This is a genomic window from Nonomuraea sp. NPDC049400 (assembly GCF_044466425.1).
GTDB lineage: Bacteria > Actinomycetota > Actinomycetes > Streptosporangiales > Streptosporangiaceae > Nonomuraea.
In genome coordinates, this window is record NZ_JBITMP010000010.1 from 1 (window position 1) to 224820 (window position 224820).

Here is a 224820-nt window from a genome sequence, read left to right on the forward strand (position 1 = left end):
GCCGGCGGGGCGACGACCGCGCCCGCGACCGGCGCCTCTTTTGTCGTGCTGGCGGGCCTGGCCGGCCTCGGCCTGATCCCGGCGTCCCTGCTGCCCTCGCGTCCAGTCCACAGCACCGCAGCTACGGCGGCCACCGCGACGGATAAGGAATGACAACCGAACCTGGCCGTCACATGCCGTAGCGAACGTGAGCTGACCAGACCGACCGAGCAGCTCGGTCACACCCAGCTGCCCCGTACCGAGGTCCAAGCTAGTCACCTGTTCCTGGACGGAAGGGTGCAGCTCTCATCTGTCGAGGCGGAGCCGGCCCTCCTCGTCCAGTTGCGGCTCGTGGGCGCCGGTGAGCTGGTCCCACATGTCCACTGCCTGGGCGATGGGGGACTGCATGGTGCCGCCGAGGACGCCGCGCAGCAGGCTGGTGTAGAGGGCGGTTCCCGGGATCGCGGTGGAAGCCTGCGTCACGGCCGCGCCGTTGACCGACGTCAGCGCCCGTCCGCCGACTCCGCTCGGTACGCCCTCGATGGTGAGCGCGGTGCCTTCCAGGTAAGCCTTCGCGGCGCCGATCGTGCCCTGACGGTAGATCTGCGAGGTGAGGTGCGAGCCGATGTAGGACAGCGCCACCGTGGTGAAGCCGGGGCGGAGCAAGCGGCGGGCGGCCAGGGCGTCCACCCACCGGGCCCAGTCCTCGCCGCCCATGACCTTGATCGTGTCGGCCTTCTCGGCGTCGGTGGCCGGGTCGATCCAGAAGCAGCCTGCTTCCCGAGGGCTTTCGCGCCGACGACCGTACCTGGCTGATCGTCCTGCTGGAGGGCAGCGCGCGCACCAAGGCTCGATCGGAGTCAACGCTCTATGCCTACTTCGGACGAGTCCGACCCCACTCCTGGCTTGGTCAAAAACCCGGAACCAGCTGCGGGAGGTCACGGAGAACGACGTCTCCCAGGTGTTGGACGCGTTGACCGGCCACCAGCGCGCTGGCACTTTCACCGCGTTGCGGTCACTGTTTCAGTTCGCCAAGCGCCACCGCCTGATCTTCGCCGATCCGACCCGCCGTTTGAGCGTCGGCCGCGCGCCGGGGCGCGTGTTGCAGCCCATGACGGACGCCGAGATCGCCAAAGTCAAGAAGGTGGCGGTGACGTCAGAGCAACGGCTGATCGTCGCCTTGGCCGCCGTCCATGCCATGCGCGCGAGCGCCATTCGCCAGCTGACCCTTGACGACATCGACCTGCCCAGGCGGCAGATCCGGATCCGCGGTCATCACAAGAAGCTGTCCGAGTTCGCGCACCGCGCCCTCGTCGACTGGTTGCATGATCGCCACCGCCAGTGGCCGCATACGCCCAACCGCCATGTCCTGATCTCGTGGAAGTCCGCAGCCGGCACCGAGCCCGTCAGCGACTCCTACCTGACCTGGCGTCTGCTGCTTCTCGGCGTCCAACCTGAGCAGATCCGCGGTGACCGTGTTCTCCAGGAAGCACTCGCAGTCAACGCGGATCCGTTGCATCTGGAGCTGGTCTTCCACCTCAGTTCGCAGACCGCCATCGACTATGCGGACATCGCCCGAAGCCTGCTGGAGCGTCCTATCGAGGCCATGTTGAGCCGAACCCCACCTGATCTTGATCATGAGCTGTCGAAACCCCGTGGGTTCCGTCGTGTCCGTTCCGCTCGAAAGCCGCAGTCTTCGGAGCCGTGAGCAGCGGATGGCAAGGTAGGTCCGAACGGTGCTGACGTGAGTTGTTCGGACCTACCTTGCGTTTTCGGTGGCGACGGCTCGCTTGCCGGGGGCAGCCGTCTCAGGCGAGCCCGGCGTGAAAGGACGACTGCCTTGGCTCCGACAGTCCAGCTGGTCCGGACGTCGCGTCGCTTCTTCGATCCGCCCGGCAGGGATCAGGCCGTCGAGGACGTCGACGACGAACTGGGACGCGGGGCATGGCTTCGACCTCGTCTCGTGAGTCGTCGTTCAGCACCGTGTGCGTATCAGGTGACGGATGCTCAGCGATGGCTGGGCCCGCCGGTCAGCCGATGCCTTCGATGATGCGGAAGTCGCGCTCGAAGCCGTCGGGGAGGGCCACCAGCGCCTTCTGGTATGCCTCGCTCTCGTATGCCGCGACGGCCTGTTCAAAGCTGTCGAACTCGATCAGAACGACGCGTTGCGTGATTCCGGCCTCGTGGGCGACGACTCGACCGCCACGGGACGGGATCCGGGACAGGACGCGCCCGCCCCCAGCCTGGACAGCCGGACCGGCCAGCTTGTCGTAGGCAGTCAGCGCCTCAGGATCGGAAATGGCGGGGTAGACACTGACCCAGTAGCCCTTAGCCATGGAAACCTCCTGTGTTGGGCCGGACACGTCCGACTTCGAATTGACACTCAGATCGATCGATCCCGGCAACGGGTACTGCGGTCAGTTGAATCGTCATATGCGCAGGTTAGGGCTTGATGTGCGGGCGAGGGAAAGACCGGTACGGGATAGACTCAGAACGGATCGTTATCAATCGGCAGGGAGAGCACGTGGCGCCGGATACGGTGAGCCTGCGGTACTTCCTGGTGCTGGCGCAGGAGTTGAACTTCACCCGCGCGGCCGCACGGATCGGTATCGCACAGCCCGCACTCAGCGCCCGGATGCGCCGATTGGAGGCGGAACTCGGCACGGCCCTGCTGGTCCGCAACACGCGTAGCGTCGAATTGACCACGGCCGGTGCGGCTTTGGCGGAGTCCGCGCCGCCCGCGCTGGCGGCGCTGGACCGGGCATGGGACACCGCCCGGAGCGCGGCGGCCGGTGAACTGGGCACGCTGCGCATCGGATACAGCCTCAGCGCCGGGGCCGAGACGGCACCGGCCCTGGTGGACAGGCTGATTCGCGGCAACAGCGGACTCGAGGTCGGCGCGGTCCCGATGGCGACACCGGAGATCTCCCCCGCGGTCGCCGACGGCCGCATCGATGCCGGGATCACCCGCGGTGAACAGCCGGGCCGTGGCGTGCGCCGGTTCCTGCTGCGGCGTATGCGCGTCGGGGTCCAGTTGGCGCAGCACCATCCGCTGGCCGAACACCCGGAGATCGAGATCGCCGACGCGGCCGCGTATCCGCTGCGACTCCCGGACCGTGCGGCCAACCCCGTGATCCACGATCAGCTGTCCGCACTGTTCCGAGACATCCGACCACACCCCCGATTCCACACGCCCGCAGTCTCTTTCGACATGTCTCAGCGCGACCTGCGCGACGGGGTCACCCTCGCCCCGGCCGGAGAAGCCGCGGTCACGGCACAACCGGCCGGTCTCACCTGGCGACCGCTGCGGGGCGCGCCCGGCCTGACGATCCACCTGGTCCTCCCACGCGAGCAGTCGCCGCTACACCGCCGCATCCGTGCCGTCGCCAAAGCCCTGGCGCACGAGCTGCACTGGCTGCCGGACTGACGCGCAAGAGGTCAAGCGAGACGGACGCCTGCGGTGGCGAGGCCGAAGACCTTGCGCCCGGCGGACTTCGCGGTGATGACGACGACGGTCTTGCTGAATGTCCGACACGACCCTCGCTACGCCGGCGGATCAGCATCCGATGATGGCCCCGGGTCCGGTCCGAGTCGTACACCGCGCGGCGACGCGAACTCGAAGTCATCAACCGGCCGCACGACTCCACCCGGCACCACGGACAATCCAGCCACACGCGGCATCCTGGATCAACAGCAGGCACTACATCCCGGAATTCGGCCAGGCGACCTGGGACGAGCTGAACCTGAGCAGCGGAGGGCCCGGGCGCCCACCATTACAGACCAAGTACATTCTCGGCTTGTGGAGACCGCTGATGAAGACCGGTTACCCGCACCAGCGAGGGTCGCCTGGGCTCGGCCCTCGGTGATCAGCTGAACGGACAGATCACCACTGCTGGCGTCGCAAGGCTCTCCGCCAAAGGCCGATTTCGATGAGCAGTTCGCGATCAATGGCGGCAACGGCAAGTACCGGACCGCCCGCAGCCAGGAGCGGGTCGTCCGGGAACCGTCGACCAGGCGAAGGTCAGCTCGGCGGTCATCAGGCGCGGTCCCGCTCTCTGAGAGCCTGCTGACAAAGGGATTTGCTGTTGTTGTCCGAGGACCCCCAGAGTCTGGTCATGTGGATCGTTGACCGTAAAGGAGAGCGGGCTCCCAGAAGATCACAGAGGATGAGCTGATGAGCCCGCACCGCTGCCCGGCCGGCGGGCACTCTTCCCATGTACACGTACCGAGCCCGGCACCGTTCGGGGTGACGTTCCAGCCGTCCCGGTAGGCACGGCAGGCCTTCACCCGTGCTCTTCTCACGTGCCCGGGCCGACCGGACGGCATGGTACGTTTGAAAACTTTGTTTCGTATCGAAAGGAACGTCATGGACGCGCTCTCCCTGCATGCCCGGTTTCTCGGCGATGCGCTTCCTCGGATGCAGCAAGATCCGAGGGTGGCCGGTGTTGCCGTCGCGGGGTCGATCGCGAAGGGACGCCCCGATAGCTACTCCGATGTAGATCTCATCGTGGTCATCGACGACGAGGCGTTCGACTCGGTCATGAAGGAGCGTCTTGAGCTGATCGGCTCGTGGGCCGCCCTGGTGGCCGGGTTCACCGGGGAGCATGTCGGCGAACCCCGACTGATCATCACGATTGTCGGGCCGCCCCTCCTTCACGTCGACTTCAAGTTCGTGCGAGCCTCCGACTTCGCCGAGCGTGTTGAGGACCCGCACATTCTGTGGGACCGAGACGGTGCCCTGGCTGCCCTTTTGGCGAAGCATCCGCTGGCGGACCCGTCGCTCGACCTCCAGTGGATCGAGGACCGATTCTGGGTCTGGGTGCACTACGGCGCGACGAAACTCGGCCGCGGTGAGCTGTTCGAGGTCATCGGCTTCCTCAGCTACCTGCGAGAGGCCGTGCTGGGTCCTCTGGCCGCTCGGCGGGTGGATGCGCCACCGCGCGGCGTCCGCCACCTCGAGTTCATCGCACCGGATGAGGCGCGCGCCCTTCAGGCAACCCTCTGCGGTTACGACCGGCACGACGCCGGTCAGGCTCTGCTCGCCTGCGTCACGCTCTACCGCCAGTGGCTCAACGACACCGAAGCGCTGATCGAACCCCGTCGCCACGCCGAAAAGCTCGCCGTGGAGTACCTCCACGACGTCATCGATCAGGCGAGCTGACCAAGCCGTCCGGCAGGAGACGTCGGAGGCGCCGCTGCTGACGCCGCTCCTGTCAGATGAGGTGTTGTCTATGCATCTCGGCGACCAGGAGCCCGTGGTTGTCTGCTTACACGCCCACGTCCGTGGGCGCCAGCGGTTGTGCTTCACCGGGGTGCCGGTGTCATGGCCGAAAGCCGTCGTATCCGTCGGATCTGACCGATACCGAGTGGACGGTGCTGGAAGTCGAGGCGCGAGCGGTGATGGCCGAGTTGGTCGCGCCCACGGGCAGGCCGATGGTCCATGGCCTGCGGGCCATGCTGGACGCGATCAACTACGTGACCAGGTACGGGATCGAGTGGCGGGCCCTGCCGGTCGACTTCCCCTCACACGAGGCGGTGTACGCCTTCTTCCTGCGCTGGTCCCGGCGAGGCCTGCCCGAACGGCTCGCCGGGCGCTTACGCGGCCATCTGCGGGTCATGGCCGGACGTGGCGAGCTGCCCACGGCCGGGTGTATCGACTCCCAGACGGTCAAGGCGGCTGAGACCGTCGGGGCTACGGCCTGCGGTTTTGACGCAGGCAAGAAACTGAAGGGACAGAAGCGGCATATCGCGGTCGACACGCTCGGGCTGCTGTTGTGCGTGATCGTCACCGCTGCGTCGGTTCAAGACCGTGACGGCGCGTACCCGCTGCTGGCCCGGCTGCGGGAGAAGTTCTCCACCATCGCGCTGGTGTGGGCGGACGGCAGCTACGCCGGACGCCTGCTCGCCTGGGCGCGCTACGTGCTCCACCTGACCGTCACGGTCGTCAAGCGCTCTGATGACCTGCGCGGTTTCGTCGTGTTGCCGCGTAGGTGGGTGGCAGAGCGAACATTCGCCTGGCTAGCTCGTTACCGCCGGCTCGTCAGGATCTACGAACGCAAGCCCGAACACCACGAATTCATGATCTGGTGGGCCACCGTGTACCAGATGACCCGCCGCCTGACCCGCAACCTGGCAGGGCAACCGCCCCATAGCCGATGGGGCGACCCACCACCCCTTCCAGAGCTGTCCAGTCCCGACCGGCGCGGCAAGGTCCTGGAACTCCTGGCCGTCCAGCCCTGGCGGGCTTGGAGAGGGGCCGAGCTGGCCGTCATCCTCGGGATCGAGAACGTCAACAGCTTCCGCGTCCAGCTGTCCCAATGGTCCCACGAGGGTTACATCAACAAGATCGGACCAGCCCTCTACGGCCCCATGCCCACAAGCACTTAAGCCTTCGTCAGCAGGCTCTGAGAGAGCGGCGGCCACCGTTCGGGCTCCGGCAGGTCGAACAGGGGCAACTCGTCAGCCATCCTCACCGACCGGGTCGGCCCGGTGGTAGGCGGCCAAGTCACGGGACGCAGCCCGTCCCCGCGCCGACACGTCGGGGCCGGCGCGGCGGCCCAGGCGCGCACTCCGCTGCCGTCGGCCTCGGTCCGGCGCTATTCGCACGCCCGCACCGGTAGGGGTGGACACCGGCTCGGTTTGCCTGAGCGGGAGGGCCGCATGCGACACGCGTATGTGGCCCTCCCGCCGCGACTCGCCCGCCCGGTCTGGGGCTCGACTCGCCTCGACGGGCCTTTGAGGAGTGCCTAGATGACGTCGATGACTGCGGTGACCTTGCCCAGCGCCGTCGTCCCGACGATGACCACCTCACCGGGCGTGTCGGTTGCTCCGTCCGGCAGCGCCTGCCAGTGAACGGGGATTGTGGTGATGGCGTTGTTTGCGGTGGTGAGCTTACGGATGGAGGAGGGGAGCGCTGGAGTCCTACCTACCCGGGTGGTGATGTAGACGGTGTCTTCAAGGACGTGCCTGGCCTGGCTCGCGTTGAACACGTTGATCGACGCGTGCGGCTCCCAGGTGTTGGGCAACTCGGGAACGGCCCGGAACATCGGCTGATAGCCCGCCGGCTCCCAGACCAGCACGCCGGTGCCCTGGTTGTCGACCACGTCATTGGCGGCCTGGAAGACCCGCTGGATAGCGTCTGCCTGGCCCTGGACGGTGCGGGGGAAGGGCGAGTTGGGCAATGGCGAGCCGTCGCCGCCGGACGCGGGGTAGGCGGTCTCGGCGATGTCGATTTCGTAGTCGGGGTAGGTCGTCGCGATCGTGTGCAGGTTGGCATCCAATGCGTCAGGCGATCCGTGCCACTCCGGATAGTATGAGATCGCGAGTACGTCAGGGTTCTGGCCTTTTGCCTTGACCCGGGTGAGGAACTGGCTCCAGAACTCCATGGTCTTGGCGAGCCGCCCGGCGTCGACGATCACATGGATCTCCACCTTGGTCTTCGGCGACGTATCGCGCACGGCCTTGATCCCGGCCGCGGCCAACGTGGTGAACCGGTCCCACGCCTCGTTGTAAAGCCGTTGCTCGACTGGGTCGGTCGATTGCCAGTAGCGCCACAGCAGGCCGCCGCCGGGCTTCGACTGGTAGATGTCGGCCTGGTTGACGAAGTACGGCGGGTTGGTCGTGCCGATGAGGGCCGCCTCGCTGCCGTACATGAAGCCGTTGATGATCTCATTTCCGACGGCGACCTTGTCCGGCGTGGTGCCCTGCTTGATCAGCCGGCGGAGGTAGCCGCCGGTGAAGTCGTACACCGCCTGCGTCAGATCGTCGAACTCCAGCTCGGCCCAGGCGCGCGGTTTCGGTTGCTTGGCCGGGTCCGCCCAGGAGTCCGCGTAGTGGAAGTCGATGCCGAGGCCCATGCTCCGCTCCTTGATCCACCGTGCTGACTGCAGCGAGCGTTCCGGCCCCTGGCGCGGGATCGGCGTCGGTTCGCCGGTGCTTTCGTCCCTCGGCTCGTTGAAGATCCGCAGCCGGACGTACTCCATGCCGCGGTCCTTGGCCACGTCAAGTAGGTGCGGTCCGGCGCCCCGGTCGGCGGCCAGGGGGTTGACCCAGTATTCCCGGGTCTGGACGTCGTCCACCCAGGACAGGTCGGCGCCGAGGATGAGATCGTCGCGCAGGTAGTTGAAGACCTGCAGCTCGCTCACCCCGACCTTGGGGTGGCCTGACGCACCGGTGACCGTAAGCCGGACGAAGCGTGTTCCCGGCCGGGTGAACAGGTGCACCGCTCCCCGTGACGCGGCTTGGTCGCGGAACCTGTCGGCGATCGTGGTCCAGCGGCGACCGTCGGATGAGGTCTCGATGACGTACCGGTACACCACGCCACGGTCGGCGAAGATCACCTTGACCTTCCGCAGGTTGTCGTAGGTGCCGCCAAGGTCGACGGTCAGCCGCTGTCGGGCGCTGGGGCCGTCCGCGTACCAGGACGTCGCCGGGTCTCCGTCAGTGGCTAACCGAGCGGTGGACGAGCCGCTGCTTGCCGTCGCGGAGGCCCAGAACTTGGCGGCGATGTTGCTCTCGATCGGCTTGATGTCCGCGGTGCCGAAGATGGCGTGCGCCGGCGCGGGCGCTAAGGACATCCCCGCCGCCACCGCAAGCGCGGTGAGTACCGCGGTGGCGCGGGCCCGGTATCTGTCGCTCATGTTTGCTCCCTAGGCGTGCGGATACGAATGGGCAAAGTAGTTGGTGGCGGTCAGCTCTGGGATCTGCGCGAAGGTGTCCGCCGTTCCGGGCGCTGCATGTCTGCGGAGGCGAATCTCCGAACCGCGGCAAGGGTTTCGTCGGCGACCGTCCCCAGAGAGTCCGAGTCCATCCGGTGTATCGCGACGGCCGCCAATTCTCTTCTGGACTATCGCATCCAACCGCCGAGAAACAGTCAGGGGAGGGACTGCGATGTTGGGTTCACAGACCCGCCTTCCACATGGGTTAGACGCGGCGCCGGGTGAAGCGTTGGTTGGGGCTGCCGTTGTAGGTGTATTGGGCGATGCGGGCACCGTCGGCGGTGGAGTGTTCCCAGACGTCCATGGCCAGGCCGGACTCCCGGTTGACGAGGCTGATCACGTCACCGCCGTGGTCGACCACGCGCCACTGCTGGCCGGTGGCGCCGGTGTCGGCCTGTTGGATGACGTCCGCGCCGGTCGCGGTGCCCGTTGGCTGGAGGAACAGGCCGCTGTGCCGGGCCTTGACGCGGACGTGGCCGTCGCCGGAGTCCACAAACTCGAACTGCTGGTTGGGGCGACTGTTGATGGTCCACTGGATGAGCCGTGCGCCGGCGGTGGTGGAGGACTCGTTGATGTCGGCGGCCTTGCCGCTGTGCTGGGCCACCAGGGTGTAGGTGGCCGGGCCGCCGGGCGAGTCACCCAGCTGGGCTTCCCACCTGGTGTTGGACCCGGCAGCGTCGGAGGGGAGGCGGTCCCGTGCGGCGGTGTCACCGTACATGGTCCAGCGGGCCCAGTCGACGACGGTGTTCGGGAAGCGGTTGTCGCTCCAGAAGCTGGTGTGGCTGCCGCCGACGAAGGTGAGGAACGCCTTGGGCCAGGTCATCTCCGTGTACGCCTGCCGGGCCGAGGAGTACGACGTGGTCGAGTCGCGGTCACCGTGGACGAACAGGACTTTGGCCGAGACCGAGCTGGCGGGGTTGCCCATGTCTATGCAGGACTGCGGGTTGGCGGAGATGATCCGGCTGTCGGGCCAGGCGGTCAGCAGGCCGTGGGTGGTCATGCCGCCCAGGGAGTGGCCTGACACTCCGACGCCGATGCTGGTGTTGATGTGTCCGGCCAGCGGTCCGCTCGAGTTGAGGGCGAGGGTCTGGGTGAGGATCTGCGAGACGTCCTTGGAGGTGTTGCCGTTGTTGACGTCGTTGAAGTTGTGGTTGAAATGCGGGGCGGGGACGATGAAGCCCGCCGCGGCCAGGGCCCGGATGATGAACAGCGAGTTCTGCGGGCTGCTGCCGTAGCCGTGGGTGAAGTTGTAGACGGGGAAGGCACCGTTGGCGACCGGGGCGTTCGTGACCGGGTTGCCGCCGGGGGTGCCGGTGGCGGGATAGTAGACGTAGGTGGTGCACGGGCGGCTGCCGCGGGTCCAGTCATACCGGCGAACGCCGACCGCGAACGGCGTGGTCGGCGCCGTGTCCAGCGGCCCGACGCCGGCGAGCGCCTGCCCCGCGCCAAGCAGGGACAGGCCGAGGCCCGCCGCTCCGGCCGCGCTCACGCTGAGGAATGTCCGCCGTTGCATGGTCATGGATGACTCCTTGGGTGTAGGGACGGCTGTGGCGATGGGGAGTTCGGTTGGGTCCGTTGCCGGGTGCGTCCAGTCGGCGGCAGGTCGGCTGGACGCGCGGCGCGAAAGCGGGTGCGGGTGCTCCTGCCAACCGCGAGGGGCGGCAGGAGCGTTGTGCGCGTTGTCAGGGGAGCCAGCGGGTGTTGGGGTTGAGGCGGCCGTTCTGGTCGAAGACGGCCTGGTTCTCCCAGGCGTTGCCGGAGCTGTTGATGTCGGCCGGGTTCCAGCCGTTGCCGGGCACGGCGTACCAGGTGGGCTCCCAGTAGAAGATCCCACTCGCACCGGCGTTGCGGGCGGTGTTCTGCACGGCGGCGAAGTTGGCCTGCTGTCCGGCGGGCGTCGCCGGGTAGCCGGAGCACGGCTGGGAGGAGGTGATGATGTTCCCGGTGTGGTCGGAGTTGGCCGTGGTGAACGGGTAGGCGGTCTCGGCGAGGATGACCGGCTTGCCGTACCGTGACCGCATGTCGGAGACCACGGCGGCCATGGTCGACAGGCTGCCGTGCCAGTAGCAGTAGTAGGACAGGGCGGTGATGTCCCACTGCACGCCCTGGGCCCGGATGCCGTCGTAGAACCAGCGGGCGCCGCTCTCCACTCGCGCCGTGTGGATGATCACCTGCGTGCTGCTGTTGCAAGCCTTGGTCGCGTTGTAACCGGCCTTGAGTAACAGGCCCAGGTTGGTGAAGTTGTTGTTGGTCACCTGGCCGTCGGGCCACAGCATGCCGGTGTTGATCTCGTTGCCGATCTGCACGCTGTCCGGCGTGGTGCCCTGCGCCTTCAGGCTGGTGCACACCTCGTAGGTGTAGTCGTAGACGTCCGTCTGCAGCTGGCTGATCCCGTGGTTCGCCCACGCCGCCGGTTTGGTCTGGGCGCCGGGGTCGGCCCAGGTGTCGGAGTAGTGGAAGTCGATCATCAGCTTCAGGCCCTTGGCTTTCACCGTGCGTGCGTACTGCAGGACCTTGTCCTTGTTGTTGTAGCCGCTGCGCGGGTTGTTCCAGATCCGCAGCCGGACGTAGTTCACACCGGCGCTCTTGAGGATGTCCAGCGGGTCACCCTGGGTGCCGTTGGCGTAGTAGTACCTGGCGCCCAGGTGAGCGGCCCGCTGCAGCGTCGACACGTCAGCGCCCTGCATGATCGTGCTGTTCCCGTCGTCCGTCGTGACGTCGAGGTAATCGATGTTCGCGAGCCCGCCGGCGGTGGTCGCGGCGAGCCGCACGGTGTTGCTCCCCGCGTTCAGCTGCACCGGCAGGCTCTTGGTCACCCAAACGTTCCATGCGCCGGTGCCCTCGAAACCGAACCCGGGCTGCACCACCGACCCGTTGACGCTGACGTCCGCAGGCCGGTTCGCGGTGGTGCCGTTGGCGTACCGGAAGCCCAAGGCAGCGGTGCCGGCGACCGGCATGTTCACCGTGAACTGGACAGCGCTGCCGACGGCGTTGGGCGTGTCACAGAAACCGCTGCCGGAGTGGCCGGAGTGGTTCGAGGCGACGACGCCACTGCATACGGCGGGTGCGGACTCCACCTCGTACCGGGTCGTCGCGGCATGCGCGCCGGTCGCGAACGCGGCGGGCGCGCTGGACAGGGCCGTCGCCATCGCCGTGACAACTGAGATCTTCGACAACCATTTCATGAGACTCCTGGGGGGTGAGTCGAGTGTTACCTCAGGTACGCGGAGAGGGCGAGTTGCTGGTCGCGTACCGCCTTGGTGACCAGGCCCGCGATCTGGCGTGCACCCGCCGCCTCGAAGTGGGTGTGGTCGTTGGCGAAGAACGCGCCGACAGGGCCGGAGGAGTAGTCGCCGTTGAACGGGCAGAAGCGCAGGCTGTTGTAGAGGGTGTAGCTCAGTTTGTGGAGGTCGATGACCGGGGTGCCGGTGGCCGTGCTGACGTCGAAGGTCTCGGTCACGAAGCCGCGGTTGGGCGTCGCGGTGCTTCCGCTGCACGTCAGGGCGGCTGCCGGGGTGACCAGGACGGGGTGTGCGCCGCGCTGCTGGGCGGCGCGGACCATGGCGGTGAGTAGTTCGCGGTAGCGGGTGGTGCCGACGTGGCGTGGGCAGGTAGAGGAGCTGTCGTTGATGCCGAACTGGATGACCAGGTAGTCACCGGCTTTCATCCCGGTGGAGGCGTTGAGCATCGCCTGCCAGCGGGCGGCGTAGGCGGTGGAGCTGAGCACGCATTCCCCGGCGGAGTTCTTGGTGCTGGTGACGGCGGACTCGTACAGCCAGGTCTGGACGCTGCGGCCACCCACGGCGTTGTTGACCACGGTGGCGTCGGTGGTGAGGTAGTTGCCGAGCTCCCGGCCCCAGCCGACGACGTTGCTGCCGGAGTTGCTGGCGACGGTGGAGTCTCCGGCCAGCCAGACCGTGATCTTGCCGGAGGTGGGCGCGTCGACCTCCAGGTAGTCGAGGTTGGCCAGGCCGTTGGCGGTGGTCGGGTTCAGCCGGATGGTGTTGTCGCCCACGTTCAGCGATACGGTCAGCGTCTTGGTGACCCAGGTGGTCCAGGCGCCGGTGGGGTCGAACGCGCTTGCGGCATGTGCGACCGCGCCGTTGACCAGCACGTCCGCGGGACGGCCCGCGGTCCCGCCGTTGGCGTACCGGATGTTGACGGTGGCTGCGCCGGCGGCGGGCGCGGTCACGGTGAACTGCGCGGCCGCACCTGCCGCGTTGTTGGCGTTGCAGAATCCGCTGCCGGAGAACCCGGTGTGGTTGGACTCGATGACACCGTCGCACGTGGCCGGCGCGCTCTCCGCCTCATAGCGGGTCGCCGCCGCGGCGGCTCCCGCGGCCATGACGACACCCGCGGCGGCGGCCACCGTCAACGCGACAGCGGCGGACAGCCTTCTGCGTAAGGACATGGGTAACTCCAAAAGGTGAGTCGGGTCTGGTCATCGCAGCAGGTACGGCACCGGCACAGGCGGGTCAGCTGAGTGCGCATCCGGCGTCGTTGAGGGCGAAGGATGCCGGGGCGGTGTTGACGCCGTTCCATAGGCTGGTGAAGCCCACAGCCGCGGAGGCACCCGGGGCAAGAGCTGGGTTCTCCGAGGGATTGGTGCTCTGGAAACCGCCGTCCCATTGGTTGATGATCTTGTACTGCACGGCGCAGGAGTCGGACGTGCCGCTCGACGTCGACGTGGGGCTCGGCGCGAGGTGGGCGGCCACGATTGGCGCCAGCTTCGCCGCGATCGCACGGTGCCCGATGTCGTTGGGGTGAACGGCGTCGGATAAGCCATCCGGAGGCACCCAACCGTCGGTGTTGACGAAGAAGACGTTGCGATCGCCGGCATTGTTGACCGTCTGCACCGCGGCCTGGGTCTCCGGGACATACCGCCCGCGGAAGGTCTTCAGGGCCAGGATCGCGGCCTTCGGGTACTTGCCGCGGATCGTGCGCAGCAGCCCGACGTAGCTGCTCTGGAACTGGGCCGTGGACACCCCGTGGCCGACATCGTTGGTGCCCAGATTGATCACGACCACGTCCGCCTGGTACCGGGTGAAGTCGTGGTCGACCGCCCCGTCGACGGCGCTCACCTTCACGAACCGGCGGTCCAGGCCGACGCAGCCGTCTGCGGTGCTCACCAGGCAGGCGCCGCCCTGGGCGACCTGCATGTGGTCCAGCCCCAACTGCTCCCCGACCAGCCACCCGTACGCGGTGAGCGCGTTCTTCGAGCTGGTGGTGCCGACGGTGATGGAGTCCCCGACGAACTCGACCATGCCGCGGGCCGGCTCGGTGGGCAGAGTGTGCGCACCTGGGTCGAACACCAGCCCCTGGAAGACCGCGTCTCCACGATAGGAGCCGGCCACCACACGGTAGGACACGCGCAGGCTGTGGTTGCCCGCCGCCAGCGGTGTCGGGGTCAGGTTCACCGCGCCCGACATGTTTTGCAGGTAGACGTCGGGGCCGCCGTCGATGCTGTAGTAGAGGTCGATGGTGTTGCGCTGCTTCAGCTTGACGGTGGTGCCGGTGAAGGCCGTCTTGAGGTAGGCGCCGGCCCAGCCCGGGACGTAGGCGGTGCCGTTGCGGGTGTCCCAGCGGCCGACGAATCGGATGTTCGGATCGGTGGGCGAGCCGTCCCCGGCGCCCGTCGTGACCTCGACATAATCGATGTTCGGCAGTCCGCCGGGGGTGGTCGCGGCGAGCCGTACGGTGGTGGTTCCCGCATTCAGCTGCACGGGCAGGCTCTTGGTCGCCCAGACGTTCCAGACGCCGGTGCCCTCGAAGCCGAGCCCGGACTGCACCGTCGTTCCGTTGACGCTGATGTCCGCCGGCTGGTTCGTCGTGGTGCCGTTGGCGTAGCGGATGGCCAGGGTGGCCGTGCCCGCGGTCGGTGCGCTGACAGTGAACTGCACGGTGCTGCCCACGGTGTTGGGGGTATCGCAGAAGCCGCTACCGGAGTAGCCGGAGTGGTTGGAGGCGATGGCGCCGCTGCACACGGCGGGTGCGGACTCCGCCTCGTACCGGGTCGTCGCGGCGTGCGCGCCTGTCGCGAACGCGATGGGAGCGCCGGCCAGTGCCGTCGTCATCGCCGTGAGTATTGAGATCTTCGGCAGCCATTTCATCGAGGCTCCTGGGGGTGCGGGCCGGCTGCGGACAACTCGCCGTCGGCGCAGGTCACGGTCTGGCGGCCCGGTGGTGCCGGGCCGCCAGACCGCTGGGCGGTCAGCGGACGTAGATGTCGGGTTGGGGCGGGTTGCTCATGCCGTTGCCGAGGAAGAAGCTCGGGTGCGGCGGCTGGTTGTAGGCGGTGTTCTGCCAGGCGATGGCGACGCGGTACTGGGCGTCGTGCATCAGCGTGTAGATCCGCCGGTCGGTCTGCGCTGTGGTGGCGTAGAGGCGCAGCGCGGCGTTGTCGTCCCGGGGCAGGATGATCTCTTCGCGCCAGTCGCCGAACAGGTCGCCGGACAGCGACGGGGTGGCCTTGGTGCCGTTGATCGAGTGCGCTCCGGAGGCGGTGAGCAGGCGGGTGTCGCCGCCTGTGCCGTACTTGTCGACGTGGTTGCCGTCCAGCAGCTCGCGCACCGGATCGCCGTCCCACCAGGCCAAGAAGTTGTAGCTGCTGGGGTTGCGCCCGACGTTGCCGCCGGAGGCGTTGAAGAGGCTGCCCAGGCCGGTGCCTGATCCCCAGAACTCGCCGCCGGCGTTACCGGCGTGGATGTCGGCGGCCACGCCGCGGGCCGGGCCCTCGCAGTTGCAGGTGTTGTTCTTCTGCATGATGATCGAGCCGTTGTTCGCGTCGCGCAGCGTGGCGGAGGCGCCGGAGCTCTGCTCGTGGATCATCCAGATCTCCTTGCCGGTACGGCTGGGCACGAAGTCGCCGACGTGCAGGGCGTCGCCGTGGGCGTAGAAGCTGGTGGTGTAGCGGCCGGTGCCGCCTGCGTTGATGGTCATGCCGCCGTAGATGACCTCGTCGGTGCCGTTGCCGTCGACGTCGGCGATGGACAGCGAGTGCGCGCCGCGACCCGTCCACTGGTTGCCGGCGCTGCTGGAGTCGAACTTCCAGCGCCGGACCAGCCGGCCGTCGCGGAAGTCCCAGGCCGCGATCGCGCTCTTGGCGTAGTAGCCGCGGCCCATGATGAGGCTGGGCCGCTGGCCGTCCAGGTAGGCGGTGCCGGCCAGGAATCGGTCGCCGCGGTTGCCGTAGTTGTCGCCCCAGTCGTTGATGTTGCCGCGGGCCGGATCGAAGTTCACCGTGGACATGGCGGCGCCGGTGAGCCCGTTGAACATGGTCAGATACTCCGGCCCGGTGATGATGTAGCCGTCGGCGTTGCGATGCAGGGCGCTGCCGTTGCCGATCACTTGCCCGGTGCCGGAGACGGTACCGTCACCGGTCTTGACCGCCAGCTCCGCCCGGCCGTCGCCGTCGTAGTCGTAGACCTGGAACTGCGTGTAGTGCGCGCCGGCCCGGATGTTGCGGCCCAGGTCGATGCGCCACAGCCGCTGACCGTTGAGCCGGTAGGCGTCGATGTAGACGTTGCTGGTGACCCCGGACTGGGAGTTGTCCTTCTGGTCGCTCGGGTCCCACTTGAGGAAGATCTCGTACTGGCCGTCACCGTCGGCGTCGCCGACGCTCGCGTCCCCGGCAGTGTAGGTGCTTCCCGGCCGGGAGATCGGCACGTCCAGGTAATTGCCGCCGGTGAAGCGGAGCGACGGCTCGGACGCGGCCTGCTCCACCCCGTTGACGACCGCGCGGACGGTGTAGGAGGCGTCGGATGGCGCACCGTTGTCCAGGTAGTTGGTGGCGCCGGTGAGAGGCGAGGAGTTCAACTTGGTCGAGCCCCGGTAGAGGTTGAAGGCGGTGTCCGGGCTCTCGGTGCCCAGCAGCCGCCAGGAAACCAGGTTGCCGCTGCCCGAGCGCACGCTGATCAGGCCACGGTTGAGGTCCTCCATCTGCCGCCCGGTCGGGTTCGATCCGCCCTGGTCCAGCTCGAGGTAGTCGATGTTGGGCAGGCCGTCGGCGGTGGTCGGGTTCAGGCGGATGGTGTTGTCGCCGGCGTTCAGCGATACGGTCAGCGTCTTGGTCAGCCAGGTGGTCCAGGCGCCGGTGGGGTCGAAGGCAGCGCCCGCGTGGGCCACCGTGCCGTTGATCAGCACGTCGGCGGGACGGCCCGCGGTCCCGCCGTTGGCGTAGCGGATGGCGATGGTGGCCGTGCCGGCCGCGGGTGCGGTCACGGTGAACTGCGCCGCCGCGCCGGCGGCGTTGTTGCCGTTGCAGAATCCGCTGCCGGAGTAGCCGGCGTGGTTGGACTCGATGGCACCGTCGCACGTGGCCGGTGCGCTCTCGGCCTCGTAGCGGGTCGCCGCCGCGGCGGCCCCCGCGGCCATGACGACCCCTGAGGCGGCCACCGTCAACGCGACGCCTGCGGACAACAATGCGATGCGTAAGTGCATGATTCGAACTCCCGAAGGTAGGCCGGATGGCTATCGCAGGTAGGGGACTGGAGGCAGGTTCAGCTCACGCATGCGCTGCAGGACGAGCTTGGCCATCTCGTTCGCGCCGTGCGTGGAGAAGTGCGTGTTGTCATTCAGCTCGGTCAGGTAGAGCACGGCCGAGCCGTTCGGGCCGAGTCCCTCCACGAGCGCCTCGCTCGCGGCGGTCAGGTCGATCAGCGGCGTGTTCTGCGCAGCCGCCACCTGCCGCATCGTCGCCGGGAGGTTCACGCCCACGCTGTTGACGTGCAGCGCCGTCGAGGTCAGCGTGCTGTCGGCGGCGAACAGCCGCCGCACGGGAGGCGTGACGAGCACCGGCGTCCCGCCCTGCGACCGCACCTGGGTCACCAGGCTGGTCAGGTTCGAGGCGAACGCCGAGGCCGTTGTGGACCGTCGGCTCCCAGTAGAAGACCCCGATCGCGCCCGCGTTACGAGCAGTGCTCTGCACCGCCGCGAACTGCGCGCCCTGCCCCTGCCAGGTCATCCGGTACCCCGAGCAGCCCGAGGCCACCACGTTGCGCGTGGAGTCGGCGTTGTCGGCGGTGAAGGGGTAAGCGGTCTCGGCGATGACCACGTCCTTGCCGTACCGGGCCCGCATGTCGGCGATGACCGTGGACAGGTTGGACGTCGTGCCGTGCCACATGCAGTAGTACGACAGGGCGGTGATGTCCCAGGACACGCCCTTGGCCCGGATCCCGTCGTAGAACCTGCGGGCGGAGGACAGGCTCTCGGCCAATGCCGTGTGGATGATGACCTGGGTGCCGGGGTTGCAGGCCTTGGTGGCGTTGTAACCGGCTTTGAGCAGGAGGCTCAAATTCGTGAAGTCGTTGTTGACCACCCTGCCGTCGTCCCACAGCATGCCGGTGTTGATCTCGTTGCCGATCTGCACGCTGTCCGGGACGGTGCCCTGCGCCTTGAGGCTGGTGCACACGTCGTAGGTGTAGCTGTAGACGTCGGTCTGCAACTGGCTGATGCCGTGGCCGGACCAGGCGGCCGGCTTGTACTGCTTGCCGGGGTCGGCCCACGTGTCGGAGTAGTGGAAGTCGACCATCAGCTGCAAACCCTTGGCCTTGACGGCCCTGGCCTGCTGCAGCACCTTGGCCTTGTTGCTGTAACCGCTGATCGGGTTGTTCCAGACCCGCAGTCGGGCGTAGTTGACGCCGACCCCCTTGAGGATGTCGAGCGGATCTCGCTGCGCACCGCTGGCGTCGTGGTACTTCGCGCCCAGGTCGAGCGCGCGTTGTAAGGAAGAGACATCGGCGCCGAGCATGCTGAGCGATGCGGTGGCGGCCTGTGCAGATTGCCCGGGGGGACGGTAGCGGCGGCGCATAGGGCCAACGCCACCAAGATCCTCTTCATGAGATCCTCCGATGGTCAGGACAGAGATCAGAAACGGGATCACGGCAGCTGTCGATCGTGCGCAGGGCCGGGACCGGCGGCTGCGGCCGATGGTGGACGGGCATGACGAACAGACCCGCCGGCGCAAGCGTCCTGGGGCACGAGCGGGTGATCAGTCCGCTCAAGCCGCCCTGGTGTCGCTGCGCCGGGAGCAGGTGTCGACGGTCGCAGTCAGGCAGATGTCGTGTCGTCGCAAGATGTGCGACGAGGCGTTACGGGGATCGGGTGCGAAGCCGCAGGCAGAGTGGGGGGTGAGGCCACGCGTCCTCCTCACAGGCTTGATGAGGATCTGTGAACGTGCACAGTAATGCAGAACCAGCCTTGCCGAAAGAGCCCGCTTGACATCCGAGGTACAAGCCCAGTGCATAAGCACGCCATCCCGATCGATGTCAAAAACGCCGCCATCTGCGCTGTGAACGCTCCCAGAACGTTCCCGCGCTCTCCTGGGGTGGTCTGAAAGTTTCACACGCCGAGAAGATCTCGATGCGGGCCTGAGCCAAAGGCTGCGGGAAGTGCTGACCAGTGCCGCACCGCTGCCGTGGGGGAAGCCGTACACGCGAGCGGCAAAGAGACCTTGACGGGCCGATGTTTACGCTCCTACTCTCGCAGTCGTTATATCGATTCAATCACTCCGACGCCCCCTAGGACCTTCTCGTGCACCCCGCCCGCTTAGCGCTCTCAGTCGTGGCCGCCCTCGTGTGCGTTCTCCCGGCCTCGCCCGTCGCCGCCCAACCCCGCATCAAGATGGAGCGCCTCGACCGTGGCCTCGTCGCCGCATCGACACCGGGCGGCATCTTTCTGAGCTGGCGTTTCCTGGGCTCGGAGGTGACCGGAGCCGGGCCGGCCGGCATGGTCGGCACCGACTTTCGCGTCTACCGAGACGGCCACCCGATCGCCACCGTCACCGACAGCACGAACTACCTCGACCCTGCCGGTACGGCCGCCTCCCAGTACAGTGTCGCGCCGATCGGAGGCAAGCGGAGCGCTCCCGCCCGTCCATGGGATGAATCGTTTTACGATGTGCGGCTCCGCAAGCCCGCCGACGGCGTCACCCCGGCAGGCGAGGCCTACACCTACGCAGCCAACGACATGAGCGTCGGCGACGTGGACGGCGACGGCCGCTACGAGCTGGTGGTCAAGTGGGAGCCCTCCAACGCCAAGGACGTCTCCCAGCGCGGCTACACCGGCCCCACCTACCTCGACACCTACACCCTCGACGGCACGCTGCTGTGGCGGCTGGACCTGGGCGTCAACATCAGGTCGGGCGCGCACTACACCCAGTTCCTGGTCTACGACTTCGACGGCGACGGCCGTTCGGAGATGATGCTGAAGACCGCCCCGGGCACCAAGGTCATCCGCTACGACGCCGACGGCAACATCCGGAGCGAGCGGTTCGTCACCATGCCGGAGCCCGGCTACTCGCACACCGACGACTACCGTCTGAGCGCCGCGGGCTACTTCGACCACGTCGTGGACATGTTCATGAAGTGGCACGAGCACCCCGAGGTGGTCGCCGGGCGCTGGCCCGCCACGCTGGAGCAGGCCTTCGGCCTCGCGCCCGCGCACAGCTACCCGCTCTCCCGCGAGGCCGCGACGCAGCTGGCCACCCACTTCGTCGATGTCTACGCCCCCGCCCGCAGCGGCAACAACCGCCTGCGGGAGTTCGCCGGCTTCGTCATCAAGGGCCCCGAATACCTGTCGGTCTTTGACGGCGCCACCGGCCGGGAGCTGCAGACCATCGACTACAAACCCGGCCGGGGAGACGACGGCCTCATGTGGGGCGACTACGCGATGGCCCGCATCGAGCCCGGCAACCGCGTCGACCGCTTCTTGTCCTCGGTGGCCTACCTCGACGGCAAGCGCCCATCAGCGATCTTCGCCCGCGGCTACTACACCCGCACCACCCTGGTCGCCTACGACTGGAACGGCCGCAAGCTCAAGCAGCGCTGGTTCGTCGACAGCGGCCACGCCCCGATGGCCAACCCCTTCAACGCCTCCCCGCACGGCCTCGACGGCAGCAACCCCGCCTACGCCACCCTGACCACGCAGGGCTTCCACTCGATGAGCGTCGCCGACGTCGACAGCGACGGCAAGCAGGAGGTCGTCTACGGCGCGGCCACCATCGACGACGACGGCAGCCTGCTCTACTCCTCCTTCGACGTCGCCCCGCCGGAGAGCAACGTCCCCGGCCAGAGCGCCCGGCTCGGCCACGGCGACGCCATGCACGTCGGCGACCTCGACGCCGACCGGCCCGGCCTGGAGATCTGGACCGTCCACGAAGGCGGGGCCTGGGCGCCGTACGGCTGGGCCATGCGCGACGCCGCCACCGGCCAGGTCCTGTTCGGCGGCTACAGCGGCCGCGACACCGGCCGAGGCATGGTCGGTGACATCGACCCCGCGATCCGCGGCCTGGAGGCGTGGTCGTCGATGCCGCCCAATCAGGAGATCCAGGCGGGCCTGTGGTCGGCGCGGGGCGAGCACCTGGGCCGGGTCACTCCCGGCACCAACCAGAGCATCCGCTGGGCCGCGGACATGACCACCCAGCTGGTCAACGGCACCGCCACCACGACGCTCCAGACGCCGACGATCGACGACTGGAAGCGTGGCACGCTGCTGACCGCCACCGGCACCCTGACCAACAACTGGACCAAGGGCAACCCTGGCCTTGTCGCCGACATTCTGGGCGACTGGCGCGAGGAGCTGGTGGTGCGCACCGCCGACAGTACCGCCGCCCGTATCTACCTCAGCACCGAGGTGACCAACCGCAAGCTCTACACCCTCATGCACGACCCGCAGTACCGGGTCGAGGTGGCCAGGCAGCAGACGGGCTACAACCAGCCCGCCTACCCCAGCTTCTACCTCGGCTCCGACCTCGACTGGGCCAAGGTCCCGGTACCGAAGATCCGATGACCCGCTGCTGAGATGCCGGGGCGTTCGACTGTGGACTGCTCCCTCATAACGTAGAGACCGAACCGGGAGAGGTTGGTCGTGGCAGCCGCGCGGAGCTGGAGGACGAAGCGTGACGTCCTCCAGCGTTCCGTGGTCTTGTGGGTGAAGGAGGCGATGGGCAGGTGAGCGTGGCGGCCTTCATCTGCCCTGGTAATGGGCCGGGTTGGTGACCTGCGGGGATCTTTCCTGCGGGGCGCTGACCTGGCCTTTCGGCGATTGGTGGCGTGGGGTGCGACGGCCTTGAGCGGGTGTCTTGCGGACTGTGTGCGGACTGAGGGGCTGCTGACTGGTTCGCTCTGGAACTGCGGAGGCGTCCCACTCCGTCATCTCCGTGCAGGCGCCGTCGTCACCGGTGAGGACCGCCACCGGCACCCGGAGGGCCGTCGCGGTGGCATGGGCCAGGCCGATCTCGCCCACCGGCCGTCCAGCCAGATGTCCTCGTCTCATGATCCATGAAGCTGTGACTCAGTACGCCGAGCGCGCCGGCCCGCGAGTGGTAGCCGACGCAGATCACCGCGTCGTGCTCGGGGACGAGTCCTTCGCGCATGCCCATCTGCTTGGGCTTGCCGCGAATGAGGCGGGCAGCCGGGTGCAGAGCGTCCGGCAGCAGGTTGCGCATGGGGCCGTCCGCGCTCGTAGTCCCGTCCACCGGGTTGGACATCCTGCGCATCCACGAGTCCCGTGACGCCTTCCATGTCCGCGGTGATGTAGATCTGCACTCTGCGTACTCCTCAAGCTTGACCGCTTAGAAGACGCCTGTCGTTCCTCCCACGGTTCCTCCGCCGAGTAACTGAGGAGGCCCACAAGCTCAGACGTCGCGCATCCGTGCGTGGAGGTGACCATCGAGGGGGAAATCCGGCGGTGCTGCCGTCAAGAGCGCGCTCAACTCGTACCTGCACTTCTGCGCGACGCGGCAGGATGCCGTGTTGTCCACCTGGTGCAGGAGTTCGAGACGCTCCAGCCCGTCGTCCGCGAAGGCGGTGAAGGCCCAGTCCGTCAGCGCCAGCAGCGCCCTGGGTGCCACTCCCCGGCCGCGGGCGTGTGCTGCGGTCCAGTAGCCGACCTCTGCCGACGGAGAACCGGGAGTCGGACGTTTGAGGACTACATGGCCCACCAACCGTTCACCATCCCCGGAAGCTCGCGGCTCCACGACGGCGAGCCCGAAACGTTCCCCTGCCTCCCATCCTTCCTGCTGTTCCCGAACCCAGCGTGCCGCGCCGTCCGCGTCGGCAACAGTCGCACTGGTCCAGCGGCGCAGGGCACCGTCCCGGTACAGCTCGACCAGGTCGTCGGCATCCGCCGGATTCCAGGGCCGCAGGAGAAGAGCGGGAGCCGAGGCTGTAGCGCTTGCCCGCAGCCGTACGGTGATCGTGTCCATGACCGGAGCGTACGTGGCTGCGTCGATGTCCGATGCCGTTCCCTGCCCAGCGCCGACGGGGCGGGGGCATCGCGTCACCGAGCTGCTCGCAGGCGAAGTGCGGTGACCGACCAGTCGAGCGCCGGTGTCAGGCTTTCCGGGGCCGGCCAGCCGTTGATCAGGTCGAGCAGGCGGAAGTACCGGTCCCGGCGCGGATCATTCGCGACGGTCAGGCGCTGCAGCAGCCATCGATGCAATTCGCTGTCGTCGGATCGTCCGAGGATGCGGGCGCAGTCTGCGGTGAGCGCTGCGACGACCTGGTCGGACTGGGGCGATTCCGGGGTGATGCCGGATGCGGCAGCCGTTCTCGCGTGGTCTCGCGCAACCGCGACAACGTCCGGGCGCGGCCGCCGGGAGCTGCTGTCGGACAGGTCGGCCGAGTGGTTCTCGGCCCCGCGCCGCACACTGGCGCGGAAGCCCGGGTCCAGAGACAGTTCCGCCAACTCCACCCACGCCTCAAGCTGTTCTTCTGTCGGATTGCCGGGGAGCTCGGGCATCATGGAGCGTCGGACTCCGGCGGGTCTCCTAGAAGACCGAAGTGGCGGCGTGGATGGGGTGATCTTCCACTCGGATCGCGGATGGGCCGGGGCCGGAGGCGCGCTCGGCAACGGAGCCGCTGAGTCGCGGTTTGAGATTTCACCGGTGCTCGGGCGGAACGGCGCCCTGGGTCTCGCCGGCGAGGGCGCCGTTCCCGGCGTGGCTGGGTGCTTCGGGCGTCAGATCAGCGGAAGGCGGCGTACTCCTGTCATGGTCGGCGTGGGCATGAAGTCCACGGGGTGGTCGGGGTCGGTGCGCAGGGGGTTGAACCGGTCGAGCAGGATGTTCAGGGCGACGCGTCCCTCCAGGCGGGCCAGCGGGGCGCCCAGGCAGAAGTGGATGCCGCGGCCGAAGGCGAGATGCGGGTTGGGGTCGCGGCCGGGGTCGAAGACGTCGGGGTTGGGGAACTGCCGGGGATCCCTGTTGGCTTGCCCGAGCCAGGCCATGACCAGCTGATCGGCCGGGATCGTCACGCCGCCGAGTTCGACTTCGCGGGTGGTGGCGCGGCCGAGGGCGGCGAACGGGGTGAACAGGCGCAGGGACTCCTCGATGACCTCCGGGATCGAGGCGCGGTCGGCCCGTACCTTGTCCTGCTGCTCGGGGAAGGCGTCCAGGCACAGCACCGTGTTGCCGAGCAGCATCGTCGTGGTGATGTGGCCGGCGAGCAGCAGGACGATCGCGAAGTTGACCACCTGCTCGTCGGGAAGGCGTTCGCCGTCCACCTCGGCCTCGACCAGCCTGGTGAGCAGGTCGGCGCGTGGTTGCCGTTTGCGTTCCGCGGCGTGGGCGGCGAGGTAGCCGGACATCTCCTTCCACGGTTTCAGCGTGGCCTGCAGCTCGGCGCTCTGTTCTTCGGCGGGCTCGGCGAGTGAGACCTTGGCGTCGCGCTGGAACAGCGCGTCGGCCCACTGCTTGAACAGGGCGCGATCACTGCTGGGCACGCCCAGCAGTTCGGCGATGACGATGACCGGGAGGGGATAGGCCAGATCGGTCACCAGCTCCAGCCGGCCGCGATCTTGTGCTGCGTCGAGCAGTTCGTGGGTGAGGGCGGCGATCCTCGGCTCGAGATCCGCGACGACCTTGCGGGTGAAGGCGCTGCTGACCAGCTTGCGCAGCTTGCCGTGCTCCGGCGGGTCGATCTGGGTGATGAAGCCGTCCAGCGAGAAGTCCTCCTTGGGCGGTTTCAGGCCCTCGGGGACCACGCGCATGGTGTCGGAGGAGAACGTCGCGGGATCGCTCAGGATCTCGTGCAGTTCGGGGTAGCCGTAGACGTTCCACATCCCGGCGCGGGCGTCGTACTCGACCGGCGGGCCCGATCGCGGTCCGTGCAGCCAGAAGTGCTGTTCGGGGATGTTGTACCGCTTGACGATGTCGGTCATCGTCTCTCCCTTGGTCGTGGGCCTGTTGTCGTTGTACGTGAGGCGTTGAGCGAAGGGCGGTGATCCTGGCGTGCGTTCAGGGGAAACGATCGGTCAGCCGCTGCAGCAGGCGGCGCTCCAGTCGTCGAGCTGTCTGGCCCGCAGGTAGAGGGTGCCCAGAAGCGTCCAGGTCACCCCTTCGTCGGTGATGTCGCTGAAGTCCACCTTTCCCGCGTTCATCCACCGCCCCCGTCATCGTCGGCCGGCTTCTCGCGATAGTCCTGCCAGCGCTGGAGGAGCCTTTCCCCGTCGAGTGCGGTGAAGGCGAAGAACTCCCGGGTGTCCTCCAGCCGCGCCCGCTGCTCGGGCCGGTCGTCGCCGACGACCGACAGCCCGAAGTCCAACGTCTCGACGGCCGGCTGGAGTGCGGCCAGCTGGACCCGCATCACCTGCTCCCATCCGCCGTGGATCACCTGGTAATGGTGCTCGCGGCGCGACGTGGGGACGCGCTCGATCATCGATACCGCCTCCAGCTGCCTGGCGATGGTGCTGATCGCGGTCTTGCTCACGCCGAGCTGTGCCGCCAGCTCGGCGAGGGACTGATGCGGCGGGTCGCAGATCAGCAGCCACGCATACAGCCGGCCCATCGTCCGTGTCCCGCCGAACCGCTCCATGACCAGCCCCATCCGGTCGACGAACTCGCTCTCCCGGGGATCCATCTATGCCAACTCCGACAGCATCGTAAAGTACGTACTTTACGAAGTGTACGTCCGCCCCGAGCCTCGAGCAATGCCCGGTGAAATCGGCCTTGCCGGCACTCGATGACCGGCGGGGGAGGGGTCAGGCGGTGAGGTCGGCTTCGATGTGGGTGACGGCGGTCATGGCGCCGTAGGCGAGCAGGTAGACGGTGCAGTGGTCGCTGAGACGCCGGTCGGTGGCGCGCCAGGTGGTGACGTGCTCGTCGGTGATGGCCTCGGGTGCCAGGCCGGCGAGGATCGCGATGCGCGCTCCCGTACATTCGTCCTGCGAGAGGCCGGAGAGGGACCGCTCCAGCCAGTCGCCGGCGGGCAGGCGGCGGCCCCGGTGCTCGGCGATCACCCCCGCGACCACACTCGCGGCCGCGGGGCTGAGCAGGCCGCTGCCCTGCGCGGCGGTGGCGGCGAGTGCGGCGTACGCGGTGCCGATCGGGCCGCCGGCCGCCCACGCCGGGGGCTCGGCGGCGGGCAGGCCGTCGAGCAGGGGAAGGGTGGCGCCGGGGCGCAGGTCCTGGTCGAGGGGGCGCAGGACGGGCGCGCCGTCGAACGGTGGTTCGTCGTCGGGGTCCAGGGTGCCCGGGGTCAGCCCGGCGGGCAGCATGGCGGCGGCCACGCGGTCGACGAAGTGCGTGAACAGGAGCGTGCCGAGGTGTTCCGCGGCCGCCTCGCCGGAGAACGGCGGCTTCAGCGGCTCTCGGGCGGCGACACCGGTGGAGGCGGCCCAGTCCAGCAACGCCGCGAGGGCGGGGTCGGACGGCGCCTCGCCCCGCCTGATGGTGTCGGCCAGCTGCGGCTGCCCGAGCAGCCGCAGCATCGACAGGAACGCCTCGATGTCGTAGTCGAGCCCGTTGGCCTGGGCCGCGCCCAGCGCGACGACGGCTTTCTCCAGCGCAGGGACGTCGCCGGCCAGCTGTGCCTCGCGCATCAGCGACCAGCCGGCGGCCATGAGCTCGGGGGCGGGCGACATCATCATCACGGCCGGGCCGATGCTGCTGAACTCGGCGTTGACCTGCGCGTACACCTCGGCCAGCGGGCCTCGGGCGCGGTGCGGGGGGACAGGCGTGATGTGGCGGATGAGGGCGGCGGACGACATGAGGCGGTGCCTTTCTGCGGGAGTGACGGTGGGCTCTGCGGGGGGTGATGGTGGTTCTCGATCGTCGCCGTGCGGGGGTGGTGGTGTCGTCGTCCCGTCGATGGGTCTGCGCGATACTCCCCCGGGGGTATCGGGCCGTGCGGGTACGGCGCGCGGAGTAGTGGGCGGCGGCGATGTCGGTGCCGGACCGGCCACCGGCGAGTGAAGCTCCCTCGGCATCGGACCACGGTTGTACGACCGCGGTATTCCGGCGCCCCCGCGAATGGGGACGGTGGTCCGATGTGGCGCGGGCACCGCCTGCGGCACCGTCGATCGGGTGATCGACGTCAAAGCGCCCCGTCTGCGCCGCGCCCTGCTCGCCGCGTTCGTCTCCGTCTCGGTGGCGGCGCCGGTGACGGGCGCGGCACGCCCCGCCGCGGTCCCCGCGCCAGTCCCCGCCTCTCTCGCACCGCTGCGGGCCGCGACCTCCGAGGTCCTGGCCGCGCGGTACGCCGCGAGCCGGGACGCCATCCGGGCCGCCCGGCGGATGGCCGCGGACCACGGTGACCTGCGGCGGGCCGCGACGCTGCACGCCATGACCGATCCCGGACGCCGGTTCCTGTCCTTCGACGGCCGCGACGGGGGCCGTGCCGTCGAGGTCTTCGGCGATCTTCCGGCGGCCGAGCGGATCGTGGTGCTGGTCCCCGGCAGCGACACCAGCCTCGACAGGTACGGGCTCCTGCGCGGCGGCGCGCTGAGGCTGTGGCAGGCGCTCGGCGACCGGTCCGCGGTCGTCGCCTGGCTCGGCTACCGCACGCCCACCCTGACGGGCCTGGCGGTGCTGACGTCCGGCCGCGCCGAGGAGGGCGCTCCGGCGTTGCGCGCGTTCGTACGGGAGCTGGGCGCGGCCGAACCCGCCGCCCGCGTCTCCCTGCTGTGCCACTCCTACGGCAGCGTGGTCTGCGGCCTGGCCGCGCCCGGGCTGGACGTCGAGCGGCTCATCCTGATCGCCAGCCCCGGCGTCCCCGTCGAGCACGCCGCCGACCTGCGTACGCGAGCGGCCGTCTGGGCCGCCCGGGCGAGCGGCGACTGGATCGCCCATGTGCCGCACCTCCGGCTCGCCGGCCTCGGGCTCGGCGCCGACCCCGTCTCGCCGGGCTTCGGCGCCCGCGTCTTCGCGGCAGGCGACGGCGGGCACAGCGACTACCTGAAAGCCGGCTCACTGCCGCTGGCGAACATCGCCCGGATCGTGTCAGGACAGGCTCCCGTCGAGGCCCGCAGTGCTGCGTGAGCTCGCCCGCCGCATCGACACGGCGACTCCCTCCGAGCGCGACCGCGGCCTCGACGCGCTGCGTGCCCTGGCCATCGGCGGCGTGGTGCTCGGTCACTGGCTGGTGAGCGCCCTGGTCGCCGACAGCGGCACCGTGTACGTGACCAGCCCGCTGCGGCACATGCCCTACCTCGCCCCCGCCTCGTGGATCTTCCAGACCATGGCCGTCTTCTTCCTCGTGGGCGGGCAGATGGCCGCCACAAGCCACACCCGCGCCCGCGCCCGCGGGCTCACGTACGCGCAGTGGCTCGGCGCCCGCTTGGTCCGCCTGTTCCGGCCGGCCGCCGCCGTGCTGGCGGTGTGGGGCGTGGCGGCGACCGCGATGCTGGCCCTCGGGGCCGACCCGCAGACGGTGAACGCGCTGGCCAAGCTGGTGTGGTCGCCGCTGTGGTTCCTGCTGATCTTCTCGGCGCTGACGGCGGCGACCCCGCTGGTCGCCGCACTCCACCCGGTGTGGCCGCTAGCCACGGTCGCCGTCATCGACCTCGTCAGGTTCGGGATGGGCGGGCCTGACTGGGCCGGCTGGATCAACCTCGCCGCCGGCTGGCTGGTGCCGTACTGCCTGGGCACGGCCTGGGGCCGTGGCTGCCTGCGCAGCCGGGTGACCGGGTGGACGCTGCTGCTCGGCGGCGCCGCGGCCACCGCCGCCCTCGTCCTGTGGGCCGGCTACCCGGCGTCCATGGTGGGCGTGCCCGGCGCCCGCATCTCCAACCAGTCGCCGCCCACCCTCGCAGCCGTCGCCTTCGGCCTCGCCCAGTGCGGGGTGGCGCTGCTGCTGCTCGGGCCGCTGCGCCGGGCGCTTGCCCGCCCCGCCGCCTGGGCGGCCGTGGCCGTGGCCAACCTGTCCGCCATGACGATCTACCTCTGGCATCAGACCGCCATGATCGCGGTCACTGCGCTCGGCCTGCTCGCCGACCGGCCGCTGCCCGGCCTGCACACCGTCCCCGACACCCCTGCCTGGGTGCTCGCCCGGCTGGCCTGGCTGCCGGCGTTCGCACTGGCCCTGCTGGCCTGTTGCGCCGCCTTCCACCCCCACGAACGGCGACAGCCCAGGGCGTCACATTGATCAGAAGATGGTTCCGATCGGTTCGATCAGGTGCTAGTCTGAGGCGAATCGTACCGATCGGTTCTATCTTGGGGGCGGCATGGCGCAGGGCAGCGCGTGGCAGGCGGCGCGGCTGGCGCTCGGCACCGCCTCGGCGCTCGGGCTGGCGCGGTTCGCGTACGGGCTGCTGCTGCCCGCCATGCGCGACGACCTGCACTGGACGCTGGCACAGGCCGGGGCGATGAGCACCGCCAACGGGCTCGGCTACCTCCTCGGCGCCCTGTTGAGCGCGCCCGCCGCCCGCCGCTGGGGGACCGCGGCCGCCTTCCGCTGGGGGATGGCCCTGACCGCCGTGTCGCTGGGCGCCACCGCCGTGGGGGAGGCGTACGCGGCGTTGCTGCTGGCGCGGTTCGCGGCCGGGGTGGCGGGGGCGGTGGTGTTCATCACCGGCGGGGTGATCGCCTCGCGCGTGGCCGCCCGAACCGGCTCCGGCCTGCCCATCACCGTGTTCTTCGCGGGCACCGGGCTGGGCATCGTGCTCAGCGGCGTGTCGGTCCCGGCGGCGGGTGATCACTGGCGGGCAGCCTGGGTCGGGCTCAGCCTCGCGGCGGGGCTGGCGACGCTGGCCTGCTGGAGCGCCGCGCGAGCGGACGAGCCAGCGCGGGCGGCCGCCGTCGGGCGGGCGCGGGTGGGGCCGCTGTGGGGGGTCGCGCTCGCGTACCTGCTGTTCGCCGCCGGGTACATCACCTACATCACGTTCCTGTCGGCGTACCTGGACGAGCGGAACGCCCCCGCCTGGCAGGTGGCGCTCACCTGGGCGGTGCTGGGCGCGGCGGTGGTGGCGGCGCCCGCGCTGTGGAGCCGGCCCATCGGCCGCTGGCCCGGCACGCGGCCGCTGGCCGTGCTGCTCGGCGTGCTGGCGGGCGGGGCGGGCCTGGCTCTGGTGGCACCCGCGCCGCCGCTGATCGTCGCCTCGGCGATCGTGTACGGCGCCACGTTCATGAGCGTTCCCGCGGCCGTCACCGCTCTGATCAAGGCCGGCACGCCGCCCGCCGACTGGACGGCCACGCTGGCGGCCTTCACCACGGTGTTCGCCGCCGGCCAGACCGCCGGTCCGTGGCTCGCCGGCCTGGTCGCCGATCACACCTCGACCGACGCCGTCCTGGCCTGGACCGCGATCCTGTGCGCGGCGGCGGCCCTGATCGCCGCTATCACAGGACGTTCCCGTCCCGTCCCCGTGCCCCGCTGACGATCAACGGGTGCCGGGGAACGACGCGTGACCACCGGCCCAGGGTGTCCTCGCCTCCAGAACGGGTCGCCACGTCACTCCCGGGACGCGGCCGCGACGTAGCGCTGGACGCCCGCGGATTCACGTCGCGACGCCGTGCTGGACGAGGGCGAGGCTGCGTCTCGGTGGTGCGGTCGGCACCACGAGACGTGCCTACGGCTCGCAGGCCCGAAGGTGCGCTCCTCGGCAGCGGATGCGCGCTTGACCTCACCGCTGACGACGTGGATCAACCGCCGTGCCGGATATCAGCTCCGCAGGGCGGCGGCGAGGTCGTCGAGGTAGCGGGAGACCGGTCCCAGGGTGAGCAGGCCGCTGCCCGCCCCGGCCAGCTCCGCCGCCGCCGGCACGAGCGCGGCATGGGCCCGCTCCATCGCCTCCCGGTCGCCCACCGCGACGGCGGCCCGCGCGACCAGGCACCACATGGCCTCCAGCAGCAGGTCACGGGGCGGGTCGGGGATGTGGCGCAGCTTCGCTTCGGCCTCATCGCGGCGGCCCTGGGCGAGCAGCACCACGGGACGTGCCCACGACTCGCAGGGTCCGAAGTCGGCGTCCTCGAAAGCCGATCCGGCTTCAGGAGGCGGAGCCGGCCGGGTGGGGTCGCGCAGGCGCAGACACAGCAGCGCGAGGGGCAACAGCCCGTGCTCCAGCCCCGGCATGCCGGCGCCGTCGAGCCGCGCGGCGGCGGCCCGATAAGCCGACTCGACCTCCTCCACCGGGGCCTGCCCGGTCGCGTCGAGCCGCAGCGCTCGGTACCACTCGGTGAAGACGCCCACCAACGGCAGCTCGTGCCGCTCGGCCAGGCGGTCGGCGGCGCAGGCGTGGGCGTCGGCTCCGGAGAAGTCCGCGAGCGCGCAGCGGGCTTGCAGGCGGATGAGGCGCCCGAGTACCTCGTAGGTGGCCAAGCCGTGCCGCGCCGACAGAGCGACCAGCTCGGCGCCGATCGCATCCCGTCGCGTGGCCAGCCCCGCCCGGTGGAACGTCTGCATGAACACGGCGTTGAGCGCGAACGCCAGCAGCCTCGGATCGTCCAGGCGGCGCGCCAGCCGTTCCGCCTCTCGGGCGGCCTGCGGGCCGCGCGGCGAGTGGGTGCCCCGCGACTCCAGGCCGATTGTGGCCAGCAGCCGCGCCCGCGCCGCATCATGCGCCCCCGCCGGGAGAGCGGTGCGGCTCGCCGGGGGAGCAGGCGCTGCCGCCGGGAGGGCGGCGGCGGTACCGTGCACGTCCGGTGCGAGCGCGGTCAGGGCGCGCTCGGCTGCCGCGATCACGTGCGCCGCCTGGTTCGGGTCGTCGAGGCGGGTCCAGATCGCCGGAACGTCGTAGGCGCCGATGACGCGGGCCGTCAGTTCCGCGTCGCCCAGCTCCTCCGCCGCCGCGATGGCCGCCACCCGGTGCTCGCGAGCCGCCTGAAGGCCGCCGCCCCCGGTCACTGCCAGCCCGCGCATCAGTGCCACCGTCGACTCCAGCCGGGCCCGCGCGCCCGGCGGCGCACTGCGATCGTATGCAGCGGCCGCCCGCGCCCACACAGTCTCCGCCGGACCCGGCCCGGTCGAACCCGGCCCGGTCGAACCCGTCCCGGCCGCACTTGTCTCGGTCGCACCCGTCGCGGCCGCACCCGTCCTGGTCGCGGCCTGGGTGAGGTGGTCGGCGTGGTGGAGGATGTCGCCCTCCAGGCGGCGCAGCGCCGGCCCCGGGTCCACGCCCAGGTGCTCGGCCAGCAGCGTGCGTGCCCGGCGCAGCACGGCGAGCGCGTCGCCCTGGCGGCCGGTACGGTACAGCGCCAGAGCCAGCAGCCGCCAGCCCTCCTCCCGCCACGGATGATCGGCCACGTGCGCGTCCAGATCCGGCACCGCCGCCGCGGCGAGCCCCAGGGCCAGCCGGGCCTCGGCCTGGCGTTCGAGGGCGTGCAGCCGCAGCTCCGTCAGCCGGGAGCGCTCCACACGGGCCCAGGGTTCGTCGGCGAAGTCGGCGTAGGCGGGCCCCCGCCACCACCCCAGCGCCTCCGTCAACCGCTCGAGAACCTCCTCGGGCGGTCCCGCGGCGGCCACCGCCTGTTCGAAGCGCCAGGCGTCCACCGCCTGGGTCTCGGCGCGCAACGCGTACCCCGGCCCCTCGGTGACCAGCAGCCGGGACGGGACGCGCGGCGGGCGCTCCGGCTCCAGCGCCCGGCGCAGCGCCGCCACGAACGTGCGCACCGAGCCGACCGCGCCGGCAGGGGGATCCTCCTCCCACAGGTCGGCCACCAGGCGGGCGACCGGGACCATCCGCCGCCGGGCGACGATCAGCCGGGCCAGCACCGCACGATGCCGCGGCCCCTTCAAGCCGATCGAACGCCCGGCGCCGTCCCAGGCCGCCACCGGCCCCAGCACCCCGAACACCACCCGCACGTCCTGGTCACCCCCAGGCCACGGTAGCGCGCTCATCGGATGCTCATTCGCGCCCGGCACGCTGGACGCCGACCCCCAACGATCCCAACGGAAAGAGCGCCATCATGGTCATCGAGGGCTTCACCTACCATCGCGTCCCCGTCGGCGACGGCGTGTCGCTCAGCGCGGCCGTCGCGGGCGAGGGCAGCCCGATCGTGTTGCTGCACGGTTTCCCGCAGACCCACCTCATGTGGCGGCACGTCGCCTCCGAGCTGGCGGCGGACCACACCGTCATCTGCCCCGACCTGCGCGGGTACGGCGCCAGCGACAAACCGGCCGAGACCGGTCCAGGCACCTACGCCAAGCGCACCATGGCCGCCGACATCCTCGCCCTGGCCCGCGCGCTGGGCCACGAGCGCTTCGCCCTGGCCGGGCACGACCGCGGCGCCCTGGTCGCCTTCCGTGCCGCGCTCGACCACCCCGCGGCGGTCACCCACCTGGCCTGCCTGGACGTGCTGCCCACCCTGGACATGTGGGGGGCGATGCGCGGCGCCGCCGCGGCCGTCGGATTCCACCTCTACCTCATGGCCCAGCCGCCCGGCCTGCCCGAGCGGCTGATCGGGGCGGACCCGGACGCCTTCTTCGGCCACTTCCTCGACGCCTGGACCGGCGACCCGCAGGCGATCCCCGCCGGCGTCCGCGCCGCGTACCTGGAGGCCTGCCGCCACGCGATCCCCTCGATCGTCGCCGACTACCGCGCCTCGGCCGGCATCGACATCAAGCACGATCAGGCCGACCGGGACGCCGCGAATCGCCTGCGGATGCCGGTGACGGTGCTCCAGCAGGACTGGGGAGCCGCCCTCGGCTACGACGCGGCGGCGCTGTGGCGGGACTGGGCCCCCGACCTCCGGCATGTCATCGTCGGCTTCGGCCACTTCATGGCCGAGGAAGCCCCCGCCGACATCGCCAAGGCCCTACGGGAGCTGCTGGAGCGCTGAAAGTTTCACACCGGCACGACCTGCATAAGGCAAGGAAGCAGCGCATGGCAGCGTCGAAATATTTTGGCACATTGTTGACATGTTTCGGCGCTGCTTCCCACACTCGAGGCCTCGGGCGAAGGCCTCTGGGAGGATGCCGTGCACCGCAAACGCCTTCGGTTCTGGATCGTCGCCGCGGCCGCCGCCGTGACGGCCGCGCTCTTGGTCCCGGCCGCACAGGCGGCCCCGGGCTGCCGCGTCACCTACACGATCACCAGCCAATGGCAGAGCGGCTACGGCGCCAGTGTCAGCGTTACCAACCTCGGCGATCCGGTCACGAGCTGGCGGCTGACCTGGACGTTCACCGCCGGGCAGACGATCACCCAGCTGTGGGGCGGCACCCACACGCAGGCGGGTTCCAAGGTCACCGTCGACAACGCCGCCTACAACGGCTCGCTGGCCACCGGCGCCAGCGCCACGTTCGGCTTCAACGGCTCGTGGAACAACGCCGCCAACCCGGTGCCCACCGACTTCGCCGTGAACGGGACCGCCTGCACCGGCGCCGCCCCGACCACCAGCCCGACAGTGACCCCGACGGTCACGCCCACCGGCGGCACGGGCACCCTGCCCGCCAGCTTCCGCTGGCGCTCCGGTCCCGCGCTGATCGGCCCCAAGTCGGACGCGAGCCACAGCCTCGCCGCCGTCAAGGACCCGTCGGTGGTCTACTACAACGGCCGCTGGCACGTCTTCGCCAGCACCGCCAGCACGGCGGGCGGCTACAACCTGGTCTACCTGAACTTCACCGACTGGGCCCAGGCGGGCGCGGCCACCCATCACCATCTCGACCAGAGCGCGATCGGCACCGGCTACCGGGCGGCGCCGCAGGTGTTCTACTTCGCCCCGCAGAACAAGTGGTACCTGGTCTACCAGACCGGCAACGCGTCGTACTCGACCACGACCGACATCACCAACCCCAGGTCGTGGAGCGCGCCCCAGCACTTCTACCCGAGCATGCCGGACATCATCCGCCAGAACATCGGCAACGGCTACTGGGTCGATATGTGGGTCATCTGCGACACGGCGAACTGCTACCTGTTCTCCTCCGACGACAACGGCCACCTCTACCGCTCGCAGACCACGGTGGCGAACTTCCCCAACGGCTTCTCCAACACCGTCATCGCCATGCAGGACAGCAACAAGTACAACCTGTTCGAGGCCTCGAACGTCTACAAGATCAAGGGTACGAACCAGTACCTGCTGCTGGTCGAGGCGATCGGCAGCGACGGGAAGCGTTACTTCCGCTCCTGGACCTCCACCAGCATCACCGGCCCGTGGAACCAGCTGGCCGCCAGCGAGAGCAACCCGTTCGCCCGCGCCAACAACGTCACCTTCGACTCCGGCGCCTGGACCGCGGACATCAGCCACGGCGAGATGATCCGCGACGGCCACGACCAGACGCTGACCATCAGCCCCTGCCAGCTGCGCTACCTCTACCAGGGCAAGGACCCCAACGCCGGAGGCGACTACAACAAGCTGCCGTGGAAGCTGGCCCTGCTCACCCAGTCCAACTCCACCTGCTGACCAGGCCCCGAGGCGCCTGTGTCGCGACGGGCAGCGACACAGGCGTCTCGGCGTCGCCACGCGGTCAGCCACCCGGGGGCGCGGACCCGGAGGCCACCATGTCGTCGAACGCCACCACCGCTCGCCCCGCGGCCGGCCACTCCTCCGGGCGGCGCACAAGCCGGGCACGACCCCTGCCATGCGGACCAGCGTCGCTACCTGGCGCTGCCGCCGTCCAGCCTGAGCCCGTCGTCCGAGGTGCTGCCCGCGCGCTCTGTGCGAGGCCGCCGCCCGGAGCGGAGTGCTTTCCGCTCGTGAGCTTCCGTGTTCGTGTCGCGCCGGTTTGCGTTCGAGCGCGCTCGAAGCCATAGCGTTCCCGCCATGACGACACAGACCTGGATCATCACTGGCGCGTCCCGCGGTTTCGGGCGCGCACTGGCGGAGTCGGCGCTCGCGGCGGGCGACAACGTGGTGGCGGCGGTGCGCCGGCCCGAGAGCCTGGCCGACCTGGAGGCCGAGTACCCGGACAGCTGCCTGCTCGCGGCGTTCGACGCCCGGGACGTCACCAGGGCCGCGGACCTGGTGCGTGACACCCTTGACCGCTTCGGGCAGCTCGACGTGCTCGTCAACAACGCGGGCCGGGCCGTGGTCGGAGCGGTCGAGGAGGTCGGTGACGCGCAGTTGCGTGAGCTGATGGAGCTGCACCTGTTCGGGCCCGCCGCGCTCGTGCGCGCGGCGCTGCCCGCGATGCGCGCGCGGGGCACGGGGACGATCGTGCAGATGAGCAGCCAGGGCGGGCGGATGTCGTTCCCCGGCGTGTCGACGTATTCAGCGTCGAAGTTCGCCCTCGAAGGCTGGTCCGAGGCGCTGGCCGGGGAGGTCGCGCCGTTCGGGATCCGCGTGATGATCGTCGAGCCCAGCCGGTTCCGGACCGACTTCAACGCCGCCGACGTGCTCGAGTTCGCCGAGCCGTCCGAGACCTACCGCGACCTGCTCGCCCGCGTCCGCGCGGACATGGCCGGGGCCGACGGCCGCCAGGAAGGCGACCCGGTGCGGGCGGCCGAGATCATCGTGTCCCTCGCGCACGGTGACGAGGTGCCGCTGCGGCTGCCGCTCGGGCGCGAGGCGGTCGAGCGCATCTCTGGTGCGTACCGGCGGGGCCTGGAGGAGGTCGAACGGTGGGCAGAGAACGCCCGCAGCGCCGACTTCGAGGGCGTCCCTGCGTCGGTCCGGCCGATCTAAGCTGACTGTCATGGCCACCGACGATCTGATGACCAGGGCGCTCGAGACGCTCGGGGACGACGGTCCGCTGTCGGTTGAGGCGATCCACCGCCTCGCCGACCTGGCCGACGTGCCCGAGTCTATGATGATCAATGAGGTCGCCGACCTCCTGGACATCTCGCCGCACACGCTGCGCTACTACGAGCGCGCCGGGCTGGTCGAGGTGGCCCGCGACGGCAACGGCCATCGCGTCTACGACGCCGATGCGGTGCGGCGCCTGGTGTTCCTCACCCGGATGCGGCTGTCCGGCATGCCGATGCGCGACCTGCAGCACTACATCTCGCTCGTCGACGCAGGGGAGCAGACGGTGCCCGAGCGGCTCGACATGCTGCTCGAACATCGCGACACCATCCGCCGCCGGATCCGTGAGCTGACCCTTTCCCTCGCGGCGACCGAGTACAAGATCGCCACGTACGGGGGCTCGACCGGGCCGGACGTCCAGGACCTCGACACCGGCACCGACCGCACGGCGCTGCCGCACGAGCCGCTGCGACGGGCACCACGCGCAGAGTGAGGGACGCCGACGCTTGCCGTACCGCCATCGCGTGACCCGACCCGGCGAGCACAGGACGGAGTGGGAGCTGACCGACACCGTCAGTGGGCAACGACATCCCAGAAGTGATCAGCTCTCCCGCCGACCGGCGTGGAGCGCTGTAGCGAACACTGATCAGGTGTCGCTCAGGTCCACGTCGAGGTCCTCAGTCTCGGTCCAGAACTCCTTGTCCGCGTCCTGGAGCCGGACTGCGGCGTGCGTCATGTGGAGATGTGCGGCGGCGCGTGCCGCCTCGGCATCGCGGGCATCGATGGCGGCCAGAATGGCATGGTGCTCCTGTCGTACCGCCTCGGCGAAGTCCCGTCGCCGCGCCTCGTTCGCGCGCGTGACGCGGATGCCACTGCGTAGCACCTCGCCGAGGTAGCGCACCGTCGCAGCCATCACCGGGTTCCCGGTCGACTCGGCGATCGATCGGTGGAAGGCGAGATCCTCCGTCACTCCGTCGCCGCCGGCCGCGACCGCCGCGTCGATCGCGGCCAGGGCCTGACGGATCCGGGCCAGGTCTGCGGGGGTGGCGCGGATGGCCGCGCGATAGGCCGCCTCGCCCTCTATGGCGTGGCGGACCTCCACGATCTGCAGCACCTTGGACATGGTGTCGCCGACCTCGGCCTCGAGGTCGAGCGGGCGTGTGCGCCGCGGCATGACGAACACGCCGCGGCCTTGACGTGGCTCGACCAGGCCCGCGCTGCGCAGCCTCGACACGGCCTCGCGCACCACCGTGCGGCTGACGCCCAACTGCTTGACCAGCTCAACCTCGGTGGGCAGCTTGTCGCCCTCGGCCAGCCGCCCGGACTCGATCTCTTCCGAGAGCATCGCGGCGACCTGATCCGCGAGCCGAACGGGACTGTTCACCCTGGGAAACATGGCCTCCAGCCTATCGGTGTGGGTCCGGAGGCCCGCCCGCGTAGTTGTCCGCGTACTCCCGCACCACCGATTCGAAGCTCGGATCGGGCTCCAGCCCGAGCCCGGCGGCGCGCGCGTTGTCGAAGACGGCGGGCCATGAGCCCATGATGGCCTCGACGTCATAATCGGGCGCGATCGTCACGAGATCGGCGACGGCGTCGCCGGCCACCCGCCGCAGGGTGGCCAGCATCGTGGCGACCGAGACCGTGAGTGCCGGAAGATTGACCGGCAATGCGCCGTCGAGCCGGCCGGGTCCGGCGCCGCGTTCTGCCTCCGTGACGCGGAGGATTCCCTCGACCGTGCGCCGCGGCGAGGCAAGGGCCACGCGCAGGTCGGGACGGACCGGGCAGATCGCAGGGAGTCCGGCGAGCGGCTCGCGGATGATGCCGGAGAGGAAGCCGGAGGCCGCCGCGTTCGGCTTGCCCGGCCGCACCGACACGGTCATCAGCCGGGCGACGCGTCCGTCGATGAAGCCTCGGCGGGTGTAGTCGGCGATCAGCTGCTCGCAGACCAGCTTCTGTGTCCCGTAGCTCGACCGTGGCGTTGGCAGGGTCGATTCGCTGACCGCCGGCGGCAGCGGCAGTGCCGGGTCGGAACCGTAGACCGCGACGCTGCTGGAGAACGCCATGCGCGGCGTCGGCCCGCCGGCAGCCGACTGTGCCCGGGCAGCTTCGAGCAGCGCGCGGGTGGTGTCGACGTTGGCTCTCATGCCGAGATCGAAGTCGGACTCGCACTCGGCCGAGACTGCGGAGGCGAGGTGGATCAGCGTGTCCACCGATTCGGCGAACACCTCGTCGAGGCGGTCGATCAGGTCGCCCTCCACAATGCTCACAAGTGGGTCGGCGGCCACCGGAGACTCAGGCCGCACGACCCGGTCGGCAAGCACCAATCGGCTGATCGGAGCACCGCGGAAAGTCCGCGTCTCGAGCAGTGCACGGGCAACCTGCTGCCCAAGGAATCCGAAGCCACCCGTGATGACGATTCTCATGCGCTGTGTCCTCGCAAGTCGTTCAGCCAGCCCAGGCCCTCGCTCGTGCCGGAGAGGGGGCGGTACTCGCAGCCGATCCACCCCTCGAAGCCCAACTCGTCGATGATGTCGAACAGGTAGCGGGCGTTGAGCTCGCCCAGATCGGGCTCGTGCCGATCTGGCACGCCCGCGACCTGCAGATGACCGACCCGGCCGGTGGGTATGTCGCGGCGCAGGGTCGCGGTGAGGTCGCCCTCGACGATCTGGCAGTGGTAGAGGTCGAGTTGCACCTTGAGATTGGCAGCTCCCACCTCCTGCACCACGGCGTGGGCATCGGCCTGACTTGTCAGGAAATATCCGGGCATGTCGCGGCTGTTGATCGGCTCGATCATGATCTCGACACCCATTGTGGCGGCCCGTTCGGCGGCCCAGGCGAGGTTGGCCACGTAGGTGCCGCGACACTTGGCCTGCTCCGCCTGTGGCACCAGTCCGGCCATCACGTGCACTCGCGGGCAACCCAGCGCGGCGGCGTACTCCAGAGCCTGGTCGATCCCGGAACGCGCCTCCTGCTCGCGTCCGGGCAGCGCCGCGAGCCCTCGCTCTCCGGACTCCCACGTCCCTGCAGGCGCGTTGAACAGCACCTGCCGTAGACCGTGGTCGTCGAGCAGGCTGCGCAGTACGGCGGCGCTGTACTCATAGGGAAAGAGGTACTCCACGGCCTCGAAGCCGTCGGCTGACGCCGCTGCGAAGCGGTCGAGGAAGTCGTGTTCCGTGTACATCATGGTCAGGTTCGCGGCGAACCTCGGCATGCTGACTCCTGTGTCAGTGGTTGACGACCTGTTTCTTGGTGGTGAGCACCGCTGCGGCGCCGACGATGAGGCAGAGCGCCAGGACGTACATCGGGATGGACGTCGAACCGGTGGCGTCCTTGATCGCTCCGATCATGTAGGGACTGGCGAAGCCGGCGAGATTGCCCACCGAGTTGATCACGGCGAGACCGGCAGCGGCGGCGGTGCCGCTCAGAAACGCGGTGGGGAGCGACCAGAACAGCGGCGCGCAGGTCAGCACCCCGGCCGCGGCGATGGACAGCGCGGCGAGAGACAGCGCTGTCGACCCGGTCCAGCTGGCGGCCAGCGAGAACCCGACGGTGCCCATGAGGGCTGGCACGACCAGGTGCCAGCGGCGCTCGCGGCGCTTGTCCGCCGAACGGCCGAACAGGTTCATCGCGACGAGTGCGGCAACGAACGGCACGGCGCTGAGCACTCCGATCGTGAGGTTGCCCTCGATGCCGGTGGACTTGATGAACGTGGGCATCCAGAAGGTCAGCGCGTACTGGCCCATCACGAAGCAGAAGTAGATGCCGCACATCAGCCATACCTTGGGCTCGCGGAAGCCGTCCCAGGCCCGGCCGTGGACCTCCTGGTGTGCGGTGTCCGCGGCGATCGCCCGCTCGACGACCGTCTTCTCCTCCTCGGTGAGCCATTTCGCGCCGCGCACACTGTTGTCGAGGTAGAACAGCGTGATCACGCCGATGAGCAGCGCGGGGATCGCCTCGAGCAGGAACATCCACTGCCAGCCCTGCCAGCCGTTGACGCCCTGGAACGTGTCCATGATCCAGCCGGAGAGCGGGTTGCCGAAGATACCGGCCACCGGGATCGCCGACATGAACATCGCGATCACCCTGGCGCGACGGTGCGCGGGGAACCAGTAGGTGCAGTAGAGGATCACACCTGGATAGAACCCCGCCTCCGCGGCGCCGAGGAGGAACCTCAGCACGTAGAAGATCGTCTCGTTGGTGACGAACATGAATGACGCTGAGACCAGTCCCCAGCTGATCATGATCCGGGCGATCCAGGTGCGGGCGCCGATGCGTTGCAGCATCAGGTTGGAGGGGACCTCGAAGAAGAAGTAGCCGACGAAGAACAGGCCGGCGCCGAGGCCGTACACCCCCTCGCTGAACCCGAGGTCGTCGGACATCTGCAGCTTCGCGAAGCCGACGTTGACCCGATCCAGATAGGAGACGATGTAGCAGAGGACGAGGAAGGGGATGATGCGCCGGATGACCTTGCGGAAGACGGCGTTCTCACGGGCGACGTCGGCCGCCGTGCTGGAAACGGACATGGCAGATACCTTCTTGCGGCTCAGGGGGGTTGGGTCACCACGCGGCGCCGAATGTGGACGTCAGTTCGCCCAGGGCGTGCGCGGGGAGTGGCTCGGGTCGACGGTCGGTCAGGAGCCAGAGGCGTGCCGTCTCCTCGAGTTCTTCGAGTACGGCGAGTGCGGTGGCCGCGTCCGGACCCCAGACGACAGGGCCGAGCCGATCGAGCAGGACAGCTCTGATCGGCGTGCGGCTCTCGGCGATCCGGGCGGTCACCAGGTCGGCCACGCGGGGGTCACCCGGCCGGTGGTAGGGGATGAGCGGGACGTGCCCGACCTTCATCACGTAGTAGGGGGTGATCGGCGGGAGCACGTCGTCCTGGCTCCACACGCCGGCCAGGGTGAGCGCGACCAGGTGCGTGGAGTGCGTGTGGATGATGAACCGGGCCGTGGGGTCAGCGGCATAGATACGGCGATGCAGCGTCAGTGTCTTGCTGGCGCGGTCGCCCGCGATCTGCGCGCCATCGGCGTCGACCAGCGCGAGGCGGTGGGGTTGCAGGAAGCCCAGGGCGGCGTCCGTGGGAGTGATCAGGTAGCTGTCGCCGACCCTGGTGCTGATGTTGCCGGCGCTGGCATGGACATAGCCTCGGGCGAACAGGCTCGTCCCCACCCGGACGATCTCGTCGCGTGCCTCGTCGATCATGAGGCCTCCTCGAATGCGGCGGTGAAGAAGTCAGGGCTGCCGAAGTTGCCGGACTTGAGCGTGATGTGGAGCGTGTCCCCGTCAGGAAGGGCAGCCGCGCACCACGGCACGCCGGTTTCGATCTGCGGTCCGATCCGAAGCTCGGTGATGCCGAGCGCCTGAACGACGGCTCCAGAAGTCTCCCCGCCTGCGACGACGAGCCGGCGGACACCGCGGTCCACGAGCCCTCGTGCGACACGGGCCAGTGTCCGCTCCACGAGCTCACCGGCCTCCGCGGCGCCGAGCCGTCCCTGGACCGCCCGGACCGTGTCGGGTGCCTCGGTGGAATAGACCAGGACCGGTCCCTCCGCCAGGTGCGACTCGGCGAAGGTCAGTGCCTGGGCCGCAACGTCCTCGCCGGCCGCGATGCGTACCGGGTCCACGTTGAACGCCGGCCGGCCGCCGCGCAGGAACTCCTGGACCTGGTGGTTCGTGGCGTCCGAGACCGATCCGGATACGACGGCCCGGTAGCCGCCGGCCGGTGGCAACTGCTCGGCGGCCCGGGACGGCGTGAGCCCCCAGTTCGCGGGCAGGCCGATCGCCAGGCCCGAGCCGGCGGTCACCAGGCGCAGCCCCTGGACCGCCGCGCCCAGGGTCAGCAGGTCGTCGTTGGAGACGGCGTCGACGATGGCGATTCCGAAACCCTCCTCGCGTAGCTCGTCGATGCGGGCCCGGATCGCCTCGACGCCGCCGGCGACGACCACGTGGTCGATCAGGCCGACCGGCCGCGTGGTCTGCGCGCCGAGGACGGAGACCAGATTGGGGTCGGTCATCGGGGTGAGCGGGTGGTGACGCATGCCGCTCTCGCTGAGCAGCACGTCGCCGACGAAGAGATGTCCCTTGAAGACCGTGCGTCCGTTGTCAGGGAACGCCGGGGTCGCGATCGTGAAGTCGGCGCCCAGCGCGTCCATCAGAGCCTCGGTGACCGGCCCGATGTTGCCGGCGGGCGTCGAGTCGAAGGTGGAGCAGTACTTGAAGTAGATCTGCTCGGCGCCCGCGGACCGCAACCAGGCGAGCGCCCGGAGCGAAGCCTCGACGGCGTCGGCGGCCGGGACGGTCCGCGATTTGAGAGCGATGACCACGGCGTCGGCGTCCACCTGTCCGGCGGCGCCAAGCGGTGGAACGTCGATCAGCTGGACCACGCGCATGCCCGCACGCACCAGGTTGTTTCCCAGGTCTGTCGCACCTGTGAAGTCGTCGGCGATGCACCCGAGCCGGATTCCCATGTCAGATCCCCGCCGCCGTGGGGAGGTCGATTCCCGGGAAGATCTTGATGACCGCGCTGTCGTCCTCGGCGCCCAGCCCGGACGCCGATGCCTGGAGGAACATCTGGTGAGCGGTGGCGGCAAGGGGCAGCGGAAACCTCTCCAGCCGGCCGAAGTCGAGGACGAGCCCGAGGTCCTTGACGAAGATGTCGACCGCGGACAGGGGCGTGTAGTCACCGGCGAGCACGTGCGCCATCCGGTTCTCGAACATCCACGAGTTGCCGGCGCTGTGGGTGATGACGTCATAGAGCGCCTCGGCCGGAACCCCGGCCTTGATGCCCACTGCCATCGCCTCGGCTGCGGCGGCGATGTGCACGCCGGCGAGCAGTTGGTTCACCATCTTCACCGTTGAGCCGAGTCCGGCGCGGTCTCCCAGCCGATATACCGTGCTGCTCATTGCCTCGAGCACCGGATCGGCGACCGAGTACGCCGCGGCGGAGCCCGATGTCATCATGGTGAGCTCGCCGGCCGCCGCACGCGCGGCGCCGCCGGAGATGGGGGCGTCCAGGTAGAGCACGTCCCTCTCTGCCAGGCGCTCCTCGAGCTCGGCGGACCAGCCAGGGTCGACCGTGGAGCACATCACGAAGACACCGCCTGGGCGGAGCTGGTCGGCCGCCCCGTCCGCGCCGAACAGCACCGACTCGACCTGCGCCGCGTTGACCACCACGCTGACCAGGACATCCACCCTGGCCGCCAGGTCGCGGGCGCGGGCGAACGCCGTCCCGCCGTCGTGGGCGAAGGCCTCGGCCACCTCGGACCGCAGGTCGTGGACCCCCACGTCGAAACCCGCGTTCCGCAGGCTGCCGGCCATGCCGAGACCCATGGCCCCGAGTCCCACCACGCCCACGCGCAGCCGGACTGAACTGTCCTGATCTTTCATACCCGTCCTTCGCTTCAGGCTTGTTTCGTCGTCGTGTCATATGATGACCTGAGAATGTGATCCACCACACTGTGATGTCCATCACAACGTTCTGGATCTGGTGGACGGATGGTTGGGCGAGCTGAGGCCGTAGGCGTACTGGTCGCCGAGCACGTACGCGGTCACGTCAATACTCTGCATTGACAGGCAAAACAACCAAGCGCATGCTTGGTGGCATGGTCGAGTCGAGTAGATCCGCCGCCATCCTGACCTCCGCAGGTCACAGCCGCCGTACCCTGCTCAAAGGGGCCGCCGTCGCCGGTGGCGCGCTGGTGGCGGGCGCGGCGCTGGGCAGCGCGCCCGCCCGCGCCGACGCCGAGTACGACGTCGTGGTCGTGGGTGCCGGGGCCGCCGGGATGACCGCGGCGCTGACGGCCGCCAAGCGCGGGCTGCGTACGGTCGTGCTCGAGAAGGCCCCGACGTTCGGCGGCTCGGCCGCCCGGTCGGGCGCGGGCATCTGGATCCCGTGCAACGAGGTCGTCCTCGCCGCCGGGGTGCCGGACACCCCGGCCAAGGCCGCCGCCTACCTCGCCCGCGTCGTCGGCGACACGGTGCCCGTCGAGCGGCAGCGGGCGTTCCTCGCCGCGGGACCGGCGATGATCTCGTTCGTGATGCGCAACAGCCCGCTGCGCTTCCGTTTCATGGAGGGCTACTCCGACTACTATCCGGAGTTCCCCGGCGGGATGCCGAACGGGCGCTCCATCGAGCCCGCCCAGCTCGACGGTAACCTCCTCGGCGCCGAACTGGCCCACCTCAACGGCTCCTACATGCCCACCCCGGCCGGCCTGGTGGTCTACAGCGCCGACTACAAGTGGCTGACGCTCGCCGCCGTCAACCCCAAGGGCCTCGCAGTGAGCGCCGCATGCCTGGCACGGGGCACCGAGGCCGCGCTGCGCGGCGAGAAGCCGCTCACCATGGGACAGGCCCTGGCCGGCGGCCTGCGCGCCGGACTGCTCGCGGCCGGCGTCCCGGTGCTGCTGAACACCCCGCTCCTTGACCTGATCATCGAGTCCGGCCGCGTCACGGGCGTCCGCACGCCCGGCGGCGCGGTCAGGGCCCGGCGCGGCGTGATCGTCGGCTCCGGCGGGTTCGAGCACAGCGCGGCCATGCGTGCGGAGTTCCAGCGCCAGCCCATCGGCACGAGCTGGACCATCGGCGCCAAGGAGAACACCGGAGACGGCATCGAGGCCGGCGAGCGCGCCGGGGCCGCGCTCGACCTGATGGATGACGCCTGGTGGGGACCGGTGATCCCGCTGCCCGACCAGCCGTACTTCTGCCTGGCCGAACGCACCCTGCCCGGCTGCGTCCTGGTCAACGGCAGCGGCGTGCGTTTCGTCAACGAGGCCGCGCCCTACAGCGACGTCGTCCACGTCATGTACGACCGCAACACCCCGTCCGCGCCGCACATCCCCGCCTGGCTGATCGTCGACCAGAGCTACCGCGACAAGTACCTGTTCCGGGACGTCGCGCCGCTGCTGCCGCTGCCGGATGCCTGGTTCGGCAGCGGCGCCGCGTACAAGGCGTGGACGATCGAGCAGCTGGCCCAGAAGATCGGCGTGCCGCAGGCCGCGCTGCGCGGCACGATCAACCGGTTCAACGGGTTCGCGGCGACCGGCAAGGACCTCGACTTCCACCGCGGCGACAGCGCCTACGACTGCTACTACGCCGACCCGCTGGTCAAGCCGAACCCGTGCCTGGCGCCGCTGTGGCTGCCGCCGTTCTACGCGTTCAAGATCGTCCCCGGCGACCTCGGCACCAAGGGCGGGATGCGCACGGACGCCCGCGCGCGGGTGCTGCGGGCGGACGGCTCGGTCATCCCCGGCCTGTACGCCGCCGGCAACGCCAGCGGAGCCGTCATGGGCCACAGCTACGCCGGCTCCGGCTCCACCCTCGGGCCCGCCATGGCCTTCGGCTACGTGGCCGCCAACGACGTCGCCGACACGCGGTAAAGCGATTGCCGTGGCTTGCCGCGGCCGAGCACCATGGCGGGATGCGCTTCTCGATCAACATCCCGAACTTCGGGGACTTCGCCGACCCCAGGACCGTCGCCTCGCTGGCCGTCGCGGCGGAGCAGGCGGGCTGGGACGCCCTGTTCGTCTGGGATCACGTCGTCCACGTCAAGAGCCGGCGGCGCGCGTTCGGCGACCCCTGGATGCTGCTCACGGCGGCGGCCATGGCGACCACCCGGATCAGGCTCGGCACCCTGGTCACCCCGGTGGCCCGGCGGCGGCCACAGCAGCTCGCCCGCCAGGTCGCCACACTCGACGTGCTCAGCGGCGGGCGGGTGATCTTCGGCGCGGGGCTGGGCGGGCCGATCGAGGACGAGTACGGCAGCTTCGGCGAGCCCACTGACCCGGTGGAGCTCTCCGAGCGCCTTGACGAGGGGCTGGACCTGCTGGCCCGCTACTGGACCGGCGAGCCGGTCACCCACCACGGACGGCACTACCGGGCCGAGGACGTCGCCCTGCTGCCTCCGACCGTGCAGTGCCCCCGCCCGCCGGTCTGGATCGCCGGGTTCTGGCCGAACCGCAAGCCGATGCGCCGGGCCGCCCGCTGGGACGGCGCGGTCCCGCTGTTCGGCCCGGGCTCGCACGGCTACGGCCCGCCCGCCGACCAGGTCCGCGAGCTGGTGTCGTACGTCCGCGAGCACCGCCAGGACGACGGCCCCTTCGAGATCGTCGTCGGCGGCGCCAGCCCCGCCGGCGGTTCCAAGGCCCGCGACCTGCTCGGGCCGCTGCAGGAGGCCGGGGCCACCTGGTGGGACGAGCGGCAGCCCATCGACAGCCCCGACAACGAACGGCTCACACCCGTGCTGCGCCGCGTCGAGCAGGGCCCGCCGGCGGTCTAGGGAGTCTCAGCGGTCTGCCATGCTTCAAGCGCAGTTAGTGATCATCGCTTGAAGGAGCTCCCTCCTTGGACCGCAGACGCTTTCTCGCACTGACCGGCGCGGCCGGCCTCGCCACCGTGGACTTCGCCAGGCCCGCCCAGGCGGCGAGCTACCCGTTCGCCACCGGCGGCGTCCCCGACGAGCTGAAGACCAAGATGGGGGAGCTGGCGCCGTACGGCATCACCACTGTCGCGTTCACGCCGTCCGGCGGCTGGGTGGTCGTCACCCAGGACGGCCGCTATTTCGCCCGCGGCGTGCCCGACGCGTGTTTCGCCGAGCTGGAGAAGATGGTCAAAGCCGGCGGGAAGATCCACTGCGTGGCCTTCCCGCCGGAAGGCGGCGACCGCTGGGCGATCACCGGTGACAAGGGGGTGTCCGCGCGCGGCCTGCCCGAGGAGTGCGACCGGCGCATCAGAGACAGCTACACCGCGGGCCGCCAGGTTGTGCACGTCGCCTTCCCGCCGGCCGGCGGCAACCGCTGGGTGGTGGCCGACACGCAGGACTTCCACGCCCGGGGCGTCGATGACGAGTGCTACCAGATGATGCGGAACCTGACGCAGGGCGGGCGCCGGGTGACCCGGGTCGCCTTCCCCAAGGCGGGCGGGTGGACGGTCGTCGCGCAGGACGAGTTCTTCGGCCGCGGCGTCGACGACGCCTGCCTCAAGCAGATGAACACCCTCGCCGCCGGCGGCTGGCAGCTGCACGACGTGGCCTTCTCGCCGGGCGGCGGCTGGGCGCTGAGCTCGCGCGGCAAGGTGCCCGCGCTGCCCGCCGACCGGGTGCGGCAGGTCGAGAACGCGGTGGGCGGCGCCACCATCTGGCAGCGGATGAACGCGTGGAAGACGCCGGGCGTGGCCGTCGCGGTGGTGGTCGGCAACAAGATCGCCTGGTCCACCGGGTACGGCTGGCTGGAGGCGGGCAGCGCCGCCGCCGCCCATCCCGAGACCGCCTTCCAGGCCGCCTCCGTCAGCAAGGCCGTGGCCGCGGTCGGCGTGCTGCGCCTCATGCAGACGCTCAAGCAGCCACTGACCGGCGACATCCGCCCCCACCTGGGCTGGACGCTGCCGCGCCGCTCCTGCGTCTCCGCCACGGCCGTGCCCACCATCGACCGCGTCCTGACCCACCGGGCCGGCGTCATCGGCCGCGGCTCCACGTCTCCTGCCGATGCCTGCTCCGGCTTCGGCGCCGGAGGCGGCGGCTTCGCCGGCTACGGCCCGGACGCGACCGTGCCCACGCTGCTGCAGGTCATGAACGGCTCGGGCAACTCCCCGAAGATCGAGCTCACCACCAGCCCGGGGGCCGAGTTCCACTACTCCGGCGCCGGCTTCGTGCTGCTGCAGCGGATGGTGGAGCAGAAGAGCGGCCTCACGCTGGCCCAGTACATGGACAAGGAGGTGTTCGCGCCGCTCGGCATGAAGAACAGCTCGTACGCGCTGTCGCCCGGCTTCGAGCTGGCCGCCGGCCACACCGCCACCGGCGCCGTGATCCCCGGCAAGCGCAACCGCTACCCGGAGTCGGCCGCCGCCGGCCTCTACACCAACGTCCTCGACCTGTGCCGCCTCGTGTGCTACCTGAACAAGGCGTGGACCGCCTCCGGCGACATCGCCGGGCCGCTCACCAAGACCTCCGTCCGCACCCTGCTCACCCCCGGCCCCGAGCCCACCATGGGGCGCGGGTTCTTCGTCGCCGGCTCGGGGACGAAGAGCTTCTCCTACACCCATGACGGCTCCAACTACGGCTTCAAGTCCGTCGTCAAGGGCTACCCGCAGCTCGGGGCCGGCTACGCCGTCCTGGCCAACGGCAACAACATGAACCTGGTCAACGAGGTCGCCGCGGCCATCCGCTCGGTCTACGGCTGGGCCTGACCAGAACCGGCCGCCCGCGCCCAGAGTGTCGAGGTCTTCCTGGAACGGGACGGCCGCTGGCTCCTCATCAAGCGCGGCCGCCAGGAGGCCCACGCCGCCGGCACGCTGGCCGGCATCGGCGGCAAGGCCGAGGCGGACGGGGCCGGGATCGGCATCCTCGAGCAGACCGCACGCCGGGAGGTCGCCGAGGAGGTAGGCGTCGACCTGACGGGCACCGATCTCACCTACGTGGCCGGCGACTACTTCACGACCGACGACGGCGACCCGGTGATCAACGTGGTCTTCCGCGGTGAGCTGCCGCCGCAGGCCCGCCCCGTGGCGGCCGCGCCGGACGAGGAGGCCGAAGCGCACCCCGACTGCCCGCCGTGGGTGCTGCGCAGCCTGCGACGCATGGCTTGACGCCTTCTACGGGCAGTCCGGGTCCGGATGGATGATGGCGAACTCGAGCCTGAGCGAATCGTCGGCGGGAAGGGTGATCGCCCGGGCCTCCGGGTTCGTCGCCCAGCAGTCGGGCAGCAGGAAGTAGCGCCGGTTCGAATGAAGCAGCAGGCGCAGGCCGGAGTACCGGTAGCGGAACATCGCGTCCGGGTCCGGCAGGGTGGACTCGGTTATCCCGGGGCCCTCCAGGTTGAGACGCCGCGGCGCATAGACGACCGTGCTCGGCAGCATCCCCGGCTCCGCCCTGTACTGGTCGGCCACCTCTTGCCCCCGGCGCTGCGCGAAGTCGGCGACCGCCCACAACAGCAGGACCAGGAGAAGTGTCACGCAGACCGTGCGCTGGAGGATCTGGCCCGCGGGGGAGACGGTTTGCCGCGGGTTGAACCTGACGTACAGAGAGAAGGCGTACACCACCAGGAAGACGCCGAGCCCGAGGCAGATGGGCATGAAGATGGGCGGCAGCTCCCTCCAGCCGGCGATCCACATGACGCCTGCCCCGGCACAGGCGGTTCCGAGCACGGCCGCCACCACAAGTGTCCGGGTCGTGGCGATGCGATGACCGGTGAAGAAGCGGATCAGCCCCGCGTGCACCCAGGGTGCGACCAGGGCCGCAAGCAGGACCCATACCAGTGGTTCGACGGCCAAGGAGGGGCTGCTCTGCACGTAGTCCTGGACGGACAGCCCCAGCATGCTCTGATCCACGCCGAGGCGCCCGTACAGGTTGTTCCGGTACACCGCCCCGAAATACATCATGATCGCCGCGACGAGCGTGGTCGGCGCCACGATCTGGGCGAGGATGCCCCACACGCGAGCGAGGTCCTGACCGGCCTCGCCGCCGCCGCCCGCGGAGCTCACGACTCTCTCGAGGTGGGACCGCCGTCTTCCGTGTCAGGCGGCTCGGAGGTCTCCTCGTCAGGTGGCTCGGTGGAGGTGCTCTCCTCCGCCGGCTCGGTGCCGGACTCCTCGGGCTGAGGCGTGGGTGTCTCCTGCTCGCCCGGCGGGGACCCGGTCATGGTGGCCGTCGCGCACTCCGGCAGTGCACCGGGGTCGGGCGCCACCGCGCACGCGTCCCTGATGTAGTCGCTCGGAACGTGCCCGAGCTCCATGAGGTGGTCAAGGGCGTCTCGCGCCCTGCCCGTGTCGCCTACGGCCATGGCGCTGAAGAGCTCTGTGTGGAAAAGGAGATCCAGCGTCGGCCCGCGCAGCTTGGGAGGGATGGCGTCGATATCCCCCTTCGCCTCGTCCGTGAGACTGAGCGCCTTGCGGTGCTTTCCCAAGTTCGCGTTGGCCGCCGCCTCGCAGACCCGCGCGATGGCTCTTTCGCCGTCCGTGCTGCCGCGGTCGGACGCCACTTTCCCCATCTTGCCGGCTGCGTCCTCGTATTGGCGGTTCTTGAGCATCGTCTGGCAGTCCACGCCCACCCGAGCCTCAGCCTTGGGAAAGTCCCCGCTGCCCTCGGTCTTGAGGGGCTGCATCGTGATGTCCGGGTTCGCCGGCGAGGCCGTCCTCGGGCCCGGCCCGACCTGGCCGGAGCCGGACCCGCCGGATCCGCCGCCGCAACCGCCCGCCAGCGCCGCGGCGGCCGCGAGCACCGCCACCAAGGCCCTCACCACCGGCTCCCCCCGATCCCTCGCTGGGGTCGTCATACCGCGCCGGGGCCCGCCCCACTCCGGGGCAACCCACGGATCACCGTGACCTGGCGAATTCTTGCCCGGGACGCGCAGTCAGCGCGGCGGATCGGCCTTCCGCAGGCGTCCAGCCCGATGTTCCGCGTCGGCTCTCCGGACAGGCCCGTCTAGCCAAGTAACTCACTAGTACGTACATTGGAGGCGTCCGTGCACCTGTCCCCTGGAGAGGAAGAAAGTGATGGCCTCGTTCCTGACCGGGCTGGTCGGCTCGGGCATCGGCCCCTCGCTCAGCCCGCCGCTGCACGAGCGGGAGGCCGTCCACCACGGGCTGCACTACGTCTACCGGCTGCTCGACATCGACCGGCTCGGGCTGGACGTGGGGGACCTGGTACGCGCCGCGCGCCGCCTCGGCTACGACGGGCTCAACATCACCCACCCGTGCAAGCAGACCGTCATCCCGCACCTGGACGACCTGTCGCCGGACGCCCGCATGCTCGGCGCGGTCAACACCGTCGTCTTCGACGGCGAGCGTGCCATCGGGCACAACACCGACTGGACGGGGTTCGCCGAGTCGTTCGCCCGCGGCCTGCCAGAAGCCCCCACCCGCCGGGTGGCGCAGCTCGGCGCGGGCGGCGCCGGCGCGGCCGTGGCGCACGCGCTGCTCACCCTGGGCGCCGACCAGATCACGGTCGTCGACGCCGACCATGCCCGGGCGGTGCGGCTGGCGGCCGAGCTGGCCTCCCGCTTCGGCGCCGGGCGGGCGCGCGCCGCCAGCAGCGACGACCTGCCGTCGCTGCTGGCCGAGGCCGACGGGCTGGTGCACGCCACGCCCACCGGCATGGCACACCACCCGGGGCTGCCGCTGCCCGCGTCGCTGCTGCATCCCGGCCTGTGGGTAGCGGACATCGTGTACCGGCCGCTGGAGACCGAGCTGCTCAAGCAGGCGCGGGCGCTGGGCTGCCGGACGCTGGACGGCGGCGGCATGGTCGTCTTCCAGGCCGCGCACGCCTTCCGCCTGTTCACCGGCCGCGAGCCCGACGCCGAACGCATGCTGGCCCACCTGACCGATCTGGTGACCGTCTGAGGAGGAGACGTGCGCAAGTCCATCGCCACCGTGTCGGTGAGCGGCACCCTGACCGAGAAGCTCGACGCCATCGCCGCCGCCGGGTTCGACGGCGTGGAGATCTTCGAGAACGACCTGCTAACCTGCCCGCTGCCGCCCGAGGAGATCCGGGCCCGCGCCGCCGGCCTCGGGCTCGGCATCGATCTCTACCAGCCGTTCCGCGACTTCGAGGCGGTCCCGGCCGGCCTGCTGGCACGCAACCTGCGCCGGGCCGAGCACAAGTTCCGCGTCATGGAGCGCCTCGGCGCCGACCTGCTGCTGGTCTGCTCCAACGTCTCGCCCCAGGCGATCGGCGACGACGAGCTGGCGGCCGCGCACCTGCGGCTGCTGGCCGAACGGGCAGCCGAGCACGGGATCCGCATCGCGTACGAGGCCCTGGCCTGGGGGCGGCACGTCAACGAGTACCTGCACGCCTGGCGCCTCGTCCGCATGGCCGACCACCCGAACCTGGGCACCTGCCTGGACAGCTTCCACATCCTCTCGCGCGGCTCCGACCCGATCGGCATCGAGGCCATCCCCGGCGAGAAGATCTTCTTCCTCCAGCTCGCCGACGCGCCGCTGCTGGCCATGGACGTGTTGCAGTGGAGCCGCCACTACCGCTGCTTCCCCGGCCAGGGCAACTTCGACGTGGCCGGGCTGGTGCGCCACGTCCTGAACGCCGGCTACGCCGGGCCGCTGTCGCTGGAGGTGTTCAACGACCACTTCCGCCAGGCCGACACCGGGCGCACGGCCCGCGACGGCATGCGCTCGCTCCTCGCCCTGGAGGACACCCTGTACGGGGCCGCGCACCCTGCCGTGCCCACCGGCTTCGCCTTCGCCGAGCTGGCCGACACCGGGGCACTTCCCGGCGTGCTGACCGCGCTCGGCTTCGCGCGTACCGGGACACATCCCACGAAACCGGTCGAGCTGTGGGAGCAGGGCGGTGCACGGCTGCTGCTCAACGCCACCGGCAGCGCCACTGGTGGGGACCCCGCGCTCGTCGCCATCGGGCTCGACAGCCCCGACCCCGGCGGGGCGGTCAAGCACGCCGAGTCGCTGCTGTCGCCCGTGCTGCCACGCGAGCGCGCGCCCAGGGAAGCGCGCCTGGACGCCGTCGCCGCCCCCGACGGCACCCAGATCTTCTTCTGCGACTCGTCCTGGCTCGACGACTTCGGCCCCTCGGGGCCGGTTCCCGGCGAGATCGACAGGATCGACCACGTGGCGCTGACCCAGCCGTGGCACCAGTTCGACGAGGCGGAGCTGTTCTACCGCAGCGTGCTCGGGCTGAGCCCGCAGGAGAGCCTGGAGGTGCCCGACCCGTACGGGCTGCTGCGCAGCAAGGCCATGGCCGACCCCGACGGGCGCGTACGGATGGTCATCAACCTCGCCCAGGTCGGCGCGAAGGACCTCCCGTGGCAGCACGTCGCGCTCGCCTGCGACGACGTCGTGGCCATCGCCCGCCGCCTGCGCGCCGAGCATCCCGACCTGCTGCTGCCCATCCCCGCCAATTACTACGACGACCTGGAGGCACGCCACGACGACGTCGATCCCGGGCTCAGGGAGCTGGGCGTGCTGTACGACCGCGACGAGCACGGCGAGTTCCTGCACCTGTACACCGTCACCGTGGGCCGCGTCTTCTTCGAGATCGTCCAGCGCACGGGCGGCTACCAGGGATACGGCGCCGCGAACGCCCCCATCCGCCTCGCCATCCAGCACGCCGGACCTCACTAAGATGACCGAATGACCTCCCGACCCGTCGCTTCGGAACGCCAGCGGGACGCCGACCGCACCAAGGCGGAGATCCTCAAGGTGGCTCAGCAGGAGTTCGCGCGGCACGGGTACGCGGGCGCGCGCGTGGACGAGATCGCCGAGCAGATGCGCACCACCAAGCGCATGATCTACTACTACTTCGGCAGCAAGGAACGCCTCTACATCGCGGTCCTGGAGAAGGCCTACACCGAGGTGCGCGCGATGGAGCGCACGATCGACGTCGAGCACCTGGCCCCGGTGGAGGCCATCCGCACCCTGGCCGAGCTGACCTTCGACCACCACGACGCGCACCGCGACTTCATCAAGCTCGTCGCCATCGAGAACGTCCACCAGGCCGAGCACATCCGCAAGTCCGAGGTCCTGGCCAACCTCGGCACGCCGGTGCTCGACGTCATCTCGCGCATCCTGGACGCCGGGCAGGCGTCCGGGGAGTTCGTGACCGACGCGGACGCGATCGACGTGCACATGATGATCAGCTCGTTCTGCTTCTTCCGCGTGGCCAACCAGCACACCTTCGGCGCGCTGTTCGGGCGCGACATGACCGCGCCGGAGCACCGCGCCAGGCTGCGCCGGATGGTGGGCGAGATGATCGTCGCCTACCTGCGCGGCCCTGCCTGACCCCTGGGCCGCCTGACTGCTGGGCCTGAGCGCCGTCCTGCCGGTAACCGATTGGCAACGCCCTTGTAATGTACGAACCGGTGAGTTAGTTTCCTGCCAATGCTCTACCCCGTCCCCCCGTGAGGAGCATATCGTGACGATGCAGGGCAAACCTCGCAAAGCGGCCATTGCCGCCTGGGTCGGCAGTGCGTTGGAGTACTACGACTTCTTCATCTACGGCACCGCCGCCGCCCTGGTGTTCAGCAAGATCTTCTTCCCGTCCAGTTCGCCGGCCACGGGGACGCTGCTGGCGCTGGCCACCTTCGGCGTCGGCTACCTGGCCAGGCCGGTCGGAGCCTTCGTGCTCGGGCACGTGGGCGACAAGTTCGGCCGCAAGAAGGTCCTGGTCGCCACGCTCGTCATGATGGGCGCCTCGACGTTCCTGGTGGGCTGCCTGCCCACGTACGACCAGGTCGGCCTGCTCGCGCCGGTCCTGCTCGTGGTCCTTCGCCTGATGCAGGGCTTCTCGGTCTCCGGCGAGCAGGCGGGCGCCAACTCCATGACGCTCGAGCACGCCCCCGAGACCCGCCGGGCCTTCTACACCAGCTTCACGCTCAACGGCACCCAGGCCGGGCAGATCATCGCCACCGCGATCTTCCTCCCGATCGCCGCGCTGCCCGAGGAGCAGCTGCTGAGCTGGGGCTGGCGGGTGCCGTTCTGGCTGAGCATCGTGGTGGCCGCGGTGGGGCTGGTCATCCGGCGCACGCTCGAGGAGACGCCCGCCTTCGAGCAGGAGGTCGCCACCAACAACGTGGCCAGGATGCCGCTGGCCGTGCTCTTCCGCGAGCAGTGGCGGGACGTGCTCCGGGTGGTCGTGGCCGCGGTCATCGCCTCGGTCAGCACGATCTTCACCGTCCACGCCCTGTCGTACGCCGTCAACACCATGCACCTGGAGCGCGGGCCGATGCTCTGGGTGGGCGTGCTGGCCAGCGTCGCCGCCGTGATCACCATCCCGTTGTGGGGCTCGCTGTCGGACCGGATCGGCCGCAAGCCGGTCTTCATCGGCGGCTCACTGGGCTGCGCGGTGCTGATGTTCGGCTACCTGTGGTCGATCTCCATCGGCAGCTACGCCCTGATCTTCGTCGCGGGCATCCTGATGTTCGGCGTCGTGCACAGCGCCACCAGCGGCGTCTGGCCGTCCTTCTACGGCGAGATGTTCACCACCCGGGTCCGCCTGTCGGGCATGGCGATCGGCACCCAGATCGGCTTCGCCATCGCCGGCTTCGCGCCGACCGTGGCCACCGCGGTGGCGGGCACGGGCCAGGAGAGCTGGCTGGGCGTGTCGATCATCACCGCCGTGCTGTGCCTGGTCAACGTGGCCGCCGTGGCGACCGCCCGGGAGACCTACCGGGTGCCCACCGAGCAGCTCGGGCTAAAGGGCCGGGTGCCGGCGTGACCGGCTTCCGCGTGTACGCCCTGCGCTAAGCCGAGCGCGACGCCCGGCGCGGCGAGCACTTCCACGGCTACGACACCAGGGGAGCGGAGCCGCATCCCACCGCCTACTACATCTGGCTGGCCGTCAACGACGAGCACACGGTCGTCATCGACACCGGCATCGCCCGCGCGCGGGCCGAGCGCGCCCCGGGACTGCGCTACCTGTCCTCGCCCGTGGAGGCGCTGGCCCGGCTGGACGTGGCCGCGGACGCCGTCGACCACGTGGTGCTCACCCACCTGCACTACGACCACACCGGCACAGCCAAGGAGTTCACCTCGGCCCGCTACGTCCTCCAGCGCGCCGAGCTCCAGGTGCCCCCTGGAGCGCAAACGTGCCTTTGATTGTAACTTCTTGCACTCCCTTGGCCACTGTGGGTATGGTTCGAGTGATCGAACGGGAAGGCGATAGCCAAGCCCATCGGGAGATCGTGTCCTTGTCGGTACAGCTAGGCCGCCGGAACGGCGGTGACAGCGCGTGGAGACTCGGGGTTGCCCGGGTCGGTGAAGCGCGAACCCCCGCACTCGAGGGTGACGGGAAGAATCTCCACCGTTCACACGGTGGAGAGGAGTTCAAGAGAACATCGAGGGGGACCGACCCTTCCCGATCCTGCACAGCATGACCGGCATGTACGGCGCCTTCGACCGGATCAAGGAGCTGGCCGACGGCCCCGGCTTGGTGGTCGCCGGCCACGACCCGGAGGTGCTCAAACGTTTCCCCCTGCTGGAGCCCGGCATCGCGGTGATCGCCGGCTGACGCCTCTCACAGGCCGAGGTAGACGCGCCGGATCTGGGGGTCGCCGCGGAGCTCGGACGGCCGACAGGCGCGACGTCTCCACCCGGGGGCTGCCGCAGCGCTGGACCTTCACCGACGAGTGGTACAACCTCGTGCCGTTCCCCATCCGCGTCCGCGTCCTGGCCAAGGTGGATGGGAGCACGCTGGCCGGCGGCGTACGCGGCAACCTCGGCCACGACGTCAAGGCCTGGACCGGCGAGCCGCTGGAAGGGGACCAGCACTTCATCCGGCGCCTGCTCGCCGGCGTGAAGTCCGTGCTGGACATGGCCCCCTTCTGCCGCTGACCATAAGAGACTTATATAAATTCCGGATATATAGTTGCCGAGTGAACGACATCCCTGACGGCGAGCTGGACGTGGACGCCTTCGCCACGGCGATCGAGAACTTCAACCGCTTCTACATCCGCCTCCCGACGCTGGAGAAGCTGTCGTTCACGACGCTGTCGGTGCTGGACACCCTCGCCTTCGGCGGCGGCCCGATGCGGCTGACCGACCTGACCAGGACCGAGCAGGTCAGCCAGCCCGCCATCACCCAGCTGATCACCCGGCTGGAGCGCGACGGGCTGGTGGAGCGCCGCCCCGACCCGAGCGACGGGCGCGCCGTCCTCATTCACATCACCGAGGCCGGCCGCCGGATCGGCCGCTCCCGCCACGACGACCGCATGCGCCACCTGGCCCCGCTGGTCGCCCAGCTGACCGCCGAGCAGCGACGGGCGATCGCCGGCGCGCTGCCCGCCCTGACCCGCCTCGCCGAGCTCGGCCGCGCCCAGCGGCCCGGCTGACTCCCTCGGCAGGCGCGTACGCTCTCAGCCGGCCTGGTGCTCGGCCGCCGGGCGGGGCGCCGAGAGGGTGCGCCGGAAGCGGGCGAGCAGGAGTGCGGCGGTGGTGGCGAGCCCGGCGAACAGGCCGAGCCACGTCCCCAGCGTCTCGAGCCCGGCCGGCACGGAAAGCAGCCAGGCCGCGGGCAGTCCGACGAGCCAGTAACCGAAGAGGGTCAGCCGGAAGCCGCCCCTGGTGTCGTCGAGGCCGCGCAGCAGCCCGACCCCGATGTTCTGGGCGCAGTCCACGAACTGCATGACGGCCGCCACCATGACCAGGCCCGTGGCGATCCCCAGCGCCGTGCCGTCGGAGCCGTCCAGGAACGGGCGCAGCACGAGCCGGGGGAGGGCGAGGTAGAGCACGGCGACGACGGCCATCATGCCCGCGCCGCAGGCCAGCGCCGCGCGGGCGATCCGCCGCGCCGACTCGGGCCGGTCCAGGGCGATCTCCCTGCTGACGCCGATGGAGGCGGCGTGCGACAGGCCGACCGAGATCTGGAAGACGATGTAGACGAGCTGGTTGACGGCGGTGTGAGCGGCCAGCGCCGCGGTGCCGAAGGTGCCGACGAGCAGGGCGACGACGGAGAAGAAACCGGCCTCAGAACCGTAGGTGGCGGCGATCGGCACGCCCAGGCCGGTGAGACGGCGCAGCGTGGCGGGGCGGGCGCGCCAGGCGCGCAGGTCCAGCATCGGCGCGAGTTCGGGGTCGCGTCGCGCGGAGCCGTACAGGGCCAGGAAGCTCAGCAGGTAGACGGTGCTGGTCGCCAGGCCGATGCCGGCCAGGCCGAGGGTGCTCATGAGGGCGGCGTTGAGTGCGATGTTCACCACAATCGAGGCGAGGGTGATGCGCAGCAGTGCCTGCGGGCGGCGCATGCCGACGGTGAACTGCCTGATCGCCTGGAACCACAGGCACGGGACGAGCCCGGGTGCCAGGGCCCACAGCATGGGCCGCATTCCCTCGATCACGGCTTGGTCCTGGCCGAGGAGCGCGACGCCCTCACCCACGGCGACCATGAGAGCGCCGCCCGCCACTCCGGCGACGGTGGCCAGCGCCAACGCGGCCCGTACGAGGTCGCCGAGGTCCTCCTGGCGGGCGTGCGCGGCGGCCACCTGGTTGCCGACGGCGGTCACCAGCCCGACGCCCATGGTACGGAACTGGTTGAAGATGACCATGGCCAGGCCGCCCGCGGCCAGTGCTTCGACGCCGAGCAGCCCGAGCATGACGGTGTCGGTCGTCGTCAGTGCGACTTGGGCGAGCTGCGTCAGGGCGAGCGGCACGGCGAGCGTGGTGAGTTCACGGATGGTCGGCGTCACCTTGCGCAGACTCTCCTTTTAGGATAGGCAAACCTAAGCAAAATATCACCATGGATGGGGACAAAGTGGACCTGAGTCGGCGTCAGCTTCTCATGACGGCCGGTGGCGCCGGCCTGGTGGGCCTACTCGCGGCTTGCGGCGGTGGCGGCGGTGGGTCCGGCCTGAAGCCCACGGCGAAGGCGGCTCAGGGCACGCCTGTCAGCGGCGGCACGCTCCGGGTCGGCGCGCTGGGCCGGGCGAGCGCGATCACCCGCGACCCGCACGGCACGCAGGCGAACGAGAGCGACTACCTGATCATCAGCCTGCTCTACGACACTTTGACCGTCCCGGGGGCCAAGGAGAACACCGCGCCCCGGCTGGCCGCGAGCTGGAAGGCCGACGCCGACGTCAAGACCTGGCGCTTCACGCTGGCGCAGGGCGCGACGTTCCACGACGGCACGCCGGTCACCGCCGAGGACGTCGTCTGGTCGCTGCGCCGGCTGCGGGAGACCCCGTCGGGTGCGGCGCGCCTGCCCGGCATCAAGCCGGACAACATCCGGGCCGACGGCGACACCGTGGTGCTGACCTCCGACTATCCCAACGCCGACCTGCCGCTCCTGCTGCGCCTGACCACGTTCGTGATGAAGAAGGACACCAAGGAGGTGGCGGGCGCGCCGGGCAGCGGGCCGTTCAAGCTGGAGTGGTACCGCGACGGTAATGCGCGGCTGGTGCGCAACGACGCCTGGCACGGCGGCAAGCCGTACCTCGACGCGATCGAAGTGAAGATCTTCGAAAGCCCGCAGGCCATGGCCAACGCCTTGCTGGGCGGCCAGATCGACCTGGCCTCCAACGTCGGCGCCGTCGCCGCCAGGACGGCGGCCGCCCGGCCGGACGTCCAGGTGCTGCGCCGGCCCGACGACATGGCGATGCCGATCGTCATGCGCACCACCGAGGGCAGCCCGTTCGCCGACCCCAAGGTCCGCGAGGCGCTGCGGCTCGCCGTCGACCGCGAGACCATGGTCAAGCAGGTGCTCAGCGGCTACGGCAAGGTCGCCAACGACGTGCTCGGCACCGGCGACCCCGCGTACGCCAAGGACCTGCCGCAGCGCGCCCGCGACCTGAACAGGGCGAAGCAGCTGCTCCAGGAGGCCAAGTTCGACCTGTCGAAGACCTACCAGCTGCGCACCACCGAGGACATCGCGGGCCTGGCCGAGTCCGCCGCCCTGTTCGCCACCCAGGTACGCGAGGCAGGCGTGCAGATCGAGGTCGTCAAGGAGGAGTCCGGGACGTTCTGGGACAAGACCTGGCTCAAGGGCGACCTGTACACCACCTACTGGGGCACCAACGACTCGGTGCTGTTCTTCGCCAGCAAGCTCCTGCTGACCGGTGCCGGGCAGAACGAGTCCGCGTGGAGCGACGCCGAGTTCGACCAGACCTACAAGCAGGCCGTGGGAACGCTGGACGAGGCCACGAGGGCGCAGGCGCTCCGCAAGCTCCAGCAGATCGAGTACGAGCGCTCCGGCTACCTGCTGTGGGGCATGGCCGACGGCATCGACCTGGCCGGTCCGAAGGTGCGCGACCTGCCCACGCTGCCCGGGTACGGACGAGTGCAGCTCGAGCGGGTATGGCTGGCGCGCTGACGGCGCGGCGGTCCAGCGGGCTCGCCCGCCGGACCGCCCTGCTCGCCGCGCTGCTCGCCCGCCGGATCGCGCTGCTCGCCGTGCTGCTGGCGCTGGTCTTCGCCGTCGTCGAGGCGCTGCCGGGCGACGCCGCGGACGCGACCGCCGAACGTGGCGAGAGCGCCGCGGACGTCGCCAGGCGGCGCGTCCTGCTCGGCCTGGACCAGCCGGTCGCCGTGCGCTTCCTGAAGTGGATGGCCGGACTGCCGACCGGCGACCTCGGGACCTCCGCGCGCGGCGAGCCTGTATGGCACCTCCTGGCCGGCCCCTTACCCAACACGCTGCTGCTGGGCGGCCTGGCGCTGGCGATCACGGTCGTCGCCTCGCTCGCGCTCGGCTGCTGGGCCGCGCTGCGGCCGGGATCGCTCACCGATCGGGTGATCTCCGCGTCCGCCACCGCGGTGCTCGCGCTGCCGGAGTTCGTCATCGCGGTGGCGCTGGTGCTGGTCTTCGCGCTGTGGGCGGGCGTGCTGCCCGCCGCGACGCTGGCGGGCCCGGACGGCGCCCCCGCCGCGTGGAGCATGCTGGTCCTGCCGGTGCTGGCGCTGGCGATCCCGCAGATCGGGTGGAACGCCCGGATCGTCCGCGGCGCTCTCGCCGACGAGGCCAGGGCCCCGCACGTGGGCGCGGCCGTGCTCGACGGTCTGTCTCCCCTCCGCGTCCTCGCCCGCCACCTGCTGCCGGGGGCGCTGCCCGCCATCGCGGCGGGCGCGGCCACCTCCACCGGCATGCTGCTCGGCGGCGCCGTGGCCGTGGAGACGATCTTCAACTATCCGGGCGTGGGCGCGCTGCTCGCGGGCGCGGTGGCCGACCGGGACACCCCGATCATCGCGGGCGTCGTCGCGCTCACCGGCGTGGTCATCACGTGCGTGCTGCTGGCCGCCGACCTGATCCGGTCCTGGGCGGCGGGAGGACGCCGGTGAAGCGCCTCCTGCCCGCCCTGCCCGCCCTGCCCGCCCTGCTGGTGCTGCTGCTCGCGCTCGGCGGGCCACTGCTCGCGCCGTACGCGATGGACCAGCCGATCACGATCCCGTACGGCCCGGCGGGGGCGGACGGCGCGCTGCTCGGCGGCGACCAGCTGGGCCGCGACGTGCTGAGCAGGCTGCTGTACGGCGGGCGCGACCTGGTCGTCTCCGCCCTCGTGGTGGCGTCGCTGGTGACCGCGATCGCCGCCGTCCTCGGCGTCACCGGGGCGCTGCGGCCGGCGTTCGGCCGGTTCGTCGAGCGGGCGGCGGACGTGTTCATGCTGCTGCCGGCGGTGCTCGGCATCCTGCTGGTCACGCAGGCCTGGCCCGGCGGCGGCGGCCGGCTCGCGCTCGTGGCCGCGGCGGTGGCGCTCGGCACGCCGTACGCGGTGCGGTTCATGGCCGCGGCGGCCGCACCCGTCGTGGCCGCCGGCTATGTGGAGGCGGCCGTCGCGGGTGGCGAGCGCACCTGGCACCTGGTCGTGCGCGAGGTGCTGCCGAACCTGCGCTCCACCGTGCTCGCCCTCTTCGGCCTGCGCTTCGTCGCGGCCGTGTACGTGGTGTCCACGGCGGCGTTCCTGCAGGTCGGCCCCCAGCCGCCGGCGGCCGACTGGGCGCTGATGATCCGTGAGAACAGCGCCGGCATCGTGCTCAACCCGTGGGCGGTGCTGGCCCCCGGCCTCGCGATCGCCTTCCTGGCGATGAGCGTCAACCTGGCGGCCGGCGCCCTGGCCGCCAGAGCCCGAACGTGGGAGGTGGCGGTCCTGTGACCCCGCACGCCGTCGTGAACGATCTGACCGTGGCCGTGCCCGGCGGGCCCGAGCTGCTGTCCGGCGCCGGCCTGACCGCGCGGCCCGGCCAGGTGCTCGCCCTGGTGGGCGCCTCGGGCTCGGGCAAGACCACTCTGCTGCGGGCCCTGCTCGGCGACCTTCCGCCGGGGACCGCCCGCCGCTCCGGCGCCGTACGGGTGCTCGGTGTGGACGTGTTCGGCTGCGGGCCCGCCGACCTGCGCCGGCTGCGGCGCGAACGCCTGGCCTTCGTGGGACAGGACCCCGGCTCGGCGCTCAATCCGCGGATGCGCGTGGCCGCGCTGGTCGCCGAGACCGGCACGGGCCTCACCCGCGACGGCATCGCCGCACTGCTCGGCGAGGCTGGATTGTCCGCCGTGCCCGGACTGCTCGGCCGCAAGGCCGGTGAGCTGTCGGGCGGCCAGCAGCGCCGCGTCGCCCTGGCCAGGGCGCTGGCCCGCCGGCCTGACCTGCTGATCCTGGACGAGCCCACCGCCGGGCTCGACCCCGCGCTGCGCGAGGAGATCGGCGCGCTGCTGCGCCGCCTGGCCCGCGAGCAGGGGATCGCGGTCGTGCTGTCCTGTCATGACCGGGACCTGGTCGAGCGGGTGGCCGACGAGACGTTGGAACTGTCCGGCGGCGCCGTCGTCCCGAACGCGCCGGCCTCCCCGCGGCCCTGCGAGACGTCCGGTGCGGAGTCCGGGCTACGCGCGCGCGGGCTGGACGCCGACGTGGGGGCCGAGCGTGTGCCGGTGCTGCGCGGCGTCGACCTGGACGCCGCCTCCGGCATGGCGGTCGGCGTCGTGGGCCCGTCAGGTTCGGGCAAGACCACGCTGCTGCGTACCCTGGTCGGCTTGCATCCCCGTTCGGGCGGCTCGCTCACCCTCGACGGCCTCGCCCTCCATCCCGACGTGCGCAGGCGCGAGCGCGAGCAGCGGCGCCGGGTGCAGTTCGTGCCGCAGAACCCGATGGCCGCACTCAATCCCTCGACGACCGTGTCCGCCGCGCTGGCCCGCCCGCTGCGCCTGCACCGCAGGTGCGCCCGTGCCGCCGTGCCGGAGCGGGTGACCGACCTCCTGGAGCAGGTCGGGCTGGGCGCCGAGCACGGCAGCCGGTACCCGCACGAACTGTCGGGCGGCCAGCGGCAGCGGGTCTCCATCGCCCGCGCCCTGGCGGCGGAGCCCGACGTGCTGGTCTGCGACGAGATCACCTCCGCCCTGGACGGCGGCACCGCGCGCTCGGTCATGGAGGTGCTGACCGGGCTGCGGCAGGCGCGGGGCACGGCTGTGGTCTTCGCCTCGCACGACCACCACCTGGTCCAGACGTACGCCGACGGCGTGGTGACGATCTAGTCCGGGTACGCGTCGAGCGGTGACCCGCCGCCGTCATAGGCCGGCCTCGGCGTACTGCGCCACGCCCTCGCCGAACGACCAGTCGATCGGCTGGTTCTCGCTGATCGAGACGAATACGTTCCGCGGCTCGGTGCCCGCGTACTCCTCGGCGAGCTCGGCGATCCTGCGGTAGAGGGCCTGCTTCTGGGCCGCCGTACGTCCGGAGCGCATGGCGATGGCGACGAACACGAGGTCGTCGTCCCGGTGCACGCCGAGGTAGCCGGCGTCGTAGCGGAGCGTGCCACGCGTGCCGTCGTGGCTGGTGAGCACCTGGAACCTGTCGTCCTGCGGGATGCCGATGGCGTCGACCAGGGCGTCGTGCACGGCCCGGCCCAGGGCGTCCAACCGCTTCTCGTCTGCACGGAGCGCGTCAATGCGAACAAAGGGCATTATTTCGTCCTTTCGAGTGATTCAGCGAGCATGTCCGGCGAGCAGCCCGAGCGCGCCGTCAACGGCCTGCGCGTACACCTCCGCGTCGCCGGCGGCGCGGGCCAGCACATACCCGCCCTGCAACACGGCGACGAGCGCGGTGGCGGTGGCCGCCGGGTCAAGCTCTGTGCGCACCTCGCCCTCGGCGCATGCTTCCGTGAGGACCCCGGCGAGCCGGGTGCGCAGCCAGGCGAAGGTCTCCTCGACCGGACGGCGCAACTCGGCATCGGCCATCACGTCCGGGTCCTGGGTGAGGCGGCCGACCGGGCAGCCGCGCAGGGCGTCCCGTTCCCGGCGCAGGTAGGCGGTGATCCGCTGGATGGGGGTCCCGGAGCCGGAGAGCTCCGCCTCCGCGCGGGCGCGCATGTCGTCGGCACTGCGGGCGATCGCGGCCAGCGCCAGTTCGGGCTTGCCGCGGAAGTGGTGGTACATGGTGCCCTGGCCCGCCCCGGAGCGCTGCTGGATCGCCTTCGGCGAGGTGCCCACGTATCCGCGCTCCCACAGCAGCTCGCGGGTGCTCTCGATCAGCCGTTCTCTCATGTCCACGGTCTCGAGCGTACATACTAGTAGGTACAGAATCAATCTCGAGATAGTACGACGGACATCGAAGTTTGACAGCGATCGTACTTGTGCGCTTCAGTAGATCGCGTTCACAGGCGAGCGAAGGATGGGTGGCATGGCAAGGACCGTGCGGTTCCACGAGATCGGCGGGCCCGAGGTGATGCGGCTGGAGGACCTGGAGACGGGTGAGCCGGGGCCGGGCGAGGTGCGGATCCGGGTGGACGCGATCGGGGTCAACAGGGCGGAGGCGCTCTTCCGGAGCGGCCACTACATCGAGCCGGTCAAGGAGCTGCCCGCCAGGCTCGGCTCCGAGGCCGCCGGGGTGATCGAGGCGATCGGCCCGGAGGTGACCGGGTTCGAGGTGGGGCAGGCGGTCAGTGTCGTGCCGTCCTTCTCGTACAACGACTACGGCATGTACGCAGAACGGGCGATCGCGCCGGCGTCCGCGCTCCTGCATCGCCCCGACGGGGTGGACGCGGTGTCCGGCGCGGCGGTGTGGATGCCCTATCTCACCGCGTACGGCGCGATGGTCGAGGTGGGCGGGATGCGGGCGGGCGACGTGGCGGTGCTGAACGCGGCCTCAAGCAGCGTCGGCCTGGCCGCGATCCACACGGCCAACCGGGTGGGCGCCACGCCGATCGCCGTCACCCGCACCCGCGCCAAGAGGCAGCGGCTGCTCGAGGAGGGCGCGGCCGAGGTCATCGTCTCCGAGGAGGAGGACGTGGCGGGACGCGTGCTGGCGCTGACCGGTGGCAGGGGAGCCGAGTACGTCTTCGACGCCGTCGCCGGACCGGGCGTGGTGGATCTGGCCCGGGCCGTGGCCCCCGATGGGACGTTGTTCCTGTGGGGCGCGCAGAGCGGGCAGCCGACGCCCTATCCGGGGTTCGAGCTGGGCATGCCCGCCCTCAACCTGCGCACGTACACGGTGCACGAGATCACCAGGGATCCCGGGCGGATGCGCCGCGCCGCGGCGTTCGTCGCCTCAGGCCTGCGTGCCGGGGCGTTCCGTCCCGTGGTGGACCGCCTGTTCCCGCTGGAGGAGATCGTGCGGGCGCACCAGCACATGGAGTCCAACACCCAGTTCGGCAAGATCGTGGTCACCGTGGCCCACTGATCACCGCGCTCACGCGTCACTCGGCCCGGGTCGCCAGCCAAGCCTCTGGGCCCACGCGTCAGCGCGGCGCAGAATGTCCCAGAGGTACGGCTCCTTGGCCTCGACGTACTTCTGGCGCTCGTCGCGCAATTCCTCCGCACACCGCCGTTTCACCCTCGCGCACTCGGCCGCGTCGTCTGGGTGGGCACGCAGACAGTCGCGCATCAGCAGGGGCAACTGCTGCGAGAAGCTCCCATGTTCGCGCACGTGGACATGGGTCCGGCGGGGTGCCCGGCGCCTCCCGGATGTCCTAGATGTTCTTTCGGGCTATGAGCACGCGCAGAGCCACCGGTTCGACGAATCGCCCACTCGGGTCGGCTGCCAGCAGGGCGTCGTTGATCTCTCGTTCGAAGGCGGGCCGTCGATCGCCGAGCAGCCGCCGCAGCGGGAGCGACGTCGAATACAGGTAGCCGATGATCCGGTTCGCCGTCCACGACCGCTCGAACTCATGGACCACCCGGGAGACGTCCCGGAACGGTGAACGAGTCAGCACCGCTTCGTTCGGCTCGCTCGGTGTCCCGATGCCGGTCTGGGGGAGCGGGCCCAGGAAACGGTGCTGCACTTCCTCGATGGCGTGCTGCCACGGCGTGACCGGTCGCGCCAGGCAACCGTCATTGGCGATCACCACGCCGCCCCCGCCCTCCACCATGCCGGCCAGTGCTCCCAGCACCTGCTCGCGATCCATCCAGTGGAACGAGCGCCCCATGGTCACCAGCCGGAACCGCCCCAACCCGCCCGGCAGGTCCGCCGAACTGCCGCGCGCGCCCAGGTCACATTGCCGACCCCGGCGGCGAGTGCCTGCTGGGCGGCCTCGGCGAGCATGTCAGGCTCGGGATCGACACCGACCGCCTCCGCGACGTGCCCGGCGAGCGGAATGGTCAGTTGGCCGGTGCCGCAGCCCAGGTCAAGCAGGCGTCCAGAGCCGTCGAGCCCGAAACGCCGGACCAGATCGTCGAAGAACGCCCTCGGATAGCCCGGACGGAAGCGCGCGTAGAACACACCTGTCCCGGCGAACAGTCCACCACTCGACACCGCGCCACCTTACTCACTCGAACGTGGCGAGCGAGATCGGCGGTCCTCATCAGGCTCGATACCGAGAAGGCACCCGGCGGGGCTTGGTTCAGGACGATAAGTAAGATCGTCCCCCTTGTGGACTGTGTCCGCAATGGGAAAGATCATCATGTGTCTCCTGTGCTGTCCGGACTCGGTATGCCCGAAGGGGCCGAGGCGATCTACCTGTCCTTGCTGGAGCGTGACACCGCTACGACGGCCGACCTCGTGGCCGGGTCAGGAAGGACCGCGGAGCAGGTGTCGGACCTGCTCGCCTGGCTGCGGGCGCGCGGGCTGGTGCTCCGCGCCGACAAGCCGGCCGTCCCCGGCGGGGCGGACGCGTGGGCGGCGGCCGACCCCGCGCACGCGCTGCAGGAGCTCGTACGCCAGCGCGAGGACGAACTGCACAGGATCCGCGACGTACTCCCCGGCCTGCGGGAACGGTTCCACCGGTCGCGGGAGCACGACGGGGCCGGGGGAATGCTCGAGTATCTGGACAGCGGGGAGGAGATCGGCAACCGCTACCACCAGATGCTGCAGGAGGCGCGGCAGGAAGTGCTGATGTGGGACCACGCGCCGTATGTCGCCGGAGCGAACGCGCCCACGGAGCACGCCGCGCTGGAGCGCGGGGTACGCTTCCGCCTGCTGTGCGATCCGCAGGACCTGCCCGCCGAGCTGGGCGCGGAGTTCGCCGCGCTCCGCGGCCTGCAGGCCAGGCTCCATCCCGACCTGCCCTTTCGCGGCGCGCTCGCGGACCGCCAGTCATGCGTCATCACGATGGACCGCGAGTCGCGGAACGCCAGGGCGCTGCTCGTCCGGCCGTCGCCGCTCCTCGACGGCCTGGTCATGCTCTTCGAGACCTGCTGGAGCCGGGCCGTGCCCATGAAAGGCCAGCCGGTCAGCCTCGACCAGCCAGAGCGCGAGGTGCTCACGCTGCTGGCCGCCGGGCTGAAGGACGACGCGATCGCCCGCCAGCTCGACATCACCACGCGAACGGTACGGCGCCGCGTGCAGGCGGTGCTGATCGCGTTGAACGCCAAGAGCCGCTTCCACGCGGGCGTCGAAGCGATCCGCCGCGGCTGGGTCTGACTTGGAGGCGCCGCCAGCTCCAGGTGATCGCGGCCGACGACGGCGGGATCCAGGGCGTTGATCAATCCGGCGAGGCCACGGGCCAGTCCGGTCGCGATGCGGCCGATGGCCGCCCGGACGGCCGGAGGTGCTTGCCTGGCCGAATGCAGCCCACCCCACGTGTCGAACCCTTTCAGCCTCCGCTCGGCACCGGGGTCAACCATGAGTGGTATCGGGAATCCTCGCCCCGCACCGCGGCTTGGTAGCCGGCGCTCACCTTCGAGGTCACCGGGCCCGGCCCGTTCAGTTCACGGCCGTCGACGAGGGCGACAGGCACGATCTCCGCGGCGGTCCCGCACACGAACACCTCGTCGGCCGCGTACAGCTCGGAGCGCGGCAGATTACGCCGCTCCACGGCGATCCCGAGGTCGGTGGCCAGCCGTACCACGGTGTCCTGGGTGATCCCGTCCAGGGCGCCTGCGCTCACAGGTGGCGTGGCGAGCACCCCATCGCGGACCACGAAGAGGTTGGCCGCCGTGCACTCGCTGACGTGGCCGGCGGTGTTGAGAAGTACGGCGTCGTCGTACCCGGCTTCGACGGCCTCGTTCTTGGCCAGTGCCGAGTTGAGGTAGGGCCCGGTCGCTTCCACCTCGGTCGTCCCCGACCCCTCGCATCTCCTGCTGCCTCCGCTGGACACCGCCGAGCTGCTGCGTGCACCTTCGGGACACGGCTACGACGCCCAGGGTGACCCGCGGTTGCGTGCGCTGCTCGGCGGCGACGTGCTCATCACCACCGGGGCTCAGCAAGGGATCGACGTGGCCGCACGAGCGCTGCTGCGGCCCGGTGACCGAGTGCTGGTCGGGGATCCGACGTACGGCGGCGCGCTGGGTGTCTTCCGGCGGGCGGGAGCGGTGGCGGTGCCGGTCGATCTGAGCGACAAGCGGGCGGTGGCAGATGCCATCGAACGCCGCCAGCCGGCCCTGGTGTTCGCGATGAGCGTCGACAACCCCACTGGCGCGGTGCCCGACCTGCGGCCGCTCGCCGCGCTCGCCGCTGCCGGCGAGGTGACGCTGCTCGAGGATCGCACGCTCGCATCACTGGTCTTCGATGACAGCCCGCCCGCACCACTGGCCGAGATCCACCCGTACGGCACAGTCACGGTCGGCTCGCTGTCCAAGGTGCTGTGGGGCGGGCTACGAGTGGGCTGGCTGCACGCCGCGCCGCCGTTGCTGGCGCGGCTGGCCGAGCAGAAACTGGACGCCGACCTGGCGGGCAGCGCAGTCTCCCAACGGCTGGCGGCCGAGTTGCTTGACCGCAATCCGGTCGAGCCGTGGCTGGCCGAGCTGGCGCGCCGCCGTGATCACATGTCCGCCGCGCTGGCCACCGCGCTGCCGGAGTGGAGCTGGACAACGCCAAGAGGCGGGCTGTCGCTGTGGGTGCGCCTGCCCGGAACCGACACCACACACTTCGCCGACATCGCCCGCGAGCACGGGGTGGCCGTGGCGCCGGGCACGATGTTCTCCCCTGACGGACGTCACCGCGATCGGATAAGGATCAGCTTCGCCCTGCCGCCCGCCCTCCTGGACCAGGCGGTGTCCCTGCTCGCCCGCGCTTGGTCCGCTCGCTAGGGATCTGTCTTCTGGATCACGGAGCGGGCTGCCTCAACGTTTTTCCCGCGCGCATCACCTGCCGCGGCGGTGGCCGGTCTCGCGGCGGTGACGGTCACCATGCTCGTGGCGCACGCCGCCACCCTGGCCGACGATACTGCGGCGGCGTGCGCTCAGACGATGACGACGTGCAACATCTGATGTGATGAGCGCTACACAATCTGGCGCGTCGGCACAAGCACGGCGCATACTCCTGTTTCATGTTAAATCACATGATCAACCGGCGGGCGCTCCTGCGCGCCGGCATCGTCGCCGGGGGCCTCCTGACCGGTGCGGCATCAGCGGGCACCGCCGTATTCGCCCGCACCGCTCAGCCGTCGAACGGGACCGCGCCGGACCAGCGTCCCGCCACCCCGGACCAGGCGTGGGCGACTCTGCGCGAGGGCAACCGCCGATGGGTGGTCGGCACCGCGACTCACCCGCACCAGGACGCCGCCCGGCGCAAGGAGGTGGCGCAGAAGCAGGACCCGTTCGCAGTCGTCTTCTCGTGCATCGACTCGCGGGTCTCGCCCGAGTTGGTCTTCGACGCCGGACTGGGCGACCTGTTCGTGGTACGGACCGCCGGGCAGACCATTGACCCGCTGGTGACCGGCGCCGCCGAGTACGGCCCAGCCGAGCTCGGCACCCCGCTCGTCGTCGTGCTCGGCCATCAGCGCTGCGGTGCCGTCACGGCCGCCGCGGAATCACTGCACGAGCACAAGAAGCTCCCCGGCGAGCTGAGCACAATTGCTTCCTCGCTGCGTTCGGCATACACGCGTTCGGGCGGAGACGTCGACAAGATGATCCGCATCAACACCGTTGACGTGACGAACCAGCTCAAGAAGGACAAGCTCTTCGCTCCTCGCATCGCCAAGGGCCAGCTCAAAGTCATCGGCGCGTACTACTCGATCGACACCGGCGAAGTCACCCGCCTCCTCTGACACGTATGTACGGCTGATGATCGTCGGGGGCGGTGCCGGTTCCGACTTCATGTCGACGGGTGACCTTCATCGCCCAGGCCCGAAAATGTGCAACCGCCGCGGTCGCGCCGGCGCGCGCCCGGGACGCGATCGTGGCGGGCGCGTTGTCAGCGATGGCGCAGTCGATCGGTTACCTGCTGGCCCGCCGCAGGACCGGTGGTTTTCGGGCTGCTGCACACCGTCAGTTCCGGCTGGCATGCACCAATCATTCTGATGTGCGTCGCTGCAGCCGGCCAGGTGATCGTCGCGATGATGGCCGGCAGGGGCACGGTGGCGCCAGCCGACGACCAGGCACCCAAGCGCGCCCCCTCGCCGGCACCAGATCGCGCTCGGCCCGGGCGGCTGCTACCGACGACTCAATCCTGGCGCGGGTGCATCAGCTGCAGTTCCGCTCAGATTAGGTTTGGCGTCCCCTTCCGTACCGACTCAGGATTTTCCTCCGGTACGGCACAGCCGTGCACCATGACCTGAACCACCTGCCGGACCACGTCCCTGCTGACACTCCCCGGCGGCGCGGCGACCAGGGTGAACAGCGCGCCCCCGTAGAGCGCGATCAGGGCGGGGATCTTCTCGCGCTGGATGGTGAGGCCGAGCTTGTCGTGGTGTGCGGCGGTGATCTGCGACGACGTGTCCTGCAGGCTCGCGAGCACCGAGGCGAGCACCGGACGGCGCGCGGCCTCCAGTTGAAGTTCGAAGATCGCCAGATAGCGGTCGCGCAGCGTGGTCGCCGCCGTGAGCAGCGATTCCGTCCACAGGTCGACCAGCGTCGTGGGCTGCTCGGCGGCCCGGTCAGTGGCCCGGTCGGTGTCGGCGTGATGCAGCTCGGCGATGCGCTCCGCGGCGGCCACCAGCAGAGCTTCCCTGCTGCGGAAGTAGTTGGAGGCCGTTCCCGGCGGTAGGTCCGCCTGCTTCTCCACCGCGCGGTGGGTCAATCCATGCACGCCCGAGGAGGCCAGCAGCTCGATGGCGGCATCGGTCAGGGCTCGGCGACGGGCCGGATTGGTGGGCGGCATGCGGCCATGCTACCAATAGTCGTACTAGTACGATCGTAGTGAATCGGTTCGGCGAGGAGGTCTCATGAGGATCGTGGTGGTCGGTGCCGGTCTCGGAGGAGTCGCGGCCGCGGTGGGGCTGCATCGCCTCGGCCACGAGGTGACGCTCTTCGAACGGGACGCAGAGCTCAGGGAGGCGGGCACCGGGATTGCGGTCATGCCGAACGGGCAGCGCGCGCTGGACGCGCTGGGGCTGGCCGGAGACGTTCGCGCGCACGCCATGCAGGCCGGTCGCGCGGGATTACGGGACTGGCGGGGACGGCCGCTGCTGGTCACCGACGCGGTCCAGGCGCAGCAGGAAGTCGGGACGGTGGCCGTCATCGAACGGGCGCGCCTGCATCGGGGGCTACGCGCTCCGCTCCCCGCCGAGCTGGTGCGAACCGCGACCCCGGTCGACCGCCTGGAGCCCGACTCCACCGGGGTGACGGTGATCAGCGGCGGCAGGCCCGTCGCGAGAGCGGACGCCGTGATCGCGGCCGACGGCATCGGCAGCAAGCTGCGCGCGCAGCTCTTCCCCGGCCACCCAGGGCTGCGCCGGACGGGCCGGATGGACCTGCGCGGCATGCTGCCCCGCCCTCCGGGCCTGGCAACGGACCTGCTCGCCAACCAGTTGGTGGACCGTCGCAGCGGAGCGATGTTCGGGCTGTTCCCCGTCGGCGAGGACCGCCTGTACTGGTTCACCGACTCCGTACTGAACGGCACGCCGCCCGGCGCGGACGAGGCGCGCCGGCAGATGCTGTCGCTGATGTCCGACTGGCATCCCCTCGTCACGGCGCTGATCGAGGCCACCCCGCCCGCCGACATCTACGTCGATCCGATCGCCCGCCTGGCCGAACCCCTGCCCTCGTACGCGGCCGGCAGGATCGCGCTCCTCGGCGACGCCGCGCACGCCATGCCGCCCGACCTCGGTCAGGGCGCCAGCCAGGCCTTCGAGGACGCGGCCGCGCTGACCCGCCACCTGACCGGCGCGGAGCCGGCAGACGCCGCCCAGCGGCTCCTGCGCTACGACGCCGAGCGTAGGCCCCGTGCCAACCGCATCATGCAGGCGGCGTCCCGGCAATCGCGGCTGACCTCCCAGACCGGCGCCGCCGCCTGGGTGCGTGACGCGTTGCTCCGCGCCATCCCGTCCCGGCTGGCCACCCGGCAGCTTGCCGCCCTCTGGCACGCCTAGAGGGCGGCTGATCTACAATGTAAAGGCAGTGGCTTGATGGTACGGCCCCAGCTCGCGGCGGCGCTCAGCCCGGAACCCGCTGGAGGCCCTGCGCCAGGCACGCAGCGTGAGTCGGCGCACGCCACTGGTAATGTGCGACGCCCGAGACGCCGCCTCCGCCCCCGCCGGTGGAGCACATCAGAGAGCTGGTGCTGTCATGAGCTTGCGCTATCTGCCCGACGCCGGCCGCCTTTACGGACCGCAGTATGCCAGGGACCCGCAGGCCGTCTATGCAGAGCTGCGCCGGCGGCACGGCGCTGTCGCGCCCGTGGAGATCGCCCCCGGCATCAATGCCCATCTGGTGATCGGATACGGGGCCGCCCTGGAGGTGCTCACCAACGTCGGCGGCCTCTGGAGCAAGAACCCCAGCGCCTGGCAGGCGCGGCTCCCTGACACACCGGAGGTCGCGGGCACGCTCGCCATGCTTGGCTACCGGCCCACCGCGCTGTTTTCCGACGGGGCCGAGCACGCCCGCTACCGGAAGGTGATCTCCGACTGCTTCCAGCTGGTCCAGCCGCACAAGCTGCGCCGAATGGTGACCGAGGTTTCCGACTCTCTCATCGCTCAGTTCGCCGCGAAGGGCGAGGCCGACCTGGCCACCGATTTCGCCCGGCCCATCCCGGTGCGCGTCTTCAACCTGCTCTTCGGGCGGCCGGACTCCGACAGCGTCGAATTGAGCGAGGCTCTGTCGGCCATGATGGAGGCGACCGGCGAGGCGGGCGCGCGGGGGAGCGACGCGTTCAGCCGCTACATGAATGAGCTGGTTCAGAGCAAGTACGCCCAGCGGGGCGACGACCTCACGTCCTGGATCATCGACCATCCGGCCGGTCTGCAGAACGAAGAGCTGACGCAGGCGATCGTGCTCGTGGTGGCCGCCAGCTTCGACCCCATGGCCAACCTGATCTCCAACACGATCTCGCGGATGGTCAGCGACGACCGCTACTACAGCTCGCTCACCAACGGCGCGCTCAGCACGTACGACGCCCTGATGGAAGCCCTGCGCGTCGAACCCGCCATAGCCAACTTCGGCCCGTACTTCGTGCGCCAGCCCGTGCACTTCCACGGCACCTGGATCCAGCCGGCCGAGCTGGTCCTCGTCTCCTACGCCGCGGCCAACACCGAGCCCACCAACATACCGGAGGAGCTGCGCTCCGACGGCGGCGCGTACCTGGGCTTCGGCGCCGGGCCGCACCGCTGCCCGGCCAGCGACCCGGCCGTGCTCATCGCCATGACCGCGATCGAGCGCCTGACCTCTCACCTGTGCGACCTCGAACTCACCGTGCCACGAGAGGAACTGCCCTGGCGGCCCGGCCCGTTCCACCGATCGCTGGAGCGGCTGCCGGTGCGCTTCACCCCCATCCGCCCGGATCAGCCAGGAGATTCTCCTTGGGCGGTGCACCCCTCGTCGCCCTCGACCCCGTCGGCGACCTCGGGCCCCTGGTCTTCGTAGAGCTCGGCGGGAGTTCCGGCCCCGCGCGGATCAGCAGCGGGGCTGGGCGGTGCGGCAGCACGGTGGCGGGGCAGGCGGTGATGCAGGCGACGCTCATTCGTGCTCGAGACGGTCACACGGCGGCGACGTCGAGCTCTTTGTTCTTCATGTCTGGGCCAGGCATTATCCGGCCCATGGCCGACCCGATCACCGGCGCCTGCATGAGGCGGAGCATCACGGTGCGCATGATCTGTTCCTTGCGGTCGTGAGGGGTGAAGAGCGTACGCATGACCAGTGCGTTGTTCTGCTCCGCGTGGATGAACGGCCGCATCCGGGCCTCCCACTCCCGCAGCGCGCCGGGCAGGTCTCCGGGGTGGCGCCGCAGCATGGTGCCCAGCAGTTCGCCTCCGGCGATGGCACTGGAGGCTCCCATGCCCGCGTACAAGGTCACGCACCAGGCGGCATCGCCGACAAGGACGACCCGGCCACGGTGCCAGCGCGGCATCTTGACCTGGTGCACGGAGTCGAACAGGTACTGTGGGGCCTGCTCGAACCGGGTGAACAGGTTCTCCAGCAGAGGGCCGGCGGGCTGCGGGCCGAAGGCGGCGCGGATGGACTCGATCGCCGGACGCGAGAACTCGGCGTTGACGTCGTCGGTGCGATAGGAGAACAGCAGGCTCGGGGCGTGGCGGTGGAAAGGGAAGGTCCATGCTGAGCGTCCAGGCTCGGCGAGGGTCAGGCCCTCATGCAGGCCGAAGCCCTCGATCGGCGCATCCAGCGCGGTGACGCCGATCATGTAGTTCAACGCATGCAGGTAGTCCTCGCTGCCGAAGGCCAGGTTGCGCACGGTTGAGCGCATCCCGTCGGCACCTACCACCAGGTCGAAGCGCTCGGTGACGGTGGCCCCTGAGGCGATGTCGTGCAGGGTGACCTCTGCTGCGGAGTCGTCCTGGGTGATGCGGGTGGGCACGGTGGAGTAGCGAATCTCCACATCGGCCGGTAGCGCGGAGAACAGTCCCTGTTCAATGTCGCCACGCAGCAACTGCCGGGGTCTGGTGACCAGGTTGGGGAGTTCGCCCGGAGCCACGCCGGGAGTGCGACGCCCGGTCCGGTTCACCTCGTAGACGGCGAGCTGCGGATGGGTGCGGTCGCCGATCGCCTCCAGCACGCCCAGCCGCCGCGCGGAGGCGATGCCAGTGCCGAACAGCACAATGAAGTATCCGCTTGAGCGGCGCGCAGGCGCCCGCTCAACCAGCACCGGCTCCCAGCCCACCTGCCGTAACCGCACCGCGGTGGCGATGCCCGCGATCCCGAGCCCGACTACCAGCGCACGGCCACGCCCGGCGGCGTCCTTCATGATGAATCCCTCCTGATCATATTGCGATCACCATACCGAACCGACCGACCACATTGGGTTATAACGGCCAGCCGATAAGGGCCCATAGAGGAACTCAAAAGCCCACGTGGTTCTGGGGAACGAGGTGGCCGAGCTGTTCCTGATAGCGCACAAGGGCAAGGAGGACGAGATCGCTTCGACCGCCACCGCGCTGCGCTCTCAACTGTCCGGCCGCATCTGCCACCGGGTCAACGACGCGAGACCACCACTATGACCCTCGGCGACAGAGGAGATGATGAGGCGATCAGTACCGCCATGTTCCTCCTTATCTTGACGGCCGGCCGGTCGCTGTCGTCGGGGCGAACAGGTCGATCAGGTCGTCGAGCCGGGTGACGAGGGTGGCCAGGACGACGGCGGCCACGGCGGCGACTGCGATGCCTCCTGGGTGTGCGGGATCGCCTGGCCCGAGGGCCGCCCCTGTGGCGGAGACGGCGATGAGTGCGGCGTTGCGGATGACGTGCTGCGTTCCGAGCGGGGTGGTGGAGGCTCCGAAGCATCGGCAGGAGGTGCGTACGCCTCGCCGCAGGGCGGCAGCGATGGCGACGGCGAAGGCGGTGAGCAGTGTTGCGGCGAGCCCGAAGCCGGCGAGGGTCGTGGCCGGCAGGGCGAGCAGCACCGGCACGGCGAATTCGGCGGCCAGCGCGGGGAGCGCGAGTTTGCGGCCGTGGCGGGGCAGGAGCGTCGTGGTCGTCCTGGCGAACTCCTGGTACGCCTGCCTGCCGCGTATTTTGCTGAGTGCCGAGATGGCGAAGATCAGGCCGATCAGGCAGCGGCAGGCGATGGCCAGGTAGTCCACAGGTTCTCCGCTCGGGCTGGCGGCGCCACCACTCACCGATGCGGTGGCGCCGGGTTCGTTTCGGGGATGGGGGATGGGCGTGCTGGAGCACGGGACATTCGCAAGATCGCACGCCTCCTGCGGATCGGTCAATATCGGCGATCGATCCCGGTGTGTGCTCGGCGAGCGAGTGATGATCATTCTTGCTCGGCATGGAGCATAGGGTTGCTGCCATGGAGACCGAAGGAGGCGTGCGATTCGGTGTCCTGGGGGCTGTGGGGGTGTGGTCGGCCGACGGCGAGCCGGTAGCGGTCGGGGGACCGCAGCTGCGTGCGCTGCTGGCGATGTTGCTGCTGCACGCGGGTCAGACGGTGGGCGTGCCACGGCTCGTCGAGGGCCTGTACGGCCCGCAGGCGCCGAGCGGTGCGGCGCATGCCCTGCAGTCGCAGGTGTCCCGGCTGCGTCGCCGGCTCGGGGCGGCGGGCGAGGCGGGGGATCTGCTCCAGTTCGGTCCCGCTGGATATCGGCTGCTCGTCGATCCCGATGACGTCGATGTGCACCGATTCGAGCGGCTGGCCGGCGAGGGGCGGCACGTGCTGGCCGCCGGGGATCATGGCGGTGCCGCCCGGCTCCTGGGCGAGGCTCTGGGGTTGTGGCGGGGGCCGGCGCTGGCGGACGTCATCGATGCGCCGTTCGCGGGGGAGCGGGCCGCCAGGCTGGAGGAGTCGCGGGTCGCCGTACTCGAAGACCTGGTCGAGGCGCGGTTGGCGCGCGGTGAGCACCGCGACCTGGCGGCGGAGCTGCCGGAGCTCGTGGCGGCGCATCCGCTGCGCGAACGTCTGCGCGGGCAGCTCATGCGGGCCCTGTACGGGAGTGGCCGGAAGGCCGAGGCGCTTCAGGTGTTCGAGGACGCGCGGCGGACGCTGGCGGAGGAGCTCGGTGTCGATCCCTCTCCTGAGCTCGGCGGTGTGCACATGGCGGTGCTGCGCGCCGGGCCCTCGCCCGCGGAGGCGGCGGGAGGCGGTGTTCCGGCCCAGTTCACCAGTTTCGTCGGGCGTGACGGCGATCTCGAACGCGTCCGCGCGCTGCTCGGCGGGCGACGTCTGGTCACGCTCACCGGGCCGGGCGGGGTCGGCAAGACCCGGCTGGCGGTCGAGGTCGCCGGGCGGGGGGAGGGTGAGGTCCGCTTCGTCGACCTGGCTCCGCTCGCCGACGGCGCGGCGGCGCCGCAGGTTCTGATCAACGCGCTGGGCCTGCGGGAGGCCGGGCTGGTGCCCTCGCTGTCCGGTCCGCTCGACCCCGTGGAACGGCTGATCGCGGGGCTGGCGGATCGGCGGGTGCTGCTCGTCCTGGACAACTGCGAGCACGTCGTCGCCGAGGTCGCGGTGCTCGCCCGCCGGCTGCTGGCGGCCTGCCTGGTCACTTGTGACGAATGCAGCACGCTGGGTAACACCATTGCCGAAGGTGAGGCAGCGGCACACGGGGAGATCCGATGAAGGGGTACGACGTCGAGGGACCGGCGCTGGAACTCGGGACCCTGGTACGTGAGGACGGCACCGCCGACCCCGCGGAGCAGATCCGGATCGCTCTGAGCATGCTGAACCGGCACGGACTGGTGGCCGGCGCCACCGGAACGGGCAAGACCAAGACCCTGCAGCTCATGGCGGAGCAGCTCGCGGCGCAGGGCGTTCCCGTCTTCCTCGCCGACATCAAGGGCGACCTGTCGGGGCTCGCCTCGCCCGGCACGCCCTCCGAGCGCGTCACCCGGCGCGCCGCCGAGGTGGGGCAGACCTGGCAGCCGGCGGCCTGTCCCGTGGAGTTCCTCTCCCTGGGCGGCTTGGGGGACGGCGTCCCGATCCGCGCCACCATGACCGCCTTCGGGCCGACGCTGCTCGCCAAGGTCCTCGGGCTCAACGAGACGCAGGAGTCGTCGCTCGGCTTGATCTTCTATTTCGCCGACAAGAACGGAATGCCGCTGCTGGACCTCAAGGACCTCATCGCGGTCATCCGGTATCTGACCGCCACTCCGGAGGCGCTGAGCGGGGTCGGCGGGCTGTCGGCGGCGACGGCAGGGGTCATCCTGCGTACATTGACCAATTTCGCGGCACAGGGAGCGGAGGCGTTCTTCGGTGAGCCGGAGTTCGACGTGCGCGACCTGCTCCGGGTGACGACGGACGGCCGGGGCGTGATCTCCGTCCTCGAGCTGCCCGCCGTGCAGGACCGGCCGCAGCTGTTCTCCACCTTCCTGATGTGGCTGCTCGCCGATCTCTTCCACGTGCTGCCCGAGGTGGGCGACGTCGACAAGCCGAAGCTCGTGTTCTTCTTCGACGAGGCGCATCTGCTGTTCGACGACGCGTCCAAGGCGTTCCTGCAGTCGATCGCCCAGACCGTGCGGCTGATCCGGTCGAAGGGCGTGGGCGTGTTCTTCGTCACCCAGACGCCGAAGGACGTGCCGGCCGACGTACTGGCCCAGCTCGGCGCGCGCGTGCAGCACGCACTGCGCGCCTTCACCCCCCAGGACGCCAAGGCGCTCAAGGCCACCATCTCGACCTTCCCCGAGTCCTCCTACGACCTGGAGCGGCTGCTCACCGAGGTCGGCATCGGCGAGGCGGTCGTCACGGTCCTGTCGGAGACGGGCGCGCCGACCCCGGTGGCCTGGACGCGCCTGCGGGCCCCGCAGACGCTCATGGCACCGTCGAGCCCGGAGGTGATCCAGGGCGTCATCGCCGCCTCGCCGCTTCAGCGGAAGTACGGGACAGCGGTCGACCGCCAGTCGGCCTACGAGATCCTGTCCGCGAAGCTGGCCGAGCAGCAGCACGCCGAGGCTCCCGGAGCCCCACGCGAGCCGGAGCCCAGGGAGCGGGAGGGCGAGCGGAAGCAGTCGGTGCTGGAGAGCGTGCTGGAGTCGAAGGAGTTCCGCTCCATGGCGCGCTCGGCGGCGTCCGCCCTCGGCCGGGAGATCACCAGATCCATCTTCGGCACCGCCCGCCGCGGGCGACGCTGAAGGACCAGACCGGCACCATGGACGGGGCCCCTCAGGGCCCAGGGGCCACTTCGGGGAGCTTGGTCTCGTCGTCGGTCTTGGCCGCGTCCAGGTTCGCCTGGGTCGGGTCCGCACCCGTCAGGTCCGCACCCTTGAGGTTCGTCCCCTTCAGGTCCGCCCCGCGGAGGATCGCGCCGCGCAGATCCGCTTTGCGCAGGTCCGCCCCGCTCAGGCTCGCCCCGGTCAGATTCGCGCCGCGCAGGTCCGCCCCGCGCAGGTCTGCGTTGAACAGGTCCACCCCGCTCAGGTCCGCCTTCCTCAGGTCCGCCCTCCTGAGGTCCGCCTCGAACAGGTCCACCCCGCGCAGGTCTGCGCCGTTCAGGTCCGCCTCGCTGAGGTTCGCCATGAACAGGATCGCGTACGCCAGGTCCGCGCCGTCCAGATCCGCCCTGTGCAGGTCGGCGCCGGACAGGTCGGTGGAGGCCAGGTTGGCCCCGCTCAGGTCGGCCCCACGCAGGTCTGCCCGGGTCAGGACGGCGGTGCCCAGGTTGAGGCCGCTCAGATCCGCGCCCGGCACACGGATGCGCGCCAGGTTGCAGTTGCAGACCCAGTCGTGCCCGAGCTCGGTGTTCAGCGCGTCGTAGACGCTGCCGAGCACGGTCAGGGCCCGCTGCACGTCGGTGGCCGGCTGCCCGAGCAGCCGGGCCGTCGACATCGAGTCGTGCTCGCGCACGTACGCGGCCATGACCTCGACGGTCGTCACGCGATCTCGTTGAGAATCCTGCGCCAGGCGCTGCAGCGTGTGGATCGCGTCCAGGCGGACCTCGATCTTCTCGGAACCGAGCTGCTCCACGGCTCGGGTGTAGCTGTCGATGCTCTGCGCGTCCTGCGGGGTCTCCATGGACCTGGCGTCGGTGTAGACCAGGCTGCCTGCGGCCAGCACCAACCCCAGGACGATGCCCCAGGTGCTCATCCGCTGGAGAAGCGTCCCCCGTTCGGCGGTGAGCGCGTCGAAGGATCCCTCAGGCGGGCGGGTCTCGATCTCCTCCTGCGTGAGCGTCCGAAGGCCGGCGCGGCGGCGCAGTTCGCCTGCGACCCAGCAACCGGCGCCGATCAGGAGGGCGGTGGCGGCGAGGACGGTGAGCGCCACGGGAAGGAGATCCGCTGTGGAGTACGGCGGCACCAGGTGGCGGGGAAGCCGCTCCAGGACCGGCCGCCACCAGGCGGTGCCGGGTGCGCCGGCGAGCAGGAGGAAGGTCGCGGCAGCGATGACGGCGATGACGACCACGCTGATCGACCAGATCAGGGCCCGCCACAGACGCGCTCGCCGTGATGTCACAGCAACCATTCGACCTGAGGGTGGGGGCCAAATGTAAGCCTTTCGATGGAACTGTAACTTCGGTGACTCGGCGGCGCGGCGATACTTCGATCACGAAGACTCCTCATCGACTCAACTTCGATCATTTTCGATCGGTACTATGAGTCCGGCGAGGAGGATTATGACGAACACAGCTACCGGCCCGGCGATCAAGTCGGCAGGGCCGCTGCTCACCGCCTGGGGCGCCGCGGCGTCGCCGGAAGGCCTGGCCGGCTCGTTGCTGCCGCCCGACTGGGCGCTGCCCGTGCCCGCCGCCGGGGCGGACGTCTGGCAGCGCGCCGCCGACCGCCTCGCCGCCGTCCGCGAGCAGGCGGAGGCCGAGCTGGACACGCCCTGGCCGCAACCGCTGGCCTCGAGGTACGCGCGGTTCTTCCGCGACGGCAACCGCACGGAGTACGAGAGCCAGGTGCGCGAGCGCCAGGCCCGGCTCACCCGGGCGGTGCTCATGGCCGCGGCGAGCGGGCAGGACGCGTGGCTGGACGAGGCCGCCGACGGCATCGTCCTGCTGTGCGAGCAGAGCTCGTGGTGCTGGCCCGCGCACGAGGAGACCTGCCGGCCCCGCGGGACGGTGCTGCCGGACGTGACCTCTCCCTGCCTCGACCTGGGCGCCGCCGACGTGGCCGCCCAGCTGGCCTGGGCGGATCACGTGCTGGGCGCCCGGCTGGACAAGCGCCTGCCCGGGCTGCGGGAACGGGTGCGCCACGAGGTACGCGTGCGGGTGCTCGACCCGTTCGTCCAGCGCGAGGACTGGCACTGGCTGGGCCTCGACGGCGACGTGCACAACTGGTGCCCGTGGATCTGCGGCAACGTGCTCGTCGCCGCGCTGCGCCTGACCGAGCCGGGCGACCTGCGGGCGCGCCAGGTCGCCCTGGCCGTGGCGGGCGTCGACCGCTACCTGGCGGCCCTGCCGGACGACGGTTCCGTCGATGAGGGCTACGAGTACTGGTGGAACGGGGCGTGCCGCGCGCTCGAGGCGCTCGACGTCCTGGAGCACGCCACGTCGGGGGCGCTCGACGCCGCGGTGGTCCCGGTCGTGCGCGAGACGGTGCGCTTCCCGCACCGCATGCATCTGGGCGGGCCGTGGTACCTCAACCTCGCCGACGCGCGCGCCCGCCCGCCCGCCGACCAGCCGTGGCACGTGCCGTACCGGTGGGCCGGCAGGCTCGGCGAGCACGACGCGGCACGGCATGCGGCCGCCCAGCGCCCGGCCACCGTCTCCGACGAGCTCGGGCGGGCGCTGCGGCAGCTCACCGACGCCGGCTGGCAGGAGGCCGCGGCCGACGCGCCGCCGCTGATCGCCGGGGTCTGGCTGCCCGGGACGCAGGTCGGCCTCGCCAGGACGGCCGGCGGGACGGCGCACGGCCTCGCGCTCGCGGTCAAGGGCGGGCACAACGGGGAGCACCACAACCACAACGACGTCGGCTCCGTCGTCGTCGCGGTGGACGGCGTGCCCGTGCTCGCCGACCCCGGCAGGCCGACGTACACGGCGCAGACCTTCGGCCCCGACCGCTACTCGATCTGGACGATGCAGAGCGGCTGGCACAACGTTCCCGAGGTGCGCGGCACGCCGCAGGGGCAGGGCGAGCGATACGCGGCCAGGGAGGTCGAGGTGGTGGACGGGCCTGACCGTTTCGAGGTACGGCTGGATCTGGCGGCCGCCTATCCGGTGCCAGGGCTGGCGCGATGGTGGCGCAGGGCCGTGCTCGACCGGAGTGGGGCCCGGGTGACGATAGAGGACGCCTGGAGCTTCACCGGCGACGGCGACGCGAGCGTCCTGCATCTCGTGCTGGCCGGGCAGGTCGAGCAACCGTCTCCTGGGCGGGTCGTGGTCCGGCCGCCGGACGGTGCGCGGGCCGCGGTCGTCAGCTGGGATCCTGAGGGCGCGACAGCCGCGCTGACCGTCCGTACGCTGGATGATCCCATGCTCACGCAGGTGTGGGGCGAGCGCCTGACCCGGCTGGAGCTGCGGCTGCCCGGCACGGCGCGCGGGGCGTTCGAGGTCCGCGTGGAGGTGGGGGAATGACGGTGTCAGAATCGCCGGGCCAGCTGCCGGACGAGCGCCGCGCCCAGATGGTGGAGCTGCTCCGCAGGCGCGGCGTCGTCCGCGTCCACGAGCTGGCGGCCGAGCTGGACGTCTCGGCCATCACCATCCGCCGCGACATCGCGTTGCTGTCCTCGCAGGGCATCATCCGCCGGGTCCGCGGCGGCGCCGCGCTCCACGGCCGGCCGCTCACCGAGACGCTCGCCGCCCCGGAGGCGGAGGTGCGGGAGGAGCCGCCGCCCCAGCCGGCCCCCGCGGAGCCACGGCAGGTCACGATCGGGATGGTGGTGCCGTCGCTGACCTACTACTACCCCGACGTGATCAGGGGCGTCCGCGAGGCCGCGGCGGAGTCCGGCGCGCGCATCGTGCTGCGCGGCGGCGGCTACCAGGCCGCCGACGAGCGCCGCCAGCTGTCCCGGATGCTGGAGACGGCGGGCGTGGACGGGCTGCTGGTGACGCCGACCACCACGGGCGAGGAGGGAGAGGCGCTGGTGCGCTGGCTGCAGGGCGCCGACGTGCCCGTGGTCCTCATCGAGCGGGCCGCCACCGTAGGCCCCTACCACGAGGCGATGGAGTCGGTGGTCAGCGACCACGCCTTCGGCGCGGCCATGGCCGTACGGCATCTCGCCGCGCTCGGCCACCAGCGCGTCGGGCTGATCACCACCCAGCAGAGCCCGACGGCCCCGCACGTACGGCGCGGCTGGCGGCAGGCGTGCGAGGAGCTCGCCCTCCGGCTCGACGACACCCCGGACATGAGCACGGTCGATCAGCTGCATCCCGAATGGCCGGCGACGCTCGACCGGGTGCTCGACGAGTGCGTCGCCTCGGGGACGACGGCGCTGCTCGTCCACTCGGACCCAGAGGCGATCAGCCTGGTCGAACGCTGCCAGGAACGCGGCCTCAGGGTGCCCGGCGACCTCGCCGTGGTGGCCTACGACGACGAGGTGGCCGAGCTGTGCGACCCGCCGCTGACCGCGGTCCGCCCGCCCAAGACGGCCATCGGGCAGGCGGCGTTCGCGCTGCTCGCGGCGCGCCTGGCGGACGAGGATCCGCAACGGCCCGCCCACCGCGTCGTCATCGAGCCGCGCCTGATCGTCCGGGCGTCGTCATCGGGCCGCGCCTGATCGCCGCGGCGTGGTGATCAGGCCCGGCCGCCCGGCGCTCCGAGCGCCGTCTCCACCACGGCGCCGAGGTCGTCCTGCGTCCCGTCCGGCCACGTGACACGGGCGGCCGCCGCGCCGTACCAGGCGAGCGCGGGCGGGCTGCCCGGCTCCTGCCCGCCGAGGTGAACCGCCACCTCGTACCACGTGTCCGGTCTGGCGGGCCCGCTGGTCGCGCACCACGGGATGAGCGTCCACGGGCCCAGCGGCGAGGAGTCCTCGGCGGAGATCACGCCGGACAGGTCCAGCCCCGCTCCGGCGACGACGCACGAGTGCGCGGCGCCGTACGAGACCTCCTCTCCGCGGGCGGGCTGCGCGGCCGGGACAGGCCAGCCACCGATGCGCAGCGCGCCCGGGACGGGACGCGAACCGGCGTCGCCGGCTGACCGAGCCGAGCCGGCGGCCTGCGGCGAGCCCGCCAGCCGCACGAGGCGCAGCTCCCAGGCCTCGCGCACGGCCGAGATCACCTCGATCCACGGTCCCAGACGCACCGCTCCGGGCCGGCCGTAACCGTGGTCGTGGCCGTCCGCCTCGACGTCGACCCAGTGGGCCTGCCAGCGCGAGGCCCCCACCAGCGTCCCGGACGGCAGGCGGTCGAGCAGCAGCGTCTCGAACCCCGTACGGTGGCTGGGCCGCCCGCCCTCGTCGAGGATCGTGACTGACTGGTCCAGCGGCTCGGCCGCGTGCTCCCCGGCCAGCACGGGGGAGGTCGCGGTCGAGTAGCCCAGCCGCGCGTACAGCGGCGAGTCGGTGCGGTTCGCCCCTGGACGGGAGTGGTCGGTGCCGTGGTTGACCACGCGTACGACGCCGTCGGCGCGAGTGCCGCTGACCAGCCAGCCCGGCGCGGGCACCGCGAGGTGGAAGTCGCCCGTCTCGACCGGCAGCGGCTCCTCGACGGCCGTCCACACCGGGTGGTCGGCGGGCAGGCAGAGCCCGAAGAAGCCCTTGGCCGCCCAGTACGGCGAGCCGGGCCCCGAGTAGGACTGGGCGATCGGCGGCCAGGCCCCGTGCCAGCCGAGCGTCAGGACGCCGTCCTCGTCCGGAGCCCCGTGCTCGGTGAAATGGCGGACGATTCCCGAGGCGGCGCGGCGCAGGAGCCCCGGGCTCGGCGTGGCCGTGCCCGAGCGCGCGCCCACCCAGAACTGCGTGGCCGCGGCGAACCGGTAGGTGAGGCTGCGCCCCTGGATCAGGGGCGAGCCGTCGGCGCCGACGAGGTGCACCGCGTCGTTCAGGTAGCGTTCGAGCCGCTCCAGGTACACCGGCCGCCGCGAGTCCGCCGCCGGGTCGCCCGCGGCCATCTCGCTCCAGATCAGCGGGTAGAACTGCAGCGCCCATCCCGAGTAGTGGTCGTAGGAGCGCTCCGCGCCGTCGGCGTACCAGCCGTTGCGGCGGGCGAAGCCGTCCAGGAGCGTGAGCCCGTCCTCGATGTCCTTGCGCTCGTAGGGGCCGCCGACCGAGGCGAGGAACTGCTCGACGACGATCTGGAACCAGATCCAGTTGATCGGCGGGTAGTGGGCGCCGACCGCGGGCGCGAGGTAGTCGACGACCTGCTCCCGCACGCGGGGGTCGAGCCGGTCCCACAGCCACGGCCTGGTCAGGTGGAGCACCAGGGCGATGGAGGCGGCCTCGACCTTGGCCTGGTCGTGCTCGTCCAGCCGTACCCAGCGCTCGGGCGAGCGGGGATCGGTCCCCGAGGCGAGGCCCTCGGCGTACCACTCCATGAGTCCCAGCGGATCGCGCCCGCCCTCGCCCGCCACCCGGAACCCGGCGGCCAGGAACGTGCGCGCGAAGCCCTCCAGCCCGTCGACGTCGGCCCCGTACCCGCCGGGCGGGCCGGGGAACGAGATACGGGCGTGTGTGTCCGAGGCGTAGCGCCGCGCCGACAGCAGGAGGTGGTCGGCCAGGGCCGCCCAGTGGTTCCGCGTCCACCCCGTGTACGGTGACAGCCGCAGGTCGTCGAACTCCCTGAGCGCGCGCATGAGCCCTCCTGATCGGAACTGTGTGCCCCGGGAGTTAACGCGAACGCTTCCTCCCACGTCAAGGGCGCTGAACGCCCACCGTACATTATCGATCAATATCGATCAGATTACGTGATTGCTCTGGATTAACAGAGTATTGACGTGATTGAAATGATCAGACATGATCGGCGGCACTGGTAAGCGCTTGCCGCCGAAAGGACCCAGGTGAGAGACGTACGACCGCAGGCCCTGCTGGTCATGGACCCCGCGAAGTTCGCCGTTCAGTTCCAGGAACCGCAGCTGCGCCGGTTGCAGGACCTCGTCGAGCTCGCCGATCCGATCTCGACCGGCGACCTGGACGCGCCGCACGTGCGGCGGCGGCTGCGCGAGGTGGAGGTGCTGGTGACCTCGTGGGGCTGCCCCCCGCTGACGGCCGAGCGGCTGGCCGACGCGCCGCGGCTGCGGGCGATCTTCCACTGCGCGGGCACGGTGCGCACGTTCGTCACCGACGAGGTCTGGCGCCGCGGGATCCTCGTCACCAACGCCGCCGACGAGAACGCGGTCCCGGTGGCCGAGTTCACCCTCGCCGCGATCATCTTCGCGGGCAAGAAGGCGCCGTTCCTCGCCCAGGACGCGCGCCGCCACCGCGACGACTGGTCCTACCTGGCGCGCCGCGGGGAGCTGACGAACCGCGGGCGCACGATCGGCGTCGTCGGCTTCTCCCGCACGGGGCGCCGGGTCGTCGAACGGCTGCGCGCCCTGGAGGTGGACGTCCTGGTGGCCGACCCCTACGCCGATCCGGCCGAGGTGAGCGCGGCGGGCGGCCGCCTGGTGGGACTGCACGACCTGCTGTCGCGCTGCGACGTGCTCACGCTGCACGTCCCGGCGCTGCCGTCCACCCGTCACCTGATCGGGGCACGGGAGCTGGCCATGCTGCGCGACGGGGCGACCGTCATCAACACCGCGCGCGGCGCCGTGCTGGACACCGCCGCCCTGGAACGCGAGTGCGGCAGCGGACGGCTCGACGCGATCCTCGACGTCACCGAGCCCGAGCCGCTGCCGGCCACCTCGCCACTGTACGACCTGCCCAATGTCATGATCACCCCCCACGTCGCCGGATCTCTGGGATCGGAGACCCGGCGGATGAGTGAGAGCGCGCTCGACGAGCTCGAACGCTACCTGTCGGGCGAGCCGCCCCGCGCGGCCGTGACCGCCGACGACTTTTTGGTAAGCGCCTGAGCCCGGAGACCGGCTCAATGGAAAGGAGACCGGATCAATGATCCTTTCGCACGCGGCAGGAAGAGCCCGAGAGCGCCGCCATCTGATCAAGAGCATCGGCGTCGCGGCCGCGCTCACCCTCGCGGCGGCCGCCTGCGGCTCCGGCGGGCAGGCGGGCGGCAGCGGGGGCGGGAGCAACACGCTGACCGTCACGGTGTGGAACATGGCCAAGACGCCCGAGTTCAAGGCGCTGTTCGACGCCTTCGAGCAGGCGAACCCGGGCATCAAGATCAAGCCGGTGGACATCCTCGCCGACGACTACGCCGAGAAGGTCACCACCATGCTCGCCGGCGGTGACACCACCGACGTGATCACGATGAAGAACGTCACGGACTACTCGCGCTACTCCAGCCGCGGCCAGCTCCTCGACATCACCGACATGGCCAAGTCGGGCGACGCCTCGAAGCTGGCCGGACTCGACGCCTTCAACGTCAAGAACTCCTACTTCGCGCTGCCGTACCGGCAGGACTTCTGGCTCCTGTACTACAACAAGAAGTACTTCGACAAGGCGGGCGTCAAGTTCCCCGAGGGCGCCACCTGGGACCAGTACGCCAAGCTCGCCCAGCAGCTCACCAAGGAAGAGGGCGGCAAGAAGGTGTACGGCACCTACCACCACACGTGGCGCTCGGTGGTGCAGGCCATCTCCGCCGCCCAGACGGGCGGCGACCAGCTCGGCGGCGACTACAACTTCTTTACCGATCAGTACGAGATGGCGCTCGGGCTGCAGAAGGCCGGCGCCACCCTCGACTTCGGCACCGCGACCGCGCAGAAGTCGGACTACAAGACGATGTTCGAGAGCGGTTCGACGGCCATGCTGCCCATGGGCACGTGGTACATCGCCGCGCTGCTGGCGGCGAAGGAGAAGGGCGCCACCGACGTCGACTGGGTGCTCGCCCCGATGCCGCAGCGTCCCGGCGGCACGGGCGTGACGACCTTCGGCTCGCCGACCGCCTTCGCCGTCAACAAGCGGGCGACGAACTCCGAGGCCGCCAAGAAGTTCGTGCAGTTCGCCGCCGGCAAGGCGGGCGCCGAGGCGATCGCCAAGATCGGCGTGGTGCCGGCGCTGCAGAGCCCGGAGATCACCAGCGCCTACTTCGCGGTCAAGGGCATGCCGACCGACGAGCTGTCGAAGAAGGCGTTCCAGCCTGACAAGGTCGTCCTGGAGATGCCGGTCAGCGAGCACACCTCCGACGTCGACACGATCCTCAGGGAGGAGCATGAGCTGATCATGGTCGGCGACAAGACGGTGGCCGACGGCATCAAGTCGATGAACGAGCGCGTCAAGAACGAAGTCCTGAACTAGGGAACGGCGGCGGGCCGCCGGGACCTCCGGCGCCCGCCGCCTCCCTGGAGGAATCCCCATGACTCACGTCATCACGCAACCCGCTCCGCCCCGCTCGAGGCGCGCCTGGCGCGACATCCTCGTCGGGTGGAGCTTCATCCTGCCGAACTTCGTCGGTTTCGCCCTGTTCACGCTCCTGCCGATGCTCGCGGCGTTCGCGCTGGCGTTCCTGGACTGGGACTCCTACAGCACGCCCGAGTGGGTGGGGCTGAAGAACTTCCAGCGCCTGCTCGACGACGAGAACTTCCACGTCGCGCTGCGCAACACGCTGTACTATGCCGCCGGCCACATCCCGTTGACGCTGATGGCCGCGCTGGGCCTGGCGATCGTGCTCAACAGGAAGATCCGCGGCGTGCAGTTCTTCCGCACCGCGGCGTTCTTCCCGTACATCACCTCGCTGGTCGCCGTCGCGGTCGTGTGGAACATGCTGTTCAACCCGACGGCGGGCCCCATCAACCAGGCCCTCGAAGCGATCGGCGTCGCCAGCCCGCCCCGGTGGGTGGCCAGCACCGACTGGGCGATGCCCGCGGTCATCGCCACCAGCGTGTGGCGGGACATGGGCTACTACATGGTGCTCTACCTGGCCGGCCTGCAGACCATCCCGAACGAGTACTACGAGGCCGCCCGGGTGGACGGGGCGAACGCCTGGCAGCGCTTCTGGGGCGTCACCCTGCCATGCCTGCGGCCGACGACGTTCTTCGTCCTCGTCATGCTGACGATCCAGAGTTTCAAGGTCCTCGACCTCATCGTCGTCATGACCGACGGCGGTCCCGGGCGCAGCACGCTGGTCCTCGCCCAGCTCGTCTACCGGGAGGGCATCACCGAGGGCCACTTCGGCTACTCCTCGGCGATCGCCCTGGTGCTGTTCGTCATCGTGCTCACCGTGACCGTCGTCCAGTTCCGACTCAACGAACGCAGGAGCGCCTGATGGCCACACTGCATGATGCTCCACCCGCCACCGCCGGCCCGCCCCGGCAGGCGCCCGCGGGCGCGGGCCGCCCGGGGCGGGGCCTCGTCCGCAAGGTGCTGGCCTACGCTCTGCTCGTCGTCGTGGCGGCGCTGGTGCTGGTGCCGTTCGCGTGGATGCTCTCCTCCTCGCTGAAGCGCGACAACGAGGTCTTCACCATCCCCATCGAGTGGATCCCCCGCGAGTTCCGCTGGTCGAACTTCGTCGAGATCTGGGACCGCATCCCGCTGCTGACCTATCTGGGCAACTCGGCGTTCCTGTCCGTCACCATCACGCTGCTGCAGCTGCTCACGGGGAGTTTCGCGGCCTACGGGTTCTCCAAGGTGCGCTTCCCCGGTCGCGACGCGCTGTTCCTGGCCTACATCGGCACCATCGCCGTGCCGTGGCAGGCGTACATGGTGCCGCAGTACATCATGATGCAGCGGGCGGAGCTGACGAACACGTACTGGTCGATCATCCTGCTGCAGGCGTTCGGGGCCTTCGGCGTGTTCCTCATGCGCCAGTACTACATGTCGATCCCGGACGAGCTCTGCGAGGCCGCGCGGATCGACGGGCTCAGCGAGTACGGCATCTACCGGCGGATCATGCTGCCCCTGTCCAAGCCGGCGCTCGCCAGCCTGGCCCTGCTGACCTTCGTCAACACGTGGAACGACTACATGGGGCCGTTCATCTACCTGACCAGCAACGAGCTGTGGACGGTGCAGCTCGGCCTGCGCTCGTTCATCGGCCAGTACGACGCCGAGTACGCCATGATGATGACCGGCGCGGCGCTGTCGATCCTGCCGATCCTGGTCGTCTTTCTGTTCGGGCAGCGGTACTTCATCCGCGGCATCGCGACCAGCGGGCTCAAAGGATGAGGGGGCTGCTCAGGCCCGCGCGGCAGGAGACCTACGAGAAGGTCTTCCGCGCCGTGCACACCGGGCTCGTGACGAACGTCCTGCTGGCCGTCGCGTGCGCGCCGCTCCTCGTGGTGCTCGCGATCGTCAGGGACCCGCTGGCGTCGTGGCCGTTCTTCGCCGTGCTGTCGGCTCTGTGCGCGCCCGCGCTGACCGGGGCGTTCCGGTGCTTCGCCGAGCTGGGGGAGGGCTCGGCGGCCGTGTTCCGCCCGTTCCTGGAGGGCTACCGCCGGGCCGCGGGCCGGTCGCTGATCGTCTGGGCGGCCGGCGCCGCCGCCGTGAGCGTGCTGGCCGTGGACGCGGTCGCCGTCTCGCGCACCGCGTGGGGCCCCGCGCTCGCGCCGTTCTTCGCGACCGCGGCGGTGCTGGTCGTGGCGGTGGTCGTCGCCGTCCTGGCGCTGCTGGCGGAGCAGCCTTCCGTACGGCTGCGCGACCTCGTCCGGCCATGCCTCTACCTGGTGGCGCGGCGCTGGTACCTGGCCGCGGCCAACGTCGTCGTGCTGGGGCTGGCCGTGACGGTGATCCTGCTCAAACCGGTGATCGGGGTGCTCCTCCTGTGCTCGCCCCTGCTCTACCTGGTGTGGGCCACGACCCGGTTCATGCTCGCGCCGGTCCTGCCGTCCGGCGAGGCCCGCTGGGCGCGCCGCCTCGACAGTCGAACCTGACCCGTAGTAGAGATGGATCACGTCCAGGACCTGCGAGAACGCGACTTTCCGCAGGAGTCTCACGCGGCGTGCCACGCACAGAAGGACTGTGAACGCCGGATGACGGGCCGGGCGGCCAACCAACCAGACGGCCTCGACTCCTGGCACGGCGGGACCCTGCCGTAGCTCCGCTGCTACTGCAACCCGGCTCGGCTCGGCTCGCGAAGGACGCCGGGTTTCCGGCGCAGAGCCTACGGGGGGTTATCCGTGTCTTTTTCGCAAGTCGCACGCCGCGCGGGGGCGGCAGCGGCCATGGGGGCGGCGCTCGTGCTGCTCATTCCCGGGGTGGCGCTGGCGGCGCCGGGCGACCTGGACCCGGGCTTCGGCTCGGGCGGTAAGGTGACCACCGACTTCGGCGGCGACGACGTGGCCGAGGGGGTGGCGGTTCAGCCGGACGGCAAGATCGTCGTTATCGGCCGGACGATCGGTGTCTTCGCGCTGGCTCGCTACAACAGCGACGGGAGCCTCGACTCCGGGTTCGGGTCCGGAGGCAAGGTCACCACCGACTTCGGCGGCGATGACAGCGCGAGCGCGGTGGCGCTGCAGCCCGACGGCGAGATCGTCGTCGTAGGCCATGGCGGGCCCGGCGGCGACTTCGCGCTGGCCCGTTACAACAGCGACGGCACCTTGGATTCCAGCTTCGGCGCCGACGGCAGGGTGACCACCGACTTCGGCGGTAGTGGCGATGCGGCTCTGGCGGTAGCGCTGCAGGCCGACGGCAAGATCGTGGCCGCCGGCGCCGGCGGGGGAACCTTCGTCTTCGCACTGGCTCGCTACAACAGCGACGGGAGCCTCGACTCCGGGTTCGGGTCCGGAGGCAAGGTGACCACCGACTTGACCGGCGCCTCCGAGCATGCCCGTACTGTGGCAGTGCAGTCCGACGGCATGATCGTCGCCGCTGGACGCTCGGGCGGCGCCGGCGACTTCGCGGTGGTCCGCTACAACGCCGACGGCGGTCTGGACTCCGGCTTCGGCACCCTCGGCGTGGTGACCACCAGCTTCGGTACCTTCGAGGATTTCGCTGAAGGGATGGCACTTCAGTCCGACGGCAAGATCCTCGCCGCCGGCTACAGCGGAGGGACCGACAGCGACTTCGCGCTGGTCCGCTACAACGGCGATGGCACCCTGGATCCCGGCTTCGGCTCCGGCGGCAAGGTCACCACCGACTTCGCCTCCGGTGGCTCGGACGGGGCGAACGCGGTGGTTCTGCAAGCTGATGGCAAGATCGTCGCTGCCGGCCGCGGAGTGGGCACCTTCGCACTGTCCCGCTACGACAGCGATGGCAGTCTGGATCCCGGGTTCGGCTCCGGCGGCAAGGTCACCACCGATTTCGGCACCTCTGCGGCCACCGCGGTGGCCCTGCAGGCCGACAGCAAGATCGTCGCTGCCGGTTTCAGCGGACTGGTGGGCGGCGACTTCGCGCTGGCCCGCTACGAGAGCGGCGGAGGTGGGCCGACCGGCGTGGACCTGTCGGTCACCAAGGCCGGGCCCGAGACCGCGAGCCTCGGTGATCAGACCTCCTACATCGTGACGGTGACCAACAACGGCACCACGGCGGCCACCGATGTCACGCTCGAGGACACCCTCACCGGACCCGGCGCACTGGTGTCAGCCGCACCCAGTCAGGGCACCTGCACCACCACAGCCGCCGGCGCCGACTGCGCACTGGGCTCTCTCGCCCCCGGCGACGAGGCCACGGTGACCGTGGTCGTCGAACCCACGGCCACCGGCACCGTCTCCGACACCGCCACGGTCAGCGCCGCGGAGCCCGACCCCGAGCCCGCCGACAACACCGCCACAGTGACCACCACCGTGGACAACTCCCATGGCTGCACGATCATCGGCACCGGCGATGCCGACAGCCTCGGCGGCACGTCCGGCGTGGACGTGATCTGCGCCCTCGGCGGCGACGACACCATCAGTGGGCGCAGCGGCGCCGACACCGTCCACGGCGGTTCCGGGGATGACATCGTCGTCGGCGGCTCGGGCGCTGACACGCAGTACGGCGGCCCCGGGAACGACACGCTGAACGGCGGCAGCGGCGGCGACACCCTGAACGGTGGCCCAGGGAACGACATCCTCAACGGCGAGAGCGGCGCCGACCTCCTCGACACCGTCGACGACGTTTCCGGCAACGACGCGGCCAACGGCGGCTCCGGCACCGACACCTGCACCACCGACCCGGGCGACACCCGCACCAGGTGCCCGTAGCGAGGACACGGCAGCGCGTCGGATGTGCTGAGAAACACCGACGCAACCTGCTGCATGTGCTGTACGTGGGCGATGACGTCGGCTGAGTGAAAGGCCGCCGATCGCCCGCCAGGTCAACGCGCCCTGCGGACTCCACCGAGTCCGCAGGGCGCATCACGTTGCCCGCTCACCCGGCGACGGCTCGAGACAGGGTTACCGTGTGTCATGGGGCTTTCCTCCGCCTCGGCGACCGCGGCTTCGCTTCGTGTGGAGTCGCCTGCGCCCCGGATGGGGCTGATGCCGTCGGCTTGGTGGCCTTGTCGGCGCGCCGATCCCAGTGGGCTGGAAGGGCGGGGAGGTCCGGCTACCACCCCGGACCCGCCCCCACCCGGGCAAAGGGCTCCGCGAAGAGTCACTCTGCACCTCAAGGCGACAATACCCTGTGCATGCCACTGATCGCTGAGAGTAACGGAAACGTGGCGCTAGAAAGACTCTCAAGTTCGGGCCTCGCGTTGCCATGCACCTGCCGGATTCACACAGTAGAGTGCCTCTTGTGCTGACCCACCGTAGTCGGACAACTACCAACCGTCGCAAATGCGGTCAAGGTCGGCACTGCTCCGCGAAGTGAATCAAGTCAGTAATTCTGGACAAGAAAGGCAAAACCCCCATGTCGCTCACGCACCTACCGATCATGCTCGTGATCATCGCGGTACTAGCACTGGCGTACTACGCCATCCGCAAGCTGTCCGCCGTCGCGCCCAAGACGATCGCGGCGGTTCTCACGGCTCTGGCGGCGCTCATTGGGGCCATACCCATCCTGATCGAATCGCTCAGATATTGACCTGCGGGCGCAGTCGATCAGGATTCGACACGATATGACGAAAGGGTCCCCGCCCGCCGACTCGGCGAGCGGGGACCCTTTGCCTCAATGGACGTCTGCCCGGCGAACACTCCGCATGCACCGCTATGACCCGCCCGAGGCCAGCACGATCAGGTCGGAACCGGAGTCATCGGGCTTCGTCGTCGTCCTGTCGACGTAGGACTTGACCGCCTGCCCGGCCCAGTCGTCCCGGACGAGCTCCTCGAGCCGCTTGCCGTCGTCGATGACGAACAGCTGCTTGAGCACGCCGCTGCGGTGAGCCAGGGCGAGCAGGGTGACGGTACGGGCGTCTGGCTTCTGGCCGCGTACCACTTTGCCGAGCCGCTTCCTGATCTCGCGCACCAGCGCGATGTCGTCGTGCTCGTACCGTTCGACCGGGATCAAGCCCAGGACGCGGGACTCGCCGGCCTTGAACGCACCTCGTTCCGAAAGCCGCTGCAGGTAATGCCGGCGCTTGCGCAGGGGATTGATCCTGATCAGCCATTGCCTGGGCGGCAGTGCCTTGCCCGCCTTGACCATCTGGGCGAGCACGGCGTCCAGCTCGGCGTCACCTACCGGCCGTCCGTCCACCACGGCCAGATCCGCGCCCCTCAACTCCACCCTCCCGAGCCCGGCCAACTCGGCCAGCTCGGCGGCGGTGAGGCTGACGTTCAGCACATTGTTGGGGATCAGTTGCTTGCCGTCGTTCTCCCGGTGGGCCAGCAGAATGAGCTCTTCTGGAAACGTGAGCTGTTGAGGGGACATATGGCGAGTGTTGCGCCGGCGCGGTGCCCCCGCGTAGACGCTGATGTCATCAGCGGGATTTGACATCTGTCATGTGGCGCCCATCACGGCTGAGGCGGCGCGGGCGGCGTGCGCGACGGCCGCCGCCGCGAACGCCCGCACGATGGGGTGGCACTGGTCGCCGTCTCCTGCCAGCTCCGGCTGGAAGAGCGTCACCAGGTAGAACGGGTGCTCCGGTAGCTCCGCGACGCGGATCTCGCCCTCGTCGTCGTAGCCGGTGAAGCGCAGTCCGTGCGCGCGCAGCGTATCGGCGTACGAGGCGTTCAGGCCGTACGCGCAGTGGTAGCGCTCGACGGAGCGCTCGGTGCCGAGGATCCGCTCCGCCATCGAGCCCGGCTCGACCAGCACCACGCCCTCGTGGCCGATCAGCGAGCAGGCGAGCGGGACGACGAGCTGCTGCTCGGCGTCCGGCGTGGTCTCCGCGTTGCTCGCGCTGGCGATGCCGCAGACGTGGCGCGCGTACTCCAGCAGGGCGTGCTGGAACCCGCCACAGGTGCCGAGCAGCGGGATCCCACGCTCGCGGGCGGTCCGGAGAGCAGCGAGCGCCCCTTCTTCGCTGCGGTACGGGGTGCCGGGCAGCACCCATACCCCGTCGAAGCCCTCGATGCGGGTGTCCGGCACGTCGTCGGTGGCCACCCAGTACGCGTCCAGCGCCAGCCCGTCGCGGGCGCGCAGCGTCTCGATCAGGCGGGGGACGCGGGTGTGGGAGCGAACGTGTGGCGAGCGGTCACCCACGAGGGCGACGCGCGCGGTGCGAGTCTCAGACATGGCTCTCATCCTGGTGGCGCGTCGCCGATAAGGCCAACGACTGTTTCTCCTGAGCCCATTAGCGATACTTATGCCGTGGATCCATACCTGCTCCGGACGTTCGTGACCGTGGCCCGCTGCGCGTCCTTCTCCGCCGCCGCGCAGGAGCTGGGGTACACCCAGTCCGCGGTGTCCCAGCAGATCGCGGTGCTGGAGGCCGACCTCGGCGTGCCGCTGCTGCGGCGGCGGCCGGTGACCCCCACCGACGCCGGACGCCGGCTGCTGGAGCACGCCGCGCCGATCCTGCTGCGCCTGGACGCGGCGCGCGCCGACATCCGCCGGGTCTCCGGCGCGCCGCCCGCCCATCTGCGGGCAGGCGCGTCGCCGCTGGCGGACAGCGGCCGCCTCACCGAGGCACTGGTGGGGGTGCGGCAATCGATGCCGCGCGTGTCGGTCGTGCTGTCGGTGCTCGGGCGGGAGGAGGTCGTCACCGGCGTCGCCCGCGGCGAGCTGGACGTCGGCCTGGTCGACGGCGTGACGGCACCCAGCGACCCGCTGCGGTTGGTCGACCTCGGCGCGCTGACCACCGTCGTGGTCAGCGAGGGTCCGCTTGCGGTCGTGCTGCCGGACGGCCACCCCCTGGCCATGCGAGCCACGCTGCGTCTGGACGACCTCGCGGACGCCTGGTGGATCGACGCCCCGGATGCCGCCACCCCGCTCGCCCAACTCCGGGCGGTGGCACGCGCCGACGGCTTCCGTTCCGGCTTCGCCTACGACGGCGCGGAGCGGTCCGTGCTGCTGGCGCTGGTGGCCGCCGGCGCCGGGCTCGCGCTGCTGCCCGAGTCGGTGGCCCGCGACCGGCCTGACGTGGCCGCGGTACCCCTTGCCGCGCCCGCTCCAGTGCACCGCACCGAACTGGTGCACGGCAGCCTCACCGGTCCCGCCGCCGCCCTCGCCGCGCGCCTTACCGGTCCCCTCCCGTGACCGGCCTTGAATCATGGACAGGCACCGTCGCGTCCACGGGCGGGCGAGTGGCGCAGGACCAGGTCGGTGACCGCCGGCACCTGCCGCGACCATCCCGAGGCGAACGGGGGTCGCGGCCGCCGGCGTTCGGGCTGGACGCTTACGCGCCGGCGGAGATGCCGAACTCCGCTTCGATGAGCTTGAACATGAGGTCCCAGGTCTTCCATTCGGTGTTGGTGTGGACGGCGATGGTGTGCCGGTCGTCGGGGGTGCCCACCGCGAAGAACCAGGATCCCCACAGGCTGCCGCCCACGCCGCGCAGCGTCCGGCCGCCCATCGCCGCCTTGTCGAACTCGAACAGGCCGAGCCCGTATCGGGCGTGCGGGTCAGCGGGTCAGGAGCGGGGCGATCGACTGGACGGATTCGGCCGGCGTGCCGGGCATCGCCCAGAAGACGTGCTCGACGGCCAGCTGGTCCAGCCGGTCCAGATCGCCCGCGACCTGCTCGGCTGAGCCGGTCAGCGGCGCCCGCTCGTCCAGCGGTTTCGCCGTCACCGCCCCGTTGACCTGCACCACGACGGGGCCCGCGGGACGCCCGGCGGCCCGCGCCGCCTGCCGGTACGCTTGGATCGTGCCGGTCAGGGCGTCCCAATCGAAGATCACCAGGCTCAACCCGGCGCCGAGCCGGGCCGCGCGCTCGATCGAGGCGGGTGCGAAGCCGCCGACCAGCAGAACGGGGCCGCCTTCGCGCACCGGCTTGGGGCCGATCTCGCACTCGGGGATCCGGTAGAAGCGCCCCTCGAAGCTCACCGGGTCAGGGCCCCACACGGCCCGCATCGCCCGTAGGTGCTCCTCGAAGCCGGCCCCGCGCCGCTTCATCGGCACCCCGGCGGCCTCGAACTCCTGGGACATCCAGCCCTGTCCGACGCCCGCCAGCAGCCGTCCGCCGCTCAGCCGGTCGAGGGTGGCGATCCGCCGGGCCAGTACCACCGGGTTGTGGAACAGCGCGTCCAGCACGCTGGTGCCCAGCTTGATCCGTTCGGTGCGGGCGGCGACATGCCCGAGCACCTCCAGGGGGTCGTAGACGTTGGCGAACCCCTCCGGCGGGTCCATCACCGGCCCGCCCTCGCCACCCATCGCGATCGGCACGGTCGGACGGAGCAGCCGCTCGTACGTCCAGACCGAGCCGAGCCCGGCGCGTTCCGCCTCCTCCGCCACCTGGACGATCGCTTCCGGCGTCGCGTACTCGCCGCTGGTGGGGAGGCCGACCCCCAGCTGAACACCGCTCATTCCACTGCCCTCCAGTCCGTGCAAGCCCATGTCGGGTCATGTCCGCAAGTACAGACCGGGCGGACGGCGAGAACTCATCGGTCGGTCAGTGCCTGTCCGAGACCTGCCGGCAGCAGGGCGCGGAGCGCGGCGTGGACGGCGTCGAGGTCCACTGCCTCGGGAGCGACCCGCCGCTGGGCGTGAACGCCGCTCGATGCGCCGCGTGGCCAGGCGGACATCTAACCAGCTATGCCGAATGACAGAGCAAGTGATGGTCGCTATAGCCTGTATCAGCCAACATAGAACCGAGGAGGTGCTCATGCGTCGGGTGACCTGTGCGACGGAGACCTGCGTGAGCACGAAGAAGGGACGTCACGATGAACACCAGAAAGCGGCTGCTCCGCTGGGCGAGCGGGATCATGCTCGTGCTGGGCACAGGACACCTGTCCTTACTGACGCTCATCGCCTGGGACGACGTCACCGGCTGGGTGGATCGGGGGATGTGGGCAGCCGTCCCGCTCGTGCTCACGGACGGGGGCGCCGTCCAGACGGTGGAGTCCCTTCAGAATGAAGTCACCTTCTGGGGCGGTCCAGGAAGCTTCGCCGTGCCCCTGATTCTCCTGGGTTGCCTGACCTGGCACCTCGCCGGACGCGGGGTCGCTGTGCCCGCCGGACTCGGCTGGGGCCTCGCGACGTGGTGTGCGCTGGGCGGCGTCCTTCTTGTGCCGTCCCCGTTCTTCGCCGGGATCATCGCCGGGGCCCTCATCATCGTGGCGGCGCGGAGGAAGGATTGATCGACGCGGAGCTGGGATGCGGCACGTGGCAGCCGGCGGCAACGCGCTGTCGGTCGTCGCTTGTCCGCTGCTGATCCTCCATCGCGGTGAGCACGCACGTCGCCGGCGGCTTGCACGTGCTCAACCAGCCCATCGACGGGACCACGGCGGGTTAGCGGCTGAGTAGCTCGGTGAAGATCTCCACCATTTCGGGGCGGTCGAAGGGGCCGACGTGGGGTGCCGCGATGCTTCGCACGTCGGTGGGGTTGCCCGGCGTGAGGCGGTCGGCCTCGTTGATGAATCGGTCTTGCAGCGCCGGCGGAATCAGCCGGTCGAGGGTGAAGCGTACATAGGTCCGGGGAATGCGGCCCCAGGTGTGCGCCTCGCCTCGGGCTTCGGCCATGGGGATGCCGGCGGTCTCGTCCGGCTCCAGCATGTTGAGCAGCCGGCTCACCGCCTCGTCGGTGAAGTCGCCGGCAAGGGCCTGCTTGACGGCGTGGAACACCGACGGGTCGGCCGAGCGCCAGTTGAGCCGGTTCACTCCCAGGATCGCAGGATCGGCGACCTTCGCCGCCTCCACCAGGGGAAGCAGGCTGTCGCTGTTCTCTGGCGTGGCGAGGTAGGAGGCCATGTTCGGCAGGTCCACGCAGCAGTACGCGGCGACATAGACGACCCGGTCGAGCAGGTGGGGGATGGCGTTGCCGACTCTGCTCACGGTGACGCCGCCCTGGCTTGCGCCGGCCAGGATCACCGGCCCGTGGCGGCGGGCGCGGCGTACCACGCCCACAACGCGTTCGACGTAGTCGTCGATGATGATCTTGGAGAGCGGCGACGGCTCGGTTGCCAGCGCCTGGAGGTCCTGCGGGGCCTGGTACGCGCGGGGGATGAACGCTTCATCGCCGTGTCCGGGAAGGTCGACGGTCACGCACCGGTGGCCGCGCAGGGTGAGCTCCCTGACCAGCCCCGAACCCCAGGCCGAGGAGGAGTTGGTGCCGTGGACGAACACCAGTGTCGGCGACCGTCGATCACCGTCGTGATCGACGGCGGCGGGCTCTGCTTCACGGTTCGTGGTCATTTTCGTTTTCGTCCTTGCTTGTTGGTTATGCCGGTTGAGTGAGGGGAGGGTGGCTGGACGGGGGCGGTGCGAGTCGGCGTCGTCGTGCCTTGGCGGTCAACGGCGCGGCCGGCGCCACATCGGCCACAGGAGCGGGCTGTCCGCCACGCGTACCGGCTCGCCGAGATCCTCGAATCCGTGCCGCAGATAGAGGGCGCGGCTCCGGGGTGAACTCGCCTCCAGATATGCGGCGAGCCCCTCGGCGTCCGCTCGCTCCAGCCGGTGGCGCAACATCGCCGAGCCGAGTCCGGCGCCCTGCCGCCCGCCGATCACTCCCATGCACGCGAGGTAGAGGTGCGGTTCGCGATCGGGGTGCCGTTGAGCCAGGGCCTGGCCCAGAGCCCGCAAGCGCGCGCCGCCCGCACCGAAGACCGTTCTCAGGTCCGCCTCGGGCGCGTCCTGAGGCTCCTCATGGGCCGTCTGACCTGCGGCCAGCGTCAGCCACACCGACGCACCCTCTCGACGGCCGGTCAGATACGCCTCGCCGGCGGGATGGGTGAGCAGGGGGCGGTAGAAGTGCGACTGGAGACGACCTCGTTCGCCGGCCTCGGGGAAGAGTCAGCAGGCGAGGGGGTCGTTCATGAACGCCTCGATGAGGACGTCCAGCACCGCCTGCCGGTGTGCCGCATCCGCCCGCCGTATGGATGCGTACGGTGTATCAACTGTCATGCGTACAGAGTATTGAGATTGCCGCTGATTTGGCGCTGAGTTGGCCCTTCGAGTCGCTAAAGTGCACTAGTACTGTGGGAATTGAACTAGTACACTACGGCCATCATCGATGGATCGGGGGCCTATATGTCGTCGTCAACGCAGCGACCGGATCCGCCCTACCAGCGGATCGTCGCGGAGATCCGTGGCCGGATCCTGGCCGGCGACCTGCGGCCCGGCGATCGGATGCCGTCCATCCGGCAGATCGCCCAGCGATGGGGCGTCGCGGTCGCCACCGCGACCAAAGTGATGGCGACTCTGCGCGACGAGGGGCTGGTCGACGCGAAGGTCGGTTCCGGCACGGTGGTCAGCGCGCGCACGACACACAAGCAGCCGGCCGGCCGGGCCACACCGCCGACACCACGGCAGGCCGGCGTCCCCAAAAAGGCGCTGAACCGCAAGCACGTGCTCCGCACCGCCATCGCGATCGCCGACGTCGAGGGACTCGACGCCGTGTCCATGCGGCGCCTCGCGGCCGAGCTCGGCGTCGGCCCGATGTCGCTGTACCGGCATGTGGCGAACAAGGACCAACTGGTGACGGAGATGGTCGACGAAGTCTTCGGCGAATCGGAGCTCCCCGTCCCCGGACCGGACGGGTGGCGGGCCAAGCTCGAACTGATCGCCCGCCGGCAATGGCTGCTGGGCCGGCGGCACCCCTGGATGCCCAGGGCCGTCTCGTTCACTCGCCCGCTGCTCGTGCCCAACATGATGGCGCACACCGAGTGGACGCTGCGCGCGCTCGACGGGCTCGGCCTGCCCATGACGACACGCATCCGAGAGGCACTCACGCTGCACGCACTGGTCGTCACCGTTGCTCTGTCCATGGCCGATGAGATCGAAGCAGAGCAGGAGACCGGTATGACCTTCGACCGGTGGTGGCTCGCGCAACGGAAACGTGCCGGCGAACTCCTCAACAGCGGGCGATTTCCACTGCTGGCCACGATTCCCGAGGAAACGGTGTCAGACCTGGACGGACTTTTCGAATACAACCTCGCACGCCATCTCGACGGCTTCGCCGTCCTGGTGGCGGATCAAGCCTGAAGGCGGTCATGAGGAGCGCCGGAAATTTCTCGGGGCCGTGTCGATTCCGGCGACGCGCGATCGACGCGTTGGTGAAAGGACAGGAGCACGGCAGAGCAAGGAGATGTCATGAGCACCGTGGTGATGCACAACGTGGTGTCGGTGGACGGCTTCATCGCTGACGCGGAGGACCAGATCGGTCCTCTGTTCGACTGGTACTTCAACGGCGACGTCCAGCTCGGCAAGGGCAGTATGAAGATCTCGCAGGCCTCGGCCGAGTACGTCAAGCCGATGTGGGCGAGCATCGGGTCGATGGTGATCGGGCGTCACCTGTTCGACATGATGAACGGCTGGGAGGGGTCGCCGCCGGCGGGCGAGCATGTGGTCGTGGTGTCGCACCGGCCGAAGCCCGACGGGTGGCACCCCGAGGCGTCGTACCATTTCGTCGACGATGTGGCGCAGGCGATCGCGAAGGCCAAGGAGCTCGCCGGGGAGCGCACCGTCGCCGTGGCGGCGGGCGACGTCGGCGGGCAGGCACTCGCCCTCGGCCTGGTGGACGAGGTGGCGATGGACGTCGTGCCGGTGGTCTTCGGCTCGGGCAAGCGGTACTTCGGCTCGGTCGATGCCCAGCACCTGCTCGAGGACCCGCACGTGGTGATCCAGGGCGACCGGGTGCTGCACCTGCTCTATCGAGTCCGCCGCTAGCGAGCGACATCCCTGGCACATCGGCTTACAGGGTCCCAAGTTTCCGGAGTGCCTGCTCGGATGCCGAGCCCGGTTCTGCGGCGAACAGGTCCAGCCCGCAGCACGACGGCTCGTCGGGCAGCGCGATGAGCTCACCGTGCAGGGTCAGTTCGCCCACGACCGGATGGTGCAGCACGTACGTCCGGGACCGGACCTGCGCGACCGGGTGCTCCGCCCACATCCGCGCGAAATCCGCGCTCAGATCCCGCATGTGGTCGATGTGCGCCGCGAGCCCGGCGTCCCCGCGATAGCGCCCGAGCAGAACGCGCAGATGCGCCACCTGCTCGCGCGCCGCCCGCTCCCAACCGGTCCGGTGCAGCTCGCGCAGGTAGGGCTCGGCGAACAGCAGGTGCGAGAGCGTGCGGCGGTGTGCCGGCAGCGCGGGGAAGTCGCCGAACACCGCCACGGCGAGCTGGTTCCAGCCGACGATCTGGGTGTGCCGGCCGACCACCAGCGCCGGCGTCATCACGAACGACTCCAGCAGGTGGCGCAAGCCCGCAGGCACATCCGGCGACGCCGCGGCCCCCGCGCACGGCACAGGGCGCCGTGCGATCCGGTGCAGGTAAGCCAGTTCGTCGGTGTCCAGCCGCAGAGCCGCGCCGACGGCGTCCAGGATCTCGTCCGAGACGCTGTCACCCTTGCCCTGCTCCAGACGCGTGTAGTGGGCGATGCTCACACCCGCGAGCCGGGCCAGCTCCTCGCGCCTCAGGCCCGCGACCCGGCGCGCTCCGCCGTAATCGCGCAGCCCCACGTCCTCCGGGCGCAGACGGGCACGGCGTGATTTGAGGAACTCGCTCAGTTCGGTCCGGTCGTTCACGCGACAACCCTACGTCTGAGCGCGCGCGGCGGGTGATCACGCCGTGAGTACGCAAAGCACGGACCTGGTCGGGCGGCCGCGGCGGTTCCAAGCTGTCAGTCGAGCCACCCACGCGCGACCGGCGCGGCCTGGCCGCCGCCGGTTCTTGCCGCGACATCCACATGAACGAACGGAGCGAAGCCGTGTCCCGAACGCTTGGACTCATCGGCAGCGGAATGATCGGTTCTTCCGTTGCCCGCCTGGCCGTTGCCGCCGGCCTTGAGGTTGTCCTCAGTAATTCGCGAGGGCCTGAGACACTCGCTGATCTTGTCGCTGAGCTTGGCGGGCGTGCCCGAGCGGCCACACCGGCACAAGCGGCACGCGCCGCGGACCTGGTGGTGGCGGCCGTCCCGCTGAAGGCATACGAACGGCTCCCCGCCGAAGCTCTGGCCGGCAAGACGGTGCTGGACACGGCGAACTACTACCCCGAGCGGGACGGCCACCTGGCCGAACTGGATGCGGGCGAACTGACCTCCAGCGCCCTGATGCAGCGCCACCTCGCGGGCTCCCGTGTGGTCAAGGCATTCAACAACATCACGCCGCACCAGCTGCTCACCCTCGCCCGGCCCGCGGGCGCGCCGGACCGCAGCGCCCTGCCCATCGCCGGCGACGACGCGGCGGCCAAGACGGAGGCCGCCCGGCTGTTGGATGTCCTCGGTTATGACGCGGTGGACATCGGCACGCTTGCCGACAGCTGGCGCAGCGAACCGAACACACCCGTCTACATCCAGCCCTATCTCGGCGAGATGCCCGCCATGAACGTCGAGGCCTTCCTCCGCTGGACTCTCCAGACTCCCGGCGTGGTCGTTCCCGCATCGCAGGTCGGCAAGCTCGTCGAGACCGCGGTCCGCCAGCCGGCGGGCGAGGCCAGGCTCCCAAGCGACGGCTGAGGCTGGAACCGCACCGGGACGTGGCGGGCGTGGCCGCGGTCAACCGGCCGCCACCGTGCGCAGTGCGCGGTAGAGCAGGCGGTTGTCGCCCAGGTGGTGGCGCAGGAGTTTCTCCAGGCCGCCGATCGGGACCAGGTTCTGCGGGGCACGCGGGTCCTTGTAGTCGACGCCGGCCAGTGGGGGCAGCGCGAGGGTGACCGCGTCGGCCAGCCGTACGACCTGGGCCGGGTCCAGGTCGGCGCTGGCCTCGCAGCGTGCCACGCCCGCCCAGGGGGCGGCCGACTGGACGGGGAGCCGCACGTACCAGGCGTGTCGCCGCCAGCTGGTGCCCATGAGGAACACCGGGGTGCGCTGGCCGGGGGTGAGTGCGGCGACGACCGCGGACTGGGGCGGCGGCAGGTAGGCGGTGTGGTGGGTCTTGATGTAGCCGACCGTGCGCGGCAGGTGCGTACGCCCGCGCAGCGGCCCGTCGACCAGGAGCAGGTCGTCGCCGCGGTTGCGGTGCCGGACGGCCAGGTCCACCTCGAGCTGGGTGACCTGCCGCTGCAGCGCCAGGGACAGCTCCTCGAAGGAGGCGTCGGCGGCCTTGCTGGGGTGGTAGGTGGCGTGTGTGGTCTTCACCTCGGGCGCGTGCGGGGAGGCGGAGATCAGCGTCCGGTTGACCTGGATGTCGGCCAGGTCGGCGCCGTCCGGGCCGCAGCGGACGATCCCGGCCGCGTACGAGGCGGCGATGCCGGGGACGGGCATGGGGGCGTCGGGGTCGTGGACCCAGACGCGGGCGTCGATTCTGCGCACGCCGTCGGCGACGAGCAGGGTCTCGGGGGCGGAGGCGTCGGGTCCGGGTGTGACGGGCTTCCAGTCGGCGGCCGGGTGCTCGATGTCGAGGATGAGCTCGGCGGTGGTGGGGCCGAGCTCGGAGAGGTTCTCGACGGCGAGGGCGGCGGCGTAGCCCGGGTCCCACGGGTCGACGGTGAAGCTCGTCATGGGGCGATGGCCGCCTTCCGTACGTGGGAGCCCTTGGCGTCGCGGCTGACCTCGAAGCGCACCGGCACGCGGTCGGCCAGCGCGGGCACGTGGGTGACGACGCCGATCATGCGTTCCTGGCCGGCGGCGAGGCGTTCGAGGGTGGTGGCGACGGTGTCGAGCGTGGCGGGGTCGAGGGTGCCGAAGCCCTCGTCCAGGAAGATCGAGTCGAGTCTCCTGGCGACGGCGCCGGACAGGGCCAGCGCCAGCGCGAGGGCGGCCTGGAAGGTCTCGCCACCGGACAGGGTGCGGGCGCTGCGGCGCATGCCCGCCTCGCCGTAGTCGATGACCTCGATGTCGCCGGTCTTGTCGGCCAGCGCGAGCTCGTACTGGCCGTCGGACAGCTCGCGCAGCGTGTCGGAGGCGGAGGCGACGAGCACGGCGAGGGCCTCGGCGCACAGCCAGCGCTCGAACGCGTTGGCGCGCAGGCGCAGGGCGAGCTCATGGGCGACCTTGGCCTCGTGCTCCTTCTGGGCGACCTGGTTGCCCAGGTCGGCGGCGCGCTTGCGTTCCTCCTTGAGCCGGTCGAGGGCGCTGTCGGCGCGGGCGACGGAGCCGGCGACGGCGGCGCCGAGCTGGTCGGGTGAGGCGTCGCGCGGGGTGACGACGCCGTGCTCGGCCAGGCGCTCGGCCAGCCTGCGGCGGTCGGCGGCGAGCCGGTCGCGGGCCTGGGCGAGCTGCTGCTCGCGTTCGGCGAGCGCGGCGAGGGCGGCCTGGGCGGCGCGGTCGCGCCAGGCGAGCAGCTCGGTCCAGGCCCGGTGCAGGTCGTCGCGGTGGAGGGGCGGTGGCGGGTCGTCCTGGGCGCCGGCGACCAGCAGCCGGTCGCGGGCGGTCTCCAGCGTGCGCCAGGCGGACTCGGTCTGGCGCTCGACCTGCTCGGCCGCGGCCCGCGCCCGATCCAGCTCGCCACGTGCGGCGCGTACGGCGTTGCGGGTCTGGGTGGCGAGCTGGTCGGCCTTGGCGATGGCGGCCAGCCGCGCTTCGAGCTCGGCCCGGTCGCCGGGGGCAGGGAGCGCGGCCAGCTCGGACTCCAGCCGGGCGGCCTGAGTGGCCAGCATCGACGCGGAGGTCTCGGCCTTGGCGTGGGTGGCTGCGGCGCGCTGGGCACGTTCGCGGGCGTTCGCCAGGGCGCGGTCGGCTGTGCGCATGTCGGCGGGAGGCTCGTGATGGGGCAGTTCGGCGACCGGGTGCCGGCAGACGGGGCACGGCTCGCCGACGGCCAGCCGGTTGAGCAGGTGGGCGGCGGCGTGGGCGGCACGCAGGCGTTCCCGCTGGGCCTCGGCGGCGGCGAGCGCCTGTTCGGCGGCCGCCCGCTCGCCGGTCAGGCCCTCGAGTGACGTGGCGGCCGACGTGGCGGCCGCGCCGGCGCGCCCGGCCTCGGCCTGCAGGCGTTCGCGGGCGTCAAGCGCGGCCAAGGCCGCCCGGGGAGCGCCGCGGTCGCCGAGCGCGGCCAGCGCCTCGTACGCCTCGTGCTCGTCGGCCGCCAGCCTGGCAACGTCGGCGGCCAGCGTCTGGACCGACTCGGCGGCGGCGCGGCGGGCCGCGGCCAGGTCGGGAACGGCGGCAGGCAGGCGCAGCGACGACAGGACCGACTGGCGTTCCGCCACGGCGGCCCGCTCCTGCTCGGCGCGGCGGATGTCGCCCTCGCGGGCCCGCAGCAGATCCAGGTCGGCGCCGATGGTCTCGGCCAGCCGCCGCAGCGCCGCCAGCCGCTCGCTCAGCTCCCGTTCGGCCTCCTCCGTCGCGCCGGACAGCTTGGCGAGCTGGTCGCGGGCGAAGGAGGCGGCCTGCTTGGCGGCCTCCTCCTCGCGGGCGGCGCTCTGCCTGATCCGCTCGTACACGTCGGCGTCGAGCAGCTGCACCAGCAGGTCCTGCCGCTCACGCGGCGCGGCGTGCAGGAACTCCGCGAAGCGGCCCTGCGGCAGCACCACGCACTGGGTGAAGAACCGGTACTCCAGCCCGGTCACCCGCTGCGCCTCCGGGGTGACGTTCTCGCCCTCGGCGATCGGCTTGAGCACCGCGTCGAACGCCTGCCCGAGCGGCGCGGCGCCGTCCAGCTCGTCGAGCCTGGCCTCCTTGGTGCGGACCGCGCCCTTGGCGTCGCGCACCATCGCGCGGACCACGCCGTAGCGCCGGCCGTCGCTGTCGAACACCATCGCCACCTTGCCGGCGGTGACGGACGGGGCCAGGGCGTGGGCGACGGCGCCCTCCCTGCCCCAGCGCGGCACGGTGCCGTACAGGGCGAAGCAGATCGCGTCGATGATCGTGCTCTTGCCCGCGCCGGTCGGGCCCACGAGCGCGAAGTACTCGGTGTCGGAGAAGTCGACGGTTACCGGCTCGCGGAAGCTGCCGAAGTGGTCAAGGTGCAGCAGCAGGGGACGCATCAGCCGGTCACCTCGTCGTAGAGCCGGTCGAACAGGGCGGCCACCTGCTCGTCGTGGCGGCCGGTGGCGGTCAGGTAGTCGCGGAACAGCTCGCGCGGGCTGCGCTCGGCCGAGCCGGTCCTGCGGGTGGCGGGCACCGGCCTGAACCGCTCGTCCAGCATGACGTCGACCGCGCCGGACAGCAGCTCGCGCACGTCGTCGGCCAGGCCGACGCGTGGCTTCTCCTCCACGATCACCTTCAGCCAGTCGTCGCCAGGCTCGATGCCCTCCAGCTGCTCCAGCGTGCCGCGCACGGTACGCAGGCGGCGGGCCGAGCCGAATGTCAGCTCGCTCACCACGGCGGGCCGCCCCGGCGAGACCTCGACCAGCAGCGCGCCCGGCGTGTTGCCCTCCTCGCCGAAGTCCACGTTCAGGGGCGAGCCGCTGTACCAGATCGGGCACGGGCCGGGGATCTGCTGGCGGCGGTGCAGGTGGCCGAGGGCGGCGTACTGGGTGGCGGGCGGGAACGCGGTCGGCTCGAAGTAGTAGGAGAAGATGGACTGCGCCTCGCGCTCGCCGCCGCCGAAGGCGCCGCCGGGCAGCGTGCCGTGGGTGGTGACCAGGTTGACCGTGTCGGCGTGGAAGCCCGCGGTGAGCGCGCCGATCAGCTCGCCGATGCGGGAGGCGTAGTCGCGGTTGTGGTCGGCGGCGGTGCCGGTGAGGACCTCGGCGGCGCGTACGACGTACCGGTGCGACAGGAACGGCAGCACGGCCAGCCGCACCGGCTCACCGGAGCGCGCCGTGAAGGCTAGTGTGCCGCCCGCGTCCGGGCGCCGGAACGAGCCGATGACGTGCAGGCCGAGCTTGCCGAGCACCGGCCGGTAGACCTCAAGCAGCTGCGGGTTGTCGTGGTTGCCGGCCAGCACCACCACGTCGCGGCCGTCGCCGCGCAGCGCCATGAGCGCGTTGAGCACCAGCGACTGGGCCTCGGGCGTGGGCGCGGAGGTGTCGAACAGGTCGCCGGCCACGATGACGGCGTCCACGTCGTGGGTGCGGGCGGTGGCGACCAGCTCGCGGAGCACGGCCCGGTGCTCGTCGAGGCGGGGGCGGCCCTTGAGCACCTTGCCCACGTGCCAGTCCGCGGTGTGCAGGATCTTCACGAAACCACCTGTGGTCAGAAGGGCGGGATGTCGTCTTCGGCGCCGGGCAGGCCCTGGAACGGATCGGCCGAGACCTTCGCCGGCTGGGTCGCGGCCTCGGCCGGCCGGGTCGCCCAGGCCGGGAAGGGGAACGCGACGGCCAGCGGCACCGGGATCTCCGGCTGGGCGACGAACATGGTGCCCGGCTTGGCGATCGTCGCGCGCTCCCGCACGGCCGGGGGCAGCCAGCCGTACTCGGACCGGGCGGCCTCGGCCGGGTCCAGCCGGCCCGCGACGCGTACGGCGCTGTTGGAGACGATGCGCCGCTCCACCTCCGAGGCCGTCTGCTGGGCGCCGATGAGGATGACGCCGAGCGAGCGGCCCCGCTCGGCCACGTCCAGCAGGATCTCCTTGATGGGGGAGTCGCCCTCGCGCGGCGCGTACTTGTTCAGCTCGTCCAGCACCACGAACAGCAGCGGCCGGGCCGTGCCCGAGGACTCCTTGCGGTGGAACTCCCCGCGCAGCACCACGCCCACCACGAATCGCTGCGCCCGCTCCGGCAGGTTGTGCAGGTCCACGATCGACACCTGCGCGTCAGAGGTGCGGACCGAGTGGTTGCGGTAGAACGGCAGGTCGCCCCGGACGATCGGGGACAGCGGGCGCACCGCGCTGCGCAACCGGCGCAGGAAGGCGTTGACGGTGCCGAGCGGCGTCTGCGCGCCGCTCCACTCGCCGCGCGCGCTCTCGTCCTGCAACTGGTCGGACAGCATCTCCACGAGGTCGGCGAACGTACGGCAGGCGATGCCGCGCACCATGATCGCGCCGCCGTCGCCCACCGGCTCGGCCCACGCCTTCAGCCGGGCGGCCACCTGCCCCACCAGCAGCGAGTAGCCGGCCCGCTCGTCGTCGGCGTCGGCGAACACGAACCGCAGCAGCTCCTCCTCGCAGAACTCCACCAGCGTCCAGTAGAAGGAGCTCACCCCTTGCGTGCGGGCCGAGACGTGCGGCACGCCGTTGGGGTCGCCGGGGCGGGGCGGCGCGAACACGTGGACGCTGCCGAACGCCTTGGCCGGCAGCCCCAGCCGCGCGTAGACGCTGCGGGCGCGCTCGTCGAGCCGGACGTTGTCGTGGTCGAGGAAGAGCAGGTCCTCGCCCTTGACGGAGAAGATCAGCGCCTTGGTGTTGGCCGCCTCGCCCTCCAGCACACCCGAATTGAAGATCGAGTAGAGCAGGAACGTGGCGAACGAGGTCTTGGTGGCCACGCCGGACACGCCGGAGATCGACACGTGCGCGCCGCGGGTGCCGTCGAGGAAGTCGAAGTTGACGTACAGCGGCTGGCCGTCGCGGCCCATCCCCAGCGGGATCCGCCGATCCATCACGTCGAAATACAGCGCCTGATCACGGTCACCCGAACCGGCGAGGTAGACCTTGGAGCCCGGCAGCGGCGGCACGAACACCTCCGGCTCGACCCTCGTCACCCGCACCTCCGCCACCTCGACCACCGCGGCAGGCAACGCGCCGTCGGCGATCAGGAAGACGTCGGAGTCGTACGCGGCACCCTCGTGCCTGGCCTCCACCGTCGTCACCACACCCGCCACCAGCACCTGGCCGTAGCCCGGCACCTCGCGCCTGGTCACCACCACGTCGTCGAGCTGGACGACCTTGCCCGGCTCCAGGCCCACCCAGAACGACAACGGCGAGGCCGCCTGGGTGCCGAGCACCCGCCCGACCGCCTCACCGGCAGCAGGCGCCGCCGCCGTCGCCTGATGGTTAACCGCCCCGTTGACCGTCACTCATCCCTCCACCCCCACGAATGTCGCTCTTAGGGAGCGTAGTCGGCTCAAGGGGTGCGTCCGGCTCATTCCGCGGGCGGGCACCTCGAACGGGCGCCGTGATGGTCCACGGGATCTCTTGGTCGTACGGTCGGCCGGGGTCGAGTGCCAGACGCGCGCAGTGACGGCCTTGGTCACGCAGCGGGTTCGTGACGGACGTGATGCCGAGGCGCCGGGCGGCCGGTGATGCGTCCCAGCCGAGGTAGGAAGCCTCGGGGTGAGTCTCGCGCAGGGCCTGGTGTGCTCCCAGCGCGAGTTCGTCGCTCATGGCGATGATCAGCGCGTCGGGGACGAGCTGGGGCGCGAGGTCTCGCGCTGCCGCGAGGCCGTCTCGCTGGGTGTTGCGAGCCACGACGGCGATCGGGGTGTTCGCCCAGCTCAGCCCGGCTTGTTCGATGGCGGCGCGATAGCCGCGCAGGCGGGCGTCGGTGACGGGGAACGGCACGTGTGGCGGGAGGTTCGCGCCGGTCGTCAGCTTGTGCTCGCGGTTGCGATCGAGGGGGAATGAGATCACTGCGGGCGACCGGCCCTCACGGAGTCCGTGGGCGGCGACCGCGAGGGCGGCCCGGTAGTCGTCCTGGGTGACGCACACGATCCCCGGGCGTGGCGGACCGCCCTGGATGACGGCGGGGCGGGGGTCGCCGGCGATCGCCGCCAGCACCGGATCGTCCTCCGCGGTGGTCCACAGCACGAAGCCGTCGACTGCCGCGGACAGCACCCGATCGGCGTCGGCGGCGTCGCCCCGTGTCGGGATGAAGGTGAGCCCCCGGTCCTCCTCGACGCAGACCTCCGCGACCCCGGCCAGGAACTGTGCCGCCTGGGGGTCGTCGAAGGCGTAGGTCAGGTGCTCGCTGAAAACCACCCCGATCTGGTGCGTACGGCCGGATTTCAGCGCGCGGCCCACGGCGTCGGGGCGATACCCCAGCTCGCCGGCCGCGCGGCGGACGCGGTCGCGGGTCGCGGGCGCGACTCGGGCAGGCCGGTTGAAGGTGTAGGAGGCGGTCATGGGTGACACCCCCGCACGAGCGGCCACGTCCTTCAGCGTCACGCGTCTACGGTCAGTTGACACAGGAGCATCCTACTTGTGTAGCGTTACACATATGTCGCCTTCGATCGCTGGGATGTTCCGTGCGGCGCCGTTCCTCGGCTTCGCCGGATTCGGCGCCTTCTGGGGGGTATGGGGTGCCACCCTTCCCCTGCTGCGAACCCAAGCCGGCGTGAGCGATGCGGAGTTCGGCGTCGCGCTGCTCTTCGTGGGCGCCGGAGCCCTGCCCGCCATGCTGCTGACCGGGCTGCTCGTCGACGCGCTCGGGCTGCGTGTCGCCGGAGTGCTGCTCGCGCTGCTGGGCGTCATGGGCGTCGTGGTCTCAGTCGCGTCGGTCGGCTATGCCGCGCTGTGCGCCGGCATTCTCCTGGTGGGAGCGAGTTCGGGAGCGGCTGATGTGGCGCTCAACACGCTGGCGGCGACGGTCGAGAAGCGGACAGGACGCCCCGTCGTGGCCCGTTCGCACGCGGCGTTCTCCGCCACCGTCGCGGTCTCGAGCCTGGGTGCCGGCGCGCTCGCCGGAACGGCGGACAGCCTGCTGGTGAACTTCGCCGCGGGCGCCGCCGTCACCGTGGCTCTCGGGCTGGCCGTCGTCGCCGCGACGCGCCCGTCCTCCGCGCAGGACGCCGTAGCCCCCCGGGGCCAGGATGCGCCGGGCCGCGTCGCCGGCGTGTCATGGTGGCTCCCCCTGCTCGGAGTGGGACTGATCGGCGCGCTGGCGTTCGCGTCGGAGAATGCCTACCAGTCCTGGGGTGCGGTCCTGCTGGCCGACGAGTTCACCGCCGCGCCGGCGCTGGCTGCCGTCGCGCCGGCGGTGTTCGCCACGACGGTCGCCGTGGCCCGTTTCGCCGCCGCCACGATCACCTTGCGCCGTCCGATCACCGCGTTGGTCGTGGGAAGCGTGATCGCCACGACCGGAGGCGTCCTGACAGCGTTCGCGCCCATGCTGCCGCTCGCGCTGGTGGGCATCGTCGCTGCCGCCGTGGGCACTTCGGTGCTCTTTCCCACCTTGCTGTCGTACGGGCTCCGACCGGTCCCCGGCGAGTCGCGGGGACGAGCCACGTCCGCCATCTCCACGGTCGCCTATCTCGGCTTCCTCGCCGGCCCGGCGTACTTCGGCCTGCTCGCTGACGCCGCCGGGGTGCAGCAGGCGTTCGCCGGCATCGCCGCACTGACCGCCGTGCTCCTGGCCACGATCCCGGCACTGCCGGCTCTCAGGCGAGCGGGTGCCGCCGCCTCTTCGACTGGACGCCGCGCTTTCAGCCAGGTCACCGAGATCGGGGTGTGCGCCGACGACCGGTCAGGGGGCTAGGCCGCAGGAGCATGCAGGGCCGGCCCAGTGCAGGGCGATGTACGGCTCGGCCTGGCCGCAGTAGCGCACCCGTTCGCGGGTGATGCGGTAGCGGGCGCACGCCTCGGGCTCATCCGGTGAGCGGCGCGGTATGGGGAAGGCAAGAACGCCGATGTCCTGGTCGACATGGGTGAGCAGGCCGTGACAGGGCCCGCCGAGGCAGATGGCGTTGCAGTCGTGGCAGCCGTCCGGCGGGAGCCCGTTCATGCGGGGTAGGCGTGGGTCTCTGTGGCCTTGACCGAGGCCCAGATTCGCTGGCCGGGGGTCAGGTCGAGGTCGGCGAGGGCGGCGGGGGTGATGTCGGCGAAGGCGGTGATGGGGCCGTCGAGGTGGACGCGTACGTTGTCGCCGTGCCGTTCGATGCCCTCGATGCGGGCCTGCCAGAGGTTGCGGGGGCTGCCGTCGGGGCGGGTTCGGTACAGCGCCACGGCGGCGGGAGGGAAGGCGACGAACGCGGGACCGTCGAGGTGGGCGGAGGTGTGCAGCAGGACCTCGCCGACCTTGACCTGGGTCCCGTCCGCCACGCCGCGATACAGGTTGAGCCCGACCAGGCGGGCCACGTAGTCGGTGCGCGGGTGGCGGGCGACCTCTGCCGGGGCGCCCTGCTGGACGATGGCGCCGTGCTCGATGACGACCAGCCGGTCGGCCAGCACCATGGCGTCCAGCGGGTCGTGGGTGACCAGCACGGTGGCCCCGTCGAAGTCGGACAGGTGGCGGCGCAGCTGGGAGCGGATCTGCAGCCGGGTGTGGGCGTCGAGGGCGGCCAGCGGCTCGTCCAGCAGCAGCAGCTCGGGCTGCACGGCCAGTGCGCGGGCGAGCGCGACCCGCTGGGCCTGGCCGCCGGACAGCTGCCGCGGTTTGGCGGCGGCGCGGCCGGCCAGGCCGACCCGATCCAGCAGGCCGGCGGCGGTACGGCGGGCCTCGGCTTTGGGCACCCCCTGGCAGCGCGGCCCGAAGGCGACGTTGTCCAGCGCCGACAGATGCGGGAAGAGCAGGTAGTCCTGGAAGACCATGCCGATCGGGCGGCTTTCGGCGGGCAGCGTGTGCAGGGGCCTGCCGCCCAGGCTGATCTCCCCGCCGGACATGCGGGTGAGCCCGGCCAGCGCGCGCAGGGCGGTGGTCTTGCCGGCGCCGTTGGGGCCGAGCAGCGCGACCACCTCGCCGGGGGCGACCTGCAGGGCGATGTCGAGGGTGAAGGCGGTCCTGGTGACCACCAGCCGGGCGTCGAGGGTCATGGCGCGCTCACCCACCGGTCGCGCAGGCTGGCCAGAATGACCACCGAGACGGCCAGCAGCACCAGACTGAGCACGATCGCCGCCTCCGGCTCGGTTTCCAGGGCCAGGTAGACCGCCAGGGGCATGGTGCGGGTGGTGCCGGGGAAGTTGCCCGCGAACGTGATCGTCGCGCCGAACTCGCCCAGCGCCCGCGCCCAGCACAACACCGCCCCGGCCACCACGCCCGGCATGACCATGGGCAGCGTCACGCGCCGGAACACAGTCCAGCGCGAGGCGCCGAGCGTGGCGGCGGCCTCCTCGAAGCGCTGGTCGGCGCCGCGCAGCGCACCCTCCACGCTGATCACCAGGAAGGGCATCGCGACGAACGCCTCGGCCAGGATCACGCCCGCCGTGGTGAACGGCAGCGTGATCCCGAAGGTGGCCTCCAGCCACTGCCCGACCAGGCCGCGCCGGCCCAGCACGAGCAGCAGAGCGACACCGCCGACCACCGGCGGCAGCACCAGCGGCACGGTGACCAGCGCCCGTACCAGCCGCCGGCCCGGGAACTCCGCCCGGGCCAGCAGCCAGGCCAGCGGCACGCCGAGCAGCAGGCACAGGGCGGTGGCGACGGTGGCGGTCACGAGCGACAGCCGCAGCGCCTCCAGCACGTGCGGCTCGGCCAGCCGTTGCGGCAGCGTGGACCAGGGGGCCCGGATCAGCAGCCCGGCCAGCGGCAACACCAGGAAGGTCAGCCCTGCCAGGGCGGGCACGACCAGCATCCACGGCGGCCGCCCGGAGACCTCGCGGCCCGCCGCCCGCCCGGCGGGTCCGCCACGCGGGCCCGCCGAGCCGATCTGTTCCGACGCGGAAGAGCTCATGGGGGATCAGGGCGCCTCGAAGCCGGCCTTGGTCAGCACGTCCTTGCCCTGCTGCGACAGCACCAGGTCGACGAACTGCCGCGCCAGGTCACCGGCGGGAGCCTCGGCCACGGTGGCGATCGGGTAGTCGTTGATCGCCTGATCTGCCTCGGGGAAGGCGATGCCCCGCACCTTGCCCGCCGAGGCGATCACGTCGGTCTTGTAGACCAGCGCCGCGTCCACCTCGCCCAGTTCCACCTTGGTCAGGGTGGCCTTGACGTCCTGCTCCAGCGTCACCGGCCTGACCTCCAGCCCCGCCGCGTTCAGCGCCTTGACCGCCGCCGCCCCGCACGGCACCTGCTCGGCGCAGAGCGCCACCTTCACCTTGGGATCGGCCAGGTCCTTCAGCTCGTCCACCTTGGCCGGGTTGTCGGCTGGCACGGCGATCTGCAGCTTGTTACGTATGAAAGTGGTCGGCGAATTCGCCAGCGACGCGTCGGTGACCGTCTTCATCGTGGCCGGGCTCGCCGCCGCGAACACGTCCGCCGGAGCCCCCTGGACGATCTGCTGGGCCAACGTGGCGCTGGAGCCGAAGTTGAACTTCACCGTCGTACCCGGATGCGCGGCCTCGAAGCTCTTGCCCAGCTCGGTGAAGGTCCCGGTCAGCGATGCCGCCGCGAACACCGTCACCTCCTTCGCACCCCCGCCGGCGGACGCCGAAGCGGAGGACGTGGACGCCGCCGGCTCGCGGGAGCCGCAACCGGACAGGCCCGCCAGCGCGAGCGCGACGGGCACGGCGATCGCCCATCGGGAAAGACGCCTGAACACCAAGTGGGGGCTCCTCACAAATGACTGGCCACGCGCTCGTGACCGGGAATCTCCACGACGACGTTGGTGGACTTGATCACGGCGACCGCCACCACCCCCGCCTCCAGGCCCAGCTCGTCGGCGGCCTGGCGGCTCATCAACGACACCACCCGGAACGGCCCCGCGGCGATCTCCACCTGCGCCATCACCGCATCGCGGATCACCTCGGTGACGATCCCGCGAAAGCGGTTACGCGCCGAGGAGCGGCCACCGTCGCCGGCGCTCTCGATCTGCGAACGGGCGAAAGCCGCGAGGTCGGCGCCATTGACCCGCCGGTGGCCCTGCTCATCGCGCTCGGCCCCCAACCGGCCGGCGTCCACCCACCGGCGGATGGTGTCGGAGCTGACCCCGAGCAGCGCCGCGGCCTCGCTGATCCGGAACGTCGTCACAAGTCCTCACCCTACCTTCCGCACATTCCAACCTGAATACCTGTCTCCCATCGCAGCAGCGGCGCGATCTACGGCTCTGCCATGGCATCTGCACCGGCCCGGGGCAATCGCGCGCAATGTGAGCGCCTACCACCGCACACCGTCCAAATGCGCTTGTCCGCCCTTGCGGCACCGCACTACCTTGCCGATGTGGATCTCTTCTCGCGCTCTTGGACGGCGTTGCGCGCGGCGGTCGCCGAACTCCCGGACGAGGACTTCGCACAGCCGTCCGGCTGTACCGGCTGGCTCGTGCGGGACCTGGTGTGCCACCTGATCATCGACGCTCAGGACGTCCTGATCACCCTCGTGACCCCCGCAGAAACGGAACCGACCCGCGACGCGGTGACCTACTGGGAGGTCGCAGAAACGCCGCCGACCGGCGACGACCCGCTCGACGCGCTGACCGTCCGGCTGGCCGCCGCGTACGAGGAGCCCTGGCTGCTCAAGTTCCACCTCGACGACGTCGGCTCCGCCGCCGGTCGTGCCGCCGAACTCGCCGACCCGGGCCTCAGGGTCGCCACCCGCGACGTGGTCCTCACCGCGGGCGACTACCTGTCCGCGTACGTCCTGGAGTGGACGCTGCACCACCTCGACCTGGTCGCGCACCTCCCGGACGTGGCGGGACCGCCGGCCGAGGGGCTCGCCCGGTCCCGCGAGATGCTGGAGAAGATCGCCGGGGCGGCGTTCCCCGCGTCGTTCTCGGACAAGGACGCGCTGCTGGTCGGCACCGGACGGCGTGCCCCGACCGACGAGGAGAAGGCCGCACTTCGCGAGCTGGCCGCGAAGCTCCCGCTCGTCCTCGGATGATCGCCTGACTGAACGGGACCTTCGGCACGGGCAAGACGACGACGGCGCAGTCCGGCTTCCCCGACGGCCAGGGCGTCGAGGTCAGCGGAAGTCGGTGATGCGGAGCACCGCCATCATGTCCGTCGCCCGGGAACCGGTCGAGAAGGAGGCTTCCGCGCCGACCCAGCCACGGAAGGCTCCCTTGTCGTCGATGATCTGCATGAGCGGTTTGACGTGAGAGTTCCCGGTGTAGCAGAACTCACCGCGCTCCATCGCCAGGCAGGTGCACCAGTGCCACAGCGTGTCGCGCCGGTCGGACTTGGAGATGGTCGTGAGGTAGTACTGGATGGAGCTGATGTTGGCGCGCGTTCCGCCGCCGTATTTGGGGCAGCCGCCCTCCTTCTGGCACGCGCTGCTCGAGGACGGCTGCAGGTAGGTCAGGCACGAGGTGGTGGCGGCGCAGGCGCGGAAGGCGGAGTGGCCGAACGGCTGGTTGCTGGAGGTGACGAGCTTGCCGCTCGCCCAGCTCGTCAGGTCCTGCCTGAGCGAGCCGGGGAACGCCTTCACCGAGCTCATCGCGCGCCGGGTGCCGAGCGCGGCGTTGCTGCCATAGCCGTACCCGTGAGTGGCCAGCGTGCTGTGCTTGAGGTCCAGGCGGGCCAGCTTCCCGTCGGAGGAGGGCCGCACGTACCACTGCTCCGTCCACGTCTGGGCGATCTTCCACCGGATGGTCAGCACGTTCCCTGACACGGTGTACGTCCCGGTGCGGCTCTCGTCGGGAGCGCCGGTGAATCCTCCGGCGGTGAGCACCTCGCAGGTACGGGGTCGCGATTGGGCGCCGCCGGCTTTGGTGGTGCAGCTCGGGTCGGGGACGGTGCCGGTGCGCTGTCTGGCCTTGGGGTGACGCTGCCACCACAGGTAGAGGGCGGCGGTCACCGTGCCGTTCGCAGCGAAGCGGTAGCTGCCCAGACGTACCCAGTTCTGTCTGGAGGCGGCCTTGAGGTGACCCTGCGAGACGACATAGGTGGCCTTGCCGCCTGGCAGCGGCGTAGCGGCGGCCGGTTGGGAAGGGACGGCGATGATGGCGAGAACGAAGGAGAGGACTGCCGCTGCAGCGCGCATAGAGGCTCCGAAACTTACGGGCTTTGCCGATGGTCCACGGGCCACGGTATTGGATCTAGGCCGGGCCCGTCACCGAAAGCGGCGCCTTGCGCGGGTCGATCGTCAGTCCCGCGGCTTGCGCCAGATGATGCTGTAGCGCAACAGGAGGTGACGGCGATACTCGGAGCCGGGCAGGATCTCGGCGGCCAACGCTCGCATCTGCGGGTACGTCACCGGCGGCGGCCACACCGTGGGGGACGGATGCTGCCAGTGGCCCTTCTTGGCGCGATGGAGCGTGCCGACGACGACGCCGGCCACCTCGCGCGGCAGGTCGTTGGGCATGGCGCTACGGGCCAAGCCGACGACGGCCAGGACGCCGCCGGGGCGCAGCAGGTCGCGCATGCGGGCCAGCCCGGCGGTGGCGTCCATGTGGTGCAGCGTGGCCACCGACGCGATGACGTCGAACGAGGCGGGCTCGAAGGGGTGGGTGAGGAAGTCGCCGATGACGTAGTCGACGTCGTCCGGATATCCGCGAGCCTGCTCGATGCTGGGCGTGTCGAGGTCGATGCCGGTGACGTGCGGGACGGCCTGCCGGAGTGCGCGGGCGAGCATGCCCTCGCCGCAGCCGACGTCGAGGGCACGCTGGGCGCCATGGGGGACCGCGCCCAGGATCTGGGGGTGGTAATGGATGTTGTGGTTCCACCGCTTGCCGTCCTTCATGTGATCATCCTGCCGCGTCAATCGAAGCCAGGCATGCGATATCGGCGCTGCCGGAAGGCGCGATGTGAGGGTGACTTTTCTCGGCGGGTGGTGCCAAAGTGGCGCGGTCGTTTCACAATTGGGGGTCTGCCTGAGGGGGCAGGTCTGGGGGAGAGCTGTGAGCTTACGGGTGGCGATTGTCGGCGGGGGGCTCGGCGGGCTGGCGGCGGCACTTCACCTGCGCCGGATCGGCGTGGACGCCGTCGTGTACGAGCAGGCGCCGGCGCTGCGCGAAGTCGGGGCGGGCGTGATGATCGCGCCGAACATGGTCCGGTTGATCACGCGGCTCGGCCTGGGGGACGCCCTCGCCCGGTGCGCGGTCTGGCTGGAGGAGGCGTGGGAGTACCGGCGCTGGGAGGACGGGGAGATCCTCTACGTGCAGCCGATGGGAGAGGCCTGCGAGCGGATGTACGGCGCCAACGTGCACACCGCGCACCGCGCGGACCTGCTCGCGATGTTCCAGAGCGCGCTGCCCGCCGAGGCCGTACACCTCGATCACCGTTTCGTGGCGCTCGAGCAGGACGACGCGGAGGTCCAGCTGACCTTCGCGCATCGGGCGGGCGGCGAGACGAAGGTGCGCGCCGACGCCGTGATCGGAGCCGACGGCATCCACTCGGCCGTCAGACCGCTGATCGTGTCCGAGGTGGAGCCGCACTTCTGCCACCTGAGCGCCTTCCGCGCGCTGATACCCGTCGAGCAGGCACCCGACTACGCACGGCGGCGGGTCCAGACGATCTGGGTCGGCCCCGGGCGGCACGTCGTGCACTATCCCGTGTCGGGCGGACGGCTGGTGAACGTCGTCGCCATCGTGCCCGCCGGTGAGTGGCTGCTCGAGTCGTGGACGGCGGACGGCGATCTGTCCGAGTTCGCCGGCGAGTTCGAGACCTGGGACGAGAAAGTGCGGCAGTTGGTCGCCGCCGCTCCCAGCACGAAGCGATGGGCGCTCTACGACCGCAGCCCGCTCGAGCGGTGGACGAGCGGCCGCGTCACCCTGCTCGGCGACGCCGCGCACGCGATGCTGCCGTTCTTCGCCCAGGGCGCCGGGCAGGCGATCGAGGACGCCGCCGTCCTGGCCCGCTGCCTGCGCGAGGCCGACCGCGATTCGGTGCCGAAGGCACTGCTGTCGTACGAGGCGACCCGCCGGCCGCGTGCCAGCCGGGTGCAGCTGATGAGCAGGGGCCGGGCCGACTACAACCACCTGCCGGACGGGCCCGAGCAACGCGAGCGCGACGCCGGGCTGCGCGACGGGGACTTCCTCCGGCACAGCGCCTGGCTCTACTCCCACGACGTGGACACTGAGCCCCTGCTGCACTGAGGGCAGGTCCCCTGCCTGGTCGAGGGTCTTCCGCGCCAGGACTTGCCAGGTGAGTGACATGTCGTGCCGGTGGCTGCCGGGCCTGCGGACGACCGAGACCGGCGGGCGTACCCACGGGGTGACGCTGACCTGGAGGGCATTGCGGAAACGTCCGGTCAGGCGGGCTGGGGCGTCAGGCGGATGACGGGCAGTTCCCGGTCGGTCTTGTCCTGGTAGGAGGTGAAACGGGGGGCGGCGCTGGTGATCTGCTGCCAGGCCTGTTCGCGTTCGGACCCGGTGAGCTGTTCGGGGATGACGGGGATGGTGCGGCCGTCGACCTCGACGGCGACCTTGTCGGGGTGGGCGGCGAGGTTGTAGTACCAGCCGGGGTTGCCGGTGGCGCCCATGGCGGAGGCGACGATGAGGTAACTGCCGTCGGGGCCGGGGAACCAGCCGACGGGGTTGATGCGTTCGGCGCCGCTCTTGGCGCCCACGGTCTTGAGGATGAGGGCGTTGAACCCCATCATCTGGCCGCCTCCCTTGCGGATGCGGCGCGCCGCGATCTTGTTGAACAGCCGGAACAGCGGTCCTGAAGGCTGCCGGGTCCTGCGGGTGCCCTTGCGGGTGCGGAAGCTCATCTGTTTCTCCACTCTCTGACACCTGCTCGAACAATGGGGCGTACGCGCGACTGCGGGTCATCGGAGCCATCGCGATGCGGCTGGCCAGGCGCTTGCCGCCCAGTTCGAAGGAGTCGAATGCCGTTGGCATGATCACATTCCTTGTTCTCGGAGAAGACCGCCGTTCAGGCGATCACAGGTCACGACGGCGCCCAAGCGGCCATCATTGCCTGTCCGAACAAGTAAATCTTGGAGCCCATTCCCGTACCTGCGTGACATGCGCCACCGTCTCGCGGATCTCCATAAAGGTCGCGGAGTTTCGTCGCACGCGCACGGCGCTCGAGGTGTGGCGGTAAACTTATGCCTGTTCGAGCATCTATCACACGACTGTGAGGTGACCGCGTGAGCAGGCCGAAGGACGCCGGCGAAGACATGTGCTCCGGCGATGGTGCGGACGTGGCGTGCGCGCCGCTGCCCGCCTCGGTCCAGGCGGGGCGGATGAACCACGCGATCCTCCGCGTGGCACGTCTGCACCGCATGCTCGCCGCCCAGCTCCTGCGCCGCGTCGGCCTCCACCCCACTCAGGAACTGGTCATGATGCAGCTGTGGGACCGCGGTCCCCAGCGTCAGGCCGACCTGGTACGCATGCTCGGCTCCGACGCCGCCACCATGACCCGCACCATCCAGCGCCTCGAGCACGCCGGGTTCGTCCGCCGCAAGCCCAGCCCCACCGACAAGCGCGCCACCATCATCGAACCCACCCCCGCCAGCCAGGCCGTCCGTCAGCAGATCGAAGACATCTGGGCCGAGCTCGAAACCGCCACCGCCGCCGGTCTCACCCCCGACCAGCAGGCCGAAGCCCTCAAAGTCCTCCAGCTGATCGAAGAGAGCCTCGCCCGCGCCGCCACCTGCTGAGAACGCCAACTCCCGCACCTGTCCGGGACGCCAGGCCCCAGTGGCTCTGGCGCTGAGCCTGGGCCACCTTGGCGCACCGCCCCGCTCTTCGCCGCACGCCGCCCGCCGCGCTGGGTTGAGATGACAGCCCCCGACGTCCGCCACGTCAGGCGTCGAGTCCACGTCGGCGCCCTCCGTTCAGGTCGAGAGCCGTCCCAGGCCGCTGTGCGGTGGTGAGGATGGTGCGGTGCTCGGAAGCTGCCTCTGACCCCCGGCTTCCAGATATGTATGCGTTCCGCATAGACTTCCGGGATGGAGCCGGCACTGGAAGCAGCCATCAACGAGTGGCACGCGAGCGTGAACGAGGGCGACCTGGAGCGTTCAGCGAGGGCGGTCGGCGATCCGATCGTCGTCCTGGGCCCGAAGGGCGCCGGACCGATCACGCCTGAGCAGTTCGCGGAGTGGGTGGAACGCTCTGGGATCACGTTGCGCCCGCGATCGTGGCATCCGATCAGCGAGCGCCTCATGGTCGTGGCGGAGGACGCCACCTGGCCCGAGAGCAAGGCTTCAACTCGAGTGGCGACGGTGTTCCGGGTAGCCGACGGGAAGGTGACGGCTGCTCTCCGGCTGCCGGATCTGAAGCAAGCACTGGAGCTGGCCTACATCTGCCGCGAGATGGCGGCCACCGAATGAGCACCGCGCGGCCTGGACAGGTCTTGTTCGCGTTTGTCCGGTACTGGTCACGGAGGCTACCGGCCGGCCACAAGGTGGCCGAACAAGGCCGGCTCGTGCTCGTCACCGAGGCCGTCCATACGCTGACCCGACGAGGAATCGCAGCAACGGTCAACGCCGTGGCCCACGAAATCGGCATCGACCAGAGCGGTGCATCGCGACTGGTCAAGAGCGCAACAGAGGCCGGATACCTGACCATGCAGGCATCGGATGCAGACGGTCGCCGGCGCCAGGCGACACTCACTTCATTCGGCCATACCATGCTGGATCAAGCCCACGACTGGCAGGAGCAGGTCTTCGACCGGCTGACAGAGGGCTGGAGCGAGCAACAACGCCGCAACTTCCGGCAGGCGATGACGGAGCTGATCGACCGGTCCTACGCGTTGGACGCATGACCCGGGATCCATCGCTCGGGTAACCATGCCAGGGCCAACGTGGACGCCGCGTTGCGACTGGCCGACGGCGCCGGCCTGGTCGCCGCCCTGCCGTCCGGCATGTCCACCGAGCTCGGCGACACGTTCGAAGGCGGCGTGAAGTGCGCGCTTCGCCGATCTGGCGCAAGCCCGGCCGGCCTCGCACGATGGCGTGCCGGCGGTAGGGGAACTCGCCGCCGCACTCGACTACTCCCCGCGTCGTAGTCCGGCCAGGCGTTGGTCCCGACGTGGTAGCGGCAGATGACTTCGCCTGTAGGACGCCCCTGAACAGCAGTTGGACGACGATTGCGGTCATGAGAACCCCCGGCCGTACATCCACGCGGCGGCGCACCCTCGCCGCGGTGGCCGTCGTGCAGTTCATGGTGTCGCTGGACCTGTCGGTCGTGAACGTCGGACTCCCGCAGATCGCTGCCGACCTCGGCTTCAGTGCGGTGGGCCTGACCTGGGTGATCCACGCTTACGCGCTCACCTTCGGCGGGCTGCTCCTGCTGGGCGGCAAGGCGGCCGACCGGTACGGTCGAAAGCGGGTCCTGCTGCTCGGGCTCGGCCTGTTCGGGCTGGCCTCGTTCTTCGGCGGCTTCGCTCAGGAGCCAGGCCAGCTGGTAGCCGCTCGCGCCATACAGGGCATCGGGGCCGCCGCATTGGCCCCGGCCGCGCTGGCGCTGCTGACCGCGACGTTCCCCACGGGGAGGGCCCGCGTCCGGGCCTTCGGGGTGTGGAGCGCGGTGAACGCTGCCGGTGGCGCACTCGGTGTCCTGATCGGCGGCCTGCTCACCGAGTACGCGGGCTGGCGCTGGGTGATGTTCGTGAGCGTGCCGATGGCGGCCTGCGCGCTGGCCCTGGCCTGGCGGGGCGTCGCCGCCGGTCCGCCCTCGGTTCGCGGCGGCCGTACGGATGTCCTCGGCGCGGTCCTGGGCACGGCGGGCATGACCCTGCTGGTGTTCGGCATCGTCCGCACCGACCAATATGCGTGGACCTCGCCGACCACCCTGACGACCCTGGCGGTCGCCGCCGCGCTGCTGGCCGCGTTCGTCCACGTCGAGCGGACCACCGCCCGCGAACCGCTGATCCGGCTCGGCCTGTTCGCCAACCGCTCGCTCACCGGCGCGAACGCCTACAACCTCCTGGTCGGTGCGGCCATGGCCGCGTCCTTCTACTTCATGTCCCTCTACCTGCAACGAGTACTCGGGACCGGGCCGGCCCTGGCCGGGGTCGAGTTCCTGCCGTTCGCCTTCGGCGTGGTCGCCGGATCCGTGCTCGCCGTCAAACTCGGCTACCGTCTCGCACCGCGCACCCTTCTGGTCGTCGGCGGACTGCTGGCCGCGACCGGGTTCGCCTGGTTCGGCCTGATCAGCCCCGACGGCGCTTTCATCACCGACGTCCTGGGGCCCTCGGTCGTCGCCGGCGTCGGCTTCGGGCTCTGCCTCGGACCGGTCGTCTCCACCGCCACCGCCGGAGTCGCGCCCCACGAGGCCGGCACCGCCTCGGGCCTGCTCAGCAGCTCACGCCAGATCGGCGCCTCGCTCGGTCTTGCCGTACTCGGCACCGCGGCCCAGCACCGCACCGGCCCGACCGCCACACCCGAGGCCCTCACCGACGGGTACGCACTCGGCCTGACCCTGGGCGCCGCGCTGCTGGTCGCCGCCGCCCTCATCGCCCTCACCGTCCTGCGCCGGACCAGCCTGCCGGTACGGGCTGAGCAGATCGATGACCGCGATGCGCTCGCCGCCCGGAACTGACCGGCGATCCACCAGTCGAAAGATCACCGTAGGAAGGATGCCTCGGCATGAGTGTCACCCCGATCGATCTCTTCGCGTCCTCTTTCCAGCTTCACCAAGGCGGCAAGGTTCACGCCGAGAAGAGAGCGACGGACTACGACCAGGACGGCTGGCAGCTGACGGCCTTCCATGCGAAGACCGACGCCGACGTCCACGGCGACCACTGGGAAGTCCACCCCGAGGCCGAGGAGGTCGTGTCCTGCCTCATCGGGAAGATACGCCTCTACCTCCGTCCGGAGCTGCCGGGACAACAGGAGGAAGAGATCAGGCTGACGGCCGGAATCGCCGCCATCGTCCCGCGCGGGCGATGGCACCGCATCCAGCTGGACATCCCCAGCAACATCATGGCCGTCACCCTGCCGCGTGGCAGCCGGCTGGAGAAGCGGACCGAAGTTTAGGCCGGACCCCTCGAACACCACCATCGGCCCGGCCACGCGCCTGGTCGCAACAAGATCGACGAATTCGGGAGAGCGATGAACGCCACCGACCTCGCCAAGGCGGGGGAGCAGTCCACACCACCACCGCAGGCCGATTCCGCGGCGGGACAGAGCCTGGCTGGGCTGCTGCGCCCGTACGGATGGAGTTTCGGCGCCGTTGTCATCCTGCAGGTCATCGGCGCCGTCGCGGGTCTGGCGCCGCTGCTGGCGGTCGTCGAGCTGGGCCGTGCCCTGCTGTCTCCCGGCCCGATCGATCACGGTCAGGTCTGGACCATCGTGATCGCGGGTGCGGCCGGCTTGTTCGTACGACTGCTGTTCACGGCCGCGTCGTCCGGACTCGGGCACATTCTCGACGGCCAGGTGCAACTGTCGTTCCGCCGGCAACTGGCCGCGCGGCTGGGGCGCGTACCGATCGGGTGGTTCTCCCGGCGCCGGACCGGCGAGCTGGCGAAGGTGGTGGGGGAGGACGTCAGCGCCGTGCACCCGTTCATCGCCCACACCCCCGGCGAGCTGGTCGCCGCGTTCGTCGTCCCGCTGGTGTCGCTGATCTACTTGTTCACCGTCGACTGGCGGCTCACGCTGATCACGCTGATCCCGGTGGTGCTGGCAGTGGCGCTGGTCCCCCTGATGATGACCCCGGCCAGGCTGCGTGAGCAGGAGGACTTCGACGCGGCCATGGGACGGATCGCGAGCTCCGTCGTCGAGTTCGTACAGGGCATCTCGGTGGTCAAGGCGTTCGGCGGAGCCGAGCGCGTCCACCACAAGTTCCGGACGGCCACGGACGATTTCGTCGGCAGCTTCCTCCGGATGGTGCGCGGTCTGTCCGGGATCGCCGCGGGGATGCAGGTGGCGCTGTCGCCGCCGTTCGTGCTGCTGGCCGTGCTGATCGGCGGCGCGGTTCTGATCACGACCGGTGGCATGGCCCCGGCCGACCTGCTGCCCTTCCTGCTGCTCGGACTGGGAGTGACCGCTCCGGTGGCGGCCCTCGGGCACGGCTTCGACGACATGCAGGCCGCCCGGCGCGCGGTCGGCCGGATCCGGGACGTGCTCGCCGTCCAGTCGCTACCGGAGCCTGCGCGCCCGGTCGCGCCACAGGGCCACCGGGTGGAACTGCGTGACGTTCGATTCGGTTATGAAGCCGATCATGAGGTGCTGCGCGGGATCGACCTGGTGCTCGAGCCGGGGACGGTCACCGCGGTCGTCGGGCCGTCGGGCAGCGGCAAGTCCACACTGGTCCAGCTGCTGCCACGCTTCTTCGACCCGACCCACGGCTCGGTACGGCTGGGCGGCGTCGATCTGCGCGAGCTCGGCAGCCGGGAGCTCTACCGGATGGTCTCCTTCGTCTTCCAGGACGTCCGCCTGCTGCGCGCGTCGGTCGCGGACAACATCGCGCTGGCGGTGCCGCAGGCCGACCTCGACGACGTGATCCGCGCCGCCCGGCTGGCCAATATTCATGATCGGATTCTTGAGCTGCCGCGCGGATACGACACGGTGATCAACGAAGAGGCCGGACTGTCGGGCGGCGAGGCACAGCGGATCTCGATCGCCCGCGCCCTGCTCGCCGACGCGCCCGTTCTGGTGCTCGACGAGGCGACCGCCTTCGCCGATCCCCAGACCGAACAGGCGGTGCGCCGAGCCCTGGCGACGCTGGAGGGCGATCGGACGGTCCTGGTCATCGCCCACCGCCTGGAGACGATCGCCGACGCCGACACCGTCGTGATGCTGGAGAACGGGTCGATCGTCGAGCGCGGCAAGCCCGCCGAGCTGCTGGCGCAGAACGGAAAATTCGCCGCGTTCTGGCAATCCCAGCGATCGGCGATCGCCCCCCACGTCGGCGTACTGCAAGGAGACGAGCCCCGATGATTCGAATGCTGCTGCGCGTGCTGGGCAACGAGTACGCCCAGCCGGTGCGCCGCACCGTGGCCCTGATGACGACGACCGCGATAGTCGAGGGTCTGTCATACGCACTGCTGGTTCCGGTGCTGCGGGAACTGTTCGGGAGCGCCCCCGGAGACGCGCGGCCCTGGCTGCTCGCGTTCGGGGCCGCGGTCGCGGTCTACGCGGTGCTGCGCTATGTCAGCGACCTGTCCGGGTTCCGCGCCGGGACCACGCTGTTGCACGGCATGTATCGCCGCCTCGGCGATCATCTGGCTCGGTTGCCGATCGGCTGGTACAGCGGGAGCCGCGTCGGGGAGGTGTCCGTCCTGGCCAGCCGCGGCGTCCTGCAGGCGATGGGCGTGATCGCGCATCTGCTGGCACCGTTCATCTCCGCCTGCGTGACCCCCCTGACGATCGTTGTCGTGATGCTTGCCTTCAACTGGCGCATGGGGCTGGCCGCGTTGGTCGCCGTACCGGTCGTGGCGGCGATCCAGATCTGGACGGGACGCTCGATGGCCGCCGCCGATGCGGAGCGCGTCGAACGCGACCATGAGGCCACCGGGCGAGTCATCGAATATCTCCAGGCCCAGCCGGTGCTGCGCGCCGGCGGCCGGACCGTCGAACGCTTCCGGTTGCTCGACGACTCGTTGCAGGAGCTCCAGAGCGCCTCCCGCCGCTTGACGCTGTCGGCGCTGCCTGGGGTGGTGGGCTTGACGCTCACCGTGCAGGCGGTGTTCACCGTGCTGTTGGCCCTGGGCACCTACCTCGCGCTCGGCGGGAATGTCGGTGCTGCGGAGATTCTGACGATCCTGGTGCTGGCCGCCCGCTGCGCGGATCCGCTGCTGTCGCTGTCGGACATCGGCGGCCAGCTACGCGTCGCGCGTTCCGAGCTGGCGAGACTCGACACGGTGTTGCGCACCGAGCCGCTGCCGGAACCTCGCGAACCGGTCCAGCCCGAACGCCATGACCTGGAGTTCGACTCCGTCGCCTTCCGGCATGGCGACCGTACGGTGATCGACGACGTGTGGTTGTCCGTGCCGGAGGGACAGCGGCTTGCCGTCGTCGGCCCGTCGGGTGCGGGCAAGAGCACATTGCTGCAGTTGCTCGCGCGGTTCTACGACGTGGACGCGGGCGCGGTGCGTATGGGGGGTGTGGACGTGCGCGCGATCGACACTGAAGTGCTGATGGCGCAGATCGCCATCGTCTTCCAGGACGTCTATCTCTTCGACGGCACGATCGAGGAGAACGTGCGTCTCGGCCGTCCCGACGCCGGCGACGCCGAGGTGCGGGCGGCGGCGACCGCGGCGCGGCTGGACGAAGTGGTCGAGCGGCTGCCCGGCGGATGGGCGACGAATGTCGGCGAGGGCGGCGCACTGCTGTCGGGTGGCGAGCGCCAGCGTGTCTCGATCGCGCGAGCGCTGCTGAAGAACGCGCCCGTCGTGCTGCTGGACGAGGTGACCTCCGCACTGGACCCGGTGAACGAGGCGGCCGTCCATGACGGTATCGAGCGCCTGATGGCGGGCCGGACGGTGGTGATGGTGGCGCACCGGCTGCGGACCGTGCAACGCGCCGACCGCATCGTCTTCCTGGACGAGGGCCGGATCGTGGAGGAGGGCAGCCACGACGAGCTGCTCCGCCGCGGCGGGCGGTACGCCGACTTCTGGAATACGTCCCTGACGCCGGCAGCGAGTGCCTGAGTGAGGGATGGGTAATGGCGGCGACGGCGACCGCGCCATGTGCGGTCGCCGTCGCCGGGCATCCGGCGACCGCCGTATCGGCCCCAGGCGTTCGTCCGGCCGTCGTCAGGAGCTCGTGAGGATGACGAGTTTCCGGGTCGCGCGGGTCATGGCGACATAGCGGTCGACCGCTCCTTCGACGCCCTCGCCGAACTCCTCCGGGTCGATGAGGACGACCAGGTCGAACTCGAGCCCCTTCGACAGCTCCGGCGTCAGCGACCGGACGCGGGACGTCTCCTGGAACGTGGGATCGCCGATGACGCAGGCGATCCCCTCGGCATGCGCGGCGAGCCAGGTGTCGAGGATCGAGCTCAGATCCGAAGCAGATCCGTGCACGACGGGGACGCCGCTGCTGCGGATGGAGGCCGGCACGTTGGCGTCCGGGAGCACGGCCCGGATGACCGGCTCGGCTTCCGCCATGACCTCTTCCGGCGTCCGGTAGTTGATGCTCAGGGAGGCCAGGTTGATCTGGTCGAGCCCGATCCGCTCGAGCCGTTCCTGCCACGACTCGGTGAACCCGTGCCTGGCCTGGGCGCGGTCCCCGACGATGGTGAAGCTCCTGGACGGGCAGCGCAGCAGCAACATCTGCCACTCCGCATCGGTGAGCTCCTGCGCCTCGTCCACGACGATGTGCGCGAACGGGCCGGCGAGCCGGTCCGGGTCGGTGCCGGGTAGTGCGGTCTCGTCGATCAGGCTGTTCTGCAGGTCCTGTCCGCGCAGCATCGTCACCAGACCTTCACCGTCGTCATCGGCCTCGATCAGGTTGTCGACGACCTGCGCCATGCGCTCGCGTTGGGCCGCGACGGCGGCGTCATGCCGGCGCTTGCGTCGTGACACCTCCGGGTCGCCGAGCCGCTGCCGGGCCGCGTCCAGGAGCGGCAGGTCGGACACCGTCCAGGCCTGGGCGTCCGCGCGCTGCAGCCGCCGGACCTCGTCGGGGCTCAGCCAGGGAGCGCACATCCGCAGGTAGGCGGGTACCGACCACAGGTCCCCGACGAGGTCGGTCGCTTCGAGCAGCGGCCACGCGCGGTTGAACGTCGTGAGCAGCTCCCTGTTCTGCAGCAGCGACTTGCGGACCAGGTCAGCCGAGACGTCGTCGTCGTCATGCTTGTCCACCAGGATCGTGAGCAGCTCCTCCCAGATCTGGTCGCGCGCCTCGTTGTGCGGAGCGCCGGGTTCTGCCGCTTCGAACGCCTCGGCCCAATCGTCGGCGCTCAGCCAGATGTCGGACCAGTGGGTCGTGACCGTCATCCCCTTGGTGGGCGGGTTCTCGTAGAACCTGACGGCCGGCTCGATCGCCGTCACCATGTTCGCGGACGACTTCAGGCGGGCCACGTCCGGGTCGGTCTCGATCGCCGCCGCGGCTCCCTCGGCGACGAGGTCCCGCAGGGTGCAGGTCCGCACGCCCTCCTCACCGAGGCTGGGCAGGACGTCGGCGACGTAGGCCAGGTAGGGCTGGTGCGGACCGACGAACAGCACACCGCCCCGGCGGTGACCGAGGCGAGGGTCGGAGTAGAGGAGGTAGGCGGAGCGGTGCAGGGCGACGACGGTCTTCCCCGTGCCCGGACCGCCGTCGACGACGAGAGCGCCGCGGGAGCCCGCGCGGATGATGGCGTCCTGGTCGGCCTGGATGGTGCCGAGCACGTCCCGCATCCGGCCCGACCGGTTGCCGCCCAGGCTGGCGATGAAGGCGGACTGGTCGTCGAGCGCGGCGTGCCCTTCGAACCCGTCCGAGGTGAACACCTCGTCCCAGTAGTCGCTGATCCGGCCGCGGGTCCAGCGATACCTGCGGCGGCTCGCCAGGCCCATCGGGTTGGCGTGGGTGGCTCCGAAGAACGGCTCAGCCGCGGGGGAGCGCCAGTCGAGCAGCAGCCGGCGACCCGCGCTGTCCGTGAGGCCGAGCCGTCCGATGTACACGGGCTCGGGGTTGTCCGCGCTGACCATGTGGCCCAGGCACAGGTCCAGCCCGAAGCGGCGCAGCGCGCGCAGGCGAGCGGTCAGCCGGTGGATCTCCATGTCCCGGTCCATCGCCTGCCGGCCTTTGCCGCCGGGCGACTTGCGCTCGGCATCGAGGCGGTCGGACAGCTCGGCGATCGACTGCTCGAGGCTCTCCGCGATGGCCGCGAAGTGCTGCTCATCGCCGGCGATCAGCGCCGGGTCGGCCTTGGTGGAGAGGTTGTCGGGAAGGTCGAAAGCGCTGGTGGTCAGGGGGTTCAAGTCATTGGCTCCGATGTGAGATTGCTTGCGCCATTGTGCGCAGCAAGGCGTCTGTACGGCGATCCCGCGTGGTCACGCGCCGCCGTTTCCCGGCTGATCGCGTCGATCAGCAGCCTCGCGGCCACCGCCGCCCCGTCGGTGCGGATCGTGCCGGCCACGGCTGCTGCTCGTGCCCGGGTCTCGGCGGCCAGCGCCGTCCTGAGCGCGGCTGACAGGGACTCGGCGGTCGGGGCCGGACCGTCATGCGCCGCGCCGACGCCCAGCTCGGCCACCCGGCCCGCCCAGCGAACTCCTCGTCCGGCGGCGCGCACACCCGCACCTCCGCGCCGAGTTCCCGCAACCGCACCGCGAGTCCCGCCAACGGTTCGACGTCCCCGCGCGACCCATACGTCGACAACAACACACGCACTGCGCGTCCCCCATATCCGCAGATTCTGGCCTCGGCCGACGATTCTGCGGCACGACCCGGGTCTTGCCGCAAGCCCCCCGGTGCGCTATACGTTGAGAGTGGAAAGGAGCGGGTAATCCCCCTTTCCCGTCATCGTCCGCTGTGGAGCGGACGACCTCCCTCACCCAACGCCGTCACCGCGACGTCCTGGCCGCCGCCGAGGGCACCCGTCAGTGCGAGGTGCCGGCGGCGCGTACGGGCTGCTGGTAGTTGCTCAGGAGGGTGAAGTGCTCCTTCGACTCCGCCGGGACCGGGCCGATCTCCACGGGGTCGGAGGGGGAGATCAGGCTGGCGCGGTAGAGCCGGTCCGTGTCGGTGTTGTCCGCATCGGCCACGATGATCAGGGAGCGGCGGTCCCGGGAGAGCGCCACCGAGCTGATCGTTGTCTCGGTCGCGGGGGCGATCTCGGCTTTCACCTTCACCTCGGTGGACTGCACGTACTCGATGTCGTTCCGGGCGGTCCTGGGGTCGATCTGCACGGTGTAGAAGTCGTTGCTCGCTCCCGCGCAGAGCAGGTCGGTGGTGTTGACCCAGGCGACGGGGCCGCAGTCTTGCAGGCGTCCGTCGTCGCGGACGGCGACCTTCATGCCGAACGGCAGGGGGAGCGGGGCGTTCGCGTACCGGTCGACCGTGTTCGCGAGGATGTCGAGCTCGGCTCCCTGGACCAGGGTCATCCCCTTGGCCACGCGACTGGGGTTGGCCGCGAACCTCCCGGAGGGGTGGACGGTGCCCTCGCACATGACGGCGACCGACCGTACGACCTGGTAGAAGGTGTCTTCGTTCCGGTTGCTGAAACAGGCCAGGCTGAGCCGGCGCGGGGTCAGCCGGCCGTTCGGGTCCGCCGAGAAGAACTGCTGGGAGTCGCGCAGGAACCAGAACGACCCGTCGGGCGCGAATCCGGGGTACTTGTCGGAGAACGTCTCCTTGACGTACCCCTTCTTGTTTGACTTGTCGGTGAGGTCCGTGAACGTCCCGGTGCCGAGGTCCAGCCAGCCGACATGCGTCGGATCGCCGCTGGCAGGAAAGTCCACCTGGACGGCGACCCGGCGGCCGTCCAGCGAGACCGGGCTGACGCCCGGGTCTCCCTTCTCGCCGCACAGGCTGCGCACGAACGCCTCCTGTCCGCCGGCTTTCGTGGCGATCTCGGTCAAGAGGGGCGCGAGCGTGGTGCTGGAGAAGGCCGCGGTACGGGTGCGGAAGGCGTCGTCGTAGGCCGTGGCCTGCCACTGCCCGTCCTGCTCCGAGCAGGCGACCGGCCCCGGGGCGGAAAGTAAGGCGGGCAGGCTTTTGGCCGCCTCGGCCAGCGCCGCCTTCCTGGCGTCCGCAGTGACGGCGACGCTCGGGCCCGGCTGCGACGGGGCGGCAGGGCCGGCCTGTGCCGCACAGCCGGCGGTCGCCAGGAGGATCGCGACCGTCGTCGCCGGCCAGCCGCCTCTGCGGTTACCCATCCAAGGTCTCCTTCGCATCGCTTCAATGATGATCCATAAAAGAGTGAATACTATTAACCATGTGTCGCCTATTAACCGCAAGTGGCAGCTGCGGACGAGACCAGACAAGATGGGCGGGTGACAGCGTTGACGCGACGGGAACGACTGCGGGCCGAGCTCGAACGCGATGCCAAGGCAGTCGCCCGGAGGATCGCCGCCGAGGAGGGCGTCGAGGGTCTCACCCTCGCAGCCGTGGCCCGCGAGGTCGGGGTGACGCCCCCGGCTCTCTACCGCTACTTCAACGGCAGGGCAGGCCTCGTCCGCGCCGTCTACGACGACGTCACCGCGGAGTTCATGGACATCGTCTCCCAGGCCGTGCAGCGCCAGGACCCCGACGACATCAGCGCCCAGCTGCACGCCGCCACCCGGGCCGTGCTCGACTGGTCGCTGGCCAACAAGGTCGAGTTCGACCTGCTCATGGGAGCCGGCTTCCCCAAGGTCGCCGCGTCGGATGACGACATCCCGATGGTCATCGCGCGCGAGTTGGGCGGCCTGTTCGGGCAGCGGTTCGCGCAACTGTGGCGAGAAGGACGGCTGACCTTCCCCGCGGACGAGGACATCGACCCCGCCCTGGTGCCGCAGCTGCGTACCTACCGCGAGACCGTCGGCCTGGAGTTCCCGATCGGCGTGGTGTTCCTGATGATCATCTGCTGGCGGCAGATCTACGGGCTGCTCTGCATGGCCGTCTACGGACACCACCAATTCGCGTTCGACAACCCGATGCCGTTGTTCGAGCACATGATGGACGACCTGCTCGGCCTCCTCGGGCTCACGCGGAGCCCCAACCTGCGCGTGCCCTGACCTGCCCCCGGCGACGCGGCGGCACGGTTACGCGGGGCAGCAGCGCGAGGCCGGCCGGGCCGTTGGCTACGCCTTCGAGCCGGTTACCGGCGCGCCGGAGTAATTCCTCCGGGCCGCTGTCGATGTCGGCTGTTCCTGTTCGTCGGGTGATAGAGAGGATGACCATCAAGGAGGAGGGCCTGATGCCCCAGTACGGAGTCCTGGTCTACATGCCGGCACCGGCCGACCCCATGAAGATCTCGCCCGAGTACGAGGAAGCGCTCGAACGGTACCCGGCCCAGGTCGAGGAACTGGGCGGGCGCGCTGTCGCGGGGTATGCGCTGCAGCCCAGCACCACGGCCACGTCCGTGCGCGGCGGCGACCTGGTCACCGACGGCCCGTTCATCGAGGCGAAGGAGGTCGTCGCCGGGTTCTTCATCCTGGAGGCGCCCGACCTCGACGTCGCCCTGAAGATCGCCAAGCTCAACCCGGTCCACCTGGACGGCGGCGGCGTGGAGGTCCGGCCGCTGTTCGTCCCGCCCGCCGAGTGAGCGACGACAGCAGGGCCGCGGTCGAACGCGCCGTGGCGGACGCGCACCGTCGCGAGTGGGCCTTCGTGCTCGCCGCGACGGCGCGCGTCGCCGGCGACCTCGACCTGGCCGAGGAGTGTGTCCAGGACGCCTACCTCGCCGCACTGGAGGCCTGGACCCACGACGGCGTGCCCCGCAAGCCCGGCGCCTGGCTCACCACCACCGCCAAACGCAAAGCGCTGGACGTGCTGCGCCGGGACCAGGCATTCCGGGCGAAAATGCCGCTGCTCGCAGAACCCGACGAAGTCGACATGGAGGAGCCCGACGACGAGGCGATCCCCGATGACCGCCTGCGGCTGATCTTCACCTGTTGCCACCCCGCGCTGGCCCGTGAGGCCCAAGTGGCCCTGACCCTGCGCCTGGTGTGCGGGGTCGGCACCGGCGACATCGCCAAGGCGTTCCTGGTCTCCGAGCCGACCATGGCGGCACGTCGCTGCCTACCACTACCTTCCGGCCATCCGAGCCGACCTGCTGCGCCGGCTCGGCCGCCGCCGCGAGGCCGCCCTCGCCTACCGGGCGGCGTTGGACCTCGCCGGCAACCAGGCCGAACGCGAGTTCCTCGCCGCCCGCCTCGCCGAGGCTGTCGATTCCGGATCCGGCCGCCTGCCGGCACGGTAGACGACCTGGTTCAGGGAAAGTCAGGCAAGAAACCCCGTCGCGCGAACTCGCGCGCGGAAGATCGCATCAAAGCAGGAATGAGATCCTTGCGGGTGTTCGTGGCGGCTGCCCTCATCGTCCTGAGCGCGGGATGCGGCGGCAACGTGGCGGACCCCCAGCAGGCTCATCCTGCGCCCACTCCAGGCCAGGCCGCCGCGGCGCTGCTTCTGCCGGACCGTCCAGGAGACCTCCATCTGGAGCAGCTGGTCACATCGGAGGCCGAGCAGGATCCGGTCACGGCGTACGCGGAAGGCGACACGCCCGGCGACAGGACGCTGGCCGTCCTGGTGACCGAGTCGGAGGACTGGGATCAGCCGTACGGTGGAAAGCCGGTCAAGCTGGACAAGCACGAGGCGACCATGGGCGGATCGGGACAGCACCGCTGGATCACCTGGCCGGTGAGGTCGAGCGAGGACTTCGAGTCGTTCGCGGTGCTGGGCCACGGGCTGCCGGAGGCCGAGCTGATCAGGGCGGCCAACGGAGTGGCAGAGGATCTGCGGCGGCCCCGGATCGACGCCGCGCATCTGCCGCAGGGGCTGGACCTCGTCAAGACCGGTTCGCTGCCGATCGCCGGCTGGCGGGCGGAACTCGGCGGAACGGAGCAGGTCTGGACCAACCGGCGGGCGCGCGCCAGGATTTCCGTCAGCCAGTTGCCCGGCGATGCCGGCATGGAGATTCTCACCGGCGCCACGGTCATGGGAGAGCCCCGGGAGATCCGCGGCACCACTGGCCTGGCGGGTGGCGACCTCCTGTCCAGCGGATCGCTCAGCATGGACTGGGTGCACAAGGATCCGGCCCTCATGATGCCCAAGGTCCGGCTCTGGCGGGAGAACGGCATGATCGTCAAGGTGTCCGCGCTGGGTCTGGCCGACGAGGTGGTGGACGCGTTCGTACGAGGGCTGCGCCCAGCCGGCACTGAAGCCGTCGAGCGGGCGCGTGGCCAGATCCTGGAGTACCCTCCCGACCTGCTGTTCCCGCCCGCCGACGAGGAGAACCGTCCGTTGCGTGTCGTCACGCACGGCAGGAACGCCGAACGAGCCTGGGCCATGAGCGCCGGACTGCAGGGGAGAACCTTCACGTACGCGCTGCGCGTGCTCTCCCGCCGGGCCAAAATCGTGGACGGTGGCGGCGGGAGCTTCGAACCGTGGAAGCCGGAGTACGGCCGGGCGCCGCTGACGATCATGCGTGACGTGATGGAGCTCGACCTGCCCAGCGACAACGTCCTCATCGGCTTCGCGGGGACCGGAGCGAGGAAGGTGCGCATCAGCTACTCGGACGGCACCTCGGCAGAGCTGCCGCTCGGTCCGGCGGGCGGTCCGGGCGGCGTCCGCTGGTTCTCCGCCGAGGTGAAATCCCGCTCGTTCAAGCTCTCCGCCGAGATGGAGGACGGCAAGGTCACCGACTCCGTACGGCGCCTCCCCTGACCTGCCCCCGCGTGGACAACTCCATGCCACCGGGGGATCGCCGGGTGAGCGTGGCGGGCCGGTGTCAGATCCGGGTCATGGCCGATGCGTATCCGCCTCCGCCGGGGTAGACCCATTCGCCGGTGACCGTGGTGCCGTCGGCGCTGAACGTGCCCTCGTAGTACGCCGGGCTGCCCTTCGCGCCGCCCCAGATGGTCAGCTTGTCGCCGGTCAGCTCGTACACGTAGTCAAGCGTGTTGCCGGCCGAGTCGTAGAAGCGCGACACCACGTCCGCGCTGACCGGCTCGCCGAACGGGTGCAGGTTGCCGATCACTTCCAGGCCGGTGACCTGCTGGCCGAATTGGGTGAGCTCGACGTGCTGGAGCAGGAAGAAGCCGCCGGGCATCCACTCGTACCGCACCGTTCCCTCGGCGCCGCCGGTGACCGTCCAGGTGCCGACCAGGCGGTCCAGGGCTTTCAGTTCGGCGCTCGGCATCGTGTCCATCTCGTCCTCCTTGGTGAGTGCTTGCCGCTACCTCGGAGGCGATCCCCGGCCTTCGACGTCTTTCGGATGTGACTTAGATCACATTGGCGGCCATGTCGAAATCCGGGATCCGGTTACGAGGTAGCGACAGGAACCCGCCGAAGGGGTCCTGCCAAGCAACCATCGAGGAGGAAGTCATGGCCACCGCCACCCCCGCCGTCCACACCACTCTCGCCGTTCCCGCCGCGTCCGGCCGCCTGCTGCTCGCCGGTGCCCTCGCCGGGCCGGTCTTCTTCGCCTCGGCCATCGCTCAGATGCTCACCCGTGAGGGCTTCGACATCACCCGGCACCCGATCAGCCAGCTCGCCACCGGCGACCTCGGCTGGATCCAGATCATCACGTTCGTGCTCGCGGGCCTCGGCGGCCTGGCGCTGGCCGCGGGCGTCAGGCGCACCCTCACCGAGGGGATCGGAAGGCGGGCGCTGCCGATCCTCGTCGGGATCTTCGGCGCCGGGCTCGTCTGCGCGGGCCTGTTCACCATGGATCCGGAGAACGGCTTCCCCGCCGGCACCCCCGACGGACCGGCCGCCCAGATGTCCTGGCACGGCGTGGCGCACTCGGTCGCGGCCGCCGTCTCCTTCACCGCGCTGGCCGTCGCCGCCATCGTGCTGACCGTCCGGTACGCCCGCCGCCGGGCGGTCCTGCCGGCCGTGCTGAGCGGCGCCGCCGGGCTCGTCCTGCTGCTGCCCGTGTCGCCGGACCACATGAGCATCCAGATCGCCGTCAACGGCCTGGTCGCCTTCACCTGGACGACCGTCCTCGCACTGTCCCTGCGCCGCTCCGCCTGACCGGGCGTACCCTTTCCCAGCACGATCAAGAAGAGGATCACAGTGAAGTACCTGTTGCTCAGTTACACCCCGGCCGCCGCCTGGGACGCCGCGACCGCCGACACTCCGTCCGAGGAGGCACTGGCCGCGTTCGCCGCGTACCAGAAGTTCGAGCAGGAGCTGATCGAGACCGGCGAGTTCGTCAGCAGCGAGGGCCTCGGCCATCCGGCGGTCAGCACCACCGTCCGCAGGAGCCCGGACGGCGTGGTGGCGACCGACGGGCCGTTCGCCGAGCTCAAGGAGGTCCTGGCCAGCTTCGCCGTGATCGACGTGGCCAGCAGGGAACGCGCCGTCGAAATCGTCTCGCGGATCGTCGAGGTGCTGGGCGAGCCGATCGAGATCCGCCCGATCATGGGCGACGACTTCGCGGCATGATCGGCCGCTCCGGCGATGTGGAGCACCTGCTGCGCACGGAGGCGCCGCAGGTGCTCGGTGCGCTGGTGCGGCGCTTCGGCCACTTCGACGTCGCAGAGGACGCGGTGCAGGAGGCGCTGCTGGCCGCGAGCCGGACCTGGGCGGCCGACGGCGTGCCGGACAACCCGCGCAGCTGGCTGATCCGCATCGGCTACCGGCGGATGGTCGACCTGCTCCGCTCCGAGCAGGCCCGGCGCCGCCGCGAGCACGAGGCCGGCGTCGCCGAGCTGGCCATGCGGGAACCGGCCCGCCAGGCGCCCCCGCCGCAGGAGACCGACGACAGCCTCGCCTTGCTCCTGCTCTGCTGCCACCCCGCGTTGAGTGCCACCTCCCAGGTGGCGCTCACGCTGCGGGCGGTGGGCGGCCTGACCACCGCCGAGATCGCGCATGCCTTCGGCACGGCCGAACCCACCATGGGCACCCGGATCAGCCGCGCCAAGCAGCAGCTCGCCCGCGCCGGTGCCCGCTTCACCCCGCCGACCGGCGCCGACCGGGACAGCCGGATGGCCGCCGTGATGCAGGTGCTCTACCTGATCTTCAACGAGGGCTACACGGCCTCCGCCGGCAACGAACTCGCCCGCGTCGACCTCACCCGCGAGGCGATCCGGCTGGCTCGCATGCTCCGCGACTCCCTGCCGGACGACCCCGAAGTGACCGGTCTGCTCGCGCTGATGCTGCTGACCGAGTCACGGCGCTCCGCCCGCACCGGCGGCGATGACGAGCTGGTGCCGCTGGAGGAGCAGGACCGGACGCAGTGGGATCCCGACCTGATCCGCGAAGGCACCGAGCTGATCGACACCGTCTGGAGCCGGCGCGAGGTGGGCCCGTACCAGCTGCAGGCCGCGATCGCGGCCGTGCACGCCACAGCCGCGACGCCGGAGCAGACGGACTGGCCGCAGATCGCGGCGCTGTACCTGTGGCTGGAACGGCTCAGCCCGACCGCGCCGGTGCGGCTGAGCCGCGTGGTGGCGGTGGCCCAGGCGTACGGGCCGGGCCGAGGGCTGGCGCTGCTCGACGACCTCAACCGCCGCTACGGGCTGGATCAGGAACCGCTGACCCGGCAGCGGGAACGCGCGGTGCGCGCCCACCTGCTCCAGATGACCGGCGACACGGCCGGCGCGGCGCGACTGTACCGCGAGGCAGCCGCCCTGACCGGCAACCAGGTCGAGCAGCGATATCTGCTCGACCGGGCCTACCGCCTCGGCTAAGGACTGCAGGGAGGCAGCCCAAGTACCCCTCTCCGGCGTTCCTGACAGTACAGCGCCCCCTTTCGTTGCCGCGGGCGCAGCTCACGGTGCGCGACAGAACTACCGTTCGCGCACGAACTCCGCGTCGTCGACGCCGCGCTTCGTCGGCCCGGTCGTTTCCTCAACGGCCCCGAGAGTCCCCTGCGCCTGGCCGCAACACGTGCGATCGGCGACCTGGTCTACGCCCACTACCTCACCGCACCAGGCCCAGACACTCCCTGAACCCCGCCCGGCCCACCGACTCCCGTCTGAAAAGCAACAAGCAAAAAAAGAGGCACCGCCATGAAGGCCATCGTCGTAACCGGCTTCGGAGCCGAACCCAAGCTCGCCGACCTGCCGACACCCGCCCCAGGACCCGGCCAGCTGCTGGTCCGCCTGCGTGCCGCCGGACTCAACCCCTTCGACTGGAAGGTGGCCGACGGCGCGCTCAAGGGCGCCGTCGTGCACGCCTTTCCCCTCGTCATGGGCGCTGACGGCGCCGGCGTGGTCGAGCGCGTCGGCCCCGGCGTGACCCGGTTCCAGCCGGGCGACACCATCGCCGAACAGGTCCGCTCCCTCCACCCCGAGGGCGCACGCCGTCCTGGACCTGATCACCACCCCCGGCGGCGACATCGACGCCCTGGCGAGCCTCTTGGTGCCCGGCGGCACTCTCATCAACACCAATTACGCCGCCGGTCGATGCCCTGGCCGTCCGTGAGATCCGCGGCACCAACTTCGGCAACAGCCCCACCCCGGCCGACCTGGAAGCCCTCGCCGCTCTCGCCCCCGCCGGCACGCTCCGCGTCACCGTAGCCGCCGAGGTCCCCGCTGGCTGACGCCCCCGTCGCCGTCGCTCGCGCCCGCTCCGGCCACGCCCGCGGCAAGACCGTCATCGTGCCCTGACTTCTCGTGTCGTCGTCGACCGGCGAGCGTGGCCGGGCCCCGGTCCTGCCCCGTCGTTGACGCAGGTGCCCGCGATCACGCCAGCACCTTGGGCGCGACGTCGCGAACAGATCCTCCGGCAGGCCGACCGCGCGGATCACGTTCAGCTTGAACATCTCCTCACCGGCGATCAGCTCGAAGCCTCGTCGGTCAGCGAGGGTACGGCGCACGGGCGGAGGACCATGAGCGAGTCCTCCAAGGCCGCCACCATGGCGAAGGGGAACCGGTCGAGTTCAAGACAGAGTGCTACGTCATCAGGATGGGCTCCTTGGCGCAGGCCCTCCGCCAACGCGGCGGCGGCGCGCGACTCGCCGGCGCGCCGGAGGAACTCAGCCGCATCCGCCCCGGCTCCGGTGGCCCTCTGGGCGATGTACTCAGCGCACGCCAGATCTTCATCGGCGCGCCCGTCGTCGCCGGTGACCACGAACGTGACGCTGCCGCACTCGCGTTTCCGCAAGAGCCGCGCCGTTGCCTCCGCCACCACGAAGCTGGCGCACATCACCAGCGGCGCCTCTTTGACGGCAAGGGCGCCGACCGTCCCTGCCGTGGTCTTCTGCACAACGGTCCGCCCACCAAGGTCGACAGAGCGCAGCAGGCCCGGCGAGTTGACGGCGTCGAACCCGGTCGCCGGCGGACCGTCTTTGAGCGCCACCCAATCCGGGTGGCGAGCCTTCAGCGCCAGGGCTTCGTCCAGCGACTCAGCAAGTACGATCTTTTCCGCCCCCTGACCGAAGGCCCAGGCAGCCACTGTGAAGGCACGCATGACGTCGACCACGACTGCCGCGGACGGGGCTTCGACCAGATCAGCGATACCAAGTAAACGAGCGTCCATGCCGGTCATCATCGCGCATGCCCGATCGAAGCACCCAGACAGTGATGCTGGCAAAAAGCACTAATGGCGAGCGCGTAACAGCGTGCTTCCGGTGATCATCTTCGGGAGCGGAACTGGAGAGAAAAGGGGCGATCGTTATCTGGGGTAGTCAAGCGAACTAGCTGGTCAGCGGCTTGAAGGCCGTTAAGGCATGTAAGGCAAGTAGCCCCGGTTCAGGGCGAGGCGTGGATCGACGTGCCTCCCTGGGCAAGCAGGGCGAGCTGGAGAACCTGGAGGCGCTGAAGGAGCAGATTGCCCGCCGGATGAGGGGTGATGGTACGGAAGAGCGACGGTGGTGATGCGCGGGCACGGCGAGCGCGCGATGACGGCCGCCAGCCTTGCTCCAGCGCGCTGGGCACCGGCAGCTACAGGTCCAGCAGGTCGGGCGCGATGGCCTGATCGGCGATGTTGGCGGGCGCCAGGTGGGCTTCGACGATCACTCCGGGCCAGCACACCCGCAGGTGACCGCGTAACCCGAGGAAGGTCTGCTTGACCGACTTCGTCGCGGCTCCAGGCGGACACCTCGCGCAGCCGGCGGCAGCGGTAGGCGCGAGTGAAGCGGCAGACGGGGATGGTGACGCTGTCATTAGGGACAGGGCCGCGTCGAAGTCGAGCTGGTCGAGCAGATGCCGGTGCAGGCTCTGCTTGACCTGCCACAGGTTGGCGGGGTGAAGGTGGTGCGGTGCACGTGACATAGAGCGGGGAACCATGCCGCCCAGTGCCGGCGGAAGTGCTGGTACAGGCCTTGATCGGTGTCGATGCCGAGGAATTCCCCGACGCTTTCGATGGTCAGTACCTCGCTGTCGGCCAGCGTCGGCCGAGGCCCTCGCCGGCGTAGGCGTCGATCGCCGAGCCAATCGTCGATGAGGCAGAACACCGTGGTGACGAATGTCGTAATGTCCATGGCAGGACCCTCGTACGCGAGATGACGGCTTCATCTGCAGCGTACGAGGGTCCCCTTGGCTGGCCAGAGAAACCCGCACACCGGGTTAACTAGCCGACGACCGCGGCCCGGGTTGTCAGATCGTCATCTGTGATGGGTCGGAGTACCCGGCAGGGCGTCCCGACGGCGACCACCATCGGAGGGATATCGCGACTGACGACGCTGCCCGCGCCGATGACGGATCCGTAGCCGATACGGACGCCTGGCAGGACGACGGCGTTGCTGCCGATCCAGACCTTGTCTTCGATCACAATTGGTTCCGAGAACCGGCCGTAGTCGACCCGGCGCGCGGGATGCACCGGGTGCCCCGTTGTCGTGAGCGTCACACTTGGCGCAATCATGACGCCGTTACCGATGCGGATGTCCACGTCGTCGACGAATGTGAGATTGACGTTACCGAAGAAGTCATTACCGATATGGACGTTGCTTCCAAATCCGGCATGGAAGGGCGGCAGCAGTACGGCGCGCTCTCCGACCGACCCGAGGATCGCGACGAGTAGCGACCTCCGCCTATCAGTTTCTCTGGGGGGCGTGTGGTTGTACTCGAAGATGAGATCGGTACGTCGCTGAGAATCCTTAAACGACGCATCCGACTCGGTATAGACGAGACCCTGACGGATCCGGTCCAAGACCGCTTGCTCGTCACTCTGATGCACGCTGCATTTCTCCCTTTAACCTGCATGCCGAGCTTCGGGGATAACGCTCGCGGCGCCAGACAGACGCTTCGCCGCAAACCGCAAGCCGTTGGGTCCGGTGAAGGTGACGCTCTCGCCATCTACCCGCGCGCCGAGTATGCCGCCGCCACCGAAACCCCGCCGCGTCGCTGAATGGATCACGAGTGACCGGCACCCTACGCAAGCCCGAGGACCCACGCAAGCCCGAGGACCCACGCAAGCCCGACGCCATCCGCCGGCGCAGCAGCGCGCCGCCTGGACGACGCTGAGCTGGCCCAGCACCAGATGGACCCGCCCCTCCCTGCCCAGGACTGTCCACCGCCTGAGGTCCTGGCCCTGATCGGGGAAAAGTGGAGCGCTTCGACACTGGCCCAGATGAGCACGTGCAGGCGGAGAAACGAGACCTCATCATCGCCTACACCGGCTGCCCGATGTCGCGTGACCGTGCCTCGTGACCTGCGACTATCTGGCGGAGGACTACGAGCCTCATCAAGAGAACCAACCGTTCGTCGGTGGCCGGCTGTCGGTGGTCAGCTGTCGCGCAGGGGCCTAAGAGCGCGGCCCCAGGCGATGACGTCTTCCAGCATGGCGCTTACCGCGTCGTCCTGGTGGGCCTGTGGCTTGAGCTCGGTGAAGTCGACGAAGTCGTGGTGCATCAGCAACGCCACGTGGTGGCGGACGTCGGCGATTCCGAGCGCGGCCATGGTGCTGCGCAGGTGTTGGATGGCCCGGCCCGCGCCCTCCATGCCGTATCCGACGAAGCCCGCCGCCTTGTTGACCCACTCGGGATAGAGGAAGTCGAGCGCGTTCTTCAAAACGCCGGGAAAGCTGTGGTTGTACTCAGGAGTCACGAAGACAAAGGCGTCCAGCGAGGCGACCTTCTCGGCCCAGCGGCTGGTATGCGGTCGGCTGTAGCCTGCCGCCATCAGCGCGGGCACCGGCTCATCGAGCTGCGGCAGGTCATAGTCCATGAGGTCCACCAGCTCGAACTGCGCACCGCCCTGCCTCTTCGCGCGGTCGAGGACCCAGCGGCCCACCGCATCGCCGACGCGGCCGGGCCGGGTGCTCGCGACGATGATACCAACCTTGATCATAACTTCGCCCTTCGCTCACTGTGCGCGGCCGGCGTTCTGGCGCCGGCCGCAGCCAGAGTACGGAGAGCCACCGAGACGGTCCATGCGTCAGAATCCTCCATGGATACGCCATCGTCCTCATTGATAGCCTGGCGAAGGACTCAGGTAGCCTGCGCTGGTGGACGTGCTCAGTCAAGTGATCGATTCCATGCGCTCGGGTCGACCGCGGTTCGCCCGCATCGCGGGGCATGGTGTGTGGGGAGGCCGGCTCCAGCCCGTCGCAGGCGTGGCGTTCCATGTGATGCTGCGCGGGGCCTGCACGCTGATTCCCGGCGCGGGCGATCCCGTCGCGCTGGGGATGGGCGACGTTGTGCTGCTCGCCAACGGCCACGGTCACGGCCTGGCCGACAGTCCCGGTACGGAGCTGGAAGATGTCCCTCTCATGCGGGGAGACGAATTCCGGCTCGAACCGCAGACGGTCTTGCTGGGATCCTCCGGCCAGCCCGTCACCGCCGTGATGCTGAGCGGAACGTTTCCCGTTGACGACAAGCGCTGCCATCCGATCATCAACGATCTGCCAGACATCATTCACCTTCCGGCCCAACTGGGCCACGAGCCGCCGTTGCGTAGTGTGATCGACCTTCTCGGCGCGGAGTTGGATAAGCCGGGCATCGGAACGGAGTCGGCGATCGGCTCGTTGCTCGACGCCCTGCTGCTGTTCTCGCTACGCGCCTGGTACAGAGAACATGGCGCCGGAGCCGGCTGGGGACCGGCCTTGAACGATCGGGCGATCAGCCACGTGCTGTGCCGCATCAACAACGACCCCGGCCGGTCATGGACGGTTCATGACCTCGGCGCGGAGGCAGGGCTGTCGCGATCCGCGTTCGCCCGCCGTTTCACCACACTCGTCGGCCAGCCGCCGCTCGGCTATCTCACCTGGGTGCGGATGAACACGGCGGCTCAGACGCTCCGCGAGTCCGATGAGCCGCTGGAGACGGTGGCGCGGAAAGTGGGCTATGGCTCGGAGTACGCGTTCGCCATCGCCTTCAAACGGCACTTCGGCACCGCTCCCGGCGCTTACCGCCGACAGAGCTCGGCGATCTCGAAAGGGGCGTAACGCCCACCCCCCGATTGGGAGCCCTGACACCTCACCGCGGCGTCGACGCGCGCCTGCACGCCCACACTCGGCCCCTGCGCGACCGGGCCATCGTCTACCTGCTGCTCGGTACGGGGCGACGCCGTGCCGAGTTGGCCGGCCTGGACCTGGAGCAGTTGGAGCCCGCTGATCCCGACCGGCGCTCCGGGAGCGGCTGCTCACCGGCGGCCATCGGGGTGCCCCGGCCCGGCAGCAGACACTGCGCGCGATGATCGACTGGAGCTGGGAACTGCTCACCGCAGCCGAGCAGGCGGTGCTGCGCCGGCTCGCCGTTCACTCCGATGGCTGCACCCTGGAGGCCGCCGAGGCTGTCTGCGCCGGTGCCAGCGTGAAGCCCCTGGAGGTCCTGGACCTGCTGACCTGGACGCCGGGACACGTGGCCGGGAGTCCTGGTGCACGGACGGCTGGACGTGAGCGCGGCACTGGAGACCGCTGGCGGGCGCACCGTCGTGTTCGATGACGAGACCATGACGGCCGCCTACGGCTTGCTCCAACTCATCGTCGTGCTCACCCAGGTCGGCTCGTCAGCCCAGCTCGTGCAACTGCGCGGGCCGCGAAGAAGCTGGCTAGCGATCTTGCGGCGGTAGGCCGGGTCGGACAGATACTCATTAGTTACGTGCAGCGTACGGCGCAGCATGCCCCACTCCGTCAACTATCAGCGCCACCGTCCAGACCCATCCGAGCCCATCGGTCCGTTGTCAGCGGCCCGCCCAGCGTGCGACACCGGCTCGGTGACAAATTTGCCTGCCTCGACTGGCGCCTGACGCCGTGCGAGGAGGAACAGCAACCACGCCACAGCACTGAGTACGGCGCAGCAGACGAGCGCCGCACGGTAGCCGAGGGCATGGGAGATGCCCCCGGCGGCGATGCCGGACACGAGCGAGCCGGCTGTCGCGGTATTGGCGAACAACGTGGTCGCCCGTCCGGGGGCGGCCGGCATCAGGTCCTGCATATGGCTGATGCCCAGCGCGCCCACGACGGCGATGGCCGCTCCTCGGGCGATGTGAATGAGCACCAGCGCCACGATGCCGGTGAACGCCGCCACGAGGGCGAAGTACACGATCATGAGCCCCATGCCGATCAGGATCACCCGGTCTCTGCTCCAGCGGCTTGGTAACAGCAGCAGGGCGAGTGCCGCGGGGATCTCCGCCGCCGCGCAGACGCTGAACATCCATCCCACCGCGCCGGCCGAGCCGTGCAGCACCTCGGTGACATAGAGCGGCAGCGCCACCGCGCCCGAGAACATCGCGACGTGGAACAGGGCGAAGCCGGCGATCGACAGCGCGACGGCTCGCGAGGAGAGCGGCCGGTCTCTGCCCGCATCGACAGGCCGCGGCACTTCCGGCGGGCGGATATCGAGTCCGAGCACGGCCGCGACCACCAGGCAGAATCCGCAGGCCGTGGCCGCGAGCACTCCGGAGTAGCCGGGCCCGGCCAGCAGCGCGCCACCCGCCAGCGGGCCGATCGCCCAGGCGAGTGACCACGCCGAGCGCAGGACGGGTGTGCCACTGCCGGACGCGGCCGCCGTTCCGTCCGCGTGGCTCTTGGCGAGGGCGAAGAGTTGCGGGAACACCGCGCTGCCCGCGCCGAGGAACACTACGCCGATGAGGAGCAGCAGTGGATAGGGCGGGGTAGCCAGGAGCAGCAGGTATCCCGTTCCGGCCAGCGACGCGGCCAGCACCGCCGGCCATCGGCCGGGTCGGCGATCGTAGCGGCCGCCGAGCCAGACGCTGGCGACCATGCCACTGAGTGCTGACAGTGAGAGGAAGACACCGATCTCCAGTGCCGACAACCGCAGTCGTTCGGCGCCGAACAGGACGAGGTAAGGCCCGATCATGGACTCGGTGACGCCGAGCAGCAGAACGGCTATGAGGAGAGTGATGAGCCGGCGCCGCGGCCTGGATACCGGAGTTGACCCCATTCGCAGCGCGCTACCCAGCCTGCTCTGCTCGTATGCGCATGCGCCGTCCAGCCGTTCGCGTGGTACGTACGCACCAGCGCCCTTAGGTCCTAATTAGCCCGCGACCTTAAGGCCGAAGGGCGCGCGCCGTGCGGCTCTCCAGGGTGACAGCCTGAGGTTGCGGCCACGGAAGTGGTGTACGAGTTTGACCTGGTCACAGGGGTTGCGTCGTGAAATGAGGACGGCCATTGCGTGACGCTTCAATGTTTGTCAAGCGGCTCGCGCAGCGGGTGACGGGTGTTCGAGGGCGAGGTAGCGCTTGAGGCCGTGGATGGCTTCGCGTCGGGTTTTTGCCGTCGCTGGTGCGTCTGGCCAGGTAGTCGCGGGTTTGGGGATCGCAGCGCTCGAGGGTGAGGGCGATGTGGGGGAAGGCCCGGTTGAGGGCCGGGCTCTCGATCAGCTCCAAGCCGAGGGCTATCCGCTGGCCGAGGAAGACGTTGCGCGGCTGTCGCCCTTCGTCCGCCAGCACATCAACGTGATCGGCACCTACTCCTTCGCCCGGCCCGTCCTCGGCCCCGCCGCCTGGCCCAGCAGCGCCAGCCCCGCTACAGCACACCCATGGTCATGATCAGCGAGCGCCCTGCCGAGGCTGACGACCGGGCCGTGCCGGGCCACTGTGAGGGTCCTGGAACTTCTGGCCGGCCAGCCCTGGCGGGCCTGGAAAGGGACCGAGCTGGCTGCCATCCTCGGAATCGAGAACGTCAACAGCTTCCGCGTCCAGCTGTCCCAGTGGTCCCACCAGGGCTCCATCAACAAGATCGGGCCAGCCCTCTACGGTCGCATGCCCACGAGCGCTTAAGCCTTCGTCAGCCGGCTCGGCGTCCTGGAGCTACGGCTGACCACCGCTCAGCTGATCAGCGGGTACGTCGGTGAGGTGGCAGGACCTAGATACGGGTGATGCCGGGAGAGCCGCTATGCTCCCGTGGCCCCATCGATGCGCTCTCGGATCAGGTCGGCGTGCCCGGTGTGCTGCGCGTACTCCTCCAGGAGGTGGATGTAGATCCAGCGGAGGCTGACCTTGCCGGTCGGTGCCCGGGGGTCGTCGGCCAGCTCCTCGAGGTCGATGTCCGCAACCGCGGCATCGCAGGCAGCCGTCTCCGCGAGGAAGGCGGCGTAGTCGGCCTCGGCGTCGGCGTCGGCCACCAGGTCGAAGTCGCCGTCTTCGTACTCCTCCGTGATGTGCAGCTCGGGCAAGTTTTCGTGCAGGAACTTCTCCCGGAACCACCAGCGCTCGACTTCCGTCATGTGTCGCAGGAGGCCGAGCAGCGTCAGGTTGGACGGCTCCACGGAGGCAGTCTTCAGTTGCTCGGCGGTGAGGCCGGCGCATTTGCGCAGCAGGAACAGCCGGCGGAGCTTCAACCAGTTATCCAGCATCTCGCGTTCGCCACAGGCCATGTCCGTCCGAGGTCCCCGCTCTACGTCGGGTGCTGTCCACGTCATGTCATCATCATGACGACCTGCGCAACCGATTTTGCGGGGTACGCGCGTATCTTGCCCGCCGCCGGGCGTATCGCTCGAAGATGGGGCTCGACCAGGGCATCCCTGTCCCGGCCTCAGCGACCAAATCCTTTGTCAGCAGGCTCTAACACCGTGGACTTGCCGGTGCCCGACATCCCCGTGACCAAGATCTTCGCCATCAGCCGAGACTACCGAACCTCCCCGATCTCGGTCGGCTTCATGTCACCCACGTTGGCGACCTGCTGACCTCCGACTATGGGTTTCCGCAGTCCCCGCAACTCGGGACTGCGGAAACCCACTCGGCTCGCTATGCTGGCCGCCGCCAGTAAGTGCTCACCGTGTTGCGACGACCCCTCGAATACACCTACGAGATAGGGGCCGTAGCGGGGCGGGCAGTTCCTCCACGAACGGCGCAAGGCGCGCCACTTCGGCAACATCACATCGGGTCCGCAGTGGCCTACCGGACCAGCCGCCCCTTCGGCCTCCGTATGGTGCCCCGCTTCGAGCCACCACCTGCCCGGTCCTCACGCCGGCAAGCGACGATCACCGTTTCGCCGGACTCGATAGTGAAAACGCAGATGCAACCGGGTGATGCCGCCGCTGTCGTCGAGATTGATCTCGTCACAGAACTGGCGCATCAGCCAGAACGCGATGCCCCGCTCGGTGAGCTGGTCCGGATCAGGATCTACGGTCAAGTACGCCATGGTCAACGCGCCGGTCGCGTCGACGACCTCCAGGCTCACCCCGCCCGGGTCGCTCCATGCGATCAAAGAGCCGTGTCCACCATGTTCCAGCACCGTGGCGGCGGCCTCGCTCGCCGCGATCACCAGATCCGTCAGCCGCCGGTCGGTCAGGCCGGCACCGGCGCCGAACGCCCGCACGGCCGCCCGCAGCGTGACGAGGTCCTCTGTGATCGGCCATTCCAACCGGAACCCCGAGGCCACGTGGATCGCCACCTTCCGCCGCCAGCGCGCCATCGTTGGCAAGAGCCCTGCCCCGCTGGCAACGTGATACACACGCGCAGCGCGTGACCTGCGGCAATACCGGGCCGGCGGGCCTTCACCTTCGAGCCCGCTCCCGCCGCGGTGCGCTGCGCGAGGTCGGCTGGTGGCCGGCCTGCTGGTGCTACGGCGAGGCGATCCCGGAGCAGTCCGACGGACACGTGTGACTGCGGGCGCACAAGGGCACGCGGCCGAGGCCCTGCCGACCCGAAGAACCCACCGGCCTGGCCGACTCCGCAGGACGCGCCGACCGGCGATCTGCGACGAGGCTTGGCGAGCCCGGACAGCAGGGGCCACACCCGCCGCGCACTCGTCGCCGGCTCGCGCAGGTCACCGGCCTTCACATCGTGGCGCGTCACCCGCTCGCGCGCCGCGCCGTCCGGATGCCGGCGCAGGAAGGTGCCCGTCCCGACGACTCCCCAGCCGGACAGCGCGACTTCCACGGCGCAGACGGCCGCGGCGGCAAGCGCTCGCAGATCCCACATCAGCTCCTGGTGCACGTCGTCCTGCACGTCGGCCATCGAGTGGGCAAGGACGCATACATGCAGCGGATCGCCTTGCTCACCGCCGATGTCGTCCCAGATCTGCGCGAACAAGTCGCGAGCGGCTTCACGCTGACCTTGGTGGTGATGCAACTCCACCCCCTGGCCGATCCGGGTCATCGTGGGGTCGGCGGTCACGAGCAACTCCTTCACCGTCGCGGGTGATCGCGGTCAGCCTACTCGCCTGACGTGCCTTAACGATCTTCAAGCTTCTGACCAGCTAGTTCGCTTGAGCATCGTGCCCGACAGTCGTCGTCCGTCCTGTCGCCCATGGCGTCCACTAGCTCGACGACCTGCCGCATCGCCTCCAGGTCGTCCCACCCTCAGCTGCCCTACCTCTCTGGAAGCGCGTTACGCTCCCGGCACGGCCAGCCCCGACTCGTAGGCGGCGATGACGGCCTGAACCCGATCCCGCAGCCCCAGCTTGCTCAGCACGTTGCTGACGTGCGTCTTCACCGTGTGCTCGCTGACCACCATGCTCTGAGCGATCTCGGCGTTGGACAGGCCGCGCGCGATCAGCAGCAGCGTCTCGCGCTCGCGGGCGGTCAGCACCTCCAGCGTCGCGACGGAAGGCGGGGCCGCCGGCCGCTTGGTGAACTCGGCGATCAGCTTCCCGGTGACGGCGGGGGCGAGCAGCGACTCGCCGGCCGCCACCACCCGGACCGCGTTCACCAGGTCGTCGCGGCGCACGTCCTTGAGCAGGAAGCCGCTCGCCCCGGCCCGCAGCGCGTCGAAGACATAGTCGTCCAGGTCGAACGTGGTCAGCATCAGCACCCGGCACGCGCTTTCCGCGCACACGATCCTGGCCGCCTCGATGCCGTCCATCCTGGGCATGCGGATGTCGAGCAGCAGCACGTCGGGGGAGTGTGCGCGGACCGCGGTCACCGCCTCGGCCCCGTCGCCCGCCTCGGCCACCACGTCGATGTCCGGCTGGGCGTCCAGGATCATCGCGAACCCGCCCCTGACCAGCTCCTGATCGTCGGCCACGACGACGCGCACGCTCATGACGCCGCCAGCGGCAGCCGTACCGACACCACGAAGCCCGGACCGTCCTGGCGCGGCCCCGCCGTGGCGGCGCCTCCGCAGGCGGCGGCGCGCTCGCGGATGCCGATCAGCCCGTTCCCGCCCGAGGGCAGCGCCCGGCTCCCGCCGGTGCCGTTGTCGCTGATGTCGATCATCAGGTTTTCGTCCTCCCAGGTGAGCCGGATGTCGGCGCGGTCGGCGCCGGAGTGCTTGACGACGTTGGTGAGCGCTTCCTGCGTGATGCGATAGGCGGCCACCGCGCTGTCCGGCGCGAGCGGGCGAGGCTCGCCCGTTTCTGCGAAGGCGACGGCAAGGCCCGTGCCGTGGACCTGATCGGCAAGTGCGGGCAGGTCGCGGAGCGTGGGTTGTGGTTCGCGCGGCGTGTGCGCGTCCTCCTTCAGCACGCCCAGCAGGCGACGCAACTGCACCATCGCATCGCGCCCGGCGGCGGCGATCGCGTCGAACGCGGCCTCCGCCCTGGCCGGGTTGCTCCGCACCACCACGGGCCCGGCCTCGGCTTGCACCACCATCAGGCTGACCGCGTGGGCCAGGATGTCGTGCATGTCGCGGGCGATCCTGGCCCGCTCGCGCTCGGCGGCGCGCTCGGCTTCCATCTGGCGTTCCCTTTCCAGCCTGGCCGCACGTTCTTCCAGCGCGGCCGCGTGGGCGCGGGAGGTCGCTGCCGCCCGGCCGATGGCGTACGCGGCCACGACCTGCACCGTCCCGCGGACGAAGGTGTCCCACGACCCGGCGCTCACCAGGGTCCCGACGCAGGTCAACATGAGCACGCCGATCCTCCACGCCCGGGAGCTGTAGGCGGCGACCGTGTAGAAAACGACGAGAAGGCCGTACCAGATGGGCTGTCGGGCGACGTTGCCGACGAGGTCGTAGAGCTCGCTCGTGCACAGGCTGACCAGCAGGACGATCACCGGGGCCCGCCGCCGCCACACCAGAGGGACCGAGGCGCCGACCGCGACCACGTACCCCCACCAATGCCACGGCCGTCCCGTCGAGCTCGCCGAGGAGATCAGCGGCCACAGCTGGATCACCGTGATCACTCCGGCGAGCACCCCGTCCACCCACAGGTGCGGCAGCGCCTGGAGCCGTCGGCGAGCGACGTCGACCAACGTCAAATCAGACACGGTGTGCCATTGTGCCTCACGCATGGATGAGCGCACGCCGGGCGGCGGCCACGTCACGCCGGGCCAGCGGCCAGAACGACACCAGCAGGAAGATCGCGCCGACCGGGATGAAGTCCTTGTCGATGAGCGGGAGCATGAGGTCGATCAGCACCAGGACCGGCGTCCAGGCCTTGACCACCTTGACCTCCTTGCGGAGGGCGCAGTGGACGACGAGCGCGAGCTGCGCCACGTAGAACAGGTACGGGCCCGCGTCGTAGACGGCGAGCTGCACCCCGGGCACGGCCTGCACCTGGTCGAACAGCGGCCCCATCGCGTCGTGGTCGGCCGCCATGAACCCGACGACGACGTCGATCGCGAACTGCGCGAGCAACGCCACGATGCCGGCGGTCCCGGCCACCGCGCTCGCGGTGGCCAGGGCGGTGCGTCCGGCCAGGTGCCGCAACCGCCAGAAGGTAGGAACGAAGAGGACAAGAGCCGCCATGAACGCGAGATGGCCGGTCGTCCACGCGATGCCCGGACCCCTGCTGCCGTCGAGGCCGTCAAGGATGCGGATCACGCCGTAGGCGAAGACGAGCAGCGGTGCGGCGATGAAGGCGAAGCGAAGTTTCATGGGGAGAATCCTCGGCTCGCCGGAGGCCCGCGGGCATCGCCGGTACCGGTGATCCTGGGACTCCCTCGTAGGAGTGAGTGCGAATCCGTCGCACCGGCGATCCGCTGCCGTCGCGTGATCGACAGGATGGGCGCATCCCAGCAGAACCTCTCTCACCTGGAGATATCCCGATGAAGCTGGCAGCCGCCTGTCTCGCCCTCGCCACCCTCCTCACGGCCACGCCCGCGCAGGCGGCCACGCCGAGCCTGGCACCCACGCCGACCCCCTGCCCACCGCCGGTTGTCATCCAGCCCGACCCGGACGCGTCCATCCCGCCGATCAACAGCGCGGCGCTGCAGCAGTCCATCGCGGGCCTGCCCGCCGCCGACGCCACCGCCGCGATCGTCCGAGTCGGCGGCGGCAAGGGCTCGTGGAAGGGCACGACCGGCGTGGCCGACCTCACCACCCAGCGCAAGGCGTCGGAGCGCGTACGCTTCCGGGCAGGCAGCGTGACCAAGATGTTCACCACCGCGGTGGTGCTGCAGCTCGTGGCCGAGGGCAGGATCTCGCTCGACGACGCGGTCCAGGACCACCTGCCCGGCCTGCTGCCCGACTCCTACCCCAAGGTGCAGGTCGGCCAGCTGCTCAACCACACCAGCGGGCTGCCGGCGCCCACCCTGCCCGAGACGTTCGACTGGGTCTACCAGACCCGGTTCAAGACCTGGACGCCGGAGGAGTACGTCGCCCTGGCCGTGCGGAACCCGATCGAGTTCCGGCCCGGCACCCGGCAGCACTACCTCAACATCAACACGTTCGTGGCCGGCATGCTGATCGAGAAGGTCACGGGACGCTCGTATGAGCACGAGGTCACGGCCAGGATCTTGCGCCCGGTCGGCATGCGCGACAGCTACCTGCCCGGCGCCTCGCCGCGCATCCGCGGCCCGCGCCACAAGGGCTACCAGGTGGTGCCCGCGGGCTTCGAAAACGCCATCGCCTACGGTGACGGCCACGTGGTCGACATGACCGCCACCAGCGTCACCTCGACCTGGGCCTCGGGCGATCTCATCGCCACGGCTGCGGACCTGGAGAAGTTCGTCAAGGCGCTGTTCTCGGGCAAGGTCGTGCCGCCCGCGCAACTGGAGCCGATGTTCACCGTGCCGGAGGTGATGATGCACGACAAGTGCGGCAACCAGCCGGCCAGCTACACCTCCGGCATGACGAGGCTCGTGCTGCCGGGCGGGATCGTCGCCTATGGCAAGACCGGCGCCCGCTACGGGTATGCCGCGGGGGTCGGCGCGACCCGCGATCTGAGCCGCACCCTGGTCTACTCGGTCAACTCCACCGACGCCAAGGCCTCCGGGCAGAACCAGCGAACCCTCCGCATCGCGCTGGCCGCCTTCTCCTAGCAGTTCCCGCTGTAGAGCGGCATGGTCGTCACGCCCGCACCCCCTCCGGACCTGGCTCTCCGCCCGGCTGGCCGACGGGCAACGGGCACAGGCCCGCCGCCGTTCCCATCGTGATCCCAGGCGCAGGAGCAGGCCTGCTCGCAACGGACAGGAACACGGTCGCGCCGGCGGCGGCACCTGAGCACCTGAGCAGGACACAGCCGTCTGACAAGGCCTGCCACTTATACTCCTTGCAGTTGTTCTGGAGTCCCTTGGCGCCGCTCCTCAAACCAAAGGCTGTCAGGGTGGTGTCCAACAGCCGACACGTCAACGGAAAACAACCGGGAGTTGTTCATGGAGCTGGACCTCGGTGCCGTCAGGACCTTCCTCGCCGTCGTCGACGACGGGCATTTCACCGAGGCGGCCGCCCGCGTGGGCATGAGCCAGCAGGCCGTGTCCAAACGAATCGCCAGGCTGGAATCCGACCTGGGCGTCCCCCTGCTGATCCGGTCCCGCGCCGGGGTCAAGCCGACCGAGGACGGCGCGGCCTTCCTCCCGCACGCCCGGGCGCTGATCAGCCTCGCCGACCAGGCTGCCGCGATGCTCCGCGCGCGCCGCCGCCCACTGCGCATCGACGTGCTCGGCCGCGACGCGGCACCGATCGACCTGGTCCGGGCCTTCTACGAGGACAGCGACGTCGACGTCGACATCGTCGTCTCCAAGGGCGCCGTCTCACCTGCGACGGCGCTCACCGACGGCTCGGTCGACGCGGCGTTCGGCCGCACCACGGGGGAGGTGCCCCCAGGGATCGAGCGCGCCCCGGCCTGCCTGGAGCCGATCCCCATCCTGGTCAGCCGCCGGCACCGGCTCGCGAGGCGCAGGCGCGTGCGGATGGCGGAACTGTCGGGCCTGACGGCGTGGATGCCGGGCAACGCCCGCGACAGCGAGTGGGCGGACTACTACCGCCTCCTCAGCGCCGAGTTCGGCGTGCGGATCGACAGTTCCGGCCCGTTCTTCGGCCGTGACCACATCATGGAGAGGGTCGCAGCCTCACCGGATCTCATCACGTTCGGCAACAAGAGGCAGTACCCGATGTCTCCCGGCGTCGTCGAGATCCCGGTCACCGACCCCATGCCGGTGTACCCCTGGTCCCTCATGTGGCACGAGGCGAACCGCCACCCGTCGCTGCCGCTGCTCATCGCCTACGCGAAGGACCGCTACCGCCCCTTCACCACGCGGAGCCAGTGGCTGCCCGCCCCTGACCGCCCCCTCTTCCCAGCCGATCCCGAACCAGCACGCTAGGTTCTGTGGCCAGGCCATTGCCCCTTTCCGGCTGACCCGGCGGCGACAGCCTGCTGACCTACAGTCAGGCGGGGCCAGGCGGCTTGCGGCCATCCGGCGGCAGCCGCTGGTCTCGCTCAACTTCGACAGCAACGGCGGCGACGATATCGTCGTACTCATCGGCACCGCCGAGATCCTGGACGACCACCCGGCGATGCCCGACAACCCCGCGTGGCTGGAGAAGTATGGCGAGGCCATCGACGCGCGGTTCGGTGGCGCCGTGAAGTTCGCGAAGAGGTTCTTCGGTCCCGGTCCGGATCCACCTCACCCGCGTCCGCGGCTTCTGACACGAGGTGGCTCGTACACAACCTGGGCTGCCGTCGCACCCGCCCTCGTCTTCACCGTCCTGACATACGGCACCGGCCAACTCCACGGGCCATTCTGGGTGCGCAAATCCGCGTTGGAAATCCGGGAACCCGCAGGTCAGCGCGACGCTCCTTACGCGAACCCGCGATCGTGAGCCACGCCAAGCCTCATGGCCGCCGTCTACCCAACTCGTCTCCTAGTTGAGTGCTGCAGACACGCCTGTGATATCCGCGTACCGAATCCTTCGCCGATTACGGGCAGTATCCGAGGAGATCGGGATCGGCTCTTTCATGTCGCGACCGTAGCATGCAAACAGGGCCTTGCCGTGTGGTCGGCCCGGCAATCAGCAGCACCAGGGTCCAGGGGAATCCTGCGGTATGCGGTCGCGCGAGACAGGCGCTCTACGTCATGTTGATCACGCTTGGGCCCTAGCCTTCCCATATGGGATTGGACATTACGGTCCTCATCGTCGACTGGGCGCACGTCAAGGAGGCCCCACCCGACCAGCGCATGGAGCTACTCATGGACGTAGCATGCCCGGATGATGATTCGGACCTCGAGGTTCCCGAGCGCGGGTGGGTGTGGCCCTCGGTGTTGGGCGCACCATGGTTCGCGAGGTACGAGTTCTTCCGCACGCTAGGTTCGTTCAAGGCGCATTTTTGGGCCGGCCAAGCCTGGGAGAAGATCCGGGGCTTTGCCGATCCGGATCTGCGCGTGACGCTGGACGGATTCTTGTCAGGGCTGTTCTGGTACGGGCCTGACCCCGCCAACGATGCTGTCCATGTGCATGGCGACCTGTTCCCTGCTGACATCAACAGGAGTCGAGGCGTGTCGCTCGCCTACCCTCCGGCGGCAGTACCCACCCTCTTCAAGTCCTGGGTCAAGGCGGCGCCGCACCTTGAGGAACTTCGTGAGCCATTCGCCCTGTACGCCGCGCGCCCCTCAGGACACTGGATCAAGAACTTCGAGGAGTTCGCCGACCTGCTCAGCGATTGGGGAGAAGTGGTAGGCGAAGCCAACCGTCGCGGCTGGGGACTGATCGGACTGCCAGGTTGACCCGCCTCGACCGTTCCCTTACCCCAAGGGCCCGGCCAAGGTCGGGCCGCCTGATCAAGAACCACGTCTGGGAACGCGGTGATGCGATGGCTCCGCCAGGAACATGACAGGTGTGTTGAGCGGAATGCTCTTTGACCTGCCTCACCTCAGCTTTCCCATGCAAGGACAGCCTGCGAAGAGAGGGACCCATGAGCAGGCGGGCGGAAGTCAGCCTAGGGTCAACACTCTCTGCTTATGATTGGCTTCGAAGCGTTACATGACGAAAGGTGGCCCGCATGCGTAGACCGAAAGCACATCTCGCTGGCGCCGCCCTGGTCCTCCTCCTTCTACCGGCAACCACGGCCACCGGACTGGGGGTGGCACACGCTACGTCACAGTGCAAGACCGCGTCGATCGTCTTTTCTGGCACCGAGGTTCAGTGGAACATCTGCGTCACGGACTCTCCCGCTCCCGTCGCCTCTGTGGAACCTCCCACCTGCGTACGCCGGACCCTGGTTGGCGTCGAGCGTCGCCAGTGCATCGTCGAAGGTACCTACGTCCTCCGCAAAGGCACCGCGACGCTCAATTCAGGACCCTTTCAGGCCGTCAATCAGCAGGACGCCGGGACGACGGTCAGGCCGTGGCTCGTGAGCTTCACCTGCCAAGGGCGGGCCGACTACGCCTTCAACGCACGCGTACAACGGGTGACCTATAGCATCAGCCCCACCTCGGTCGACGTTAAGTCCCAGGTGACCGCAACGCTCTGCTGAACGCGCCCTCATGGAGCCGACACGGAGATCATTCCACCGCTCGGCCGCGAGGGAGGCGGGTGCGCCCTTGAACCACGCTTCCCTAGCCACCGCCATGCCAGCCAGGCCAGACTGCCGCAGGCACAGCTTGGTCACCGTGGTCCACGGCGCGCTCTTCTTGGCCCGGTCATGGCCGCTGCGGCCGGTGGCCGGATCCGCCTCCAGCGTCCGAGCATCCGCGCGTGATCATCTTCCGGTCAGGGAGCGGAGGATCGGCTCGGCGTGGGTCCACAGGACCGCGCCACCGATCTCTGGCACGAGGTGCCGGACGGCGCCCGGAATCCGGGCAGCAAGTGTCGCTCCGTTGTCCGGCGAGTGGCTGATGTCCTGCTCGCCGTACCAGACGTCGACCGGAACGGTGATCTTCGCAAGGTCGAACGGCCATCGCCCCATGGCGAGGACGGCGTCACGGGCATAGCCGGCCGAGCCCTGGGTGAACCCTTCGTTCAGAGCCCGGCGGTAGGCGGCCTCGAACGCAGGATCCAGATATACCGCCAGGTCAGACTCTGGACTCCCACCCATGACCATGTCCCACATCGCGCCCGCACTGAAAGCGGCGAAGAACTTCTCCGCCCCGGCCGGGTCGCAGGCGACCTTGTCGACGAGCTCGCGCAGCTCAGTAGGCAGGGCCCCGGCGAACTCCGGTGCGGCGACCTCGTCCGCGGCGGACACGATGGCCAATCTGGCAGCGACACCCTCCACGGCGCACGCGAGCGCGAACGGCGCGCCTTGCGAGTTGCCGATCAACGCCGGCGACCCCAACCCGCGCAGCGCGGCGAGATGGCGGATGTCGTCGACGAAGTCGGCGAACGTCCGGCCCGGCGCAGGTGTCGAGGTGCCGAGTCCCGGGCGGTCTACGGAGACAAGCCGCACTCCGAGCGCGTCGACGACATCAGCGCCGAAGCCGAGCCACCGGCTCGTGGCCGCCCCCGGGCACAGCAACACCGGAATGCCGTCCGGCGGCCCCCACTCGGCCCAGCCAAGCAGCCGTCCGTCTGGGAGCCGGCTCTCCCCGAGCCGAGCAGGATCGTCGATGCGCACACTCATGATCCTCATCATGGCCGCGAATGAGCGACGCCCGCATCGGATTTTCGCTGCTGAACGAGGCGAACGTCGCCTGGCGCGGCACCGGCCTCCCGGCTGGGCGGGGATTCGCGGTCAGTCCAAGACGCGGTACTCGAGCAGAACGTCCTCCCGGATCACGGCGCCTGACCAGGACTCGATCCGAGGGGCAGGCTGGTCCAGCCGCGCAGCGTGGCGAGGATGGTCGATCGGAATGTGGTCTCGGCCGTGGCGGTGTCGAGTGCCCCGGCCAGTTCGAGGGTGACAAGCCCGTGCAGGGTCACCCAGAGCGAGAGAGCGATGGAGGTCGCGTCGCCGACGAGCACGGACGCCGACAAGGCGCGGTTGATCGCTTCGATGAGTGGCCGGACGGGGTCGCCGGGCCCCACCTCGCCCGACGGGTCGAAGCGCTGCACGCCACCGAACAACACCGCGTAGAGGTGGTTGTGCTCGCGCCCCCAGCGCCGGTACGCCGCGGCGAGCGCGTAGAGGTCGGCGAGGGGATCGTCGGAGGCCGGCACCGCCGACAGGTCCTGGAACAGCCCGGCGACCGCACGGTTGCGCACCTCGGCGATCAGCACGTCCTTGCTGTCGAACAGCGTGTACACCGCCGCGGTCGAGGTTCCGGCGGCGGCGGCCAAGGCGCGGATGGTGACCGACTCCCGTGGACGGGTGGCGAACATCTCCGTTGCGGACTCCAGGAGGCGGTCCTTGACGGTGTCGTCGTTCGTTCTCGGCCTGCCCACGACGAGCAGTCTACTCCAAATGCTAACGTTGTTTTGAAACAACGTTTGGAAACTGGCGCAGGGACCGTGATGCCCGAATTTCTTCTCCGTCTTGTCCGCTTCATCGGTCGGCTGATCGTGGCCGCGGCTGCAGTCGCCGGACTGGCCGGCCTGTTTCTCGCACTGCTCGTCCTGACGGACGGGGCGCGCTCCGGGCTCGCCGCATGGCTGACCACCCTCGGAGCCGGAGTCGCCGCCGCACTGTGGCGGGGCCGCCGCCGTACCTGGCCGGGCCGGTTAGGGCCGCTTCTCCCGGTGATCGTCGCCGCGGCGCTCACGGCGTCGGTCTGCGTCCCCACAGTGCCCACGAAACGGCGATACCCGCCAGACCTCCCGTTCGTGGCGACGCAGCATTGGAGCCTGGCCACGGGAAGCCGGGTCGCGGTCTACCACTACCCGCCCGCCCGCGACGTCACCCGGCAACCCGTGCCCTTGGTGTACCTCCACGGTGGCCCCGTCCGCGGCATCTCCGTGATCGACCACCGGTTCCTGCAACTCCTGGCACGGCAGGGCCACGACGTCTATGCCTATGAGCACGCCGGCGGCGGACGGAGCGACCTGCTGCCCATGGACCAGTACTCCATCTCCAGATCCGTCCGCGACCTCGCCGCCTTCATCGACCGCCTGGACAAGGGCCGGGTCGACGTCCTCGGATTCTCCTTCGGCGGGGTCGTGCTCACCCGAGCCCTGGCCGCCCCGCGCGTCGCCGCCCAGGTGCACCGAGCGGTCATCGCCGAGCCCGGCCCGATGGACGGCCCCACCACGCGGATCAGCGGGCACCGGGGACGGCCCTCCGCGCGCGACCTCGCGCCGGCCATGTCCGGCCCGCGGTCCACGCGTGTCCCCAGGTACGCCGTCGCACTCGGTTTCATGCAACTCGGCCTTCTCGCACCCGACACCGACCTGATCGAGCAGGCCGAAGGGGTCAACGCCTTCAGAGCCGCAGACCTCGGCAGCGACACCGCCTCGGCCTACTGCGCGCCGGACGCGCACCGCATCCCCATCGAGGACACGACGCAGAACTTCTCCTTCAGCCCGGCCGCGAGCCTCAACATCCAGCAGACGCTCAAGGATTCCCCCTCCATCGCCCCGCAGTTGAAGCGCTCCCGCACCCCCGCGATGCTGATGATCGCCGAGTGCTCATCGCAGGTCCGTCAATGGGCGACGACCGTCCTGGCCGACGACCTCGCCATCCAGCGCACCCAGTACATGCCCGGCGTCGGACACCGCATCTGGAACGGCCTCGACGACAACAACGAACGAGCCTGCGCCGTCATCACCGCGTTCCTGCAGGACAAGCCCGCACCCCTGCCGAACTACCCGACCCGCGCCGACATCCCCGCCTTCCTTCGTGAGCGCAGGTGACGGCGACAGGCAGTTCACGCGTGCGTTCCAGGCCGGCCCGTCGCTCACCGTCCGGCATGGGGGAGGATGGCGGAAACGTATGAAAGGATCTTCCCGGTGAGCATCGATCCGTCCTCGAGGCCGAATTCAGAGGGTCAGCCGGAGCCCAACCCGTCCAGCACCGCCGAGGCGGTGATCCTGCCTGACCAGGATGTGGTCAAGCAGCTGCTGGAACAGATGGAGCTGAGGTTCGTCGTGGATGAGGAGGGTGACCTTGCGGCGCCCTGGGAGGAGTTCCGCACGTACTTCATGTTCCGCGGCGAGGGGGACCAGCAGGTCTATTCGGTCCGCACCTTTTACGACCGTCCGTACAGCATCGACGACAAGCCGCGACTGTACGCGACGGTCGACGACTGGAACAGCCGCACGCTGTGGCCCAAGGTCTACACCCACACCCACGACGACGGCTCGGTCCGCCTGATCGGTGAGACCCAGATGCTGATCGGCGGCGGCGTCGGGCTGGAGCATTTCGTGGCCAGCACGGTGAGCTGGGTGCGTGCGTCGATCGAGTTCGACAGGTGGGTCACCGAGGCGCTCGGTCTGGCGAAAGACATGGAGTCCGAGCCCGAGGAGGGCGACGACGAGTAACGCCGCCGTGCCGACAGTCTGGCGACGCTCCCGAGGCACCCGCTCTGTTCGCGCAGATCCTTAGGCCGGTCGGCTCAGAGCGCGGCAGCCATCGGCCGGCGGCCCGGAGTAGCGGCCGGGTCGGGGAGGGAGGCCGGCCAGAGCCGGTGCACGAGGATCGGGCCGATGATCCAGTAGCCGAGTGAGGTGATGATGCCGGGGAAGGCGAGGTCGCCCGAGACCAGGTCGTAGATCGGGTGGCCGATCGCGTTGCCCATCGCGCCCATGATGGCGAAGAACCAGGCGATAAGCAGCGGCACCCGCCAGCCGCGGTAGATGGCGAGCGCGCCCATGGCGAAGGCAGCGTAGCTGATCATGTTGATCCAGACGAACAGGGGCGCTGGACACGTTCGAACGCGTCGGCGCCGACCCGTGGGCCGCCCGCGCCCGCGCCGAACTGCGCGCCACGGGAGAGGCGGCCACCGGCGTCCGGGTGCCGGGCGCGGCCGGCCTGCTGACTCCGCAGGAGCTGCAGATCGTACGGCTGGCCGCGCGCGGCGCCACGAACCGCGACATCGGCGCTCGGCTCTTCCTGAGCCCGCGCACTGTGGGCTACCACCTGCACAAGGCGTTCCCCAAGCTCGGCGGCGCCTCAAGAACCGAACTCGCCGGCCTTGACCTGGGCGACCGCGACAGAGCAGGCGGTGGTGCCGCCGGCGCGGCCCTCCGGCAACGCTGAAGGCGGGAACCGCGCAGTCAGCGAGACTGTGGGGCGCGCCGGTCTCGTCGAGCCTCCAACTCTTCCGGGCTGACCGGGATCAGCATCGGCTGCCCGGGCGCGCAGAACATCGTCACCACGAACGCCGATTCCTCGTCGGTGAGGTGGTTGCCGTCCTGGTAGTGGATCACGTCTCCACCGGGCTCCCAGAACGCCTCGCCGGCGCGGAGGACCCGTACGGGGTCGCCTTCGAGCTCGAAGTTGATGGCGCCCTTGACCACGTACCCGTACGCGGGTCCGGAGTGCCGGTGTGGCGGCGCGCCGGGGCTGTTGGGCGGCAAGGTGACCAGGAGCGTCATCGCCTCGGCCCCCTCCGGCGCAGGCGGCGCCCCGGGCACGGTGGCGACCACGTCGATCTTCGGTGGCGGCCCGCTCTTGTCGGGGTTGTCCAGGTGGTGAGCGTGCGCGTGATCAGTGCTCATCAGGCTTCCTCACGGGACGGTGGCCGGCTCGGATCCGGCCGTGCACCAGCTCAGACAAGACAGCGCCCCGATCTGTGACAACGCCCCGAGCGGTGCGCCTGCGGGGAAACCTCTGTCCGCGCAGCTCAGAGGGCCAACGCGGCCATGAACGCCATGCTGGCCGCCATCCCGGCCGAGCACAAGTCCTCGCTGAACACCCTTCGATCCGCGCTCCGCTCGGGCAGAACGCGGATGAGCCGGGCGCAGGTCCAGGCCAGCCCGATGACCAAGGCCACCACGGCCAGCGAACCGCCTCCATGCGCATGCCCGGACGAAGCGCCGGCGAAAGTAGGCGCGCTGAACGCCGTCAGCACCAAGAGGATGGGCATGACCACGAAGTCGGGGATGTGATGACCGGTCTCCGCGTGGCGGGAGGGAGAGCCGCAGAGCCAGCCGGCGGTCAGCAGCGCGAGCACTGCGGCGGAGAGGAACCAGCCGCCCAAATGGCCGGCCGCCATGCCGAGCGCCATGACGACGTGCGGCCACCTCCTGGCGGGACGCGCGGAGGGCAGCAGGGCCGGCGCGAGAGCCAGGACACAGCCGGCCAGCACCCCCGCCGCGTGGAGGAGGTCCCGCATCAGGCACCCGCATCGGCGATGCGGGTGCGCCGCTCCGCCGGCTCCGGGGCGTCCTCGGCCTCGCTGAGCATCTTCGCCGAGTCCGCAATCATCGTGTCTGCCGAGATGAGGTGCTTCGGGACCTCGGCTGGGGCCGGGTTGCCGAAGAGGCTCATGCGGGCATCCATGATGCACTCCTTGCCGTTGTCGATGTGGTTACCGAAGGTCCGCAGAAAGCCTCGGCCTTCAGGCCGGGGGATGAATGCGGTCCCCCTTTGGGGGATGGCCCGCCGTAGGCGGGGCATCCCGGAGCGCGGAGCGTGGACCCGGGACCTTAGGTGGGGCGGCGCTGCTGTTCGATATACGCCTTGATGATCGATAGTGGGGCTCCGCCGCAGGAGGCGGCGAAGTAGCTGGGTGCCCAGAAGGGGCCGTGCATGATGGCGCGGTTGATCCGGTCGGTGAACTCCTTGCGTAGGTAGTGCGAGGAGACGCCCTTCAACGAGTTGACGAGTTTGCTGATCGCGACCTTGGGTGGATAGTGGACGAGCAGGTGGACGTGGTCGTGTTCGCCGTTGAACTCGCGGAGTTCGGCCTCGAAACTGTCGCACACCTCGATCATGACGTCTTCGCAGCGGCGCAGCATCTCGTCATCGAAGACGTTTTTGCGATATTTGGTGACAAAGACCAGATGGACGTGCATCGCGGAAACCACATGTCTACCTCGTCGATATTCCACATCCTCGCTCATAGACCAGATGATAATGTGTTCGAGTCGGTGAGACGCAAGCGTCCTGTGGGACAGGGGTGTTTCGCTTGTTGGTGGGCCGGAAGTACCGCTTGGAGTTCGACTTCGGGCAGCGGGCATTCGCCGAAAGGCTGGGCGGGATCTGCCGGGCTGTGTGGAACACCGGTCTCGAACAACGGCGGGAGTACCGGCGGCGGGGGCAGTGGATCAACTATGAGCAGCAGTGCAAGCAGCTCGCCGAGGCCAAGAAGGACCCGTACTGCCACTGGCTCGCCGACGCCCCTGCCCAGGTGATCCAGCAGACTCTCAAGGACCTGGATCAGGTGTGCCGCAAGCACGGCACGTGGAAGGTGCACTGGAAGGCGAAGGCGAAGTGGCGGCCGTCGTTTCGGTTCCCCACCGCCAAACACCTGTCCGTAGAGCGGATCAACCGCCGGTGGGGGCGGGTGTTCCTGCCCAAGTTCGGGCGGACGCGGTTTCGGATGTCGCGCCCGCTCGGGGGATCCGTCAAGTCTGCGACCGTGTCCCGGGACGGCAAGCACTGGTTCATCAGCTTCCTGGTCGACGATGGGATCATCGAGCGTGAGGAACACGCATGCCCTCAATGGGCAGGCGTGGACCGGGGGGTGGTCACGGCCGCCGTGACCTCGGATGGGGAGTTCTTCGACCGCCGCCACGCCGGAACCGACGGTGTTTCCTCCAGGCAGCTGCCGCGGGTGAGGAAAGGGGCCCGGGAAGACGACCTCGGGTATCTCACGCCGGGCGAAGCGGAACGGTATCTGCGGCTGCAACGCCAACTCGCCCGCACGAAGAAGGGATCGAAGCGGCGCAAGACGGTCGTGGCCGCCCTCAGTGAGATCATGCGGCGGGTCCGGTGGCGGCGCACTGACTTCAACGCGCAGGTCGCGCACCGACTCACCCGTGCCTACAGGCACGTGGTCATCGAAGACCTGAACATCAAGGGCATGAGCGCGACCGTCAAGCCGAAGCCCGACCCCGACCGGCCGGGCAGGTTTCTCCGTAACGGCGCGGCGGCGAAATCCGGGCTCAACAAGGCGATTCTTGACAAGGGCTGGTACGGCCTGGAAGTCGCCCTCCGCTCCAAGGCCCGCTACACCGGCAGTGTCATCCATAAGATCAACCCCGCGTACACGTCCCAGACGTGCCCGGAACCTGCGTGCGGGAAGGTGGATGAGAAGAGCCGCAAGAGCCAAGCGATCTTCTCCTGCACTTCTTGCGGGCACACCGAGCACGCCGACATCGTCGGGGCGAGGAACATCAAGACCAAAGGACAGGCGGCCGGGCTGGTCGTCTCAGGGCGTGGAGACCCACCCGGGTCCGCGAAACGTCAAGCACCCCGTTCCACAGCACCGACCGCGCAAGCGACACGAGCTGCCGCATAGCGGCACGGGAATCCCCGTCCCTCAAAGGCGGGGAGCAGGTCAAACCCTCTGACAGGACAGCTCGGCAAGCTGTGACGGGGACGAAAGGACATGCGGCTCCCTTCTGACACCGCGGCAGGGACCTGCGCCGGGGCTGGCGCCACGTTCGTTGACGGCACCCCCCGCTCGGCCGCCGTCGAAGCCACCCCTGCTGTCGTCACCGCGTTGGCGGTGACGGCCTCTTCGCGCTGCTGCTGAGCGATCTTAGCGCTGGTGAAGTCGGCTGGCCGCCACCGAATTGGCGCTCGCCCCGGGCGCGGGGAGGAGACGCCGCAGGTCGGCCTTGAGCCGGCCATCACCCTCACGGTCCGGGAGAGCACCGCTCCACCCGCAGACGGCTGAACCCGTCGGCGGACCCCGGGCCGGCTGGGGCGCCTGCCCGCGGCCCAGGACAGGCGGTATCGCCGCCCAGATCGAGTCATGTCCTGACCTCGTAGAATCGGACCACGCATCGGAAACGGGAGTTTCATGGTCACGCCTGGTCGACGACGACGAGTGACGATCGCCGATGTGGCGAGCCACGCCCAGGTCTCCGTCACGGCGGTGTCCAAGGTGATCCGCAACGCCTACGGCGTCAGCCCCGCCATGAAGGACCGGGTCAAGACGGCCATCGACGAGCTCGGCTACCGGCCGCAGGCCGTGGCCCGGGGGATGCGCGGGCGCACGTTCACGATCGGCCTGGTGCTGCCGCACATCAGAAACCCGTTCTTCGCCGACATCCTCGACGGTCTCACCGACTACCTCGAGGACACCGACTACCAGGCGTTCATGATCCAGGGCGGCGCCACCCGCAAGGTCGAGCGGCGGGCGGTCGACGCCCTGATGGACCGGCAGGTGGACGGCATCATCATGGTCGCCCCCCTCGCCTCGAAGGCGCGCCTGGAGGAGGTGGCCAAGGAGAAGCCGACCGTGGTGCTCGCCCGGCACGAGCGGTCGTCGTACTACGACTCGGTGTTCGGCGACGACGAAGCGGGCGCCGAACTCGTCGTGCAGCACCTCATCGAGCTGGGGCACCGCCGCGTCGCGCACATCACGCACCAGGACGACAGCCAGGCGCGGCCGGCCGACCTGCTGCACAACATCCGGTCGGCGACCTACGAACGCGTCATGCGCGAGCAGGGGCTCGGCGACGAGATCGCCGTCGCGACCAGCTTCTATCACGAGAAAGGCGGCTACGAGGGGGCCCGCGAGCTGCTGAGCCGTTCGCCCCGGCCGACGGCGATCTTCGCGGGGGCCGACCAGGCGGCCCTCGGCGCGCTCGCCGCGGTCCACGAGGCCGGCCTGTCCGTCCCGGCGGACGTCTCGGTCGCCGGTTACGACAACACCCACCTGGCCGCTCTGCCCAACATCGCGCTGACCAGCGTCGACCAGGACGGCGGCGAGATGGGCCGGGCCGCGGGCAAGCTCCTGCTGGAACGCATCGAGGGCCGCATGACACCGGTGCGCTTCTCCGTCACCCCGAGCCTGGTCGTCCGCGGCTCCACGGCCCCGCCAGGAGGGGCTGGCGGCTGAGCCGGACCCCGATGGCTCGCCTGACCTCCGGGCGCTGGGCGCGTCAGTCTCGTCTGATTCGCGGAGGCTCTGCGTCCTGGGGGCGGTCGCTCTGGCTGTGCGGCCGGTCGCTCTGCCCGTGCGGCCGGTTGCCGGTCTGGTCGCGGGTCGCTGCCCAGCTGGCCAGGAGCTTGAGCCGGTCTTCGGCGGTGGTGCCAGGCTCGGCGGTGTAGACGGTCAGGTTGTGCGCCGTCCGGTGGGAAGCGGGCAGGTCCAGGGACAGGAAGGTCAGCTCCAGGCGGCCGACCTCAGGGTGGTGCAACTGCTTGACGCCCTCGTGGCGGATGCGGACGTCGTGGGCGGCCCACCGGGTGCGGAACTCGCGGCTGAGTGTGGACAGCTCGCCGACGAGCTCCCGCAAGGCCCGGTCGTGGGGCTCGCGCCCGGCTTCGGCGCGCAGCAACTCGACGGTGACGTCGGCGCCGCCGTCCCAGTCGACGAAGAAGTGATGGGAGCCTGGGTCGAGGAAGAAGAAGCGGGCGAAGTTGGCGCGACCGTGCTGGTCAGTGGTGTCGCTGTCGAACATCGGCGCGAAAAGGGCCCGGCCCAGCGGGTTGATGGCGACGATGTCCAGGCGGCCGTTGCGCACGAACGCGGCCGACATCGTCATGGAGTCGAGCAACCATTGGACCGGGCGCGGGATCTCGATCTCCTTGCGGCGGGCAGGCGCGCGGCGGGTGGGGCGGGCTGCTCGGGCCAGGTCGAACAGGTAGACGCGTTCTTCCTCGTTCAGCCGCAGCGCCCGGGCGACCGCCTCGAGAACGTCGTCGGACACGCCGGTGATGTGGCCCTTCTCCAGCCGCGTGTACCACTCGGTGCTCACGCCCGCGAGAACGGCCACCTCCTCGCGCCGTAGCCCCGGAACCCGGCGCCGGCCGCCGGCAGGCAGGCCGGCCTGCTCCGGGGTGATCTTGGCGCGGCGGCTGACGAGGAAGTCGCGGATCTCGTCTCGGTTGCTGTCCACCCTTTCACTGTATGGATCGGACGGGACGAAAGGGGGGTAGAGGTTGTGCCCCCGATAAACCGGACCTCCCACGCGCGCGATGGAACCGATTTCCTGGGCGTTGCCACAAGGAGTGACGGCATGCCGCCGTCGCCCGGCAGGCAGGGGCCCTGCCGGTGACATCTCCCCATTCTCAGCAAGGAGGTCCGCTATGCGTGGAGCAGTGCTGCACGCCCCCGGCGGCGTCGGCGTCGAAGGCGGTGAGCGTTCGCCCACCCGGCTTCCGTTCGTCATCCACGTGCTGGCGTTGGGGACGTTCCTGATGGGCACGACCGAGTTCGTGGTGGCGGGCCTGCTGCCGGAGATCGCGGGCGATCTGCAGGTGAGCGTGGGCCAGGCGGGGCTGTTGATCACGGTCTTCGCGGTCGGGATGATCGTCGGCGCGCCACTGATGGCGCTGCTGACGCTGCGGCTCCCGCGACGGGTGACGCTGATGCTCGCTCTGGGCGTCTTCGCGGCCGGGCATGTCATCGTCGCGCTCGGCTCCAGCTTCGTGCTGCTGCTGGCGGCGCGGTTCCTGACGGCATTGGCGACCGGAGCGTTCTGGTCGGTGGCCTCCGTGGTGGCCACCCGCGTCGCCGGTCCTGCCGCGAGCGCCCGCGCCTTGGGCCTCGTGGGCGCCGGGGGCATGCTCGCCAACGTCGTCGGTGTGCCGCTCGGCGCGTTCGCCGGGCAGCTCATGGGCTGGCGGGGGCCGTTCTGGGCGCTCGCGGCTCTGGGAGCGGCGGCCGTGGGGCTCATCGCCCGATACGTCCCGCACGACGGCGCGGACCACCAGGCGGTGTCGATCCGGTCGGAGTTGTCGGCTCTGCGCTCCGGCCGCCTGTGGCTGGCGCTGGCGGCGTGCGCGACCACGACCGGCGGCGTGCTGTCGGCGTACTCCTACATCTCGCCGCTGCTGACCGACCGGGCCGGCATCGCCGCCGGCCTCGTCCCGCTGGTGCTCGCCGGCTTCGGCGTCGGCGCCCTGGCGGGCTCGGTCCTCGGGGGGCGCCTTGGAGACGCCCGCCCGCATGCGACGACCATCGTGGCGGCCGCGGCGGCCACGGTCCTGCTGCTGGCGATCTGCCTGCTGTCCGGCCATGCCGCGCCCACGGTCGCGCTGGTCGCCCTGCTGGGGCTCTTCGGGCTCGGCGCCAACCCGGTGTTGATCTCCCTGGCCGTCCGCTTCGCGGGCCAGGCGCCCACGCTGGGGTCCTCGCTGAGCGTCTCGGCGTTCAACTTCGGCACCGCGGCCGGCTCCTGGATGGCCGGCCTCGCCCTCGGCTCCGCCCTCGGGGTCACGGGTCCCGCCGTGGTCGGCACCGTGATCGCCGCACTGACCTTGGTCCCCACGATCGCCTTGACCTGGGCGAACTCTGCTTCATGAGCATCTGATCGCATATCGAACGGAGAACATCTGATGCGCGCAACCCTGATGTACGGCGCCGGCGACGTCCGAATCGAGGAGGTCCCGGACTCCGCCATCAAGCTGCCCACCGACGCGCTGGTCCGCGTCACCGCGTCCTGCATCTGCGGCAGCGACCTGTGGCCGTACGGCTCGATGTCCCCAGCGGACGGCCCCGAACGGATGGGGCACGAGTTCATCGGCATCGTTGAGGACACCGGCTCCGCGGTGACCACCGTCAAGAAGGGCGACCTGGTCGTCTCACCGTTCGCCTTCTCCGACGGCACCTGCGAGTTCTGCCGCGAGGGCCTGCACACGTCCTGCGTCCAGGGCGACTTCTGGCCCGGTCTGCCCGACGAGGGCGGCCAGGCCGAAGCCGTCCGTGTCCCGCTCGCCGACGGCACCCTCGTCAAGCTCCCCGTCGCCGCCGACTCGGCCCTCATCCCGTCCCTGCTCACGCTCTCGGACGTCTTCGGCACCGGCCACCACGCCGCCGTCGCGGGCGGCGTCAACGAGCGCACCCGGGTCACCGTGATCGGTGACGGCGCCGTCGGCCTGCTGGCCGTGCTGTCGGCCAAGCGCCTCGGCGCCGAACAGATCATCCTCATGGGACGCCATCAGGCGCGGACCGACCTCGGCCGGGAGTTCGGCGCCACCGACGTCGTCTCCGCCCGCGGCGAGGAAGGCATCGCCCAGGTCCGCGATCTCACCGGCGGGCACGGTACGCATGTCGTCCTCGAAGCCGTCGGCAACATGCCCGCCTACGAGCAGGCAGTCGGGGTCGTCCGCCCTGGCGGCGTCATCAGCCGCGTCGGCGTCCCGCAGTACGAACAGGCCCCGATCGGCTTCGGCAGTCTCTTCCGCCACAACCTCGGCCTGGCCGGAGGACCGGCGCCGGTCCGGGCCTACATCGAGGAGCTGATGCCCGACATCCTGGACGGCACCATCCAGCCGGGGAAGGTCTTCGACGCCACGACCGGCCTCGACGGCGTCCCGGGCGGCTATCAGGACATGGCCGACCGCAAGAGCCTCAAGGTCCTCATCAAGCCTTGAGGTCCCGCCTTACGGCGACGACGGTCCCGCCTCCTGTCGTGCCGCTGATCCAGCTGTGAAGCGAAGGAAGAAATATGTCTGATGAAGCCCCTTTGTCTGCTGTTCCGCCCACCGCCGCAGCCGGCGAGTCCTCCTCGGCGCTCAGCCGGCGCACCTTCATCACGACCACGACCACCGCGGTCGCCGCGGGCGGGCTCATCCCCGGGACGTCCCCGCTGAGCGTCGAACCGGCGGCCGCTGCTGAGGTGTCGCCCAGCGGACGGGTGTCGCTGACCGTCAACGGCGAGCGGCACGCCGCGGTGATCGACAACCGGACCTCGCTGCTGGATCTGCTGCGTGAGCAGTTCGGGCTGACGGGCACCAAGAAGGGCTGCGACGCCGGGGCCTGCGGCGCCTGCACCGTCCTGGTCGACGGCCGCCGGGTCAACGCCTGTCTGACGCTGGCGGTACGGCTGGAGGGCGCCAAGGTCACCACCATCGAGGGGTTGGCCCCGGGCGAGGACGACGACCTGCACCCGTTGCAGGAAGCGTTCATCGAGCAGGACGCCTTCCAGTGCGGCTACTGCACCCCCGGACAGATCATGTCCGGCATCGGCTGCATCCGGGAAGGCCACACCGGCTCCCCGGAGGAGATCAGGGAGTGGATGAGCGGCAACATCTGCCGCTGCGGCTGCTACGTGAAGATCGTCAAGGCGGTCGAGCAGGCCGCCGGCGGAAAGTGAGGTCCGGATGCATCCCTTCTCCTACACCAAGGCCGCCGATATCGATGGCGCGCTCACCGGCGGCCGGCGGGGCGGCCGCTACATCGCCGGCGGCACCACCCTGGTCGACCTGATGCGCGAGAGCGTCGAGCGTCCCGGTGAACTGGTCGACATCAGCGCCCTGCCGCTGCGCGAGGTGAGCACCACCGCAGGCGGGGGACTGCGCATCGGCGCGCTGGTGTCGATGGCCGAGGCCGCCGCCCACCCCAAGGTCCGCGCCACCTTCCCCGTCGTGGCGCAGGCGCTGGAGCTGAGCGCCTCGCCGCAGCTGCGCAACATGGCCACCATCGGCGGCAACATCATGCAGCGCACCCGGTGCACGTACTTCCGCGATGTGACGGCGGCCTGCAACAAGCGCCGGCCGGGCTCGGGGTGCGCGGCGCTGGACGGCTTCAACCGCAGCCACGCCATCCTCGGCGCCTCCGGCCAGTGCGTGGCCACCCACCCCTCCGACGTCGCCGTGGCCTTCGCGGCGCTGGAGGCCACCGTGCACCTGCTGGGCCCGGACGGGGAACGCGGCGTCGCCTTCGCCGACTTCCTGCTGCCACCGGGTGGCACCCCGCACCGGGAACAGGCCCTGCGCCCAGGCGAGTTGATCGTCGCTGTGGAGATCCCGGCCCTGCCACGCCCGCTCAGGTCCGGGTACCTGAAGGTCCGCGACCGGCAATCGTACGAGTTCGCGCTGACCTCGGCGGCCGTCGCCCTGCACGTTCGAGGCGGGGTGATCCGCGCGGCGAAGGTCGCCGCCGGAGGCGTGGGCACCGTGCCGTGGAAGCTGCCCGCGGTCGAGCGGCACCTTGTCGGCGAGCGCCCCTCGGCGTCCCTGTGGGCAGCCGCCGCCGAGCGGGCGGCCGACGGAGCCCGCCCGCTGCGGCACAACGGTTTCAAGGTGGAGTTGCTGAAGCGGACCGTAGAGCGTCAGCTGCGAGTCGTAGGAGGTACGAAGTGAGCCCCCAGCCGCGGGCAGCCGTGGGTGCGCCGCTGTCCCGGGTGGACGGGCGGCTGAAGGTCACCGGGCAGGCGCTGTTCGCCGCCGAGCACGACGTGGACGGTGTCGTGCACGCGGTCATCGTCGACAGCAGCATCGGCCGTGGACGTATCACCTCGATCGACACCCGCGCCGCCCTGGCCCACCCGGGGGTGCTGCGGGTGATCAGTCACCGCGACGCGCCGAAGCTGCCGTACCGCGACAACGCCGGGTCGAACAACCCGCCCGGGCGCCGGCTGCGCGTCTTCCAGGACGACCGGGTGCTCTTCCACGGTCAGCCGGTCGCCGTCGTGGTGGCCACCACCCTGCAGGCCGCGCAGCACGGTGCGAGCCTGGTCGAGGTCCGCTACGACGCCGAGCAGCCCGCTACCGACCTGCACGAGGCCGACGCGGACGAGCCGACGCGCTATGCGCGCGGCGATGCCGAGGCCGGCCTGCGTTCCGCGGCCGTCAGGATGGACCTGACCTACCGGACGGCGCGCAACCATCACAACCCGATGGAGCCGCACGCCACCATCGCCCGCTGGAGCGGCCACCGGCTCACCGTCTGGGACAAGACCCAGTGGGTCGTGGGCACGCAGAACGAGCTCGCCGCCGTGTTCGGCATCCCGACGCAGTCAGTACGGGTGATCTCGCCGTTCGTCGGCGGCGGATTCGGCTCCGGGCTGCGTTGCTGGCCGCACGTGGTCGTCGCCGCGTTGGCCGCCCGCGAGACGGGTCGTCCGGTCAAGCTGGTCCTGAGCCGCAGGCAGATGTACTTCGGCACCGGCTTCCGGCCCTCCTATGAGTACCGTCTGCGCCTGGGCAGCGACCAGCGGGGACGCCTGACCACCATGGTCCACGAGATGGACGCCGAGACCTCGTCGTACGAGAAGTTCACCGAGACCATCATGCCCGCGGGGCAGATGCTCTACAGCATGCCCAACGTCTCGCAGGCCTACCGGACGGTGCCGCTGGACGTGAACACGCCGCTGTGGATGCGCGGCCCGGGCTTCGCCACGGCGTCCTTCGTCATCGAATCGGCCCTGGACGAACTCGCCCACCAGCTCGGCGTCGACCCGATCGAACTGCGCAGGCGCAACGAACCGGCTGAGGACGAGTCCAGCGGGCTGCCGTTCTCCACCCGCCGGCTGCGCGAGTGCTACACCGTCGGCGCCCGCGAGTTCGGCTGGGCCCGCCGCCGTTCCGAGCCGCGCTCCCGGCGCGAGGGCGACTGGCTGATCGGCATGGGCATGGCCGCCGGCGTCTACGAGACACATCGCAACACAGCCCAGGCCCGGGTCCGTCTGAACGCCGACGGCACCGCGCTGGTCGAGGCGGCGGCCAGTGACATGGGGCCGGGCACCTACACCTCCCAGACCCAGGTCGCCGCCGACGCACTCGGGCTGGCCATGCGCGCGGTGACCTTCCGGCTGGGCGACTCGCTGTTCCCGCCGACCCCGCCGCACGGCGGCTCGATGACCATGGCAAGCGTCGGCTCCGCCGTACTCGACGGATGCAACCAGGTGCGACAGCAGGCGATCAAGCTGGCCGTCGAGGACCGTGACTCGCCGCTGTACGGGGTGGCCGCCCAGGACGTCGTCGTCCGCGGCGGCCGGATGCACGTCAAGGACGATCCTGCGCGCGGCGAGACGTACCGGCAACTCCTGGCCCGCAACAACCGCCCCCGCCTCGAAGCTCTCGGCTCCTTCTCCCGGCCGTCGGGGCCCGAGCGGCACTCTCTCTACGCCTACAACGCCACGTTCGCCGAGGTCGCCGTCGACGCGACGCTGGGACTCGTGCGGGTACGGCGCATGCTCGGCGTGTACGACGCCGGACGCATCATCAGCCCCAAACTCGCCCAAAGCCAGGCAATCGGCGGCATCGTGGGCGGCATCGGCACAGCCCTGCTGGAACACACGGTCACCGACCACCGCGACGGCCGGATCGTGAACGCCAACCTGGCCGACTACCTCGTCCCCGTCAACGCCGACGTCCCCGACGTCAGGGCGATCTACCTGGACGGCGAGGACCGCGAGGCCGACCCGCTCGGCGTCAAGGGACTGGGCGAGGTCGTCCATGTCGGGGTCGCGCCCGCGATCGCCAACGCCGTCTTCAACGCCACCGGACGCCGGATCCGCCAACTGCCCATCACCGCCGAAGCGCTGCTCTGACCTGGGGCCCGATCCAGCGAATCTGAGCACACACAGCCGGTCCGGCAGCCGCTCCCGCCCGGCTGCCGGAGCCGGCAGGAACCGTTGCCTGAATATCGGCCATATCGGCGATCTCATCTGGGAAAAGGGTGGGTACCGTTACCCAAATCGAGCCTTGACACCCTTTCAAGTAACGCCTACGTTAACCGCATCGGGGGTCCGCTTAAAACGATTCAAAAGCCCTGGAGGGTGTGTGAAGACCTCCCACCGCACACTTGCGACGGCCGTAGCGGTCCTGGCGCTGGCGGCCCTGACCTCCTGTGGCTCCGGTTCGGAGCCCGCTGCTGACGGCACCATCACCCTGTCCTTCATGACGGGCAGCGATCAGTCGACCGTGGACACATCCAAGGCGCTGGCGGACGCGTTCATGAAGGCCAACCCCACCATCAAGATCGAGATGGAGAACCAGCCGGGAGGCAGTGAGGGCGACAACATCGTCAAGACCCGGCTGTCCACCGGCGAGATGACGGATGTGTTCTGGTACAACTCCGGCTCCCTGCTGCAGGCGCTCAACCCGGCCCAGACCCTGGTCGATCTCACCGGCGACCCCGTGCTGGCCGACGTCCAGCCGGACTACCTGCCGGTGGTGACCCAGGGCGACCACGTGTACGGGGTGCCGGCCAGCGCCGCGTCCGGTGGCGGCATCCTCTACAACCGCAAGGTCTACGAGAAGCTCGGCCTGCAGGTGCCCAAGACCTGGGACGAGTTCATGGCCAACAACGCGAAGATCAAGGCGGCCGGGATCACGCCGGTGATCTCGACGTTCAAGGACACCTGGACCTCGCAGTTGCTCGTGCTGGCCGACTTCTACAACGTCCAGGCCGCCGTGCCGAGCTTCGCCCAGGACTACACCGCCGGCAAGGCCAAGTTCGCCACCACCCCGGCCGCGGTGGCGGGTTTCCAGCACCTGGCCGACGTGCACGCCAAGGGCTACCTCAACAAGGGGTTCGGCTCGGCCACCCTCGATCAAGGGCTGAAGATGCTCGCCGAAGGCAAGGGCGCGCACTACCCGATGCTCACCGCGATCCTGCCGCCCGTACTGGCGACAAGCCCGCAGGCGGCCACCGACATCGGCTTCTTCGGCGTACCGGGCAGCGATCCGGCCAAGAACGGCGCCAGCGTCTGGGAGCCGCCCGCGATCTACATCGCCAAGACCACCAAGCACCTGGACGCAGCGAAGAAGTTCGTGGCCTTCGTCGCCTCGCCGGCCGCCGCCGACGCGATCAACAAGGCGGTGCAGCCGACGGGACCGTACCGGGTGAAGGGCGCCAAACTGCCGGACGACGCCATGCAGGTGGCCAAGGACGTGCAGGCGTACATCGACAAGGGTGCCACCGCACCCGCGTTGGAGTTCCTGTCCCCGGTGAAGGGCCCGTCGCTGGAGCAGATCACCGTCGCGGTCGGCTCCGGGCTGACCTCGCCGGCCGAGGCTGCCGCCCAGTACGACAAGGACGTGGAGAAGCAGGCCAAGCAGTTGGGCCTCACGGGGTGGTGACCAGGCAGGCGGCCAGACCTCACGTCATGCCCGAGCAGGAGCTCGCCCGTCCGGCCAGGCGAACGTCGCCCTACCCGTACGCGCTGTACCTGCCGGCCGCCGTCGTCTACCTGGTGATCTTCCTGGTGCCGACGGTGATGGCCTTCTACTTCGCGCTGACCCGCTGGACCCTGTTCGACAGCACCTTCGTGGGGCTGCAGAACTTCACCGACTTCTTCGCCGAGCAGAACCTGCGCATCGGTTTTGCCAACACCGTCTTCTACGCGTTGGTGACCAGCGGGCTGAAGGTGGTGCTCGGGCTGCTGCTGGGCGTGCTGCTGACCAGCAGGCTGCGGCTGCGCGGTTTCCTGCGCTCGGTGGTGTTCTTCCCCGTCCTGGTCTCCACGGTGGCGGTCGGCATCACCTTCAGCATGCTGCTCAAACCCGACACCGGGCTGGTCAACAAGGCGCTCGCCCTGGTCGGCGTCGAGGGTCCCGACTGGCTGGGCGACGCCAGGACGGCGCTGCTGTCGGTCGCGCTGGTGGACGTGTGGAAGGGCGTCGGGCTGGCCACCGTCATCTACATCGCCGGCATCCTGTCCATCCCCCGCGACTACTACCAGGCCGTCGCGGTGGACGGCGGGAGTGCCTGGCACCGCTTCCGCCATGTCACGCTTCCGCTGAGCTGGCCGGCCACGTATTCGGTGATCATCCTGTCGTTCATCGGCGGGCTTCGCTCGTTCGACCTGATCTGGACGATGACCCGCGGCGGACCCGGCTTCACCAGCGACACCATCGCCTCGATCATCTACAAGCAGTACCAGGCCGGCTTCTTCGGCCTGTCCACCGCGGGCAACGTGCTGCTGTTCCTCGTCGTCACCGCCGTCGTACTCCCGCTCAACTACTTCCTCGGCAAGAGGCAGGTCGCCCTATGAGAGCCGTCAAAAGGCTCGGCGCGGAAGCGATCGCGCTGCTGCTGGCCACCGTGATCTTCCTGGTGCCGTTCGCGCTGATGCTGCTCACCGCGGTGAAGGACCAGACGCAGGCCACCGACCTGGACTTTGCCTGGCCCACCAGCTGGCCGATCGTGCAGAACCTCGTGGAGGTGATCGAGGCACGCGACTACGTGCTCTTGCGCGCGTACGTCAACAGCACGGTCCTGACCGTGGCGTCGGTGGCACTGATCGTCGTCTTCGCCGCGATGGCCGCGTTCGTGCTGCAGCGCCGCGCGGGCCGGCTCGGCTCGGTGGCCAACTTCCTGGTGCTGTCCGGGCTGATCATCCCGCTCGCGATCGTGCCCACCATCTGGCTGCTGCAGGCCCTCGGCCTGTTCAAGACCCTCCCCGGGCTGATCCTGGTGGAAGTGGCGTTCGGATTGTCGTACGCGGTGCTGCTGTTCCGCGCCTTCATCGCGGCCATCCCACGCGAGCTGGACGAGGCCGCCCAGATCGACGGCTGCACCGGCCTCTCACTGTTTCTCCGGGTGATCTTCCCCTTGCTCCGGCCGGTCACCATCACCGTGATCCTCACCAGCTCGGTGGCCATCTTCAACGACTTCGTCAACCCGCTCTACTTCACCCCCGGCGACGAGAACGCCACCGTGCAGGTCACCCTCTACAACTTCCAGAGCCAGTACAACACCCAGTGGAACCTGCTGTTCATGGACATCGTGCTCATCACGATCCCGCCGCTGGTGCTGTTCATCTTCTTCAACCGCAAGATCGTCGCCGGGATGACCGCCGGCGCCATCAAGGGATGACATGAATCACGACTTCCAGTACAACGGGCGGACTCTGCGCTCCACGCTGCACATTCCCGAGGCGGCAGGCGCAACCGGCCGGCCGACGGTGGTGTTCGTCCATGGGTTCGCCAACAACCGGATGGAGAACCGCTCCTTCGTTCTGATGTCGCGACTGCTGGAGAGCGCCGGCATCGCATCGGTCCGGTTCGACCTGTCCGGGCACGGGGAAAGCGACGGCGACTTCTTCGACGTCACCATCACCGGAGAAATCGCCGAAACCCGATCCGTCGTGCAGGCCGTACGCGGCTTCGACTTCGCCGACCCTGACCGTATCGGCCTGGTCGGGATGAGCATGGGCGGTGTCGTCGCGGGCATCGTGGCCGCCGAGGAGCCGGACATCCGCGCCGTGTGCCTGTGGTCGCCGGCCGCCGTCGCCCCCTTCGAAGTGAGTGCCGGCCGCCTCAAAGGCCGCGACATCGCCGCCGAGATCAGCCAGAAGGGCTACTTCGACGCCGACAGCCACCGGATGAGCCAGGCCTTGGTCGACGACATCGCCGGCCTCGACGTCTATGGCCGGTCCCGTCCGTACGCCGGACCCGTACGCATCATCCACGGCGACGAGGACGACATCGCCCCGCTCTCCTACGCCCGCCGCTATCTCGACCACCACGACGGCAACGCCGAGCTGGAGGTCGTCGAAGGCGCCGACCACGGCTGGGCCACCGTTCCTCACCGCACCCGGCTGCACCAGTCCACATTGCAGTTCCTCCGGGAAAATCTTTGATGGCCTCGTGGAGCTGGGCAGCGAAGAGTCGGCTTTGTAGTGGTTTTGTAGCGACTCTGTGAGGTGGCGCGGTACCGTCCGGCTGTCGTGATCAACTTCGATTAATCCCAGATGTCCAGCCGTACGGAAAGGAGTATCCAATGTCGGAACGTGAAGACAATCTCGTACGGAAGGTGGCCTTGACGGCTGCCGCGTTCGCTGCCGCGTCCGCAGTGGGGGTCGGAGCAGCCGGTGCCGCTTCGGCTGCCGAGTCCTCTCAGGCGAATCTCTCCGAGGTCGCGGCGACCACCGACCAGAACAGCGCGCTCGGTGCGGTGCTGAACCGGGTGACCGCCGACGACGACATCTTCCGTCCCTCCGGCATCTTCAACAGGTGACGGAACGGTTCGTTCCCGTGGCTGATCGGGCCGTGTAGCGCCCTGCTGGGACACGAAGGGCAGAGAGGCGAAGGACATCGTGATCGAGCTACCGATCGTGCAGGTGACAGAGCGAGCTGCCGAATGGCCGACTCAGGACGTGACCGATCAGGCGCTTGAGGATCCGTACTGGCGCCCTCTGCCCTTCGTGGAATTCGCTCTCAAATTCCACGGCCGGTGCAACCTGGCCTGTGACTACTGCTACATGTACGAGATGGCCGACCAGAGCTGGAAGAACAAACCGGTGGCCATGTCACGCGAGACGATCGACCAGGTCGCCTTCCGGCTCGGAGAGCACCTGCGGGCGCACGCCGACGAAATTCAGGGAGCGTCGGTGCGGATGCACGGCGGCGAAGCGCTGCTCGCCGGCGCGGATCAATTCGCGTACGCGGCGCGAGCGTTCCGGAGCGCCGCGCCGTCCGAGGTCCCGCTGCGGCTCGTCACCACCACGAACGGCGTGCTCCTTTCTGACGAGAAACTACTGAAGGTCCTGGCCGAACACCGCATCGGTGTCACGGTCAGCCTCGACGGCGACAGGGAAGGCCAGAATCGTCACCGCAAGTACGCCAACGGCCGCGGCAGCCATGACCTGGTGATGCGCGGCATCGAGGTGCTGAACCGCCCCGCTTACCGTGACCTCTTCGATCTTGTGCTGTGCACCGTCGACCTGGAGAACGATCCCCTGACCACCTACGAGGCGCTGCTCGCCACCGGGGCGCCGGCCGTGGACTTTCTGCTGCCGCTCGGCAATTGGTCGTCTCCTCCACCGGGATGGACCTCCGGGGACGGGGGCACCGCGTATGCGGACTGGCTGATACCGATATTCGAGCGCTGGTATTCCACGGTGCCGCTTCCGGCCGGTGTCAGGCTCTTCGAGAACATCATGACTGTGTGCCTCGGCGGTCATGCCTACACCGAGGGGCTGGGGCTCCACCCGTTCCAGCTCATGGTCATCGAAAGCGACGGGACCATCGAACTCGGCGACGCTTTGAAGTCCACCTACGAGGGCGCCCCGTACACCGGCTTGAACGTTTTTCGCAACGCGTTCGACGACGCGCGCCTCCTTCCGGGCGTCGTCGCCCGGCAACGAGGGGTGGCCGGTCTGTCGCCGATCTGCGTTTCCTGCTCGATCCGGGATATCTGCGGGGCCGGCGAGTACAGCACTCGATACCGCGCCGGCTCGGGATTTCTCAATCCTTCCGTCTACTGCGCCGATCTGGCCAAACTGATCTGCCACATCCGCGACCGGGTGCTCACCGACATGGACCGGTTGAGGGCCGAGCGCGCGGAGGCCGGTTGCGGCCCGGGAACCAGTGGATGCGCTATCCCCATGGAGTAACGACGGTTACTTCCGGGAAGAGCACGTCTGCTGCCTCCAGGAGGATCAGGCATCCCGCTATCCCGACGATCCAGCGCAGTGTCGTGCGGGATCCGGAGGAGAGCTTGTTCTGCCACCGCTCAAACCGTTCACGCATACGTTCGCCCAGGGCAGCCCATGCGACGAAGAGCAGGATGCCTGGAATCACCATGATGGTCACGTACACGCCGAGGAGCGGCGACCACTGGACGGCGGGCAGCCCGGCCGAGGTCATGATGCCGATCGCGCCGAAGTACGGCACGGCGGTGGCGAACTCGAACAGCCAGGTCCCCAGCCCCAGCAGCAGCATCGTGCGCACGGTGAAGGACCGGGCCCGGATGGATGCGCGTTCGGGGTTCTTGTCGGGGATGAAGTAACTCCCCACGATGAGCGCTGCGCCGAGGACGGCCTGTCCCCAGGCCCACACGGTGTCATCGACGACTGGCACGACAGCGCCCAGGCCGAGCATGAGCAGCACGCCTAAGGCGAAGTACGCGATCGCGACCGATCCGAGGTACACGCCAAGCAGCGCACCCGCGCGGTGCGGCCTGGCCAGCAGCAGGTAGAGCGTGATCCCGATCACGGTGGGACTCAGCGTGTCGAGCAGGGCCAGTCCGAGCACCGCGCCGATCGTCTGGATCGACAAACCTGTCTCCTTCCGGGAGCCGGCGAGCCGTAATAACACGCCCGTGTTAGCTAACGTAGCACAGACGTGTTAGCATGTGGCCGTGCCGCGACTCGTTGATCATGACCAGCGACGGGCCGAGCTCGGCGAGGCCGCCATCCGGGTGATCCTGCGCGAAGGCCTTGCCGGTGTGACCGTCCGCGGAGTCGCTGCCGAAGCCGGCTGGTCCACCGGGTCCCTGCGGCATTACTTCAGCAATCAGTACGAATTGCAGGCCTACGTCGTACAGGCCACCACCGACACCCTCCGTCGACGGGTTCTCCCGCGCGTCCAGCGGCCCCGCACCGCGGATTCGGTGGTGGAAGGGGTCGCCGCGATCGTGGAGGAGATGCTGCCGCTCGATGCCGAGCGGCGCGAGGAATACGCGCTGTGGTCAGCGGTCGTGGAATGGGAACGTCAACATCCTCCGGAAGGAGGCTCTGTGACGTGGGGCGACCAACGGGCGCTGTACCGCCAATGCATCGCCGCCCTGCGCGGATGCGAGCCGACCCGCGATCCGGGTCAGGCCACGCTCCCGCACCCTGATGCCCAGGTCGAGCTATGGGCGGCGCTCCTGCACACGTTCGTCGACGGGCTCGCCTCGCAGATCATGAACACACCCGGCGAAGTGTCCGCCGGCACCGCCGCACAACTGCTGCGTTCGCTGCTGCAGGCCGTACCTCCTGCACGGCCAGACCGGTGAGTGCGGCGTGACTGAAGAGTTGGTCAATCTATAGCTATCCGCCATTACTCAGTGTTATTTACCGAATACCTATGGTTATAGACCCCGTGTCGGGCTCTTGTGAGAGCAGGCTGTTGCATGCGTCGCTGACGGAGAAGGAGCGGGTGCCGATGTCCGGGGACCCTGGTGCGGGGCGGCGGTACGACCCGCCGGGCAGGTTGCCCGACTTCAAGCACATTGAGGGGCAGTCGCAGCAGTGGAGCCATGCGGTCTCCGGCTGGTTCGACGAGTGCATCGCCTATCAGGAAGCCCACAATCTGCATCCAGGGGACAAGTGCCAGTACTACAACTGGCTGACCACGAGCCCGCCGGGGCCGGAGATGGCCCAGACGATCGTGTGGAACGCGTTGCCGAACACGCTGGTGCGCCGGTTCGGGCAGGCCAAGGCGGTGGAGCTGGCCGACCGGATGTTCCCGCTGACTGAACGGGCAGACGGCGCGGGCGGCTACTTCACGGGAAAAGTTTGGGAGGAGACGTTCTATCGGCCGCACGACGAATACTGCGAATGGCGGGTGATCAGGAACAGCTCGGGCAAGATCGCGAAGATCGTTTTCACCTCCGAGCCCCCCGAGTACTGGCAGGCCCTCCACGGCGACACGCTGCCAGGGGCGAACGAGGACTCCACGGCCAAGTACTCCTTCCGGGGTGACCGCGCACTGATGCTGGAGCTGTACCGCACATACGTGGACAAGAACGTCCAACTGAAGGACCTTCAGGCGCAGCAGGATCTGATCGACGAGACCACCAAGCGGGTGGTGATCCCGGCCGGTGCGTACAACCCGTGGAACAAATGGAACACCACCCACGGTGTGATGCATCTGTGCCAGCCGGACAACACGCTGGTCGCCGAGATCGCTCTCGGGGCCGACGCCACGGTCCTGCGCCGGCGGGGCGACCGGCCGGTCGAGAACCCTGATGAGCTCGTGTGCTGCGCACGCTACGGCGGACCGATGCGCAACAGCGATCCGACGATCGGCGCCAGCGTCAATTCCCTGGCCCGGATGGGCTGCTGGATCACCCTGCGCAACCCGGTCGGGCTGTACATCCATCACATCGACCTGGCCGGGATCACCCGCCCCGACGGGACACCGCATGGCAGGCCGATCACGCCTGAGTACTTCCGGGTCGAACGGGGCTCGCTGACCGAGCAGTTGATCGCACGGGCGGTGTTCGAGGTGCCGCCCTCGGAGCAGCCCGCCTCCGGCGAGCCGCTCACCGTCAGCGACCTGCGGATCGCCGGCGTTCCCATCGAGTACGGCGCCCAACTCGCCGGGCGCATCACCGTCGCGCTCACGGGCGTGGCCGCCGGTCCCGGGTCGTTTCACAACACGCCCGTGGGTTGCGTCGGCCGCTGCTGCCAAGGACAGGAGAACCCGATGTTCCTGCGTCTGGTGAGCCGCGACGCCGCGTGCCCGGACGGGATGCGGCCGGCCTTCGACTATCCCGGCGCTGAGAACGCCGCACCGGAAGCCCGTCTCGTCGCCGACACCGCGCCGCGCCTGCGACACCGAGCCTAGAAGAGGGATCACCATGACCACTCCGGAAGAGGAGCCCCCGCTGGACGGTGACGAGATCCAGGGCAACATCGTCCCCGGATTCCTCAAGCCCCACATGGCAGTGCTCGCTCTGAGCCTCGATCGCGACGATCTTGCTCGGATGAGGCGGTGGTGTCACGACATCGCCTCGAAGGTCACCACCCTGACCACCGTGATGAGTACCAGAAGGCAGGTGCGGGCACTCGAACACCAACGCGCTGAGGCGAAATTGTCCGCCCTGAGCGGCCAGGCCGAGCCCGGCGCCCTGGGCCTCAGGGACGTCCTGGGCGAGGTGCGCGATGTGTGGCTCAGCGTCGCGTTCAGCCGGCCCGCATTGCAGGCACTGCTGACGGACGACCAGCGTGACAGCGTCGGGGCGTTCACCGACCCCGCGTTCCAGCTGGGCATGGCCGCGCGATCGACGGCCCTGGGCGACCCGGCCGACCCCGCCGAGCAGGGCCACCACAGCAAGTGGGCGGTGTGCGACCCGGACATCCTGCTGGTCATCGGCGCCGATGACGAAGGCGATCTGGGCGGCTACCTCGACGAGCTACGGCGGGAACTGGCCGGCCACGGTTTCGGCGTGGTCTACGAGGAGCTGGGGCACAAGCTCGACGCCGTCGGTTCGGAGCATTTCGGCTTCCAGGACGGGGTGTCGCAGCCCGGTGTGCGCGGCCGATACGGCCCGGACGGGGACTTCCTCACGCCCCGGTACGTGGCGGACATGGCCGGTCAGCGGCCTGAGTGCTGGCTGTACGGACTCCCCGGCCAGTACCTGGTGTGGCCGGGGGAGTTCGTGTTCGGCTACCCCGGCCAGGGCAGCGACCCGCTGTTGCGCGGCGCCGAACGGCTGCCCGGCCCCCACTGGAGCCGCAACGGGTCCTATGTCGCTTTCCGCCGGTTGTGGCAGGACGTGGCCGCCTTCCGCGCGTTCCTGGAGGAATCCGCACGCCGGCTGCTTCCCTGGGAGGTCACCCCCGAGAAGATCGGCGCCGATGTCGTGGGCCGCTGGCCCAGCGGCGCGCCGGTCGCCCGCACTCCCGGCGAGGACATCCCTGAGCTCGGCGTGGACCGGATGCGCAACGACTACTTCGAGTTCGGCTCCGACGCCCGCACCCTCGTCCTCACCGACGGCGAGACCACCGACCGCGACCACCCGGACGCCGACGCCGATCCGATCGGCCTGACCTGCCCGCAGTTCGCGCACATCCGCAAGGTCAATTCGCGTACCGCCGCCAACGACGCGGGCGGCCGAATGGCGTCCTTCACCCGCCGGATCCTGCGCCGCGGACTTCCCTACGGGCCGCTCTACGACCAGGACCCGGCTGCCGACCGCGGGCTGCTGTTCCTGTCGTACCAGAGCTCGATCGTCGACCAGTTCGAGTTCCTCAACCGCCAGTGGATGGGCGACTCCGCCAACCCCCGCAGCCCCGGGGGCCACGACATGCTCGTCGGCCAGAACGGGCAGCCCGGTGAGCACCGGCTCCGCCAATGTGCCGTCCCCACCGCGGGCGGCACCACCCTGGCCGCAGCACGCGACTTCGTCATTCCCGCCGGGGGCGGCTACTTCTTCACGCCGTCCATCACCGCACTGCGCGAAGTCCTGGGCGCGCCCGCCACACCGGCATGAGGGGGAGGCGGCGCGGCGGGCGAGCTCGGCTGTGAGCGCCAGGAACTGGCCGATGACGCGTCACCTCAACCGGACCGATGAGTTTCGGGTGGGTCCGCGGTCAACACCTTGGGATGAAGGGAAAGGACATGACCATGGCGGACTTCCCGCAGGGTGACGTGCGGTTGCTGAAGACCGACATCGCGCAGCGCCTGCTGCACTCGACGATTCCCGCACGACTGGCGTACGTGGCGACCGACGGGACACCTCGGGTGATATCGACCTGGTACGTCTGGACAGGCGAGGAGCTCGTCATGGCGACGTACGTCAACTGCCCCCCGATGGGGATCACCCGCCCGGCGCGGCGGCTCCATGCCCTGCGCGCCAACCCCGACGTCGCCGTCACCATCGACACCGAGCCCCAGCCGCCGGACGTGCTCCTGCTGCGCGGCCGTGTCACCATCACCGAAGTCGACGGCATGGTGCCCGAGCAGGCCCAGGCGGCACGCCGTTTCCTCGGAGCGGAAGGCGGCGCCGGCTACGTCGCCCAGGCCGATCACCCCGCAACGAAGATGGCCCGCATCGCCCTCCGCCCCACCTGGGTGGGCGTCCTCGACTTCCAGACCCGCCTCCCCGGCATCATCGGCGCCTGACAATTGGCAGCCGGGTTTCGGCTCCCACCCGGCGTGGCCAGGCCGCCATACCGGAGGAGATCGCCCTGGCCGGGCTGTGGTTGACCTCGCCGGAGGAGAGTTGCCGGCGAGGCAGTCGCGCAGGGTGCGAGCGGCCGGGTCGGGCACAGCCCGCAGCCCGTCCACCAGGAGCACGACCAGCCCGAACAGTGGCACGCAGACGAGGACGGGAAAGACGAGCGCGCCTGCAGACGTCCCCCGCGGTCCGGGTGGCCAGCAGCACCAGCAGCGCGGAGAGCACCTCCGAGACACCTGTCTCGCACCCCTGACCGGGGGCGACGCCTGCGCCATGCCCACACGGCGGCGACGTGGCGCGCCCCGCTGGCGATCTCGCTGATGCGGGTGCCGACGTCATACGGGATCTGGATGGCGACATCGGAGCGAAAGTCTCGTCGAGCGGGCCGTCCAGGGCGGGGGACAGCGCCTTCGGGTCACGTCCAGGCTCTGACATTGGGGCTGAGCAGCAGGTCCTTGCCGAGCTCGGCGCCCAGCCGGTCGGCCGCCGCCCGCTGGGGATCGTGGGCCACGACCACGGAGAGGGGCACCGAAGCCAGGCGCTTGTCCTTGATCGGGATCGCCGTGATGCCGCGCCGATCCGCGTCACGGGGCAACGCCGGCAGGGTCAGCAGCGTCGCCGCTCCCCGCGCCACCGCGAGTTCGAGCGCGAGGGTCAGCGTGTTGGTCTCACCGACCAGGTCCACGGCGACATGGTGCTCGTGGCAGGCCCGGTCGACCTCGTTCCGGATGCCGAACGTCGCGTCGGGCAGCACCACGGGCAGCCCGGCCAGGTCGGCCATCGTCACGGACTCGCGTCCGGCGAGCGCGTGGTCGGGTCCCACCATCAGGTGCACCGGCAACGCGGTGGTGGCAACGACCTGGACGTGCTTGCCCACATGACGCCCTGACGAGAAGCCGACGTCCAGCTCACCGCCGGCAACGTGCTCGATCACCTGTTGCGAGGGCAGCATGAGCAGGTCCAGGCGGGTGCCGGGAGATCGGCGGTCCAGTCGTGCGGTCAGTGCCGAGGCCAGGCCCACGAGACCCTCGAGCAGCCCCACCCGCAGGGTGGGGACGGCGGCGGTCCCTCCCCGCAGCCGTTCACGCAGCGCCTCGTCACGGTCGGCGGAGGCGACGAAGTGCTCCAGCGCGATGGTGCCGGCCTCGGTCAGGCGCATCCCCGAGGCGACCCGGTCGAACAGGCGCACCCCCAGGTCCTTCTCCAGCAGCCGGACCTGACGGCTGACCGCCGATGGCGCCACCAGCAGGCTTTCCGCCGCGGCGCGAATGGAACCCTGGGCCGCGACCTCGACGAAGTAGCGCACAGACGGACTGGCCCACCTCACGAGGTGTTCACATCAAGGCAACGCATCATGCGAAACATTCTATTGGCGCGAACGCCGCCGGACAGGGCACCCTGAAACCACCGCTCACGAGGAAGACCTGTGTCAATGCTTTCCAAGACCCCCTCCGGCCGCGGCTATTCGTACCTGCCCGCGGTCGCCCAGTACTCGGCCGGTGTCGTCGCAGATGACGGTCACGAGCTTCGACGGCATGTGATGTCACCCGGGCTCCCGCTGGCTGACGGCTTCCGCGCGATCGAGGAGCTGCTCGCCCGTCGGAACCTGCCGGGCACCGCGCTCTGCGCCATCGAGCTCCGCTCACCCACCGCGATGACGGAGGACGAGTTCGGCGATCTCAACCGCAGGTACCGAGCCGAGCTCGAACGGCTCCGCATCCTCCTCGACGACGCCAACCCCGTCGCGCGGACGAACGTGTGCCCCCTCGGCGGCACTTCCGCCGAACCTGTGATCCACGCCTTCACCTACGCCCGGCGCGCGACCGGCCCGGTGCCGCCCACGTTCGTCGTCGCCGGCAGCGCCGAGGCTCCCGAGGGGCGGGACTCGTACGCGGGCCATGCCGTGGCGTCCGGCGACGTCAGCGAGAACGGCCTGGCCGCCAAGGCCACGTGGGTGCTCGACGAGATGGAGCGGCGTCTGTCGGCGCTCGGCCAGGGCTGGTCCGCGTGCGCGGACGTCAACGTCTACACCCGCTTCCACGGGATCGGCTCGCTCGATGGCGCGGTCACGCGACGGTGCGGGCAGACGACCCGCACCGCGTGGTGGCAGGCGACGCCACCCGTCAAAGGGCTGGAATTCGAGATGGACTGCCGGACGGTCGTTCCCGACGAGCCATCGGCAACCCTCCGATGAGCACCCCCTCACAGGCGGCCACCCCGCGTCCCGTCGCCGCCATCGGCCCCACCGCTCGCAAGGCACTCGTCCGGCTTGTTCCGTTGCTGGCACTCGGATACCTGCTCGCCTACCTCGACCGCGTCAACGTCGGGCTCGCCAAGCTGCAGCTGCAGAGCGACCTGCATCTCAGCGACGCCGCGTACGGCCTGGGAGCCGGGCTCTTCTTCGTGAGCTACATCGCGCTCGAGGTGCCGAGCAACCAGATCGTCACCAGGGTCGGCGCCCGGATGTGGCTGGCCCGCATCATGATCACCTGGGGAGTCCTCACCGCTGCGATGACGTTCGTCACCGAGGAGTGGCACTTCCACCTGATCCGCTTCCTCATCGGCGCGGCCGAAGCCGGGTTCTTCCCCGGCGTCCTGTACTACCTCACCTTGTGGTTCCCCACAGCCCTGCGCGGCCGGATCCTCAGCTACTTCATCCTCGGGCTGCCGATCGCCTCCATGATCGGCAACCCGTTCGGGGGGTGGATCATGTCCGCCTTCCACCACACCGCCGGCCTGTCCGGGTGGCAGTGGTTGTTCATCGTCGAGGGGGCGCTGCCCGTGGCCCTGGGGATCGTCTACCTCGCCAGGCTGCCCGACGCCCCGGCCACGGCGCCGTGGCTGACCGACGACGAGCGTTCCGACCTCACCTCGGCACTCACGCGGGACGCACCTGCCGGCGGCCATGGTGCGGCGAGCTTCGTACAGGCACTCAGGTCCGGCCGCGTATGGCTGCTCGGGTTCATGTGCTTCGCCTCACTCATGACCACCTACTGCCTGAGTTTCTGGCTCCCGACGTTCATCGCGGACGCGGGAGTACACGACCCGCGGACCGTGGGACTCCTCGCCGGCGTCCCCCATCTCTTCGGCGCCCTCGCGCTGCTCGCCAACGCCTGGCATTCCGACCGACACCGCGAACGCCGCCGGCACATCGCCGTCCCCTTGCTGGTCTGCGCCGCCGCACTCGCGTCGACGACCCTGGCCACAGGGCACCTCACCCTTGTGATCATCACGTTCACCGTCGCCAACATGTGTCTGGTCGCCCACTATCCCGTGTTCTGGTGCCTGCCAGGGACGTTCCTCAGCGGCCCATCGGCCGCGGCCGGTTTCGCGCTCGTCTCCTCCATCGGCAACGTCGGAGGGCTCCTCGCGACGTACGCCGTCGGGTGGCTGCGTGACCTGACGGGCACCGCGGCGCTCAGCATCCTGACCTTCGCCGCCGTCCTCGTCGTCAGCGCCGTCGTAGCCGTCCGCCTGCCCCGCTCTGTGAATCGATAGGAGCACCGCGCAATGCCTCAGCACCATCTCCGGCCGGCAGGACTGCCTCCGGTCAACGGATACAGCCACGTGGTTGCGTTCGGCGGAAGGATGGCCGCCGTATCGGGTCAGCTCCCGCTCGACGCATCCGGGGAACTCGTCGGACAGGATGATCCGCGGGAACAGACCAGGCAGGTGTTCGAGAACCTTTCCACGGCCCTCACGGCCGTCGGCGCCGGAGTCCGGGACATCGTCAAGCTCACCATCTACCTCACCGATCTGGCGGACCTGGAGGCGTTCCGGCTGGTACGCGATGAGTACATCTCGCGGGAACACCCGCCGGCCAGTTCGCTCGTACGGGTCGGCGGCCTGGTGCATCCCGGGGCTCGCATCGAGATCGACGCCTTGGCCATGATCCCGGGTTGAGGAACGGCGGAGACGGGCGAGGTCCAGCGCGTCCCCGACCGTGCCGCCTACCCGCCGGATCCCCGTGGCGCCCGGCCCCGGGGATCCGGCGCGCCGCGTCAGCGTTCGCTGGAGGCCGCGCGGTAGTGCAGGTCCTGCACGTACGGCGTCGCGCTGATCGCGTACGGCGAGACCACCTTCGCCACCACGGCCGAGCTCCTGGTGACCGAGGCCGAAGCGGTGCCCGCCTTCAGCGGGAACGTCTTGGCGAACACCCCGGCGGGCGCGTCGTAGGTGTGCGTCGTGCCGCCGACCGTGACGGACACCTTGCCCGCCGCGGTCAGCATGGTGAGCACCTCGACGGTGTCGCGGGCCGCGGTGCTGCCGGCGCGCAGCTTCATGAGCTTGGTCTGCGCGTACTCCGTCGCGGCCGCGACCGGCTGGATCCGGTGGGTCAGGTACGCCGTGTCGTTGGTGATCCTCGGGCAGCCGAGCTTGTAGCAGGTCAGGTAATAGGCGTTGATGTCCAGATAGGTCCAGCCGGCGTTCCTGGAGGGGGCGAACTGGGTGTTCTCCGAGTAGTCGTTCCAGGTGGTGAGCTGCACCCACTCCGCCTTGCCGTCGATGGCCCCCTTCCAGGTGGCCCGCAGGTTCTCGGTGTTGCCCGCCTCGTCGAACACGCTCTGGTTGGGACGCTCGTCCTGGACGGACACCGGCTGCATCCAGATCTTGCCCATGCCGTGGGCGCGGTCGATGTTCGTCTTCAGGCCGGCGTTGGCCGCGGGGCTGCGGCTGCCCCAGTTCGAGAAGCCGTAGCTGATGGAGGCGAAGGCGTCGCGGTGCCTGTTGAAGTCGACGAACGTGGGCACCAGGGCGACCTTGATGTCGTGCTGCGTCTCCATGGTCTTCATCCAGTCCGACCACCAGGCGGCGGTGCGGCCTTCGGCCTTGAAGGGCGCGACGACGAGGCGGCCGTCGGCGAGCCGGTAGACGGACTTCGACGCGGCGAGCTTGGCCATGGCGGTGGCGAAGGCGGCGCTGTCCACCGAGGCCAGACCGTTCATGTCCGGCATGAGCACGATCTTGAAGCCGGGGTCCACGGCCTCGGCGGCCTTGACGAGGTTCTGCGCCCGCGTCCACTGCGCGCTGGTCACGGAGAGGATGTCGACGGTGAAGCCGTCCAGGCCCGCGGCGATGGCCTGCCTCACCTCGGTCTTGAGGTCGGCCAGCGCGTAGTCGCCCGTGATCGGGTCGCGTCCCAGCGGCCGGTCGCGCAGCAGCCCGCCGTAGGCGGCGTGCTTGCCGCTCTCGCCGTCCGGCTTGAGGTAGTTCCTGGCGAAGTAGTCCCCGGCGGGAGCCTGGTTGTCGAGGGAGATCGGATAGGGGGAGAAGTAGTGCGCGAACACCTTCTTGGCCGAGGCCCGCAGCGCCGCCGTGCCCGGCAGGGTGAAGGGCAGCGGCCCGTCGGTCTGCTCGTCCCCGGTACCCCCGGTGTCCCCGGTGTAGGTGACCGTGAGTTTCGGTCCCCGGTTCCCGGTCTCGCGTGAGGACATCAGGACGGTCGTGGTGGCGTCGGTCCCGGTGAGGGCGAACGCGTACGTGCCATCCCCCTTGACCGCCGAAGAGACGTCCAGCTTGGCCGTGGCGCCACTGGTGAAGCCGGTGTGCGAGTCGATGGCCGGCGCGCTCAGTGCCGGACGGGTGTTCCAGGTGGTGGCGGCCTCGGTCCAGGCGCCCGTGACCGGGCGGACGGCGACGGTGGTGTCCGTCGTTCTGGCCGAGACCACGTCCAGCGTGACCTTGACGTCCTCGGCGTCCTGCGGGATGCCGGTGACCTTGAAGCGGGTCAGGGCGGCGCGCTGCCCGGCGGTGGCGCTGCCGCACGCGGTGCCGCAGACGCTCATCCAGGTCGCCGTCGCGAAGCTCTTGGCCGGCTCGGCCTGGCTGACGAACACGTCCTCCGCCGCGGCGAACGTCACGCTGACGGGGGCGACGGCGGACGCCTGCGCCGGTGCGACCGCGGCGGTTGCCAGCGTGGCGGCGCTCGCCACGACCGCCCATAAGGTCCGATATCGGTTGACCATGAAACTCCCTTGGCTCACGATACGGCTCCGCCTTGGCGGAGCTGCCTTGCACGATCAAGGATGGATCACCTTCGAGGGCCGGATGCACGCTTTCGGGCCTGGGCGACGGCGCCCTGGGCGCCGGCCACTCCAACGGGTGATGGTTACCGGGTCACGACGGCCGGATCCGGTAGGCTCGTATGATCGTCTGCTCTGCCGTGCTGCCCGCCTGGTCCACCGCGCGTGCGCGCAGCGACACGAACCCGTCGCCGGCCGGGTGGCGCAGGATGGCCGCTGCCCCGTGGATCGCGGCCTTGGTCCAGGTGGCGCCGTCGTCGTAGGAGACCTCCACCGACAGCCGCCGCACGGGACGTGCGGTGCTCGCCTCCAGCGGCTGAACGATCACCGGCACCGTGAAGCGCCGCCCGGACGGGGCGGAGTTCTCGGCGTCGAGGGCGGGACTGAAGCGCACGACCGACACGGGCAGCCGCGTCGGTGTGTCGTCGGCCACGTGCCCGGACCGGAACGTCCACACGCCGGACACACGGGTGGACAGCGTCGCGGGTGTTCCGCGCTCGCTCTCGACGACGAGGCGGTAGGCGGCTTCCCGCGCGGGCACGGTGAAGTTCGTCCTGGTCTCCGGCTGTTCGCCGACGAGGGTGCCGTCACGGTAGAGGGCGGTGCGCTGCGTGGACCGGGTGGAGCTGCCGAGTGACCCTCTGCCGTCGCCGTACATGAGCAGGTCGGTCGAGATGACGTCGCCGGTGCGGCTGACGCCGTCGAGGTGCTCTGCGCCGGTCCAGGGCAGGGCGGGTGAGAAGACGCCGCGGTTCCACAGCTCCGTGTACGTCTTCCCGGACCGGTAGACCGCGAAGGGCGAGTCGAATCGGTTGAGCCGGCCGTCGGAGCCGTACTCGAACAGGAAGCGCTGCCAGCGGATGCCGTCGTCGGTGTTGACGTACTCGACCTGTTTGAACGGCGTGCTGAAGATGGTCGGCATCAGGAAGGCGAAGACGGCGCCGTCGCGCGGCCAGGCGCGGCTGTACGCGCGGGCCTCCGCGTCGGGCAGGTGGCGGGCGTAGTCGGTGTGGATGGCCGCCAGGTCGCGCTGGACCACGCGCCGCTCGAATCCGTTGACCATGCCTCCGGGGTGGAACCAGGCCAGGTGGTAGGCGTACGGGCTGCCGATCCGGGCGGCGGCCCATCGCCCGGCGACCTTGGTGCGCACGCCCGGATAGGCGCGGGCGGGGCCGAGCTGTGCGGTGAACGTGCCGTCGTAGGAGCCGCCGAGCCAGCCCCAGCTACGCGATGCCCCGTCGGCCAGCTGATACTGGTAGACGATCTCGGTCTGCAGCGAGACGGCGTCCGCGCGGGGAAGCGTCAGCGAGATCGGCCGGCCCAGCCGCGCGTCGGCCTCCACGGCCTGCGACCGGTCCAGGTCGAGTCCCGGGTGGACGAGGAGCGTCCTGCTCTGATCGTCGCGGATGGTGGTCCTGATCTGCCATCTGCCCTTGGGCAGTCGCAGGGTGACCGGTCCCTCGGGCGCTTCCAGATCGATCGGCACCTGGTCGGTGTCCAGCGGGTACAGCGTCGTGAAGCTCTGAGTGGCCGGCCGGCCGTTCCTGCCGGTGAACTTGAGCGTGAGGTCGTAGCTCTCGATCTCCTTGTCGACCCCGACCGGCGTGCTGACGGTCAGGCCACCGTCGCCGGAGGCGACGACGTGCCCGCTGAGGAGGCCGTCGGGGCCGCCGGCGCGGGTGTCGGAGATGACGACGGCCTCGGCCTGCCCGCCCGCGGGGACGGTCAGCGTGGCCGGCGAGACGCTGAAGGACTTGTCGCCGCGCACCTCCAGGCGGAGGGTCACCGGCTGCCGCTGGTGGTTGCGGTAGACGATCTGCTTGCTGGCCGGCTGGTCGTCGTCGTGCGGCCACGCCTGGCGCCCGAAGCCGAGACCGGGCGGCTCGGCGGTGACGGCCTGGCTCGTGCCGCGGTCGGCGTCGACGAGCCCCGCGCCCTGCGCGAAGACCCCGATGCCCGGCAGCGGCCGGGCGGTGCCCATGAGGGCCGCCTTGAGCAGGTCGCCCTTCCAGTCGGGGTGCGCCCCCGCCAGCAGCGCGGCGACGCCCGTGACGTGCGGGGCGGCCATGGAGGTGCCCGACATGGCGACGTAGGAGCCGTCGCCGGGGCTGTCCTTGCCGCGGGCCGCGGTGATGTCCACGCCGGGTGCGGTGATGTCCGGCTTGAGGCCGCCATCACCGGCGCGCGGCCCGCGGCTGGAGAATTCGGCCTGCTCGCCGGACTTGCTGACCGCGCCGACCGCCAGCGCCGCGTCGGCGGTGGCGGGCGAGATGAGCGTGCGATCGCGGCCGAAGTTGCCGGCCGCCGCCACGAACAGGGTGCCGTAGCGCTCGGTGAGCGTCTGCACGGCCTCCTCCAGCGGGTCGAGTCCGGGGGTGTCGGGGCCCCCGAGGCTCAGGTTGACGACTCTCGCGCCCTGCTCGGCCGCCCACTGCATGCCCGCCAGGATGGCCGAGTCCGAGCACCACTGCGACTCGCACACCTTGCCGTCAAGGAGCGTCACGCCGGGCGCGACGCCACGGTACGCGCCGCCTGAGGCGGCGCCGCTGCCCGCGATCGTGGAGGCCACATGCGTGCCGTGCCCGATCAGGTCGCGTTCGTCCTGGACCTCGGTGAAATCGGCCCGTGCCGTGACCCGGCCGGCGAGGTCGGGATGGGTCGCGTCGATCCCGGTGTCGAGCACAGCCACCTTGACGCCGGAGCCGGTGTGCCCGCGCTCCCACGCCTGCGGCGCGCCGACCTGCTTGACGCTCACGTCGAGCGAGATGCGCCGGCGCCCGTCGAGCCAGACCTTGCCCGTGCCGCCCGCGAGCGCCCGCCACGTCCGCGCGGCGTCGCTCCTGCGCTGCCGTACGGCGAAGCCCCGCACCGCGTTCAGCGACCTGAACCCGGTCATCGCGCGGACGGCCGGCGCGGGAGCGGAGGCCCCGGTCACGAGCAAGGGGAGCTCCTTGCGGCTGTCGTCGTATCCGAGCTCCAGCAGCCCGGTCACGTCGAACAGCCGGGGGTCCAGCCGCCCGGCGGCGACCAGCGGCGCGGCGTCGCCGGGTAAGACGCGCAGCCGCCCCTGCGCTTCGTCGGTGAGGAAGGTGACCTTCTCCCTGCCCTCGCCCGGCTCGACCGCCGCGCTCGTCGGGCCGGTCACCGTCACCTTGTCGCCGGTGACCAGCGTGACCGTCCGCGCGCCGGTCACCATCTGGTCGCCGGCCCCAGCGACCGCCTGTGGCGGTGCGGCCGGCTCCGCAACCGCTTGTGGCAGGACTGCCGGCTGGGCGATCATGGCCGCGGCGAGCACGGCGACACCGGCCCACCTTGTCGTTCTTTGCACTCAGCTCTCCGATCATCGGGGAAATGTCACTACCTAGTGGGCGATGATGTGCCGCCAACGCGCGCTCGCTGGAGAACAGCCGGGCGGGTCGGTGTTTCAGCCGCGGGCGGGGCCGGTTCGCTCTGGTTCGGGGACCACGGGAGGCAGCGTGTCGGTCCACTCCGAGACTCGGACCGTGGTCGTCCCCTCCTTGTAGATCTTGCCGTCCTTGCCGCTGCGGTAGCTGGAGCCGAGGACGAGCGAGGTCGCGGGGTCGATGATGACCTTCAGGTCCACGCCAAGGTCGGAGATCTGCAGGCCGTCGCCGGCGCGACCCAGGCCGTCCTTCATGGTGCCGATGCTCTTCACGATGGGAATCGTGGCCAGCGCACGGAAGGCCGCGGCACGGACCTCCGGTGAAGCCGGCAAGTCGCCCAGCAGACTGACCAGGGAATTGGCCACGAACCACTCGCGTGCGGCGGGATCCGCGTCACCATCGCCGTTGTCGACCTTGTCGGCGATCCACGCCTTCAGCGCCTCCGGATCGGTCGGCAACTGCTCGATCTGGGAGAAGCTGACGCGGTTGTCGGCCAAGAAGAACGTCTTGGGGCCCTTGGCCTCGTAGACGGTGTCGCCCTCGTCGGAGGGCACCCATGCCTGCCCGTCGCGCCTGACCCAGCTTTCGGAGGACTTGGTGGGAAGTGTCTTCTTTCCGGCGCGCACGCTGTGGTCGGCCTTGACATGCCAGTAGGTCCCTGAGCCGGGCCTGTTCTGCGCGGTGGAGGCGGCCGCGAGCAGGATCTGAGTGCTGGACAGCTGCGCCGGCACCGCCGACGCGCTGTGCGGCGTTCCGTCCGGCGATCCGGTGGTCACTGCCGCAGGCGTTCCGCTGGTGGTGACCACCACGGCCACCGCCGCCGCCGCGGCCGCCATCAGACCCATACCTCCGGTCAGCCAAACGAAGCCTCTGCGCCTCGGCCGTGCCTGGGCGTTTTGGAGCCGACGCCGCCCTTCGCGTACGACGGTGTCGGAGGGATCGGCCTTGTGCAGCATCTTGCTGACCATCTCCAGTTCGTTCATGGTTCGATGTCCTTCAGTTCGGCGCGGAGCTTCTTTCGGGCACGGCTGAGCCGGGAGCCGACGGTGCCGTATGAGATCCGCAGGCTCTGTGCGATCTCCTCGTGGCTGAGCTGGCCGAGCGCCATCAGCAGCAGCACGTCCCGCTCGCCTCGGGTCAGCTTCATCAGCGCCTTCGCCAGCTGAGGCTGCAGTCGTTGGGCGCTGACCGCGCTGACCACCCGGGTCTCGTGGCTGTCGGCATCCGGTTCCGCCCCCGCGCGGGCCAGGGCTCGGTAGTGGCGGGCCTCCTTACTGCGGTGCCGCGCCACGAGGTTGGTGGCGATCCCGAACAGCCAGGGCCGCAGGCCGCCACGCTTGGGGTCGAACTTCTCTCTTCTACGGAGAGCGATGAGGAAGGTCTCTGCGGCCAGGTCGTCAGCGGCCTGTACATCCAGCCGTCCGGCGATGTACCGGTAGATGTCTCGGAAGTGCCGGTCGTAGACGGCCGAGAAAACGGCGGGATCACGACCGGCCTGGGCGGCAAGCTGGGCATCTATGACGTCCTCGACCGCGCCGGGTCCAGGCGTCACGTGTGGGTCTCCGTCATGTGGGCACCTCTCGGGGTCGGCGACACTCACCTGAACTTCTTCCAACCGCCCGATCGCTTTCCCGCATGGTGCCGTACGGTCCGACGCTCACCGTGGCTCAGGTCTCCGGGCCGGCGGACCGGGATGGCGACTCGCGGTTCGCGAACTGCATCGCCGAACGGGCCTCTGCCACGGCAACGATGTGGCCCGGCTCAGCCCGCTGGGCCACGCCCACCTCAACTGCCTGGGCCGCTACGCGATCGCCTCCTCGGCGCCGGAGAAGGGCCTGCGGTCGCTCGGAGCGGCGGCGCTTTTGGCAGGTCGACGGGAAGGTCGATCAGCTCACTGTGTCCCAGGCACAGCCGGCTGCCCGGCGCTGGCTAAGCTGCGCGCATGGCACGGATTCTCCTCTTGCATTCGATGTACGGCCTGCGGCCCGCCGTTCACCAGGCCGCCGACAGGTTGCGGGCGGTCGGCCACGACGTGCACGTCCCCGACCTGTACGGCGGCCGGGTCGTGGACACGCCCGAGGAGGGCATCGCGATCAAGGAGGAGATCGGCCGGGACGAGCTGCTGAAGCGGGCGGTGGCCGCGGCCGCTCCGCTGTCCGCCGACGGCGGCCTGGTGTACGCGGGCTTCTCGCTGGGCGCGGCGCTCGCGCAAAACCTCGCCCTGGCCGACGAGCGGTCACGCGGGCTGCTGCTGATGCACGGCACCTCCGACATGGCCGACGGCGTCTCGGCCGACGACCTGCCTGTCCAGCTCCACGTCGCCGACCCCGACACCTACGAGCCCGTCGACTGGCTGAACGCCTGGTACATCCGGATGCGCGCGGCTCGGGCCGACGTGGAGGTCTTCCGCTACCCGGGGGTGGGTCACCTGTTCACCGACCCCGACCTGCCCGACTACAACGCCGAGGCCGCCGAGCACGCCTGGACGATCGCTCTCGACTTCCTCGCCGGCCTTTGACAAGTCCGCAAGGCCTGGAGCCACACGTGACGGCGGCCGGGGGAGCGCCTCGGACAGCTCGGCGGCTTCAGAAGCGGGTAGCGGCTGCACCCCGGCGGCGACAGTGCGCACGGTCCGGGACGTGATCACGAGCAGCCCCTACGTCGACCGGCCCACCCGGTACCGCTCTATCTACCGCCAGCGACGTCAGCCCGTACGACCTGGTGCGGATGCTGCAACGCGACGGCCATCCCACGGCGCTCGGCGAGGCGATCAGCGCCTACGGCAGGAGGCCGCCGATTCGGTGCCGGACTCGTCCGCGTCTAGATTGCGGACATGACTTTCGACGATCTCATTCCGTCCGCTGGTGAGTCGCCGCTGGTGTCGCGGCCGGTGACCCAGGCCGTAATCCTCGCCGGTGGTCAGGGGTCACGCCTGCGCCCCTACACCGACACCCGGCCCAAGCCGATGGTCGAGATCCCAGGCACCGGCCTTCCCATCATCGGCCACCAGTTGGAATGGCTGGCGGCGGAGGGAGTCACCGACGCCGTCATCTCCTGCGGCTACCTCTCCGAGGTGGTGCTCGACTGGCTGAGCACGGCACACCTGCCACTCAACGTGATCCCGGTGGTCGAGGCCGAAGCGCTCGGACGTGGTGGCGGGCTGAAGTTCGCCGCCGCCTCACTGCCCCGCCCAAGCGAGCCCTGGTACGCCACCAACGGCGACATTTGGACCCGCTTCAGTCTGCGCGCCATGGCGGACTTCCACCATGAGCGTGACGCCCATGCCACCCTCGCCCTGGCTCGCCCTCGACTCCCTTGGGGGACCGTCGACATCGACCGTTTCGGCAACGTCCTGGACTTCGTCGAGGCTCCGCCGTCGCCTTATCCGGTCAATGCCGGTGTCTACGTCTTCTCCGCCTCGTTCACCTCGATGCTCCCGGATCTCGGCGACCACGAGCGAAGCACGTTCCCCCGCCTCGCACGCCAGCGCCGCCTGGCGGGGTACGAGTTGCCGCAGGGGGTGTACTGGCGAGCCATCGACACGGCCAAGGATTTGAACGAGGCCGCCAAGGAACTGGCTGCCTTCCGGATGAAGGACACGACGTCCTGACGGTGCCGCGTCATGAACGGCAACGTGGCGCCTTACGGCGCTCGGCCGGCGTTGCCGCGGTCACCGAGGCGGTGCGGCACAACGTCGGCGCGCAGTGGCTTTACGGACTCGCCGAATTCAGGCGGGGTTGAGGTGTCCCCGTCCGCGTCGGGTGGTGGAGCAGCGGGTCCGTGGCCCTTGGTTTTCGGGGCTGCGGAAGCCGTAGGCGTCGCGGGCGGTGGTCTTGATGAACACACTCGACACGTGTGATCTCTGAGACACGGTCTAGCCGCCGACCGGCGTAAACGGATTCACTTCGAATATGGCAGAGCCGGCGACATCGGCAATGCAATTATTCGGCAGCTCCAGACCGGGAGGCGTTGATGCTTTCCAATCAACGTAACCTCCGGCGATTTTCACCTCTGCGTCCTCAAGAAGGATCGGCCCGTTGCCCGGCAGCTGAGCACCTCTCTTACCGCTTTTGATAAGAGGTTTTGTGCCCTGCGGCCAGACCGGAACGACTGCGGGGCTTGAGGGCGCCCCAGCAATGTGCTCGATGACAAGGCACTTGCTCGTTGGCTTGTAGACCAGTTTGCCTGTCAAAAGTGCTTGCATCCCAGACCTGGTGTGGTGATGAACCAAAATCAACGGATCGGAACCCTCGATAGTCACCCGATCAGGATTCGATCCGCTGTCGCCAGCACCACAACCAGCCATCGCGATAATGATCAGCGCATTGCTCGTGGCCACTTTGATGCGCTTCTTCATCTAGCTCCTAAATGTAGGACTGTGCGCGCGGAGCGGGATCGAGGCTCCGAACGCGCACAGTCGCCATATTCTCAGGTTCCCGGAGGTGCCGTCCACACTCCCCAGGACTGCCCGGTTGCGTTGAGAGCTGAGGCGATGGACGTCACCGGAGTGAAGCAGGAGTTGAACTCGACCCCTATCTCGCAGAGGCCGTGATGAATCCCCCATGCGGTGTTGTACTTGTACCATGGCCCGCCGCTGTCTCCGCCTACCGTCATGCTTCTGTCCATGACGACGAGATTGGCCGCGTTCGGGTATGATTGATCGACGGCCTTGACATTCCCGCACGCCGCATATTGTCGGGCGTGACCGTAGTTGCAAATATTCTGCCCTTGTGCGGGGTTGCTCCCTACATAGTACACGTATCGCGGCTGATTGTAGTCATAATAGAAGGTCCTGGTCAGCGTGAAGGTGCCGCGAGTCCAGGATCCGATGTCGATACTTGTTGAGCGTTTGACATGACTACTGGTGGTACAGCCGCCCTGCGTTGGATGATTGCAGTACGTCCTGCTCCCGGTGCCACAGTGAGCGGCGGTCGTAGTCAGGCGCGAGTTGGGGTCGCTCGGGAAGTTGCCATTGATGATATTGAAGCCTGTTGTGCAGCCGGACAGGTTGCCGCCGCCCCTCATGTAGCTGTCCTGGGGGATTGAAAGAGCTTGCCCGCTGAGGCGCACTCTGACGTTGATCTCGTCGTTCGAGGACTTTGTGGGCTGGAGCCGAGAGAGCAGAGCCTGTTGTTCTGCTCTGCCGTTAGGCATGGAGCGAGGCTTGACCGCGATCGTCACAATCCCAGAGTCAGTGTCATAGCTGCCACTGAGGGTTTCGACGAGGTCCTTCTTTGCGGCCACCTCAGCGAATGCCAGGTCGCGAGCCTGCTTCAGATCCGCCTGGGAGAATCCTTTGTTGCCTACCAGGTCGACAGCCACCGGCAGGGTCCTTGCGAGCTCGACGGCGTGCTCAGGAATCTTGCCCTTGAACCCGATTTGCGCTTTGAGCCCGTTTTCCAGGACCGAGAGACCGGAAACCTCTGAGGGGAATCGCTGTTGCAGCGCCGCGCCGATCTCATTGATGCGGGGCTGCCAGGCAATTCTTTCGATTGCCTCTTCGAAGGTCATGCCCTGGTCCCTGACGACGAGCTTCAGGTCCGCCAGCTCGCTCAGCCATAGATCGTCGATCTTGAGCTCAGGTTCGGCTGCGGGGTCTATTCCGTCGGCTTTTGCCCGGGCAGTTGCGCTGGGATTAGTGGCGACCGCGCGCGCTACGTACTCGTCGATTCCTTGAGCGAACGTCAGGCCCCGCTGAGCGGCCGAGCGCTTGATCGCATCCAGAGTTGGACGCTTCGGAACGGGCTGTGACTCTTTTGGCAGGGAAATAATTGTTCTATCGCCACTGGCGGCCGCTGACTCGGTTGCCAGAGCGGCTATGGTGGTCGGCATGACAATGAGTAGCGCGCCTAAAAGGTGCACTATATTTCGTCGTCGGCTCACGTACCGATTCCTCTCGCTGGAAGGAGTGACGCCCTTGCTGATGAGGCGTGCTCGGCTTGCCGGTTACCTGGGAGACTCGGCGCATGCCCCGATTGTCAGGGCCGGTAGTTCCCGAGAAACAGCCACACTTCCGCGGTGCAGGCTACTTACCCTTGTGGAGGTGCACGGAAGTCTTGTTCGACACAAGGACGATAAAACCGGCCCGAAGCATGGTCAATCCCCATTTCTTGACGTGACTGACTGATCACAGAGCTATGGATTCAGTGAGTCAGGTAAGGGGATTGCGAGGCCATTGTGCGAGCTGATGCAACGCGCCGCGATGCTCCACCGACGCCTGGTCCGGTCCTTCGCGCCGCCGGGACCGGCTCGGCGACTGGCACCTTGAGCAGGCAGCAAATTCGGGTAGGGGGCTTTCGTGAAGAACTCGTCAGGTCGGCCGCACCTCACGCTGGGGCTGGTGGTGCACCCGGATCGGTCCGTCCTGGACTCCGTACGGTTGATCACCCGGTACGCGCGGCGCACCGGGGCCGTCGTCATCGCCCACGGGGGCGACGCCGAGCGGGTGGGGCCGGAGGTCGTCACCGTCGCTCCCGAGGAGTTCGCCGACCGGGTGGACGTCGTGATCAGCCTCGGCGGCGACGGCACCATGCTGGGCGCGATGCGCCTGGTCGTCGGCCGTGATGCGCCGGTGCTCGGCGTCAACCACGGCCACCTGGGCTTCCTCATCGAGGTCAGCCCGTCGGAGTTGGAGCAGGCCCTCGACCGCCTGGCCGAGGGACGCTACACGCTCGAGCCGCACAGCTGCCTGGAGGCGGGCGACTTCACCGCGTTCAACGACATCGTGCTCGCCTCTGCCGAGCCGCTGTCGAGCCTGACACTCGACCTCGAGGTCAACGGGCTGCGGCACGGCTACTACCGGGGGGACGCGGTGATCGCCTGCACGCCTACGGGCTCGACGGCCTACAACTACGCCGCGGGCGGCCCGGTCATCTCGCCGTCCGCGCCGGCGGTCGCCCTCACCCCCGTCGCCCCGATGTCCGGCATCAGCCGCTCCGTCATCCTGGGCAAGGACGACCACATCGTCCTGCGCAACCCCCCCGAGAACGTGCCGCTGATCTTCTCCGTGGACGGCACGGCCGCCCACCCGCTCCAGCCGGGAGCCGACCTGTCCGTACGGCTGCGCACCGATGCCGTGGACGTCGTCCGGTTCGACGTCGGCACCCACCTGCAGCGCAACCGGGTCAAGCTCAGCCTGCTGGACCTGCCGCTCAGGCGGGACCAGCTCGTGGAGCTCATCCCCGAGCCGCTGCGCGAACAGGCCGAGCGCCTCCGCCAGTCTCGCCCGGCAGACTGGGCCGAGTAGACGCCGGCGGCTGTCCATCAAGCCGGGACGACCTGGCGACCGTGGGATGCGCGGGGTCAGTTCCGGCGGATGGGGATGAGCACGGCGGACGGGTGCCGCGGGTCATGGAAGACCTGCTGGTCGGCGGTGCGAAGGGTGGCAGCGGTGGCCCGGGGCTCGCCGGTGCCGGGGTTGCGGTTGTAGCGGGGGAAGGCGCCGCTGGAGACCTGGACGCGGATGCGGTGGCCACGCTTGAACCGGTACGCGGTCGGCCACAGGGTCACCGTGGCGGGGGTGATCTCGTCGGCGCCGGTGAGACTGATCAGGCCGTCGCACACGTTGAACGAGCGGCCGCCGGCATCGACGTCGCACACCCGGACGAACACGTCGGCGTACGGCAGGCTGGAGCGGAAGAAGATCTCGGCGCTCACCTCACCGATGACCTCGACGTCCTGCTCCAGTACGGGCGTCGTGTAGGTGAGGACGTCGGGCCGGGCCTCAAGGGCGGCGTTGTCGACGCGGCCGGCTTTCTCGCCGAAGGCCATGCGGACACCGCCGAGGGCGGGGGTGGGGTCGGCGGGGTCGTAGCGGTAGCCGTCCGGGGACGAGTCGGCGGGCGCTTCGGCGGAGAGGACGCCGCCCGGCTGGAGGTGGAGGCGCTGGGGCTCGTATCCCGGCGGCGGCCAGGACGGGAAGTCGTGCCACCTCTCCTCGCCCATGACGAACAGGCGTACCGGGGCGCGCTCGGCCGGTTCCTCGCCCCGGGCCAGGGCCAGGCCGAAGTCGAGGGCCTCGGCGGCGGCCGTCTGCCCGACGCCCATGGAGATGTGGACCCAGGGGCCGACGGTGAGGCGGACGAGAGAGCGGCCGGCGTCCTGAAGGGCCCGGTAGTCACGGAGCTGGCCGGGCAGGAAGATGTCGTACCAGCCGCCGACGCTGCTCACCGGCACCTGGATGCCGGCGACCCGGTGGCGGTGGTCGAGATCCTGCCAGAACGGGCTGCCGGCGTCGTGGGCGAGGATGTGCTGAATGTAGTCGGAGCGGTGGCCCACGGCGGCGGTGTCGGCCTGGTCCAGCGGCAGCGTGCGCAGGGCGCGCTGGACCTTCTTCGCCCCCAGCAGCTGGCGCGGCATCGCGAACCGGCGTTCCTGGCCCGCGACCTGGACGCCCCAGACGAACGGGGTCTCCAGCGAGAAGCCGTCCCCGCGGAGGAAGTCCAGGGTGAGCGCCGATTCGGAGACCCCGGGGATCATGGCCTTGACCTGGGGCGGTACGGCGTCGGCGACCGCCCACTGGACGAAGCCGAGATAGCTGGAGCCGTACAGGATCATCGACTCGCCGAACCAGGGCTGCCCGATCACCCAGGCCAGGGTGTCGAGGCCGTCCTCGCGCTCGCGGCGCAGCGGGTCGAAGGGGCCGTCGGAGCCGAAGGTGCCGCGGGTGCTCTGGATCAGCACCTGGAAGCCGCGCTCGGCCAGCGGCCGGGCCATCGGGTCCACGGTCAGCCCGGCCCTGCCGTACGGGGCGCGGATGAGCGCGGTGGGCAGTCCGGCGCCGCCTGTCTTCGGGAACCAGCGGTCGGCCAGCAGCACGGCACCGTCGCGCATCGGGACGCGCAGGTCGCGTTCGACGGTCAGGTCCCTGGTGAGGGGCGGGGGCAGGCGCAGCATGCGCTGGACGAGGTGGCTGTTCAGGTTCATCGGGAGCCGTCTCCTGATCCGCGGGCGAGGGCTGTCGAGAGGCGCACCAGGCGGTCGGCCACTTCCTCGGGATCGAGGGGGTCGTCGGCGTCGATCAGCCAGTCGTTGACGATCGTGCCGGTCCCGCCGGTGATCAGAGCTGTCAGGTCCCGTGCCGTGGTCTCGCCGAGGTCGCCGAACACCTCCCGCAGACGGGTCGTGGTGACGAGCGAGCCGAACAGTTCGTTCAGAGCCCGGGTCATGGGGAAGGCACAGGATCCGGTGAGCATCGCGCGGTAGAAGGGCCGGTGCCGGGCGAAGTGCCGGGCCATCGCCAGCACGCGCGCGCGATGTGGCGCGCCGCCGTCGGCCACCTCGGGCATGAGCTCCCGTTCGACCAGGTCGGCCGCGGCCGCCACGAGCAGCGCGTCACGGTCCCCGAACTGCAGGTACACCAGCTGACGGCTGACGTTCGCGGCGTCGGCGAGGTCGGCGACGGGCAGGGCGGTGGTGCCGCGCTCGGAGACCAGGCGTACGGCCGCGGCCATGAGCGCGGCGCGCGAACGCCGCACTCGGCGGTCTTGTCGATCCTGCACGTTCTCAACCCTAGACATGTGTTAAAAAATGGACAACTGTTAAATCAGTCGACTTAGCGCTGCAAGGAGCCGCCATGACCGCAGTCGAGTCCCGCGAGCCCGAGGTCCGTACCGCCGCCGGCGTGGTGCGCGGCCGTACGGAGGGCGGCCTGGCCGTCTTCCGTGGCATTCCGTACGCCGAACCGCCGATCGGCGAGGCCCGCTTCCAGGCGCCACGGCGCGTGCGCGGCTGGGACGGCGTACGGGAGGCGTACACTTTCGGTCCGCCGACGCCGCAGGACGCGAGCATCGCCGGCCGCAGCGGCGGCGATCTTTTCCTGGGCACGGGTGACGAGTGGCTGACGGTCAACGTCTGGACCCCGGAGCCGGACCCGGCCGCCCGCCGCCCGGTGATGGTGTGGATCCACGGCGGGGCCTACAAGCACGGCTTCTCCGGGAGTCCTGGCTACGACGCCCAGCACATCGCCCGCGACGGCGACGTGGTGTTCGTGTCGCTGAACTACCGCCTCGGCGTCGAGGGCTTCGCCCGCATCGACGGCGCGCCCGCCAACCGGGGCCTGCTCGACCAGGTCGCCGCCCTGGAGTGGGTGCGGGAGAACATCACGGCGTTCGGTGGCGACCCCGGCCAGGTGACCGTCCTCGGTGATTCGGCCGGCGCCGGGTCGATCGCCGCGCTGATGGTCATGCCGAGCGCGGCGGGGCTGTTCCGGCGGGCCGTCGGGCAGAGCCTGCCGGGCACGTTCTTCTCCGATGCCCTGGCCAGGGACGTCGCGACGGCCATCGCGGCCGAGGCGGTCCTGCGTCCGACGGCCGGGGATCTGTCCGGCGTGGATCCGCGGCGACTGCCGGCGGTCGGGCACGCCCTGGAGTCGAAGATGCGGCAGTACGAGGACCGCTGGGGCCGGTTCGCGCACACCCTCACTCCCTTCTCTCCTGTCGTGGACGGCGAGGTGCTGCCCGCCGCGCCCTGGCAGGCACTGGCGAGCGGCGCGGGACGGGACGTGGAGCTGATCATCGGTCACAACCGCGACGAGTACCGCACGTTCCTCCTCTTCGCCGGACAAATCGGCAAGGTCACCGAGGAGCAGGCGGCAGAAGCGCTGCGCCTCTTCGGTCCCGGCGACGACGGCGAGCGGGCCTACCGCGCGGCGTTCCCGGACGCGTCCGCCGAGGAGCTGTACGAACGCGTGCAGAGCGACTGGCTGTTCCGCATGCCGACGCTGCACCTGGCCGAGGCGCAGGCCGCCGGCGGCGGACGGGCGTACCTGTACGAGCTGACCTGGCAGTCCCCGGGCATGGGCGGGGTGCTGGGCGCCTGCCATGGCCTGGACGGCCCGCTGCTGTTCGGCACCTACGACGCCCATCTCGGCCCGGCGACCATCGGCCCCGAGCCCACTGCCGAGGCCCGCGACCTGACGTCCCAGATCCGCACGGCCTGGACGTGCTTCGCGACCTCGGGCGACCCGGGCTGGCCCGCCTACGACTCCCGGCAGCGTCTGACCCGGATCTTCGACACGGTGCCGTCGGTCGCGGCGTACCCCGAGGAGACCTCGCGCCGCCTGTGGCAGGACCACGTCTTTGAGGCGCTTCCCCTGCTGGACGCCTGAGCGGAGGCAGAAAAGCCGCTCGGCCGGCGTCAGGTTCATCCCGGAACGCCGCCCGGTGCCCGCCTCTTGTGAGACGGGCACGGGACTGTCGTTGAACTGCGGCTACTCGGACTGGACAGTTCCGGATCGGGCGGCGATCGCATTCCCGATCCGGAGGCGTGCCCGCCTGATCACCGCCACCATTGCTGGTTCCAGGGACCGCAGTCCCACAGCTGAACTTTGCCGCCGTTGCCGCCGGTGTTCGTGTCCGCATCCAGGCACCGCTGGAAACGCACGTTGTACACGGAGCCATCCTCGCGGAGAACCCACTGCTGCTGCCGTCTTTTAAACATTGTGTTCACAGCATCCAGTTGACATCGGTTCGTGTGCTGCGGCATCGTGAGCTCCATGCCCACGAATGCCGATCACCACCCCGATCCCTTCACCCCGCCGCATCCGGAGCAGGCGCGCGCGCAACGAGTGCACGCGTCCCTGTTCCGGATCGCCGAGCGGCACGCGGCCACCGACGACCAGCGCCGCCGGCAGGCCCATGCGTCGGCCATCGGCCCGCACGAAGCCGTCAGGCTCGTGGCGTTCCTGCTCAGCGGAGCCGCGCGGCTCGATGACGGCGAGCCGGAGGTCGATCAGGCCGACATCACCGCGGCGTTGAGCCTGCTCCCGCTGGTGCGCGGGGAGCTGGACGCGCTGGAGGTCGGCCTGCTGGAGATGGCGCGGGGCCGCGGCATGACGTGGCAGGAGATCGCGTTCGGACTCGGGCTCGGCACCGCACAAGCCGCCAGGCAACGCCACGAACGCCTCGCCGACCGCGCCGAAGGCCTGGAGTAGCACGCTGGGGGCAACTGCCTGCGATACACCGAGGAACCCCGCAACAGTCCGCAGCCCGAGACCTGAGCGGGGTGGCGCCTATCGCAAGAACGCCGCGGTGGTGGCCACGAACTGGCTGGCGTCGTCGAGCCAGGGAAAATGTCCGGCTCGGGCCTGAACGACGAGTTCGGGGTTGGGAAACAGCCTGGCGAGCTCGGTCACCGCGGCAGGAGGGGAGTTCAGGTCGACCTCACCGGCGAGCAGCAGCACCGGCGACGTGAAGCGGGTGAGCGCGGCGCGGGTGGCGTCCGGGTCGAAAGCGCCTTCGGCGCCGAAGACGGCCGCGGCCTCGCGGTTCCGCTGCTCGGCTTCGGCGGCCTTGTGAGCCTGAGCCGTCTCGTCCCAGCGGCCGTACCAGAACGGGGCAATGGTCTGGAAAGCGTCGCCGGCGGCCTGGCCGGCCATGATCGCCTCCAGGGCCGCGAACGCTGCCGAGAACCAGGGCTCGTTCTTGCGCCGCTGGGCGGTCTCCCGCCGGACGTCTTCGGTGATCGTGATGCCGACGGCCATGACGCTCGGGGTGATCAGAGCGAGCTTGCTGACGCGTTCCGGATGGCGGGCCGCATAGAGGGTGGCAAGATTCGTACCCCCGGAATGGGCGAGCAGGTCCATCCGGTCGAGTCCAAGGTGCTCTCGCAGTGCTTCCACGTCAGCGACAAGCCGGTCGCAGCGGTACGAGGCGGCATCCTTCGGCACGGCGGACTGGCCGGTGCCCCGCAGGTCCAGCATGATCAGCCGCAGGTGCGCGGACAGGCCTCCGAGGTCGCCAAGGTAGGCGGAAGCCTGCATCGGCCCGCCGGGCAGGCAGACCACAGGGTGGCCGTCGCCGAATACGTGATAGGCGAGCTTGGTGCCGTCGTACGAGGTGAAGGAATCCATGCCCGGGAGTCTGCGGGGCACCGGTGCACCTCGGCTATCGTTTAGCCACAGCTACACGATGAGGGTGGATGGCGGTCGAGATCAGGCTCACCGCGGCTTCGGTTGCCAAGGTGCGATTCGCTGTCTCACCGCTGGGCGAGACGGTGCTGGCGCTGCGGATCCTGCTGGGCGCGGGCGGGCATGCGGTCCATCAGCCCTGGGTGCGCCAATCGCGCCCGCTGCTGGCGGGCGAGCGCGAGCTGCCGCTGCTGCGAGCGCTGATCGCCGGAGGGCTGCCGTCGTTCCTGTTTCCGGTGCCACGGCAGCGGCTGCCTTCGATGGCGGCGGAGCTGGACCTGCTCCGGGCCACGGAAGAGGACTTCTTCCGGCAGGAGTACGGCGCGGTCCTTGGCCTGCCCGCCGAGGATGTTCCCGAGCCCGCGACGGTGCTGCCACGGCTTGCGGAGGCGCTGCGCCGCTGCCACGAGCTGCTGATCGCTCCGCATTGGGGCCGGATGCGCGCGGTGCTGGAGGCCGACATCGGCCGGCGGGCGCTGACTCTGGTGGACGGCGGGGCGCAGGCATTGTTCGCCGAGTTGCACCGGGATATCGCCTGGGACGGCGGCCAGTTGGTGGTGCACGGCCGGCGCATCCCGCACTCCGTCTACACGGTGGACGCCGGCGGGCATGGCCTCGTCCTGCTGCCCAGCGTCTTCAACTGGCCGAACGTGGGCGTCGACAAGTCCCCGGTCACCGCCGCGTCGATCCGCTATCCAGCAATGGGCGTCGGCCTGCTCTGGGAGGCGCCCCCGCCGGCGCTGACGGGCCTGGCGCCGGTGCTGGGCCACACGAGGACGCAGATCCTCGCTGCCTTGGCCGAACCTCTGACGACTGCGGCCCTGGCCTCCCGTCTGGGCATGACCTCGAGCGCGATTTCGCAACACCTGGGTGCGCTGCGCGGGGCGGGTCTGGTGTCGACACAACGCAAGGGTCGCACGGCACTCCACCTGCGCACGGAACGAGCAACCCAGCTGTTGGGCATCGCAGCTCCGAAGAGCTGACACGGCGGCATGGATGAGATGAGGCGGGCCGGCGGTGGATGCACGGCCGGACCTTGAGCGCCCTTGTACGGCAACGGCACGCGGGAGCCCTGCCCCTGGACGACGCCCTCAACGCCCGGTTGTGCCATTGGCGCGGCGTCGGCTCGACTGGGGCCGTAAGTGCGTGCAGGGTGACGTGTTTCGCACGGGGGGTACGCGCTCGTACAGCACCGAGATCACCGCTTCGACGATGGTGGCGCGGGTGCGCCCGGGGCGATGGTCGAGCCTCTGGCGATGGGCATGAACGAGATGGTACCGATCGGTTCGATCAGCTGCTAACGTCATGGATCGTACCGATCAGTTCGATTTTTGGGAGCATTCGATGGCAGACCCGCTTGTCGCCGACCCGCCGCGCGACCCAGACTTCCCGGCCACCACACCCGCGCTGACCTTCGACAGCGCAGGCGCGACCCTGCTGGGAGTGCTGCACGTACCGGCTGGCCGGGGGCCGCATCCGGTCGTGGTGCTCCTGCACGGATTCCCGGGAAACGAGCGCAACTTCGATCTCGCGCAGGTGCTGCGCCGTGCGGGCTACGCGTCATTGGTGTTCCACTATCGCGGCTCGTGGGGGGTCGGCGGTTCGTGGTCATGGGGCCACGTGCTCGAGGACGCGGCGGCAGTCGTGGCCGGGCTGCGTGACCGGGATGTCGCCGCAGCCCACCGGCTCGACCTGCGGCGGGTCGTGCTGATCGGCCACAGCCTCGGAGGCTTCGCCGCGCTGATGACCGCGGCTGCGGATCCGTCCGTCACCGCGGTCGCCTCGGTGGCCGGGTTCGACTTCGGTGCGGTGTCAGCGCTCTGCCGCGCCGAACCGAGCCACCGCGCAACCTACGCCGAGGCGTTCGCCGGTGAGCTGGGCCCCCTTCAAGGCACCAGCGGGCAGGCGCTGGTCGCCGAGATGGAGGCGGCCGGTGAATCGTGGCGGCTCGCCGGGCTCGCGCCGCTGCTGGCGCACCGCCCGGTGCTCCTCATCGGCACCAGCCTCGACCCCGTCACCCCCTACGACCTGCATCACGAACCGGTCGTCGCGGCGTATCAGGCGCAGCCCGTCAAACACCTCGAGCACCACGTCTTCCCCACCGACCATGCACTGTCGGACCACCGCGTGACACTGGCACGTACGATCCTGGGCTTCCTCGCGCGGCACGTATGAGGGCGGCGCGCGGTGGCAGGCGCTGTGGCCGGCGTTGGGCACCGCTTCGGCACTGGGGCTCGCGCGGGTTGCGTACGGGCTGGTCATCCCCGCCATACGTGATGGCCAGGGCTGGAGCCTGGCCGAAGCCGGAGTGATGAGCGCCGCCAACGGCTCGGCTACCTCCTCGGCGCGCTGGTGACGCCCGTCGTCCAGCGCAGCGGCAGCTGAGCCAGGCACAACAGGTCAAGGCCGACGCCTGCACCGCGGCGAGCGCCCCGGGATCGTTGACCCGTCAGCCGGCCCTTCGGGTCTGCCTCTCCACTGCAGCGCGGAGCGCCGCACCGAACTCGTCTGGTGCTTCCAGCCATGGATGGTGTCCCGCGTTCGGGATGATGATGGCCTCGCAGTTGAGACGTGTTGCGAGACGTCGTAGGGCATCAGCAGGGCGGCTGTCGCCGCCCCCGCCGATGATCACTGCGCCGGGCGGCAGGTGCTCGCGAAGTTCGTCCACGTGTGATTCGAGCGGGTCGGCTTTCTTCGCCGCGTTGATCTGGGTGTTCATCACGTAATTGATGGGCCGCAGCGTACGGGCTGATGCCAGCGCCCAATCCCATGCCCGAGTTCGGTCGGCGTGGTCAGTAAGCCACGACAGCGTGAGGTACTCGATCTCCTCGGCGTCTGTGCGCGATTCGATCGCGTCGAGCTCATCGAGCCTCGCCTGCTGCTCGTCAGTGCGTCGTGCTCGCTGTGCTGCTTGGTCGGCTTCCCGCCATGGATCCAGGAAGGGCCCGGCGATCTGAATCAGCCCGGCCACGCGCTTGGGATGGGCCAGCAGGAAGTAGCTGGCCATATTGGTTCCGAACGAATGCCCCAACAGAACAACCTGGTCGTGTCGCCACGCATCGAGCAACAACGCCAAGTCGTGAACGTGGCGGGCGATCGTGTGCTCTCCCTCCCAGGACGATCCGCCGGTGCCGCGCTGGTCGTAGCGGTGAACCAGGCACAGGTCATCAATGATGTCGGCGACCGGGGCGAGATAGTCGGGGACTCCTGGACCGCCGTGCACCATGACCACGGGAAATCTCTGCGGAATCACCGAGCCCGCGGTCCAGGTACGTAGCTGTGCACCGTCATCCAACTCGATCATGGTCGCGGTCATGGGCGTGAGTGTAATGCGGTCGGGTCCGATGAATCGTTCGCCGAGGTTTCACCGTGTTGCTGACCGGGTTGTTCATGGTGCGGGTCGGTCGTTTCGGGGCGGGGCGATTCTTGGATCTGTCCCGCGCCTCGGGTCGGGGGTGCAGATCGGTGTCGGTTCGGGTGCGGCGGGCGCGCCGGGCGTCCCCGGTGGGCTTGCGCGTGCGGCGGGCGCGGGCCACGTTGCCCTCCACGACCTTGCCGATGGCGCGGGCGCCGGCGGCGCGGTGGGTGCGGGTGGCGTTCTGGCCGAGCAGACCGCGGGCGAGGAAGCGTTCGGCCGCGGCCCGTCAGGTAGCGGCTGGCCAGTGTGTCGAACCGGGTGGCGATGGCGCGCCATTGCTTGAGCTTGCCGATGCAGCGTTCGACCAGGTTGCGCTGCTTGTAGGTCAGGGCGTCGAAGGCGTACGGCGAAGTCAGCGTCAGCGCTGACACGCCGCCCGTAGTGCCGAGTCAGCGCCAGTCGGCCGCCGCTGAGTTGAGCGCTGAAGCCCGATCAGGCGTCCAGTCGGGCCTGGAAGGCCCTCAGCGACCTGCGATGACCCGCTCCAAGATCTGCTCCAGTTCGCAGGACGCGGCCAGCGGGGAGTTCCACGTCATACGCAGGTCGTCGCCGTGCCAGCGCGGGACCACATGCACGTGGTAGTGGAAGACGTCCTGGCCGGCGGCTTTCCCCGGCCCAGGTACGAGCGTTTCGGCCGACAAGCACCATGCAAGGCAACTTTCGCGGCATCCCCGACCTGGTCGGCCGCGACTTCACCGCCGCCCGGCCGGGCATCAAGCTGGTCGGCGACATCACCTACATCCGCACCTGGGAGGGATTTCTCTATCTGGCCACCGTGATCGACTGTCACAGCAAGGCGGTCCTCGGCTGGTCCACGGCCGACCACTACCGCACTGACCTGATCAAGGACGCGATTCGGATGGCCACCGGCACCGGCCTGCTCCAGCCCGGCGCTGTGTTCCACACTGATCGCGGCTCGAACTACACCTCTGATGAGTTCGGCCGCTTCCTGAGCGGCCTGGGCATCCGCCGCTCGGTCGGCCGCAACGGGGTCTGCTACGACAACGCGATGGCCGAGTCGTTCTTTTCCGCGCTCAAGACGGAATGGCTGCACCGCTTCGTCTTCACCACCCGAGCCAAGGCAAGACGGCAGGTCATCCGCTATATCGAAGGGTTCTACAACCGCCGGCGCCTGCACTCCGCGCTCGGCTACCGGCCACCCCTGGAAGTTCTCAACGAGTCCCTTTCAACCCAAACAGCCGCATAGGCTACGCCCATAAGACGGCTGTCCGGAATCACCGTGGCCCCTCAGTGACCTTGGTACTTGGCTTGCACCGTGGCCGAGTCACTTTCGCAACTTTTACCCGAGCTGTCTCGTTACTCAGCACGATGGAGTGAAGATCAGAAGGGGTCGGATGGTGGAGACGGTCCAGATCTGGTGGGAGCTGGTTGCGACTGCCGGATACGACGCTGAGCTGGGGTGCTAGCGGTTCACGGCCGTGGGATTTCAGCCCGACCGCAAGCTGAGCGAAGCGCGATGGCCAACCCCGGCCGATGCGGCGGCCGGAGCCGCCCACGCGCACACGAAGCGGAGCAACGAGGAGGCGGCAGCGGTAATTGCCGCTGTGATGTGACGCCATCCCCCTCTGTCCCCGCTACAGAGTTTGTCCATGCCGCGGCCAGCGGGCGTACCACTTGGCCAGGCAGCGGCGCGATAGCCCGGCCTCGGCAGCGATGTGCGCGATCGGACGTCCGGCGTCGATCCGCAGGCACAACCGCAGACGTCCCTCCGGGGTCAGCGGTGCGTTCCGGTGACCCCTGCTGGTGGCGCTCCCATGGGAGCCCTGGGATCTCAGGGCTCCCGCGTGAGCGGCTGTGCGTGTGCGTCAACGTGCGAACTTTTCGATGGCTGCCGGGGTGACGGGGGTGAAGAAGTTGACGAGGTTGCCGTCGGGGTCGCGGAACAGCAGCGACCGGTTACCCCAGGGCATCGTGGTGGGCTCGGTGACGAAGTCGGTGACGAAGCCGGTCAGGTTCTGGTGAACGCGGTCCACGTCGTCGACGAGGAACTCGGTGATCACGCTGTGGTTGTCCGCCGGGCGGGCAGAGCCCGGGGCGAACAGTGGGACGGTGCGGGTGCCGGCGATCGCGAGGGTGGCGCCCGCGGTCTTGAGTTCGGCGAAGTCCTCGGTGGCCCACATCGCCCGCGCCCCTGTGGCTCGCTCGTAGAACTCGACCAGGCGCGCTACGTCGCTGGTGATGATGCGGATCGAGACGAAGTCCATGGGAATCTCCTTGGCTGTGCTGGAGGCGTGCACGTCGCAGGCTAGGAGAAATAGTGGACAGAATCTGTCCTGTATTCGCGTTAGGCTGCGAACATGCCTCGACCGACCGGCCGCGTGCTGACACTCCTGGAGCTGCTGCAGTCGGGCGGCACCCGGACGGTGGCCGAACTCGCCGACCGGCTCGGCGTCGATGGGCGCACCGTGCGGCGGTATGTGGACCAGCTGATCGACCTGGACGTGCCCGTGGAATCGGTGCGCGGCCGCTACGGCGGGTACCGGCTCGCCCCCGGGTACCGCTTGCCCCCGCTCATGCTCAGCGACGACGAGGCGCTGGCCGTGCTGCTCGGCCTGGTCGCCGGCCGCCGAGCAGGGTTGACGACGACGGAGCACACGGCAAGCGAGACGGCATCGGCGAAGATCCGGCGGGTGCTGCCCAAGCACATCGCCCGTCGGCTCGACACACTCCTGGAAGCTCTCGCCTTCACGGATCAGCCCGGCGAGTTCGACACCCCGGACGCCGAGGTCCTGCTCACCATCGCCGATGCGGTGCGCCACCGCCGACCGGTCTCGATCCGCTACACCGACCGCGACGGACGGCGCAGCGAACGCACGCTGCACGCGTACGGGATCGTCGCCCATTCCGGCCGATGGTACGTCACGGGCCAGGACGCCCAGATCGGCGAGGACCGAACCTTCCGGCTCGATCGCATCGCAGACGCGAGGACCCTGGCCGGCTCATTCGAAGCGCCCGTGGGTCCCGGTCCGGCACAGCGTGTGTTGTCAGCGTTCGCCACGGCCGAGTACCGGCATGAGGTGACCTTGCGGATCCACGGGACGGTTGAGCAGATCCGCGCCCGCCTTCCCGCCAGCGTCGCGAGCCTGGAGGAGTACGCGCCCGTGGCAGGCGAGGATCGGGCAACCGAGCGCTGGCTGCGCGTCGAGCTGCGGGTGGAGCGGCTCGACTGGTTGCCTCCGGTACTCGCCTCACTCGACCGTCCGTTCGTCATCGAGCGCCCCGATGAACTGCACAACCTCGTCATCGCGCTCGCCCAACGCCTCGCGTCCTACGCCCGCCAAGCCTGACAGCGAGGAATCAATGTCATGAGCTGGCGCACCCTAGCCCACGCTGCTGTCGGGTAGGTGAGCGACTGCAGTGCCTAGGCGGTGCTGGCAGGCCATGTCGTTCCTCGTATGCCTCTCGCTTTTTGTCCGGCCGTCTACGGCGATCACCGGTGTCCTACGGCCACTTACGGCCAAGTTTCAGAGCATGACTCCGTCCCGATCCAGCCCGGCACGGTGATCCATCCAGGTCCCGGCGGGTTGGGAAGAGCATGGTGATCATGCCGGGCTTATCACCCGGACTCTGCTGACGTGACTCCCACGGCGGTCAGTCGCAGCCGCAGCCGTCACAGCAACAGCCGTCCTCGCCCGGGCACCAGGAGCAGCAGTTGCCGCAGCAGTCGTAGCCGGAGCAGTCGAAGCGCTCGCAGAAGGAGCCCTCGCGGTCCTCGTCCCAGGCGGGCCGGTACAGGCCGCACGTGCAGCAGGTCAGCGCGGCGCACGCCAGCGACAGCAGCCCGCCGGGATCCCGCTTCGGTGGCCGTCCTCCCGGCGGCGCGCCGGGATCGCCGGGCGCGGGTCCGGGCGGGTGGCTGGTGCCGTAGGTTCCGGCGGTGGCGAAGGCTCGGGAGACGGCGCTGCCGGTCTCCCGCACCAGCAGGGCGCGCGTCAGGCCGGGGCGGGGCAGGTCCAGCTCGTCCACGGCGGCGCGCAGATCGGCGTGCGCGGTGTCGCAGTGGCGGCGCGCCTCGCCCAGGCCGGTGCCGGTGGCGGCCAGCGGGTTGTACGCCCCGGACGCCTGGTCGTCGGCCAGGTCCTCCACCGCGTCGATCAGGTGTGCCAGCTTCCCGAATCCGCGACCGGCCGCCTCCAGAGCCTCCCGGTTGTGCGGCTTCCCCGCGAGCACCGCGGTGTGCGCGAACGCGGCGGCGACGGCGTCCTCGGTGGGCCCCGTCAACTCTCGTAACCCGGGCGCCGTGCTGCTCCCGGGGGGTTCCTGGGCGGGGGCGCGTTCCAGGAGGGCCTGGCGGTCGGCCGCCGCCGTCAGCGGGGTGGGGTCGAACCCCAGCGTGCCGGCCATGGCCGTGCCGGCCGAGAACCAGCGGCCCGCCAGGCGGGTGGCGCCGGCGGCCACCGGGCGGTGGGCGTACACGCCGTCCCCGTCCGCCACGTGGTCGCGCACCTTGCCGGCCGCCAGGAGCAGCGACACCGAGGCCGCCAGCCGTACCCCCTCGGACTCCACTACGTCGGCGCCCTTGAAGCCGCGTAGCGCACACGGGCCCGCCCGCCGGCGCGACGCGGACGTGGACGACTGGGCCTCGGTGAGGACGGACGCGAGCAGGCCGTCGTAGTTGGTCACCAAGCGGGACAGGTGTCCATGCTCGTCGCGGAGCGCCAGGCAGAGCCCGCACAGGTGACCCATCCAGTCCGCATAGAGCCCCTTGCACATGACGTGCCGACACGGGCGGACAATGCCGAACATACGTCCCCTTATATGCGTATTGGAGAGCCAACCGTAGCACCAGGCCGCCGGAAGATACCGCCGCGGCGAACGGATCTCCAGGAAGGAGGCGGTGTCCTCACCGACCGGCCTGGAGCACTGCGCTTGCCCGACCTAATAGGTCCAAAATCGTTGGACCAGGTACCCACATGGCCATCGTTTGCCGTGATCCGATCCGGCTCGGTGCGCAGCAGTGCCGCTTGTCTGACCACCACCCGCGAGCAACTGCAGAAGCCGTTAGAAGCTCAGAACGGATGGGCAGCGGCAAGTCGTTACGTCTGGGCCCGCACCTGAACAACTTGGGGTCATCCACGGAGCAGATACACCCTGTGTCGACCTGGTGCAGGCTCGACGCGAGGGCGCCGAGCTCGTCGTGGCGGTCGGCGTGGTGTTGTCGCGCGACTGCGTCATCGCGGTGCGGCCCGACGGGCACCGCGTCCTTCCGGTTCACCGACTTCGACCGCATCTTGCTGGAACCGGGCGAGTATGGATGCACGCCGAACCTCGACCTGTAACCCCATGACAACCCACTGACGATCCCCGCACCGCCACGGCCAGCCGTGGCGGTGCGGGGCCCACACGGGCTGGTACAAATGTGGCATGAGCGGATCCGTCGGGTATCCCCCGCAGCCTAACGTGCCGTCGGCCCGGCGTGTCTACAGTCGGACGTATCGTGTGTGGGCCCGCGGGCTCCTGTGGACGCCGATCGCGCTCACGGTGGCCGGTGTCGTCCTCGGCCTGGGGCTCTTCGCGGCCGCTGACGCCGACCCGACGTACAATTCGTCCGCGCTCGGCTATCTCGGCCTCGTTGTGTGGGGCGCCCTCGCGGTCCTGTCGCCAGTCCTGCTCGGGTCGTTCATCGCCGGGCTGGTCATGCTGAACCGCACGCGCAGCACTCGAATGTGACAGGCGGCAGCCCATCGTTGTCGTTCTGCCTCCGCTTGACGCTGTAGAAGTCCGCGATCCAGGTCGCGATCTTCAGCCGGGCCTCCGCCCGAGTACAACGCCGGCTCCGGAGACGTGGACGTGGCGCCTCCCACCAGGACGGTTGCCATGATGGCCACGATCGAGCAACCACCCAACAACGCACCCGCCACGAGCAGCACTATCAGCAGAGGTGACACCCGCCTTCCACGCCTGCTCCTGCCGGCGATCGCCCTGACCGTGGTCATCATGCCGTTGAGCCTGTTCCTCCTGCCCATGTGACCCCGGTGTCATGGCCGCGTGGCGCGTACGTAGTAGAGCAGGTACGGCAGGTCGCCTTCGGACTCCACATGGAAACCGGCGTCGGGGATCAGGGGGCCGAGCAGGTCGCGCGGATCGTGTCGCATGGCGGGCCCGGACAGCGCGCCGATGAGGTGCCTGGCCAGGTGGTTGGCCGGTGGGCGGAACTCGGCGATGAGCAGGCGGCCGCCGGGCCGGAGCACCCGGGACATCTCGCGCAGCGCGGCCGGCCGTGCGTCGGCAGGGATGTGGTGGACGGCCAGGCTGGAGATCACCAGATCGAACGAGCCGTCGGGGAACGGCAGATCCTGGCCTTCGGCCTGCACGTAGGTGCAGCTTCCTGAAGCATGCCGGGTGGCGTACTCGATCATCGCGGGGGAGGGGTCGACGCCGGTGACGTGGCCGGTGGGCGTGACGACGGGGGCGAGGATGCGGCTGAGGTAGCCGGTGCCGCAGCCGACGTCCAGGATCCGGTCTCCCGCTCGCGGCTTGGCGGCCGTGGCCACGCGGGTGAAGGCGGCGCGGCGACTACCCGCGAAAGCGATCGAGGCGAAGACCTCGTAAGCGCGCGGACGGTCGATGGTGCCCGCGTCGGCGTGCTCGTCGTGTTTGTGCAGCAGCTTTCCCAACCCCACGGCGTTCCCTCCACTATCGAACAATCTGTTCGGTTATGAACCATGCGTTCGTAATGGAGGACCGTCAACGACCAGATCGGCCGTGGTGTGCGGTACTGAACAGTGGGTGAGGAAGTGTCCGGAGACAGGCGGGTGCGGCGCACGAGGCGGATGGTCCAGGAGGCGCTCGTGGCGCTGATCCTGGAGAAGGGCTACGACGCGGTGACCGTCACCGACATCATCGACCGTGCGGACGTGGGCCGCTCCACGTTCTACTCGCACTTCGTGGACAAGCAGGACGTGCTGTTCAGCAACCTCGACGAGCTGGGCTTCCTCCATCCCGCGCCGCCTGCCCGATCCGGGGAGCTTTTCACGTTCAGCCTGCCCATGTTCGAGCACGTGCGCGAGCGGTGGCCGCTGGTCCAGGCGCTGCTGGGCCGGCGCGGTGGCGTGGGCCTGGTGCACGCGCGCGGCGAGCAGTTGCTGACCGCCGTCGTCAGGGACGAGTTGGTGGCCGCGGGCGCGCGGGTGTCCGTCTCGCTCGATCTGCTGGTCGTGTGTGTGGTCGGCGCGTTCATGGGGCTGCTGCGGGCGTGGGTGGACGGCGAGACCACCGCTTCGCCTTCAGAGCTGGACGCCGCCTTCCGCGCGGCGGTCGAGCCTGGCGTGCGGGCGGTGCTGGGTCAGGAGTAGCTCAGGACGAGGGGCACCGCCAGGAAGGCGAGGGCCGCTGTCCAGAACGCGCCCGCACCCGGGGCGCCCGCGATCGAGCCGAACACGGCCACCAGACCAGGGACCACGGGCTGGGCGACACCCCAGGACGATCCTTGGAAGGCGAACCAGCGCGGCCGTTCGGGCTCCGGAGCGGAATCGGCCACGAGGGCCTGCCAGCGTCCGAGCAGCAACCCGTTGGCGGCCGTGAACGTGAGGTAGGCCGCCACGGTCAGCCACGCCTGATCCGTGAGCGCCATGGCCAGGGCGAGCAGCCCGAGCAGCACGGTGCCGCCGCCGAGCACGATCCCGTGACCGAGGCGCGCGAGGCGACGTCCGGCCACCCACAGCGCGAGCGGGCTGAGCACCGCCGCCCCGGCGAGCGTGAGCCCGGGTGCCCAGGCAGGAGCGCCACGTTCGAGCAGGGCCAAGGGGATGAACACCATCACTGCCAGATAGCCCATCGCGAACGCGGTGCTGGCCAGGGTCAGCCGGAGCAAGGGGAGAGAAGGGCGCCAGCGCCGTCTCGGCGTGACGGCTCGTTCCTCGCCACGGGGCAGGAAGGCCACGGCGATTCCGGCGGCCGCCAAGCAGGTGATCGCATCCGCGATCACCAGCCAGTGCACGCCCAAGGGAAGCAGAACCGCGGCGAGCAGACCCGCCACCGCCCCGGACGCCGACAGGCAGACCCCCAACAGGGTGTACACCTCTTGCCGCCGCGCTCCTGTGGCGACCCGGGCGAGAAGCTCTTGGGTGGCGGGCTCGTACAGCTCAAACGCCAGGCCCACCAGGACGACCGCGCCCAGAACCTCCGACGGAGTCCGGGCGGACGCGAGGGCCAGCAGCGACAATCCGGTCAGCCCCAGGCCGAGGGCCAGCACGGTCCGCGGTGACAGCCGGTCCAGCAGGAACGCCCCGGCCCAGCGCGAGATGAGGGCGGCGATCCCGAAGCTCCCCAGCGCGGCGGGCGCTAGCTCCGGGCCGGTGAGCACCGCGAGGAAGGCCAGGGCGTAGGAGCCCAACTGGTTGAGCACTCGTATCCACAGCAGCGTTCGCGCCGCCGCCGGAATCGACCCCTTGTGCCCCGTCCCCGTGAACATCGATGCAGGCTAGCTGGCGCCTCCGACAAGCCGGCAAGTCCGCCGCTGTCAAGGCGATGCCGCTTCGGCGTGCCGCGCCGCCGGACAAGGCGAGCAGACCGGGGCCACGGGTGCCAGATCGTTCGTCCGGTAGGGACCGTGACACCCTGGCCCTGATCTGCTCGGGCTTGCCCTGGGCGACGGCGACGGGCCATTAGGCAAGGAAGATGGGTCATTGATTGCGGTGAGGCCGGTTGATCAGAAGATCCTTCCGAGGACACCGGATTCGATGACGATGAGAGCGCCAATGCCCATGAAAACCCCGGGGACGATCCACTGTCCGTAGCGCTCGATGATCTCGATGACTCTTCTGTGGGAGCCGAGCCATGATCCGGCCAGGCACCATACGGCGACCCCGATGGCGAAGACGCCGATGGTGACGGCGGTAGGCGCAGTACCGATGGTGCGGAAGACCGGGGTGTAGACGGAGATGTTGTCAGCGCCGTTGGCGATCGTGACTCCGGCCACCGAGATCAGGCCGGAGGCTACGGCAGGAGAGTGGTTCTCGCCGTTGTTCCTGGCTCGGAGGGCTGAGACGAGGCTGCGGACACCGAGCGCGAAGGGGATCAGGCCGAGCAGGCCGACCCACTCGTCGGGAACGATCGTCAGACTAAGGGCGGCGATCACGGACACGACGACCAGTACGGCGATCCCGGCGTACTGCCCAGCCCAGATGTGCGGCGCCTTCGGGCTTCCGGTGGCACGGGATGACAGGAATAGCACGGTGAGCACGATGATGTCGTCCACGTTGGTGCCAACGAACATGCCGGCGGCGGTGAGCACGGTCCCTACGATGGCATCCACGGCGAGGAATCTACCGGTCTGGCCTAGGAAGTGACGCGGCCAGCGAAATGCCGTAGGTACCCGGAGGACGAGCACGAGCGAGGTCGGACGAGCGACGGTGCGGCTTCTTCCACGCGGCGGTGCGGCGCTTGGCCGGCGGGTTCGGCGGGTTCGGCGGCGGTTGGTACGGCGGCGCGGCGGGCCCGTTACGTACCCGATGGCGTACGCGACTCAACCGCGTTCGCGCATCGCGAGGAAGCAAACGACAGCCGCCACCGTTAAGAGCCTGCCGACAAAGGCTTAAGTGCTGGCGGGCATGGGCCCATAGAGAGCTGGTCCGATCTTGTTGATGTAGCCCTGGTGGGACGATTGCGACAGCTGGACGCGGAAGCTGTTGACGTTCTCGATCTCGAGGATGGCGGCCAGTTCGCTTCCTCGCCAGGCTCGCCACGGCTGAGCGGCCAGGAGTTGCAGGACCTTGCCGCGCCGGTCGGGGCTGGACAAGACCGGCAGCGGTGCCGGGTCACTCCAGCGGCTTGAGGTGGCAGGCCCGCCAGTTCGCGCGTCAGGCGGCGGGTCATCTGATGCACGGTGGCCCACCAGATCATGGCCTCGTGGTGTTCGGGCTTGCGTTCATAGATCCGCACCAGGCGGCGGCAGCGGACCAGCCAGGCGAACGTCCTTTCCACCACCCACCTACGGGGCAGCACCACGAAGCCGCGCAGGTCGTCGCTGCGCTTGACGATCGTGACGGCCAGGCCGAGGACCTGCCGGGCCCAGACCTGCAGCCGTCCGGCGTAGCCGCCGTCGGCCCAGACCAGACGGACGGTCGAGAACTTCTCCCGCAACAGCGCCAGGACCGGGTGCGCGCCGTCACGGTCTTGCACCGACGCAGCGGTGACCATCACGCACAACAGCAGCCCGAGCGTGTCGACCACGACATGCCGCTTTTGCCCCTTCAGCTTCTTGCCCGCGTCGTACCCGCAGGCCGCCGCCCCGACGGTCTCGGCCGCCCGGACCGTCTGGGAGTCCACGCACCCGGCCGTCGGCAGCTCACGGCGCCCGGCCAGGATGCGCAGCCGCCCGCGCAACCGTGCGGCCAGCCGTTCGGGCAGACCACGCCGCGACCAGCGCAGGAAGAACGCATACACCGCCTCATGCGGCGGAAAATCGACCGGCAGGGCCCGCCACTCGATCCCATATCGGGTCACATAGCCGATCGCGTCCAGCACCGCGCGCAGGTCATGCACCATCGGCCTGCCCGCGACCGCAACCAGCTCGGCCATCACGCCCCGTGCCTCCCCCTCCAGCACCGACCACTCGGCATCGGCCAGATCCGACGGGTATGCCGGTTTACGGTCTCGACATGCGCATCCCGGTGAGGCGCAACCGCTGGCGTTCACGGCCGCAGGCGTGTAGACAGACAACTACGGGCTCCTGGCCGCTGAGCTGCTTAGACACCACCTCAGCTACCGGGAGCCCGCTCCTGTTTACGGGTCAACAGCCCAATCATGACCACAGCCCGGCACTCTTCTGACTCGAGCCCCGACACCAAATCCCTTTGTCAGCAGGCTCTAAGAATGCACCCATCGGACTGACCCCCGCGCCGTCGGCTCCCTCCCGAAGTCTCACTCGCTGAGCTGGCCGGCGTAGTCGCGGGCGAACTGCGCGAACGTCCTGTCCGGCCGGCCCCGTCACAGCGGTGTGTGTGGGCGTGGTGTAGTCGCCCTAGCCCGCGTCGTAGGCCCTCAGGTACTCCTGGGTGACCCCAGCTACCGGCTCAAGAACCGGCTCGGGAACATCGAACAAGCCGCTGAGGTCCCTGAACTGGTGCACATATCTCCGTACTCGGTGGAGCACTCAAAGGAGTACGCGGACAGCCATCACGTTCGAGGTCGGAAACCCCCGGTCGATGGCGCGCAAGAAGTTCGAAACGATGGCCAGAGCCGTCGATGAGGGCATCACGACCGTCATCGACAAAGGTCCGGCCCGCAGGCGGTCCGGCACGAGAACAACGGCCTGCTGACGCAGATGATCGCCGATCTGGAGGACCGGCTCGCCGAGTCGGCGACGGGCTGGCCAGGACAGCCTTGCCACCGCGGCGGCGTTGACCAGCATCCGGACGCGCCGCACCCCCGACGACCGGCCGCCAAGAGCCCATCATGACCACGCTCGAACGCATCCTCGCAGAAGCCCTCACGGACATCGTCGTCGGGCTTGATCTGAGCGAAGACGACGCCATCACACCGACGGCCGCCGCGATGGCGGTGCCAGAGCCGGTGATCGCTCTCCTGCAGCGCCTCCTCGAGCCGGACCGGCAAGCCCTCGCCGATCGGAGGCGGCCGCCGCCCTGGCCGCCTTCCTGACCGCTCTTCACCAACCCGCCCCCGAAGGGGTGGACACCGACGGCCAGGGTCGCGGAGGGCCGCTGGCCGGCTCCTCCAAGTGGGTCGCCCAGCAGCTCGCCGAGGCCACTGAGATGGGGCTGATCCCCGACCCGGACGCCGTTCGCGCGGTCTGGGACGACGCCGCCGCCGCGCCCGACTGGGCAGGCCCGCTGCTATGGCTGCACGGCGACCTGCATGCGGCCAACGTCCTCACCGCGGACGGCACCATCTGCGGCGTGATCGACTTCGGCGCCCTGTTCGCCGGCGATCCGGCCGTCGACCTCGCCGCCGCCTGGACTCTGCTGCCGGACGGCACCGCCGACGGCTTCTATGACGCTTACCAGCCGGCCCCGGACGCCGCGACCCTGCGCCGGGCCCGCGGATGGGCCGTGATCCGCGCCCTCGTCGGCATCCTCATCGGCGAAGCCGGCGTCCGCGGCCGCCGAGGCGGCAAGGCCACGTGGGGCCCACCTGCCCACGCCGCACTGCGACGCCTCATCGCAACGGCCCATCGCTGATCGATCGCCTCTCCACACGCTCGAATACCTTCGCGCCGGACCCCACCATGCTCGGCATGCAGTCTCGACGAGCTCGTCCATCATCTGGAGCCACTACAGAGGCCCAAGATCCATGCCCTCGGAGAGCATGCTTCCGGCCATCGTCCCTGGTTGGCCTCTTGTATTGGCTCCACATCGTCGGCATCTCCGAAAGGCGAGCCACCTTGGAAGCCACCGGGACGACGACTCTGGATCAAGGCGGACCGGCCTGCACAGCAGGAACGTCACCGACCCCGCGCGGCGAAACGGAGCTGAACGATCCCGGAGATCGTTTGGAACCCGAAAACGTCAAGGCCGCGCCCCCGGACGGTCGGCGGTCACGTCGCCGCGGACGTCCAGATGGAGGAGCACGATTCGCGGCATGAGCGGATCGCTGTTATCGACCGCGGACGAGGGCGAGCATCTCTTCCACTGACCCGGCCGGATCATTGATCGGAAACTGCGCCGCCCGGACGATCCCGTCGGGGTCGACCAGCAGGGTGAGGCGCTTGAAGCGGTCGACGCCGGCCGCTCGGAAGGTCGGCAGCAGCAGCCCGGCGGCGAGCTTGCTGTCCTGGTCGGACAGAAGCGGGTAAGGCAACCTCGCGTGCGCGACGAAGGCGGCCAGCTGGTCGGGTCGCTGGGTGCTGACGCCACGGATCGTGGCGCCGGACGCCTCGAAGTCGGCATGCCGTGACGCGTAGCTGAGGGACTCCAATGTGCAGCCCGTGGCGCCCGGGATGTCGGCCCAACCGGGCGGGTAGTCCTGGGTGCCGGGGGCGAAGGCGCCGGGGAAGAAGTAGAGCACGGTCCAGACGCCGCCCGGCGCGTTGGGCGCGACCGGCTCGCCGTCGTGTCGTTCCAGAACGACATCCGGTAGCTTCCGATTGACCAGGTCATGCACCCGGCGGGTCTCGGCGGACCCGTTCTCGCTGGTAGCGGTCAGTGCCCCATCGCCCATCACATGTCTGGCGCCCCAATCCTGCAGCGCGATGAGCGCCGGCAGCAGACCCTCGCCCTTCGCGGTCAGCAGGTAGTCGTAGCGCGGCGGGCGATCGGAATAGGGCCGCTTCTCCAGTACCCCGTGTGCGACAAGGCCGGCCAGGCGCTCGGCCAGGGCGCGACGGCTGACGCCGAGCCCACGTTGGAGGCCGTCGAAGCGGGTGGTGCCGCCGGCGATGTCCCGCACCACCAGGAATGTCCACCAGTCGCCGATCACTCCGAGCGCTTGCGCGATTCCGCAGTCGGCGTCGGGTAGGTCCGTTCGCTTCACATATCCACTATAGTGCGTTCCATTCTGAAACTTACTAGGAGTGCGGGTATGGCAGTCGACAGTGCGCGTGGCACGAGCGTCTTCTGGCGGTGGTGGACAGCCGGCACCATCAGTGCGGTCGGTTCAGCGGTGGGCACAGTGGCGCTGCCGCTGACGGCGTTGACGGTGGTCAACGCCTCCGCGTTCGAGATGGGCCTGATCGTCGCCGCCAGTTACGTCGCCTGGATCGTGATCGGTCTGCCCTCCGGGGTGATGGTGCAGCGACTACCCATGCGAAGGGTTCAAATCGGCGCTGACCTGGCTCGCGCGGCGGCGGTCGTCTCGATCCCGCTGGCATGGTGGCTGGACTGGCTGACGGTCACCCAGTTGGTGATCGTGGCCCTCGTGATCAGCTTCGCGAACGTCATCTTCGACGTCGCCAACTCGACCTTCCTGCCATCGATCGTGAGCAAGGAGCAGTTGCAGTCCCGAAACAGCCTGACCTCCGGCGCCCAGGCCACCACTCAACTCGGCGGACCCTCCCTTGGCGGTCTCATCGTCCAGGCGCTCGGGGCGGTGCCCACCCTCCTCGTCGACGCGGCCAGCTACCT

At 69.8% G+C, this 224820-nt stretch carries 215 protein-coding genes and 6 pseudogenes (1 of these 221 only partly in view); 115 read left to right on the top strand and 106 right to left on the bottom strand.

The genetic code is table 11. The annotated features are described in order from the left end of the window. Positions 1-285: 285 nt before the first annotated feature. A complete protein-coding gene (locus tag ACIBVN_RS17005; RefSeq protein ID WP_397137236.1) occupies positions 286-843 on the bottom strand; it encodes a hypothetical protein in 558 nt (185 codons plus the stop codon). 97 nt (positions 844-940) lie between these two features. On the opposite strand from ACIBVN_RS17005, the gene ACIBVN_RS17010 reads away from it, so the two are divergent. Further along, positions 941-1687, top strand: coding sequence for a hypothetical protein (locus ACIBVN_RS17010; RefSeq protein ID WP_397137238.1), 747 nt, complete (start codon positions 941-943; stop codon positions 1685-1687). Positions 1688-2009: 322 nt separating this feature from the next. On the opposite strand, the gene ACIBVN_RS17015 is transcribed toward ACIBVN_RS17010, so the two are convergent. Further along, a complete protein-coding gene (locus ACIBVN_RS17015) occupies positions 2010-2315 on the bottom strand; it encodes a DUF1330 domain-containing protein (RefSeq protein WP_397137240.1) in 306 nt (101 codons plus the stop codon). Positions 2316-2503: 188 nt separating this feature from the next. On the opposite strand from ACIBVN_RS17015, the gene ACIBVN_RS17020 reads away from it, so the two are divergent. The 3 genes from ACIBVN_RS17020 to ACIBVN_RS17030 all read left to right on the top strand — a co-directional run bounded on the left by ACIBVN_RS17020 (position 2504) and on the right by ACIBVN_RS17030 (position 6366). Beyond that, positions 2504-3406, top strand: a complete 903-nt coding sequence (locus ACIBVN_RS17020) for a LysR family transcriptional regulator (RefSeq protein ID WP_397137241.1) — start codon at positions 2504-2506, stop codon at positions 3404-3406. 939 nt (positions 3407-4345) lie between these two features. Then, positions 4346-5140, top strand: a complete 795-nt coding sequence (locus tag ACIBVN_RS17025) for a nucleotidyltransferase domain-containing protein (protein WP_397137243.1) — start codon at positions 4346-4348, stop codon at positions 5138-5140. A gap of 56 nt (positions 5141-5196) precedes the next feature. Next, positions 5197-6366: an IS5 family transposase gene (locus tag ACIBVN_RS17030; RefSeq protein WP_397137245.1), complete on the top strand. Its 1170-nt coding sequence runs from the start codon at positions 5197-5199 to the stop codon at positions 6364-6366. A gap of 359 nt (positions 6367-6725) precedes the next feature. On the opposite strand, the gene ACIBVN_RS17035 is transcribed toward ACIBVN_RS17030, so the two are convergent. From ACIBVN_RS17035 to ACIBVN_RS17070, 8 genes are all read right to left on the bottom strand, one after another. Next, positions 6726-8618, bottom strand: coding sequence for a glycosyl hydrolase 53 family protein (locus ACIBVN_RS17035; protein WP_397137247.1), 1893 nt, complete (start codon positions 8616-8618; stop codon positions 6726-6728). Positions 8619-8901: 283 nt separating this feature from the next. Beyond that, the gene (locus ACIBVN_RS17040; RefSeq protein ID WP_397137248.1) at positions 8902-10215 is read right to left on the bottom strand and encodes an RICIN domain-containing protein; all 1314 of its coding nucleotides are present in this window, start codon (positions 10213-10215) and stop codon (positions 8902-8904) included. A gap of 163 nt (positions 10216-10378) precedes the next feature. Then, positions 10379-11881, bottom strand: coding sequence for a glycosyl hydrolase 53 family protein (locus ACIBVN_RS17045; RefSeq protein ID WP_397137250.1), 1503 nt, complete (start codon positions 11879-11881; stop codon positions 10379-10381). Positions 11882-11907: 26 nt separating this feature from the next. After that, entirely contained in the window at positions 11908-13107 is a 1200-nt protein-coding gene (locus ACIBVN_RS17050) for a carbohydrate-binding protein (RefSeq protein WP_397137252.1), read from the bottom strand. 64 nt (positions 13108-13171) lie between these two features. Further along, complete coding sequence (locus ACIBVN_RS17055; protein ID WP_397137254.1) at positions 13172-14806, bottom strand: GDSL-type esterase/lipase family protein; 1635 nt, start codon at positions 14804-14806, stop codon at positions 13172-13174. A gap of 100 nt (positions 14807-14906) precedes the next feature. After that, a complete protein-coding gene (locus tag ACIBVN_RS17060) occupies positions 14907-17135 on the bottom strand; it encodes a carbohydrate-binding protein (protein WP_397137256.1) in 2229 nt (742 codons plus the stop codon). Positions 17136-17165: 30 nt separating this feature from the next. Then, positions 17166-17291 carry a hypothetical protein gene (locus tag ACIBVN_RS17065; RefSeq protein WP_397137258.1) on the bottom strand — a complete coding sequence of 42 codons (126 nt, stop codon included), beginning with the start codon at positions 17289-17291 and terminating at the stop codon, positions 17166-17168. Beyond that, positions 17266-18444 carry an arabinogalactan endo-beta-1,4-galactanase gene (locus tag ACIBVN_RS17070; protein ID WP_397137260.1) on the bottom strand — a complete coding sequence of 393 codons (1179 nt, stop codon included), beginning with the start codon at positions 18442-18444 and terminating at the stop codon, positions 17266-17268. The genes ACIBVN_RS17065 and ACIBVN_RS17070 overlap by 26 nt, the downstream gene beginning before the upstream one ends. 872 nt (positions 18445-19316) lie before the next feature. Between ACIBVN_RS17070 and ACIBVN_RS17075 the strand changes: the two genes are divergently transcribed. Further along, positions 19317-21482: a rhamnogalacturonan lyase gene (locus ACIBVN_RS17075; RefSeq protein ID WP_397137830.1), complete on the top strand. Its 2166-nt coding sequence runs from the start codon at positions 19317-19319 to the stop codon at positions 21480-21482. 177 nt (positions 21483-21659) lie between these two features. Here ACIBVN_RS17075 and ACIBVN_RS17080 read toward each other — a convergent pair. From ACIBVN_RS17080 to ACIBVN_RS17110, 7 genes and pseudogenes are all read right to left on the bottom strand, one after another. Then, positions 21660-22216 (bottom strand): annotated as a pseudogene (locus tag ACIBVN_RS17080) (M55 family metallopeptidase). 113 nt (positions 22217-22329) lie between these two features. Further along, positions 22330-22899 (bottom strand): GNAT family N-acetyltransferase, encoded by a 570-nt coding sequence (locus ACIBVN_RS17085; RefSeq protein ID WP_397137262.1) that lies wholly within the window; start codon positions 22897-22899, stop codon positions 22330-22332. 74 nt (positions 22900-22973) lie between these two features. Continuing rightward, a complete protein-coding gene (locus ACIBVN_RS17090; protein WP_397137264.1) occupies positions 22974-23438 on the bottom strand; it encodes a hypothetical protein in 465 nt (154 codons plus the stop codon). Between the two features lie 216 nt (positions 23439-23654). After that, complete coding sequence (locus ACIBVN_RS17095; protein WP_397137266.1) at positions 23655-24854, bottom strand: cytochrome P450; 1200 nt, start codon at positions 24852-24854, stop codon at positions 23655-23657. Between the two features lie 93 nt (positions 24855-24947). Further along, on the bottom strand, positions 24948-25073 hold the full coding sequence (locus tag ACIBVN_RS17100) for a hypothetical protein (protein ID WP_397137268.1): 126 nt from the start codon (positions 25071-25073) through the stop codon (positions 24948-24950). Then, entirely contained in the window at positions 25070-25552 is a 483-nt protein-coding gene (locus tag ACIBVN_RS17105; RefSeq protein ID WP_397137270.1) for a GbsR/MarR family transcriptional regulator, read from the bottom strand. The genes ACIBVN_RS17100 and ACIBVN_RS17105 overlap by 4 nt, the downstream gene beginning before the upstream one ends. Positions 25553-25673: 121 nt before the next feature. Next, positions 25674-26681, bottom strand: a complete 1008-nt coding sequence (locus ACIBVN_RS17110; protein WP_397137272.1) for a hypothetical protein — start codon at positions 26679-26681, stop codon at positions 25674-25676. 316 nt (positions 26682-26997) lie between these two features. Between ACIBVN_RS17110 and ACIBVN_RS17115 the strand changes: the two genes are divergently transcribed. The 3 genes from ACIBVN_RS17115 to ACIBVN_RS17125 all read left to right on the top strand — a co-directional run bounded on the left by ACIBVN_RS17115 (position 26998) and on the right by ACIBVN_RS17125 (position 30284). Continuing rightward, positions 26998-27951: an alpha/beta hydrolase gene (locus tag ACIBVN_RS17115; protein WP_397137274.1), complete on the top strand. Its 954-nt coding sequence runs from the start codon at positions 26998-27000 to the stop codon at positions 27949-27951. Further along, positions 27941-29056, top strand: a complete 1116-nt coding sequence (locus tag ACIBVN_RS17120; protein WP_397137276.1) for an acyltransferase — start codon at positions 27941-27943, stop codon at positions 29054-29056. The genes ACIBVN_RS17115 and ACIBVN_RS17120 overlap by 11 nt, the downstream gene beginning before the upstream one ends. A 79-nt stretch (positions 29057-29135) precedes the next feature. Continuing rightward, entirely contained in the window at positions 29136-30284 is a 1149-nt protein-coding gene (locus tag ACIBVN_RS17125) for a YbfB/YjiJ family MFS transporter (protein WP_397137278.1), read from the top strand. A gap of 284 nt (positions 30285-30568) precedes the next feature. On the opposite strand, the gene ACIBVN_RS17130 is transcribed toward ACIBVN_RS17125, so the two are convergent. Further along, positions 30569-32743 carry a BTAD domain-containing putative transcriptional regulator gene (locus ACIBVN_RS17130; RefSeq protein WP_397137280.1) on the bottom strand — a complete coding sequence of 725 codons (2175 nt, stop codon included), beginning with the start codon at positions 32741-32743 and terminating at the stop codon, positions 30569-30571. Between the two features lie 68 nt (positions 32744-32811). Between ACIBVN_RS17130 and ACIBVN_RS17135 the strand changes: the two genes are divergently transcribed. The 4 genes from ACIBVN_RS17135 to ACIBVN_RS17150 all read left to right on the top strand — a co-directional run bounded on the left by ACIBVN_RS17135 (position 32812) and on the right by ACIBVN_RS17150 (position 37018). Continuing rightward, on the top strand, positions 32812-33684 hold the full coding sequence (locus ACIBVN_RS17135; protein ID WP_397137282.1) for an alpha/beta fold hydrolase: 873 nt from the start codon (positions 32812-32814) through the stop codon (positions 33682-33684). A 138-nt stretch (positions 33685-33822) separates the two neighbouring features. Beyond that, a complete protein-coding gene (locus ACIBVN_RS17140; RefSeq protein ID WP_397137284.1) occupies positions 33823-35244 on the top strand; it encodes a non-reducing end alpha-L-arabinofuranosidase family hydrolase in 1422 nt (473 codons plus the stop codon). 360 nt (positions 35245-35604) lie between these two features. Further along, the gene (locus ACIBVN_RS17145) at positions 35605-36465 is read left to right on the top strand and encodes an SDR family NAD(P)-dependent oxidoreductase (protein WP_397137286.1); all 861 of its coding nucleotides are present in this window, start codon (positions 35605-35607) and stop codon (positions 36463-36465) included. Positions 36466-36475: 10 nt separating this feature from the next. Next, a complete protein-coding gene (locus ACIBVN_RS17150; protein WP_397137288.1) occupies positions 36476-37018 on the top strand; it encodes a MerR family transcriptional regulator in 543 nt (180 codons plus the stop codon). A 153-nt stretch (positions 37019-37171) separates the two neighbouring features. Here ACIBVN_RS17150 and ACIBVN_RS17155 read toward each other — a convergent pair whose 3' ends face one another. Genes ACIBVN_RS17155 through ltnD form a run of 7 tightly spaced genes read right to left on the bottom strand, consistent with a single transcriptional unit; the run spans position 37172 to position 43911 of the window. Further along, positions 37172-37909, bottom strand: coding sequence for a FadR/GntR family transcriptional regulator (locus ACIBVN_RS17155; protein ID WP_397137290.1), 738 nt, complete (start codon positions 37907-37909; stop codon positions 37172-37174). A gap of 22 nt (positions 37910-37931) precedes the next feature. Then, positions 37932-38948 carry a D-erythronate dehydrogenase gene (gene denD / locus ACIBVN_RS17160; protein WP_397137292.1) on the bottom strand — a complete coding sequence of 339 codons (1017 nt, stop codon included), beginning with the start codon at positions 38946-38948 and terminating at the stop codon, positions 37932-37934. Further along, the gene (otnI, locus tag ACIBVN_RS17165) at positions 38945-39736 is read right to left on the bottom strand and encodes a 2-oxo-tetronate isomerase (RefSeq protein WP_397137294.1); all 792 of its coding nucleotides are present in this window, start codon (positions 39734-39736) and stop codon (positions 38945-38947) included. Before otnI ends, denD begins: the two co-directional genes overlap by 4 nt. Before the next feature lie 13 nt (positions 39737-39749). Then, positions 39750-41048, bottom strand: a complete 1299-nt coding sequence (locus ACIBVN_RS17170) for an MFS transporter (protein WP_397137296.1) — start codon at positions 41046-41048, stop codon at positions 39750-39752. 34 nt (positions 41049-41082) lie between these two features. Continuing rightward, positions 41083-41727, bottom strand: coding sequence for an aldolase (locus tag ACIBVN_RS17175; protein WP_397137298.1), 645 nt, complete (start codon positions 41725-41727; stop codon positions 41083-41085). Next, positions 41724-42992 carry a 3-oxo-tetronate kinase gene (gene otnK, locus ACIBVN_RS17180; protein WP_397137300.1) on the bottom strand — a complete coding sequence of 423 codons (1269 nt, stop codon included), beginning with the start codon at positions 42990-42992 and terminating at the stop codon, positions 41724-41726. Before otnK ends, ACIBVN_RS17175 begins: the two co-directional genes overlap by 4 nt. 1 nt (position 42993) lies before the next feature. Continuing rightward, positions 42994-43911: an L-threonate dehydrogenase gene (gene ltnD, locus ACIBVN_RS17185; RefSeq protein ID WP_397137302.1), complete on the bottom strand. Its 918-nt coding sequence runs from the start codon at positions 43909-43911 to the stop codon at positions 42994-42996. 215 nt (positions 43912-44126) lie between these two features. On the opposite strand from ltnD, the gene kstD reads away from it, so the two are divergent. The 4 genes from kstD to ACIBVN_RS17205 all read left to right on the top strand — a co-directional run bounded on the left by kstD (position 44127) and on the right by ACIBVN_RS17205 (position 49101). Beyond that, complete coding sequence (gene kstD / locus ACIBVN_RS17190) at positions 44127-45899, top strand: 3-oxosteroid 1-dehydrogenase (protein WP_397137304.1); 1773 nt, start codon at positions 44127-44129, stop codon at positions 45897-45899. A gap of 41 nt (positions 45900-45940) precedes the next feature. Then, a complete protein-coding gene (locus ACIBVN_RS17195; RefSeq protein WP_397137306.1) occupies positions 45941-46798 on the top strand; it encodes an LLM class flavin-dependent oxidoreductase in 858 nt (285 codons plus the stop codon). A gap of 65 nt (positions 46799-46863) precedes the next feature. Continuing rightward, positions 46864-48702 carry a serine hydrolase domain-containing protein gene (locus tag ACIBVN_RS17200; protein WP_397137308.1) on the top strand — a complete coding sequence of 613 codons (1839 nt, stop codon included), beginning with the start codon at positions 46864-46866 and terminating at the stop codon, positions 48700-48702. A 39-nt stretch (positions 48703-48741) separates the two neighbouring features. Then, on the top strand, positions 48742-49101 hold the full coding sequence (locus tag ACIBVN_RS17205) for an NUDIX hydrolase (protein WP_397137832.1): 360 nt from the start codon (positions 48742-48744) through the stop codon (positions 49099-49101). A 6-nt stretch (positions 49102-49107) separates the two neighbouring features. Here the strand turns inward: ACIBVN_RS17205 and ACIBVN_RS17210 are convergent, their stop codons facing one another. Together ACIBVN_RS17210 and ACIBVN_RS17215 are read right to left on the bottom strand one after the other, a co-directional pair. Beyond that, the gene (locus ACIBVN_RS17210) at positions 49108-49995 is read right to left on the bottom strand and encodes a hypothetical protein (RefSeq protein WP_397137310.1); all 888 of its coding nucleotides are present in this window, start codon (positions 49993-49995) and stop codon (positions 49108-49110) included. After that, on the bottom strand, positions 49992-50750 hold the full coding sequence (locus ACIBVN_RS17215; protein ID WP_397137311.1) for a hypothetical protein: 759 nt from the start codon (positions 50748-50750) through the stop codon (positions 49992-49994). Before ACIBVN_RS17215 ends, ACIBVN_RS17210 begins: the two co-directional genes overlap by 4 nt. Positions 50751-51006: 256 nt before the next feature. On the opposite strand from ACIBVN_RS17215, the gene ACIBVN_RS17220 reads away from it, so the two are divergent. The 8 genes from ACIBVN_RS17220 (at position 51007) to ACIBVN_RS17255 (ending at position 57305) form a co-directional block, all read left to right on the top strand. Then, a complete protein-coding gene (locus tag ACIBVN_RS17220) occupies positions 51007-51852 on the top strand; it encodes a shikimate dehydrogenase (RefSeq protein WP_397137313.1) in 846 nt (281 codons plus the stop codon). Between the two features lie 9 nt (positions 51853-51861). Then, on the top strand, positions 51862-53601 hold the full coding sequence (locus ACIBVN_RS17225) for a bifunctional sugar phosphate isomerase/epimerase/4-hydroxyphenylpyruvate dioxygenase family protein (RefSeq protein ID WP_397137315.1): 1740 nt from the start codon (positions 51862-51864) through the stop codon (positions 53599-53601). A 9-nt stretch (positions 53602-53610) separates the two neighbouring features. Further along, complete coding sequence (locus ACIBVN_RS17230) at positions 53611-54258, top strand: TetR family transcriptional regulator (protein ID WP_397137317.1); 648 nt, start codon at positions 53611-53613, stop codon at positions 54256-54258. A gap of 139 nt (positions 54259-54397) precedes the next feature. Further along, a complete protein-coding gene (locus ACIBVN_RS17235; protein ID WP_397137834.1) occupies positions 54398-55693 on the top strand; it encodes an MFS transporter in 1296 nt (431 codons plus the stop codon). A gap of 116 nt (positions 55694-55809) precedes the next feature. Then, complete coding sequence (locus ACIBVN_RS17240) at positions 55810-56073, top strand: MBL fold metallo-hydrolase (protein ID WP_397137836.1); 264 nt, start codon at positions 55810-55812, stop codon at positions 56071-56073. A gap of 274 nt (positions 56074-56347) precedes the next feature. Beyond that, entirely contained in the window at positions 56348-56485 is a 138-nt protein-coding gene (locus ACIBVN_RS17245) for a hypothetical protein (RefSeq protein ID WP_397137319.1), read from the top strand. Between the two features lie 131 nt (positions 56486-56616). Next, positions 56617-56808 carry a hypothetical protein gene (locus ACIBVN_RS17250; RefSeq protein WP_397137321.1) on the top strand — a complete coding sequence of 64 codons (192 nt, stop codon included), beginning with the start codon at positions 56617-56619 and terminating at the stop codon, positions 56806-56808. A 41-nt stretch (positions 56809-56849) separates the two neighbouring features. Beyond that, a complete protein-coding gene (locus ACIBVN_RS17255; protein WP_397137323.1) occupies positions 56850-57305 on the top strand; it encodes a MarR family winged helix-turn-helix transcriptional regulator in 456 nt (151 codons plus the stop codon). Between the two features lie 24 nt (positions 57306-57329). Here ACIBVN_RS17255 and ACIBVN_RS17260 read toward each other — a convergent pair whose 3' ends face one another. Continuing rightward, the gene (locus tag ACIBVN_RS17260; protein WP_397137325.1) at positions 57330-58655 is read right to left on the bottom strand and encodes an MATE family efflux transporter; all 1326 of its coding nucleotides are present in this window, start codon (positions 58653-58655) and stop codon (positions 57330-57332) included. A 50-nt stretch (positions 58656-58705) separates the two neighbouring features. Between ACIBVN_RS17260 and ACIBVN_RS17265 the strand changes: the two genes are divergently transcribed. The 4 genes from ACIBVN_RS17265 to ACIBVN_RS17280 are packed head-to-tail and all read left to right on the top strand — an operon-like array spanning position 58706 to position 63418. After that, complete coding sequence (locus ACIBVN_RS17265; protein WP_397137327.1) at positions 58706-60274, top strand: ABC transporter substrate-binding protein; 1569 nt, start codon at positions 58706-58708, stop codon at positions 60272-60274. Next, entirely contained in the window at positions 60259-61236 is a 978-nt protein-coding gene (locus ACIBVN_RS17270; protein ID WP_397137329.1) for an ABC transporter permease, read from the top strand. The genes ACIBVN_RS17265 and ACIBVN_RS17270 overlap by 16 nt, the downstream gene beginning before the upstream one ends. Continuing rightward, positions 61233-62048 (top strand): ABC transporter permease, encoded by an 816-nt coding sequence (locus ACIBVN_RS17275; protein WP_397137331.1) that lies wholly within the window; start codon positions 61233-61235, stop codon positions 62046-62048. Before ACIBVN_RS17270 ends, ACIBVN_RS17275 begins: the two co-directional genes overlap by 4 nt. Then, complete coding sequence (locus ACIBVN_RS17280; RefSeq protein WP_397137333.1) at positions 62045-63418, top strand: ABC transporter ATP-binding protein; 1374 nt, start codon at positions 62045-62047, stop codon at positions 63416-63418. The genes ACIBVN_RS17275 and ACIBVN_RS17280 overlap by 4 nt, the downstream gene beginning before the upstream one ends. A 33-nt stretch (positions 63419-63451) precedes the next feature. Here the strand turns inward: ACIBVN_RS17280 and ACIBVN_RS17285 are convergent, their stop codons facing one another. Further along, positions 63452-63847, bottom strand: coding sequence for a tautomerase family protein (locus tag ACIBVN_RS17285; RefSeq protein ID WP_397137335.1), 396 nt, complete (start codon positions 63845-63847; stop codon positions 63452-63454). Positions 63848-63868: 21 nt separating this feature from the next. After that, positions 63869-64426, bottom strand: a complete 558-nt coding sequence (locus ACIBVN_RS17290; protein WP_397137838.1) for a TetR/AcrR family transcriptional regulator — start codon at positions 64424-64426, stop codon at positions 63869-63871. A 136-nt stretch (positions 64427-64562) separates the two neighbouring features. On the opposite strand from ACIBVN_RS17290, the gene ACIBVN_RS17295 reads away from it, so the two are divergent. After that, positions 64563-65561 (top strand): zinc-dependent alcohol dehydrogenase family protein, encoded by a 999-nt coding sequence (locus ACIBVN_RS17295; RefSeq protein ID WP_397137337.1) that lies wholly within the window; start codon positions 64563-64565, stop codon positions 65559-65561. 9 nt (positions 65562-65570) lie between these two features. On the opposite strand, the pseudogene ACIBVN_RS17300 reads toward ACIBVN_RS17295, so the two are convergent. From ACIBVN_RS17300 to ACIBVN_RS17310, 3 genes and pseudogenes are all read right to left on the bottom strand, one after another. Next, positions 65571-65831 (bottom strand): annotated as a pseudogene (locus ACIBVN_RS17300) (GrpB family protein); the annotation flags it as partial. 19 nt (positions 65832-65850) lie between these two features. Further along, entirely contained in the window at positions 65851-66306 is a 456-nt protein-coding gene (locus ACIBVN_RS17305; RefSeq protein WP_397137339.1) for a hypothetical protein, read from the bottom strand. 2 nt (positions 66307-66308) lie between these two features. Then, complete coding sequence (locus ACIBVN_RS17310; protein ID WP_397137341.1) at positions 66309-66632, bottom strand: class I SAM-dependent methyltransferase; 324 nt, start codon at positions 66630-66632, stop codon at positions 66309-66311. A 150-nt stretch (positions 66633-66782) separates the two neighbouring features. On the opposite strand from ACIBVN_RS17310, the gene ACIBVN_RS17315 reads away from it, so the two are divergent. Further along, positions 66783-67739, top strand: coding sequence for a LuxR C-terminal-related transcriptional regulator (locus ACIBVN_RS17315; protein ID WP_397137343.1), 957 nt, complete (start codon positions 66783-66785; stop codon positions 67737-67739). Positions 67740-67911: 172 nt separating this feature from the next. Here the strand turns inward: ACIBVN_RS17315 and ACIBVN_RS17320 are convergent, their stop codons facing one another. Continuing rightward, on the bottom strand, positions 67912-68367 hold the full coding sequence (locus ACIBVN_RS17320) for an aminotransferase class IV (protein ID WP_397137345.1): 456 nt from the start codon (positions 68365-68367) through the stop codon (positions 67912-67914). A gap of 106 nt (positions 68368-68473) precedes the next feature. On the opposite strand from ACIBVN_RS17320, the gene ACIBVN_RS17325 reads away from it, so the two are divergent. Together ACIBVN_RS17325 and ACIBVN_RS17330 are read left to right on the top strand one after the other, a co-directional pair. Next, positions 68474-69346: a PLP-dependent aminotransferase family protein gene (locus ACIBVN_RS17325; RefSeq protein WP_397137347.1), complete on the top strand. Its 873-nt coding sequence runs from the start codon at positions 68474-68476 to the stop codon at positions 69344-69346. Positions 69347-69597: 251 nt separating this feature from the next. Continuing rightward, the gene (locus tag ACIBVN_RS17330; protein WP_397137349.1) at positions 69598-70305 is read left to right on the top strand and encodes a carbonic anhydrase; all 708 of its coding nucleotides are present in this window, start codon (positions 69598-69600) and stop codon (positions 70303-70305) included. 431 nt (positions 70306-70736) lie between these two features. Here ACIBVN_RS17330 and ACIBVN_RS17335 read toward each other — a convergent pair whose 3' ends face one another. Beyond that, positions 70737-71357, bottom strand: coding sequence for a TetR/AcrR family transcriptional regulator (locus ACIBVN_RS17335; RefSeq protein WP_397137351.1), 621 nt, complete (start codon positions 71355-71357; stop codon positions 70737-70739). Positions 71358-71421: 64 nt separating this feature from the next. Between ACIBVN_RS17335 and ACIBVN_RS17340 the strand changes: the two genes are divergently transcribed. Continuing rightward, positions 71422-72567 carry an FAD-dependent monooxygenase gene (locus ACIBVN_RS17340; RefSeq protein ID WP_397137353.1) on the top strand — a complete coding sequence of 382 codons (1146 nt, stop codon included), beginning with the start codon at positions 71422-71424 and terminating at the stop codon, positions 72565-72567. Positions 72568-72763: 196 nt separating this feature from the next. Further along, the gene (locus ACIBVN_RS17345) at positions 72764-74056 is read left to right on the top strand and encodes a cytochrome P450 (protein WP_397137355.1); all 1293 of its coding nucleotides are present in this window, start codon (positions 72764-72766) and stop codon (positions 74054-74056) included. 112 nt (positions 74057-74168) lie between these two features. On the opposite strand, the gene ACIBVN_RS17350 is transcribed toward ACIBVN_RS17345, so the two are convergent. Continuing rightward, positions 74169-75392, bottom strand: a complete 1224-nt coding sequence (locus ACIBVN_RS17350; RefSeq protein ID WP_397137357.1) for an FAD-dependent monooxygenase — start codon at positions 75390-75392, stop codon at positions 74169-74171. Between the two features lie 106 nt (positions 75393-75498). Here ACIBVN_RS17350 and ACIBVN_RS17355 point away from each other — a divergent pair, with 106 nt between their 5' ends. Next, positions 75499-75645 (top strand): hypothetical protein, encoded by a 147-nt coding sequence (locus ACIBVN_RS17355; RefSeq protein ID WP_397137359.1) that lies wholly within the window; start codon positions 75499-75501, stop codon positions 75643-75645. A gap of 51 nt (positions 75646-75696) precedes the next feature. Here the strand turns inward: ACIBVN_RS17355 and ACIBVN_RS17360 are convergent, their stop codons facing one another. Continuing rightward, positions 75697-76227, bottom strand: a complete 531-nt coding sequence (locus ACIBVN_RS17360) for a MauE/DoxX family redox-associated membrane protein (protein WP_397137361.1) — start codon at positions 76225-76227, stop codon at positions 75697-75699. 212 nt (positions 76228-76439) lie between these two features. On the opposite strand from ACIBVN_RS17360, the gene ACIBVN_RS17365 reads away from it, so the two are divergent. Together ACIBVN_RS17365 and ACIBVN_RS17370 are read left to right on the top strand one after the other, a co-directional pair. Further along, entirely contained in the window at positions 76440-77702 is a 1263-nt protein-coding gene (locus ACIBVN_RS17365) for a BTAD domain-containing putative transcriptional regulator (protein ID WP_397137363.1), read from the top strand. Then, positions 77699-79210: a helicase HerA-like domain-containing protein gene (locus ACIBVN_RS17370; RefSeq protein WP_397137365.1), complete on the top strand. Its 1512-nt coding sequence runs from the start codon at positions 77699-77701 to the stop codon at positions 79208-79210. The genes ACIBVN_RS17365 and ACIBVN_RS17370 overlap by 4 nt, the downstream gene beginning before the upstream one ends. A gap of 31 nt (positions 79211-79241) precedes the next feature. Here ACIBVN_RS17370 and ACIBVN_RS17375 read toward each other — a convergent pair whose 3' ends face one another. After that, positions 79242-80528: a pentapeptide repeat-containing protein gene (locus ACIBVN_RS17375; RefSeq protein ID WP_397137367.1), complete on the bottom strand. Its 1287-nt coding sequence runs from the start codon at positions 80526-80528 to the stop codon at positions 79242-79244. A gap of 160 nt (positions 80529-80688) precedes the next feature. Here ACIBVN_RS17375 and ACIBVN_RS17380 point away from each other — a divergent pair, with 160 nt between their 5' ends. Together ACIBVN_RS17380 and ACIBVN_RS17385 are read left to right on the top strand one after the other, a co-directional pair. Continuing rightward, on the top strand, positions 80689-82590 hold the full coding sequence (locus tag ACIBVN_RS17380) for a heparinase II/III family protein (RefSeq protein ID WP_397137369.1): 1902 nt from the start codon (positions 80689-80691) through the stop codon (positions 82588-82590). Continuing rightward, positions 82587-83732, top strand: coding sequence for a substrate-binding domain-containing protein (locus ACIBVN_RS17385; RefSeq protein WP_397137371.1), 1146 nt, complete (start codon positions 82587-82589; stop codon positions 83730-83732). The genes ACIBVN_RS17380 and ACIBVN_RS17385 overlap by 4 nt, the downstream gene beginning before the upstream one ends. Positions 83733-83749: 17 nt before the next feature. On the opposite strand, the gene ACIBVN_RS17390 is transcribed toward ACIBVN_RS17385, so the two are convergent. Next, entirely contained in the window at positions 83750-85747 is a 1998-nt protein-coding gene (locus ACIBVN_RS17390; RefSeq protein WP_397137373.1) for a DUF2264 domain-containing protein, read from the bottom strand. A 204-nt stretch (positions 85748-85951) separates the two neighbouring features. Here ACIBVN_RS17390 and ACIBVN_RS17395 point away from each other — a divergent pair, with 204 nt between their 5' ends. From ACIBVN_RS17395 to ACIBVN_RS17425, 7 genes are all read left to right on the top strand, one after another. Next, complete coding sequence (locus ACIBVN_RS17395; protein ID WP_397137375.1) at positions 85952-86965, top strand: hydroxyacid dehydrogenase; 1014 nt, start codon at positions 85952-85954, stop codon at positions 86963-86965. A gap of 37 nt (positions 86966-87002) precedes the next feature. Beyond that, positions 87003-88307: an ABC transporter substrate-binding protein gene (locus tag ACIBVN_RS17400; RefSeq protein WP_397137377.1), complete on the top strand. Its 1305-nt coding sequence runs from the start codon at positions 87003-87005 to the stop codon at positions 88305-88307. A gap of 58 nt (positions 88308-88365) precedes the next feature. Further along, complete coding sequence (locus tag ACIBVN_RS17405) at positions 88366-89274, top strand: carbohydrate ABC transporter permease (protein WP_397137379.1); 909 nt, start codon at positions 88366-88368, stop codon at positions 89272-89274. Next, positions 89274-90170, top strand: coding sequence for a carbohydrate ABC transporter permease (locus ACIBVN_RS17410; RefSeq protein ID WP_397137381.1), 897 nt, complete (start codon positions 89274-89276; stop codon positions 90168-90170). Before ACIBVN_RS17405 ends, ACIBVN_RS17410 begins: the two co-directional genes overlap by 1 nt. Next, positions 90167-90874 carry a hypothetical protein gene (locus tag ACIBVN_RS17415; RefSeq protein ID WP_397137383.1) on the top strand — a complete coding sequence of 236 codons (708 nt, stop codon included), beginning with the start codon at positions 90167-90169 and terminating at the stop codon, positions 90872-90874. Before ACIBVN_RS17410 ends, ACIBVN_RS17415 begins: the two co-directional genes overlap by 4 nt. Positions 90875-91120: 246 nt before the next feature. Beyond that, the gene (locus ACIBVN_RS17420; RefSeq protein ID WP_397137385.1) at positions 91121-93124 is read left to right on the top strand and encodes a hypothetical protein; all 2004 of its coding nucleotides are present in this window, start codon (positions 91121-91123) and stop codon (positions 93122-93124) included. Between the two features lie 670 nt (positions 93125-93794). Continuing rightward, the gene (locus tag ACIBVN_RS17425) at positions 93795-93944 is read left to right on the top strand and encodes a hypothetical protein (protein ID WP_397137387.1); all 150 of its coding nucleotides are present in this window, start codon (positions 93795-93797) and stop codon (positions 93942-93944) included. 123 nt (positions 93945-94067) lie between these two features. On the opposite strand, the gene ACIBVN_RS17430 is transcribed toward ACIBVN_RS17425, so the two are convergent. Together ACIBVN_RS17430 and ACIBVN_RS17435 are read right to left on the bottom strand one after the other, a co-directional pair. Then, positions 94068-94727: a GPP34 family phosphoprotein gene (locus ACIBVN_RS17430; protein ID WP_397137389.1), complete on the bottom strand. Its 660-nt coding sequence runs from the start codon at positions 94725-94727 to the stop codon at positions 94068-94070. Positions 94728-94796: 69 nt separating this feature from the next. After that, on the bottom strand, positions 94797-95534 hold the full coding sequence (locus tag ACIBVN_RS17435; protein ID WP_397137391.1) for a hypothetical protein: 738 nt from the start codon (positions 95532-95534) through the stop codon (positions 94797-94799). Positions 95535-95609: 75 nt separating this feature from the next. On the opposite strand from ACIBVN_RS17435, the gene ACIBVN_RS17440 reads away from it, so the two are divergent. Then, positions 95610-96497 carry a LysR family transcriptional regulator gene (locus ACIBVN_RS17440; protein ID WP_397137393.1) on the top strand — a complete coding sequence of 296 codons (888 nt, stop codon included), beginning with the start codon at positions 95610-95612 and terminating at the stop codon, positions 96495-96497. A gap of 139 nt (positions 96498-96636) precedes the next feature. On the opposite strand, the gene ACIBVN_RS17445 is transcribed toward ACIBVN_RS17440, so the two are convergent. The 3 genes from ACIBVN_RS17445 to ACIBVN_RS17455 form a co-directional block, all read right to left on the bottom strand. Next, entirely contained in the window at positions 96637-96813 is a 177-nt protein-coding gene (locus ACIBVN_RS17445) for a hypothetical protein (RefSeq protein ID WP_397137395.1), read from the bottom strand. A gap of 49 nt (positions 96814-96862) precedes the next feature. Beyond that, positions 96863-97765 carry a TIGR03619 family F420-dependent LLM class oxidoreductase gene (locus tag ACIBVN_RS17450; protein ID WP_397137397.1) on the bottom strand — a complete coding sequence of 301 codons (903 nt, stop codon included), beginning with the start codon at positions 97763-97765 and terminating at the stop codon, positions 96863-96865. 74 nt (positions 97766-97839) lie between these two features. Continuing rightward, complete coding sequence (locus ACIBVN_RS17455) at positions 97840-97983, bottom strand: hypothetical protein (protein ID WP_397137399.1); 144 nt, start codon at positions 97981-97983, stop codon at positions 97840-97842. 138 nt (positions 97984-98121) lie between these two features. Here ACIBVN_RS17455 and ACIBVN_RS17460 point away from each other — a divergent pair, with 138 nt between their 5' ends. After that, positions 98122-98538 carry a DUF6463 family protein gene (locus tag ACIBVN_RS17460; protein ID WP_397137400.1) on the top strand — a complete coding sequence of 139 codons (417 nt, stop codon included), beginning with the start codon at positions 98122-98124 and terminating at the stop codon, positions 98536-98538. A gap of 151 nt (positions 98539-98689) precedes the next feature. Here ACIBVN_RS17460 and ACIBVN_RS17465 read toward each other — a convergent pair whose 3' ends face one another. Next, entirely contained in the window at positions 98690-99592 is a 903-nt protein-coding gene (locus ACIBVN_RS17465; protein WP_397137402.1) for an alpha/beta fold hydrolase, read from the bottom strand. 96 nt (positions 99593-99688) lie between these two features. After that, positions 99689-100078 carry a GNAT family N-acetyltransferase gene (locus tag ACIBVN_RS17470; protein ID WP_397137404.1) on the bottom strand — a complete coding sequence of 130 codons (390 nt, stop codon included), beginning with the start codon at positions 100076-100078 and terminating at the stop codon, positions 99689-99691. 348 nt (positions 100079-100426) lie between these two features. On the opposite strand from ACIBVN_RS17470, the gene ACIBVN_RS17475 reads away from it, so the two are divergent. Then, entirely contained in the window at positions 100427-101380 is a 954-nt protein-coding gene (locus ACIBVN_RS17475; RefSeq protein WP_397137406.1) for a GntR family transcriptional regulator, read from the top strand. 108 nt (positions 101381-101488) lie between these two features. Further along, positions 101489-102064, top strand: a complete 576-nt coding sequence (locus tag ACIBVN_RS17480) for a dihydrofolate reductase family protein (RefSeq protein ID WP_397137408.1) — start codon at positions 101489-101491, stop codon at positions 102062-102064. Positions 102065-102089: 25 nt separating this feature from the next. On the opposite strand, the gene ACIBVN_RS17485 is transcribed toward ACIBVN_RS17480, so the two are convergent. Then, complete coding sequence (locus ACIBVN_RS17485) at positions 102090-102920, bottom strand: helix-turn-helix domain-containing protein (RefSeq protein WP_397137410.1); 831 nt, start codon at positions 102918-102920, stop codon at positions 102090-102092. A gap of 161 nt (positions 102921-103081) precedes the next feature. Here ACIBVN_RS17485 and ACIBVN_RS17490 point away from each other — a divergent pair, with 161 nt between their 5' ends. After that, on the top strand, positions 103082-103849 hold the full coding sequence (locus tag ACIBVN_RS17490; RefSeq protein ID WP_397137412.1) for an NADPH-dependent F420 reductase: 768 nt from the start codon (positions 103082-103084) through the stop codon (positions 103847-103849). Positions 103850-103888: 39 nt separating this feature from the next. Here the strand turns inward: ACIBVN_RS17490 and ACIBVN_RS17495 are convergent, their stop codons facing one another. From ACIBVN_RS17495 to ACIBVN_RS17515, 5 genes are read right to left on the bottom strand one after another with little or no spacing between them, the layout of a single operon-like run. After that, positions 103889-104833 carry a hypothetical protein gene (locus ACIBVN_RS17495; protein WP_397137414.1) on the bottom strand — a complete coding sequence of 315 codons (945 nt, stop codon included), beginning with the start codon at positions 104831-104833 and terminating at the stop codon, positions 103889-103891. Next, a complete protein-coding gene (locus tag ACIBVN_RS17500) occupies positions 104830-107256 on the bottom strand; it encodes an AAA family ATPase (protein WP_397137416.1) in 2427 nt (808 codons plus the stop codon). The genes ACIBVN_RS17495 and ACIBVN_RS17500 overlap by 4 nt, the downstream gene beginning before the upstream one ends. Then, positions 107256-108395, bottom strand: a complete 1140-nt coding sequence (locus ACIBVN_RS17505) for an exonuclease SbcCD subunit D (protein WP_397137418.1) — start codon at positions 108393-108395, stop codon at positions 107256-107258. The genes ACIBVN_RS17500 and ACIBVN_RS17505 overlap by 1 nt, the downstream gene beginning before the upstream one ends. A gap of 14 nt (positions 108396-108409) precedes the next feature. Next, positions 108410-110167, bottom strand: a complete 1758-nt coding sequence (locus ACIBVN_RS17510; RefSeq protein WP_397137420.1) for an ATP-binding protein — start codon at positions 110165-110167, stop codon at positions 108410-108412. After that, a complete protein-coding gene (locus tag ACIBVN_RS17515; RefSeq protein ID WP_397137422.1) occupies positions 110145-111254 on the bottom strand; it encodes a LacI family DNA-binding transcriptional regulator in 1110 nt (369 codons plus the stop codon). The genes ACIBVN_RS17510 and ACIBVN_RS17515 overlap by 23 nt, the downstream gene beginning before the upstream one ends. Positions 111255-111306: 52 nt before the next feature. On the opposite strand from ACIBVN_RS17515, the gene ACIBVN_RS17520 reads away from it, so the two are divergent. Continuing rightward, positions 111307-112563 (top strand): MFS transporter, encoded by a 1257-nt coding sequence (locus tag ACIBVN_RS17520; RefSeq protein WP_397137424.1) that lies wholly within the window; start codon positions 111307-111309, stop codon positions 112561-112563. Here the strand turns inward: ACIBVN_RS17520 and ACIBVN_RS17525 are convergent. From ACIBVN_RS17525 to ACIBVN_RS17545, 5 genes are read right to left on the bottom strand one after another with little or no spacing between them, the layout of a single operon-like run. Then, complete coding sequence (locus ACIBVN_RS17525; protein ID WP_397137426.1) at positions 112552-112809, bottom strand: hypothetical protein; 258 nt, start codon at positions 112807-112809, stop codon at positions 112552-112554. The two genes, ACIBVN_RS17520 and ACIBVN_RS17525, sit on opposite strands and share 12 nt — an antisense overlap. Then, positions 112806-113837, bottom strand: coding sequence for an ABC transporter ATP-binding protein (locus ACIBVN_RS17530; RefSeq protein ID WP_397137428.1), 1032 nt, complete (start codon positions 113835-113837; stop codon positions 112806-112808). The genes ACIBVN_RS17525 and ACIBVN_RS17530 overlap by 4 nt, the downstream gene beginning before the upstream one ends. Then, positions 113834-114694: an ABC transporter permease gene (locus tag ACIBVN_RS17535; RefSeq protein ID WP_397137430.1), complete on the bottom strand. Its 861-nt coding sequence runs from the start codon at positions 114692-114694 to the stop codon at positions 113834-113836. The genes ACIBVN_RS17530 and ACIBVN_RS17535 overlap by 4 nt, the downstream gene beginning before the upstream one ends. Positions 114695-114700: 6 nt before the next feature. Then, entirely contained in the window at positions 114701-115501 is an 801-nt protein-coding gene (gene modA, locus ACIBVN_RS17540) for a molybdate ABC transporter substrate-binding protein (RefSeq protein ID WP_397137432.1), read from the bottom strand. 14 nt (positions 115502-115515) lie between these two features. Beyond that, on the bottom strand, positions 115516-115929 hold the full coding sequence (locus ACIBVN_RS17545) for a molybdopterin-binding protein (protein WP_397137434.1): 414 nt from the start codon (positions 115927-115929) through the stop codon (positions 115516-115518). Between the two features lie 189 nt (positions 115930-116118). On the opposite strand from ACIBVN_RS17545, the gene ACIBVN_RS17550 reads away from it, so the two are divergent. Further along, positions 116119-116775: a maleylpyruvate isomerase N-terminal domain-containing protein gene (locus ACIBVN_RS17550; RefSeq protein ID WP_397137436.1), complete on the top strand. Its 657-nt coding sequence runs from the start codon at positions 116119-116121 to the stop codon at positions 116773-116775. A gap of 81 nt (positions 116776-116856) precedes the next feature. Here the strand turns inward: ACIBVN_RS17550 and ACIBVN_RS17555 are convergent, their stop codons facing one another. Beyond that, positions 116857-117876, bottom strand: coding sequence for a hypothetical protein (locus ACIBVN_RS17555; protein ID WP_397137438.1), 1020 nt, complete (start codon positions 117874-117876; stop codon positions 116857-116859). A 102-nt stretch (positions 117877-117978) separates the two neighbouring features. Beyond that, positions 117979-118575 carry a methyltransferase domain-containing protein gene (locus ACIBVN_RS17560; RefSeq protein WP_397137440.1) on the bottom strand — a complete coding sequence of 199 codons (597 nt, stop codon included), beginning with the start codon at positions 118573-118575 and terminating at the stop codon, positions 117979-117981. A 157-nt stretch (positions 118576-118732) separates the two neighbouring features. Between ACIBVN_RS17560 and ACIBVN_RS17565 the strand changes: the two genes are divergently transcribed. Further along, the gene (locus ACIBVN_RS17565; RefSeq protein ID WP_397137442.1) at positions 118733-119929 is read left to right on the top strand and encodes an FAD-dependent monooxygenase; all 1197 of its coding nucleotides are present in this window, start codon (positions 118733-118735) and stop codon (positions 119927-119929) included. Positions 119930-120084: 155 nt separating this feature from the next. Here ACIBVN_RS17565 and ACIBVN_RS17570 read toward each other — a convergent pair whose 3' ends face one another. Next, the gene (locus ACIBVN_RS17570) at positions 120085-120546 is read right to left on the bottom strand and encodes a nitroreductase/quinone reductase family protein (RefSeq protein ID WP_397137444.1); all 462 of its coding nucleotides are present in this window, start codon (positions 120544-120546) and stop codon (positions 120085-120087) included. A gap of 381 nt (positions 120547-120927) precedes the next feature. On the opposite strand from ACIBVN_RS17570, the gene ACIBVN_RS17575 reads away from it, so the two are divergent. From ACIBVN_RS17575 to ACIBVN_RS17605, 7 genes are all read left to right on the top strand, one after another. Further along, a complete protein-coding gene (locus ACIBVN_RS17575) occupies positions 120928-121440 on the top strand; it encodes a MarR family winged helix-turn-helix transcriptional regulator (RefSeq protein WP_397137446.1) in 513 nt (170 codons plus the stop codon). 291 nt (positions 121441-121731) lie between these two features. Beyond that, complete coding sequence (locus ACIBVN_RS17580; RefSeq protein WP_397137448.1) at positions 121732-122112, top strand: hypothetical protein; 381 nt, start codon at positions 121732-121734, stop codon at positions 122110-122112. Next, entirely contained in the window at positions 122109-122546 is a 438-nt protein-coding gene (locus tag ACIBVN_RS17585) for a MarR family winged helix-turn-helix transcriptional regulator (protein ID WP_397137450.1), read from the top strand. The genes ACIBVN_RS17580 and ACIBVN_RS17585 overlap by 4 nt, the downstream gene beginning before the upstream one ends. A gap of 332 nt (positions 122547-122878) precedes the next feature. Then, positions 122879-124324: an MFS transporter gene (locus ACIBVN_RS17590; protein ID WP_397137451.1), complete on the top strand. Its 1446-nt coding sequence runs from the start codon at positions 122879-122881 to the stop codon at positions 124322-124324. Between the two features lie 47 nt (positions 124325-124371). Continuing rightward, positions 124372-124761, top strand: a complete 390-nt coding sequence (locus tag ACIBVN_RS17595) for a cupin (protein WP_397137452.1) — start codon at positions 124372-124374, stop codon at positions 124759-124761. Between the two features lie 75 nt (positions 124762-124836). Further along, the gene (locus ACIBVN_RS17600; RefSeq protein WP_397137453.1) at positions 124837-126663 is read left to right on the top strand and encodes an ABC transporter ATP-binding protein; all 1827 of its coding nucleotides are present in this window, start codon (positions 124837-124839) and stop codon (positions 126661-126663) included. Next, positions 126660-128375 (top strand): ABC transporter ATP-binding protein, encoded by a 1716-nt coding sequence (locus ACIBVN_RS17605; protein ID WP_397137454.1) that lies wholly within the window; start codon positions 126660-126662, stop codon positions 128373-128375. The genes ACIBVN_RS17600 and ACIBVN_RS17605 overlap by 4 nt, the downstream gene beginning before the upstream one ends. 105 nt (positions 128376-128480) lie before the next feature. Here the strand turns inward: ACIBVN_RS17605 and helR are convergent, their stop codons facing one another. The 3 genes from helR to ACIBVN_RS17620 all read right to left on the bottom strand — a co-directional run bounded on the left by helR (position 128481) and on the right by ACIBVN_RS17620 (position 132527). Further along, positions 128481-130631, bottom strand: coding sequence for an RNA polymerase recycling motor ATPase HelR (gene helR, locus ACIBVN_RS17610; RefSeq protein ID WP_397137455.1), 2151 nt, complete (start codon positions 130629-130631; stop codon positions 128481-128483). Next, complete coding sequence (locus ACIBVN_RS17615; protein WP_397137456.1) at positions 130628-130903, bottom strand: hypothetical protein; 276 nt, start codon at positions 130901-130903, stop codon at positions 130628-130630. The genes helR and ACIBVN_RS17615 overlap by 4 nt, the downstream gene beginning before the upstream one ends. Positions 130904-131249: 346 nt before the next feature. Then, positions 131250-132527: a hypothetical protein gene (locus ACIBVN_RS17620; RefSeq protein WP_397137457.1), complete on the bottom strand. Its 1278-nt coding sequence runs from the start codon at positions 132525-132527 to the stop codon at positions 131250-131252. 117 nt (positions 132528-132644) lie between these two features. Between ACIBVN_RS17620 and ACIBVN_RS17625 the strand changes: the two genes are divergently transcribed. The 3 genes from ACIBVN_RS17625 to ACIBVN_RS17635 all read left to right on the top strand — a co-directional run bounded on the left by ACIBVN_RS17625 (position 132645) and on the right by ACIBVN_RS17635 (position 136017). Then, the gene (locus tag ACIBVN_RS17625; protein ID WP_397137458.1) at positions 132645-133367 is read left to right on the top strand and encodes a TetR/AcrR family transcriptional regulator; all 723 of its coding nucleotides are present in this window, start codon (positions 132645-132647) and stop codon (positions 133365-133367) included. A 158-nt stretch (positions 133368-133525) separates the two neighbouring features. Continuing rightward, on the top strand, positions 133526-133897 hold the full coding sequence (locus ACIBVN_RS17630) for a YciI family protein (protein WP_397137459.1): 372 nt from the start codon (positions 133526-133528) through the stop codon (positions 133895-133897). Continuing rightward, positions 133894-136017 (top strand): sigma factor, encoded by a 2124-nt coding sequence (locus tag ACIBVN_RS17635; RefSeq protein ID WP_397137461.1) that lies wholly within the window; start codon positions 133894-133896, stop codon positions 136015-136017. The genes ACIBVN_RS17630 and ACIBVN_RS17635 overlap by 4 nt, the downstream gene beginning before the upstream one ends. A 64-nt stretch (positions 136018-136081) precedes the next feature. Here the strand turns inward: ACIBVN_RS17635 and ACIBVN_RS17640 are convergent, their stop codons facing one another. After that, positions 136082-136501, bottom strand: a complete 420-nt coding sequence (locus ACIBVN_RS17640) for a hypothetical protein (protein ID WP_397137463.1) — start codon at positions 136499-136501, stop codon at positions 136082-136084. A 176-nt stretch (positions 136502-136677) separates the two neighbouring features. Here ACIBVN_RS17640 and ACIBVN_RS17645 point away from each other — a divergent pair, with 176 nt between their 5' ends. The 4 genes from ACIBVN_RS17645 to ACIBVN_RS17660 all read left to right on the top strand — a co-directional run bounded on the left by ACIBVN_RS17645 (position 136678) and on the right by ACIBVN_RS17660 (position 139820). Further along, positions 136678-137328, top strand: coding sequence for a DUF998 domain-containing protein (locus ACIBVN_RS17645; RefSeq protein WP_397137465.1), 651 nt, complete (start codon positions 136678-136680; stop codon positions 137326-137328). A gap of 42 nt (positions 137329-137370) precedes the next feature. Next, a complete protein-coding gene (locus tag ACIBVN_RS17650) occupies positions 137371-137742 on the top strand; it encodes a YciI family protein (protein ID WP_397137467.1) in 372 nt (123 codons plus the stop codon). After that, the gene (locus tag ACIBVN_RS17655) at positions 137739-138989 is read left to right on the top strand and encodes an RNA polymerase sigma factor (protein ID WP_397137469.1); all 1251 of its coding nucleotides are present in this window, start codon (positions 137739-137741) and stop codon (positions 138987-138989) included. Before ACIBVN_RS17650 ends, ACIBVN_RS17655 begins: the two co-directional genes overlap by 4 nt. Positions 138990-139310: 321 nt before the next feature. Beyond that, the gene (locus tag ACIBVN_RS17660; RefSeq protein WP_397137471.1) at positions 139311-139820 is read left to right on the top strand and encodes an alcohol dehydrogenase catalytic domain-containing protein; all 510 of its coding nucleotides are present in this window, start codon (positions 139311-139313) and stop codon (positions 139818-139820) included. Positions 139821-140079: 259 nt separating this feature from the next. Here ACIBVN_RS17660 and ACIBVN_RS17665 read toward each other — a convergent pair whose 3' ends face one another. The 4 genes from ACIBVN_RS17665 to ACIBVN_RS17680 form a co-directional block, all read right to left on the bottom strand. Continuing rightward, positions 140080-140781, bottom strand: a complete 702-nt coding sequence (locus tag ACIBVN_RS17665; RefSeq protein ID WP_397137473.1) for a 2-phosphosulfolactate phosphatase — start codon at positions 140779-140781, stop codon at positions 140080-140082. 404 nt (positions 140782-141185) lie between these two features. Beyond that, complete coding sequence (locus tag ACIBVN_RS17670) at positions 141186-141515, bottom strand: hypothetical protein (RefSeq protein WP_397137475.1); 330 nt, start codon at positions 141513-141515, stop codon at positions 141186-141188. Between the two features lie 298 nt (positions 141516-141813). Continuing rightward, a complete protein-coding gene (locus tag ACIBVN_RS17675) occupies positions 141814-142419 on the bottom strand; it encodes a sugar O-acetyltransferase (protein ID WP_397137477.1) in 606 nt (201 codons plus the stop codon). A 548-nt stretch (positions 142420-142967) separates the two neighbouring features. Beyond that, on the bottom strand, positions 142968-143531 hold the full coding sequence (locus ACIBVN_RS17680; RefSeq protein ID WP_397137479.1) for an NADPH-dependent FMN reductase: 564 nt from the start codon (positions 143529-143531) through the stop codon (positions 142968-142970). Between the two features lie 157 nt (positions 143532-143688). Here ACIBVN_RS17680 and ACIBVN_RS17685 point away from each other — a divergent pair, with 157 nt between their 5' ends. From ACIBVN_RS17685 to ACIBVN_RS17695, 3 genes and pseudogenes are all read left to right on the top strand, one after another. Beyond that, positions 143689-144627 carry an AraC family transcriptional regulator gene (locus tag ACIBVN_RS17685; RefSeq protein WP_397137481.1) on the top strand — a complete coding sequence of 313 codons (939 nt, stop codon included), beginning with the start codon at positions 143689-143691 and terminating at the stop codon, positions 144625-144627. Positions 144628-144641: 14 nt separating this feature from the next. Continuing rightward, entirely contained in the window at positions 144642-144878 is a 237-nt protein-coding gene (locus tag ACIBVN_RS17690) for a hypothetical protein (RefSeq protein ID WP_397137483.1), read from the top strand. After that, a pseudogene (locus ACIBVN_RS17695) lies at positions 144812-145024 on the top strand (hypothetical protein); the annotation flags it as partial. The gene ACIBVN_RS17690 and the pseudogene ACIBVN_RS17695, both read left to right, overlap by 67 nt. Positions 145025-145321: 297 nt before the next feature. Here ACIBVN_RS17695 and ACIBVN_RS17700 read toward each other — a convergent pair. After that, complete coding sequence (locus ACIBVN_RS17700) at positions 145322-146587, bottom strand: sugar efflux transporter (RefSeq protein WP_397137485.1); 1266 nt, start codon at positions 146585-146587, stop codon at positions 145322-145324. A 310-nt stretch (positions 146588-146897) separates the two neighbouring features. On the opposite strand from ACIBVN_RS17700, the gene ACIBVN_RS17705 reads away from it, so the two are divergent. Then, positions 146898-147194, top strand: coding sequence for a Tn3 family transposase (locus ACIBVN_RS17705; RefSeq protein WP_397137487.1), 297 nt, complete (start codon positions 146898-146900; stop codon positions 147192-147194). Positions 147195-147538: 344 nt separating this feature from the next. Here the strand turns inward: ACIBVN_RS17705 and ACIBVN_RS17710 are convergent, their stop codons facing one another. Both ACIBVN_RS17710 and ACIBVN_RS17715 read right to left on the bottom strand, forming a co-directional pair. After that, entirely contained in the window at positions 147539-148066 is a 528-nt protein-coding gene (locus ACIBVN_RS17710) for a DinB family protein (protein ID WP_397137489.1), read from the bottom strand. 542 nt (positions 148067-148608) lie between these two features. After that, positions 148609-149061: an ATP-binding protein gene (locus ACIBVN_RS17715; RefSeq protein WP_397137491.1), complete on the bottom strand. Its 453-nt coding sequence runs from the start codon at positions 149059-149061 to the stop codon at positions 148609-148611. Between the two features lie 371 nt (positions 149062-149432). Between ACIBVN_RS17715 and ACIBVN_RS17720 the strand changes: the two genes are divergently transcribed. Further along, on the top strand, positions 149433-149792 hold the full coding sequence (locus tag ACIBVN_RS17720) for a hypothetical protein (RefSeq protein WP_397137493.1): 360 nt from the start codon (positions 149433-149435) through the stop codon (positions 149790-149792). Between the two features lie 186 nt (positions 149793-149978). On the opposite strand, the gene ACIBVN_RS17725 is transcribed toward ACIBVN_RS17720, so the two are convergent. From ACIBVN_RS17725 to ACIBVN_RS17735, 3 genes are read right to left on the bottom strand one after another with little or no spacing between them, the layout of a single operon-like run. Next, positions 149979-150632, bottom strand: a complete 654-nt coding sequence (locus ACIBVN_RS17725) for a response regulator (protein ID WP_397137495.1) — start codon at positions 150630-150632, stop codon at positions 149979-149981. Continuing rightward, entirely contained in the window at positions 150629-151792 is a 1164-nt protein-coding gene (locus tag ACIBVN_RS17730; protein WP_397137497.1) for a sensor histidine kinase, read from the bottom strand. Before ACIBVN_RS17730 ends, ACIBVN_RS17725 begins: the two co-directional genes overlap by 4 nt. Before the next feature lie 16 nt (positions 151793-151808). After that, a complete protein-coding gene (locus ACIBVN_RS17735) occupies positions 151809-152402 on the bottom strand; it encodes a hypothetical protein (protein WP_397137499.1) in 594 nt (197 codons plus the stop codon). 170 nt (positions 152403-152572) lie between these two features. On the opposite strand from ACIBVN_RS17735, the gene ACIBVN_RS17740 reads away from it, so the two are divergent. From ACIBVN_RS17740 to ACIBVN_RS17755, 4 genes are all read left to right on the top strand, one after another. Then, positions 152573-153787: a serine hydrolase domain-containing protein gene (locus ACIBVN_RS17740; protein ID WP_397137501.1), complete on the top strand. Its 1215-nt coding sequence runs from the start codon at positions 152573-152575 to the stop codon at positions 153785-153787. 333 nt (positions 153788-154120) lie between these two features. After that, a complete protein-coding gene (locus ACIBVN_RS17745) occupies positions 154121-155068 on the top strand; it encodes a LysR family transcriptional regulator (RefSeq protein ID WP_397137503.1) in 948 nt (315 codons plus the stop codon). Between the two features lie 786 nt (positions 155069-155854). Continuing rightward, complete coding sequence (locus tag ACIBVN_RS17750; RefSeq protein ID WP_397137505.1) at positions 155855-156469, top strand: hypothetical protein; 615 nt, start codon at positions 155855-155857, stop codon at positions 156467-156469. 461 nt (positions 156470-156930) lie between these two features. Continuing rightward, a complete protein-coding gene (locus tag ACIBVN_RS17755; protein WP_397137507.1) occupies positions 156931-157218 on the top strand; it encodes a hypothetical protein in 288 nt (95 codons plus the stop codon). Positions 157219-157443: 225 nt separating this feature from the next. Here ACIBVN_RS17755 and ACIBVN_RS17760 read toward each other — a convergent pair whose 3' ends face one another. Together ACIBVN_RS17760 and ACIBVN_RS17765 are read right to left on the bottom strand one after the other, a co-directional pair. Beyond that, on the bottom strand, positions 157444-158304 hold the full coding sequence (locus ACIBVN_RS17760; RefSeq protein WP_397137509.1) for an alpha/beta fold hydrolase: 861 nt from the start codon (positions 158302-158304) through the stop codon (positions 157444-157446). Between the two features lie 152 nt (positions 158305-158456). Beyond that, on the bottom strand, positions 158457-159065 hold the full coding sequence (locus tag ACIBVN_RS17765) for a TetR/AcrR family transcriptional regulator (RefSeq protein WP_397137511.1): 609 nt from the start codon (positions 159063-159065) through the stop codon (positions 158457-158459). A 69-nt stretch (positions 159066-159134) separates the two neighbouring features. On the opposite strand from ACIBVN_RS17765, the gene ACIBVN_RS17770 reads away from it, so the two are divergent. Both ACIBVN_RS17770 and ACIBVN_RS17775 read left to right on the top strand, forming a co-directional pair. Continuing rightward, the gene (locus ACIBVN_RS17770) at positions 159135-160469 is read left to right on the top strand and encodes an alpha/beta fold hydrolase (protein ID WP_397137513.1); all 1335 of its coding nucleotides are present in this window, start codon (positions 159135-159137) and stop codon (positions 160467-160469) included. A 96-nt stretch (positions 160470-160565) separates the two neighbouring features. Then, on the top strand, positions 160566-161096 hold the full coding sequence (locus ACIBVN_RS17775) for a YbjN domain-containing protein (RefSeq protein ID WP_397137515.1): 531 nt from the start codon (positions 160566-160568) through the stop codon (positions 161094-161096). 74 nt (positions 161097-161170) lie between these two features. On the opposite strand, the gene ACIBVN_RS17780 is transcribed toward ACIBVN_RS17775, so the two are convergent. Continuing rightward, on the bottom strand, positions 161171-161452 hold the full coding sequence (locus tag ACIBVN_RS17780; protein ID WP_397137517.1) for a hypothetical protein: 282 nt from the start codon (positions 161450-161452) through the stop codon (positions 161171-161173). A gap of 116 nt (positions 161453-161568) precedes the next feature. On the opposite strand from ACIBVN_RS17780, the gene ACIBVN_RS17785 reads away from it, so the two are divergent. Further along, positions 161569-161814, top strand: coding sequence for a response regulator transcription factor (locus ACIBVN_RS17785; RefSeq protein WP_397137519.1), 246 nt, complete (start codon positions 161569-161571; stop codon positions 161812-161814). Between the two features lie 17 nt (positions 161815-161831). On the opposite strand, the gene ACIBVN_RS17790 is transcribed toward ACIBVN_RS17785, so the two are convergent. From ACIBVN_RS17790 to tnpA, 4 genes are all read right to left on the bottom strand, one after another. Next, positions 161832-162275, bottom strand: coding sequence for a cupin domain-containing protein (locus ACIBVN_RS17790; protein ID WP_397137521.1), 444 nt, complete (start codon positions 162273-162275; stop codon positions 161832-161834). A gap of 125 nt (positions 162276-162400) precedes the next feature. Further along, positions 162401-162892, bottom strand: a complete 492-nt coding sequence (locus ACIBVN_RS17795) for a hypothetical protein (protein WP_397137523.1) — start codon at positions 162890-162892, stop codon at positions 162401-162403. Further along, the gene (locus tag ACIBVN_RS17800) at positions 162892-163059 is read right to left on the bottom strand and encodes a hypothetical protein (protein WP_397137525.1); all 168 of its coding nucleotides are present in this window, start codon (positions 163057-163059) and stop codon (positions 162892-162894) included. The genes ACIBVN_RS17795 and ACIBVN_RS17800 overlap by 1 nt, the downstream gene beginning before the upstream one ends. A 146-nt stretch (positions 163060-163205) precedes the next feature. After that, positions 163206-163622, bottom strand: coding sequence for an IS200/IS605 family transposase (gene tnpA, locus ACIBVN_RS17805; RefSeq protein WP_397137527.1), 417 nt, complete (start codon positions 163620-163622; stop codon positions 163206-163208). Between the two features lie 71 nt (positions 163623-163693). Here tnpA and ACIBVN_RS17810 point away from each other — a divergent pair, with 71 nt between their 5' ends. After that, positions 163694-165022, top strand: a complete 1329-nt coding sequence (locus tag ACIBVN_RS17810) for an RNA-guided endonuclease InsQ/TnpB family protein (protein ID WP_397137840.1) — start codon at positions 163694-163696, stop codon at positions 165020-165022. Positions 165023-165556: 534 nt separating this feature from the next. Continuing rightward, positions 165557-166573, top strand: a complete 1017-nt coding sequence (locus tag ACIBVN_RS17815; RefSeq protein WP_397137529.1) for a LacI family DNA-binding transcriptional regulator — start codon at positions 165557-165559, stop codon at positions 166571-166573. A 43-nt stretch (positions 166574-166616) separates the two neighbouring features. Here ACIBVN_RS17815 and ACIBVN_RS17820 read toward each other — a convergent pair whose 3' ends face one another. Continuing rightward, a complete protein-coding gene (locus ACIBVN_RS17820; RefSeq protein WP_397137531.1) occupies positions 166617-167576 on the bottom strand; it encodes a helix-turn-helix transcriptional regulator in 960 nt (319 codons plus the stop codon). Between the two features lie 190 nt (positions 167577-167766). Between ACIBVN_RS17820 and ACIBVN_RS17825 the strand changes: the two genes are divergently transcribed. The 11 genes from ACIBVN_RS17825 (at position 167767) to ACIBVN_RS17875 (ending at position 179750) form a co-directional block, all read left to right on the top strand. Then, positions 167767-168984 carry an MFS transporter gene (locus ACIBVN_RS17825; RefSeq protein WP_397137533.1) on the top strand — a complete coding sequence of 406 codons (1218 nt, stop codon included), beginning with the start codon at positions 167767-167769 and terminating at the stop codon, positions 168982-168984. A 33-nt stretch (positions 168985-169017) separates the two neighbouring features. Further along, complete coding sequence (locus tag ACIBVN_RS17830) at positions 169018-170055, top strand: zinc-dependent alcohol dehydrogenase family protein (protein ID WP_397137535.1); 1038 nt, start codon at positions 169018-169020, stop codon at positions 170053-170055. A 74-nt stretch (positions 170056-170129) separates the two neighbouring features. After that, positions 170130-170777: a (2Fe-2S)-binding protein gene (locus tag ACIBVN_RS17835; RefSeq protein ID WP_397137537.1), complete on the top strand. Its 648-nt coding sequence runs from the start codon at positions 170130-170132 to the stop codon at positions 170775-170777. Between the two features lie 7 nt (positions 170778-170784). Next, positions 170785-171765 (top strand): FAD binding domain-containing protein, encoded by a 981-nt coding sequence (locus ACIBVN_RS17840; RefSeq protein ID WP_397137539.1) that lies wholly within the window; start codon positions 170785-170787, stop codon positions 171763-171765. Continuing rightward, positions 171762-173957, top strand: coding sequence for a xanthine dehydrogenase family protein molybdopterin-binding subunit (locus ACIBVN_RS17845; protein WP_397137541.1), 2196 nt, complete (start codon positions 171762-171764; stop codon positions 173955-173957). Before ACIBVN_RS17840 ends, ACIBVN_RS17845 begins: the two co-directional genes overlap by 4 nt. Before the next feature lie 232 nt (positions 173958-174189). Continuing rightward, a complete protein-coding gene (locus tag ACIBVN_RS17850; protein WP_397137543.1) occupies positions 174190-175491 on the top strand; it encodes an ABC transporter substrate-binding protein in 1302 nt (433 codons plus the stop codon). Between the two features lie 26 nt (positions 175492-175517). Next, entirely contained in the window at positions 175518-176405 is an 888-nt protein-coding gene (locus ACIBVN_RS17855; protein WP_397137545.1) for a carbohydrate ABC transporter permease, read from the top strand. Then, positions 176402-177229, top strand: a complete 828-nt coding sequence (locus ACIBVN_RS17860) for a carbohydrate ABC transporter permease (protein WP_397137547.1) — start codon at positions 176402-176404, stop codon at positions 177227-177229. The genes ACIBVN_RS17855 and ACIBVN_RS17860 overlap by 4 nt, the downstream gene beginning before the upstream one ends. Position 177230: 1 nt before the next feature. Next, on the top strand, positions 177231-177995 hold the full coding sequence (locus ACIBVN_RS17865) for an alpha/beta hydrolase family protein (protein WP_397137549.1): 765 nt from the start codon (positions 177231-177233) through the stop codon (positions 177993-177995). Positions 177996-178135: 140 nt separating this feature from the next. Further along, positions 178136-178372 carry a hypothetical protein gene (locus ACIBVN_RS17870; protein ID WP_397137551.1) on the top strand — a complete coding sequence of 79 codons (237 nt, stop codon included), beginning with the start codon at positions 178136-178138 and terminating at the stop codon, positions 178370-178372. A gap of 79 nt (positions 178373-178451) precedes the next feature. Next, on the top strand, positions 178452-179750 hold the full coding sequence (locus tag ACIBVN_RS17875; RefSeq protein WP_397137553.1) for an FxsB family cyclophane-forming radical SAM/SPASM peptide maturase: 1299 nt from the start codon (positions 178452-178454) through the stop codon (positions 179748-179750). Here ACIBVN_RS17875 and ACIBVN_RS17880 read toward each other — a convergent pair. Beyond that, on the bottom strand, positions 179734-180414 hold the full coding sequence (locus tag ACIBVN_RS17880) for a GAP family protein (protein WP_397137555.1): 681 nt from the start codon (positions 180412-180414) through the stop codon (positions 179734-179736). The two genes, ACIBVN_RS17875 and ACIBVN_RS17880, sit on opposite strands and share 17 nt — an antisense overlap. 76 nt (positions 180415-180490) lie before the next feature. On the opposite strand from ACIBVN_RS17880, the gene ACIBVN_RS17885 reads away from it, so the two are divergent. The 4 genes from ACIBVN_RS17885 to ACIBVN_RS17900 all read left to right on the top strand — a co-directional run bounded on the left by ACIBVN_RS17885 (position 180491) and on the right by ACIBVN_RS17900 (position 184971). After that, positions 180491-181135: a TetR/AcrR family transcriptional regulator gene (locus tag ACIBVN_RS17885; protein ID WP_397137557.1), complete on the top strand. Its 645-nt coding sequence runs from the start codon at positions 180491-180493 to the stop codon at positions 181133-181135. Positions 181136-181284: 149 nt separating this feature from the next. After that, positions 181285-182691, top strand: coding sequence for a hypothetical protein (locus tag ACIBVN_RS17890; RefSeq protein ID WP_397137559.1), 1407 nt, complete (start codon positions 181285-181287; stop codon positions 182689-182691). A gap of 13 nt (positions 182692-182704) precedes the next feature. Then, a complete protein-coding gene (locus ACIBVN_RS17895) occupies positions 182705-184339 on the top strand; it encodes a Dyp-type peroxidase (RefSeq protein WP_397137561.1) in 1635 nt (544 codons plus the stop codon). 128 nt (positions 184340-184467) lie between these two features. Further along, a complete protein-coding gene (locus ACIBVN_RS17900; protein WP_397137563.1) occupies positions 184468-184971 on the top strand; it encodes a pyridoxamine 5'-phosphate oxidase in 504 nt (167 codons plus the stop codon). A 470-nt stretch (positions 184972-185441) separates the two neighbouring features. On the opposite strand, the gene ACIBVN_RS17905 is transcribed toward ACIBVN_RS17900, so the two are convergent. Next, positions 185442-186332: a LysR substrate-binding domain-containing protein gene (locus ACIBVN_RS17905; RefSeq protein ID WP_397137565.1), complete on the bottom strand. Its 891-nt coding sequence runs from the start codon at positions 186330-186332 to the stop codon at positions 185442-185444. A gap of 120 nt (positions 186333-186452) precedes the next feature. On the opposite strand from ACIBVN_RS17905, the gene ACIBVN_RS17910 reads away from it, so the two are divergent. Genes ACIBVN_RS17910 through ACIBVN_RS17920 form a run of 3 tightly spaced genes read left to right on the top strand, consistent with a single transcriptional unit; the run spans position 186453 to position 188929 of the window. Further along, on the top strand, positions 186453-187220 hold the full coding sequence (locus tag ACIBVN_RS17910; protein WP_397137567.1) for a hypothetical protein: 768 nt from the start codon (positions 186453-186455) through the stop codon (positions 187218-187220). Then, the gene (locus ACIBVN_RS17915; RefSeq protein WP_397137569.1) at positions 187217-188524 is read left to right on the top strand and encodes an MFS transporter; all 1308 of its coding nucleotides are present in this window, start codon (positions 187217-187219) and stop codon (positions 188522-188524) included. The genes ACIBVN_RS17910 and ACIBVN_RS17915 overlap by 4 nt, the downstream gene beginning before the upstream one ends. 12 nt (positions 188525-188536) lie before the next feature. Further along, entirely contained in the window at positions 188537-188929 is a 393-nt protein-coding gene (locus tag ACIBVN_RS17920) for a RidA family protein (protein WP_397137571.1), read from the top strand. A gap of 98 nt (positions 188930-189027) precedes the next feature. Here the strand turns inward: ACIBVN_RS17920 and ACIBVN_RS17925 are convergent, their stop codons facing one another. The 4 genes from ACIBVN_RS17925 to ACIBVN_RS17940 form a co-directional block, all read right to left on the bottom strand. After that, positions 189028-190992: an endo-1,3-alpha-glucanase family glycosylhydrolase gene (locus ACIBVN_RS17925; RefSeq protein WP_397137573.1), complete on the bottom strand. Its 1965-nt coding sequence runs from the start codon at positions 190990-190992 to the stop codon at positions 189028-189030. A 151-nt stretch (positions 190993-191143) separates the two neighbouring features. Beyond that, complete coding sequence (locus tag ACIBVN_RS17930; RefSeq protein WP_397137575.1) at positions 191144-194377, bottom strand: S8 family serine peptidase; 3234 nt, start codon at positions 194375-194377, stop codon at positions 191144-191146. Positions 194378-194473: 96 nt separating this feature from the next. Beyond that, positions 194474-195436 (bottom strand): CU044_5270 family protein, encoded by a 963-nt coding sequence (locus tag ACIBVN_RS17935; protein WP_397137577.1) that lies wholly within the window; start codon positions 195434-195436, stop codon positions 194474-194476. Continuing rightward, positions 195433-196005, bottom strand: a complete 573-nt coding sequence (locus ACIBVN_RS17940) for an RNA polymerase sigma factor (protein WP_397137579.1) — start codon at positions 196003-196005, stop codon at positions 195433-195435. Before ACIBVN_RS17940 ends, ACIBVN_RS17935 begins: the two co-directional genes overlap by 4 nt. A gap of 390 nt (positions 196006-196395) precedes the next feature. Between ACIBVN_RS17940 and ACIBVN_RS17945 the strand changes: the two genes are divergently transcribed. Further along, on the top strand, positions 196396-196971 hold the full coding sequence (locus tag ACIBVN_RS17945; RefSeq protein ID WP_397137581.1) for a dienelactone hydrolase family protein: 576 nt from the start codon (positions 196396-196398) through the stop codon (positions 196969-196971). A 315-nt stretch (positions 196972-197286) separates the two neighbouring features. Then, positions 197287-198063, top strand: a complete 777-nt coding sequence (locus tag ACIBVN_RS17950; RefSeq protein ID WP_397137583.1) for an NDP-sugar synthase — start codon at positions 197287-197289, stop codon at positions 198061-198063. A gap of 264 nt (positions 198064-198327) precedes the next feature. Here ACIBVN_RS17950 and ACIBVN_RS17955 read toward each other — a convergent pair whose 3' ends face one another. Together ACIBVN_RS17955 and ACIBVN_RS17960 are read right to left on the bottom strand one after the other, a co-directional pair. Next, a complete protein-coding gene (locus tag ACIBVN_RS17955; protein WP_397137585.1) occupies positions 198328-198810 on the bottom strand; it encodes a hypothetical protein in 483 nt (160 codons plus the stop codon). Positions 198811-198881: 71 nt separating this feature from the next. After that, complete coding sequence (locus ACIBVN_RS17960) at positions 198882-200285, bottom strand: hypothetical protein (RefSeq protein ID WP_397137587.1); 1404 nt, start codon at positions 200283-200285, stop codon at positions 198882-198884. Positions 200286-200751: 466 nt separating this feature from the next. Between ACIBVN_RS17960 and ACIBVN_RS17965 the strand changes: the two genes are divergently transcribed. After that, positions 200752-201699 carry an NAD(+)/NADH kinase gene (locus tag ACIBVN_RS17965; RefSeq protein WP_397137588.1) on the top strand — a complete coding sequence of 316 codons (948 nt, stop codon included), beginning with the start codon at positions 200752-200754 and terminating at the stop codon, positions 201697-201699. 56 nt (positions 201700-201755) lie between these two features. Here ACIBVN_RS17965 and ACIBVN_RS17970 read toward each other — a convergent pair whose 3' ends face one another. Further along, positions 201756-203378 carry a CocE/NonD family hydrolase gene (locus ACIBVN_RS17970; protein WP_397137590.1) on the bottom strand — a complete coding sequence of 541 codons (1623 nt, stop codon included), beginning with the start codon at positions 203376-203378 and terminating at the stop codon, positions 201756-201758. Continuing rightward, entirely contained in the window at positions 203375-203953 is a 579-nt protein-coding gene (locus tag ACIBVN_RS17975) for a TetR/AcrR family transcriptional regulator (protein ID WP_397137592.1), read from the bottom strand. Before ACIBVN_RS17975 ends, ACIBVN_RS17970 begins: the two co-directional genes overlap by 4 nt. Before the next feature lie 74 nt (positions 203954-204027). Between ACIBVN_RS17975 and ACIBVN_RS17980 the strand changes: the two genes are divergently transcribed. Beyond that, positions 204028-205560, top strand: a complete 1533-nt coding sequence (locus ACIBVN_RS17980; protein ID WP_397137594.1) for a carboxylesterase/lipase family protein — start codon at positions 204028-204030, stop codon at positions 205558-205560. A gap of 170 nt (positions 205561-205730) precedes the next feature. Here the strand turns inward: ACIBVN_RS17980 and ACIBVN_RS17985 are convergent, their stop codons facing one another. Continuing rightward, positions 205731-205949 carry a ricin-type beta-trefoil lectin domain protein gene (locus tag ACIBVN_RS17985; protein WP_397137596.1) on the bottom strand — a complete coding sequence of 73 codons (219 nt, stop codon included), beginning with the start codon at positions 205947-205949 and terminating at the stop codon, positions 205731-205733. Here ACIBVN_RS17985 and ACIBVN_RS17990 point away from each other — a divergent pair. Continuing rightward, on the top strand, positions 205948-206385 hold the full coding sequence (locus ACIBVN_RS17990; RefSeq protein WP_397137598.1) for a DNA-binding protein: 438 nt from the start codon (positions 205948-205950) through the stop codon (positions 206383-206385). The genes ACIBVN_RS17985 and ACIBVN_RS17990 overlap by 2 nt on opposite strands. A gap of 78 nt (positions 206386-206463) precedes the next feature. Here the strand turns inward: ACIBVN_RS17990 and ACIBVN_RS17995 are convergent, their stop codons facing one another. Then, positions 206464-207303 carry an alpha/beta fold hydrolase gene (locus ACIBVN_RS17995; RefSeq protein WP_397137600.1) on the bottom strand — a complete coding sequence of 280 codons (840 nt, stop codon included), beginning with the start codon at positions 207301-207303 and terminating at the stop codon, positions 206464-206466. Between the two features lie 68 nt (positions 207304-207371). On the opposite strand from ACIBVN_RS17995, the gene ACIBVN_RS18000 reads away from it, so the two are divergent. Together ACIBVN_RS18000 and ACIBVN_RS18005 are read left to right on the top strand one after the other, a co-directional pair. Then, a complete protein-coding gene (locus ACIBVN_RS18000) occupies positions 207372-208343 on the top strand; it encodes a DUF5937 family protein (protein WP_397137602.1) in 972 nt (323 codons plus the stop codon). Positions 208344-208704: 361 nt separating this feature from the next. Next, positions 208705-209535 carry an alpha/beta hydrolase family protein gene (locus ACIBVN_RS18005; protein ID WP_397137604.1) on the top strand — a complete coding sequence of 277 codons (831 nt, stop codon included), beginning with the start codon at positions 208705-208707 and terminating at the stop codon, positions 209533-209535. Positions 209536-209809: 274 nt separating this feature from the next. Here the strand turns inward: ACIBVN_RS18005 and ACIBVN_RS18010 are convergent, their stop codons facing one another. From ACIBVN_RS18010 to ACIBVN_RS18020, 3 genes and pseudogenes are all read right to left on the bottom strand, one after another. Continuing rightward, complete coding sequence (locus ACIBVN_RS18010; protein WP_397137606.1) at positions 209810-210676, bottom strand: alpha/beta fold hydrolase; 867 nt, start codon at positions 210674-210676, stop codon at positions 209810-209812. A gap of 329 nt (positions 210677-211005) precedes the next feature. Beyond that, positions 211006-211101: pseudogene (locus ACIBVN_RS18015) on the bottom strand (IS5/IS1182 family transposase); the annotation flags it as partial. A gap of 138 nt (positions 211102-211239) precedes the next feature. Next, the gene (locus tag ACIBVN_RS18020; protein ID WP_397137608.1) at positions 211240-211419 is read right to left on the bottom strand and encodes an HIT family protein; all 180 of its coding nucleotides are present in this window, start codon (positions 211417-211419) and stop codon (positions 211240-211242) included. Positions 211420-211424: 5 nt separating this feature from the next. On the opposite strand from ACIBVN_RS18020, the gene ACIBVN_RS18025 reads away from it, so the two are divergent. After that, positions 211425-211985 (top strand): IS3 family transposase, encoded by a 561-nt coding sequence (locus tag ACIBVN_RS18025; protein WP_397137610.1) that lies wholly within the window; start codon positions 211425-211427, stop codon positions 211983-211985. A gap of 397 nt (positions 211986-212382) precedes the next feature. Here ACIBVN_RS18025 and ACIBVN_RS18030 read toward each other — a convergent pair. After that, a pseudogene (locus tag ACIBVN_RS18030) lies at positions 212383-212574 on the bottom strand (helix-turn-helix domain-containing protein); the annotation flags it as partial. A 30-nt stretch (positions 212575-212604) separates the two neighbouring features. Continuing rightward, a complete protein-coding gene (locus ACIBVN_RS18035) occupies positions 212605-213003 on the bottom strand; it encodes a VOC family protein (RefSeq protein WP_397137612.1) in 399 nt (132 codons plus the stop codon). Positions 213004-213096: 93 nt separating this feature from the next. On the opposite strand from ACIBVN_RS18035, the gene ACIBVN_RS18040 reads away from it, so the two are divergent. Continuing rightward, entirely contained in the window at positions 213097-214086 is a 990-nt protein-coding gene (locus ACIBVN_RS18040; RefSeq protein WP_397137614.1) for a helix-turn-helix transcriptional regulator, read from the top strand. 304 nt (positions 214087-214390) lie between these two features. Here the strand turns inward: ACIBVN_RS18040 and ACIBVN_RS18045 are convergent, their stop codons facing one another. Then, the gene (locus ACIBVN_RS18045; RefSeq protein WP_397137616.1) at positions 214391-215545 is read right to left on the bottom strand and encodes a DUF5685 family protein; all 1155 of its coding nucleotides are present in this window, start codon (positions 215543-215545) and stop codon (positions 214391-214393) included. A 618-nt stretch (positions 215546-216163) separates the two neighbouring features. On the opposite strand from ACIBVN_RS18045, the gene ACIBVN_RS18050 reads away from it, so the two are divergent. Continuing rightward, the gene (locus ACIBVN_RS18050) at positions 216164-216469 is read left to right on the top strand and encodes a hypothetical protein (RefSeq protein WP_397137618.1); all 306 of its coding nucleotides are present in this window, start codon (positions 216164-216166) and stop codon (positions 216467-216469) included. Positions 216470-216616: 147 nt separating this feature from the next. After that, entirely contained in the window at positions 216617-216769 is a 153-nt protein-coding gene (locus ACIBVN_RS18055; protein WP_397137620.1) for a hypothetical protein, read from the top strand. 8 nt (positions 216770-216777) lie between these two features. Here the strand turns inward: ACIBVN_RS18055 and ACIBVN_RS18060 are convergent, their stop codons facing one another. Continuing rightward, positions 216778-217422: a class I SAM-dependent methyltransferase gene (locus ACIBVN_RS18060; protein WP_397137622.1), complete on the bottom strand. Its 645-nt coding sequence runs from the start codon at positions 217420-217422 to the stop codon at positions 216778-216780. Positions 217423-217536: 114 nt separating this feature from the next. Here ACIBVN_RS18060 and ACIBVN_RS18065 point away from each other — a divergent pair, with 114 nt between their 5' ends. Then, positions 217537-218094 carry a TetR/AcrR family transcriptional regulator gene (locus ACIBVN_RS18065; RefSeq protein ID WP_397137624.1) on the top strand — a complete coding sequence of 186 codons (558 nt, stop codon included), beginning with the start codon at positions 217537-217539 and terminating at the stop codon, positions 218092-218094. Here ACIBVN_RS18065 and ACIBVN_RS18070 read toward each other — a convergent pair. From ACIBVN_RS18070 to ACIBVN_RS18085, 4 genes are all read right to left on the bottom strand, one after another. Continuing rightward, a complete protein-coding gene (locus ACIBVN_RS18070; protein ID WP_397137626.1) occupies positions 218085-219212 on the bottom strand; it encodes an MFS transporter in 1128 nt (375 codons plus the stop codon). The two genes, ACIBVN_RS18065 and ACIBVN_RS18070, sit on opposite strands and share 10 nt — an antisense overlap. A gap of 237 nt (positions 219213-219449) precedes the next feature. Beyond that, on the bottom strand, positions 219450-220055 hold the full coding sequence (locus tag ACIBVN_RS18075; RefSeq protein WP_397137628.1) for a cadmium resistance transporter: 606 nt from the start codon (positions 220053-220055) through the stop codon (positions 219450-219452). Positions 220056-220312: 257 nt separating this feature from the next. Further along, on the bottom strand, positions 220313-221437 hold the full coding sequence (locus tag ACIBVN_RS18080; RefSeq protein WP_397137842.1) for an IS5 family transposase: 1125 nt from the start codon (positions 221435-221437) through the stop codon (positions 220313-220315). Between the two features lie 457 nt (positions 221438-221894). Continuing rightward, positions 221895-222152 (bottom strand): hypothetical protein, encoded by a 258-nt coding sequence (locus ACIBVN_RS18085; protein ID WP_397137630.1) that lies wholly within the window; start codon positions 222150-222152, stop codon positions 221895-221897. Positions 222153-222196: 44 nt separating this feature from the next. Between ACIBVN_RS18085 and ACIBVN_RS18090 the strand changes: the two genes are divergently transcribed. Continuing rightward, positions 222197-222400 (top strand): hypothetical protein, encoded by a 204-nt coding sequence (locus ACIBVN_RS18090; protein WP_397137632.1) that lies wholly within the window; start codon positions 222197-222199, stop codon positions 222398-222400. Further along, positions 222379-222939 (top strand): annotated as a pseudogene (locus ACIBVN_RS18095) (phosphotransferase); the annotation flags it as partial. The gene ACIBVN_RS18090 and the pseudogene ACIBVN_RS18095, both read left to right, overlap by 22 nt. 415 nt (positions 222940-223354) lie before the next feature. Here ACIBVN_RS18095 and ACIBVN_RS18100 read toward each other — a convergent pair. Continuing rightward, positions 223355-224230 carry a winged helix-turn-helix transcriptional regulator gene (locus ACIBVN_RS18100; protein ID WP_397137634.1) on the bottom strand — a complete coding sequence of 292 codons (876 nt, stop codon included), beginning with the start codon at positions 224228-224230 and terminating at the stop codon, positions 223355-223357. A 48-nt stretch (positions 224231-224278) separates the two neighbouring features. Between ACIBVN_RS18100 and ACIBVN_RS18105 the strand changes: the two genes are divergently transcribed. Further along, positions 224279-224820, top strand: partial view of an MFS transporter gene (locus ACIBVN_RS18105; protein WP_397137844.1) — the start only. It continues 697 nt past the right edge of the window; only the first 542 of its 1239 coding nucleotides appear in the window; it begins with the start codon at positions 224279-224281; its stop codon lies beyond the right edge, outside the window.

What these genes read in the sequence shown, in the direction of transcription:
- ACIBVN_RS17460 (WP_397137400.1), top strand. Translation starts at nt 98,122, where the DNA reads ATGAACACCAGAAAGCGGCTGCTCCGCTGGGCGAGCGGGATCATGCTC.
- ACIBVN_RS17170 (WP_397137296.1), bottom strand. Translation starts at nt 41,048, where the DNA reads ATGTCCGTTTCCAGCACGGCGGCCGACGTCGCCCGTGAGAACGCCGTC.
- ltnD (WP_397137302.1), bottom strand. Translation starts at nt 43,911, where the DNA reads ATGAAAGATCAGGACAGTTCAGTCCGGCTGCGCGTGGGCGTGGTGGGA.
- ACIBVN_RS17455 (WP_397137399.1), bottom strand. Translation starts at nt 97,983, where the DNA reads ATGTCCGCCTGGCCACGCGGCGCATCGAGCGGCGTTCACGCCCAGCGG.
- ACIBVN_RS18055 (WP_397137620.1), top strand. Translation starts at nt 216,617, where the DNA reads ATGATGGCCACGATCGAGCAACCACCCAACAACGCACCCGCCACGAGC.
- ACIBVN_RS17800 (WP_397137525.1), bottom strand. Translation starts at nt 163,059, where the DNA reads ATGGATGCCCGCATGAGCCTCTTCGGCAACCCGGCCCCAGCCGAGGTC.
- ACIBVN_RS18035 (WP_397137612.1), bottom strand. Translation starts at nt 213,003, where the DNA reads ATGGACTTCGTCTCGATCCGCATCATCACCAGCGACGTAGCGCGCCTG.
- ACIBVN_RS17980 (WP_397137594.1), top strand. Translation starts at nt 204,028, where the DNA reads ATGACCGCAGTCGAGTCCCGCGAGCCCGAGGTCCGTACCGCCGCCGGC.
- ACIBVN_RS18005 (WP_397137604.1), top strand. Translation starts at nt 208,705, where the DNA reads ATGGCAGACCCGCTTGTCGCCGACCCGCCGCGCGACCCAGACTTCCCG.
- ACIBVN_RS17265 (WP_397137327.1), top strand. Translation starts at nt 58,706, where the DNA reads ATGGATGGGGACAAAGTGGACCTGAGTCGGCGTCAGCTTCTCATGACG.
- ACIBVN_RS17030 (WP_397137245.1), top strand. Translation starts at nt 5,197, where the DNA reads ATGAGGTGTTGTCTATGCATCTCGGCGACCAGGAGCCCGTGGTTGTCT.
- ACIBVN_RS18045 (WP_397137616.1), bottom strand. Translation starts at nt 215,545, where the DNA reads ATGTTCGGCATTGTCCGCCCGTGTCGGCACGTCATGTGCAAGGGGCTC.
- ACIBVN_RS17345 (WP_397137355.1), top strand. Translation starts at nt 72,764, where the DNA reads ATGAGCTTGCGCTATCTGCCCGACGCCGGCCGCCTTTACGGACCGCAG.
- ACIBVN_RS17985 (WP_397137596.1), bottom strand. Translation starts at nt 205,949, where the DNA reads ATGGAGCTCACGATGCCGCAGCACACGAACCGATGTCAACTGGATGCT.
- ACIBVN_RS17640 (WP_397137463.1), bottom strand. Translation starts at nt 136,501, where the DNA reads ATGGACACGATGCCGAGCGCCGAACTGAAAGCCCTGGACCGCCTGGTC.
- ACIBVN_RS17150 (WP_397137288.1), top strand. Translation starts at nt 36,476, where the DNA reads ATGGCCACCGACGATCTGATGACCAGGGCGCTCGAGACGCTCGGGGAC.
- ACIBVN_RS17090 (WP_397137264.1), bottom strand. Translation starts at nt 23,438, where the DNA reads ATGATGCCCGAGCTCCCCGGCAATCCGACAGAAGAACAGCTTGAGGCG.
- ACIBVN_RS17025 (WP_397137243.1), top strand. Translation starts at nt 4,346, where the DNA reads ATGGACGCGCTCTCCCTGCATGCCCGGTTTCTCGGCGATGCGCTTCCT.
- ACIBVN_RS17740 (WP_397137501.1), top strand. Translation starts at nt 152,573, where the DNA reads ATGAAGCTGGCAGCCGCCTGTCTCGCCCTCGCCACCCTCCTCACGGCC.
- ACIBVN_RS17045 (WP_397137250.1), bottom strand. Translation starts at nt 11,881, where the DNA reads ATGAAATGGTTGTCGAAGATCTCAGTTGTCACGGCGATGGCGACGGCC.
- ACIBVN_RS17700 (WP_397137485.1), bottom strand. Translation starts at nt 146,587, where the DNA reads ATGGGGTCAACTCCGGTATCCAGGCCGCGGCGCCGGCTCATCACTCTC.
- ACIBVN_RS17430 (WP_397137389.1), bottom strand. Translation starts at nt 94,727, where the DNA reads ATGTCCCCTCAACAGCTCACGTTTCCAGAAGAGCTCATTCTGCTGGCC.
- ACIBVN_RS17990 (WP_397137598.1), top strand. Translation starts at nt 205,948, where the DNA reads ATGCCCACGAATGCCGATCACCACCCCGATCCCTTCACCCCGCCGCAT.
- ACIBVN_RS17195 (WP_397137306.1), top strand. Translation starts at nt 45,941, where the DNA reads ATGCGCTTCTCGATCAACATCCCGAACTTCGGGGACTTCGCCGACCCC.
- ACIBVN_RS17370 (WP_397137365.1), top strand. Translation starts at nt 77,699, where the DNA reads ATGAAGGGGTACGACGTCGAGGGACCGGCGCTGGAACTCGGGACCCTG.
- ACIBVN_RS17130 (WP_397137280.1), bottom strand. Translation starts at nt 32,743, where the DNA reads ATGAGCGCGCTACCGTGGCCTGGGGGTGACCAGGACGTGCGGGTGGTG.
- ACIBVN_RS17655 (WP_397137469.1), top strand. Translation starts at nt 137,739, where the DNA reads ATGATCGGCCGCTCCGGCGATGTGGAGCACCTGCTGCGCACGGAGGCG.
- ACIBVN_RS17925 (WP_397137573.1), bottom strand. Translation starts at nt 190,992, where the DNA reads ATGGTCAACCGATATCGGACCTTATGGGCGGTCGTGGCGAGCGCCGCC.
- ACIBVN_RS17530 (WP_397137428.1), bottom strand. Translation starts at nt 113,837, where the DNA reads ATGACCCTCGACGCCCGGCTGGTGGTCACCAGGACCGCCTTCACCCTC.
- ACIBVN_RS17055 (WP_397137254.1), bottom strand. Translation starts at nt 14,806, where the DNA reads ATGAAATGGCTGCCGAAGATCTCAATACTCACGGCGATGACGACGGCA.
- denD (WP_397137292.1), bottom strand. Translation starts at nt 38,948, where the DNA reads ATGAGAATCGTCATCACGGGTGGCTTCGGATTCCTTGGGCAGCAGGTT.
- ACIBVN_RS17760 (WP_397137509.1), bottom strand. Translation starts at nt 158,304, where the DNA reads ATGAGTGTGCGCATCGACGATCCTGCTCGGCTCGGGGAGAGCCGGCTC.
- ACIBVN_RS17750 (WP_397137505.1), top strand. Translation starts at nt 155,855, where the DNA reads ATGGGATTGGACATTACGGTCCTCATCGTCGACTGGGCGCACGTCAAG.
- ACIBVN_RS17970 (WP_397137590.1), bottom strand. Translation starts at nt 203,378, where the DNA reads ATGAACCTGAACAGCCACCTCGTCCAGCGCATGCTGCGCCTGCCCCCG.
- ACIBVN_RS17620 (WP_397137457.1), bottom strand. Translation starts at nt 132,527, where the DNA reads ATGGGTAACCGCAGAGGCGGCTGGCCGGCGACGACGGTCGCGATCCTC.
- ACIBVN_RS17830 (WP_397137535.1), top strand. Translation starts at nt 169,018, where the DNA reads ATGCGCGCAACCCTGATGTACGGCGCCGGCGACGTCCGAATCGAGGAG.
- ACIBVN_RS17365 (WP_397137363.1), top strand. Translation starts at nt 76,440, where the DNA reads ATGGAGACCGAAGGAGGCGTGCGATTCGGTGTCCTGGGGGCTGTGGGG.
- ACIBVN_RS17840 (WP_397137539.1), top strand. Translation starts at nt 170,785, where the DNA reads ATGCATCCCTTCTCCTACACCAAGGCCGCCGATATCGATGGCGCGCTC.
- ACIBVN_RS17070 (WP_397137260.1), bottom strand. Translation starts at nt 18,444, where the DNA reads ATGCTCGGCGCCGATGTCTCTTCCTTACAACGCGCGCTCGACCTGGGC.
- ACIBVN_RS17015 (WP_397137240.1), bottom strand. Translation starts at nt 2,315, where the DNA reads ATGGCTAAGGGCTACTGGGTCAGTGTCTACCCCGCCATTTCCGATCCT.
- ACIBVN_RS17860 (WP_397137547.1), top strand. Translation starts at nt 176,402, where the DNA reads ATGAGAGCCGTCAAAAGGCTCGGCGCGGAAGCGATCGCGCTGCTGCTG.
- ACIBVN_RS17560 (WP_397137440.1), bottom strand. Translation starts at nt 118,575, where the DNA reads ATGAAGGACGGCAAGCGGTGGAACCACAACATCCATTACCACCCCCAG.
- ACIBVN_RS17995 (WP_397137600.1), bottom strand. Translation starts at nt 207,303, where the DNA reads ATGGATTCCTTCACCTCGTACGACGGCACCAAGCTCGCCTATCACGTA.
- ACIBVN_RS17295 (WP_397137337.1), top strand. Translation starts at nt 64,563, where the DNA reads ATGGCAAGGACCGTGCGGTTCCACGAGATCGGCGGGCCCGAGGTGATG.
- ACIBVN_RS17670 (WP_397137475.1), bottom strand. Translation starts at nt 141,515, where the DNA reads ATGTCACGTGCACCGCACCACCTTCACCCCGCCAACCTGTGGCAGGTC.
- ACIBVN_RS17895 (WP_397137561.1), top strand. Translation starts at nt 182,705, where the DNA reads ATGACCACTCCGGAAGAGGAGCCCCCGCTGGACGGTGACGAGATCCAG.
- ACIBVN_RS18010 (WP_397137606.1), bottom strand. Translation starts at nt 210,676, where the DNA reads ATGACCGCGACCATGATCGAGTTGGATGACGGTGCACAGCTACGTACC.
- otnK (WP_397137300.1), bottom strand. Translation starts at nt 42,992, where the DNA reads ATGGGAATCCGGCTCGGGTGCATCGCCGACGACTTCACAGGTGCGACA.
- ACIBVN_RS17380 (WP_397137369.1), top strand. Translation starts at nt 80,689, where the DNA reads ATGACGAACACAGCTACCGGCCCGGCGATCAAGTCGGCAGGGCCGCTG.
- ACIBVN_RS17135 (WP_397137282.1), top strand. Translation starts at nt 32,812, where the DNA reads ATGGTCATCGAGGGCTTCACCTACCATCGCGTCCCCGTCGGCGACGGC.
- ACIBVN_RS17915 (WP_397137569.1), top strand. Translation starts at nt 187,217, where the DNA reads ATGAGCACCCCCTCACAGGCGGCCACCCCGCGTCCCGTCGCCGCCATC.
- ACIBVN_RS17580 (WP_397137448.1), top strand. Translation starts at nt 121,732, where the DNA reads ATGGAGCCGGCACTGGAAGCAGCCATCAACGAGTGGCACGCGAGCGTG.
- ACIBVN_RS17495 (WP_397137414.1), bottom strand. Translation starts at nt 104,833, where the DNA reads ATGACGAGCTTCACCGTCGACCCGTGGGACCCGGGCTACGCCGCCGCC.
- ACIBVN_RS17715 (WP_397137491.1), bottom strand. Translation starts at nt 149,061, where the DNA reads ATGGCGCGCTGGCGGCGGAAGGTGGCGATCCACGTGGCCTCGGGGTTC.
- ACIBVN_RS17525 (WP_397137426.1), bottom strand. Translation starts at nt 112,809, where the DNA reads ATGAACGGGCTCCCGCCGGACGGCTGCCACGACTGCAACGCCATCTGC.
- tnpA (WP_397137527.1), bottom strand. Translation starts at nt 163,622, where the DNA reads ATGAGCGAGGATGTGGAATATCGACGAGGTAGACATGTGGTTTCCGCG.
- ACIBVN_RS17630 (WP_397137459.1), top strand. Translation starts at nt 133,526, where the DNA reads ATGACCATCAAGGAGGAGGGCCTGATGCCCCAGTACGGAGTCCTGGTC.
- ACIBVN_RS17555 (WP_397137438.1), bottom strand. Translation starts at nt 117,876, where the DNA reads ATGCGCGCTGCAGCGGCAGTCCTCTCCTTCGTTCTCGCCATCATCGCC.
- ACIBVN_RS17665 (WP_397137473.1), bottom strand. Translation starts at nt 140,781, where the DNA reads ATGGACGCTCGTTTACTTGGTATCGCTGATCTGGTCGAAGCCCCGTCC.
- ACIBVN_RS17110 (WP_397137272.1), bottom strand. Translation starts at nt 26,681, where the DNA reads ATGTCGTCCGCCGCCCTCATCCGCCACATCACGCCTGTCCCCCCGCAC.
- ACIBVN_RS17100 (WP_397137268.1), bottom strand. Translation starts at nt 25,073, where the DNA reads ATGAACGCGGGAAAGGTGGACTTCAGCGACATCACCGACGAAGGGGTG.
- ACIBVN_RS17935 (WP_397137577.1), bottom strand. Translation starts at nt 195,436, where the DNA reads ATGAACGAACTGGAGATGGTCAGCAAGATGCTGCACAAGGCCGATCCC.
- ACIBVN_RS17960 (WP_397137587.1), bottom strand. Translation starts at nt 200,285, where the DNA reads ATGCCGACCACCATAGCCGCTCTGGCAACCGAGTCAGCGGCCGCCAGT.
- ACIBVN_RS17405 (WP_397137379.1), top strand. Translation starts at nt 88,366, where the DNA reads ATGACTCACGTCATCACGCAACCCGCTCCGCCCCGCTCGAGGCGCGCC.
- ACIBVN_RS17500 (WP_397137416.1), bottom strand. Translation starts at nt 107,256, where the DNA reads ATGCGTCCCCTGCTGCTGCACCTTGACCACTTCGGCAGCTTCCGCGAG.
- ACIBVN_RS17105 (WP_397137270.1), bottom strand. Translation starts at nt 25,552, where the DNA reads ATGGATCCCCGGGAGAGCGAGTTCGTCGACCGGATGGGGCTGGTCATG.
- ACIBVN_RS17900 (WP_397137563.1), top strand. Translation starts at nt 184,468, where the DNA reads ATGACCATGGCGGACTTCCCGCAGGGTGACGTGCGGTTGCTGAAGACC.
- ACIBVN_RS17305 (WP_397137339.1), bottom strand. Translation starts at nt 66,306, where the DNA reads ATGGGGCGCTCGTTCCACTGGATGGATCGCGAGCAGGTGCTGGGAGCA.
- ACIBVN_RS17680 (WP_397137479.1), bottom strand. Translation starts at nt 143,531, where the DNA reads ATGATCAAGGTTGGTATCATCGTCGCGAGCACCCGGCCCGGCCGCGTC.
- ACIBVN_RS17795 (WP_397137523.1), bottom strand. Translation starts at nt 162,892, where the DNA reads ATGCGGGACCTCCTCCACGCGGCGGGGGTGCTGGCCGGCTGTGTCCTG.
- ACIBVN_RS17585 (WP_397137450.1), top strand. Translation starts at nt 122,109, where the DNA reads ATGAGCACCGCGCGGCCTGGACAGGTCTTGTTCGCGTTTGTCCGGTAC.
- ACIBVN_RS17480 (WP_397137408.1), top strand. Translation starts at nt 101,489, where the DNA reads ATGAGCACCGTGGTGATGCACAACGTGGTGTCGGTGGACGGCTTCATC.
- ACIBVN_RS17605 (WP_397137454.1), top strand. Translation starts at nt 126,660, where the DNA reads ATGATTCGAATGCTGCTGCGCGTGCTGGGCAACGAGTACGCCCAGCCG.
- ACIBVN_RS17745 (WP_397137503.1), top strand. Translation starts at nt 154,121, where the DNA reads ATGGAGCTGGACCTCGGTGCCGTCAGGACCTTCCTCGCCGTCGTCGAC.
- ACIBVN_RS17790 (WP_397137521.1), bottom strand. Translation starts at nt 162,275, where the DNA reads ATGAGCACTGATCACGCGCACGCTCACCACCTGGACAACCCCGACAAG.
- ACIBVN_RS17890 (WP_397137559.1), top strand. Translation starts at nt 181,285, where the DNA reads ATGTCCGGGGACCCTGGTGCGGGGCGGCGGTACGACCCGCCGGGCAGG.
- ACIBVN_RS17125 (WP_397137278.1), top strand. Translation starts at nt 29,136, where the DNA reads ATGGCGCAGGGCAGCGCGTGGCAGGCGGCGCGGCTGGCGCTCGGCACC.
- ACIBVN_RS17230 (WP_397137317.1), top strand. Translation starts at nt 53,611, where the DNA reads ATGACCTCCCGACCCGTCGCTTCGGAACGCCAGCGGGACGCCGACCGC.
- ACIBVN_RS17570 (WP_397137444.1), bottom strand. Translation starts at nt 120,546, where the DNA reads ATGAGCTTCCGCACCCGCAAGGGCACCCGCAGGACCCGGCAGCCTTCA.
- ACIBVN_RS17335 (WP_397137351.1), bottom strand. Translation starts at nt 71,357, where the DNA reads ATGCCGCCCACCAATCCGGCCCGTCGCCGAGCCCTGACCGATGCCGCC.
- ACIBVN_RS17870 (WP_397137551.1), top strand. Translation starts at nt 178,136, where the DNA reads ATGTCGGAACGTGAAGACAATCTCGTACGGAAGGTGGCCTTGACGGCT.
- ACIBVN_RS17535 (WP_397137430.1), bottom strand. Translation starts at nt 114,694, where the DNA reads ATGAGCTCTTCCGCGTCGGAACAGATCGGCTCGGCGGGCCCGCGTGGC.
- ACIBVN_RS17520 (WP_397137424.1), top strand. Translation starts at nt 111,307, where the DNA reads ATGTCGCCTTCGATCGCTGGGATGTTCCGTGCGGCGCCGTTCCTCGGC.
- ACIBVN_RS17290 (WP_397137838.1), bottom strand. Translation starts at nt 64,426, where the DNA reads ATGAGAGAACGGCTGATCGAGAGCACCCGCGAGCTGCTGTGGGAGCGC.
- ACIBVN_RS17945 (WP_397137581.1), top strand. Translation starts at nt 196,396, where the DNA reads ATGGCACGGATTCTCCTCTTGCATTCGATGTACGGCCTGCGGCCCGCC.
- ACIBVN_RS17590 (WP_397137451.1), top strand. Translation starts at nt 122,879, where the DNA reads ATGAGAACCCCCGGCCGTACATCCACGCGGCGGCGCACCCTCGCCGCG.
- ACIBVN_RS18040 (WP_397137614.1), top strand. Translation starts at nt 213,097, where the DNA reads ATGCCTCGACCGACCGGCCGCGTGCTGACACTCCTGGAGCTGCTGCAG.
- otnI (WP_397137294.1), bottom strand. Translation starts at nt 39,736, where the DNA reads ATGCCGAGGTTCGCCGCGAACCTGACCATGATGTACACGGAACACGAC.
- ACIBVN_RS17425 (WP_397137387.1), top strand. Translation starts at nt 93,795, where the DNA reads ATGCTCGTGATCATCGCGGTACTAGCACTGGCGTACTACGCCATCCGC.
- ACIBVN_RS17660 (WP_397137471.1), top strand. Translation starts at nt 139,311, where the DNA reads ATGAAGGCCATCGTCGTAACCGGCTTCGGAGCCGAACCCAAGCTCGCC.
- ACIBVN_RS17040 (WP_397137248.1), bottom strand. Translation starts at nt 10,215, where the DNA reads ATGACCATGCAACGGCGGACATTCCTCAGCGTGAGCGCGGCCGGAGCG.
- ACIBVN_RS17330 (WP_397137349.1), top strand. Translation starts at nt 69,598, where the DNA reads ATGATCAACCGGCGGGCGCTCCTGCGCGCCGGCATCGTCGCCGGGGGC.
- ACIBVN_RS17705 (WP_397137487.1), top strand. Translation starts at nt 146,898, where the DNA reads ATGGCTTCGCGTCGGGTTTTTGCCGTCGCTGGTGCGTCTGGCCAGGTA.
- ACIBVN_RS17950 (WP_397137583.1), top strand. Translation starts at nt 197,287, where the DNA reads ATGACTTTCGACGATCTCATTCCGTCCGCTGGTGAGTCGCCGCTGGTG.
- ACIBVN_RS17920 (WP_397137571.1), top strand. Translation starts at nt 188,537, where the DNA reads ATGCCTCAGCACCATCTCCGGCCGGCAGGACTGCCTCCGGTCAACGGA.
- ACIBVN_RS17955 (WP_397137585.1), bottom strand. Translation starts at nt 198,810, where the DNA reads ATGAAGAAGCGCATCAAAGTGGCCACGAGCAATGCGCTGATCATTATC.
- ACIBVN_RS17390 (WP_397137373.1), bottom strand. Translation starts at nt 85,747, where the DNA reads ATGCGCGCGCTCAGGGAGTTCGACGACCTGCGGCTGTCACCGTACACG.
- ACIBVN_RS17050 (WP_397137252.1), bottom strand. Translation starts at nt 13,107, where the DNA reads ATGTCCTTACGCAGAAGGCTGTCCGCCGCTGTCGCGTTGACGGTGGCC.
- ACIBVN_RS17400 (WP_397137377.1), top strand. Translation starts at nt 87,003, where the DNA reads ATGATCCTTTCGCACGCGGCAGGAAGAGCCCGAGAGCGCCGCCATCTG.
- ACIBVN_RS17145 (WP_397137286.1), top strand. Translation starts at nt 35,605, where the DNA reads ATGACGACACAGACCTGGATCATCACTGGCGCGTCCCGCGGTTTCGGG.
- ACIBVN_RS17385 (WP_397137371.1), top strand. Translation starts at nt 82,587, where the DNA reads ATGACGGTGTCAGAATCGCCGGGCCAGCTGCCGGACGAGCGCCGCGCC.
- ACIBVN_RS17060 (WP_397137256.1), bottom strand. Translation starts at nt 17,135, where the DNA reads ATGCACTTACGCATCGCATTGTTGTCCGCAGGCGTCGCGTTGACGGTG.
- ACIBVN_RS17465 (WP_397137402.1), bottom strand. Translation starts at nt 99,592, where the DNA reads ATGACCACGAACCGTGAAGCAGAGCCCGCCGCCGTCGATCACGACGGT.
- ACIBVN_RS17035 (WP_397137247.1), bottom strand. Translation starts at nt 8,618, where the DNA reads ATGAGCGACAGATACCGGGCCCGCGCCACCGCGGTACTCACCGCGCTT.
- ACIBVN_RS17780 (WP_397137517.1), bottom strand. Translation starts at nt 161,452, where the DNA reads ATGATCAGCTACGCTGCCTTCGCCATGGGCGCGCTCGCCATCTACCGC.
- ACIBVN_RS17220 (WP_397137313.1), top strand. Translation starts at nt 51,007, where the DNA reads ATGGCCTCGTTCCTGACCGGGCTGGTCGGCTCGGGCATCGGCCCCTCG.
- ACIBVN_RS17725 (WP_397137495.1), bottom strand. Translation starts at nt 150,632, where the DNA reads ATGAGCGTGCGCGTCGTCGTGGCCGACGATCAGGAGCTGGTCAGGGGC.
- ACIBVN_RS18050 (WP_397137618.1), top strand. Translation starts at nt 216,164, where the DNA reads ATGAGCGGATCCGTCGGGTATCCCCCGCAGCCTAACGTGCCGTCGGCC.
- ACIBVN_RS17340 (WP_397137353.1), top strand. Translation starts at nt 71,422, where the DNA reads ATGAGGATCGTGGTGGTCGGTGCCGGTCTCGGAGGAGTCGCGGCCGCG.
- ACIBVN_RS17095 (WP_397137266.1), bottom strand. Translation starts at nt 24,854, where the DNA reads ATGACCGACATCGTCAAGCGGTACAACATCCCCGAACAGCACTTCTGG.
- ACIBVN_RS17085 (WP_397137262.1), bottom strand. Translation starts at nt 22,899, where the DNA reads ATGGACACGATCACCGTACGGCTGCGGGCAAGCGCTACAGCCTCGGCT.
- ACIBVN_RS17445 (WP_397137395.1), bottom strand. Translation starts at nt 96,813, where the DNA reads ATGGGCGGCCGGACGCTGCGCGGCGTGGGCGGCAGCCTGTGGGGATCC.
- ACIBVN_RS17410 (WP_397137381.1), top strand. Translation starts at nt 89,274, where the DNA reads ATGGCCACACTGCATGATGCTCCACCCGCCACCGCCGGCCCGCCCCGG.
- ACIBVN_RS17075 (WP_397137830.1), top strand. Translation starts at nt 19,317, where the DNA reads ATGGAGCGCCTCGACCGTGGCCTCGTCGCCGCATCGACACCGGGCGGC.
- ACIBVN_RS18070 (WP_397137626.1), bottom strand. Translation starts at nt 219,212, where the DNA reads ATGTTCACGGGGACGGGGCACAAGGGGTCGATTCCGGCGGCGGCGCGA.
- ACIBVN_RS17435 (WP_397137391.1), bottom strand. Translation starts at nt 95,534, where the DNA reads ATGTCTGAGACTCGCACCGCGCGCGTCGCCCTCGTGGGTGACCGCTCG.
- ACIBVN_RS17770 (WP_397137513.1), top strand. Translation starts at nt 159,135, where the DNA reads ATGCCCGAATTTCTTCTCCGTCTTGTCCGCTTCATCGGTCGGCTGATC.
- ACIBVN_RS18025 (WP_397137610.1), top strand. Translation starts at nt 211,425, where the DNA reads ATGCAAGGCAACTTTCGCGGCATCCCCGACCTGGTCGGCCGCGACTTC.
- ACIBVN_RS17600 (WP_397137453.1), top strand. Translation starts at nt 124,837, where the DNA reads ATGAACGCCACCGACCTCGCCAAGGCGGGGGAGCAGTCCACACCACCA.
- ACIBVN_RS17645 (WP_397137465.1), top strand. Translation starts at nt 136,678, where the DNA reads ATGGCCACCGCCACCCCCGCCGTCCACACCACTCTCGCCGTTCCCGCC.
- ACIBVN_RS17825 (WP_397137533.1), top strand. Translation starts at nt 167,767, where the DNA reads ATGCGTGGAGCAGTGCTGCACGCCCCCGGCGGCGTCGGCGTCGAAGGC.
- ACIBVN_RS17595 (WP_397137452.1), top strand. Translation starts at nt 124,372, where the DNA reads ATGAGTGTCACCCCGATCGATCTCTTCGCGTCCTCTTTCCAGCTTCAC.
- kstD (WP_397137304.1), top strand. Translation starts at nt 44,127, where the DNA reads ATGGTCGAGTCGAGTAGATCCGCCGCCATCCTGACCTCCGCAGGTCAC.
- ACIBVN_RS17835 (WP_397137537.1), top strand. Translation starts at nt 170,130, where the DNA reads ATGTCTGATGAAGCCCCTTTGTCTGCTGTTCCGCCCACCGCCGCAGCC.
- ACIBVN_RS18000 (WP_397137602.1), top strand. Translation starts at nt 207,372, where the DNA reads ATGGCGGTCGAGATCAGGCTCACCGCGGCTTCGGTTGCCAAGGTGCGA.
- ACIBVN_RS17270 (WP_397137329.1), top strand. Translation starts at nt 60,259, where the DNA reads ATGGCTGGCGCGCTGACGGCGCGGCGGTCCAGCGGGCTCGCCCGCCGG.
- ACIBVN_RS17490 (WP_397137412.1), top strand. Translation starts at nt 103,082, where the DNA reads ATGAACGAACGGAGCGAAGCCGTGTCCCGAACGCTTGGACTCATCGGC.
- ACIBVN_RS17175 (WP_397137298.1), bottom strand. Translation starts at nt 41,727, where the DNA reads ATGATCGACGAGGCACGCGACGAGATCGTCCGGGTGGGGACGAGCCTG.
- ACIBVN_RS17735 (WP_397137499.1), bottom strand. Translation starts at nt 152,402, where the DNA reads ATGAAACTTCGCTTCGCCTTCATCGCCGCACCGCTGCTCGTCTTCGCC.
- ACIBVN_RS17865 (WP_397137549.1), top strand. Translation starts at nt 177,231, where the DNA reads ATGAATCACGACTTCCAGTACAACGGGCGGACTCTGCGCTCCACGCTG.
- ACIBVN_RS17285 (WP_397137335.1), bottom strand. Translation starts at nt 63,847, where the DNA reads ATGCCCTTTGTTCGCATTGACGCGCTCCGTGCAGACGAGAAGCGGTTG.
- ACIBVN_RS17475 (WP_397137406.1), top strand. Translation starts at nt 100,427, where the DNA reads ATGTCGTCGTCAACGCAGCGACCGGATCCGCCCTACCAGCGGATCGTC.
- ACIBVN_RS17415 (WP_397137383.1), top strand. Translation starts at nt 90,167, where the DNA reads ATGAGGGGGCTGCTCAGGCCCGCGCGGCAGGAGACCTACGAGAAGGTC.
- ACIBVN_RS17855 (WP_397137545.1), top strand. Translation starts at nt 175,518, where the DNA reads ATGCCCGAGCAGGAGCTCGCCCGTCCGGCCAGGCGAACGTCGCCCTAC.
- ACIBVN_RS17710 (WP_397137489.1), bottom strand. Translation starts at nt 148,066, where the DNA reads ATGACGTGGACAGCACCCGACGTAGAGCGGGGACCTCGGACGGACATG.
- ACIBVN_RS17235 (WP_397137834.1), top strand. Translation starts at nt 54,398, where the DNA reads ATGCAGGGCAAACCTCGCAAAGCGGCCATTGCCGCCTGGGTCGGCAGT.
- ACIBVN_RS17450 (WP_397137397.1), bottom strand. Translation starts at nt 97,765, where the DNA reads ATGAGCGGTGTTCAGCTGGGGGTCGGCCTCCCCACCAGCGGCGAGTAC.
- ACIBVN_RS17245 (WP_397137319.1), top strand. Translation starts at nt 56,348, where the DNA reads ATGACCGGCATGTACGGCGCCTTCGACCGGATCAAGGAGCTGGCCGAC.
- ACIBVN_RS18090 (WP_397137632.1), top strand. Translation starts at nt 222,197, where the DNA reads ATGACCACGCTCGAACGCATCCTCGCAGAAGCCCTCACGGACATCGTC.
- ACIBVN_RS17350 (WP_397137357.1), bottom strand. Translation starts at nt 75,392, where the DNA reads ATGAAGGACGCCGCCGGGCGTGGCCGTGCGCTGGTAGTCGGGCTCGGG.
- ACIBVN_RS18085 (WP_397137630.1), bottom strand. Translation starts at nt 222,152, where the DNA reads ATGCTGGTCAACGCCGCCGCGGTGGCAAGGCTGTCCTGGCCAGCCCGT.